Origin of the sequence: Amycolatopsis sp. cg9 (genome assembly GCF_041346945.1) — a bacterium.
In the GTDB taxonomy this organism is placed as follows: domain Bacteria; phylum Actinomycetota; class Actinomycetes; order Mycobacteriales; family Pseudonocardiaceae; genus Amycolatopsis.
On the sequence record NZ_CP166850.1, the window covers coordinates 7,710,276 to 7,935,554 of the forward strand.

The window sequence follows — 225,279 nt, forward strand, 5'->3', positions numbered from 1 at the left end:
GCCCCGAGGCCGAGGTCGTCGGCGTGGTCGGCGACTACTCGTTCCAGTTCCTCGTCGAGGAGCTGGCGGTGGCCGCCCAGTACGACGTCGGGTTCGTGCTGATCATGCTCAACAACGAGTACCTCGGCCTGATCCGCCAGGCCGAGACCGGGTACGACATGAACTTCGAGGTCGACATCCACTACGACTCGAACGGCACGGACAACGTCAAGATCATGGAGGCCTACGGCTGCTCCGGCACCCGCGTGCACGAGCCGGGGGAGATCCGGACGTCGCTGGAATGGGCGCGCAAGGAGGCCGAGCGCACGAGCCGCCCGGTCCTGGTGGAGATCATGATCGAACGCGAGGGCAACGCCGCCATGGGTGCCGCCCTCGACACCGTGAAGGAGTTCGAGCCCGCGTAGGACCCGCGTGACCACGGCCGCCGTGCGAGCCCTGACCTCGCACGGCGGCCGTTCCACGCCCGGGATCAGGCGGTTGTCGGAAAGTACAAACCGGGGCCGTAAATTCACCCGTCTTTCAGGGGTTTTGCCGTGGTCGCGGCCACACCCCAGCGTGTGTACTTCTTCCCGAAGCAGCCCCGAAAGGACGTCCACAGTGGAATTCCTCCGACCCGCCTCGCTGGCCGACGCGCTCGCCGCGCGTGCCGCGAACCCCGGTGCGGTCCCGATCGCCGGCGGCACGGACGTGATGGTCGAGCTCAACTTCGACCACCGCCGTCCCGACGCCCTGCTCGACCTCGGCCGCGTCGCCGAGCTGCACGAGCACGGCACCGACGGCGGCCGGATCCGGCTCGGCGCGGCCGTGCCGTACACCCGGATCATCGCGGAACTCGGCACGCGGCTGCCCGGTCTCGCGATGGCGGCGCGGACCGTCGGCTCCCCGCAGATCCGCAACCGCGGCAGCGTGGGCGGCAACCTCGGCGCGGCATCGCCCGCGGGCGATGCGCACCCGGCGTTGCTCGCCGCCGACGCGGAGGTGGAGATCGCCTCGGTCCGCGGCACCCGGATCGTCGCGGCGAAGGACTTCTACACCGGCGTGAAGCGGAACGTCCTGGCCCCGGACGAGCTGATCACGGCCGTGCTGCTGGCCCCGGCCACCGGGCCCCAGCAGTTCAGCAAGATCGGCACCCGCAACGCGATGGTCATCGCGGTCGCCGCCTTCGGGCTGGCGCTGCACCCGGCCGACAAGCGCGTCGGCACCGGTGTCGGCTCGGCCGCGCCCACCCCGCGCCGGGCCCTCGAAGCCGAGGAGTTCCTGGCCGGCGAACTGGACTGGGACGCCCCGAAGCCGCTGACCGACTCGGTGAAGCGCCGCTTCGGCGATCTGGTGGCCGCGGCCGCGTCGCCGATCGACGACGTCCGGGGGAGCGCGGCCTACCGCCGCCACGCCCTGGGCGTGATGGCACGGCGGACGCTGACCTGGGCCTGGACCGAATACTGCGGAGGGAGCGCGAAGTGCGCGTGAACGTCACCGTCAACGGCGAGCACCGTCGGGCGGACAACGTCTGGGAAGGTGAAAGCCTGCTCTACGTGCTGCGCGAGCGGCTCGGCCTGCCGGGCTCGAAGAACGCCTGTGAACAGGGCGAATGCGGCTCCTGCACGGTCTACCTGGACGGTGTCCCGGCGTGCGCGTGCCTGGTCGCGGCCGGGCAGGCCGAAGGCCGCGAGGTCGTCACGGTCGAGGGACTCGCGTCCGGCGACGAGCTGGACCCGGTGCAGGAGTCGTTCGTCGAGCGCGGCGCCGTCCAGTGCGGGTTCTGCACGCCCGGCCTGCTCGTCGCCGCGCACGACCTGATCGAGCGCGTCCCGGACCCCAGCGACGTCGAGATCCGCGAGGCCCTCGCCGGGAACCTCTGCCGCTGCACCGGCTACGAGAAGATCCTCGACGCCGTCCGTGACGCGGCCGCGAAGAAGGCCGTCCGATGAGCGCCCCGGCCCGGTCCCCGCAGGAGCTGCACGACACGATCGCCGGCGGCATCGGCGAAAGCCCGCTGCGCCCGGACGGCACGCTCAAGGTCCGCGGCGAGTTCGCCTACTCCTCGGACCTGTGGCACGAGGACATGCTGTGGGGCGCCACGCTGCGCAGCCCGCACCCGCACGCCCGGATCGTCCGCCTCGACGTCTCCCGGGCGCTGGCCCAGCCCGGCGTGCACGCGGTGCTCACCCACGAGGACGTCCCCGGCGAGAACGTCTACGGCCTCAAGTACCAGGACACCCCGGCGCTGGCCGCCGACCTGGTCCGCTACCAGGGCGAGCCGGTCGCGATCCTCGCGGCCGACCACCCGGAGATCGCGCGGCAGGCGCTCAAGGAGATCGTCGTCGAGTACGACGTCCTCGAGCCGATCACCGACCCCGAGCGCGCCGCGCACGACGACACCCTGCCGAAGCTGCACGCCGGCGGGAACCTGGTCCGCCACCAGCGGATCGTCAAGGGCGACCCGGCCGCGACCGCGGACGTCGTCGTCTCCGGCGTCTACGAGATCGGCATGCAGGACCAGGCGTTCCTCGGCCCGGAGTCCGGGCTCGCGGTGCCGGCCGAGGACGGCGGCGTCGACCTCTACCTGGCGACCCAGTGGTTGCACGTCGACCAGCGCCAGACCGCGAAGGCGCTCGGCCTGCCCCTGGAGAAGGTGCGGCTGACGCTGTCCGGTGTCGGCGGCGCGTTCGGCGGGCGCGAGGACCTGTCCATGCAGATCCACTCGTGCATGCTCGCCCTGCGCACCGGACGGCCGGTGAAGATGAGCTACAACCGCCTGGAGTCCTTCTTCGGGCACGTCCACCGCCACCCGGCGAAGATGTACTACGAGCACGGCGCGACCCGCGACGGCAAGCTCGTCTACGTCCGGGCGAAGATGTACTTCGACGGCGGCGCGTACGCCTCCAAGACCCCGGTCGTCGTCGGCAACGGCACCACGCTCAGCGTCGGCCCGTACGACGTGCCGAACGCGCACATCGAAGGCTGGGGCGTCTACACCAACAACCCGACCTGCGGCGCGATGCGCGGGCTCGGCGCGGTCCAGCCCACCTACGCCTACGAGTCCCAGATGGACAAGCTCGCGTCCGCTTTGGACCTGGACCCCGCGGAACTGCGGATCCGCAACGCACTGAGCGAAGGGTCCACTGTGGTCACCGGCCAGGTGGTCGACTTCCCGGCGCCGGTGGCGGAACTGGTGCAGCGGCTGCGTGACCTGCCGCTGCCGCCCGAGCCGGCCGGCGAGCGCGACATCCGCGAGCTGCCCGGCGGCGCGTCCAACACCACCCACGGCGAAGGCGTCGTGCGCGGCGTCGGCTACGGCGTCACGATCAAGAACATCTCCTACGCCGAAGGGCTCGACGACTACTCGACCGCCCGCGTCCGGCTGGAGGTGCTCGGCGGCGAGGCGGTCGCGATGGTGCACACCGCCGCGGCCGAGGTCGGCCAGGGGCTCGTCACCCTGCAGCAGCAGATCGCCCGCACCGAGCTCGGCCTGACCCGGGTGAGCGTGCACCCGGCCGACACGAGCGTCGGCGACGCGGGATCCAGTTCCGCGTCGCGCCAGACCTACGTCACCGGCGGCGCGGTCCGCAACGCCTGCCGCGCGGTCGCCGAGGCGGTCTACGCGCGGCTCGGGGTTCCCGCCGAAGGCATGTCGCTGACGGGCGGGAAGGTCGTCGCGGCCGACGGCGCGGTCGTCGCGGACCTGGCCGAGCTGCTCGGCGACTCCGCGATCGAAGAGACCCGCGAGTTCCACCACCGCAAGACCTACCCCCTCGACCCCGAGACCGGGCAGGGCGACGCCCACGTCCAGTACGGCTTCTCCGCCCACCGCGCGGTGGTCGACGTCGACGTGGACCTCGGCCTGGTCAAGGTCGTCCAGCTGGACTGCGCCCAGGACGTCGGCAAGGCGATGAACCCCGACGCCGTCGTCGCGCAGATCCAGGGCGGCTCGGCGCAGGGCCTCGGCCTCGCCGTGATGGAGGAGATCCTGGTCCGGGACGGCAAGGTGCGGAACCCGTCGTTCACCGACTACCTCATCCCGACCATCCTGGACATGCCGTCGATGCACATCGACGTCCTCGAGCGGCCCGACCCGCACGCGCCGTACGGCGTCCGCGGTGTCGGCGAGCCGCCCACGATCTCGGCCACGCCGGCGATCGCCAACGCCATCCGCGCGGCCACCGGCCTCGAGCTGCCGCGCGTCCCGATCCGCCCCGAACACATCACAGGAGTTTGAGATGACCACGTCGATTTCCGCCGAGACCGAATGGCTCGACGAAGCCGTCCGCATCGCGGAGACGAACGTCGCGAACGGCGGCGGCCCGTTCGGCGCGCTGATCGTGAAGGACGGCGAAATCGTCTCGACCGGCGTCAACCGCGTCACCGCCAACCTCGACCCGACCGCGCACGCCGAGGTGGTCGCGATCCGCGCGGCCTGCCAGGCGCTCGGCACGTTCAAGCTCGACGGCTGCGTGCTCGTCTCCAGCTGCGAACCGTGCCCGATGTGCCTGTCCTCGGCGCTCTGGGCGCGGGTGGACAAGGTGATCTTCGCCGCCGACCGCGACGACGCGGCCAAGGCCGGCTTCGACGACCGCGCCTTCTACGAACTCTTCGACCGCCCGCGCGACACCTGGACGGTTCCCGTCACGCGACTGTCCGCAAAGGATGGTTTCGCGCCGTTCGCGGCTTGGCTCGACAAGGCCGACCGCACCGACTACTGACCCACAAGGCCAGCTGACCGGAGCAAACCGAATCGAACGTCCCGCTCGCCCAGGCACGGCGCTGTGCCTCGGCCTGGCCGAGCACACCCACCGGCAAGGGCAGGACGCATGACCCAGACCGAAGTCCCCACCCCAGTAGTCGACGAAGTACCTCCGCAACGCCGTTCGCTGCTCGACAAGCTGTTCGAACTGCGCGCCCGGCAGTCGACGATCGGCCGCGAAGTCCGCGGCGGCGTCACGACGTTCGTCGCGATGGCGTACATCGTGCTCCTCAACCCGCTCATCCTCGGCGCCTCCGCCGACATCACCGGCGCCCGGCTCTCGGCGGCGCAGGTGACCACCGCGACGGCGCTGGCCGCCGCCGTGATGACCGTCCTCATGGGACTCGTCGGCAACGCGCCCCTCGCGCTGGCCGCCGGTCTGGGCATCAACGGCATCGTCGCTTTCCAGATGGCCCCGTCGATGACGTGGGCGCAGGCGTTCGGGCTGGTCGTGCTCGAAGGCGTCTGCATCGTGCTGATGGCCGTCAGCGGCGTCCGCGAACGGATCATGAACGCCATCCCGCGGCCGCTCAAGATGGCGATCACCGTCGGGATCGGGCTCTACATCGCCCTGGTCGGGCTGGTCAGCGCCGGGTTCGTGACCCGGGTGCCGGACGCGGCGCAGACCACGGTCCCGGTGCGCCTCGGGGCGAGCGGGCACCTGCACGGCTGGCCGATCGTCGTGTTCTGCTTCGGCCTGCTGCTGATGGTCGTGCTGATGGCCCGCAAGGTCCCGGGCGCGGTGCTGATCAGCATCGGCGTGGCGACGGTGTTCGCGGTCGTGCTGCACGAGGGGTTCGGCGTCGGCGGCTGGGGCCTGACCAGCCCGGAACTGCCCGACCACGTCGTCGCGGCCCCGGACTTCGGGCTGTTCGGCCACATCGACCTCTTCGGCGGGTTCGCCTCGGCGGGCGCGCTCGCGGCCACGGTGTTCCTGTTCACGCTGGTGCTGTCCGGGTTCTTCGACGCGATGGGCACGATCACCAGCGTCTCGGACGAGGCCGGGCTGTCGAAGAACGGCAAGGTCCCGCGGATGGGCCGGATCCTGCTGGTCGACGGCGCGGGCGCGATCGCGGGCGGCGTCACCGGTTCGTCGCCGAACACGGTGTTCCTGGAGTCCGCGGCAGGTGTCGGCGAAGGTGCGCGGACGGGCCTGGCGAGCGTCGTCACCGGGCTCCTGTTCGCCGGGACGCTGCTGTTCACCCCGCTCGCCGGGATCGTCCCGGCACAGGCCGCGGCGCCCGCGCTCGTCGTCATCGGCGGCATGATGGTCGCCCAGTGCCGGAACATCCCGTGGCACGACCCCGACTACACGATCCCGGTGTTCCTCATCGCGGCCCTGATCCCGTTCACCTATTCGATCACCAACGGCGTCGGAGCCGGCCTGATCGCGTTCGTGCTCATCAAGATCGGCCGCGGCAAGTGGCGCGAGGCCGGCTGGCTGCTTTCCCTGCTGGCGCTGGTGTTCGCGGTGTACTTCGCCGTCGACGGCGTCGAAGCCCTCTTCCGCTAAGGAGATCCCCGTGGCCCTGATGTTCTTCAACGGCGGCGCCATGCGCGGCGAACCGCTGCACCACCTCCTGGACGGCTCGCCGTTCGTGGGCACCGCGCGGACGGCGCCGAAGTACCGGTTCTACGCGGTCGGTTCGCAATGCCCGGCGCTCTACCCGGTCTCGCACGGCGGCGCCGAGGTGACCGGCGAGGTGTACGACGTCTCGCTGGACGACCTGCGCGACAAGGTGCTGCCGTCCGAGCCGCACGAGCTGGAACTCGGCGTGGTGGAGCTGACCGACGGCAGCTCGGCGTTCGCGATGCTGCTGCGGCGGCCCTACACCTCGCACGTCGCCCTGCGGGACATCACCGAGATCGGCGACTGGCGGGCGTACAAGGCGAGCGCGTGAAGGTCCTCGTCGCGCCGGACAAGTTCAAGGGGTCGCTGACCGCGGCCGAGGTGGCGTCCGCGGTGGCTTCCGGCCTCGCGGACGGCCACCCGTCGGTCGCGGTCGCGACCCTGCCGGTGGCGGACGGCGGCGACGGCACGGTCGACGCCGCCGTCGCCGCCGGGTTCCGGCGGTTGCGGGTCCCGGCCCGCGGCCCGACGGGGGAGCTCGTGACGGCGTCCTACGCGGTCCGCGGCGAGACGGCGGTCGTCGAGCTGGCGGAGGCGTCCGGGCTGCACCGGCTACCGGGGGCTCCCGCGCCGCTGACGGCGACGAGCGCGGGCACGGGCGACGTCATCGCGGCGGCGGTGGCCGCGGGCTGCCGCCGCATCGTGCTCGGCGTGGGCGGCAGCGCCTGCACCGACGGCGGCGCGGGCCTGCTGACCGCACTGGGCGCGCGACTTTTGGACTCATCGGGTCGCGAACTTCCTTTCGGTGGCGCGGCGCTTTCCCGGCTCGCTTCGCTGGACGTCTCGGGTGTGTCCGAAGTGGACGTCGAACTGGCGAGCGATGTGGACAATCCGCTGTACGGCCCGCGTGGCGCCGCTTTCGTTTACGGGCCGCAGAAAGGCGCGTCACCCGAGGAGGTCGAGACGCTCGATTCGGCGTTGCGGCATTGGGCGTCGATCGCCGGCCCGGAGTTCGCTGCCCGTCCCGGCGCCGGGGCCGCCGGGGGAGTGGGGTTCGCCGCGATGGCGGTGCTGGGCGCGCGGATGCGCCCCGGGATCTCGCTGCTGCTCGACCTGCTCGACTTCGACTCCGCGTTGGCCGGCGCTTCGCTGGTGATCACCGGCGAGGGATCACTGGACCGGCAGACGCTGTCGGGCAAGGCCCCGGCCGGAGTGGCGGCGGCCGCGGCGGCCGCGGGGATCCCGTGCGTCGCGGTGTCCGGGCGCTGCCTGCTGACGGCGCCCGAACTGGCGGAGGCGGGGATCTCGGCGGCATACGCGCTGACGGACCTGGAGCCGGACCCGGCCCGCTGCATGACGGAGGCGGCACCGCTGCTGCGCCGCCTGTCCCACCGAATCGCGGCCGACCACCTGGCCCGGTGACCCGCCCGCGCCATCCGGCGCGAGAACCCCGGCACATTCAGGCCGGGCGCGGCTGGTGGGCGAATGCGCCCCAATGTGGCGTTGGGTGCGTTGGACGCACCGAACGCCACATTGGGGGCATCCGGGACCGGAACACCAGCCCCGGCAGCCACATCGGTCACACGGACCGCGACCGGCCAGCCGGGCGGACACGACTTTGCCGGGCTCCTGGCGCCGGAGGTCATGAACGGGTCGTTCATCGCGTCGGAGGTCATGAACGGGTCATTCATGACCTCCGGGCGGCTCAGGCGTCGGCGATGCGGTCCAGCCACTCCGCGAGCAGCACCCGCTCGGCCTCGCTGAGCGTGGTCGCCTCGCCGAGGCCGGCGCGCAGTGCGATCGCCCGCTCCGGCAGGGCCGAACCCGCCGGTTCGGTGGCGTCGGTGAGGATGCGGCTCAGCACCGTTTCCCGGGCCGTCGCCGAAAGCTCGAGGTCGCGCTCCGGCTCCGGGGTTGCGATCAGGGACAGGACCACGCCCATGCCCGTCGCGTGCACCAGCCGGGCCGCGCGTTCGACGCTCACCCGTAGGCGGCCCGCGGCCGCGACGCGCTCGATGATCTCGCGCAGCATCGCTTCGGCCTCGCGCGCGGCGGGTGACGTGCGGCCCTTGCGGGCGTCGCCGTACATCAGCACGTAGAACTCGGGGCGGGACAGCCCGAACTCCTGGTGCAGGTCCCAGCCGCGCCGGAGGTCCTCGACCGGGTCGCCGGTCGAGCCCAGCTCGCGCTTGCTGGTCAGGTATTCGTCGAACCCGTACGCCGCGACCGCGTCGAGCAGGCCGTCCTTGTCGCCGAAGAGCCGGTACAGCGCCGGGGGCTGGACGCCGGCCGCCGCGCTGACCGCGCGGGTCGAGAGGCCGTCGCGGCCCTGCGCCGCCAGCAGTTCGGCCGCCGCCTTGAGGATTCGCTCGCGGGTTTCCGCCGCCGGGCTGACCGGGGTCTTCGTCACCATGGTTCCAATGATAACAAATCTCGGGTAGCACTACTTCGATACCGGTGATACGTTGAAGTAGATATCAACGGAAACAGAAGCGTCAGCCATGCGTACCCGCACCCTCGGCCGGACCGGACCGGCCGTCTCCGCCCTCGGTCTCGGCCTGATGGGCATGTCCGATCTGTACGGCCCGGCCGACGAAACCGAATCGGTCGCGACGATCCACGCCGCCCTCGACGCCGGTGTCACCCTGCTCGACACCGGTGACTTCTACGGCATGGGCCACAACGAACTGCTGCTCCGCGACGCGCTGCGCGGCCGGGCCCGCGAGCGGGCGGTGATCAGCGTGAAGTTCGGGGCGCTGCGCGGCCCGGACGGCGGCTGGCTCGGCTACGACAGCCGTCCGGAGGCCATCAAGACGTTCCTCGCCTACAGCCTGCGCCGCCTCGGCACCGACCACGTCGACGTCTACCGCCCGGCCCGGCTCGACCCGGCCGTGCCGATCGAGGACCAGATCGGCGCGCTCGCCGAGCTGGTGCGGGCCGGCTACGTCCGGCACATCGGCCTCTCCGAAGTCGGCGCCGACACCCTGCGCCGTGCGGCCGCCGTGCACCCGATTTCGGACCTGCAGATCGAGTATTCGCTGCTCTCACGCGGGATCGAGGCAGAAATCCTGCCCGCCGCGCGCGAGCTGGGTATCGGTGTCACCGCGTACGGCGTCCTCTCGCGCGGCCTGCTGAGCGGGCACTGGTCGCCGTCGCGCGAGCTGACCGCGGGTGACTTCCGCGGCCACAGCCCGCGGTTCCAGGGCGGCAACCTCGACCGCAACCTGGCGCTGACCGACGCGCTGGGCAAGCTCGCCGCGGCCAAGGGCGTCACGACCGCGCAGCTCGCCATCGCCTGGGTCGCCGCCCAAGGTGCGGACGTCGTCCCGCTGGTGGGGGCCCGCACCCGGGTCCGGCTCGCCGAATCCCTCGGCGCCGCCGACGTCGAGCTGACCGCGGCGGACGTCGCGGAGATCGACGCCGCCGTCCCGGCGGGTGCCGCGTCGGGTGGCCGGTACGCCGCGGCGCAGCTCGACCACCTCGACAGCGAACGGTGACCCGGCTGCGCCGTCCGGCGGAGGGCTGGATCGATCCAGTCTGATCGGACATTGCTTGTCACCCGCCGGTGGCTCAATATGTTGCGGCTCGCAACATATTGACGACAACGCCGTCGGAGGTCGGAAATGATCAGGTGGAAAGCGGTCCTGGCCTGCGCGGGAGCGGGTGTCCTGCTCGCCGGGCTCGTGCAAGGCACGGCCCTGGCGAGCGGCACCGCGACCGACTGCTGCGGCGGCGGGGCGTCCTGGGCGACCGGCAACAAGTCCGCGCTGGGCACCTCGACGACGACCGGCAGCCCCGTGTGGTTCACCGTCGCCGACGGCGTGACGTCCGAGGTCTTCTACCCCCGCGCCGACGTGCCGAACACGCAAGACATGCAGTTCGTCGTCACCGACGGATCGACCTTCGTCGACCTGGAACGCGACAACACGAACCACGTCGTCACGATGCCCGACGAGAAGGCGCTGCAGTACACCGTCACCAACACCGCCAAGAGCGGGAAGTACCGGATCACCACCGACTACGTGACCGACCCGGCCCGCGCCACCCTGGTCACGAACACCCGGTTCCAGTCCCTCGACGGCGGCAGCTACCGGCTGTACCTGCTGGCCAACCCGTCGATGGCGGGCGGCGGTGCCAACGACAACGCCTGGTGGGACGGCAGCGGCCTCGTCGCGAGCGGCACCGAGACGCTGTTCGGCGGCACCGCCACCACCGTCGTCCAAGCCCTGCGCGTCTCGACCGGCTTCACCGCGCACGACAACGGCTACACCGGCGCGGGCAGCGACTGCCTGACCGACCTGCGTGCCGACAAGAACCTGAACAACCAGTTCGACAACATCTCGGGCACCGGCAACGTCGTCCAATGTGGTCAGATCCCGGTCGGCGCGGACACCACGTTCACCGTCGCACTCGGCTTCGGGAACACGGCGGCGGCCGCGACTTCCGCCGCGAGCGGATCGCTGAGCAGCGGGTTCTCCAGCGTCTCGGCGTCCTACCGCAGCGGCTGGAACTCCTACGTCGGCGGCCTGAAACCCGCCCCGGCGAGCGTTTCCGGGGACACGCAACGGCGGCGCGCGTACTACGTCGCCGCGATGGCGCTGAAGACCGCCGAGGACAAGCAGCACCCGGGCGCGAGCGTCGCGGGCCTGGCGACGCCGTGGGGCAACTTCACCAACGGCGACCAGCTCAACGACGGTTACCACCGCGTCTGGGGCCGCGACCTCTACCAGCAGGCGACCGGCCTGCTGGCCGCGGGCGACAGCGCCCAGGCCAAGCGGATGGCGCAGTTCCTCTGGAACTCCCAGTGGATCGGCAGCCCGACCGCCGGCGACGGCACGACGTACCCGGCCGGGTCGTTCCCGCGCTACAGCCCGGTTTCCGGCGTCGCCGGCGCGAGCGCCCAGCAGCTCGGCTGCTGCGAACAGCTCGACCAGGACGCCGACGCCATCCTGCTCGCGTGGCTGACCGGCCTCACCGACGCTTCGACGTACGCCAAGGTCAAGACGACCGCGAACCACATCGTCTCGACCGGACCGGACACCACCGAGCGGTGGGAGGAGCAGTACGGCAAGTCGCCGTCGTCGGTCGCGGCCGAGATCGCCGGCCTGATCGCGGCGGGCGCGATCGCCCGGGCCAACGGTGACACCGCGAGCGCGACGTCGTGGGAGTCCACAGCGGACTCGTGGCGCAACTCCCTGGCCGGCTGGACGGTGACGACGTCCGGCTACTGGGGCGGCCACACCTACTACGAACGGCTCGACCGCGCCGGGAACCCCAACGACGGCGCGACGATCTGCTTCGACGAAGGCTGCTTCTACGAGCACGACGTGACCGACTTCGGCTTCCTCGACCTGGTGCGCCTGGGCATCCGTCCCGCCGGCGACACCACGATCGCGAACTCGGTCGCGCCGACCGCGGCGGCGTCGGACGGCAACGCGGCCATGCAGGTGACGCTGCCCAACGGCGACGTCTACTTCCACCGCTACCCGCACGACAACTACGGCGAGAGCACCGCGAACTGCAGCGGCTGGCCGGCGGGTGGCAGCCGGCGGTTCGGGCGGCTGTGGCCGGTGCTGTCGGGGGAGCGCGGCCAGTACGAACTGGCTAACGGCCGTTCGGCGGCGGTGTACCTCAAGTCCATGGCGGACTCGGCCAACGACGGGTACTTCGTGCCCGAACAGGTCTGGGACCGCGGTGACGTCGGGTGCTTCGGGCTCGGCCGCCCGACCGGCAGCGCGGGCCCGCTGATGTGGGCCGAGGGCCAGTATCTCCGGCTGGCCCAGAGCATGGACGCGGGCCACAACCTCGACACGCCGTCGATCGTCAAATCCCGTTACGGCACCTGAGATCCGCCGGTCCGGCACGCCCCCTCGGTGTGCCGGACCGGCGGTCACCGCACCAGCCGCACGGTCTGCGCGGCCGGGACGAAGGTGGCGGTCTGGCCGCGGGTGAGGGCGACGGTGTCGGCTTCGAGACCGTCGCCGAACGCGACCAGGCGGTCGGATTCGACCTCCACCGTCAGCGGTGTCCCGGTCAGCTCGCCTTCGGTGTGCTCGGTCCCGGTCAGCGGGGACGGCCAGGCTTCCCGCACGAACCAGACCAGCCGGGCCTCGCCGGGGCCGGGCAGGCGCAGCCCGCTGCGGCGTTCGCGCCACACCGAGCCGCACCAGCCGGTCGCCCCGGTGCCCGTCCCGACGAGGATCCCCGACGACGCCTGGCGTTCCCGCGGCCCGCCACCGACCCCCAGCCGGTAGCGGGCCGTCTGGTGCCCGGCGTGCCCGAGGTAGATCTCGTTGAGCGCCAGCAGCCGCTGGCCGTCGTCCGCGGTGAGCTCGGCCATCGTCCGGTGCTCGACGTCCCCGGTGCCCCGCACGAGGTCCGCGACGGCTTCCGGTGGGTGCTTGACCAGGACACCGGGCCGCGCCGGCGTCACGCCGATCACCGGCTGGCCGTCGAGGTACTTGGCCACGTTGGCGATCAGGCCGTCCTGGCCGACCACGACGACGATGTCCTCCGGCGTGAACAGGAACCGGTCGAGGTCCGCGCGTTCGACCTCACCGCGGCGCCAATCGAGCGGGATCGCCGCCGACGCGGTCTTGATCGCGGCGCGCAGGGCGGCGTCGGCTTCGGTCACCTCGCCGAGGTCGCGGCCGCGCGTGCGCAGGAAGAACTCCGCCTGGCCGCGCGTGCCGTGCCGCGCCAGCAGTTCGTCCAGCTCGGTGCGCCGGTGCACCAGCACGACGCGCGGGGCGAGGCTCACGACCGCACGCCGAGCTTGGTCAGCAGCGGGGCGAGCAGGTCCGGGGTCACCGTGAGGCTGTCGATCTTCGGCAGGTTCCCGGCCAGTTCCTTGAGCGCCAGCCCGGTGAGCACCCCCTCCGGCAGGTCGCGGTACGCGGCCAGCCTGGCGGCCTCGCCCGCCGCTTCGGCCTCGCCGAGGGCCCGCTTGCCGTCGGCCTCGACCTGCGTCAGGCGTTCCTTGCGCGACGCCTGCGCCTCGGTCTCGATCCGGCTCGCCGTGGCGGCTTCCTCGGCCTGCCGCCGGGCGTTCGCCCCGCGCTGGGCGAGCAGCTGCTCCTCGCGCCGGGCCAGCTCGATCTGGCTCTGCAGCTCGTTTTCGCTGATCGCGCGTTCGCGTTCGACGGCGAGGGCACGCCGCTCGTAGGTCGCCCGGTCGGCCTCCTGCTGCACCTTCTCCCGCGCGGTCGTCTGCAGCGCCTTCTCGACCTCCGGTTCGGCGCGGATGGCGACGACGCGGACGTCGAGGACCGCCGAGCCGGTCTGCGCGAGCCGGGTGTCCTCCTCGGCGAGCCCGGCGCGGATCCGGTCGCGGACCGCCTGGACGCCGTCGACCAGCGCGGTTTCCAGCGGCGTGCGCGTGAGGACCTCGACGGCGTACTGCTGGACGTTCTCGGTGAGCAGCCCGCTGATCTGGGCGAGGGGATCGCCCCGCCAGCGGCCGGTGCCCGGGTCGATGGAGAAGTCGATCCGCTGCGCGGCCAGCGCCGGGTCCTCGATCCGGAAGGTGAGCGCGAGCTGGACGGTGACGTCCTGGAAGTCGGCCGTGCGGGCGTGGAACAGCAGCGGCAGCTCCCGGTCGTCGACCGGCACCTCCGACACGACCGCGGTGAGCGGCCGGTACCAGAACGACAGCCCGACGCCGTCGTGCGCGAGCTTGCCGCGGCGGAAGTGGCGGATGTGCACGGTGGGGGCGCCGCGCAGGTGCCGGAACCCGAACCGGCGGTCGATGTCGGCCATTGGCCCTCCTCTTATCGTCGTGGTGACGATATGGGGTCGGGGGCGTAATCGTCAAGATGACGATTAAGGGGTAGGGTGGTGGCATGGGTCACCCGCCGTTCGCCGTCACCGTGGACCTCGTCGTGCTCACCCTGACCGGGGACGAGCTGTGCGCGCTGGTGGTGCGCCGGGGAGTGGAGCCGTACGAAGGGGAGTGGGCGCTGCCGGGCGGGTTCGTCCGGGCCGACGAGGACCTGTCGGACGCGGCGCGGCGGGAGCTGGCGGAGGAGACGGGGCTGGCGCCGGGGACCGTCCACATCGAACAGCTGGCCGGGTACGGGGCACCGGGCCGGGACCCGCGGCTGCGCGTGATCACCATCGCCTACCTGGCCCTGGCGCCGGACCTGCCCACGCCGTTCGCCGGCACGGACGCGGCCGAGGCCCGATGGGTACCGGTGCGGTCACTGGCGGCCGAGCGGCTGGCGTTCGACCACGACCGCATCCTGGCCGACGGTCTCGAGCGCGCGCGGGCGAAGCTGGAGTACTCCCCGCTGGCCACGGCCTTCTGCGCCGAAGAGTTCACCGTGGCCGAGCTCCGGCGGGTGTACGAACTGGTGTGGGACACGCGGCTGGACCCCCGGAACTTCCACCGCAAGGTGACGGGGACGGAGGGCCTGCTGGCCCCGACCGGCCGCACGACGACTCGCGACGGCGGCCGGCCGGCGCAGCTGTACCGGAAGGGCAAGGCCGAGCTGCTGTACCCACCGATGCTGCGGGCGTGACGCTCAGGCAGCGAGGAGCGAGTGTCCGACGGGACGGCAGGTGAGCCCCGGTGCGGCGGCCCGCCCGGCCGCTGCCGCGAGCGCGGGAGGAGCTGCGCGGCGGGCCTGGACCGCGCTGCCCGACTCGACGAACAGCGCCGTCGCAGCGGTTAAGCAATCACGCTGTCAAGCCGCCCGGGCCGGCACCAGCCGGCGGGCGGCCGTGACCAGGGGCAGCAGCCGGGTGCCGAAGTTGCGGGCCGCGAGGCCGCCGCGCGTTGCCGGGATCAGCAGGGCCGCGGCCGTGGAAACGCCGCGCTGCTTGGGTTCCACCAGCTTCCGGTGCGTGCTTTCGTACCGGCGGAACGCCGCCGCCGCGTCGCCCGGGGTCCGGCCCAGCTCCTCGGCCAGGGTGTACGCGCCCGACATCGCCAGCGTCGAGCCGTCCCCGAAGAGGGACACGCACGACGCCGCGTCGCCGGCCAGCGCGATCCGCCCCGCCGCCCAGCCGTCGAGCCGGACCCGGCTCACCGAGTCCAGGTACAGGTCGTCCGCCTCGCGCACGCGCTCCAGCAGCTCCGGCACACGCCAGCCCGCACCCTCGTACGCCTCGGCGAGCATGCGCTTGTGCAGCGCGGAGTCGCGGTGGTCGAACCCCGCCGCGGCGTCGCCGCGGAACATGAACGCGGCGATGCCGCGGCCGCGCGACGGGTGGATCGCCAGCGCGCGGCCCGGCGAGTTGTACATGACGATCGACGTCGGGTCGGCCGGCGGCCCGGTCAGCGGCAGCGTCGCGATGTAGACGCCCATGTGCTCGACGAACGCGCGCTCCGGCCCGAACGCCAGCCGCCGGACGTTCGAATGGAGGCCGTCCGCGCCGATCACCAGGTCGAACCGCCGTGGCGCGCCCCGCTCGAACGTGACGTCGACGCCGCCGCCGTCCTGGTGCAGCCCGGTGATCGAGTCGTGGAAGGCGAACTCGGCGTCCGCGCGGGCGGCCTCGTGCAGGATCGCCGCGAGGTCGGTGCGGGGCAGTTCGATGCCGCCGTCGCCGCCGAGCGCGACGCGGCCGGTCCGCCGGCCCGCGTCGTCGACGAACTTCAGCGCGGTCGCGTCGGTGCTCGCTTCGCGCAGCTTCGCGGTGATCCCCATCCGCTCGGCGACGCGGGACGCCGGCCCGCGGACGTCGACCGGGCTGCCGCTCGAGCGCAGCCCGGCGGCGCGCTCGACGACGGTCGGCCGGAAGCCCGCGCGGGCCAGCCAGTACGCCAGGGTCGGCCCGGCGACACCCGCGCCGGAGATCAGTACGGTCTGCTCGGTCATGGTGCTACCCCCATCAAGGTCCTGACCATCGGTCAGTACCGACCGTACGCTCCTGTCCAGCGGTCAGGCAAGCGGCTAGGCTCGGGCGATGACCGACGACACCCGCGCCCGGATCCTGCGCGCCGCGCTCGAGGAGTTCTCCGAGCGCGGCTTCCACGCGACGTCGGTCCGGGAGCTGGCCGAACGCGTCGGCGTCACGAAAACCGCGGTGCTGTACCACTTCCCCGGCAAGGCCGACATCGTGACGGCGCTCGCCGAACCGCTGCTGGCCGACCTCGAAGCGGCGATGGCGAAGGCGGCGGAGGCCGCCGACCCGCGCGCGGCGGCGATCGAAGGCCTCCTCGGGGTCTGGCTCGGCCACCGCTACCTGCTGCGGATGAACCTGCGCGACCTCGGGCTGACCGCGTCGAAGGCGGTGTTCGACCGCTTCCGCGACGGGATGCTCGCGGCGAACCGGCTGGTGGCGGGCCCGGATGCGGACCTGGCCGGCCGCGTCCGCGCGGCGCAGGCGATCGCGATGCTCAGCGACCCGGTGGTGCTGTTCGCGGACGCCCCGGTGGCCGAGCTGCGTGCCGCGGTCCTCGACGGCGTCGACCGGCTGTACGCGGTGACCGAACCCGAAGACCGGCCCCGCGGCCGCCGCGGCCGCCCGCCGGTGATGAGCCAGGAGACGATCGAAGCGGCCCGCCGCCTCTACGACGCGGGGCACGCGCCGGCCGACATCGCGACGGCGCTGGGCGTTTCCCGCGCCACGATCTACCGGCACCTGCCCGGCGTCGAATAATGAGACGCATTAATGAGACTTATTGAGACGCGACCTCGATGGCGGGCAACGCCGAGAGCTGGGCGGCCGTCAGCTTCGAAGCCGCGTCGAACACCTTCTGCTGGTGCTCCTTGATCCGCTCGTCCACCAGCCGGCTCAGCTCGAAGGCCAGCCGGCCGGTCTGGCGGACCGTGACGTCGTCCACCAGCGGGCGCGCCGCCGACGTGATGACGACTCCCGAGGCCGCGCCGGCCGGGGATTGTGAGACGCCCACCGAGTAGGTCTCGCGCGGGTTGACCGGCCCGTCGAGCGAGAAGTCCCGGAGCCGGCCGAGCAGCGCGTGCCATTCCGCGACCTCGCCCGCCACCTCCGTCGCCTCGACGTCCGCCACGGTCAGGCCCATCCCGCGGTCGCCGGTGCGGAAGCAGCGCGCGTAGGAGTTGAGCGCCGACACCCACAGCGCCTCGACGAGCACCGCGTCCACCCGCGGGTGGGCCAGCTCGGCCACCAGCCGTTCGCAGCACCCGAGCGTGAACTGGAGGTCGTCGAAGATCGCGACGAGGTCGGCCAGGCCCAGCGCACCGGGGGTGGCCAGCTGCCGGGCGCTCGAAGGGGTCGTCGTGGAAGCGGGCATCCTCCAACGACACCGCATCCGGGCGCGTCCCGGGGTCTCAATTTGCGACACCACCCGCCACGGGCCGCAGCGTCAGCGTGAACGACGTCTTCCGCGGCACCAGCCGGTACGCCGGCAGCACGCCGGGCCCGCAGGCCGCCGTCCCCAGGCCGTGCTGGGCGACGTCCAGCGTCAGGTGCACCAGCGAGCCGGACTCCAGCTCGTCCGTGTGCCTCGCCACCTCCAGGGCTGCCGCCGTCCAGCGGCGGGCCGTGAAGTCGAAGGCGGGGTCGCCGTCGACGCGGATGCCCGTGCCGTCCGGAGCCGTCCACGCAGCCCAGCGCACCGCCGTGCGGTTACCGTTCTCCTGCGGGAAGACGTACGGCGTCTGCAGGCCGTCGACGCTGTTCGAGAACCGGCCGATCCGCACCGCCTGGCGGCTGTCCGGGTACGCCTCGCCGGGGCCGCCGCCGAACCACTCGGCCGAGCCGAACGTGCCCGGGATCGCCATCGCCAGGCCGAGCCGGGGGAGCGTGTCGGGCACGGGACCGTCCGGGGTGACGTCGACGCGCAGCCGGAGGCCGCCGTCGAACGCCGTCCACGTGTAGTCCGCGAACAGGCCGAACGCCCGCGCCGGCGGGGCGGCCCGGGTGCGCACCACGAGTTCGTCCCCGTCGGCGTCGACCGCGATGACCCGGTGCTGCAGCCGGTGCAGCCCCGCTTCGAGCCACCGCGAGGCGTCGGACGGCCCGGGGGAGGAACCGCGGTCGTTGTCCGTGGTCGCACGCCAGACGTCGAGCCGCGGACCGTGGACCGGGTGCCCGCCGAGTGCCGTCAGCGCACCCGTCACGGCGTCGAACTCACCGGCGCCGAGGACGAGCTGCCCTGCCGTCCGGAACACCGGCCCGCGCACCGGCGGCACCGGGCGGGCGGGCGCCGGCGACACCGGCAGCTGACCCCAGCCGACGACGTGCCCGGCGGGTGCCCACGCCGTCGCCGAAGCCAGCGCGGCCGAGACCGTCAGCCAGGATTCGCCGCCGGTGGGCGGCAACGAGGGCAGCGGAACGGAACCGCTCTGTCCGGAGTGGACGGCCGGGACGTCGAGGACACCCCGTGCGACGGCGATCCCCTCGTCTTCGAGGACCCAAGAGAACTCGAGGTGCTCGGTCGAAACGAAGTCGTAGTGGTTCGACACCCGGATCCCGGCCGGGCCGGCGTCGATGCGCACCGGCTCGATGATCTTCGCGAACTCCGTCAGCCCCGGCGACGGCGTGCGGTCCGGGAAGAGCAGGCCGTCGATGACGAAGTTGCCGTCGTGGAGGGGTTCGCCGAAGTCGCCGCCGTAGGCGAAGTGGCCGGGAACGGCCAGGCCGTGGTCGATCCACTCCCAGACGAACCCGCCCTGGCAGTTCGGGTACCGCTCGAACAGCTCGCGGTACTCCAGCAGCCCGCCCGGCCCGTTGCCCATCGCGTGCGCGTACTCGCAGAGGATGAACGGCAGGTCCCGGCGCCGTGCGTTGTCGTCTTCCCGGCGCCCGATCCGGTCGACTTCGTCCGGGGTCGCGTACATCCGGCTGTGGACGTCCACATAGGAGCAGTCGTGGTCGCCCTCGTAGTGCACCGGCCGCGTCGGGTCGCGGTGGCGCACCCACTCCGCCATCCGCGCCAGGTTGTCCCCGGTGTGGCTTTCGTTGCCCAGCGACCAGAGGATCACGCTGGGCCGGTTCTTGTCCCGCTCGACGGTGCGCCGCATCCGGTCGAGGTAGGCGCCGGTCCACATCGGCTCGGCGCTCGGGTTGCGGTCCCAGCCCAGCGGCCCGAAGCCGTGGGTCTCCAGGTCGCACTCGTCGATCACCCACAGCCCGTACTCGTCGCACAGCTCGAGGAACGCCGGGTCCGGCGGGTAGTGGCTGGTCCGGACGGCGTTGACGTGGTGCCGCTTCATCAGCAGGACGTCGGCCAGCGCGGTCTCGCGCGAAACGACGCGCCCGGTGCGGGGGTCGTGCTCGTGGCGGTTCACCCCGCGCAGCAGCAGCCGCCGCCCGTTGACCTTGAGCTGACCGTCCTCGACGGACACCGTCCGGAAGCCGATCCGCACCGGCACGCGTTCGGCCGCGGTGGACAGCGTGCCCTCGTACAGCCGGGGCGTCTCGGCGCTCCACGGCTCGACGGGCAGCTCCAGCGGTTCCCCGGCCGGGTGTCCCGCGACGCCCAGCGAGGGGATGTCCAGCACGACGTCCGGGCCGGTCTCGACGCGGAGCGTGCCCAGCCCCGAAACGTGGTCGTAGTCCGCGCGCACCCAGTAGTCGCCGATGCCGCCCGGCGGCCGCGACAGCAGGGTGACCGCGCGGAAGATCCCGGACAGCCACCACATGTCCTGGTCTTCGAGGTAGCTGCCCGCCGACCACTGGTGCACGCGCACCACCAGGACGTTGTCCCGGGACCGCAGCAGCGGGCCGACCTCGAACTCCGACGGCAGCCGGCTGCCCTTCGTGACGCCGAGCTCGGTGCCGTTGAGCCAGATCCGGCCGCACGAGTCGATCCCGTCGAAGCGCAGCAGCGCCGGCCCCGCGGGCCAGTCCGGCGGCAGGTCGAAGCGCACCCGGTGATCGCCGGTCGGGTTGTCCGACGGGACGTGCGGCGGGTCGACCGGGAACGGGTAGTGCACGTTCGTGTAGGCGGGCTCGCCGTGGCCGTGCAGCTGCCACAGTGACGGCACCGGCAGCTCGGCCCACCCAGCGTCGTCGAACCCGGGCTCGAAGACGTCCGGGGGAGCGGCCCCGACGCTCGGCGACAGCCGGAACCGCCAGGTGCCGTCGAGCGACAGCGAGGGCGCGTCGGAGCTGAAGGCCGCGCGCGGGGGTACCGAACCGCGGCCGGGGCCCGGGTCGTCGACGTACGACATGGAGTCCTCTCGCCAGCGTGCCGTGAACGTTCCCGTGAACGTTCACGGACTGCTCGGCAGTCTGCGTGGCGCCGCGTCGACGTGTCAAGGGATCAGGCGGATTCGCGCAGGTGGAGGGCCGCGCGGACGATCAGCTCGCCGGGCTCGAGGGGGGCGGCACCGGTCACGAGCCGGGCCGCCTGCTCGACGGCGAGGGCGCCGAGCGCGCGGGTGTCGATGGCGACGCTGGAGAGCTCCGGCTCGACGAGGGTGCCGAGCGCGAGGCCGTCGAAGCCGATCACCGCGAGGTCGGCGGGCACGCGCAGGCCGAACCGGCGGGCCTCGCGCAGGGCGCCGATGGCGATGACGTCGTTGAAGGCGAACACGGCGGTGACGTCGGGGTGCGCGGCGAGCAGGGTGGCGAGCGCGGCACCGCCGCCGTCGACGCTCTGGGGAGCGCGCGCGATCCACCCGGGCGCCAGCGCGATGCCGTGCTCGGCGACGGCGCGGCGGAACCAGCGCTGGCGGACGCTCGGGTCGGGGCGGCCGTCGTGGTCGAGCATCCCGATCCGCCGGTGCCCGCGGCCGACCAGGTGGGCGACGGCTTCCCGGACACCGTCCTCGCCGTCGATCGCGATCCCGCTGAACCGCTCGGCGCGCGGCTCCCGGCCGATCAGCACCACCGGGATGCCGGGGGTGAAGCGGTCGAGGTCCTCGTCGGACCGGCTGAAGTAGCCGACCACCGCGTCCACCTGGGTGCCGATCACCCGCAGCGTGGCCAGTTCCTGCTCGGCGTCGCCCGCGGTGTCGTAGACGACGACGTGCCAGCCGCGGGCCCGGGCCGCCGCCAGCGCGCCGGAGGCGACCTCGGTGAAGAAGGGGTTGAGCAGGTCCGGCACCACCAGCCCGATCGTGGTGGTGTCCGGCCGGACCAGGCCGCGGGCGAAGCGGCTGGGGCGGTACCCGAGCTCGCGGGCGGCGTCGAGCACGCGCTGCTTGGTCGAGCCGTCGATCTCGGCCTTGTCGTTCAGCGCCCGCGACACCGTCTGCCGGGACACCCCGGCCGAGCGGGCGACGTCGTGGATCGTCACCCGCCGGGGTGCGGTGCTGCTCGTGGACACCCGTCGAGTATGCCCGCCCGCGGCCGGGCCGCTACCCGAGCGGGGTGCGTTCCCGTCGCTTCGAGACGAAGCGCCAGCCCACCGCCAGCACCACGCCCAGCACCGGGATCGAGTAGAACGCCACCTTCTCGGCGCCGTCGGAGAAGCCCATCAGGACCACGACCAGGACCAGGAAGGCCAGCGTCGCCCAGCCGGAGTAGGGCGCCCACGGCATCCGGTACGACGGGCGCTCCAGCTCACCGCGCAGCGCGGCCTGGCGGAGGCGCAGCTGGCAGAAGACGAGCGTGGCCCACGTCGTGATCACGCCGAGGGAGGCGATCGCGATGGCGATGTCGAACGCGTCCTTGGGCACCAGGTAGTTCAGGACCACGCCGAGCAGGTAGGCGACCGAGGTGAACAGGATGCCGCCGTAGGGCACGTGGCGCCCGCTCATCCGGCTGACGAACGACGGCGCCTCGCCCTTCTCGGCCAGCGAGCGCAGGATCCGGCCGGTGGAGTAGAGCCCGGAGTTGACGCTGGACAGCGCCGCGGTGAGCACGACCGCGTTCATCACGTCGCCGATGCCCGGGATCCCCAGCCGGCTGAAGACCGTCACGAACGGGCTCTCGTCGCCGTTGTAGAACGGCCAGGGCAGCAGCATCGCGAGCATCAGCACGGACCCGACGTAGAACACGCCGATCCGCCACACCACGCCGTTGATCGCCTTCGGCAGCACCTTGCGGGCGTCCTTGGTCTCGCCGGCCGCGATGCCCACGACCTCGATGGCCGAGTAGGCGAAGATGACCGCCTGCAGGGTCATCAGCGCGATCCCGACACCGGCCGGGAAGAGTCCACTGTGGCCGGTCAGGTTGTGCGGGCCGGCGGTGGTGCCGCCGATGTCGGCGCTGGTGAGCACCAGCCCGATCGCGGTGACCAGGAAGACGACGATGGCCAGCACCTTGACCACCGAGAACCAGAACTCCAGCTCCCCGAACAGCTTCACCGAAAGCAGGTTCACCGCGATGAGCACGCCGAGTGCGACCAGCGCGGTGATCCACTGCGGCACGTCCGGCAGCCACTTGTGCACGTAGATCGCCACCGCGGTGATCTCCGCGATGCCGGTCATCGCCCAGTTCACCCAGTACATCCAGCCGGAGACGAACCCGGCCCACGGGCCGATGAACTTCCGCGCGTAGGTGACGAAGCTGCCGGAGCTGGGCTCGTGCAGGACGAGCTCGCCGAGCGCGCGCATCACGAAGTAGGCGGCCACCCCGCAGATCGCGTAGGAGAAGACCAGCGACGGGCCGACCTGGTGGAGCTTGCCGCCGGCGCCGAGGAAGAGCCCGACGCCGATCGCGCCGCCGATGGCGATCATCTGCACTTGGCGGTTGCCCAGCGCTTTCGAGTAGCTTTCACCTTTTTCGGTGAGGAGCGAGGAATCCATGGTTCCGGGACGCTAGAGCTTGTGCGGCAAGTCACCAAGCACCATAAGGAAGACTTAAGGTGTGCGGGAGATCACCACCCGGTTTTCCCCGGTATCGCCCGGTTTCGATTTGACAAGGGGCGCCGCGCACCCGGAACCACGCGGCTTCTACGCTACGGCGGTGGACCTCGCGGCGCTGCTGGACCGGATCGCCGACGACGTCGCGCCCGACGTCGGCCGCGGCGCCGTCGCGGACTACATCCCGGCACTGGCCAGGGTCGAGCCGGGGCGGTTCGGCATGGCGGTGGCCGAAGTGGACGGTGCGCTGCACGGCGTCGGCGATTGGCGGCACCCGTTCTCCGTGCAGAGCATGTCCAAAGTGTTCACCCTCGCCTTGACGCTTTCCCGCGGTGACGGCGTGTGGGCGCGGGTCGGCCGCGAACCGTCGGGCGACCCGTTCAATTCGCTGGTGCAGCTGGAACACGAGGACGGTATCCCGCGCAACCCGTTCATCAACGCCGGTGCGCTGGTGGTGACCGACGAACTCGCGCGCCACGGCGACGCGGCGGAGGCGTTGCTCGCCTTCCTGCGGGAGGAGAGCGGCCGGGCCGAAATCGACGTCGACGCCGAGGTGGCGGCGTCGGAGGCGGGCCACGCCGACCGCAACCGCGCCCTCGCGTACTTCATGGCCTCCTACGGCAACATGCGGCACCCCGTGCCGTCGGTGCTCGACCAGTACGTCCGTCAGTGCTCGATCGCGATGAACTGCGCGGACGTCGCCCGCTCGGCGTTGTTCCTGGCCCGCCACGGCGTCCGCAACGACGGGTCACGGCTGCTCGACCTGAGCGCGGCCAAGCGCGTCAACGCGGTGATGCTGACCTGCGGCACCTACGACGCGGCCGGCGAGTTCGCCTACCGCGTCGGCCTGCCCGGCAAGAGCGGCGTGGGCGGCGGCATCGTCGCGATCGTGCCGGGCCGGTGCGCGGTGTGCGTGTGGAGCCCGGGCCTGGACGCGCGCGGGAACTCCGTGGCAGGGGTGGCCGCGCTCGACCGGTTCACCACGCTGACCGGCTGGTCGGTCTTCTGAGTCAGCGCAGGTAGTTGTAGACGGTCGCCCGCGAGATCCCCAGCAGGTCGGTCAGCGCCGGCACCGCGTTCTTCAGCTCCAGGAACCCGCGCTCCTTCAACGACCGGACGAGGTCCTTCTTCGCCGCCGCGGCCAGGCCGCGCGGGGTGTGGCCGCGCTCGGCCGCGTAGTCCTCGACCAGGGCGCGGAGTTCGTCGCCCGTGCGGGCGCGCAGGCTCTCGGCCAGCGGCGCGGGTTCGTCGGTGCCGGCCAGGCGGGTGAGGGCGTGCGCCGCCGAGCCGAGCAGGGACACGTCGAGGTTCAGGCACAACGCGGCCACGTACTCGCCGGCGGAGTTGCGGATGCCGATCGACGTGCTCTTCGCCGGGCGCCCGTCCGGGAACCGGTTCGGGTAGTTCTGGAGCACGTCCGGGAAGCCCGGGTCGGCGATCCGCGCCAGGCCCAGCTCGGTGGCGGGGTCGCCGACGGCGCGGCCGGACAGGCCGCCTTCGATCGCGCGCACGGCGTGGGCCGGGTCGCGCAGATCGTGCAGCACCACCTCGCACAGGCCGGGGAACATCCGGCCGACGGCGTGGGCGATCTTCTCGGCTTCGCGCAGCAGCAGCTCGTCCTCGGTCACCCGATCAGCTCCCGCAGCTTGTCGGCCGCCTTCAAGCCGGAGCCGGTGAGCACCACGACGGTGGTTTCGCCCGGCCGGATCGCGCCGCGGCCGCGGAAGACGTCGATGGCCGCGGCGGCGGTCGCGCTGGTCGGCTCGGCGTAGAGGCCGAGGGCCGCCAAGCGGCGGGCGGCCGCGGCGATGGCGTCCTCCCCGATCGCGGCCGTGTCGCCGCCCGAGCGCCGGATCGCCGCGACCACCTCCGGCAGGCGCACCGGCCGCCGGATCGCGGTGCCCTCGGCGACGGTCGGGGCGAACGGCGGCGGCTGCCGGTCGTGGACGGCGGCGTCGACGGGGGAGCAGTTCCGCGGTTGCGCGACGAGCAGCCGCGGCAGCCGCGTGATCGACCCGGCGGCCAGGAGCTCGCCGAACCCGAGGTCGCAGCCCAGCACGATGCTGCCCGCGCCGGCGACCGTGACGACGGCGTCGGGTGCGCGGAAGCCGAGGTCTTCCCACAGCTCGTAGGCGAGGGTCTTGGTGCCCTGCAGGAAGAAGGGGTGCCAGTTGTGGCTGGCGTACGTCGTGGCCGCCGAGCGCCGGACGGCTTCGGCGGCGGTGTCGTCGCGGGTGCCGGGCACCAGTTCGACCGTCGCGCCGTACGCGCGGGTCTGCAGCACCTTCGCGGGCGAGGTCCCCTCGGGGGCCAGGACGGTCGCCGCGATCCCGGCCGCGGCGCTGTAGGCCGCGACCGACGAGCCGCCGTTGCCGGAGCTGTCTTCCAGGAGCTGCTTCACGCCGGCGCCGGCCAGTGCGGACACCATGACGCTGGAGCCGCGGTCCTTGAAGCTGCCGGTCGGGCTGAACCATTCGAGCTTGAACCGGACGTCGGTGCCGCCCCAGGTCCGCGGGACCAGCGGGGTGCAGCCCTCGCCGAGGGAGACCGGGCGGAGGTCGCCGGGCAGTGCGGCCCGGTACCGCCAGAGCGACCGGTCCCCGGTTTCGACGTCGCCGGGGCCGAGCCCGGCCAGCGGGGCGACGGTGAGCGGGGCGCCGTCGTCGCCGCGCCACCGCAGCGGGTCACCCGGGTACCGCGTTCCCGAGCGGTCGTCGGTGTACCAGTAGTCCACAGCACCTCCACGGCTGGACAGTCCGTCCAAGTCTAGACGGTGCGTCCATCGTTACTGGCGGGTATGCGAAATGTCTTCAGCTTTTCTCAGGGAAAATTTGTAACGCGGCGGGGGAAGATTGCGATCACCGCCGTCCGGCGGGCACCGAACGCGGCACCGATGGTGTTCGCCCGAATACCGGCGGTCGCGCCGCCTGGGACGAGCGGCGGGGCGACCGGCGAGGCAGGGAGGTTCGTCCGTGATCGCGTGAGCACCGGAAATCCGGGCGGCGCCCCAATCCACAGTGGACTCACGAAGGGGTGCGGAGTGGCCAACGCATTCTCGGGCCGATTCTCGCGCGCGTCCGGAAAGGCGCGAATTGGCCTTACTTGGTAACCGAAGAATTGACGTCCGGTGCGACTGCCGAGAAGTGGATACCGGACGGTCGGTTTTACTTTTCCGATACGTCCCGGTCGCGTTGCCGAAACGCCCGACCCGCCGGTCGGAGTGGTCCGGTGCGGGCAACCGCCCGGCGTCCACCAGGCGGGATGGCTTGCGCCGTCCGGCGGCGTGCGTCCAGTGGACCACCCCCGGAACCGGTCCGGCGGCCGTCGGCGGCAATCCGGTCCCGCATCCCGGACGCGGGGAACATGACGGCCGCGTTAAATTCTTGCGCTACCGGCCTGGTCGATCCCGAATTTTCTGAACCGCGGCGATGAAATCGCGGTGGGTTGTTGACGACGTGGAGGGAACCCGCTTAAGTACTCCCCGTTGCCCATCACCCATTCGTGCGTAGCGGGAGTTCCCATGCGTCTCTCGAAAGACGACTCCGCGCCGGCCGGGCTGGTCGTCGCCGTGTCGCCGCTGCGATGGCCGTCCGCGCGCGGGGTCGCCGCCGCCGCGCGCGGGGGCGGGCTCGGCGTGCTCGACCTGACCGGCGGGGACGCCGCCGGCGCGGAGGAGCTCGCGCTGCTGGGCGAATGGGGGATCCCGGCGTTCGGGGTCCGGCTCGCCGGCCCGCCCGCGGGTGCGGAACTGCCCGAAGCCGTCACCACCGTCCTGCTGACCGAAGACGCCGGGTGCGCGGCGCGCGACTTCCCGGGCCGCCGGGTGCTGGCCGAGGTCACCTCCCGCGCGTCGGCCGAGCGGGCGGTCGGCGGCGGCGCGCACGGTCTCGTCGCCCGCGGTCGCGAATGCGGTGGCCGGACCGGGGAACTGAGCACGTTCGTGCTGCTGCAGGCCTTGCTCGGGAACTTCGACGTCCCGGTGTGGGCCGCGGGCGGGATCGGGCCGCACACCGCCGCGGCCGCGATCGCCGGTGGTGCCGCCGGCGTCGTGCTCGACACGCAGCTCGCCCTGCTGCCGGAGGCCGAGCTGCCGTCGCGGCTCACGACCGGCCTGGCCGGGCTCGACGGGTCGGAAACGACCGTCGTCGACGGCGTCCGCGTGCTCGCCCGCCGGGGCGCCGAACCGCTCGAAGCGGGCCAGGACGTCTTCCTCGCCACCCGGTTCCGCGACCGCTGGGGCACGGTGACCGCGGCGGTCCGCGGCCTGGCCGACGCCGTCGGGGAGGCGCTGCGCGGGGAAACGCCGGTGCTGGGACCGGCCGGCGCGGGCCGCCGCGCGCTCGGCACGGCGCTGCCGATCGCGCAGGGCCCGATGACCCGGGTCAGCGACCAGCCCGCGTTCGCCGCCGAGGTCGCGGCGGGTGGGGCGCTGCCGTTCATCGCGCTGGCCCTGTCCGGTGCGGAGCAGACCCGCGAAGTCCTGGACCGGACCCGCGAAGCCGTCGGCGACGCGCCGTGGGGCGTCGGGGTGCTGGGGTTCGCCGCCGACGACGTCAAAGCCGCCCAGCTGGCGGTGATCCGGGAGCTGCGGCCGACCCACGCGATCATCGCCGGTGGCCGCCCGGCGCAGGCGGCGGTCCTGGAGGACGCCGGCATCTCGACGTTCCTGCACGTGCCCTCGCCCGGGCTGCTCAAGCAGTTCCTCGAGGCCGGGGCGCGCAAGTTCGTCTTCGAGGGCTCGGAGTGCGGCGGCCACGTCGGGCCGCGCACCAGTTTCCCGCTGTGGGAAGCGCAGCTGGGCGTCCTCGCCGACTTCCTCGCCACCACCCCGGACGCGGCCGCGCAGCTGCAGCTGCTGTTCGCGGGCGGCGTCCACGACGAACGGTCGGCCGCGATGGTGGCCGCGCTCGCCGCGCCGGTGGCCGAGCGAGGTGCGGCGATCGGGGTGCTGATGGGCACCGCGTACCTGTTCACGCGCGAGGCCGTCGCGGCGGGCGCGGTGCTGCCGGGGTTCCAGCGGCAGCTGCTGGCCGCCCGGCACACCGATCTGCTGGAAACCGCGCCGGGGCACGCCACCCGCTGCGTCCGCAGCCCGTTCACCGAGGAGTACGCGGCGATCAAGGCGGACCTCGCCGGGCGGGGCGTGCCGAGCCGGGACGCCTGGGAACAGCTGGAGACGCTCAACGTCGGGCGCCTCCGCCTGGCGAGCAAGGGCATCGAGCGCGTGGGCGCCGAACTGCGCGCCGTCGGCGAGGACCGGCAGCTCGCCGAGGGCATGTTCATGGCGGGCGAGGTCGCGGTGCTGCGCTCGGCCGTGACGACGATCGCCGAGCTGCACCACGCGGTGGGGGACGGCGCGGACGCGTTCCGGCGCGCGCGGGCCGCGGAGTTCGGCGGCACCGCACCGGAGCCCGGCGCGCCCGAGCCCCTCGAAATCGCGATCGTCGGGATGGCGTGCCTGTTCCCGCAGGCCCCCGATCTGGCGTCGTACTGGGCCAACGTGCTGTCCGGGGCGGACGCCGTCACCGAGGTCCCGCCGCAGCGCTGGGACCCGGCGCTGTACTACGACCCCGAGGGCCAGGGCGCGGGGACGCCGTCGCGCTGGGGCGGGTTCCTGCCCGAGATCGGGTTCGACCCGCTGCGCTACGGCATCCCGCCGTCGTCGCTGGCCAGCATCGAACCCGTGCAGCTGCTGGCCTTGGAGGCCGCGCACCGGGCGCTGGTGGACGCCGGGTACGAGCACCGCGCGTTCGACCGGTCGCGGACGTCGGTGGTGTTCGGCGCCGAGGCGGGCAGCGACCTGTCGAACGCGATGACGCTGCGGACCGTGCTGCCGTCCTACGTCGGCGGACTGCCCGCCGAACTGGACGAACGGCTGCCGCGGCTCACCGAGGACTCGTTCCCGGGGGTGCTGGCCAACGTCATCGCCGGGCGGATCGCCAACCGGCTCGACCTGGGCGGCGCGAACTACACCGTCGACGCGGCCTGCGCGTCGTCGCTGACCGCCGTCGACGTCGCGTGCAAGGAACTGACCGCCGGCACCAGCGACCTCGTCCTCTGCGGCGGCGCGGACCTGCACAACGGCATCAACGACTACCTCCTGTTCGCCTCGGCGCACGCGCTCTCGCCGACCGGGCGGTCGGCGACGTTCGACAGCGCGGCCGACGGCATCGCGCTCGGCGAGGGTGTCGCCTGCGTCGCGCTCAAGCGGCTGGCCGACGCCGAACGCGACGGCGACCGGGTGTACGCGGTGATCAAGGGCGTCGGCGCGGCGTCCGACGGCCGCGCGCTCGGGCTGACCGCGCCCCGGCCGGAAGGCCAGCGCACCGCGCTGACCCGCGCCTACCGCAACGCCGGCGTCTCGCCCGCGCGCGTCGGGCTCGTCGAGGCGCACGGCACCGGCACGGTCGTCGGCGACCGGACCGAGCTGGCCACGCTGACGAAGGTGTTCAGCGAGGCCGGTGCCGCGCCGGGCGGCTGCACGATCGGGTCGGTGAAGTCGCAGATCGGGCACACCAAGTGCGCCGCGGGCCTGGCCGGGCTGATCAAGACCGCGCTCGCGCTGCACACCGGCGTCAAACCGCCGACCCTGCACATCTCGGCGCCGAACCCGGCCTGGGACGCCGAGACCAGCCCGTTCGTGTTCCAGTCGGCCGCGCAGCCGTGGGCCGCGCCGGCCGCGGACCGGATCGCCGGGGTCAGCGCGTTCGGCTTCGGCGGGACCAACTTCCACGTCGTGCTGGGCGCGCACGACAGCGTGCCCCCGGCTCAGGCGGCCGACGAGTGGCCCGCGGAGCTGTTCACCTTCGAGACGGAGGCGGCGGCGCGGGACCTGCTGGCGCTGGCCTCGGACGTGCCGGCCGGGTACGAGCCGTGGCGGTTGCGGGACCTGGCGCTGAGCACGTCGCGGCGGGCGGCGGGCCGGGCGGCGCGGCTCGCCGTGGTCGCGTCCACTGTGGACGAACTGGTGTCACGGCTGCGCGAGGCGCTCGACGGGCGCGATCCGGCCGGGGTGTTCCGCGGCGACGGGAGCGAACCCGGTTCGGTGGCGGTGCTGTTCCCCGGCCAGGGCAGCCAGCGGCCGGGCATGTTCGCCGAGCTGTTCGTCGCCTTCCCGGACCTGCAGCGGTACCTGCGCCTGGACCCGGTGACCGCCGGCGCCGTCTTCGGGCCCGCGGTGTTCGGCGAGGCGGCGCGCCAGGCGTCGGCCGACCGGGTCACCGACACCCGCGTCGCCCAGCCCGCGCTCGGCCTCGCCGGCCTGGCGGCGTTCCGGCTGCTGACCCGGGCCGGCGTGCGGCCCGCGATGCTGGGCGGGCACAGCTACGGCGAGCTGACCGCGCTGGCGGCGGCCGGGTCCCTCACCCCCGAGGGACTGCTGCACGCGAGCCACGCCCGTGCGGGGGCGATCCTGGACGCGGTGCCCGCGTCGGACCCGGGTGCGATGGCCGCGGTGTCGGCGTCCGCCGCCGACGTCCGCGCGGCCCTCGGCTCGTCGCCGGTCGTGCTGGCCAACCACAACTCGCCGAAGCAGACGGTGATTTCCGGGGCGACGGCGGACGTCACGGCGGCGGTCGAGCGGCTGCGTGGAGCCGGGCTGGGCGCGAAACGGCTCCAGGTGGCCTGCGCGTTCCACAGCCCGCTGGTGGCCGCCGCCGGTGCGGCGTTCGGCCGCACGCTGGGCGCGATCGGCGTCGTCCGGCCGGCCATCCCGGTGTACGGCAACCGGACGGCGGCGCCCTACCCGGCCGGCCCGGACGAGATCCGCGGCGAGCTGGCGGCGCAGCTGGGCGCGCCGGTGCGGTTCGTCGAGCAGATCGAGGCGATGTACGCGGCCGGGGCGCGGGTGTTCGTCGAGGCGGGACCGGGCGCCGTGCTGGCCGGGCAGGTCGAAGCGATCCTCGGCGACCGTCCCCATCGGACGGTCGGCTTCGAGCAGCCGGGCCGCCGCGGCCTGCCGGGCTTCCTCGGCGCGCTGGCACGGCTGGCGGTGTCCGGCGCACCGCTCGAGACCGGCTGGCTGTTCCGCGGCCGCGACGCGGTCGACGCGGCGACGGCCCCGCGGCCGAAGCGCCCGGGCTGGACGGTCGACGGCCACCTGCTCCGCACCGCGGACGGCACGATCCCGGCGGGCGCGCTGCGGCCGGCCTCGCGGGTCACGCTGGGACCGCCCGCCGCGGCGGCACCGACGTCGGAGGCGATGGTCGCGGACTTCCTGCGGACCAGCCGCGAGATGATCGCCGCCCAGCGGGACGTCCTGCTCGGCTTCTTCGGCAGCGCGGAAGCACCCGTGCCGAAGCGCCCCAATGTGGCGTTGGTTGCGTCCAACGCACCGAACGCCACATTGGGTGCGTCAGACGCACCGAACGCCACATTGGGGCGCTCGGTGCTGGAGACGGTCGTCGCGGTGATCGGGGAGCGGACGGGCTATCCGGTCGAGATGATCGAGCCGGACCTCGATCTCGAGGCGGATTTGAGCGTGGATTCGATCAAGCGCGCGGAGATCGCGGGCGAGCTGGCGGCCCGGCTCGGCCTCACCGGCGGTGACGTCGAGGAGTTCGCGAAGGCCCGCACGGCCGCGGCGATCGCCGAGCTGATCGGGGCCCCGCAGCCGCCTTCGGCCGGCACCTCGGTGCTGGAGACCGTGGTCGCGGTGATCGGGGAGCGGACCGGCTACCCGGTGGACATGATCGAGCCGGATCTCGATCTCGAAGCGGACCTGAGCGTCGACTCGATCAAGCGGGCCGAGATCGCCGGGGAGCTGACCGTCCGCCTCGGCACCGGCGACGTCGAGGTGCTGGCCAAGGCCCGGACCGCGGCGGGGATCGCGGAGCTGCTGGGTGCGGGCGAAGCGGACCGCGCCGAACCACAGCCGGTGACCAGTGAGCCCGAGCCCGTGATCGTCGCGCCGAAGCGGTACGTCCTGGCCGAGGTCGCGCTCGCCCCCGCCGGCACCCCCGACATCGCCGGCCGCCGGTTCCTGGTCCTCGGCTCCGGCGCCTTCGCCGACGACGTCCGCGCCGAACTCGGGGCCCACGGCGCCGAGGCCGAAACCGGCGAGGACGTCCGCCCCGGCTTCGACGGGTACCTGTTCCTCGCCCCCGTCCTGCCCGCCGCCTTCTCCCGGTACCGGGACGCCCTCGCCCAGTACCCCCGGTGGCTGCTCAGCGCCGGACCGGCCGAGGGGCTCCGAGGGTTCCACCGCAGCGTCGCCCGCGAATACCCGGACACGCTCACCCGGGTCGTCGAAGGCGCGGGCGCCGCCGGCTTCGTCGCCGAACTGTCCACACCGGACCGCGAACCGGTCGTCGTGCACCGCGGGACCACCAGGCACGGCATCGAACCCGCCGAGGAAAGCCTGGGCCTGCTCGCCGGCAGCGGCGCGGGCCCCGCGGGCGACGGCGTGGCCGAAGCCGCCGCCATCGGGCTGGACCGCGAGTCGGTCGTCCTGCTCGTCGGTGGCGCCAAGGGCATCACCGCCCGGTTCGCCGGCACCCTGGCCGCGACCACGCGGTGCCGCGTCGAGCTGCTCGGCCGGACGCCGGTCCCGGCCGCGGAAGACGAGTACCCGCAGGCGAAAGACGCCAAGGCGCTCCGCGCCGCCCTCATCGGCGCGGGCCTGAAGAACCCCGCCGAAATCGAGCGGGCCGTCCGGCGGATCACCGGCGAACGCGAGGTCCGCACCACCCTCCGAGAGCTCGAGGCGCTCGGCAGCCCGGTGCGCTACCAGTCCGTCGACATGCTCGACGCCGAAGCCGTCCACCGCGCGGTCAAGGAGATCCACGCCGAACACGGGCGGCTCGACGGGATCGTCTACGCCGCCGGCGTCATCGAGGACAAGCTCGTCAGGGACAAGACGCCGGAGTCCTTCGCCCGCGTCTACAGCACCAAAGTGGACGGTGCGGACACCCTCCTCGAAGCGACCGCCGACCTGCCCGACGAGCCGAAGTTCGTCGTCCTGTTCGGCAGTATCGCCGCCGCGCTCGGCAACCGGGGCCAGGCCGACTACGCCGCGGCGAACGACGCCCTCGAAGCGCTCGGGCGGCGGTGGCCAGCCGGGCGCGCGGTGACCGTCCACTGGGGACCGTGGGCACCGGCCGGCGAGCACGACGGGATGGTCACCCGCGAGCTCATGCGGGACTACGCCCGCCGGGGCATCGCGCTGATCGACCCCGAGGAAGGCACCCTCGGGCTGCTGCGCGAGCTGGCCTGGGGCCGCGCCGGCACCGCCGCCGTCGTCCACACCGCGTCCGGGTGGTGACCGGGATGCGCGTGGCGATCGTCGGGATGTCGGTGCTGCTGCCCGGGGCCCCGGACCTGGCCGCCTACTGGCGCAACCTCGCCGGCGGCGTCGACGCCATCACCGAGGTCCCGCCGGAGAAGTGGGACGGCACGCACTACGCGCCGGACGAGCGGCGGGCCGACCGGGTCTACTGCCGCCGCGGCGGGTTCGTCGACGAGCTGGCCGAAGTGGACGTCACCGGGTTCGGGATCATGCCGAACTCCGTGCCCGCCACCGAACCCGACCAGCTGATCGCGCTGCGGGTCGCCGCGCAGGCCCTCGCCGACGCCGGCGGCCCGGACCGCCTGCCCGCGGACCGGGCGAAGGTCGGCGTGGTGCTCGGCCGCGGCGGCTACCTGACACCCGGTCTCGTCCGGCTCGACCAGCGCGTCCGCACCGCGACCCAGCTGGTCCGCACGCTCGGCGAGCTGATGCCCGGACTCGGCGCGGACCAGCTCGACGCCGTCCGGCAGGCCTTCACCGACCAGCTCGGCCCGGAGGCCCCCGAGTCCGCGATCGGGCTGGTGCCCAACCTCGCCGCGTCGCGGCTGGCCAACCGCCTCGACCTGCGCGGCCCGGCCTACACCGTGGACGCCGCGTGCGCGTCCTCCCTGATCGCCGTCGACCACGCCGTCCGCGAACTCGCGAGCGGGCGCTGCGACGTCGTCCTCGCCGGCGGCGTGCACCACTGCCACGACATCACCTTCTGGAGCGTCTTCACCCAGCTCGGCGCCCTTTCGCCGACCGAGCGCATCCGGCCGTTCCACCGCGACGCCGACGGTGTGCTCATCGGCGAAGGCACCGGCGTCGTCGTGCTCAAGCGCCTCGCCGACGCCGAACGGGACGGCGACCGCGTCTACGCCGTGATCACCGGGACCGGCGTCGCCTCCGACGGGCGGACCGCGAGCCTCGCCAACCCCGACTCCGGCGGCCAGGTCCGCGCGGTTCGCCAGGCGTGGGCCGCGGCCGGGCTCGACCCCGCCGAACCGGACTCGATCGGCCTGCTGGAGGCGCACGGCACCGCGACCCCGGCCGGCGACGCGGCCGAGCTCGCCACTCTCGCGGAGGTCTTCGGCAGCGCCGGCGCCGCCGTGCTCGGCTCGGTCAAGTCGATGATCGGGCACACCATGCCCGCGGCCGGCATCGCCGGGCTCGTCAAGGCCGCGCTGGCCGTGCACCACGGCGTCCTGCTGCCCACCCTGCACTGCGACGACCCGCACCCCGGCCTCGCGCGGACCCGCTTTTCCACTTTGGACACCGCGAAGGAGTGGGACGCGGCCGTGCGCCGGGCCGGGGTCAACGCGTTCGGGTTCGGCGGGATCAACGCCCACGTCGTGCTGGAACAGGCCCCGGGCCGCCCGGTACCCGCCGCCGTCGTCCGCGAACCGGAACGGGTGCTGCGCCTGGCCGCCCGGTCGGCCGGGGAGCTGAGGGACCTGCTCGAGGCGCCCGGCACGCCGGTGACCGGCGACGGCCCGGTCCGGCTCGGTGTCGTCGACCCGACCGAAAAGCGGCTGGCGCTCGCCCGGAAGGTCCTCGCCCGCGGCCGGGCCTGGCGGGGCCGCAACGACGTCTGGTTCGCCGACCGCCCGCTGCTCGGGCCGGGCGGCGGGAAGGTCGCCTTCGTGTTCCCCGGCCTGGAGTCGGAGCTGGCGCTGAACTGCGGCGACGTCGCCCGCCACTTCGGGCTGCCGTGGCGGCACGGGGACGTCGAAGTCGGCGACGTCGGCCGCCAGGGCACGGCGGTGTTCGAGCTGGGCCGGCTGCTCAACGCCGCGCTCGGCCGGCTGGGCGTCGTCCCGGACGCGGTCGCCGGGCACAGCCTGGGGGAGTGGACGGCGATGGCCGTGGCCGGCCTGCACGCCGAGGCGGAGGTCGACGCGTTCCTCGCCGGGTTCGACCCCGACGCGCTCGTCGTCCCCGGCCTCGCGTTCGCCGCGATCGGCGCGCCCGCGCCGCGGGTGACCGAGGAGCTGGCCGGGTGCTCGGACGTCGTGCTCTCCCACGACAACTCGCCCAACCAGGCCATGGTCTGCGGTCCGGCCGCCGCCGTGACCGCGCTCGTCACGCGGTTCCGCGACGCCGGGATCGTCGCGCAGGTGCTGCCGTTCCGGTCCGGGTTCCACACCCCGATGCTGCGGCCGTACCTGGACCCGATCCGCGCCGCGGCCGCCCGGTTCACCCTGCACCCGCCGCGGCTGCCGATCTGGTCGGCGACCACGGTCGCGGAGTACCCGGCCGGCGAAGCGGAAGTCCGCGAGCTGTTCGTGCGGCACCTGCTGGAACCGGTCCGGTTCCGGCCGCTCGTGCGGGCGCTGCACGCCGCCGGGTTCCGCGCGTTCGTCCAGGTCGGCGCGGGCCAGCTCGGCTCGCTGGTCGGCGACACCCTGCACGGCGAGGAGCACCTGGTCGTGGCGGCGCACTCGGCGCACCGGCCCGGGCTCGCGCAGCTGCGCCGGGTCGCGACCGCGTTGTGGACCGAGGGCGCCGGCCTCGACTTCGGCCGGCTGCCCGGCGAACGCGGGGTGCCGTCGAAGGCGGTCAAGCTGGACCTCGGCGGCCGCCTGATCTCCCTCGACGAAGGCGTCCGCGCGCGCATCGCCCTCCCGGCCCGCCGATCCACAGTGGACGACCTGGCCGGGAAGGGCCCGCTCGCCGCGGAACTCGCCGCCCTGCTGACCGACACGGCCCAGCTGGCGTCCACCGCCCTCGCCGGTGCCGCACTTTCACGTGAAAGTGCGGACCCAGGTGATCACTTTCACGTGAAAGTGCCGAGGGAGCTGGACACGACGCTCGAGGTGTCGGTCGAGGCGATGCCGTACCTGCTCGACCACTGCTTCTTCAAGCAGCCGCCGGGAGCCGACCCGGGCGACCGCTGGCCGGTCGTCCCGGCGACGACGGTGATCGACCACCTGATGGGGTTCGCCGAGCGGGCCGCGCCCGGCTGCCGCGCGGTCGCGGTGCACGACGTCCGGCTCACGCAGTGGATCACCGCGGTCCCGGCGGTCAGCGTGGGCGTCCGGGTCCGCCCGCACGGCCCCGGCCGGGTCCTCGCCGCGCTGGACGGCTACTCCCAGGCCGTCGTGGAGCTCGCCCCGGCCCACCCGGGCGGCGCACCGGCCCCGTGGCGCTTCCCCGCGTCGGCGGAGCAGGTCCCCGAGACGACGGCCGCCGAACTGTACGCCGACCGCTGGATGTTCCACGGGCCGCGCTTCCAGGGCGTCATAGAGCTGACCGCCGTCGGCGAGCGGCACGTCCGGGCCGTGCTGACCACGCCCGCCGCGCCCGGCGCACTGCTCGACAACGTCGGCCAGGTGCTCGGCTACTGGATCATGTCCCGGCTGGCCGAACGCACCACCGTGTTCCCGGTGGCGATGCGCGAAATCCGGTTCCACGGCCCGCACCCGGCGCCGGGGGAGCGGCTGGAGTGCCTGGTGAAGATCACCGGGCTGACCGGGGAATTCCTCGACGCCGACATGCAGCTCGTCCACGACGGAGCGGTGTGGGCCGAGTTCACCGGCTGGCGCGACCGCCGGTTCGACAGCACCGCGCACATCCGCCAGGCCGACCGGACGCCCGAGCGCTCGACGCTGTCGATCGAGCAGCCGGGCGGCTGGGCGCTGGTGCACGAGCAGTGGCCGGACCTGGCCACCCGCGAGCTGATCATGCGCAACTACCTCGCCGGCGCCGAGCGCGACGCCTACGAACGCCGTCCGCCGCGCGGGCGGCGGCAGTGGCTGCTCGGCCGGATCGCCGCGAAGGACGCCGTCCGCCAGTACCTCTGGGCGCGCGGCGAGCCGGCGATGTTCCCGGCCGAGCTGCGCGTCGGCAACGACGACGCCGGGCGCCCGTTCGTGACCGGCGCCTACGGCCGGGAGCTGCCGCCGCTGACGATCTCGGTGGCGCACCGGGCCGAGGCGGGCGTGGCGATCGCCCGGCCCGGGCCCTGCGGCATCGACGTCGAAGAGGTCGGGGCGCGGCGGGAATCCACTGTGGACGCCGCGCTGGGTGCGGCCGAGCAGGCCTTGTTCGCGGGCTTGCCCGGCGATCCGGAACGGTGGTTCGCCCGCTTCTGGACGGCGAAGGAAGCCGTCGCGAAGCTGCTCGGGACCGGCCTGCGCGGCGAGCCCCGCGACTTCGAAGTCGTCGCGGCCGCGCCGGCGGAGCTCACCGTCCGCGCCGCCGGGCGGGACCACCTCGTCCACTGCGCCGACGCCGACCGGCCGCCGCGCCGCTACGTCGTCGCCTGGACCGAAGAGACGAAGGAGACAGCCGGATGAGCGTCGAGACCACGGCCACGGACGAGGAAACCGTCCTCGCGCAGCTGGCGGGGATGCTTCGGGAACTGCTGGCGGAGTACGGCCTGGACGACGCCGAGATCACGATGGACACGACGTTCCACGACGACCTCGAACTGGAGAGCGTCGACCTGGTGGCGCTGTCGGGGCAGCTGCGCGAGCACTACGGCGACCGCGTCAACTTCGCGACCTTCATCGCCGAGCGGGACCTCGACGAGATCATCGCGCTGACCGTCGGCGAGCTCGTCCGGTACACCGTCGCCTCGCTGCGGGCTACCGCGTGAGCCGGATCCGGGCGGGCGAGCTGGACGTGCACGTCCAGCGGCTCACGCCCGACGTGCCGCTCGACGGGGACGCGCCGCTCGTGGTGTGCGTCCACGGCCTGCTGACCGACAGCCTCGCCAGCTACTACTTCACCCTCGGCCCGGCGCTGGCCGCGCGCGGCCTCGACGTCCTGATGTACGACCTGCGGGGCCACGGCCGCACGACGCGCCCGGAATCGGGGTACCGGCTGGAGGAGTTCGTCGACGACCTCGTCGCCGTCCTCGACGCCTGCGGTGCGACGCGGCCGGTGCACGTGGTCGGCAACTCCTTCGGCGCGTCGGTGGCGTTCGGGCTGGCCGCCGCCCGGCCGGACCGGGTCGCGAGCGTCATCGCGATCGAGGGCGAACCACCGACCGCGGCGTGGACGCAGCACATGGCGGACGGCCTCGCGGACGCCAAGACCCGGCTGGCGATCGACGAGGTGATCGGCTGGATCGCGGACAACCACGGCGCGCACACCGCGCGGCTGTCGAAGGCCGCGCACCGGATCCTGGAGACCACGACCATCGCCGAGGACGTCCCGCGCAGCGCGACCATCGCGGCGGACCTGTCGGCCGTGCGCTGCCCGGTGTTCGCGATCTTCGGCGGTGACTCCGGGCTGGCCGCCCAGGTCCCGGACTTCGAGGCGAACCTGCCGCGCTGCCGGTGCACCGTGCTGGCCGACCAGGGGCATTCGGTGCTGGTGGAGCGGACCGCCGAGGTGATCGACCTGGTTTTCGAGTGGGTCCGCGACACCTCGCGCGCGCCGGCCCGGGTGCGGTAGTGGCCCGGTTCCTGTTCGTCGTCCCGCCGCTGGTCGGGCACGTCAACCCGGCCGCCGGCGTGGCGGGCGAGCTCACCGCGCGCGGGCACGAAGTCGCCTGGGCGGGCCACGACGAGCTGCTGTGGCGGCTGGCCGGCCCGGACGCGCTCGTGTTCTCGTGCGCCGTGCCACCGGAGGTCCCCGAGCGCCCGCCGGACCTCAAGGGGCCCGCCGCGCTGCGGTTCCTCTGGCAGGACTTCCTCGTCCCGCTGGCCGACGCCATGGCGCCCGGAGTGGCCACCGCGCTGGACGTGTTCGAGCCGCACGTGGTGGTCGCCGACCAGCAGGCGCTGGCCGGCGGGCTGCTCGCCGAAGCGCACGGCCTGCCGTGGGTCACCTCGGCGACCACGTCGGCCGAGCTGGTCGACCCCCTGGCCGGGATGCCGAAGGTGGCCGGCTGGGTCGGCGAGCTGCTCGACGGCCTGCGCGCCCGGATCGCCGGCGGCCGCGGCACGGCCGACCCCCGGTTCTCCCCGCACGGCGTGCTCGCCTTCACCACCCGCGAACTGCTCGGCGCGGCCGCGCTGCCGCCGCGGGTCCGGCTGGTCGGCCCGGCCCTCGGCACCCGGCCGTCCACAAGCGACTTCCCGTGGGAGTGGCTCGACCCGCTCCGCCCGGCCGTGCTCGTCTCCCTCGGCACGGCGAACACCGGCGCGGGTGTGGAATTCCTGGCGGCGACGGCGGAGGCGTTCGCCGGCCTGCCCGCCCGCGCGGTGATCGCCGACCCGGGCGGGGTGCTCGGCGCGGTCCCGCCCAACGTCCTCGTGCGGCCCTCGGTCCCGCAGCTGCCGCTGCTCGCGCGGGTCGACGCGGTGCTGTGCCACGCGGGCCACAACACGGTGTGCGAGGCGCTGTGGCACGGCCTGCCGCTGGTGGTCGCGCCGATCCGCGACGACCAGCCGATCGTGGCGGCCCAGGTGGTCGCCGCGGGCGCGGGGATCCGCCTGCGCTTCGGCCGCGCCGACCGCGCGCGGATCACCACGGCGCTCGAGGAAGTGCTGACGGAGCCGTCGTACCGCCGTGCGGCCGAGGCGGTGGCGGCTTCGTTCCACGCGGCGGGCGGCAGCGCCGCGGCGGCCGGGCACCTCGAGCAGCTCGCGCTGGAGAGCCTGCTGCCGGGAACTTGAGGGTTCACCGCGAAAATCGCCCGGGCTACGGTGCCGGGATGACTGTTTCCGTGTGCGCTCCGAGTGACGTCCCGGCGCTGGTGGCTTCGGCCGCGGCCCTGTTCGCCGAAGACGGCGGCCGTCGCGATCCGTTCATGGACACCGGCTGGCCCGCGCGCGAAGGCCAGGCCTACTACGCCGGCCTCGTCGAAGACCCGGCCTGCCTGTGCCTGCTCGCCGCCGGCGGGCACCTGATCGGGCGGCTGCGACCCGCCGACCCGCTACGGCCCGGCGCGGTGCGCGCGGTGCTGGAAAGCATGCGGGTCGGCCCGGAACACCGCCGGTCCGGCGCCGGCGCCGAACTGGTCGCGGCTTTCCTCTACTGGGCAAGGGACAACGGCGCGAACGACGTCACCGTCACGGCCTACGCGGCCAACCACGGTGCGCTCGAGTTCTACCGCGCGCAGGGCTTCGAGCCGTTCGAAGTGGTGCTGCGTCACCGGAACGAGTGGCTATCCACAGTGGACCCGGCGCACTAGCCTCGGAGGCCGAGCGAGGAGGGCGCGAGATGACGGCCACCGCGGAGATCGCCCACGAACCGGGGCCCGCGCCGCTGAGCAAGGGGCGCGTCAACGCCGTCTTCGGCGCCGTGCTGCTCGGGATGCTGCTGGCCGCGCTGGACCAGACCATCGTCGGGACGGCGCTGCCCACCATCGTCGGCGACCTCGGCGGCGCCGGGCACCTGTCCTGGGTCGTCACGTCCTACCTGCTCGCCGAGACCATCATGACCGTCGTCGTCGGCAAGCTCGGCGACCTCTTCGGGCGCAAGCTGATGTTCCAGCTGTCCGTGGTCGTGTTCGGCATCGGCTCGTTCTTCGCCGGGTTCGCCGACAGCATGGTGTGGCTGATCGTCTGGCGCGCGGTGCAGGGTCTCGGCGGCGGCGGGCTGATGGTCACCTCGACCGCGCTCATCGCCGACGTCGTCCCGCTGCGCGAGCGCGGCAGGTACCAGGGCGTGCTCGGCTCGGTGTTCGGCGTGGTGACCGTCGCGGGCCCGATGCTCGGCGGCTTCTTCGTCGACCACCTCTCCTGGCGCTGGGCGTTCTACGTCAACATCCCGCTGGTCGTCGTGGTGCTGGTGGTGGCGTCCTCGGCGATGCCGAACGCCCGCGCCGCGGTCAAACCGGTCATCGACTACCTCGGCATCCTGCTGATCGGCCTGGCCGCGACCGGCCTGACCCTGGTCACGAGCTGGGGCGGCACGCAGTACGCGTGGGGCTCGCCGACGATCATCGGGATGGCGATCGGCTCGGTGGTGCTGCTCGCCGCGTTCGTCTTCGTCGAACTGCGGGCGAAGGAACCGATGCTGCCGATGCGGTTGTTCCGCAACCCGGTCTTCACCGTCGGCGGGATCATGAGCTTCGTCGTCGGTTTCGCGATGCTCGGCGCGCTGTCCTACCTGCCGACGTACATGCAGTACGTCCAAGGCACGTCGGCGACTTCGTCCGGCGTCCGGTTGCTGCCGATGGTGCTGGCGCTGCTCGTGGCGTCGATCGCGGCCGGCAACGCGGTGAGCAAGACCGGGCGGTACAAGATCTTCCCCTTGGTCGGCGCGGCGGGGATGACGATCGGGCTCTACCTGCTGTCCCGGCTCGACACCGACACCGGCTTCTGGGAGGCGTCGGCGTACATGGCCGTGCTCGGCCTCGGCATCGGGCTCGGCATGCAGGTGCTGACCATCGCCGTGCAGAACACGGTCGACTACGCCGATCTCGGCGTCGCCACGTCGGGTGTGACGTTCCTGCGCTCGATCGGCAGCTCGTTCGGCGCGGCGATCTTCGGCACGGTGTACGCCAACCAGCTGACGCCGAACCTGGCCGCGGCGGTGGCCTCGGTGCCCCCGGGCGTCGACCCGCGGGCGCTGCAGGTGCCCACGGCCTTGCACGCGCTGCCGGACGCGGTGTCCGCACCGGTGATCAAGGCGTACAGCGACTCGTTGCACGTGGTGTTCCTGGCGGCGGCGCCGGTCGGCCTGGTCGCCTTCGCGCTGGCGTTCTTCCTCAAGGAGGTCCCGCTGCGCGACACCGCCCGCGCGGCGGCCCCGGACCTCGGCGACGGCTTCGCGATGCCGGAGGCCCGCACGGACGACCGCGAGCTGGAACGCGCGGTCGCGACCCTGTTCTTCCGCGAGCGCCGCAAGGTGGCCCCGGCGATCGTCGACCGGGCCGGCAGCGACCTCGACGAGGGCGGCATCTGGTGCCTCCTGCAGGTCCACCTGCGCGAACGCCGCGGCGAGCCGGCGACGCTGAAGGCGATCGGCGACCACTTCGGCGTCCCGGCGCCGGTGCTCGAACCGGCGTTCAACCGCCTGGAGCTGACCGGCCACCTGCGCTACACGCGCGACGGCTGGGAGCTGACCGGCGCGGGCCGCACGGAGTTCGCGAAGGTGGTCGGCGCCTGGCACGACTGGCTGGCCGACCGCCTCGGCGACTGGGGCACCGGCAACCGCGCCGACCTCGACGCGGCGATCGGCCGCGTGGCGGCCCGCCTGCTCGACCAGAGCGCGGAAACCCGCTCCCACGGCCGGCACGCGCTGGCCTGAGCACGCACTTTCACGTGAAAGTGCGCACCTGGGGCGCGCACTTTCACGTGAAAGTGCGGGTCAGCGGCGCCAGAAGTCGTGTGGGGTGCGGCCCGGGCGGAAGCCGCAGGACTCGACGAGCGCGGCGGCCTCGGCGAACCCCCTCCCGACCAGGCCGGGCTCGTGGGCGTCACTGCCGAAGGTGACCGCCTCGCCGCCGTCCTGGAACCACCAGCGCACGACCTCGCCCGGCAGCGGCACCTGCGTGTTGACCTCCAGGGCCCGCCCGCTCGCCTTGAGCGCGCGCAGCACCGCGCGGAACTCCTCCTCGTAGTCCGCGGCCGCGAACGGTGGGCCCTCGGAGGGCCACGAACGCAGCGCGTAGTCGATGTGCGCGAGCACCGCGAAGTCCGCCGTCGACTCGACCAGGCCGAGCACCTCGGTCAGGTACGCCCGCAGGATGTCGCCGGGCGGCCGCCCGGAAACCACGCTCAGCTCGTGGTGGTGTTCGCCGTCCGGGAGCGAGTGCACCGAGCCGAGCACCCGGTCGAAGCCGTGGGCCGCGAGCAGCGCGTCGGCGCGTTCGCGGTGCCAGTGCGGCTCGCTCAGCTCGACGCCGGAGAGGATCCGCAGCGACGGGAACCGCTCCCGGCACTCCGCGACGCACGCCAGGTAGCCCTCGACGTCGAGGTCCGGCGGTTCGAGGACGCCGTCCGGGCGCAACCGCACCCGGAAGTGCCCGGGGAGCAGGGGCCGGACCGGCTCGGGGATCAGCCACGGCGTCAGGTCCGCGTGCTCGGTGAACGCCACCGAGGGCAGGCCGAGTTCGAGCGCCCGCTCGCAGGAGCCGAGCATGGACCCGGTGACCGTGTCCCAGGACCACTCGGTGTGCACGTGACCGTCCGGCGGGAGGCTCATGGGCCCACGTTAACGGCGATGTGGGTTAAGTTCGGGACCATGGCGCAGAAGTCTCCGTCGGTGGAGCTGGAGGTCGGGCCGCACACGGTGCGCGTCTCGAACCCGGACCGGGTCTACTTCCCGGCCCGCGGCGAGACCAAGCTCGACCTGGTCGACTACTACCTCTCGGTGGGTGACGGCATCGTCAACGCGCTGCGGGAGCGGCCGTGCATGCTGCACCGGTTCCCGTCCGGCGTGGCCGGGGAGAAGGTGCACCAGAAGCGCGTGCCGAACGGCGCGCCACCCTGGCTGGAAACCGTCCGCGTCGACTTCCCGCGCTACGGACGGCACGCCTACGAGCTGTGCGTCACCGAGCTGGCGCACGTCGCCTGGGCGGTGCAGATGTCCACAGTGGAGTTCCACCCGTGGAACTCCAGGCGCGCCGACACCGAGAAGCCGGACGAGTGGCGCATCGACCTGGACCCGATGCCCGACTGCGGTTTCGACCGCGTCCGCCGCGTCGCCCACGTCGCGCACGAGGTCCTCGACGAGCTCGGCGCGGTCGGCTGGCCGAAGACCTCGGGCGGCCGCGGCCTGCACGTCTACGTCCGGATCGAACCCCGCTGGGGCTTCACCGACGTCCGCCGCGCGGCGCTCGCCTTCGCGCGGGAGGTCGAACGCCGGGCTCCCGACGACGTCACCACGACCTGGTGGCGCAAGGACCGCGACCCGCGGTCGCTCTTCGTCGACTACAACCAGAACGCCCGCGACCACACGATCGCCAGCGCCTACTCGGTGCGCGGCAACCCCGAAGGCACGGTGTCGACGCCGATCCGGTGGGACGAGATCGACGACGTCGAGCCGGGCGACTGCACGATCGCGACCGTCCCGGCCCGCTTCGCCGAGCTGGGCGACCTCCACGCGGGCATCGACGACGCCGTGTTCTCCCTCGACCCCCTGCTGGAGTGGGCCGACCGCGACGGCGTCGAGGAACCCCCCGACCCGGACTGACGTATTTTCCGCGCCCGCCCGCGGCTCTGCCCGGGGTGAAGGTCGTCTTGTCGGGTGTGGACGCGGGCGCGTGGAGCCTGGTCGCGTTGCAGGTGGTCCTCGAGCGCGCGGGCCACGAGGTGCGCGTGGCGGCCGACGTGCTCAAGGGGTGCCGCCGCGCGCGGCCGGACTGCCTGGTGCTGTCCACCGTGCTCGGGGGTTCGGGTGTGGAGGTGCTCCGCCGCGTGCGCGCCGACCCCGGGCTGGGCGGGCTGCCCGTGGTGATCGGCGGCCGGCTGCGGAACACGCGGGCGGAGCTGCTCGCCCTCGGCTACGACGAGGCGTTCCCGGTCGCCGCCGCGGATCCCGGGGGAGCCGTGGCGGCGCTGCGGGCGTACCTGGCGCGTCAGTCCAGGCGTTCGACGATCGTCGCGTTGGCGAGGCCGCCCGCCTCGCACATCGTCTGCAGGCCGTAGCGGCCGCCGGTCTGCTCCAGCACCGACAGCAGCGTCGTCATCAGCCGGGCGCCGCTGCCGCCGAGCGGGTGCCCGACGGCGATCGCGCCGCCGTTGACGTTGACCTTGGCCGGGTCCGCGCCGATCTCGGCCTGCCAGGCCAGCACGACGCTCGCGAACGCTTCGTTGACCTCGAAGGCGTCGATGTCCGAGACGTCGAGCCCGGCCCGGGCCAGCACCTTGCGCGTGGCCGGGATGATGCCGGTCAGCATCAGGAGCGGGTCGTCGCCGGTGACGGCGAAGCTGTGGAGCCGGGCCCGCGGCCGCAGCCCGAGCGCCTTCGCCGTCTCGGAGCTGGTGATCATCAGCGCGGCGGCGCCGTCGTTGATCGGCGAGGAGTTGCCCGCCGTGACGTGCCAGCCGAGGCCCGGGAACCGCTGCTCCCAGCCGTCGGCGCGGAACGCGGGCTTCAGCCCGGCGAGGATCTCCGGCGTGGTGCCCGGCCGCACGGTCTCGTCGGTGGTGACGTCGACGAGCGCGCCGTCGGCCCCGGGCGCCTTGAGCGGCGCGACCTCGCCGGCGAACTTCCCGTCGGCCCACGCCCGGGCGGCCCGCTGGTGGCTCCGGGCGGAGAACTCGTCCAGCTGCGCCCGGCTGAAACCCCACTTCGCCGCGATGAGCTCCGCGCTGATGCCCTGCGGCACGAGGCCGCCCGGGTAGCGCGCGGCGACCTGCGGGCCGAACGGGTCCCGCCCGGCGACCTGGCTGCCCATCGGCACCCGGCTCATCGACTCGACGCCGGACGCGATCACGACGTCGTACGCGCCGGCGATGACGCCCTGCGCGGCGAAGTGGACGGCCTGCTGGCTGCTGCCGCACTGCCGGTCCACGGTCACGGCGGGCACCGACTCGGGCAGGCCCGCGGCCAGCGCGGCCCAGCGGGCGGTGTTCATGCTCTGCTCGCCGATCTGCCCGACCGCGCCGCTGATCACGTCGTCGATCCGGGCCGGGTCGGCGCCGGTGCGCTCGACGAGCGAACGCAGGACGTGGGCGTGCAGGTCGACCGGGTGCACCCCGGCCAGCGTTCCGTTCGGCTTGCCCTTGCCGATGGGGGTCCGTACCGCGTCGACGATCACCGCGTCCGTCATGACGTCTGCCTCCTCGCAGATCGGGGATGCCTTCGGTATACGCCGAGTAAGTTGGATTACACAACTCTGCTGTTCGCGAGGTCACACGGTGGTTGTTCTCCGGTTGCCGATCCGCCCGAGGTGCTAGGTTGGATTTTCAACCCGATGGAGGTGGCATGGTCCGGCGTGGTCGCGAGTGCTCGGTCGCGGAGGCCCTCGAGGTCGTCGGCGAACGGTGGAGCCTCCTGGCGTTGCGCGAGATCATGCTGGGGGAGCGGCGGTTCAACCAGATCGCCGAGAACACCGGGGCCAGCCGGGACATCCTCGCGGCGCGGCTGCGCAAGCTCGTCGACGCCGGCGTGCTCGAAAAGGTCCAGTACGAGGCCCACCCGCCGCGCCACGAGTACTACCCGACCGAAGCCGGCCGGGCGCTGCAGCCGATCCTGCTCGGGCTGATGGCCTGGGGCGACCAGTACGTCCACCAGGGCGAACCGCCCACCCTCTGGCGCCACGCCTGCGGCGAGGAACTGCGCCCGGTCACCGTCTGCGCCCATTGCGGCGAGCCCGTCAACGCGCCGGGCACCCACGCGATCCGCCTCGGGGCCGTGCGCTCCTGACCCCCGCCGCCCAGGCCTCCTCGCATCCCCCGCGAGGAGGCCTTTTTGGTGTCCGGGCGTTGACTTGAGACCCCCGTCACGGTAACTCTTGAACGAATCAGTGCAAGAACCTGACAACACCGCGAGAAATCGAGGCAACTGTCAGGAAGATCTCGCTCAGCCCTCGACGAAGAGGTGCCCATGACGTGCTGCCCGCGTGCGCCACCGGACCCGGTCCGCGCGTGCCCGTTCCCTGGTTGTGCCGTCCCGACGCGTCTCCCCTCCTCCCCGGATCCGAGGAACCCCATGAGAACGAAGCGACTCCTGTCGCGCGCGGCGACCTACGCCGCCCTGTCCTTCCTGCTGGTCACCCCCGCCGTGGCCGCGAGCGCCGCCCCGGCCGCCGCTCCCGCTCCCGCGCCCGCCGCCGTCGCCGCGCAGGCGGCCGCCGCGACCTACACCGCGAGCAGCCAGCTCGCCGGCTACCCCGTCTCGAACGTCGGTGACGGCAACCAGGCCTCCTACTGGGAGAGCACGAACAACCAGTTCCCGCAGTGGGTCCAGGCCGACCTCGGCGCGGCCGCGAACGTCGCGCAGCTGGTGCTCAAGCTGCCGACCGGCTGGGAGGCCCGCACCGAGACCTTCAGCGTGCAGGGCAGCACCGACGGCACGAGCTTCAGCGACCTGAAGGCCTCGGCCGGGTACCGCTTCGACCCCGCCACCGGCAACACCGTGACCGTGGCCGTCACCGGGAACACCCGGTACGTCCGGCTCAACGTCACGGCCAACACCGGCTGGCCCGCCGCGCAGCTCTCGGAGTTCGAGGTGCACGGCCCGGCCGGCGGGGACACGCAGCCGCCGTCCGCACCCGGCAACCTCGCCTACACCCAGCCGGCGAGCGGCCAGATCCGGCTCACCTGGTCGGCCTCGACCGACAACACCGGCGTCGTCGGCTACGACGTCTACGCCAACAACCAGCTGCGCGGCAGCGTCGCGGGGACCGTGCTGACCTACACCGACAACCAGCCCGACGGCACGACCGTGGCGTACTACGTGCGCGCGAAGGACGCGGCGGGCAACCAGTCGGGGAACAGCAACACCGTGACCCGCAACGGCACCCAGGCCGGCACTAACCTCGCGCTGGGCAAGCCGATCACGGCGTCCTCGACGGAGTTCACCTTCGTCGCGGCCAACGCCAACGACAACTCGCTCACCACGTACTGGGAGGGCGGCGGCGGGACCTACCCGAACCTGCTGACCGTCGCGCTCGGCTCGAACGCCGACCTGAACCAGGTCGTCGTGAAGCTCAACCCCGACGCGTCCTGGGGCCCGCGGACCCAGACGATCGCGGTCGAAGGCCGTGACCAGGCCTCGAGCGCGTTCACCACGCTGTCCGCGGCGCAGACCTACGGCTTCAGCCCCGCGTCCGGGAACACCGTGACGATCCCGCTGAGCGGCCGCGCCGCCGACGTCCGGCTGCGCGTCACCGCCAACTCCGGCGCCGGCGGCGGGCAGGCCGCGGAGTTCCAGGTCTTCGGCGTGCCCGCGCCCAACCCGGACCTGACGGTTTCCGGGGTCTCCTGGTCGCCGCAGAACCCGGTGGAGACCGACGCGGTCACCGCGTCGGCGACCGTCCGCAACGCCGGGACGGCGGCCTCGGGCGCCACGAACGTCAACCTCTACCTGGGCACCACCAAGGTCGGCACCGCGAACGTCGGCGCGCTCGCCGCCGGGGCGTCGACGACCGTGTCGGCGAACATCGGCACCCGGGACGCGGGCAGCTACCAGCTGACCGCGAAGGTCGACGAGGCCAACACCGTGATCGAGCAGAACGAGGACAACAACTCCTACACCGGCTCGGCGCCGCTCGTCGTCAGCCCGGTGCCGAGCTCCGACCTCGTCGCGGCCACCGCGTGGTCGCCGAACAACCCGTCCGCGGGCAACGCGGTGACGTTCACCGCGACCCTGCGCAACCAGGGCACGGTCGCGTCGGCGGCCGGCGCCCACGGCGTCACGGTGACGATCGCCGACCAGAACGGCACCGTGGTCAAGACGCTCAGCGGGAGCTACACCGGGGCGATCGCGGCCGGTGCCACCGCGGCGCCGGTGACCGTCGGCACCTGGACCGCCGCCAACGGCCGGTACACGGTGAAGACGGTCGTCGCGAACGACGCCAACGAGCTGCCGGTCAAGCAGGCCAACAACACCAGCACGCAGGCGCTGTTCGTCGGCCGGGGCGCGAACATGCCCTACGACATGTACGAGGCCGAGGACGGCGTCGTCGCCGGCGGCGCGTCCGTCGTCGGTCCGAACCGGACGATCGGCGACCTGGCCGGGGAGGCGTCGGGCCGCAAGGCCGTCACGCTGAACTCGACCGGCTCGTCGGTGGAGTTCACCACCCGCGCCTCGACCAACACCCTGGTCACGCGGTTCTCCATCCCGGACTCCGCGGGCGGCGGCGGGCAGAACTCGACGCTGAACGTCTACGTCGACGGCACGTTCCTCAAGGCCATCGACCTGACCTCGCACTACGCGTGGCTCTACGGCGCCGAAACCGGCCCGGGCAACTCGCCGGGCGCCGGGCCGCGCCACGTCTACGACGAGGCGAGCGCGATGCTCGGCACGACCGTGCCCGCCGGGCACAAGATCAAGCTGCAGAAGGACGCGGCCAACAGCACGAACTACGCGATCGACTTCGTGAACTTCGAGCAGGCCACCGCGGCCGCGAACCCGGACCCGGCGCACTTCGCGGTGCCCACCGGGTTCACGCAGCAGGACGTGCAGAGCGCGCTCGACAAGGTCCGCCAGGACGCGACGCTCACCGGCGTCTACCTGCCGGCCGGGAACTACTCGCTCTCGAGCAAGCTGAACGTCTACGGCAAGGCCGTCACGGTCACCGGCGCCGGGCCGTGGTTCACCAAGTTCTCCGCACCCTCCGGGCAGGAGAACACCGACATCGGCATCGACGTGCAGGCCGGCGCGAACGGCTCGACGTTCAGCGGGTTCGCGGTGTTCGGGAACTACACCTCGCGCATCGACGGCCCCGGCAAGGTGTTCAACCTGACCAACGTCGCCAACCTGACGATCGACAACATCTGGGTGGAACACCAGGTGGTCATGGTCTGGGGCACCAACGTGGACAACACCACGATCAAGAACTTCCGGATCCGCGACACCTTCGCCGACGGCGTCAACCTCACGAACGGGAGCACCGGCAACCACGTCACCAACATCGAAGCCCGGTCCACCGGGGACGACAGCTTCGCGCTGTTCGCCGCCACGGACATCAACCAGGGCAACCAGTACGACAACGTGTTCGAGAACCTGACCTCGCTCACCCCGTGGCGCGCGGCCGGGCTGGCGGTCTACGGCGGGTACAACAACACCTTCCGGAACCTCTACATCGCGGACACGCTGACGTACTCGGCGATCACGATCAGCTCGCTCGACTTCGGCTACCCGTTCCTCGGGTTCGGGCCGCAGCCGACGACGGTCCAGAACGCCTCGCTCGTCCGGGACGGTGGCCACTTCTGGGGCCAGCAGACCTTCCCGGCGATCTGGCTGTTCTCCGCGTCCAAGGAGTTCCGCGGGATCCGGGTGTCCGATGTGGACATCGAGAGCCCGACCTACAGCGGCATCATGTTCCAGACCAAGTACAACGGCACCACGCCGGAGCACCCGGTCGAGGACACGGTGCTGACGAACGTGTCGATCACCGGCGCGCACCGCAGCGGTGACGCTTTCGACGCGAAGTCCGGGATCGGCATCTGGGCCAACGAGCTGCCGGAACCGGGTCAGGGCCCGGCCGTCGGTTCGGCGACGTTCACCGGGCTCACGCTGAGCGACAACGCCCAGGACATCCGGAACACGACGAGCACGTTCACCATCAACCGGAACTGAGCGGGCCGTGCGTGCCCGCCGGGAGACCGTTTCCCGGCGGGCACGCACCGTGCCAGGATGGCGCCGGAGGTGGTCGACGTGCGGATCCTGGTCACCGGCGGCACCGGGCAGCTCGGCTCGGCGGTCGTGGCGCGCCTGCGGGCGGCGGGGGAGGAGGTCCGCGTGCTGAGCCGTCGCGCGGCACCGGACGTCGTCCGGGGTGACCTGCGGACCGGGCGCGGCGTCGACAGCGCGGTCGCGGGCGTCGACGCGATCGTTCACTGCGCCACGGACTTCCTGCACGAGACCACGCTCGCGCGGACGCTGGCCGAAGCGGCGCGCTGGGCCGGGGCCCCGCACCTGGTGTACGTCTCGATCGTCGGCGTCGACCGCGTGCCACTGGGCTACTACCGGGCCAAGCACGAGACCGAGCAGCTCCTCGCCGCGTCCGGGCTGCCGTGCACGATCCAGCGGGCCACGCAGTTCCACGGCCTGGTCCGGACCTTGCTCGCCGGCGCGTCCCGGCTCCCGGTGGTGCCGGTGCCGCGGATCTCGTTCCAGCCGGTGGACGTCCGCGACGTCGCTCGCCGGCTGGCGTCGCTCGTCGCGGCCGACCCGGCGGGCCGGGCCCCCGACTTCGGCGGTCCCGAGATCCTGACCGCGGCGGAGCTGGCCGGAGCGGTCGGCGAGGCGACCGGGCGGGTCCGGCGGATCGTGCCAATGACGCTGCCGGGGGAGACGTTCCGGGCTTACGCGGGCGGTGGCCACCTCGCGCCCGGGCACCGCGAAGGCGAGATCACGTTCCGGGAGTACCTGGCCGAGCACGCTCATATGTAATCGGATTAATTACGAAGATTCTTGACCGCGTCACCGGATAGGTCATATGTTTGGCGGGCTTCACGGCCGGTTTCCGCCCAACGCCGAACGGACCAGTCATGCCGGATCAGTCGCTCCCGCCGTCGCGGCGGACCTTCCTCAAGCTCGGTGGCGCGGTCGGCGCCGGAGTCGCCCTCGGCGGCCTGCGCCCCTTTGCTGCCAATGCCGAAGTCCTCCGACCTGCCGGTGAGGACCTCGTCCCCGACGCCCGCGCCACCACGCTCTGGTACCTCGCGCCCGCGGTCGAGGACAAGGTCATCGAACAAGGCCTGCCGATCGGCAATGGTCGGATCGGTGCCCTCGTCGGCGGTGACCCCGCGGCCGACTTCCTCTACCTCGCCGACGCGTCGCTGTGGACCGGCGGCGCCAACGACGTCCTCGAAGACGACGGGCAGTTCCCCTACGAGCGCGAGAAGTTCGGCACCCTCGGCCTGCTCGCCAAGGCGCGGATCGCCGTCCCGGCGCACACCGGCGTCACGGACTACCGCCGCACGCTCGACCTCAGCAACGGCCTGGTCACCGTCACCTACACCCACCAGGGCACGCGCTACCGCCGCGAGGTCTACGCGAGCCACCCCGACGACGTCGTGGTCGTCCGGCTCACCGGTGGTCCGATGACCGGCGCGGTCGCGCTGGAGCCGACGCGCGGCGAGACCCTGGCCGGCCCCGCGTTCGCGGCGGCCTTCGCCAACGGGCTGAAGTACGCGGCCGCCGTCGCGGCGTCCGGTCGCGGCGGCCAGGTGACGACCCGGGGCGGCGCGGTCGCGTTCACCGGCTGCCGGGAAGTCCTGATCGTGCTCACCGGCGGCACGAACTACGTGCCCGACGCGGCCCGGAAGTTCCTCGACGCGGCCGCCGATCCGCTGCGCGTGGCGAAGGAGAAGGTGGCCACGGCGCTGCGCGCGGGCGGGGACGCGCTGCGCGCCACGCACGTCGCCGACTACCGGCGGCTCTACGACCGGATGGCCGTCGACCTGGGCCAGTCACCGCCGGCGAAGCGGGCGCTGGACACGTGGTCGCGGCTGCGGGCCCGGCACGACGTCCCGGCGACCGCCGACCCGGAGCTGGAGGCGAGCTACCTGCAGTTCGGGCGCTACCTGACGATCACCGGGTCGCGCGACGGCCTGCCGATGGGCCTGCAGGGCCTGTGGCAGAACACCAACGCGCCCGACTGGATGAGCGACTACCACACCGACATCAACGTCCAGATGAACTACTGGCTGGCGGACCGGGCGGGGCTGCCCGGGAGCTTCACTGCCCTGGCCGACTACTGCCTCGCGCAGCTTCCGGTGTGGACGGACAGCACGAACCGGCTGTTCAACGACCCCCGCAACAGGTTCCGGAACACCAGTGGCAAGGTCGGCGGCTGGGCGGTCGCGTTCTCCACCAACATCTACGGCGGCTCCGGCTGGTGGTGGCACCCGGGCGGCAACGCCTGGCTGTGCAACTCGCTCTGGGACCACTACGCGTTCACCCAGGACAAGGCCTACCTGGCACGGATCTACCCGCTGCTCAAGGGCGCGTGCGAGTTCTGGGAGGCGCGGCTGCTGCCGATGACGGTGGGCGGGCGCGACGTGCTGGTCGACGACCACGACTGGTCGCCCGAGCACGGCCCGCAGGACACCCGGGGGAACACCTACAGCCAGGAGATCGTCTGGGACCTGTTCGAGAACTACCGTGAAGCCGTCGCCGTGCTGGGGCGGGACCGCGCGTACGGCGACCGGATCGGCGGGCTGCAGCGGAAGCTGTACCTGCCCGAGGTCAGCCCCACGACCGGCTGGCTCGAAGAGTGGATGTCGCCGGACAACCTCGGCGAGACCACGCACCGGCACCTCTCGCCGCTGATCGGCTTCTTCCCCGGGGACCGGATCGCGGCCGACACCGCGCCGCGCGCCCTGCTCGACGGCGTGCGCGCGCTGCTGATCGCGCGCGGGATGGACAGCTACGGCTGGGCGACCGCGTGGCGCTCGGCGTGCTGGGCCCGGCTCAAGGACGCCGACCGGGCGTACCAGCTGCTGCTCACCGTGCTGCGGCCGTCGGTGGCCAACGGCAACGGGACCGCGCCGAACTTCTTCGACATGTACAGCCAAGGCAGCTACACGATCTTCCAGATCGACGCGAACCTCGGCGCGCCGGCCGCGATGGTGGAGATGCTCGTGTACTCGCGGCCGGGGGTGCTGGAACTGCTGCCGGCGCTGCCCGCGGCGTGGGCGGGCTCGGGCCGGGTGACCGGCATCGGCGCGCGCGGCGGGTTCGAGGTCGACCTCGCGTGGCGCGCCGGGAAGGTGACCGAAGCGGTGATCCGCAGCGTCGGCGGTACCCGGACCGAGGTCCGCGCGGGGGCCTGGCGACGCACGATCACCCTGCGGCCGGGCGGGTCGGTCACAGTCCAGCCAAGTTGAGCCGGGTCCTCCGGAAAGAGGTGTAGTGTTCAACCACTTTCTTCGGACCGGAGGTCATCGTGAACGTCGTCCTGTGGGTAGTGGCTGGTGTGCTCGCCGCGCTGTACCTCGCCGCCGGGGGCATGAAGCTCGCGACCCCGCGCGCGAAGCTGCTGGAGAACCCGAACATGGGCTGGACGGCGGACTTCTCCGAGGCGGCGGTGAAGGGCATCGGCGCGGTGGAGATCCTCGGCGCGCTCGGGCTGATCCTGCCCTGGGCGCTCGGCGTCGCGCCGGTGCTGACCCCGCTGGCCGCCACCGGACTGGCGGTGGTCCAGATCGGTGCGATCATCGTGCACGCACGGCGCAAGGAAACGAAGGCGCTGCCGATGAACGCCGTGCTGCTCGTGCTGGCGGCGTTCGTGGCGATCGGCCGGTTCGCCGGCTGAGGGATCCGGAGGTGCGATGACGCTCATCGGCGGGCGGGAAGTGGCCTACACCGACCACGGTGGCCAGGGCGCGGTGGTGGTGCTCCTGCACAGCTTCCTGATGGACGGCCGGATGTTCGCCCCGCAGCGGGCGGCGCTCGAGGGCTTCCGGTGCGTCACCGTCGACGAGCGCGGGCACGGCGGCACCCCCGCCGACGGCCCGTTCGACTACTGGGACGTCGCCCGGGACGTGCTGGGCGTGCTCGACCACCTCGGCGTCGAGCGCGCGGCGGTCGTCGGGACGAGCCAAGGCGGATTCGTCGCGCTGCGGCTGGCGCTGCTCGCCCCGGCGCGGATCAGCGCCATCGCGGTGCTCGGCACCTCGGCGGCCGCGGAAGACCCCACCGTCGCGGCCGGCTACCGGGCGGTGCTGGACGCCTGGGTGACCGGCGGCGCCCCGCCCGCGGTGCTCGACGGCGTCGCCCGCATCTGCTTCGGCGACTTCGCGGCGCCGGACTGGATCGAGCACTGGGCCTCGGTGCCGCCTGCCCAGCTGACGCCGGCCATGAACGCGCTCGTCGACCGGGACGCCGTGCTGGCGCGAGCGGGCGAGATCTCGTGCCCGGCACTGGTCCTGCACGGCTCGGCGGACCTCGCCTACCCGGTCGAGCGGGCGGCGGAGCTGGCCGCCGCGCTCCCCGCGGCCGAGCCCCTGGTCGTCGTCGAGGACGGCGCCCACTTCCTCAGCTTCACCCACGCGCCGGCGGTGAACCCGCACCTGCTGGAGTTCCTCGAGGCGCACGCGTGACGGACGTCGATCTGCGCAAGCTTCATGGTCACCCGCCCTCGGATTCCTGACTTTCCGGTGTCACGTGCGAGATGGCGGCTACCGCGATGATGATCGCCGCTTGGATGCCGAACAGCTTGTCGAGCATGGTAAAACCGGCGACATCCGCCGGCACGAGAACTTGCCGAAGAGTTACTATTGCGAGAAGCGCCGCAGCAAGTTCGAGGGGACTGGTTCGCGCGTCCTTCGCGGTTCGTCCCAGGCGATAACGCGATAAGACATAGCTCGCGATCAACACGATGGGCAGCAGGAATATGCTGAGCACATAGGCCAAGTTCTCCTGGTTCCGGCCGAAGGTGATGCGCACGTCTCTGTCGAGATTTGGAACCGCCGTCGGGTTGCCGTCAAACGTTGCGGTCAGGTGGTCGCTTCTCAAAGTCTTGTCGAAAACCCAGTCGTTGACACTGGAATTGAACTTCACTTCGGATACCGCCAGGGCCAGCTCCTTGCGGTTGGCTACCCTGGCATGAAGCCGGAAGGTGGAAATGTACTCATCGAACGGGTACGACGCGGGGTAGCCGGTGAGCGGGAGTACGAAAGACGGAATGCCCGCGGAAACCGAATTCCTGTCAAGGTGAAAACGTGTTGCGCTGGAAACTCTCCCTTCGCCGTACTCGTCTTCTGCTGCAGCAAACTCGACGTCGACGTTTTCTTGGCCGATCTCTGTGAGAGAATCGTTCCACCGACGGACGTCGAGCTCGATACGGCCGTTGGCTCGCATTGTGCCGGCCCGCAGATCAACTTGGTTTATGGTGATCTCCACCAGGCCGTCGTACCTGTTCGGCGAACCAGCGGGCGGCGCGTCACCTGTCCCCAGGGTGGTGTCGGCATCAGTTGGTACGGCTGCCCATATCGCGATGCCTATTGATGCAAGCGACAGCAATCCGATCAACCATCTCACGCTTGTGAATCGGGCTTTCGCTTCGCAGCGTTACGAATAGAGCGGTGGCCGGCCCGTGCTCCGGCCCGCGGCCCGGCACCATGACCGCTCGCACACCCGGTGCGCCATGATCGCGTCGACCGACCGCTCACCCGTGCGAGCTGCCTCAGCGCTCGGTCGCGGCTCGGAGCTGCTCCGGCCGCCGCCCCGGGAACAGCCCCGCGCGCAAGCCTTGCCACAGCTTCGACGGACGGCGCGGCCCCGCAGCCACCGGGGCCGGGCCGGCCCGATACTCCATCTCCACCTTGGCCCAGTCGTAGATCCAGTCGCCTCGCATGTCGATCCCTCACTCCGTCGGATGATGGAGCCCACGATCGTGCTGAGGCCGCCCCGCCCGCATCGGGTGAACACGCACTCCGGCCGGGGCGGGCCCTTACCCCCGGAGTTCCGCCACCGCGTCCAGGCCGTAAGCCGCTGGTCCAGCGCGAACGCCTCAGCCGCCTTTGATACCTTCGGGGCACCATGACCGCGAGGACGTTCCTGTTCGTGCCCGGCGACCGGCCCGACCGCTTCGGCAAGGCCGTGACCAGCGGTGCGGACGTCGTGCTCCTCGACCTCGAGGACGCGGTCGCCCCGGCGGACAAGGACACCGCTCGCGAGGCGGTCGGCGCGTGGCTGGCCGCGGGCGGCACGGCGACGGTCCGGATCAACGCCCCGGGCACCCCGTGGTTCGAGGCCGATGCCGCTTTCGTGGCCGCGCGCGGTGTGCCCGTCATGGTGCCGAAGGCCGAGACGCCGGGAGTGCTCGCCGGGTTCCGTGAAGTCGTGGCCCTCGTCGAAACCGCGCGGGGCGTCGAGCGCGCCGGTGAGCTGGCGGCGGTGCCGTCGGTGTCGCGGCTGGCGTTCGGCACCGTCGACCTGGCGGCGGAACTCGGTGTCGAGCCCGAAGACCCGGAGCCGTTCGCCTACGCGCGGTCGCGGCTGGTGATCGCGTCGGCGGCGGCCGGGCTCGCACCGCCGGTGGACGGCGTCACCACGGACCTGCGCGACGACGACCGGCTGGCCGCCGACGTCCGGTACGCGCGCCGCCTGGGTTTCGGCGGCAAGCTGTGCGTCCACCCGCGGCAGATCGCCGCGGTGCGCGCGGGGTTCGCGCCGACCGACGCCGAACGCGAGTGGGCGCGCCGGGTCGTCACGGCGGGCGCTTCGGTGTCCACTGTGGACGGGAAGATGGTGGACAAGCCGGTGCTCGCCCGGGCCCGCCGCATCCTGGGGGAGTAGGCGCTACACGGCTCCCCGGCGCCGCAACGCTTCCGCGTCGAAGCCGAACTCCGCCAGCACCGCGTCGGTGTGCTCGCCCACGTCCGGTACCGGGTCCATCCGGGGCGCCCGGCCGGCGACGGTGATCGGCGGCAGCGTCGCGCGGATCGGCCCGGCCGGCGTCGCCACGTCCGCGAACCGGTCTCGCGCCGTCAGCTGCGGGTGGGCCAGGACGTCGGGCAGCTCGCGGCGGCGGGCGTGCGCGATCCGGCCCGCCGTCAGCCTCTCCGCCAGCTCGGTGCCGGTCAGCCCGGCGAAGACCGCGTCGATCTCCCGTTCCAGCGCGGGCCGGTTCGCGACGCGGGCGCTGCCGGTCGCGAACCGCTCGTCGGTCACCCACTCCGGCCGCCGGACCGCGTGCTCGCAGAACGCGGCCCACTCGCGGTCGTTCTGCACCGCCAGCACCAGCTCGGTCCCGTCCCCCGCGGCGAAGGTGCCGTAGGGCGCGATCGCGGGGTGGCTGGTGCCGGTCCGCGGTGGCGGCGTCCCGCCGTAACCGGCGTAGTAGAGCGGAAATCCCATCCACTCGACGAGCGAGTCGAACAGGCTGACCTCCAGCTCGGTGCCCTGTCCGGTGCGCTCCCGGTCGTAGAGCGCGGACAGGATGCCGGAGAAGGCGTACATCCCGGCGCCGATGTCCGCGGCCGGGATGCCGCTCTTGGCCGGCTCCGTCTCCGACCCGGTCACCGAAACCAGCCCGGCTTCGGACTGGATGAGCAGGTCGTACGCCTTCGCATCGCGGTAGGGCCCGCTCGAGCCGTACCCCGACACCGAGCACGTGATCAGCCGCGGCCGGGACGCGCGGAGCTCCGCCGCGCCGAGGCCGAGCCGCTCGGCTACACCGGGGGCGAAGTTCTGCACGAAGACGTCGGCCCGGTCCAGCAGGGCCGCCATCACCTCGCCCGCCGCGTCGCTCTTGAGGTCGAGGGTGATGCTCTCCTTCGACCGGTTGAGCCACACGAAGTGGCTGGACAGGCCGTGCACGGTTTCGTCGTAGGCGCGGGCGAAGTCGCCGCCGCCCGGCCGTTCGACCTTGAGCACCCGGGCCCCGAGGTCGGCGAGGTGCCGGGTGGCCAGCGGCGCGGCGACCGCCTGTTCGCAGGACACGACGGTGACGCCGTCGAGGGGCAACGAGAGCATGGCCGCATCCTGCCACCCGGGAACCGACGGCACAGTCAGACCGCGCGGGCGATGGCGATGTTCCCGGCGAGCCGCGCGCCGGCTTCGTAGATCATGTACTCGCGGCCCTGGTAGGTCCCGAAGCTCGGCGCCGCGCACCGCCCGTTGTCCGGCGCCCCGGCCAGCGGGGCGTGGAACACCCCGAGGTGGTCGCGCTTGGAGAAGTCGGTGCCGACCTCGGTGATCATCAGCTTCCCGCCGTGGGCGATGTCGGTGTTGTACACGACGTACGTGCTGTTGTTCCGCTCCAGCAGGTGCGGGCCGCCGATGTCCGACGCGCCGACGTCGGTGTGCCGCACCAGCGGCGTCTGCGAGAACGTCCACGTCCGCGCGTCGGCCGACCAGCCCCAGCCGATGTCGCGGTGGTTGGTGGTGTTGTTGAGCATGAAGACCATGACGTACCGGGCGTTCTTCGCCGGCAGGTCGTGGCGGAACACCCGCGCGTAGGACGTTTCGGTGGTGCCGGCGGGCTGCAGCCGCGTCGAGAGGACCTCCTTTTCGTAGGTGAAGTGGATGCCGTCGGCCGAACTGGCCAGCCGCGTCACGGTGTTCTCGCCGTGGAAGTACAGGTAGAGCCGCTTGACGTCGTCGTTCCACAGGGCGTGCGGGGAGGAGACGTGGCTGACCGAGTACTCACCCGGCCACGAGTTCCCGATGATCGGGTTACCGGCGTACTCGGTGAACTCCTCGTCGAGGGAGTTCGCGTACGCCAGGCAGATCCCGCCGGGCGCGTCGTGCGGGGCGTAGTAGAGGTAGTACGCGCCGAGCGCGCCCGGGATGCGGCCGGCGGTGCCGCGCACGCAGGGGAAGATGAGTTCACCGGTCGGGTTGTACCGCAGCTTGCTCTTCACGAGGGCGAGCCGCTGGTAGCGGTAGTCCGGGAAACCGGCCGGCGCCGCGGTCGCGGCCCCGGGCAGCAGCGCGGCCGCACCGAGCGCGGCGGTTCCGGCCAGCAGGCCGCGGCGGGTGAGGGTCATGGCGGCTCCTTCGTCGTCGAAGTGTGCCGTGACGGTGGCATTGTGGAGTGGGCTAGGTCAAGGGAGTGATACGTATTACTGACTCCGGGGCAGCGGCGGGGGAGTTTCGGGCACTCCGACCTTCAGCCGAGACGGCGGACGCTGCTCACTTCGCTCGCCAATTCGTCATCAGACCCGTTCCGCGGGCTGTCCTGATCCACGACTCGAGCGCCTGCCGGACGACGACGCTGATCGATTCGGCGATGGGCGCCCCGGTGAGCCCTTCGGTCAGGTAGTGCATCACGGCGGCGTTGAACGCATTGTTGCGGCCGGGCACGTCTCGCGCCGGCGGGAGTCCCGGGGTCACCGAAACGGCCGGCAGCAGCTCGTTGTCCAGAACGATGTGCGCCGAAGTCGCCTCCGCGGCCGCGTGGCCACGGACGATCGTGACCCGGGGGAGCTTCCCGCTCGCTGCGAACTTCTGCAGGGTCTCCTCCGGCGTGGCTTGGGCGTCGGCCTCGACGTCGGCCGTCGCCATCAGCCGGCAGAGCTCGGGGAGGGTGCAGATGTACAGGTCGATCAGCCTCCGGTTGAACGCCTCGAGCAGGGCGTTCGCGGCGCCTTGGTGGTCTTCGGGCAGGAACCGGCCGTGGTCGACGCAGACGAGAAGGTTCGGCGACAAGTTCTCGAGGGCATGGCAGAGCTCCCTGTGGAGCCCGGTTCTGAAGTAGCCCGATATGTGCAGGACGCCCCCGCGACTGGTCTTCTTGACCATCTTGCTCAGGAGTGGTTCCCAGTTGAAACCGCCCAAAGCTCCTTTGTGGGTGAACGTCGTGCGGTATGAACTGTCCGCCTGCAGCAGATGCAGGGAAACGCCTGATTGCGCGTGCGCATCATTTTGGTAGTGGGCACGCCTGATCCACTTTTCCTCGCTCAGTTTACCGCGCAGCTCGTCGCTGAGTGCGGTCTGTTCGCCGAGCCGGGAGTACAGATAGCTCCGGTGGTCGAAGTTCTGGTGCAGGTAATGGCCGACGTAGCACGCCGACCCGCCGCAATCGTACCGGATCTGATCGAGTGTGCTGTATTCGTAGTTGTCGAGGCGCTTGACGCTGATCGGCTGGACCATGAGGTCCAGGTAGACGCCGCCGAGGATGAAGAAGCCTGGCCGCCATGCCTTCCGAACGGCATCCAGCCTCCACTCCAGGGTGGTGTCGCGACGTGACAGCCCGGCTCTGCTTCTCCAGCTGGGGTAAAGCTGGTCCGCGCTGCGTCGCAGCAGCGACTCGGCTGCTTCCGGTAGCCGCTTCAACAGATTTCTGGCCAGGGAAAGCAGGGGTTCGCGAAATAAACGAACAAGAACGGCTGCGATGATGAAGGCGGTCAACTTGAGTGAGACATCGCTGAGGATGATCTTGTTCAGGAAGTTCCAGAACTGTGTCATGGTCAACTCCTGCGTTGCCGCTCGAATATCCGGCGAGTGTGGTTTGAAGGGTCGTGGTGATGGGATCCCGTGTTACAGCAGCGGTCTCGATTCCGTCACGTTCGGCTCGCCGGGGTGTAATCCGTAACTCGGCCGCCGGCGCAGGCGATTCCGATGGCACTCGCCTGCCGAGGAGGTCCGATGAAACCGTTCTTTTGTCACGCGAATCGTCCGATCGGCGTCGCCCTCGAGGTGGTCGCTGTCGCCGGATTGCTGGGCATCGCCGGGGCGATGACTTCCGCGCCGGCCGACGCGGCTCCCGGGCGGACCAGCCGCGGCGACGCGGAAGCCGTCCTGCGCGCGAGCGGTGCCGGCGGAGCCGCCATCCGGAACCACCACGTGGTCGGCGGTGGCTCGCCGGCCGACATCGACGGGCGGGTGTCCATTCGCGTGCTGCCGTCGGTGGACGGCCGCCACTACTGCCAGGACGACTGGCACGTCATCCTGGTGGCGGAAATCAGCGGCGGGGACAAGTCGTTCACCATGCAGAACGCCAAGGCGGAATCGGACGCCGTACGGCTGGAGTTCTTCCTCGACGGCTCCCCGCTGGCCACCGAGCGTACGTCGGTCAAGCGGTTCCTGGACCCGGGCCGCTTCGAGTTCGACGAGGCGTACTACTTCCAGCAGGGCGCGATCATGGCACCCGGTGATCTGACGGTCGGCGCGCATTCGTTGCGGGTGGTCGCCACCGACCCGGCCGGCGGCGGGGAAAACGAGATCACGGTCTGGATCGACGCCACGGGCACCGGCACCTGCCTCTGAGTCCGGTGCTCAGGAGCCTCGGCGGCTCCACCGGGGCCCGCTGGCCGTCCCAGCAGGCGCGCGGCCAGCGCACCCGGCCATCCGGGTGATAGGAATGGCCGGTGACCGAACCGAACACCATCGAAGCCGCCGCGGCCGAGGCCGTCACGCTGACCAGTGAGCTCATCCGGATCGACACCACCAACACCGGGGATCCCGACACGCTGGTCGGTGAGCGGGCGGCGGCCGAGTACGTCGCGGAGAAGCTGACCGACGCCGGCTACGAGATCACCTACGTCGAGTCGGGCGGGAAGAACCGGCACAACGTGATCGTCCGGCTCGAAGGCGCCGATCGGTCCCGGGGTGGGCTGCTGATCCACGGGCACCTCGACGCCGTGCCCGCGGACCCGTCGGAGTGGTCGGTCCACCCGTTCTCCGGTGCGGTCCAGGACGACTACGTCTGGGGCCGCGGCGCGGTCGACATGAAGGACATGTGCGGGATGGCGCTCGCGCTGGCCCGGCACTACAAGCTGAACGACGTGGTGCCGCCGCGGGACCTCGTCTTCGCCTTCCTCGCCGACGAAGAGGCCGGCGGCAAGTACGGCGCGCAGTGGCTGGTCGAGAACCGGCCGGAGCTGTTCGAGGGTGTCACCGAGGCGATCAGCGAGGTCGGCGGCTTCTCGATCACGCTCAAGGACGACGTCCGCGCCTACCTCATCGAGACGGCGGAGAAGGGCATCCGCTGGATGAAGCTGCGCGTGCGCGGCACCGCCGGCCACGGGTCGATGATCCACCGCGACAACGCCGTCACCAAGCTCGCCGAGGCCGTCGCGAAGCTCGGCAACCACCGCTTCCCGCTGGTGCTCACCGAATCCGTGAAGGAGTTCCTCGCCGGCGTCACCGAGATCACCGGCTGGGACTTCCCGGAGGACGACCTCGAAGGCTCGGTCGCCAAGCTGGGCAACATCTCCCGGATGATCGGCGCGACCCTGCGCGACACCGCCAACCCGACCATGCTGACCGCCGGGTACAAGTCGAACGTCATCCCGTCGGTCGCCGAGGCCGCGGTCGACTGCCGGATCCTGCCGGGCCGGCTCGAGGCCTTCGACCGCGAGCTCGACGAGCTGCTCGGCCCGGACATCGAGAAGGAGTGGATGGAGCTGCCGCCGGTCGAGACGACGTTCGACGGCGCGCTCGTCGACGCGATGACCGCCGCGGTGCTGGCCGAAGACCCGGGGGCGAAGACGCTGCCGTACATGCTCTCCGGCGGCACCGACGCCAAGTCGTTCCAGCAGCTCGGCATCCGCAACTTCGGCTTCGCGCCGCTGAAGCTGCCCGCGGACCTCGACTTCTCGGCACTCTTCCACGGCGTCGACGAGCGGGTCCCGGTCGAGGCGCTGAAGTTCGGCACCCGCGTGCTGGACCGGTTCCTGCGCACGTCCTGATGACCGGCTTCGCGCTCGCCGACGGAACGTCCCTGCAGCTCATCCGCAGGGGCGACCCGGCCGCGCCGGTGACCGTCGTGTTCGTCCACGGCTACGCGCTCGACCAGCGCAGCTGGGGCCGGATCGCGCCGCTGGTCCCGGACGCGGCCGAGGGGCCGGTGGCCGTGCTGACCTACGACCAGCGCGGCCACGGCGGTTCCGGGCGGGCGCGGCGCGGCACCGCGACCATGGCGCAGCTCGGGGACGACCTCGCCGAGCTGCTCGGGCGCGAAGTGCCGGACGGGCGGGTGGTGCTCGTCGGCCACGACATGGGCGGCCTGGCGATCATGTCGCTGTCCCAGCGGCACCCTGAGCTGTTCGCCGCGCGGGTGTCCGGCCTGGTGCTGCTGGCGACGTCGTCGGGGACGCTGGCCACCGAGGTGTCGGCGGCCTGGCCCAGCGCGCTGGGGAAGCTGGCGCGCGACCTCGAAGCGGTACTCGGCTCGAAGCTGTTCGGCGTCGTGCGCGAGCACACCAGCCGGGCGGTCAGCGCGGGCCTGCGCTGGTGGCTCTTCGGCGACGACCCGGACCCGGAGCTGGTCGAGCTGACCGTGAAGATGATCCGCGGCAACTGGCCGCACACCGTCTCGCTCTTCCGCCCGGCACTGGACGCCTACGCGCGCGACGCGGCGCTGGCGCAGGTGAGCGGGGTGCCGGTGACGGCGATCGTGGGGGAGCGGGACCGGATCGTGCGGGCCTCCGACGTCGAGCAGTGGGCCGGCGGGCTCGACGACGGGACCGCCGTGGTGCTGCCGGGCGTCGGGCACGTCGTCCCGCTGGAGGCCGCGGCGCAGGTGCTGCCGCGGGTGGTCGCCCTGGTCAACGCCAGCCACCGACAAGACGAGAGTTCTTGACAACTTCTCTGTTCGGTACGAAGCTGAGCGCATGTTCTCCGTGGCGGTGATCGAAGACCCGGCCGCGGCCGAGGTGTCGCTGGACCCGATCCGCGCGCGGCTGCTGGCCGAGCTGGCCGAACCCGCGTCCGCGACGATGCTCGCGGCCCGGGTGGACCTGCCGCGCCAGAAGGTCAACTACCACCTGCGCGCGCTGGAGGCGCACGGCCTGGTGGAGCTGGTCGAGGAGCGGCGGAAGGGCAACGTCACCGAGCGGATGATGCGGGCGACCGCGGCCTCGTACGTCATTTCGCCGGCCGCGCTCGCCGCGGTCCAGCCCGACCCCGCGCAGTCGCCCGACCGGCTCTCGGCCCGGTGGCTGCTCGCGGTGGCCGGCCGGCTGGTGCGGGACGTCGGCCTGCTCATCACCGGCGCGGCCAAGGCGAAGCAGCGGGTCGCGACCTTCGCGCTCGACGGTGAAGTGCGGTTCGCCTCGCCCGCCGACCGGGCCGCGTTCGCGGAGGAGCTGACCACGGCGGTCACCACGCTGGTGGGCAAGTACCACGACGAAGCGGCCGAGAAGGGCCGCGGCTACCGGGTGGTCGTCGCCGTCCACCCGAGCATCCCGGAGGAGACCGCCAGTGGGGCGTGAGTTCGAGCTGACCGACGTCGCCGAGGTCGGCGCGACGCCGGAGCAGGTGTGGGAAGCCATCGCCACCGGGCCGGGCATCGACTCGTGGTTCATGGGCCGCAACGAGGTCGAGGGCGGCACCGGCGGCGTGGTCCGCGGCGCGTTCGGCGGGTATCGGCCCGAGTACCGCATCCGCGAATGGGAGCCGCTGGAGAAGCTCGTCTACGGCAGCGACCCGGCGCCGGACGGGCGGACGATCGCCTACGAGTTCCTCGTCGAGGGCCGGGACGGCGGCAGCTCGGTCGTCCGGTGCGTCACCAGCGGCTTCCTGCCCGGCGACGACTGGGAGGACGAGTTCGAGGCGATGACCGCGGGCGGCGCGCTGTTCTTCCGCACGCTCGTCGAGTACGTCACGCACTTCGCCGGCCGCACGGCGGTCCCGGTCACGGTGTTCGGACCGCCGGTGGGGGACTGGGACGAGGCGTGGGCGCGGCTCGGAACGGCGCTGGGACTGCCCGCGAGACCCGCGGTCGGCGACCGGGTGTCACTCGGCGGCGTCGTCTACGCGGCCAACGACCAGACGGTGGGAATCCGGACCCCGGACGCGATGATCCGCTTCATGGAGGGCTTCCACGGCCCGATGGTCGCGGCCCACCACGTCTTCACCCCGGGCGCGGACGCCGAGGCCGAGGAGAAGACCTGGAGCGAGTGGCTGAACCGGGTGTTCGGCTAGGTCGGGAGACCGCCGGGCAGGCTCTCCTTGGTCTTCTTGCGGCGCAACCAGACCCTGCGCGTGCCGTCGGCGTAGAGCCGCACGGTGCGCAGTTCCCAGCCCGCGAACTCCGCGTGGATGGAGAGCTGGATCGCCGCCGCACGCCGGGACACACCCGGGGGGAGGTGCAGGCGGCGGTACTCCCAATCCCCTTCGACCACCGCCTCGCTGACCGTCGTCATGGCTGGATCACCTGGGTCCCTTCTCCGGCGGCCGAGCCGACGAGCACGCGGCCGCTGCTCTCGTCCACCCCGACCGAGTCCGGCTGGCGCACGGTGGGGAACCGGTACTTCTCGACGGGTTCGCCGCCGCGGACGTCGAACCCGACCACTTCGTTGCGTTCGGTCAGCGTCACCCAGGCCAGGCTCCGCTTCGCGTCGTAGGCGATCCCGTACGCGCCACCCGGCACCGGGTAGCGCTGCCGCAGGATCAGCGGCCCGGCCGAGAACGCCAGCAGCGCGCCCGCCCGGGCGTCGGTCACCAGCACCCGCCCGTAGGAGTCCGCCACGGCGTTCGCGGCACCGTCGCCCGCCCGCAAGCCTTCGTTGACCTTGCCCGCCGCGACGTCCACCGAGAACACCGCCGTCCGCAGCCGGTCCAGCACCACCACGCCGTCCCCGGTGTCGACGACGTCGTCGGCGCTGTAGAGCTGCCCGCCGATCGTCCGCGCCGGACCGCTCACCGGCAGCAGCCGGAGGTCCTTGCCGTCGCCCATCGCGACCAGCCGGTCCGCGCCGAACGCGATGCTCGACGCCGGCATCCCGCCGGTCTTCGTCTCGGTCAGCGCCCGCTCGGGCAGCCTCAGCTCCTGCACCACACCCGCACCCGGCTCCGCGATCTCCACCCGCCCCGGCGTCACGGTCAGCTTCTCCGCCTTGCCGTATAACGGCATATTCACCGGGGCGGACGCGAGGGCGTTCAGGTCGTAGAGCCGCAACGACGGCGGCTCGGAAAGCGCCACGACGAGGGTCGAGGTCTTCGCGTCGACGGCGAGGGCGGAAACGGCGCCGCCGGGCAGGACCTGCCCGGCGGGTTTCACGCTCACCGCGGGGGAGACCGCCGGGCGCGCGGCCTGCGGGTTCGCCACGATCTGCAGCTCGTCGCCGGTCGACTTCGCCGAAGAGCAGCCCGAGAGCACCATGGCACCGGCGAGCGGGAGCGCGATCCACGACACGGCGGTGAGCCGACCCACGCTGTGGCCTCCGGTTGTTCCTCGGTGGTTGGTCTTCACCAGCATGCTCCTTGATCCCCTCGCCGTCACGTCCGTGTCACCCAACAGACACCTACCGCGGCCAGCGCTCGGGGTAGCCGACCTCGATCGCGCTGACGTCGTCGAGCGCGGACCGGATGGCGGGCGGCAGGGTGATGCCCTCGGCGGTCAGCGAACCGGTGAGCTGACCGGTGTCCCGCGCGCCGACGACCGGCGCGACGACGCCGGGGCGGTCGCGGACCCAGGCCAGCGCGACGGCCAGCGGAGAGGTACCCAGCCCGTCGGCGGCGGTGGCGACCGCCTGCACGATCCGGGCGGCGCGGTCGGTGCGGTGGTGCTCGACGTAGCCGGCGTAGGCGCTGTTCGCGCCGCGCGAGTCGGCGGGCGTGCCGGAGCGGTACTTGCCGGTGAGCACGCCGCGGCCGAGCGGCGCCCACGGCAGCAGCCCGATGCCGTGGTGCTCGGCGGCGGGTACGACTTCGCGGTCGACGCCGCGTTCGAGCAGCGAGTACTCGACCTGGGTGGAGACGATCGGGGCGGCCGGTGCGGCGCCGGCGGCGGCCGTCGCCAGCTGCCAGCCCGCGTAGTTCGAGACCCCGACGTAGCGGACCTTCCCGCTGGTCACGGCGTACTCGAGGGCGGACAGGGTCTCGGCGAGGGGCACGCAGCCGTCCCAGGCGTGCAGCTGCCACAGGTCGATGTGGTCGGTGCCGAGCCGTTTCAGGGAGCCGTCGAGCGCGCCGAGCAGGGCACCGCGGGAGGCGCCGCCGCCGAACGGGCCGTCGGTGCGCTTGGCGACCGCTTTCGTCGCGAGGACGACGTCTTCCCGGGGGACGAGGTCACCGAGCAGCGAGCCGAGCACCCGCTCGCTCTCGCCTTCGCCGTAGATGTCGGCCGTGTCCACCAGGGTGCCGCCGGCGTCGACGAAGGCGACCAGCTGGCTGGCCGCCTCCTCCGCGTCGGTGTCGCCACCCCAGGTCATGGTGCCGAGCGCCATCCGCGAGACGCGCAGTCCCGAGCGGCCGAGCAGTCGCTTTTCCACGACCGCCGAGCCTAGTGGGCGGTCCCCGGCGAACCTGACCAAGGTGAGTCGTGTCGCGGCCGAGGGCCCCCGTTAGGGTTCGGCCCCGTGCGACTCGGACTCAATCTCGGCTACTGGGGAGCGGGGAACGACCCCGCGAACCTGGCCCTGGCGAAACAGGCGGAGGACCTCGGCTACGCCGTCGTGTGGGCCGCCGAAGCCTACGGCGCGGACGCGGTGACGGTGCTTTCGTGGCTCGCGGCCCGCACGTCGCGGATCGACGTCGGGTCCGCCGTGCTGCAGATCCCGGCCCGGACGCCGGCGACCACCGCGATGACCGCGGCGACCCTGGACACGCTCTCGGGCGGGCGGTTCCGGCTCGGGCTCGGCGTGTCGGGTCCGCAGGTGTCGGAGGGCTGGCACGGGGTGCGGTTCACCTCGCCGGTGGAGCGCACCCGGGAGTACGCCGCGATCGTGCGGTCGGCGCTGCGCCGCGAGCGCGTCAGGTTCGACGGCGACCACTTCACGCTGCCGCTGCCGGACGGCCCGGGCAAGGCGCTGCGGCTGACCGTCCGCCCGGCGCGCAGGCACATCCCGCTCTACCTGGCCGCGATCGGGCCCCGGAACCTGGAGCTGACCGGCGAGATCGCCGACGGCTGGCTCCCGGTGTTCTTCTCGCCGGCGCACGCGGGGGAGCAGCTGGCGCCGATCCGCGCCGGTGCCGAGCGGGCCGGGCGCGCCCTGGCGGGCTTCGACGTCGCGCCGAACGTGCCGCTGGTGCCCGGGGCGGACTGGCGGGACTGCGCGGACGCCGTCCGCGGCTACGCGGCCCTGTACCTGGGCGGGATGGGGAGCAAGGAGAAGAACTTCTACAACCGGCTGGCGTGCCGGATGGGCTTCGCGGCCGAAGCCGCGGAGGTGCAGGAGAAGTACCTGGACGGCGACCGGGCGGGGGCGATGGCGGCGGTGCCGCTGGAGTTCCTCGACGCGACGTCGCTGCTGGGACCGAAGGAACGGATCGCGGAGAAGATGACGGAATTCGCCGAAGCCGGCGTGACGACCCTGTCGGTGTCGCCGCTGGCCCCGGAGCCGGCCGGCGCGCTGCGCACCGCCGCCGAGGCGCTCGAGCTGGCGGGGGTGGCCTGACGTGGGCTGGTTCGAAGCACTGGTGCTGGGCCTGGTCCAGGGCCTGACCGAGTTCCTGCCGATCTCGTCGAGCGCGCACCTGCGCATCGTCGCGGCGCTGGCCGGCTGGGACGACCCGGGCGCGGCGTTCACCGCGGTCACCCAGATCGGCACCGAACTGGCGGTGATCATCTACTTCGGCCCGAAGATCGGGAAGATCCTGCGGGCCTGGTTCTTTTCACTGTCCAAGGCGGAGTGGCGCCAGGACCCGGACGCGCGGCTGGGCTGGCTGATCATCGTCGGTTCGCTGCCGATCGTGGTGCTGGGGCTGCTGCTGCAGGACCAGATCGACAGCGCGTTCCGCGACCTGCGGATCACCGCGACGGTGCTCATCGTGTTCGGCCTGATCCTGCTGCTCGCCGACCGGATCGGGAAGCAGGAGCGCACCCTCGACCACCTGACGGTGCCGCACGGCCTCGGCTTCGGCTTCGCGCAGGCGCTCGCCCTGATCCCGGGGGTGTCCCGCTCGGGCGGCACGACGAGCGCGGGGCTGCTGCTGGGCTACACCCGCGCGGAGGCGGCGGAGTACTCGTTCCTGCTGGCGCTGCCGGCGGTGTTCGGGTCGGGCGTGTACAAGCTCAAGGACATCGGCTCGGGCGGGGTGCCGGCCCAGTGGGGCCCGACGATCCTGGCGACGCTGGTCGCGTTCGGCGTCGGGTACGTGGTGATCGCGTGGCTGATGGCCTACATCAAGAAGCGCAGCTTCGTGCCGTTCGTGGTGTACCGGCTGGTGCTGGGCGTGCTGCTGTTCGTGCTGATCTTCACCGGCGCGCTGGACCCGAACGCGGGTCCCGTCAGCCACTGAGCCGCCCGCGTGGGGACCGCTCGCCCGGTCCCCACGTAGGGTGGGTCCCGTGAGTACGGTCATCCTTCTCCGGCACGGCAAGTCGACGGCCAACGGTTCGGGTATCCTCGCCGGGCGCTCCCCGAAGGTGAACCTCGACGACACCGGCCGCGCCCAGGCGGAGAAGCTCGTCGAACGGCTCGACGGGGTCCCGCTGGCCGGGCTCGTCGTTTCGCCGATGCTGCGGTGCAAGCAGACGGTCGGCCCGCTCGCGGCCGCGCGGAACCTCGGGAAGACGGTCGAACCCGGGCTGTCCGAAGTGGACTACGGCGACTGGACCGGCAAGGAGCTCAAGCACCTCGCGAAGGAACCGCTCTGGCGGGTCGTGCAGGCGCACGCCTCCGCCGCGGTCTTCCCCGGCGGTGAGGGGCTGGCCCAGATGCAGGCGCGCTCGGTCGCCGCCGTGCGGGCGCACGACCGGCGGATCTCCGCCGAACACGGCGACCACGCCGTGTGGCTCCTGTGCAGCCACGGCGATGTGATCAAGTCCATCCTCGCCGACGCGCTCGGGCAGCACCTCGACGCCTTCCAGCGGATCGTCGTCGACCCGGCGTCCATCTCGGTCGTGCGCTACACCGAGACGCGGCCGTTCGTCATGCGGGTCAACGACCACGGTGGCGATCTGCGCGGCATCGTGCCGCCGGAACCCCAGCCGGACCGGAAGGCGAAACGAGGCAAAAAGGCCACGTCGAGCAGCGATGCCGTCGTCGGTGGTACCACCGGGCCGTGAGCTTGGCCACCTCCGGAAAGCGCTGACATCGGCAGCGGGGGAACCCGTAGGGTGGCGGGACCGAGTGTGCCACCCCGACCAGGAGCCTGCGCCGATGATTTCGCCGGACAACCCGTTCGCCGCACCCAGCGAGCTGCCCTACGCCCTGCCGCCCTTCGACCGGATCGCCGACGAGCACTACCGGCCCGCGTTCGAGGCCGGGCTGGCCGAGCACGCGGCGGAGATCGAGCAGATCGCGGCGCAGGACGCCGAGCCGACGTTCGACAACACCATCGTGGCCCTCGAGCGCGCCGGTGAGCTGCTGGGCCGCGTCGCGAGCGTGTTCTACAACCTGGCCGGCTCCAACAGCACCGACGAGATCCAGGCCATCCAGGCGGAGTTCGCGCCGAAGCTGGCCGCGCACCACGACGCGATCCACCTGGACCCGAAGCTGTTCGCCCGCATCGACGCCCTGCACGCCAAGCGCGGCGAGCTCGGCCTCGACGAGGAGTCGCTGCGGCTGCTGGAACGGCGGCACACCGACTTCAGCCGCGCGGGTGCCGGGCTCGGCGAGGCCGAGCAGGCCCGCCTGCGCGCGCTGAACGAGCAGCTCTCCACCCTCCAGACGAAGTTCCAGCAGAACCTCCTCAAGGACACCAACGAGCTCGCCGTCGTCATCGAGGACCGGGCCGAGCTGGCCGGGTTCGGCGACGGCGCGATCGCCACCGCGGCCGAGGCGGCCGCCGCCCGCGGCGAAGACGGCAAGTACGTGCTCACCCTGACCCTGCCGACGAGCCAGGCGTCGCCGCTGGAGACCCTGCGCGACCGCGACGTCCGCGAGCGGATCCACGCCGCGTCGATGGCGCGGGGCAACAGCGGCAACGACTTCGACAACAACGGTGTCGTCGCCGAGATCGTCCGCCTCCGCGCCGAGCGCGCCGCGCTCCTGGGCTACCCGAACCACGCGGCGTACGTCATCGCCGACGAGACGGCCAAGACCGCGGAAGCCGCGGCCGGGCTGCTCGAACGGCTGGCGCCGGCCGCGGTCGCGAACGCCCGCGCCGAAGCCGCGGAGCTGCAGCAGCTGCTGGAAGCCGACGTGCCGGGCGCGAAGCTGCGCCCGTCGGACTGGCCGTTCTACGCCGCCCAGGTCCGCCGCGAGCGCTTCGACGTCGACACCGAGGCCCTGCGGCCGTACTTCGAGGCCGACCGCGTCTACCTCGACGGCGTCTTCTTCGCCGCGAGCAAGCTCTACGGCCTCACCATCACCGAGCGGCACGACCTCCCGAAGTACCACCCGGAGGTCCGGACCTTCGAGGTCTTCGACGCCGACGGCACCGCGCTCGGCCTGTACCTGCTCGACCTCTACACCCGCGACTCCAAGCGCGGCGGCGCCTGGATGAACACCTTCGTCGACCAGTCGGCGCTGCTGGACCGCAAAACGGTCGTGGTGAACGTCCTCAACGTCGGCAAGCCGCCGGCGGGGGAGCCGACCCTGCTGACCTTCGACGAGGTCGTGACGGCGTTCCACGAGTTCGGGCACGCCCTGCACGCACTGGTCTCCTCGGTCCGCTACCCGACGTTCTCCGGCACCAACGTGCCCCGCGACTTCGTCGAATACCCGTCCCAGGTCAACGAGATGTGGATGCTGTGGCCGGAGGTGCTCGCCAACTACGCCAAGCACCACGAGACGGGCGAGGCCCTGCCGCAGGAGCAGGTCGACAAGCTCCTCGCCGCCCAGCAGTACGGCGAAGGCTTCGCCACCACCGAGTACCTCGCGGCGTCCCTGCTCGACCAGGCCTGGCACGGGCTCGGCGTCGACGACCGCGTGGGGGAGGTGCAGCGGTTCGAAGCCGAGGCGCTCGTGAAAGCCGGCGTGGCCGTCGAGGCGATCCCGCCGCGCTACCGCACGACCTACTTCGCGCACATCTTCAGCGGCGGCTACAGCGCCGGGTACTACTCCTACATCTGGAGCGAAGTCCTCGACGCCGACACCGTCCAGTGGTTCCGGGAGAGCGGGGGACTGACCCGCGAGAACGGCGACCACTTCCGCCGCACCCTGCTCGGCCGGGGCGGCAGCGTCGACCCGATGGACGCCTTCCGGGCGTTCCGCGGCCGAGACCCGGAGATCGAGCCGCTGCTGGCCCGCCGCGGCCTCAACGGAGTCTGACTCTCTGAGTGTATAACGACCTATACCGTGGGGCTGGTTTCGAAAAACCAGTCCCACGGTTCGTTGTGCGCTTCCAAAAACCGCACCGGACCGGAAGGGCTCAGGCCACCAGCCGCAGCCAGGCTTCCGCGAGTGCGCAGTGGCCGGCGGGGGTCGGGTGCACGCCGTCTTCGGACCAGTGTTCCGGTCCGGTTTCCGCGGAGAGTCCGGCGAACATGCGGTCGGCGGCGAGCAGGTGGGCGCCGTACTCGCCGGCGAGGTGCCGCACGGCCTGGATCTTCGGGTCGAGGCCGGCTCGCCAGTCCCGGCGGACGTCGTCGTCGATGCGGATGTCGCCGGCTTCGGTGACGCCTTCGACCGGCAGGAGGAAGGGCTCGATGAGGATCAGTTCCGCACCGGTTTCGGCGAGGGGTGCGAGCAGGCGGTCGTAGCCCGCCGCGAACTCGTCCGCGGAGACCTCGGGCGCGTGTGGGTCGAAGGTGTGGCGTCCGTTGTCGTTGACGCCGACGAGGATCGAGACGACGTCGGGGTGGGCGTCGAGGACGTCGGTCTGCCAGCGGGCTTCGAGGTCGGTCACGGTGTGGCCGGCGTCGGCGGTGTCGATCCAGGTGATGGGGCGGTCGGGGTGGGCGAAGGACCATTCGCCGGCGACCAGGAGTGGGTAGCCGCAGCGGTCTTCGCCGTCCGGTCGCCAGAGGGTGGTGATGGAGTCGCCGGCGAAGAGCACGGTGCTGTGGGGCTTCAAGGTGATCGTCATGGGGTCGAGCGTGGTGGTGGCGGCTGGCGGGGGACGCACAGCGGGCTGGCATCCCCCGCCTTCGCGCTGTCAGGCCGTGGCGGTCCGCTCGTGGGTGACGATGTGGTCGACGAAGCCGTAGGTGAGGGCTTCGTCGGCGTCGAACCAGCGGTCGCGGTCGGCGTCGGCGGTGATGCGCTCGACGGTCTGGCCGGTCTGGGCGGCGGTGATCTGGGCGATGCGGCGCTTCATCTTGCCGAAGACCTCGGCCTGGATGGCGATGTCGGTGGCGGCGCCGCCGATGCCGGCGGAGGGCTGGTGCATGACGATGCGGGTGTTGGGGAGGAGGTAGCGCTTGCCGGGGGTGCCGGAGGAGAGGAGGAACTGGCCCATGGAGGCGACGAAGCCGAGGCCCCAGGTGGAGACGTCGGGTTTGACGAGCTGCATGGTGTCGTAGATGGCCATGCCGGCGGTGACGGAGCCGCCGGGTGAGTTGATGTAGAAGGTGATGTCCTTGGCCGGGTCGTCGGCGGCGAGGAGGAGAAGCTGGGCGATGATGCGGTTGGCGACTTCGTCGTTGACTTCGGAGCCGAGGAAGACGATGCGGTCGCGCAGGAGCTGCTGGTAGACCGAGTCGTCGGGGGTCTGGCCGGGGGTGTGCATGTCGGGTAGGGCGAGAAGGGTCATGGGGGTGACGGTAGGGCGGGGGATCCGGTGGGCGGGGCCGGTTTCGCTGTGGGCGTGCGGTGTTCGCGGGACGCGAAAGGGCCGCCGTCCGGTGTGGACGGCGGCCCTGGTGGTGCGGTGGCTCAGATGAGGCCGAGCTTCTGCACGGTGTCGCGCTCTTCGACGAGCTCGGCGACGGAGGCGTCGATGCGGGCGCGGGAGAAGTCGTCGATCTCGAGGCCCTGGACGATTTCGTACTTGCCGTCCTTGGCGGTGACGGGGAAGGACGAGATGATGCCTTCGGCGACGCCGTAGGAGCCGTCGGAGACGACGCCGGCGGAGGTCCAGTCGCCGGCCGGGGTGCCGTTGACCCAGGTGTAGACGTGGTCGATGGCGGCGGAGGCGGCGGAGGCGGCGGAGGAGAGGCCGCGGGCTTCGATGATGGCGGCGCCGCGCTTGGCGACGGTGGGGATGAAGTCGTTTTCGAGCCAGGCCTGGTCGACCTCGACGCTCTTGCCGCCGACTTCGGCGTGCTGGACCGAGGGGTACTGGGTGGCGGAGTGGTTGCCCCAGATGGCGAGCTTCTTGAGTTCGGTGACGGGGACGCCGAGCTTCTTGGAGAGCTGGGCGAGGGCGCGGTTGTGGTCGAGGCGGGTCATCGCGGTGAAGCGGTCGGCGGGTACGTCGGGGGCGTGCGACCGGGCGATGAGGGCGTTGGTGTTGGCGGGGTTGCCGACGACGAGGACCTTGATGTCGTCGGCGGCGCCGGCGTTGATGGCTTCGCCCTGGGGCTTGAAGATGCCGCCGTTGGCTTCGAGGAGGTCGCCGCGCTCCATGCCCTTGCTGCGGGGGCGGGCGCCGACGAGGAGGGCGATGTTGGTGCCTTCGAAGGCCTGCTTGGGGTCGTCGAAGATGTCGATGCCGGCCAGGAGGGGGAACGCGCCGTCGTCGAGCTCCATGGCGGTGCCCTCGGCCGCCTTGACCGCCTGCGGGATCTCGAGGAGCCGCAGCTTCACCGGGACGTCCTGGCCGAGGAGCTGACCGGAAGCGATGCGGAAGAGCAGCGCGTAGCCGATCTGGCCGGCGGCGCCGGTGACGGTCACGTTGACAGGGGCTTGGGTCATTGCGGTACTCCAGCTTGAGACGACTTTGGCTAGTGGTGTGGAGCCTATCCCTCCCGGGCGTTGCTGGTCGGGTGCGTCCAGTCACTGTTGCGTGGATCGCTTTTCGGGGGCTCCGGGTGGTGAAACCCCCGGCCCGGGGCGAAGGCCCCGGTTGTCACAGCTCGCTTTGGGGGGTCCGGGTGGCGAAGCCCCCGGCCCGGGGCGAAGGCCCCGGTTGTCACAGCTCGCTTTTCAGGTGTCGGTGACGTTCGTGGCGAGGCGGTGGAGGAGGTCGGTGAGCTGGGTGAGCTCGGTGTCGGTGAGGCCTTTTCGCAGGCGTTGGTCGTGGGCGATGGCGGCGGTGGCGAGGCGGTGGAAGAGCTGTTCGCCGTCGTCGGTGAGTTCGACGAGGTGGACGCGGCGGTTTTCGGGGTCGCGGCGGCGGGTGACGAGGCCGGTGGTTTCCATGGCGTTGAGGTGGTGGGTGAGGGTGGCGCCTTGGATGCCGACGGCGTCGGCGAGTTCGCGCTGGTTGGCGACGGTGCGGGTTTTGAGGGTGATGAGGATCTGCCAGACGGGTTGGGAGCCGCCGGCGGCGGTGAGGGCTTGGTCGAAGGCGCGGCTCGCGGTTTTGGCGGTGCGGGTGAGGACGACGCCGATGGGGGTGGTGGTGGGTGGTGGCACGGGCAGGACCTTACCGCAGATGTCTAACCGTTTGACATCTAATCGTTCGACTTCTAACGTTGTGTTCATCGAACCGGAAGGGGAATGCGATGAGCACCGAAGAGCAGGTCCGCGAGTTCGGCCGGGTCTGGGCCGCGGCGGAAGAGCGGGGGGACACCGGCGTGCTGGCCGGGCTGGCCGCCGACGGGTTCCGGCTGGTCGGGCCGCTGGGGTTCGTCCTGGACCGCGACCAGTGGCTGGCGCGCTACGGCGGCGGTGACCTGGTGACCGAGAAGCTGGCGTGGGACGACGTCGAGGTCCGCGACTTCGGCGCGACCGCCATCGCGATCGGTGTCCACGACCAGGTGGCGAAGCACCGGGGCAACCCGGTGAACGGCCGGTTCCGCGCCACGCACGTCCTGGTCCGCGACGGCGACCGCTGGCAGCTCGCGGGTATCCATCTGAGCCCGATCGGCGGGCCGCCGCCGTTCGCACCGGCGGGAGAGCCGCGATGAGCGTCGAACTGAATCACACGATCGTGTGCGTCACCGACCGGGAGAAGTCGGCGGGGTTCCTGGCCGGGATCCTCGGCCTGGAGGTGGGTCCGGTGACCGGGCCGTTCGTGCCGATCCGGCTCGCGAACGGTGTCACGCTGGACTACCTGCGGGTGGACCGGGTGACGAGCCAGCACTACGCGTTCCTGGTCGGCGAAGACGACTTCGACGCCGCGCTGGCGCGGATCGAGCGGGCCGGGATCGCCTACTGGGCGGATCCGTTCCACGAGCGGGCCGGTGCGCTCAACGACCTGAACGGCGGCCGCGGGGTCTACTTCGAGGACCCGGACGGCCACAACCTGGAACTGCTGACGAGGGGGTAGCCGTGCGGTTGAGCATCGGGGTCACGGACTTCTCGTGGCCGGACCGGCTGACGGAAGAGCTCGCGGCGGTCGCGGTGGCGGCCGAGGACGCCGGGCTGGACACCTTGTGGGTGGCCGACCACCTGCTGCAGGCCGACCCGAACAGCACCCCGGATTCGGCGATGCTGGAGGCGTACACGACGCTGGGGTTCCTCGCCGCCCGCACCGGCCGGATCGGGCTGGGGACGATGGTTTCGGCGGTGACGTTCCGGCCGCCGGCGCTGCTGGTCAAGGCGGTCACGACGCTGGACGTCCTGTCCGGCGGGCGGGCCCGGTTCGGGATCGGCACCGGGCACCACGACGGCGAGGCGCGGGCGATGGGCCTGCCCTTCCCGCCGGTGGCCGAGCGGTTCGAGCACCTGGAGGAGGTTCTCCAGGTGGCGCAGCGGATGTGGGACGGCGACGAGTCGCCGTTCGAGGGCAGGCACCACCGCCTCGGCCGCCCGGTCGGGAACCCCCGTCCGGCGCGGCGGCCGCGGGTGCTGATCGGCGGGGCGGGCGAGCGGAAGACGCTGCGGCTCGTCGCGCGGTACGCCGACGCGTGCAACCTCTTCGACATCCCCGACGGTGGCGCGACCGTGCGGCGCAAGCTGGCCGTGCTCGCGCGCCACTGCGAAGAGGCCGGGCGGCCGTACGGGGAGGTCGAGAAGACGATCAGCACCCGGCTGGCGCCCGGGGAGCCGGCGGAGTCGTTCGCGGCGCGGTGCGCGGAGTTCGCCGCGTGGGGGATCGAGCACACGGTCGTGATCACGGCGGGCCCGTGGTCGCCGTCGGCGGTCGCGACACTGGGACGGGCCGGGGCGCTGCTGGCGAGGTGAAACGATCAAGCCCGGACGTCGCGTGGGTGATCACCCGCGGCGAGCGGCGGTCCGGGGGTGCGAAATCGTTTTCCGCTGGTATTCTTTCGTAGCGCCGAGAATGCGGGTTCGAAATTATCGGTATACCGTGTGGTGGGACGACTGCGGTGTGTTGCTCCGTTCAGTGGCGTTTGCGACCATGATCCTTTCGCTACCATGGTCGGCGCCCCCGTACCCAATTCGAATGTATTGGGAAGGATTTCAATGCTCTCTGCGGTCGTTGCTGCCGTAATGGCGCTGTCCTCAGTGGTCACCCCGCATTCGTGGAACACTCCTCCGCCGCCCGACAAAATCGTCATCGACGTCGTGAACGCCATCGGCACGGGCTGTCCGCCGAACACGTCCGCGGTGGCGGTTTCGCAGGACAACACGGCGTTCACGGTGACCTACAGCGCCTACACGGCCTTGGTCGGGGTCGGCGCCGGCCCGCTGGACGCCAGGAAGAACTGCCAGATCGGCCTGCGGGTGCACGTGCCACAGGGCTTCACCTACGGAATCGCGCAGGCCGACTACCGCGGATTCGCCCACTTGGAACGGGGGGCGACCGGCCTGGAAAGAGCGAACTACTATTTCCAGGGAAATTCGCCGACGGCGTACGTGCAGCACCCGCTGGCGGGGCCGTTCGAGGACGACTGGCATTTCACCGATTCGACGGAGGTCGGTGCGATCGTGTTCAAGCCGTGCGGCGAGGAACGCAATCTGAACATCAACACGGAATTGCGTGCGGCGGCCGGGACGTCGGATCCGAAGAAGACGACGAGCTACGTCACGATGGACTCGACCGACGGCAGCATCACCACGGTGTACCACTTCGCGTGGCTGGTCTGCCCCTGATCGGCTCCGGCTCCGGGTGAGGCGGAGCAGGTGAAGAGGGGCGGCGCGGCCAGGCAACCGCGCCGCCCCGGACCGCTATTTCGCCGGGGCTCGCGGGTCGGTGGCCTGGAGGCCGAAGACGCGGCCGAGGGAGACCAGTGCTTCGTCGAGGTGGCTGAGGCTGGAGAGGACGGCGCGGGTTTCGGCTTGCTCGACGCGGTCGGAGACGGGGGTGCCGTCGTCGCGCACGAGCGTGCCGGGTGTGGGGCCACCCGGTGCGTCGAGCGCGGTGCGGAGGACGTCGATGTTGGTCAGCAGCCGCCCGGTGAACTGGCGGAGCCGGTCGGTGTCGGCGCCGGCGAGCATCCCGGGCTGGGCGCGGGCGGCGACGTGGCGGGCCCGGAAGGCGATGGTTTCGAGGGTGGTCAGCACGTGCCAGCCGTAGTCGCGGCGGGCGCTGCGCAGGTTGACCGGGTGGGTCAACGGCTCGATGGTGGTCCGGACCACCTCGACGGAGCGGTCGAGGTCGCGGGAGAGCTCGATGATGTTGACGTTCTCCTCGCCGGCGAGCAGCCCGCGGGTGTGCTCGAGGAACTCCTCGAGCTCGTCGAGCACCTCGCCGATGTCGTCGAGCATCACCGAGCGGGTGCGGACCGGGACGATGACGACGGCGGCGAGGATGCCCGCGGCGGCGCCGACGGCGGTCTCGGCGACGCGGATCCAGAGCACCGCGAGGCTGAACGTGCCGAGGAGGCTGTAGAGCAGGCCGAGCATGCTGGTGATGAAGAACGCCATCACCACCTGCGAGACGCGCGCGGTGTAGACCATGCCGAACACGCAGACCAGGATCAGCGCGAGGGTGGCCGGGGTGTTCCCACCGACCAGCAGCGCGAGCAGGACGCCGCCGACGATGCCGATCAGCGTGCCGCCGAGGCGGCGGACGCCCTTGACGAAGGTGGCGCCGGCGCTGGAGGCACCGATGAACACGACGAAGACGGTCAGCACCGCCCAGTACCAGCGCTGGTGGGACACCAGTTCCCCGCCGAGCACGGCGAGCCCGCCGCCGACGACGGCCTGGATGGCGCTGCGGGTCCGGTTGTCGTAGGCGAACCGGGGCTCCGGCTCGTCCTCCTCCTCGTCTTCGGGCGGGTCCACGGTGGCTTCGGGCGTGGCGGCGCGCTGGGCCCGGTCGTCGGCCAGGGCGAGTTCGGCCAGTGCCTTGCGGACGCCGTCGCCGGGGGCGGCGTGTTCGTCGATGCGGCTGCCTTCGACGAGCATGCGGCTGTATTCGCCGGTCTGGCTGATCAGGGGCAGCTCGCGCGGGTCGCGTTCCATCAGGGCGCGGAAGCGGGCGAGGCGGGCGATGAGGTCGTCGCGGACGTGCGGGCCGAGTTCGTCGGAACAGGTGCGCTGGACGGTGCTGGCGAGCCACTGCACGGCCAGTTCGACTTCGATGGCGCGGCGGCGGAGGCGGTCGGCGGCGCGGGCGTCGACGACGTCGGGGGCGGCGTCTTCGATGAGCAGGACGCATTCGTGGAGCCGGGCCAGCGCGGTCCGCAGCTGCTTGCGGGTCCGGTCGCTGCCGCCGACGGCCAGGTGCGCTTCGGTGGCGCGGACGACGGCGGCGAGCCGGGCGCGGAAGGCCCGGCGGACCCGGAGGAATTCGGCTTCGGCGTTGGGGCGCAGCAGGACGAACCGGACGACGGCGTTGGCGAGCACCCCGACGGCCAGTGCGAGCAGCAGCTGCGGGACCTGCTTGAGGTGGGCCTGCAGGAACATCGGGAAGAAGAACAGGAAGAACGCGATCGACCCGAGGGCGGTGCCGCGCGGGCCGAAGCGCTGCGCGTAAACGGCGACGAAGATCAGCAGGACGAACACGATGCTGTCCAGCGGCGGCAGGGCGGAGCCGAGGCTGGCGGTGGTGATCGAGGCGGCCCCGGTGAGGAACGCCAGGGCGAGGGTGCCGGCCTGGGCGCCGGGGGTGGCGTCGTTGACGGTGAACGCCGTCATCATGGCGGCGATGGCGCCGACGAGCATGACGGTGAGCGGCAGGTGGGCGGGCAGCAGGGCGCCGACGGCCAGCACGATGCCGAGCACGGCGGACCCGGCGAGCCGCAGCCGGACCAGGCCGGGGTCGGCGGCGGCGAGCCGGTCGAGGGCGGCGAGGCGGTACCGGTTCATCGGGCGAGCAGCTCCCACTGGGCCAGCGTCGGGCGGCGGCCGCGGGTGGCGGTGATCCGCAGCCGGTAGCGGGTGTGCGCGGCCGGGGTGGCGAGGGCGAACGGCCGGGTTTGGCGGCGCCAGCGGAACAGTTCGCCTTCGCGCTCGTCGAGGGTGGTCCAGGTGGTCCCGTCGTCGGAGCCTTCCAGCACCCACGCGCTGGGGTCGCCGCGGCGGGTGCCGGAGGTGAGGGTGTACATCGTGACCGGGCGGGGCTCGCCGGTGACGGTGAACTCGATCGCCGGGGCGGCGGTGCGGAAGGTGACCTGGGTGCGGGTGGTGTCGTCGAACAGGGCGCCGACGTTCTTGGCTTCGGCGCTGGTCGCGGTGCCGGTGAGGTCGGTGACCGGGTCCGGCCGCTCGGCGGGCGGCGGCGGGGTGCCCCAGCCGGTGGGTTCGGTCGTCAGGTCGAAGACCAGTTCGGCGCCGCCGGCGAGGGTGGCGTGGGCGATCGAGGTGTCTTCGTGCGGCTCGCCGTCGACGGTGAGGCCGCGGACGTAGACGGTGTCGTCGGTGTTGCCGGGTGCGTGGACGACGAGTTTCTTGCCTTCGCCCAGGTGGACGGTCGCCTTCTCGAACAACGGCGAGCCGATGGCGTAGCGGGGGCTGCCGACGGCGAGGGGGTAGAAGCCGAGCGCGCTGAACAGGTACCACGCGGACATCTCGCCGTTGTCCTCGTCGCCGGGGTAGCCCTGGCCGATCTCGCTGCCCAGGTAGAGCCGTCGCAGCACTTCGCGGACGGCGCGCTGGGCTTTGGCGGGCGCGCCGGCGAGGTTGTAGACGTAGGGGATGTGGTGCGAGGGCTGGTTGGAGTGCCCGTACTGGCCCATGCGGACGTCGCGGGCCTCGGTCATCTCGTGGATCAGGCCGCCGTACGCGCCGGGACGGCGGCCGGTCTCCGGGGTGGCGAAGAAGGTGTCCAGTTTGGCCTCGAGACCGGCGTTGCCGCCGTGGAGGGCGGCGAGGCCGGGGCCGTCGTGGGGCGCGGTGAAGGCGGTGTTCCAGGCGTTGGTCTCGACGAAGTCGCCGCCCCAGGCCGCCGGGTCGTAGCCGGCCGGTGCGAACTTGCGGCGCCCGTCGCGGTGGCGGCCCTGGAAGAACCCGATCTCCGGGTCGAAGTGGTGGACGTAGTTCTTCGCGCGCTCGCGGAAGTAGGCCGCGTAGTCGGCGTAGCGGCGGGCCCGTGCCCCGGCACTTTCACGTGAAAGTGCGTCGGAGAGGTTGGCGAGGCCGAAGTCGTTGATGCAGCCCTCGAGCGCCCACGACAGTCCTTCGTGGACCGACACCGGGGTCCAGCCGAGGAAGATCGACTCTCCGAGCCCCTTGCGGCCGACCGAGCGGTGCGGCGGGGTGACGGTGGCGTTCTTCAGCCCGGCGTCGTAGGCGGCCTCGACGTCGAAGTCGCGGACGCCCTTGAGGTAGGCGTCGGCGAACGCGACGTCGGAGCTGGTGCCGGTCATCAGGTCGGCGTAGCCGGGCGAGGACCAGCGGGAGATCCAGCCGCCCTCGCGGTACTGCTGGACGAAACCGTCGATCAGCCGCCCGCACCGTTCCGGGGCGAACAGCGCGTACGCCGGCCAGGTGGTGCGGTAGGTGTCCCAGAAGCCGTTGTTGACGTACAGCTCGCCGTCGACGACCTTCGCGCCGGTCCGCCGCCGGGTGCTCGGCCGGAACCGGCGCACCACCGGGCTGGCGTGCCGGATCCCCTTCGGCGTGTTCTCGTGCGCGATGTTCGGGTAGAGGAACAGCCGGTAGAGGTTGGAGTACAGCGTCGTGGCCTGGTCCTCGGTCGCGCCTTCGACCTCGACGCGGCCGAGCTGCTCCTGCCACGCCGCCCTGGCCTGCGCCCGCACCTCGGCGAACGTCGTCCCGGCCGGGAGCTCCAGTTCGAGGGTGCGCTTGGCTTGGGCGAGGCTGATCAGCGACGTCGCGATCCGCAGCGTGACGTCGGGCCCGTCGAACTCGAAGTAGCCCGTGACGCGCCGCCACGGCGGGCGGTGGACCTTCGCGCCCCGCGTGGCCGGGGCGTCGGTGACGCCGTAGACGAACATCCGCCGCGCCCCGGCCGAGAGCCGGCTGCGGATCCGGGTGTACCCGCTGATCTCGCCGGTGTCGGGGTTCAGCCGCAGCCGGCCGCGGTTGCGGACGTTGTCGAACAGCAGCCAGCCGTGCTTGTCGGGGAAGGTGAACCGCAGGATCGCCGCGTGCGAGGTCGGGGCGAGGTCGGCGGTCATGCCGTTGGCGAACCGGACGCCGTAGTGGTGCGGCGAGTCGGTCTCGTCGGCGTGGGAGAAGGCCAGGGCCCGCTTGCGGCGGTCGCGCTCGACCGGGCCGGTGCCCGGCATGACGTGGAAGGTGTGGCGGTCGCCCATCCACGGGCTCGGCTGGTGGCTCAGCGCGAGGGCCTGCAGCGCCGGCCGGTTCTCGGCGTTGTTGTGCCGGTGGTAGGAGTAGAGCCAGTTGGTGACGCCGGCGTCGGTGACCGGGGTCCAGAAGTTGAAGCCGTGCGGCACCGCGGTGGCCGGGAAGTTGTTGCCCCGGGAGAAGTCGCCGCTGGAGTGCGTGCCCCGGGTCGTGCGGACGAAGTCGACCGGGTCCCGCGGCGGCTCGGCGCGGTCGGCGACGCGGACATCGTCGATCCACCCGGTGCTGTCGTCCGGTGCGTCGGTGCGCAGGACGAGCCGGGCGATCCGCCGCCCGGCGAACGCGCCCAGCGGGCGGCGCACCGGGTTCCACTGGTCCACCCAGAGCGTCTTGTCGTCGACCGGCTCGAACCCGGCGCTCGTGCCGTCGGCGAATTCGACGTCGAGGCTGACCCGGGTGGCGTGGTAGGCGGGGATCTCGCCGTCGGCGGCCGGGAAGACCACATAGGACAGCTCGGTGCGCCGGGTGACCGGGAGGTCGAGTTCGAACAGGACCGCGCGGGGCCGGGCGCCGTAGCGCAGGGCGCGTGCCCCGGTGAAGCCGACGCCGGTCTTGGCCGTGGGGGACCGGTCCGGCCCGCGGTCCACGACCAGGGCGGGGTCCGCGGGCTGCGGGTCACCGGTTTCGAAGGAGGAGAAGAACACGGCGTCGGGCATGGGGACACCGTATCCGCCGAACGGCGCAGCCGCGGGCCCGGCGCGGTCAGCCGGGACGGCCGCCGAACCGCCAGGTGCGGACTTCGACGGTGGCGTACCGCCCGGCGGTGAGAACGGCCCGAGCGCCGCCCGGGTCCGCGGCACGGACCAGGGCGGCGGTGCCCAGCCAGGTGCCGCCGTCGTCGGACAGCAGCGGCCCGTACGCGATCAGGTCGTCCCGCTCCGCCGGCACGGGTTCCTCGGCGTCGCCGGCGCCGAGGCCGAGCACGAGGAACCGGTGCCCGCCGCCGCGCCCGCCGGGGAACTCCCACATCGTCCGCCCCAGCTCGTTCCGCCACCGGCGCAGCAGCACGTCCCGGTACGCGCCGGCCTGGTGACCGGGCTCGTCGAACGCGAACGCACGGGCCGCGGCGGGATCCGGCAGGTCGAGGATGTGCACGCTCCCGGTCAGGACGTCACCGTCGAACGTCGGCCCCCGCGCGATCATCCCGCCGGCGAACCGGTCCATGTACGCCCAGTGCTCTTCGACCAGCCGCTCCCGCAGCGGCGTCGACCCCGCCCGGTCTCGGTGAAAACAGAAGAACTCCACCCCACCCCCCGAACGCCGTGAAGGCCATCTCCAGGAACTCTACGTTCCTCGAGATGGCCTTCACGGCACTTACCGGGCTAGGTCTTCGCGCACTGCCCGGCGGCCGGGCCGCGGACGGTGTTCGGCAGGTCGTAGTCCGTCGGGACCGGCGAGTTCGCCGCGCACGCCAGCGGGCCGCCGACCGTGCTGGACGTCAGGACCGGGCCGTGGTTGGCGGTCAGCGCGACCGGGCCGGCGACGTCGGTCAGCTCGATCGACACCGTCCCGGTCGTCCCGGTGATCGCCACCGGGCCGCCCACCTTCGTGCGGTTGAGCACGACCTGGGCGGCGCCGGTCGCCGCCAGCGGGCCCTTGACCTGGCCGCCGCGGACGATCAGCGAGGCGCCGCCGCCCACGGTGACCGGGCCCGAGATCGTCGCGTCCTGCAGGCACACCGTGCCCGAGGTCACCGACAGCGGGCCGGACTGCGTACCGGTCACCGTGCGGGTGCACGCCGCGTCCGGCTTGCCCAGCAGCTCGAACTCGGCCAGCTGCGCCGGGGCGCCGGTGCTGGTCGCGGTCACTTCGAGCTTGTAGTGGGCGTAGTGCGCCGGGTTGGCGACCTTGAACGCGCGGGTCTGCTGCCGCCAGCTGAACGCCTGGTTGGTCTGCTGGTCGGCCACCGCCCAGGTCTTGCCGTCGTAGGAGCCCTTGAGCGTCCAGCTCTTCGGGTCGCCCGCACCGGTCTGGGACGTCAGCGTGTAGTTCGTGACGGCCTCGTCGGTGTTGTTCAGCTGGTACTGCACGGCCCCGGTGACCGCGGCCTGGGTGCGCGACGTGTTGTCCACCAGCGCCTTGGCGTCGGAGCCGTCCGAAGTGGACAGCGTGCCCCTGCCGGGGCCGGTTTCGTCGTGCAGCGGCGCCGGGACGGCGTCGCCCTGGGTGATCGACTTCGGCGCGTCGTTCGGGCCGGTGCCCCACTTCGACGGGTTCGGGCCCATGTCGAAGTCGATGACCCCGCCGCGGGCGATGACGTCCTGCGACAGCGACGTCGAGGAGTACGCCTTGCCGTTGACCTTCACGCCCTGGACGTAGACGTTCTTCGCGCTGTTCTTCGGCGCGTTGATCACCAGGTCCTTGCCGCCGGCCAGGTGGATCGTCGCCTTCTTGAACAGCGGCGACCCGATCGCGTAGTTCGGGCTGCCCATCTGCAGCGGGTAGAAGCCCAGCGCGCTGAAGGTCCACCACGCCGACTGCTCGCCGTTGTCCTCGTCACCCGCGTAGCCCTGGCCGATCTCGCTGCCGGTGTAGAGCCGCGAGAGCGCCTCGCGGACCTTCTCCTGCGTCTTCGACGGCTGGCCCGCGTAGTCGTACATGTAGAGCGTGTGGTGCGAGGCCTGGTTCGAGTGACCCAGCTGGCCCATCCGGACGTCGCGGGCTTCCCGCATCTCGTGGATCACCCCACCGTAGGAACCCGGGAAGTTCGCGGTCTCCTGGTCGGCGAAGAACGCGTCCAGCTTCGTCGCCAGCCCCGCCTTGCCGCCGTAGAGGTTCGCCAGGCCCTGACCGTCCTGCGGCACGGAGAACGCCATGCCCCAGCCGTCGGTCTCGGTGTAGTCGATGCCCCACACCCGCGGGTCGTAGTCCTGCGGCGAGCGGCTGAACTTGCCCGCCGCGTCGCGGCCCTGGAAGAACCCGACGCTCGGGTCGAACAGGTTCACGTACTGCTGCGCGCGGCTGGTGAAGTACTCGTAGTTCGACAGGTACTCCTGCTTGCGCGGGTCGCTCGCCGGGGCTTCGTCGTAGAGCTTCTTCGACAGGTTCGCGATGCCGAAGTCGTTGACGTAGCCCTCGATCGACCACGAGAAGCCGTGGTCGGCGGTGTTGGGCGCGTAGCCGAGGAACATGCCCTCGTCGACGCCCTTGCGGCCGACCGCGTTGTTCGGCGGGGTCACCGTCGCGTCCTTCAGCGCCGCGTCGTAGAACGACTTGACGTCGAAGTTCTTCACGCCCTTGAGGTAGGCGTCGGCGAAGGCGACGTCGGCGCTGGTGCCGGTCATCAGGTCCGCGTAGCCCGGGGACGACCAGCGGGAGATCCAGCCGCCGTCGCGGTACTGCTGCACGAACCCGTCGACCATCTTCCCGGCCATGTCCGGGGTGAGCAGCGAGTACGCCGGCCACGTGGTGCGGTAGGTGTCCCAGAACCCGTTGTTGACGTAGGTCTGGCCGTCGACGATCTTCGACCCGGTCTGCGTCGGGGTGTCCGCCCCGGCCTTCGGCGAGACGAAGCTCGCGTACTTGTAGGCCGGCTTCTCGGCTGTGCCGGTGTTCTCGAACGCCGAGTTCGGGTAGAGGAACAGCCGGTACAGGTTGGAGTAGAGCGTCGTGATCTGGTCCTTCGACGCGCCCTCGACCTCGATCACCTTCAGCTGGTCGTCCCAGGTGCGCTGGGCGGCGTCGCGGACGGAGTCGAAGGTCGCGTTCGGGGCGATCTCCTGCGCCAGGTTCTTCTTGGCCTGTTCGACACTGATCAGCGACGTGGCGATCCGCATGGTCACCGTCTTGTCGGCGCCGGCGGCGAACCGCAGGTAGCCGGTGACGTTGTCGCGGCCCTGCCCGGTGAGCTTCCCGCCCGCGGTGACCGGCTTGTCGAAGGTGGCGTAGACGAACATCCGCCCCGCCCCGGCCGACAGGCCGCTCTTGGCGTCGCTGAAGCCGGACAGCGTGCCCGTCGCCGGGTCGAGCGTCAGCCCGCCGGAGTTGTTCACGTTGTCGAAGATCAGGCTCGAGTCCGCGCCCGGGAAGCCGAAGCGCATGACCGCCGCGTGGTCGGTCGGGGCGATCTCGGTCTTGATCCCGTTCTGGAACTGCACGCCGTAGTAGTGCGCCCGCGCGGTCTCGTCGCTGTGCTTGAACGCCAGCGCGCGCTTGTCGCGGCTGGCGTCGGGCACCCCGGCGGCCGCGGACGGCATCACCTGGAAGCTCTGCCGGTCACCCATCCACGGGCTCGGCTCGTGGCTGACGCTGAACGCCTGCAGCGCCGGCAAGTTGTCGGCGTTGTTCTGGGTGCTGTAGTTGTACAGCCAGCTGTCCGAGCCGGCGTCGGTCACCGGCGTCCAGAAGTTGAACCCGTGCGGCACCGCGGTGGCGGGGAAGTTGTTGCCCCGGGAGAAGGTGCTGTTGGCCATCGTGCCGCGGGTGGTGAGCACGTTGTCGGTCGGGCGGGTGCTGGCCGGCGGGGTCGGCGTCGCCGAGATCTTGACGTCGTCGAGCCAGCCCTGCAGCGAGCCGGGGCCGTCGGGGTTGTCGTAACCGACGAGGATCCGGTCGATCGTCTTGCCCTTGGCGACCGTGCCGATCGCCGAGCGGACCAGGTTCCACTGGTTGGTGTAGAGGACCTTGCTCTTGCCCTGGCCCTCCGGCGTCAGCGGGAAGCCGTACTGGTCGGTGGCGCCGAGGTCGCGCAGCCGGGTGCCGTCGGTGAAGACCAGGTCGATCGCGACGTTCGTGCTCTGGTACTTCAGGTCACCGGTGATGAACTGCGGCTGCACCTTGTAGGACAGCTCGGTGGAGGCGACGACCGGGACGTCGACGTCGAAGACCTTGTTGTAGGACCAGCCGTGGCCCTCCGCGGTCTGGCTGCCGGAGTAGCGGAACGCCTTGAGCCCGGTGTAGCCGACGCGGTTCTTGTTCGTGTACCCGCTGGTCGGGCCGGAGTCGGTGAAGCTGCGCATGTTCGGCAGCGGCGGCGGCGCCGGCTCGTCGTTGGCCAGCAGCAGCTCCGACAGCTGCAGGATCGGCCCGCCGTTGTTGCGGGTCACGTTCAGCCGGAAGAACTTGAACGCGGCGCTCGGGGCGGCCAGCGGGTAGTCCTTCTGCTGGAACCGGGCGGTGAACGCCTGGTCGGCCTGCTTGTCGAGGTCGGTCCAGGTGAGGGCGTCGTTCGAGCCCTGCAGTGTCCAGTCCTTGGGGTCGCGGTTGTCGAAGTCGTTGGCCGAGGACAGCGCGTAGTGCGTGATCGACGTCGGCTCCGACAGCGTGACCTGCGCCCACGCGGTGGGGTCCCAGGACAGCCACTTCGTGTCGGTCGTGCCGTCGAACAGGTTGGACACGACCTCGCCGCCGCTGGTGTTCTCGCTGCTGGCGCTGCTTTCGGTCACCTTGCCGCGGACGTCGCCGGGGATGGCGGTGCCGTTCGCGCCGTTGATCCCCGACGCGCGCGGCTTGCCGTCGGCGTCGGTGTCCACGGTGTCGGTCCACGTCGGCTGGACGTCACCGGCCTCGAAGGAGGAGGAGAAGTCGGCGGGCAGAGCTTCGTCGGCGGCCGACGAGGCCGCGGGAACGGCGACCAGGCCGGCGGCGACCACGGCGGCGGTCACCAGGAAAGCGACCGGCGGTCTGGCGCTTCGGGGCATCATTGCTCCCAGTGCTGGAGGGCGGGTTCATCGGGCGCCGCGCAGGCGGGGGACCGGCGGCGCCCAGGAAGACAAACGCGCGGGTGACATCGATGTCAAGACCGCCCGACAAACCTGGCCAGAAGTGGACAACCCGGCGGACTCGGCCACGGCGAACCACTCCCGGCGGACCGGCGCGATCGGTAAGGTCGCGGCCATGACCGACCCCGCCGACCGGGTGCTCTCCCGGGCGTCACTGGCCGAAGGCAACCCGACCGGCTGGTTCGACCAGCTCTACACCGCCGCCGAACGCGGCGAAGCGGTCGTCCCGTGGACCCGCGGCGAACCCAACGCCGACCTCGCCGCCTGGGTCGAGCCGGGCGAAGGCCGCCGGGCGCTGGTCGTCGGCAGCGCCCTCGGCGACGACGCGGAGCTGCTGGCGTCGCAGGGTTGGGCGGTGACGGCGTTCGACGTCGCGCCGACCGCGGTCAAGGCCGCCGAGGCCCGGTTCCCGGACTCCGCGGTGGACTACGTGGTCGCCGACCTGCTGGACCCGCCGGGGGAGTGGCGGCAGGCGTTCGACCTGGTCGTGGAGATCATCAACATCCAGGCGATGCCCCGCGACTACCGCCCCGCGGCGCTGTCGTCCCTGGCCGGCTTCCTCGCCCCGGACGGCACGCTGCTGGTCTCCGAGGTCGCGGAGGAGAGCACCGACACCGACACGTGGGTGGGCCCGCCGTGGCCGTTCAGCCGCGCGGAGATCGAATCGATCGCCCAGGACGGCGTTCGCCTGCTCAGCCTGGAGACCATCCGCGAGGGCACCCGCTACTGGGCGGAGTTCACACGCTAGCCAGGAACCTCGACAGCACCCGCGTCCCGAAGTGCAACCCCTCCACCGGGACCCGCTCGTCCACCCCGTGCGCCATCGCCCGGTACGGGAAGCCCTTCGGCAGCCACAGCGGCGCGAACCCGTAGTTGTCGATCCCCAGCTGCGCGAACGCCTTCGCGTCCGTCCCGCCACCGAGGCAGTACGGCACCACGACGGCTTCGGGGTCCTCCGCCCGCAGCGCCTCGGTCATCGCGGCGAACCACGGCGAGTCCACCGGCGCCTGCACCGGCGGCTGGTGCGCGACGAACTCCCGCGTCACGCCCTCGCCCAGCAGCTCGTCCAGCACCGCGAACAACGACTCCTCGGTTCCCGGCAGGACTCGGACGTCGACCTGCGCGGTCGCCGTCGACGGGATCACGTTCACCTTGTAGCCCGCGTCCAGCATCGTCGGGGTCGTGCTGTTGCGGACCGTCGGCACCACGAGCGAGCCCGCCGGACCCAGAGCGGCCACCGTCGCGTCCACATCGGACAAGTCCACCGGCACGCCCAGAGCCGCGCCGGTGCGCTCCAGGAACGCCCGCACCGCCGGGGTCAGCGAGACCGGCCACTCGTGCGCCGCGATCCGGTGCAGCGCGCCCACCAACCGGGTGACGGCGTTCTCGGCGTTCGGGCGCGAGCCGTGCCCCGCCCGGCCGCGGGCGGTCAGGCGCAGGTGCGCCGTGCCGCGCTCGGCCGTCCCCACCGGGTACAGGTGCACGTCGCGGCCGTCGGCGGCCGGGACGTGGTAGGTGTAGCCGCCCGACTCGCTGATCGCCGCGACGCAGCCCTCGAACAGCTCGGGGTGCTCGGCGACGAGCCAGTGCGCGCCCCACTCGCCGCGGTCCTCCTCGTCGGCGACGAACGCCAGCACCAGCTCGCGCCGCGGCCGGACACCGCCGGCCAGCGCGGCGAGGACCATCGCCACGAAGTCCTTCATGTCGGTCGCGCCGCGGCCCCACAGGTACCCGTCGCGCACCTCGCCCGCGAACGGCGGCACCGACCAGTCCGCCGCGTCCGCCGGGACGACGTCCAGGTGGCCCTGCACCAGCAGCGCCGGCAGCGTCGGGTCCGTGCCCGGCACGCGGGCGATCACGCTGGCCCGCCCGGGTGCGGCTTCGAGGATCCGCGACGGGATCCCGAGCCCGTCGAGGAACGCCGCGACGTACTCCGCCGCCGGCCGCTCGGGCTCGGCGTCGTTGCCGCCGCGGTTGGTCGTGTCGAACCGGATCAGGTCCGCGCACAGCTCGACGACGTCAGCCATAGATGCCCTGCACCGCCCCCGCCGCGATCGCCGTGACGACCTTGAACGCCTTCATCGCTTCGGTCATGTTCGGTGCGTCGAACCCGACCCGCCGGGTGCCGATCTGCTCCACCGTCGGGATCACCGCGGTCGCCTGGGCCAGGTGGCTCGCGTCGAACTCCACCTCGATCCGGTGCGCGCGGACCTGCCGCTCCTCGCGTCCGGCCCGTGCCATCGCGTCGGCCGCGGCGCCGGTCAGCAGCTCCGCCGTGCGCGCCGGCGGCAGGCAGATGGCCGCGTACCGGCTCACGCACTCCTTCACCTGGACCAGCTCCGCCTCCGGAGCGTAATCACGGGCGTCCTCGCACGTTTCGTCGTCACCCGAAACGAGCAGGACAGGCACGCCGTACTCGGCGGACATCGCCGCGTTCAGCCGGCCCTCGCTCGCCGGGACGTCGTCCAGCCACACCCCGGTGATCTGGTTCTCCAGGTAGGTGTGGGAAAGCACCCCGTCGAACCCGGCGCCGGCGTGGTAGCCCAGGAAGACGACACCGTCCACACCGGAATCGATGCCCTGCATCATCGACAGCGGCTTGTGCCGCCCGGTGAGCATCCGCGCCCGCGGGTCGAGGTCCTCCAGCAGCAGGTTCCGCTGCGACGAATGCGCCTCGTTGACCAGCACGTCGCCGGCTCCGGCGTCGAACAGCCCGGCCAGCACGGCGTTGACGTCGCCGGTGAACAGCCGCCGGAAGCGGTCCCACTGCGGCGAACCGGGCACGACGTCGTCGGTCCAGGTGACGCCGGTGGCGCCCTCCATGTCCGCCGAGACCATGATGCGCATGACCGGCACTCTAGCCAGGCCCCGCCCGGCCCGGGCACGGAATCCCCGATCACGCAGCGTCACGGGAATCGATCGATAACGATCGGACACCTGCCGAGGCGGCAACATATTGCGCGGTTGTCCGGGTATGTGGTTACTTCTCGTCCTTGGGGAGGCTCACAAGCGAACGATGGGGTGGTTTTTGGTGCAGTTCCAACGCAGACTCGGGCGGTTCGCCCGCGTGGGCGCGGTCGCCGCGGCCGCGACACTGGCGGCGATCCCGCTCGCGGTACCGGCCCAGGCGCAACAGGGCAAGGTGCTGCGGGTCGCGCTGACCACCGGCATCGACCACCTGAACCCGTTCACCGCCGTGCTCGCCGCCTCGACGCAGATCGGCCGGTTCACCTACGAGTTCCTCACCGTCCCGAACGCCGAGAAGGCCGAGGCCTCGCCCGCGCTCGCGGAGTCCTGGACGCCGTCGCCGGACAAGCTGACCTGGACGTTCAAGATCCGCACCGGCGTCAAGTGGAGCGACGGGAAGCCGGTGACCGCCAAGGACGCCGCGTACACGTTCAACCGCATGCTCACCGACGAGAACGCCCGCACCGCCAACGGCAACTACGTGGCCAACTTCGAGACGGTCACCGCGCCCGACGACACCACGCTCGTCATCAAGACCAAGACCGTGCAGGTCAACATGAACCTGCTCGACGTCCCGATCGTGCCGCAGCACATCTGGGAGCCGGTCAAGGACCTCAAGGACCCCAAGACCGACGACCTGGCCATCGCCGGCGTCTCCGACGGCCCGTACCAGGTCACCGAGTACAAGCCGAACGAGTACGTCAAGTTCAAGGCCAACAAGGACTACTGGCGCGGCGCCCCGAAGGTCGACGAGCTGCAGTTGCTGCAGTTCAAGGACACCGAGGCCGCGGTCAACGCGCTCAAGCAGGGCGAAGTCGACGTCATCAACCGGCTCAACCCCAACCAGTTCGCCGCGCTGCAGGGCCAGGAGGGCATCACCACCAACGCCGCGCCCGGCCGCCGCTACGACGAGCTGTCGATCAACTTCGGCGTCCAGGACAACGCCAACAACCCCATCGGCGACGGCAACCCGGTGCTCAAGGACATCAACGTCCGCAAGGCGATCGCCCAGGCCGTCGACACCCAGGCGATCGTGGACAAGGTGCTCAAGGGCCTCGGCCAGGTCGGCGGCGGCGTCGTGCCCGCCGTCTACAGCGCCTACCACTGGGACCCCAGCGACAGCGAGAAGACCAAGTTCGACCTCGCCGCCGCCAACACCACCCTCGAGCAGGCCGGCTACAAGAAGGGCCCCGACGGCGTCCGCACCGCCCCCGGCGGCGCGAAGCTGGAACTGCGCCTGACCGGCCACTCCAACCGCAGCTACGACCAGGGCGTCGCCCAGTACGTCAGCGGCTGGCTCAAGGACATCGGCATCGCCGTCAAGCAGGACCTGGTCTCCGACGACGAGCTGTCCGACCGCACCGCCACCGGCAAGTACGACCTCGCCATCGGCGGCTACGGCACCAACCCGGACCCGGACTACGCGCTCTCGCTGCACACCTGCGCCGCCCGGCCCAGCGCCGACGCCAAGGGCGGCAGCACCGACACGTTCTTCTGCGACGCCCAGTACGACGAGCTCTACAAGAAGCAGCTGACCGAGACCGACGACGCGAAGCGCGCCGAGTACGTCAAGCAGGCCCAGGCCCGGCTCTACAGCCAGTACCCGACGATCGTCCTGGACTACCAGAACGCGCTCGAGGCCTACCGCTCCGACAAGTTCTCCGGCTTCACCACCCAGCCGCAGCCCAAGGGCGCGATCCTCGAGCAGACCGGCTACTGGGGCGTCTACGGCGCCACCCCGGCCGGCACCGAGAACACCGCGGACTCCGGCTCCGGCAACACCGTGCTGTGGATCGTGATCGGCGCGGTCGTCGTGGTGGTCCTCGTCGGCGGCGGGATCGTCCTGAGCCGCCGCGGCAAGACGTCGGAAGACCGCGAGTAGAAGCATGACCGCCCCCGAACAAGCCGCGGTGCTCGTCGACCCCGACGAGCACCGCGGCGGGACCGGCACCGCCCGGTTCGTCCTGAAGAAGATCATCGAAGCGGTCATCAGCGTCGTGCTGGTGGTCGTCCTGTTCTTCTTCCTCTTCCGGATGCTGCCCGGCGACCCCGTCGCCGCGATGACCCGCGACCGCGTCACCAGCCCCCAGCAGATCGCCGAACTGCGCGAAAAGATGGGCGTCGACAAGCCCGTCTTCGTCCAGTTCGGCCAGTACTTCTGGAACCTGCTGCACGGCGACCTCGGCGAGTCCCGGCTGCTCAACAACGGCCGCCCGGTCGCCGACATGATCGGCGAACGGCTCTGGCCGACCATCCTGCTCGTCGGCAGCGCCACCGTCCTGGCCGTGCTCATCGGCCTCTGGCTGGGCATCCGCGCCGCCTGGCGCCGCGACAGCTTCTTCGACCGCGCCCAGACCGGGATCGCGCTGACCCTCTGGTCGGTCCCGCAGTTCTGGCTCGGCCTCATGCTGCTCGTGGTCACCAACGGCCTGTTCCCCAGCCGCGGCATGCACTCCCCGGACGCCGCGCCCGACGTCTTCTCCCAGACCCTCGACGTCCTGCACCACCTGGTGCTGCCGTGCCTGACGCTGCTGGCGGTGTTCTACGCCCAGTACATGCTCATCATGCGGTCGTCGCTGCTGGGGGAGATGAACGCCGACTACCTCACCACCGCCCGCGCCAAGGGCCTGCGCGACGACCTCGTCCGCCGCCGCCACGCCGTCCCCAACGCCCTGCTGCCGACGACCACGCTGGTGTTCATGCAGTTCGGCCAGGTCGTCGCCGGCGCGGTCACCGTCGAAGCGGTGTTCAGCTGGCCCGGGCTCGGGCAGTTGACCTACGACGCCCTGCACGGGCCCGACCTGCCGGTGCTGCAGGGCGTGTTCACCGTGCTGGCCAGCGCCGTGGTGCTGATGAACCTGCTCGCGGAGCTGCTCTACCGCGTGCTCGACCCGAGGGTGCGTACCTCATGACCACCGCAGAGACGCCCCGGCAGATCGCCTGGCACCGCCGGCGCGCGTCGCTCGCCCGGACCTGGCGGGAGTTCGCCGCCCAGCGCGCCGCGCTCGCCGGGCTGATCCTGCTCGGCGCCACCGTGGTCGTGGCGCTGCTGCTGCCGCTGATCAGCGACCAGAGCGGCCTCGACGTCACCAAGGCCACCGGGCAGCCGCTCGCCCCGCCCACCGGCGACTTCTGGCTCGGCACCGACAACTTCGGCCGCTCGGTGCTGCTGATGACCGTCTGGGGCAGCCGGATCTCCCTGCTCGTCGGGTTCTCCGCCGCGCTGCTGTCGGTCGTCATCGGCACCCTGATCGGCATCGCCGCCGCCCACTTCGGCGGCTGGGTGTCGGCGACGCTGCTGCGGTTCACCGACTTCTTCCTGGTCCTGCCGTCGCTGATCCTCGCGATCGCGCTCTCGGCGGTGCTGCCCAAGGGCGTCGGCACGATCATCGTCGCCATCGGCCTCACCGCCTGGCCCAGCACCGCCCGGCTGGTCCGGGCGCAGACGCTGACCATCGAAAGCCGCCCCTACATCGAGCGCGCCCACGCCCTCGGCGGCGGGCACCTGCACGTCATCGGCAAGCACGTCCTGCCCGGCGTGATGCCGCTGGTGCTGGCGAACACGACGCTGGTGGTCGGCAACGCCGTCATCGCCGACGCGACCCTGTCGTTCCTCGGCGTCGGCGACGCCAACTCCGTCAGCTGGGGCAAGGTGCTGGAAGACGCGCTCAACAACGGCGCCATCAGCCGCGGCGCCTGGTGGAACGTGCTCCCGCCGGGCATCGCGATCGTCCTCGTCGTCCTCTTCTTCACCCTGGTCGGCCGGGGCCTGGAGACCGTGCTCAACCCGAGGTTGAAGAAGTGACCACCCCGCTGCTCCGGCTCAAAGACCTCAACGTCACCTACGCGGTCGGCGACCAGGACGTCCCCGCCGTCCGCGGCGTCGACCTCACCCTCGACCCCGGCGGCACCCTCGGCGTCGCGGGGGAGTCCGGCTCGGGCAAGTCCACCGTCGCGATGAGCGTGCTGCGGCTCCTGCCGCGCACGGCCAAGATCACCGGCGAGATCGTCCTCGACGGCGAAGACGTCACCGCCATGAAGTGGGGCCGCCTGCGCGCGGTCCGCTGGGCCGAGGCGTCGGTGGTGTTCCAGGGCGCCATGCACGCCCTCAACCCGGTCCGCAAGATCGGCGAGCAGATCGCCGAGCCGATCCGGCTGCACCCGCCCGCCGGCAAGACCCTCACCGACGCCGAGGTGGACGCCCGCGTCGCCGAGCTGCTCGCCCAGGTCGACCTGCCCCCCGGCCGGGCCGGCGCCTACCCCCACGAGCTGTCCGGCGGGCAGAAGCAGCGCGTCATGATCGCGATGGCACTGGCCTGCTCGCCCCGGCTGATCATCGCCGACGAACCGACCACCGCCCTCGACGTCATCGTCCAGGCCCAGGTCCTCGCCCTGCTCTCGCGGCTGGTCGCCGAGCAGGACATCGGGCTGATCATGATCAGCCACGACCTGTCCGTGCTCGCCGCGACCTGTCAGCGGATCGCCGTGATGTACGACGGGGAGATCGTCGAAGAAGGCCCCAGCGCCGAGGTGATGGGGGCGCCGAAGCACGAGCACACCCGGGCGCTGGCCGCGGCGTTCCCGACCGTCGGCGACCCGGTGTCGCGCTTCGCTCCCGCCACCAGCAGCCCGCTGCCGCCCGAACCGGCGGACCGCGTCCCGGACGGCGAGCCGCTGCTGGCCGCGGAGAACCTGCGCGTGTCGTTCCGCGACCGCACCGGCAAGCGGATCGACGCCGTCGCCGGGGTCGACCTCACGGTCTCGCGCGACGAGATCGTCGCGCTGGTCGGCCAGTCCGGCTCCGGCAAGACCACCCTCGCCCGCACCCTGCTCGGCCTCCAGAAACCCGACTCCGGCGTGGTCCGCTACGCCGGCAAGCCGGTGCCGGCGGGCGGCGCCGGGCTCAAGGCCTACCGGCGGCAGGTCCAGCTGGTCCTGCAGGACCCGACGAGCGCGCTGAACCCGGCCCACACGGTCTACGAGGCCGTCGCGGAGGGCCCGCGGATCCACCAGCTCGCCGACGAACGCGACGTCGTCCACCGGGCCCTGGAGGCCGCGGAGCTGCGGCCGGCGGAGAAGTACGCCGACCGCCTCCCGCACCAGCTCTCCGGCGGCCAGCGCCAGCGCGTCGTCATCGCCGGGGCGCTCGCGCTGGAGCCGTCGCTGCTGGTGGCCGACGAACCGGTCGCGTCGCTGGACGCGTCGGTCCGCGGCGAGATCCTCGGGCTGCTGCTGCGGCTGCGCCGCGAACTCGGCCTCGCCGCGCTGGTGATCACCCACGACCTGGGCCTGGCCTGGAACATCGCCGACCGCGTCGCCGTGATGTACCGCGGCGAACTGGTCGAAACCGGGACCGTGGAACAAGTCCTGCTCGACCCGCACCACGAATACACGAAGTCCCTGCTGGCCGCCCTGCCCGGCGGCACGGCCCAGCGCCGCACCGTCGAAACCTGACACTGCGGGAACCCCGCCCGAGCGCGGTGTGTAATCTCCGAACGGAAATGGCGACCACCACCGACCCCGCACAGACGCCCTCGGCCGGACTGGCCGAGCGGCTCCGCGTGCCCTCGCGATTCCCGTACCGCACGATCGCGATGGGCACCGTCGGGAGCACCCTGCTCATGCTCGCCGCGTTCGGCGCGGGCGGCATCCTGATCAAGGACCCCGTGCTCGGCCATGGCCCGCTCTCGTGGATCCGCTACGGCCACGGGCGCATGCTCGCCAACGCCGTCCTCTACACCGGCTTCGGCCTCGTCGTGTGGGCCTGGGTCCGGCTCGGCCGCTACGTGCTGGCCGGCCGCATCGGCAGCCGCCCGATCCTGGTCGCCGCGGGCTGCTGGATGGCGCCGCTGCTCATCTCGCCGCCGCTGTTCACCCGCGACGTCTTCTCCTACCTCGGCCAGGGCGCCCAGCTGCTCTACGGGCTCGACCCGTACGCCAACGGCCCCGCCGAGCTCGACGTACTGCCGAACGTCGTCCAGAACGTCCACCCGCTCTGGCAGACCACGCCGGCGCCGTACGGGCCGCTGTTCCTGCTGATCTCCAAGGGTGTCGTCGCCACCACCGGCGACAACATGATCCTCGGCGTCATCCTGATGCGCGTCGTGCTGCTGGTGGGCCTGGCGGGCACGCTGTGGGCGCTCCCGCGGCTGGTCAAGCACCTCGGCGGCAAGCTCCCGGTCGCGCTGTGGCTCGCGGTGGCCAGCCCGATGATGGTGATCCACCTCTTCGGCGGCCCGCACAACGACCTGATGATGCTCGCCTTCCTCACCATCGGCGTCCTCGCCGCCCTGGAACGCAAGCACGTCGTCGCGGTGGTCCTGGTGACGATCGGCATGCTGATCAAGCCGACCGCCGCGATCGCCCTGCCGTTCATGGTGTGGATCTGGGCCAACCACCTCGAAGGCGAGTCGAAGGTCCGCAACTTCCTGCGCGCCGGCGCGGCGTCGGTGGGCCTGTTCCTGCCGGTGTTCGTCGCGGGCACGTGGATCTCGCTGGGCTCGCTGAACCTGGGCTGGTGGTCCGGGCTCAAGGCGCCCCAGCTGATCGCGAACTGGCTCAACATCCCGACCGGCATCGGCGAGGTGTTCTACAACCTGGTCCACCTCGTCGTGGACGTCCAGGTCTCGCCGTTCGTGACGGTCGCCCGCGCCGCGGGCATGCTCCTGCTGATCGCGTTCGGCGTCCGCCAGTGGTGGCTCGGCCGCGGCGGCGGCACCGAGGCCGTGTACCGGGCGGGCATCTCGCTGCTCGCGGTGGCGATCCTCATGCCGCCCACCCTGCCGTGGTACCTGACCTGGGGTTTCGTGCTGCTGTCGGCGTTCAAGTGGCAGCCCCGCCACCTCGCCCTGGTGGTGGCGGTGTCGGTGTTCGTGACACTGGTCTACTACCCGACCGGCGAGCAGGCCCTCTACGACTGGTGGTTCATCGCCCTGGTCGTGGTGGCCAGCCTGTACTCGGCGGCGTCACTGCTGCGCCCGGACCCGCTGGGCATCATCGACGCCTGGCGCCGCCCGGAGAAGTTCCTCCGCGACTAACCGGTCCAGCCACGCCAGGTGTGGACGGTCGTCACCACCACCGCGTGCTCCGGCGGCCGCTCCGCGTACTGCGGGTACTTCGCCACCAGCCACGACACCGGCTCCGCCCGCTCGGCGTCCGGCCGGATCCGCGCGGTGCCGTCCGCCCGCGCCCACCACAGCTGTGCCCAGTCCTCGGCGTAGCCGTCGGCCAGGAAGCACACCGCCGGGTTCTCCGCGATGTTGCGCAGCCGCCGCAGCGACGTCGTCGACTTCGGTTTGTGGTCCACGGCGAACACCACCTCGTCGCCGCGCACCGCGAACGTCACCGGCACCAGGTGCGGCACCCCGGCCGCCGACACCGTCGCCAGCCGCGCGACCCGCGCCGCGGCGAACCGCTCCCGGGCGTCTTCGGGGGTCATGTCAGCGCGGGGGAGTCGAACGTCAGCGTCCCCAGGTCCGCGTCCAAGGCCACCGGCACGCGCAGCGGCAACGTCGGCGACGACGCCACGTGCCCGAACCCGAACTCCTCGACCACCGGCACCCCCAGCGGCCCCAGCCGGTCCAGCACCAGCGAACGCACCTCCGCCGGGTCGCCGCACGCCGCCCACGAGCCCAGCACGATGCCCCGGACGCCGTCGAACCAGCCGCTGCGCAGCAGCTGCGTCAGCATCCGGTCCAGCCGGTACACGCTCTCGGTCACGTCCTCCAGCAGCACCACCGCGTCCCGGGCCGAACCCTGCTCCGGGGTGCCGAGCCCGGACGCCAGCAGCGACAGGTTCCCGCCCGTCAACGTCCCCGACGCCCGGCCCGGCACCAGGGCGGCGCCACCGCGGACCACCAGGTTCCGCTCCGGCTCGAACAACGCCCGCCGCAGGTGCTCCACGGCGAAGTCGTCGAACAGCACGCTCGCCGGCATCGGGGAGAACAAACTGGACAGTCCCAAGTGGACGTCCACTGCGCGGTGCAATGCCGTCACGTCCGAAGATCCGGCCAGCACCTTCGGGCCCGCGTCCCGCAACGCCGCCCAGTCCACCAGGTCCAGCACCCGCTGCGCCCCGTACCCGCCGCGCGCCGCCAGCACGCAGCGCACGCCCGGGTCCAGCCACGCCTCGGTGAACTCCGCCGCCCGCGCCGCGTCCGAACCCGACAGGTAGGGCGGCGATCCGGGCGAAGCACGCACGCACGGCCCGACCCGCACCTCGACGCCCCAGCCGCTCAGCACCGGGAGTGCCTTCTCCAGCAGGTCCGCCGGCACCGGCCCGGCCGGGGCGACCAGGGCCAGCGTGTCGCCGGCCCGCAACCGCGGCGGCCTCACCGGGACAGCTCCAGCCGCGCCACGCCCGGTGTCTCGAAGCCCAGCACCTGGCCGTAGAACGACAGCTCCGCCTCCAGCGCCGCCACGATCGTCTCCGCCTGCCGGAACCCGTGCTGCTCGCCCGGGAACCGCTGGTAGGCGTAGGGGATCCCGCGGCCGGCCAGCCCGGCCACGAACCGGTCCGCCTGCTCCGGCGGGCAGATCCGGTCCTCCAGGCCCTGCTGGAACAGCACCGGCCCGGCCAGCGCACCGGCGTTCGCCAGCGGCGACCGGTCGACGTACCGCTGCCGGGCCGAGGGCAGCGGCCCGACCAGCCCGTCCAGGTACCGCGACTCGAAGTCGTGCGTGTCGCCCTCGGTGCCGGTCCACCCGGCCAGGTCCAGCACCGGGTACATCACCGTGCCCGCCCGGTACGTCTTCGTCGTGGTCAGCGACGCCGCCGCGGTGAACCCGCCCGCGCTGCCGCCGCGGATCCCCAGCCGGTCGCCGTCGGCGAGCCCGGCCGCCACCAGCGCCTCGGCCACCGCGACGCAGTCGGCCACGTCCACCACGCCCCACTGCTCGCGCAGCCGCTCCCGGTAGGCCCGCCCGAACCCGGTCGACCCGCCGTAGTTCACCGCGGCCACGCCGATGCCGCGGCTGGTGAAGTAGGCGATCTCCAGGTCCAGCACGGGGAAGTGCTGCCCGGTCGGCCCCCCGTGGACCTGCACCAGCAGCGGCGGCAGCTCACCTTCGGGCGCCGAAAAATCCGGGTTCGCCGGCCGGTACAGCACCACCGGGACCTCGTCGCCGGCCGCCGTCGTGATCACCCGCTCCTGCGGCACCGGCAGGTACTCCGCCGGCAGCTCCGGCTGCGGTGTCAGATCCGTCACGACCGAGCCGGCCAGGTGCACCACCGCGGCTTCCCGCACCGGGCCCGCGGCCACCCCCACGAACCCGTCGCCGACCGCGGCGAACCCGCTCGACGACCACGCCGTCAGCTCCTCGCCGAGCGGCGTCACCGAGCCGTCCGCCTCGTCGAGCACCGCCAGCCGGCCGCCCGCCAGCACCGCGTACCGCCCGCCGCCGAGCGGGGCGAACCAGCGCGAACCCGCCTTCCACAGCGGCCCGCCCAGCTCCCGCTCGACCGGCGCCAGGTTCACCACCGACCCGTCGAGGCCGACCCGGTGCAGGTTCCACCAGCCGTCCGGGTCCAGCAGCGCCAGCAACGCCGCCGGCGTCTCCCACTCGACCTGGCACACCGAGACGTCCGCGCCGCCGGCCAGCACCTCGTGCGGCCCGAACGAGCCGTCCTCGGCCACCGGGGCCACGCACAGCTCGGTCCCGTCCCACGGCATGGCCGGGTGGTCCCAGCCGAACCAGGCCGCGTGCCGCCCGTCCGGCGACAGCTTCGCGACGGTCAGGAACCGGTGGCTCGCGGCCAGCACCCGCTCGCCGCCGCCGGACAGCGCGATCGCCACCAGCGCCCGCTCGACGTCGGTCGGCCGCGGCCCGGTGCTGCGTTCCCGCACCGCCCAAACCTCACCCGGCCGCCCGGCCCGCAGGTCGCCGTACCGCACGCCCTGGGGCTCCGCGGGCTCCGGTGTCAGCGGCACCACACCGGTTTCGCTCAGCGCGTAAACCCGCTGATCCGCCCAGTGCGTGAACACCACCACACCACTCGCGACCGCCCACGGCCGGCCGCCGTACTCGTGCAGCCGGTTGCGGACGTTCCACGGCGCCGGCAGGACGTCCTCGGTGCCGCCGGGAACGGCTTTCACCAGCGCGACCCGGCCCTGCTCACCGGGCCGCGCCTCGGCCCACCACACCTCGTCCCCGACGACGTCGAGCCACTGCGGGCCGCCACCGGCGGCGGCCACCTCGGCGGCGGTGATGGGCGAAGACCAGGTTCCGTACGGCGAGATCCGAGACACCCCCAGAGGCTAGCGGCCCGCGAAGGTGGGGCGGCGGATGCCGATCATGCGGGGGTGGCCTAGGGTCGACAGTGCTATGTCTCGCGTAATCCACGTCTTCCGCCAGCCGGATCGGTTCGTCGCCGGCACCGTCGGCGAGCCCGGCGATCGCACGTTCTACCTCCAGGCTTCCGAGGACGTGCGCACCATCAGCGTCACCATCGAAAAGCAGCAGGTGGTCGTCCTCGCGGAGCGCCTCAGCTCACTGCTCGAAGAGGTCGCCAGCCGCTTCGGCGCCGACGTACCCGACGACGTCCCCGAGGACCTCGTCGACGTCGACCCCCTCACCGTGCCGGTCGAGGAGGAGTTCCGCGTCGGCACCATGGGCCTGGGCTGGGACGCCGACAGCAGCGCCGTCGTCATCGAGCTGCTCGCCATCACCGAAGGCGAAGTCGACGAAACGGTCGTGCTCGACGACACCGAGGAGGGCCCGGACGCCGTCCGCGTCTTCCTCAGCCCGGCCGCCGCCCGCGCCTTCGCCGAGCGCGCCGACCGCGTCGTCAACGCCGGCCGCAAACCGTGCCCGCTGTGCGGGGAGCCGCTCGACCCGGCCGGCCACATCTGCCCGAGGCAGAACGGCTACCGGCGCGAGACCGACGCGGGCGAAGACTGACCATGGCCGCCACCCCCGCGGCGCAGCCCGACCCCGCCGACCCGGCCTCCCGCGACCTGGTCACCCACGGCCGCATCGACGTCGAAGGCCGGCTGGTGGACGCCTCCAACGTCACGCTGTTCTGCGCCATCGAGCTCGACGGCGTCACCGGCCGGGTCGTGTACAAGCCGGTGTCGGGGGAACGGCCGCTGTGGGACTTCCCCGACGGCACGCTGGCCGGCCGCGAAGTCGCCACCGCGATCATCGCCGACGCCACCGGCCTCGGCGCGATCCCGCCCACCGTGCTGCGCGACGGGCCGTTCGGTCCCGGCATGGTCCAGCTGTGGGTCGAGACCACCGAGGACGACCTCGTCGAGGTCCTCCCGCCCGCCGACCTGCCCGAGGGCTGGCGCCCGGTCCTGCACGCCCACGACCGCGACGGCGAGCCGGCGGTGCTGGCCCACGCCGACCACCCCGGGCTGCGCGACCTCGCCGTGCTCGACATCGTCGTCAACAACACCGACCGCAAGGGCGGGCACCTGCTGCCGGGCGTCGACGGCCGCGTCTACGGCGTCGACCACGGCATCTGCCTGCACACCGACCCGAAGCTGCGCACCGTCCTGTGGGGCTGGATCGGCGAGCCGGTGCCGCCGGACACCGTCGAGAAGCTCCGCAAGCTGCGTTCGGAGCTCGACGGCGGTCTCGGCGAGACCCTGGCCGAGCACATCACCGGGTTCGAGATCCGCGCGCTCGCCGAACGCACCGACCTGCTGCTCGCCGAAGGGATCTTCCCCGAGCCGGGCGACGACTGGCGCGCCATCCCGTGGCCCCTGTTCTGATCGACGCCGCCGCCCGGGCGCGGCTCGTCGGCCGTTTCGGCGCCGAACTGGCCGAACCCTGGTGCGACAGCTTCCCGGACCTGGTCGCCCGCCTCGGCGCGAAGTGGGGCCTGACCGTCCGCGAGGCCCGGCCCGGCAACACCGGCCGCACCCTCCTGTGCACGGGACCGGGTGGCGACCTGCACGTCCTCAAGCTCACGCCGGACCACGACGTCGCCCGGCTGGAGTTCGCCGGCCTGCGCGCCTGGGCCGGCTGCCCGCGGGCCGTGCAGGTCCTCGACACCGACCTCGACGCCGGCGCGATCCTGCTCGAAGGCCTGGTCCCCGGCACCGAACTGCGCGGCCGGGACGTTCCGTGGCCGGAGATCGGCGCGCTGCTCACCGAGCTGCACGGCGTCGCGCCCCCGACCGACCTGCCGCCGCTGACCGACCGGGTGACGTTCATGTACGACATCACCGAGCGCACCGTCCCCGGTTCCGCGGCCGAGCCGTACCTGACCCCGGAACTCCTCGCGCGGGCCCGGGCGCGCGCGATGGCGCTGGCCGGGGCCGGACCGGTCGCGGTCGTGCACGGCGACCTGCACCCGGGCAACGTCCTCGACGCCGGTCCGGGCCGCGGCCCGGTCGCCATCGACCCGCGGCCGAGCGTCGGCGACCCGGCCTTCGACCTCGCCGACTGGCTCTACCTGCCCCTGGCCGCGGGCGGCACACTGGACGACGGCCTCGAGGCGCTCCGGCCGCACCTGCCCGGCCTCGACGCCGCCCGCGCCCGCGCGTGGTGCGCGGCGCTGGCTCCGCTGGCCGCCCACGCGCCGCTGCGCCGGGGCGAGCGCACGCCGTTCACCGACGTGCTGCTGGAACTGGCCCGCTGACCGGCGTGGCACGACCCCTCCGGGTGCCTCGGCGCACTAGGTTGCCTGGTCGTGCGCTCCCACTCCTATGACGACGTGCTGGCCGGCCGACGCCGCAAGAAGGTGCCGGAGGTGCCCGCCGAACCCGGTCTCGTGGTCGAGGACCCGGTCAGCGGCTTCTGCGGCGCGGTGGTGAAGATCGAGTACGGCAACGTCGTGCTCGAAGACGCCAAGGGCCGCCACCGCGTCTTCCCGTTCGCCCCGGCCGGTTTTCTGCTGGAGGGCAAGCCGGTGACGCTGGTGCCGGTCAAAGCCCCGGCCAAGGCACCCGCCCGGCAGGTCTCGGCGTCCGGCTCGGTCAAGGTCCAGGGCCTGCAGGCCCGCGTCGCCCGCGACTCCCGCATCTGGGTCGAAGGCAAGCACGACGCCGAGCTCGTCGAACGCGTCTGGGGCCACGACCTGCGCGTCGAAGGCGTCGTCGTCGAACCGCTGGACGGTGTCGACGTCCTCGCCGACCGGATCGCCGAGTTCGGCACCGGCTCCGGCCGCCGGCTCGGCGTGCTGGTCGACCACCTCGTGCCCGGCAGCAAGGAGTCCCGACTCGTCGAGGCGATCCGCGACGAGAACGTGCTGGTCACCGGCCACCCCTACATCGACGTCTGGGAAGCCGTTCGGCCCGAGGCGGTCGGCATCCGGGCGTGGCCGAAGATCCCGCGCGGCACCGAGTGGAAGCAGGGGATCTGTGACGCGCTCGGCTGGGGGCAACCTTTCGAAGGCTGGCAACGTGTGCTGAGCGGGGTGAGCAGTTTCCGCGACCTCGAGACCCCGCTCATCGGGGCCGTGGAGCGGCTCATCGACTTCGTCACCGAACCCGCCGAGGAGGACTGAATGTCCGATTTGTCCAAGGTCACGCGAAGGTCACGTCCCGTCACTGCGCCGGTGCGATCCGGCGCGATCTGAGAGCATGAAGCCATGTCTTGGGCACTGGTCTGGTTGATCGTCGGCATCGCCCTGATGATCGCCGAGGTCGTCTCCGGCGACTTCGTGCTGATCATGCTGGGCGTCGCGGCGCTCTTCGGCGCCGGCGCCGAGGTGCTCACCGGGAACCTGTTCATCGACGTCGCCGTGTTCGCCGTCGCCTCCGTCGGCATGCTCGCGCTGGTGCGACCGGCGCTCAAGCGCCGCTTCCTCACCGGCCCGACCCACCACACCGGCATCGAAGCGCTGATCGGCGCCCGCGCCGTCGTCCTGTCCACAGTGGACTACGAGGCGGGCCAGGTGAAACTGGCCGGGGACGTCTGGTCGGCGCGCAGCATGTCGGAGCACCTCCCGCCCATCCAGCCCGGCACGTCGGTCACGGTCGTCGAGATCTCCGGAGCCACCGCCGTCGTTTCGGCCGAGCCGTGAGCCTCGGGCTCGTCACCGTCCCCGAAGGCCGGGCCGCGGTGATCGAACGGCTCGGCGAGTTCCGCGCCGTGCTCGGCCCCGGCCGCCACTTCGTCCTGCCCTTCGCCGACCGCGTCCGGGCGCGCGTCGACCTGGGCGAGCAGATCCTGTCCGCGCCGCCCCGGCCGGTCGAGACAGGAGACGGCCGGGAAGTCGACGTCGGCTTCGAATTCGTCTTCACGATCACCGATCCGCGGCTTGCGACCTACGCGATCACCAACCCGGCGCTCGCGATCGAACAGCTGACCCGCACCGCACTGCGGCAGGAAGCCGGCCTGACCACCGCCGAGCGCGCCGTCGCCGCGCCGGGGGACCTCCACCGTACGGTGTGGACGGTCCTGCACGACACCACCGGCCGCTGGGGCGTCGCCGTGCAGCGGCTCGAGCTCTCGGTCCGTCCACCCGCGGCACCCGGAACACCGTCAACCGCACAAGAATGGTACTAGGTAAGGGGAAATTCTCTTGACCGGATTTGTGATCGGGCTGGTCATAGCCTTGGCCTTGCTCGTGGTCATCACGATAGCCAAGGCGGTCATGGTGGTGCCGCAGGCGCAGTCCGCCGTGATCGAGCGGCTCGGCCGGTTCCGCACGGTCGCCTCGCCGGGCCTGAACATCCTCGTGCCGTTCCTGGACAAGGTGCGCGCCCGGATCGACCTGCGCGAGCAGGTCGTCTCGTTCCCGCCGCAGCCGGTGATCACCGAGGACAACCTGACGGTGTCGATCGACACGGTCGTCTACTTCCAGGTCACCGACTCGCGCGCCGCGGTGTACGAGATCTCGAACTACATCGTCGGTGTCGAGCAGCTGACCACCACCACGCTCCGCAACGTCGTCGGTGGCATGAGCCTCGAGCAGACCCTGACCTCCCGCGACTCCATCAACAGCCAGTTGCGCGGCGTCCTCGACGAAGCCACCGGCCGCTGGGGCATCCGCGTCGCCCGCGTCGAGCTGAAGGCGATCGACCCGCCGCCGTCCATCCAGGACTCGATGGAGAAGCAGATGCGCGCCGACCGCGAGAAGCGCGCCATGATCCTCACCGCCGAAGGCCAGCGCGAATCGGCGATCAAGACCGCGGAAGGCCAGAAGCAGAGCCAGATCCTCGCCGCGGAAGGTGCCCGGCAGGCCACCATCCTCGCCGCCGAGGCCGAGCGGCAGTCGCGGATCCTGCGGGCCCAGGGTGAGCGGGCCGCGCGCTACCTGCAGGCGCAGGGCCAGGCGAAGGCGATCGAGAAGGTGTTCGCCGCGATCAAGGCCGGCCGCCCGACCCCGGAGGTGCTGGCCTACCAGTACCTGCAGACGCTGCCGCAGATGGCGCAGGGCGACGCGAACAAGGTCTGGATGATCCCCAGCGACTACGGCAAGGCCCTCGAAGGCTTCGCCCGCGCGCTCGGTGCCCCCGGCGACGACGGCGTGTTCCGCTACGAGCCGCCGAAGGACGACGTCCCGGACAAGCCCGACCTCGAGGACGAAGAGGTCTCCAGCTGGTTCGAGACCAAGAGCGACCCGAAGGTCGCGGAGGCCGTCGCGGCCGCGGAAGCCGTGGCCCGCAAGGAGGTCCCGGCGATCGGGGCCCCGTCGACGCCGCCCGCGCGCCCGTCGATCCCGCGGCCGGCCCAGCAGCAGGCGGCACCGGAAGCGGACGAGGAGCGCGGCACGGAGGTCACGCCGGCCCCGCAGCAGCCCCCGACCCCGCAGAGCGGCCAGCCGGCGCTGCCCCAGCCGCAGTCCCCGGCCGGCCCGCCCCCGGGTGGCCAGTACCAGGGGCAGCCGCAGGGCCAGCCGCAGTCGCCGCCCCCGGGCCAGTTCGGCGGTCCGCAGCAGCAGAACCCGGGCAGCGGGCCGTTCCCGCAGCAGCCCCCGTTCGGCGGCCCGCGCCGCTGACGCGCACGTTCGTGAAGGCCACCTTGAGGAACGCAGAGTTCCTGAAGGTGGCCTTCACGGGCTTTCAGCGCTGGTAGACGGTGACGTCGTCGATGTCGGCCTTCGAACGGTCCTTCAACGCGATCACGCACGCCACCGTGACCACCGCCGACAGCACGATGTAGCCCGAAATCGAGTACGGCGTCCCGGTCGCGTGCAGCAGCCACGTCGCCAGCAGCGGCGCCGGCCCGCCCGCGAACACCGACGCCAGCTGGTACCCCAGCCCGGCCCCGCCGTAGCGCAGGTGCGTCGGGAAGCTCTCGCCGATCAGCGCCGCCTGCGGGCCGTACTGCAGGGCGTGCGGGACGAACGACACCACCACCGCCACGAACACCAGCGCGTGGTTGCCGTGCGCCAGGATCGTGAAGTACGGGAACGCGATCACGGCGGTGAACACGGCCCCGGTCAGGTAGACCCGCTTGCGCCCGAAGCGGTCCGACAGCGTCGAGAACAGCGGGATCATCGCCAGCTCGCACGCCGCCCCGACGAGGACCGCGTTGAGCACGAACGTCTTGCTGAACTCGTGCCGCGCGACGACGTAGATCAGCACGTAGCTGGTGAACAGGTAGAACGGCATCTGCTCGCTGAACCGGACCCCGGCCGAGAGCAGGATTTCCCGCCAGTGGTGCTTGATCGCGTCGCGCACCGGCGTTTTCGCGGTCTGCCGGTTCTCCACGAGCTTGGCGAACATCGGCGTCTCGAGGATCTTCAGCCGGATCACGAGACCGACCACGACGAGCACCAGGCTGGCCAGGAACGGCAGCCGCCAGCCCCAGGAGTCGAACGCCTCGGGGGAGAGGGTCGCCGACAGCAACGTCATGCCGCCGGTGCCGAGCACCAGCCCGACCGGCACGCCGATCTGCGCGAAACTGCCGAGCAGGCCGCGTTTCTTCTGGTCGCCCCACTCCATCGCGAGCAGCACCGAGCCGCTCCACTCGCCGCCGATGGCGATGCCCTGCACCAGCCGCAGCAGCACCAGGATCAGCGGTGCGGCGAACCCGATCGCCGACGTCCCGGGCAGCATCCCGACCACGCCGGAGGAGATACCCATCAGCAGCAGGGTGACGATCAGCGTCGCCTTGCGCCCGATCCGGTCGCCCCAGTGCCCGAAGATCGCGGCCCCGACCGGGCGCGCGGCGAACCCGACCGCGTAGGTGGCGAACGACTGCATGGCTCCCGCGTAGGCGCTCGACGCGGGGAAGAACAGGTGCGGGAAGACCAACGCCGCCGCGGTGTTGTAGAGAAAGAAGTCGTACCACTCGATCGTCGTGCCGATGGCGCTCGCCAGCGCCGCCCGCCGCACCTGCACTTGACCCGACCTGCTGTCCGGCTCCACCTTGTGAGTGACGCCGTTGTCGCCCAAGACCATCTCGCAACACCTCCGGTGACCGATGTCACACAACAGTGTGACGCCCGTCGACGGTTTCGGCGATCGATGACCAGTTTCTCGTCCAGTCGGTGACGAACTAAATGCCGAATCTGCAACTTTGCAGAATCTGCAAGTTCAGCTACCGTGGTCCCATGGACACCGACCGCGCCGGCCTCCGCGAGCGCAAGAAGCACGAAACGCGCATCGCGCTGAGCTGGGCGGCCATCCGGCTGACCGTCGAACGCGGCCTCGACAACGTCCGCATCGAAGACATCGCCGCCGAAGCCGGGGTCTCCACCCGGACCTTCAGCAACTACTTCGGCAGCAAGGGCGAGGCCATCGTCGCCCGGCACCACGACCGGGCGCGGGCGATCGCCGCCGCGCTGCGGGAGCGGCCCGCCGGGGAACCGATCTGGGCCGCCATCACCCAGGCCGCGCTCGACGGGTTCGCGCTCGGTCAGCCCGTACCCACCGGGCAGGCCGCCGACCAGTCGTGGATCGAAGGACTGCGGCTGATGGTCGCGGAACCCGCACTGCAGGGCGAGTTCCAGAAGGCCGGCGCGGCGGCCGAGGCCGAGTTCGCCGCCGCCGTCGGCGAACGCACCGGCACCGATCCCGACCGGGACGTCTACCCGCGGCTCGTCGCGGGGGTCGTCGGGGCCGCGCTCAACGTCGTCACCCAGCAGTGGCTCGTCGCCGAGCCGCCGCAACCGCTCGAAGCCCTCCTGCGCGACGTGTTCGGCCGGCTCGCCGCCGGTCTGCCCGAACCGCGCTGACCCGCCCATCCCGGAACGCCCGCTCGACGGGCTGTTTCGTGCTGCCCTGAAGGAGTTCCGCCATGGAAGACGTCGTCATCGCCGGCGCCGGGCCCAACGGCCTCATGCTCGCCTGCGAACTCGCCCTCGCCGGCGTTCGCCCGCTGGTCCTGGAACGGCTGACCGAGCCGACCACCGAGAACCGCGCCAACGGGCTCGTCGGCCAGGTCGTCCGCCTCCTCGACCGCCGCGGGCTGCACGAGCGGCTGGCCGGCCCGCTCGGCCCGCCCGTGCCCGCGTTCGTCTTCGGGGCGATGCGCCTCGACCTGACCCTGGCCGACCCCAACCCGCTGACGATCCTCGGCGTGCCGCAGCGGCGCGTCGAAGCGATGCTCGGCGAACGCGCCGCCGAACTCGGCGTCGAGATCCGCCGCGGTCACGAGCTCACCGGCCTCGCCCAGGACGCCGACGCGGTCACCCTCGACGTCTCCGGTCCCGGCGGCCCGTCCCGGATCAGCACCCGCTACCTCGTCGGCGCCGACGGCGGTCGCAGCGCCACCCGCAAGCTCGCCGGCATCGGCTTCCCCGGCGTCACCGAAGACCGCACCCTCTCCCACACCGCGAACGCGACCGTGCCGGCGGAGTTCGCCGACGCGCAATCCGGCGGCCTGCGCGTACCCGGGCACGGCGTCATCCCGCCGTTCTTCCACCACCGCACCGAAACCGGGCTGTTCGTCTACGCGCCGTTCCCGACCGGCACGCTCGTCACCACGATGGAGTGGACCGACGAGGAGGAGACCGGCGACGAGCCGCCGATGACCCTCGACGAGCAGCGCGCGAGCATCCGCCGCGTCCTCGGGTTCGACCTGCCGATCGGCCCGCCCGAAGGCGACGGCCCGCACCTGCTGCGGCGGCTGCGCGGGCGCAACACCCGCCTGGCCGACAAGTTCCGCGACGGGCGCGTCCTGCTGGTCGGCGACGCGGCGCACATCCACTCCGCGATCGGCGGCCCCGGGCTCAACCTCGGCCTGCAGGACGCCGTCGGCCTCGGCTGGAAGCTCGCCGCGGTCGTGCGCGGCCGGGTGCCCGAGGGCCTGCTCGACACCTACGAGAGCGAACGCCGCCCGGTCGCCGAGCGCGTCGTCATGCACACCCAGGCGCAGTCCGCGCTGATCTCGCCGGGACGCGACGTCACCGCGCTGCGCGAGCTGTTCGGCGAACTGCTGCGGCTGCCGGGCACGGTGCAGCACATCGCCGACCTGATGTCCGGCGCCGACGTCCGGTACGAACCGGCCACCGACCACCCGCTCGACGGTCGCTGGGCCCCGGACCTGGTGCTGGCCGACGGCACCCGGCTCGCCGAGCTGACCACGACGGCCCGGCCGTTGCTCCTGGACTTCACGAACTCCCTCGGCGACGAGCTGCGCGGCTGGACCGACCGGGTCGACCTCGTGCCCGGCTCGGCGTCGGGTGAGGTGACCGCGGTGCTCATCCGGCCCGACGGCTACGTCGCCTGGGCGTCCAGCTCGCCGGAGCCCGGCGACACCGAGCGCAAAGCCCTGCGGACGGCGCTGGAGCGGTGGTTCGGCACCCCGGTTGACGTGTAGGAGATCTCCTACGTATGGTCGGCGGCATGACGATCACCCACGTGCAGTTCCTGACCCTGCCCGTCGCCGACCACGCCCGCGCGCGGGACTTCTACGTGGGCAAGCTCGGCTTCGAAGCGCTCGTCGACCGCCGCACGCCCGAGGGCGGCCGGTTCGTGCTGGTCGCACCGAAGGGGGCGAAGACGGGGATCGTGCTGACCGACCAGCCGGTCACCGGGATCGAGCCGGGCCCGCGGCACTTCCAGCTGCAGACCACCGACCTCGACGCCGACGTGGCCGCGCTGCGGGCGGCCGGGGTCGAGGTGGCGGAGCCGGAGGATCGGCCCTGGGGGCGGGCGACGTCGTTTCGGGACCTCGACGGCCACACCCTCGGGCTGCTCCAGCCGTCGGACTTCGGCAACGTCCCGAACTGATGCCGGTCAACGACGACGTCTTCGCCGCGCTGGCCAGCCCGGCCCGGCGCGAGGTCCTGCGGCTGCTGCTGGACGGCCCGATGCCGGCCGGCGCGATCGCCGAGCGGTTCGAGATGGCCCGGCCGAGCCTGTCGGAGCACCTGCGGGTGCTGCGGGAGGCCGGCCTGGTCGCCGAGCAGCGGCAGGGCCGCAACCGCGTCTATCGGCTGGACGCGGCGCCGCTGGAAGAAGTCGCGGACTGGCTGACGCCGTACGAGCGGTTCTGGCGGAGCAAGCTCGCGAACTTGCGTGACCTGCTCGACGAGGAGGACCTGTGACCGACGACCCGACCGCGATCCACGTCGACCAGTTCCTCGCCCACCCGGCCCGCAAGGTGTGGCGCGCGCTGACCGAACCGGACCTGCTCGAACGCTGGATCACCATGCCCAACGACATCAAACCCGTGGTGGGGCACCGGTTCCGGTTGCTCGCCGAGCCGGTGCCCGCGGCCGGGTTCGCCGGCGGCCCGGTGGCGTGCGAGGTGCTCGAAGTCGAGCACGAACGCAAGCTCAGCATCCGCTGGGGTCCGCAGTGGACGGTCACCTGGCGGCTGGTCCCCGAAGGCACCGGGACCCGCCTGTTCCTCAGCCACGAAGGGTTCGACCCGGACGACGAGTTCCAGCGCGTGTCGCGGCGGATCATGGGTGGCGGCTGGCGGTCCCACGTACCGCGTGCGCTGGCCCGATTGCTGGACACGCTGCCGGACCCGGCCCCGTTACGATCGGGAGGTGAACCCCGCGACCGCTGATCCCCACGCGTCGAAACCGCTGCGCGCCGACGCCCGCCGCAACCGCGCGCGCGTGCTGGAAGCCGCCGAGAGCGTGTTCGCCGCCAAGGGCACCGGCGCGCCCACCGAAGAGGTCGCGCGCGCCGCCGGGGTCGGCATCGGCACGGTGTTCCGGCACTTCCCGACGAAGGAAGCGCTGCTCGAAGCGGTGCTCTACGCCCGCCTGCACCGGTTCGTCGACGAGGCCGAGGCCGCCGTCGCGGCGGAGTCCGCGGATCCGGGCGCCGCGTTCTTCACGTTCCTGACCAGCTGGATCGAGATGTCGAGCGCGAAGAACGCGTACTTCGAAGCGCTCACCGCGGCCGGGGTCACCGTCCCGGTGTCGAAGTCCGACATCGGCGCCCGCCTGATGGAGTCCCTCGGCGTGCTGCTTTCCCGTGCGCAGGGCGCGGGCGCGGTGCGCGAGGACCTCGTCGTCGGGGAGCTGATCACGGTGATCATCGGGGTGGCGCGGGCCGCCGAGTACGCCGGCCCGGACGCGCGGCTGCGCGACCGGGCCGTGACGATCCTGTTCGACGGCCTCCGCCCGTCAGCGGGGGAGCGGCGCTGACGCGACCGGCTCCAGCGTCGGGCGCTTCGCGGTGAGCGTGTCGCCGGAGGACTCGCCCCGCAACCGGCGGCGCACCCACGGCAGCGCGTGCTCCTGCGCCCACCGCAGGTTCTCGCTCCGCCGGGCGGCGGAGGTCAGCACCGCACGCGGCCCCAGCTCGGCCGCGGTCAGCGGGTGGTCGACACCGAGGGCGGCCAGCACCGCGATGGCGACCTCGGTGTGGCCGTGGGCGTTGAGGTGCAGGCGGTCCGGGGCCCACCGCCGCCGGTCCCGCAGCTGCCGCATCGCCCACATGTCCACCAGCAGCGCCCCGTGCTTCGCGGCGATGGCGCGCACGAACTCGTTGTAGATCGCGACCCGGCCGCGCATCTTGCGGAAGAGCGCGTCCTCCACACCGTCGACGCCGGTGAAGAGCACCAGCCGGGCGCCGGTGGCGCGGATCCGCGCGACGGCGACCTCGTAATCGACCATCAGCGCGTCGATGTCGACCTTGGGCCGCATGAGGTCGTTGCCGCCGGCGTAGAGGGTGACGAGGTCGGGCGCCATGGCCAGAGCGGGCTCGAGCTGCTCGGCCAGGATCTGCGGCAGCAGCTTGCCCCGGATCGCGAGGTTGGCGTACCGGAAATCTTCATCGCGCGCGGCGAGCTGTTCGGCGACGCGGTCGGCCCAGCCGCGGACGCCGTTCGGGTAGCCGGGATCGTCGTCGCCGACACCTTCGGTGAACGAGTCCCCCAGGGCCACTAAGCGCTTGCTCATGTCTGCAGTCTAAGCAGGCCTGTCGGCCGTCCCGCAACACGGCTCCCGCATGACGGTCCAGGGTCCCGATCGGCCGTAACAATCAGCGAGGCTGAGCCGAATCCATGTCGTGGCAGTCGTGTGCCGACGCCATGGAGGGTGGAGCTTGATGGGCGAAATCGAATACGGGCCGGTACTGGTGAGGACATCGCGGTCGACTTGGAGAGTCGGCTACTACGATGATGACGAGTACGATGATGATCGCGAACTCGCGGTCGTGTATTACTCCGAGCCACCATTTTCGGATGCCGGTTACACCATGGTTCCGCATTCGCAAATTTCTCCGGTGGACACCGATTCGCTGTGGAAGCGCGTGGAGAAGCTTCGAAAGGTCAAGTCCGATGCGTACTACGCACGCGCCCGAGGCAAGCGACCTTCGGTTTCGTTCAAGAAGCCGTACGAGGTTTCGATGGAGCTTTCCCTGATCAACTCCCTGCTGGCCGATCGGATGATCAGCGCCCGCATGAACGAGGGGCGCGTCGGCAGGAGTCGAAAGATCTTCATCTGCTATTCGTCGACAGACCGGGAGCTGGCGACGTGACTGTCGGTCGACCTCGCTAACCTGGGTCACGTGCCATGGCTGGACGAATGGCAGATCAAAGCAGGTGACTCGATTCCGAACAAGGTTTCACGCGGGATCGACGAATGTGACTACCTACTCGTGCTCCTCAGTCCCATTTCCGTCGGATCCGGCTGGGTGGAACGTGAGTGGTCGACAAAATACTGGACCGAGGTGGAAAGTGGTGAAATTTGCGTAATTCCGGTTTTGCTCGAAGATTGCGCAGTGCCTGCACTGCTTCGCACCAAGAAATACGCGGATTTCCGAGCGGACTACGCCAGCGGCTTGGAGCAGATTGTCGATTCCCTGTTGAACTGAGGTCGACAGCCCTCGTCAGGCGCTGACCTGCCGGGCCCGGTGGTCGGCGACGTGCACCCGGGTCGCGCACCGCGTCGAGCAGAACCGCCGCCTGCCGTTGCGGGAGGTGTCGACGTAGGCCGTCTCGCAGCCCTCGCGACCGCAGATCCCGAGCCGGTCCGGGGCCTCGCACACCAGGTGCGCGAGGCCGCCCGCGGTGTAGGCGCGAACCCGGCCGACCGGTCCGGCGTCCGCCGCCGAGTAGTGCAGGTGGGGCGGCTTGCCGTCGTGGGTGGTGATGTACGGGCGGCACGCGGCTTCACCGAGCAGCGTGTTGACCAGCTCCGGCCGGTCCACCGGGTCGGCAACGAACACCGGCCGCAGCTGCTCGGCCCACGCCCCGATCCGCTCGGCTTCGTCGTCGGTCAGCGCCTTGATCGCCATGCCGTTGCGGACCATGCCGTCGAGGAGCTCGCTCGCCGAGCCCGCGTTCACCAGGTCGGCGGCCACGAGTGCCGCCGGGCCGCCGTAAGGGTTGAAGTGCACTAAGTCATTACAGCACGATCGGGGGCATGGACGTCAACCGTTGCCCCCGCTGCGGCTGGCCGCTCGCCGAACTGCCGGCGACCGCGGCCCAGCGCGCTTCCCACCGGCTCGACTACGTGCGCTGCGTCTGCGGCAGCTGGCTCGCCCGGCTCGACGGCGAAGTCGTCGGCGCCACCCGGCCGGCCCGGTGACTCAGAGGTCGAGCACGCCCGCCGCGTTGTCGTTCCACTGGTCGACCCGGCGGATGTACTCGTAGAGCGCGCGGCTGCCGCGCACCCAGCGGCCCTGGTCGGCGATGGCGAGGTCGTCCGCGCCGGCCCGGCGCGCCTCGGTCGCGAACCCGGACCGCAGGGAGTGCCCGGTCACCGGGTACGGCAGGCCCGCCCGGACCCCGGCCCGGGTGAGGATCTGGTTGACGCCGGTGGTGCTCAGCGCCGGTTCGCCGACGTTGCCGTGCCGGTCGACCCGGCGGAACGCGGGCCCGTCGGCGATCCCGGCACCCGAGCGCCAGGCGTGCCAGGCCCGCACCGGGTCGGTCTCGGGGCTCTCGCGCCGCGGGACGACCATGTCGCCGGTGCTCTTGCCGTGCCGCACCGTCACCGCCAGCCCCCGGTCGTCGACCGGCTCGACGTCGGTGACCAGCAGGTTCGCCAGGTCCGAACAGCGCGCGGCGATCGGGAACCCGATCAGCAGCATCGCCCGGTCGCGGGCACCGGCCAGCGTGTCCGGGCAGGCGCGCGACATCGCCCGCAGGTCGGCGAGGGTCACCATGGTCGCCTTGCCCCGCCCGCGCTGGACGCCCTCCCTGGCCAGCCGCTGCCGGTAGCCCTTCAACGCCCGCCAGGCGGCGCGGCTCGCTTCGGGATCGACGACGACCTTGTGGTGCCGCAGCCCGGCGAGCGCCCCGGTGAGCCGCCGCTCGATCGTCGACGGCGCCGCCGGGGCGGCCAGCTCGGGCACCTCGGGCACCGCGCGTTCGTCCGGACGCAGCGTGCGGCCGCGTTCGAGCCACACGACGAACCCGGTCAGCGCACCGATCGTCGCCGACAGCGGCGGGATCCCGGCCTCGGCGGTGTAGTCCTGCCACACCTGCCAGTCCTGCGCGTAGGCCTTGAGCGTGTTGGGCGGCCGCTGCCCGTCGACGTGCCGGGCCGCGGCTTCGTCCAGCAGCGCGAGCCGATCCCGCGGACTGGCGGCGGCGAGATCGGCGTCGGTCAGCGGTTGCAGGTCGGGCACGCGCCGAGGTTACGGGATGTCGATCTCCGCGGGCAGGAACCGGTCCAGGGCGTCGGCCACCTCATCGGGGCGTTCCAGGGTCTGGATGTGCGGGGCGCCGGGAACGACCTCCAGCTTCGCGCCGCCGCCGATCCGTGCGGCGACGGCGGCCATGCCGTCGATGGTGATCGACGCGTCGGCCTCGCCGGCGAGCGCCAGGGCCGGCGCCGGGAAGCCGCGCAGCCGCTGGTAGACGTCGAGATCGCGGTAGCCGCGCCAGATCGACGCCCACGTGACCGGGTCGAACGAGGCGACGCACTCGCGGGCGTAGCGCACGCCTTCGGTGTCGGCTTCGAGCGCGGCCGCGGTGAACCACCGCTCCAGTGTCGGCCCGACCAGCGGTCCCATGCCGCCGGCCTCGGCGGTCCGCGCGCGCTCCTCGAACGCCGCGGGCACCGGCCGGTCCGGCGCGCCCAGCAGGGCAAGCGAGGCGAAGCGGCCGGGCGCGGCGACGGCGGCGGTCTGCGCGATCGCCCCGCCCAGCGACAGCCCGGCGATGTGGGCCATGCCCAGCTCGAGCGCGTCGAGCACGGCCACGAGGTCGGCACCGGCGGCGGCCATGGTGAACGGCAGCGGCGCGCCGGCGGCGGAGCCGTGCCCGCGGACGTCGTAGGCGAACACCCGCCGCCCGGCCGCGAGCCGGTCGAGCACCGGGTCCCACGTGCGGCGGTCCAAGGCCAGGGAGTGCACGAGCAGCACGGCGGGCCCGTGGGTACCGCGGGTGGTCACGGTGGTTTCGTGGTCGGACGCGCGAATCCTCATGCCTTGATCTTCCTTCCGGCGGCAACGCAAAATCCGTGCCGGGACGCTGTCGATCCGCCCGGACCCCGTTCGTATCAGCGGTGAAGACACCACCGAGGAGGACGACGTGAAGCACTACCTGCTCAGCATCTACCAGCCCGACGGCCCCACCCCGCCGCCGGAGGTGCTCGACGAGGTCATGAAGAAGCTCGACGCCCTCAACGCCGACCTCAAGGCGGCCGGGGCGTGGGTGTTCGCCGGTGGCCTGCACCCGCCGTCGACCGCCACCGTGCTGCGGGCCGCCGACGGCGACACCCTCGTCACCGACGGTCCCTACGCCGAGGGCAAGGAACACCTCGGCGGGTTCACCATCATCACCGCCCCCGACCTCGACGCGGCCCTCGCCTGGGGCGGGCGCCTCGCCGACGCCGTGGCGCCGCTGCCGGTCGAGGTGCGACCGTTCAGCGGATGAGGATCGAGGACGTCTACGCCGCCGAGTACGGGCGCGCGGTGTCGGTCCTGGTGCGGGTCTTCGGGGACATCGACGTCGCCGAAGAGGCCGTGCAGGACGCGTTCGCCGAGGCCGTCCGGCGGTGGCCGGCCGCCGGGCTCCCGCCGAGCCCGGCGGGCTGGATCATCACCACCGCCCGCAACCGGGCCGTCGACCGCCTGCGCCGGGAAGCCGCGCGGGCGGACAAGCACGCCCAGGCGGCGCTGACGCACGCCGACACCGAGCCCGTGGAGGAGGGCGCCGTGCCCGACGAACGGCTCCGGCTGATCTTCACCTGCTGCCACCCGGCGCTGGCCCGCGCCACCCAGGTCGCGCTGACGCTGCGGCTGCTCGGCGGCCTGAGCACGACCGAGATCGCGGCCGCGTTCCTGGTCCCCGAGCCGACGATGGCCCAGCGGATCGTCCGCGCGAAGAACAAGATCCGCGACGCCGGCATCCCGTACCGCGTCCCCCAGGACGCCGACCTCCCCGCGCGGCTGTCGGGGGTGCTGGGCGTGCTGTACCTGATCTTCAACGAGGGCTACGCGGCCAGCACCGGCGACCACCTGGTCCGCGACGACCTGTGCACCGAGGCGATCTGGCTCACCCGCGCACTGGCCGGGCTGATGCCCGACGAGCCGGAGGTCTGGGGCCTGCTGGCGTTGCTGCTGCTCAGCCACTCACGCCGAGCCGCGCGAACCACCCCGGACGGCGACCTGGTGCTGCTGGCCGACCAGGACCGCTCCCGCTGGGACGCGGCGCTGATCACCGAGGGTCAGGACATCGTCCGCCGCTGCCTGCGCCGCAACCAGCCGGGCCCCTACCAGGTCCAGGCGGCGATCCAGGCCGTCCACAGCGACGCACCGACCGATTGGGCGCAGGTCAGAGCGCTGTACGACCAGCTCCTGGCGATCACGCCGACGCCGGTGGTGGCCTTGAACCGGGCGGTCGCGGTCACCGAGGTCGATGGCCCGGCGGCGGGGCTGGCCTTGGTCGAGGCGCTCGAACTTCCGCGTTTCGGGCTGTACCACGCGATCCGCGCGGACCTCCTGGACCGGCTGGGCCGCCCGGGGGAGGCGGCCGAGGCGTACACGACGGCGATCGAGCTCACGGGGAACGGTCCCGAGCGGGAGCTTCTGCGGCGCAAACTCGCCGCCTCCGGGCGTCTCGGGTAGGCACCCAGTTTTCGACGGGCCGATTCGGCCTCCAGGCGGTTCTGGGTTGGGATATGTGACCTTATCCCAACCCAGAGACAGCTGTCAGTATCTTTAGATTTAGAACAGCTGCTTCTAGTTCTACTCAGAAGCTTTGATAGGGTCCTGATCATGACGGAAGACGCTGGTCAGATCCGGGTTTGCGAGTACCGGCGATGCGGGGCACCGCTGCCGCCCGCGGTGGGGCGGGGAAGCCGGGCTCGGTTCTGCCAGGACGGGAAGACCTGGGGGCGGCGGAACCTCAGCTGCCGGGACGCCGAGGCCGTGCTGGCGGACGCCGAGTCGCTGCGGGAGAGCGATACCGAGCTGGACGACACCGCCGTCACCGCGCTCGCCGGTCAGGTCGATCGGGTGCTCGAACCGGCTCGCGGGCTCGTGGAGACGCTCACGACGCTGCGCCACCAGCTCGAGGCGACCACCGCCGCCGCGCTCGCCGAGCGGGATGCGGCGCTGGCCGAGGCCGATGACCACCGGCTGCAGCGCGGGCGGGCCGAAGCCGCCGCGGCTCAAGACCGGGACGAGGCCGAATCGGCCGTCGCGGCAGCGCAAGCCGCCGAGAAGGAGAAGGACGCCGCGCTCCGGGAGCGGGATGAGGAGAGCGCGGCCCGGCGTGCCGCCGTGCAGGAGCAGCGGCGGGCCGAGGGTCAGCTGGCCGCCGTCCGCGACGAACTCGCCCGTGTCGCCGACCGCGCCGATGCCTCCGCGGCTCTGGCCGGCGAACGCGCCGCGGCGATCGCCACCCTGACCGCCGAACTCGCAGCCGCGCGGGCCGCCGTCGACGAGGAACGCGGCCGCGGTCAGGCTGCCGCGGCGCGGACCGAAGCCGCCGAAAGCCGTGCGGATGCCGTCCAGGCGCGCCTCGACGCCGCCCGCGACGAACACGCCAAGGCTGTTGCGGCGCAAGAGGATCGCGCCCGGGCCGATGCCGAACGGCTGCGGGCCGGGTTCGACCAGCGGCTCGGTGAACTGCAGGCCGCCCACGAGCAGACCGTCCGGTCGATGCACGAGACCACGACGAATCTGGGCGCCGAACTGCGCACGGCGCTGGGCCGCGGTGACGAGGCTGAGCGCGAGCTGGCCCGGGTGCTCACCGTCCTGCGCGAGACGCCTGAGCTCCCCGAAACACTTAAGCAGTTACTTGACCAATCGGGCGAGCGAGCCTAACTTAAGTACATGCTTAACCATGATGAGTCGCTGGACCTGGTGTTCCGCGCCCTGGGCGACCGGACGCGGCGGGCGCTGGTGGAGCGGCTCGTGCGCGGTCCGGCGTCGGTCAGTGAGCTGGCCGAGCCGCTGACCATGTCGCTGGCCGCGGTCGTGCAGCACCTCCAGGTGCTGGAGGCCGCGGGGATCGTGCGGTCGGAGAAGGTCGGCCGCGTCCGCACCTGCCGGATCGAACCGGCGGTGCTGCGCGCCGGCGAGCACTGGCTGGGACGGCAGCGCACCACGTGGGAAGGCAGGCTCGACCGGCTCGGTGACTTCCTCGCCGGGCCGGAGACCCCGGAAGGGAGCACGTCATGACCGTCAAGCACGCCACCTTCACCCTCGAACGCACCTACCCCGCGCCGCCGGAGCGGGTGTTCGCCGCCTGGGCGGACCCGGCCGCGAAGGCCCGCTGGTTCGTCCCCGACGGCACGCACACCCTGGACTTCCGCGTCGGCGGCACGGAAACCGTCGACGCACTCGGCCCGGACGAGACGAAGTTGAGCGTCACCTCGACCTACCACGACATCGTGCCGGCGCGGCGGATCGTCTACGCCACGACGCTGAGCGGCGGCAACGCGCTCGCCACGGTCTCGATCACGACGGTCGAGCTGGCCGCCGAAGCAGACGGCACCCGGCTGGTGCTGACCGAGCAGGGCACCTACCTCGACGGTGCCGAGGAACCGGAGTGGCGCGAGCGGGGCACGGGCGACTGGCTCGACCGGCTGGGCGAGACGCTGAAGTGACCGCCGCGCTCACGACGCTGGCTCCCGGGTCCGGTACTGCTGCGGGCTGACGCCGAACTCGCGTTTGAACGCCGTGCTCAGTGCGAACGCGCTGCCGTAGCCGACCTGGCGGGCCACCGAACCGATCGTGGTTTCGCGGTGCTGGCGCAGCAGGTCCGCGGCCAGCGCGAGGCGCCAGCCGGTGAGGTAGGCCATCGGGGTCTCGCCGACCGCCACGGCGAAGCGGCGGGCCAGTGCCGCGCGGGAAATGCCGGTGGCCGAGGCGAGGTCGGCGACCGTCCACGGCTCGGCGGGCTGGTGCTGCAGCAGCCGCAGCGCCTGGCCGACGACCGGGTCGTCGTGGGCGCGGTACCAGGCGGGTGCCGCGGTGTCCGGGCGGTCGAACCAGGCTCGCAGCGCCGCGATCAGCAGCAGGTCCAGCAGCCGGTCGAGGACGGCTTCCTGGCCCGGGACGTCCCGGCCGATCTCGGCGGCGAGCAGTGCCACCAGCGGGGTCGGCCAGTCGGCCGCGCGCAGGACGATCAGGGCGGGCAGGGCCGCCAGGAGCCGTTTGCTCAGCTCGCCTTCCATCGTGTACGTACCGGTCAGCAGCACGACCGGGCCGTCGGTGCCGTGTCCCCAGGTGCGCACGCCGAGGCCGGTGAGTTCGGTGAGGTGGCCGCCGTCGGGGGTGCGGCACTCCTGGCCGGGCAGGATGATCGCTTGCGGCGGCGTCCCGGGGTGGTCGGCGACCAGGTACGGGTCGGGGCCGCGGGCGATCGCGACGTCGCCTTCGCCCATCGAGACCGCTTCGCCGGCGTCGGGCACGACCCACGCTTCGCCCCGGACCACCGCCACCACCGTCAGGGGTGCCCGGTCTTCGATGCGCAGCGACCACGGCGGGGTCATGATCGAGCGCAGCAGGAACGCGCCGTGCGCGCGGGGGCCGTCGAGAAGCGCGGCGAGCGGGTCCATGCGACCGAGTGTAGACGCTGGAACATGCTATCGAGGCTCTGAACTATGGAGAGTCTCACCGATCGCCGGTTGACTCAGTGCCATGACAACGAACTTCTTGGTGGTGGGCGGGACCGGCAAGACCGGGCGCCGCGTGGCGGACCGGCTGCGGGAGCGCGACCTGCCGGTGCGGATCACGTCGCGGCGCGGAGCACCGCCGTTCGACTGGCGCGAGCGCGAGAGCTGGAAGCCCGTGCTGGAGGGCGTCGACGCCGTCTACCTGACGTACTACCCGGACCTGGTGGTGCCGGAGGCGGCCGGCGACGTCCACGCGTTCGCCGAGCTGGCCGTGGCGAGCGGCGTGCGGCACCTGGTGCTGCTCTCCGGCCGCGGCGAGGAAGAAGCCGAGGCTTGCGAGCAGATCGTCCGGGACGCCGGCACCGGCTGGACGATCCTGCGGTGCAGCTGGTTCGCGCAGAACTTCAGCGAGCACTTCCTCCTGGACGCGGTGCGCGGCGGGGAGATCGCACTGCCGGCCGGGCCGGTGACGGAGCCGTTCGTCGACGTCCGCGACATCGCCGACGTGGCGGTGCGGGTGCTCACCGAGCCCGGGCACACCGCGCGGCGGTACGAGCTGACCGGGCCGCGGCTGCTGAGCTTCGCCGACGCCGCGGCGGACATTTCGGCCGCCTCCGGGCGGGATGTCCGCTATGTTCCGGTTTCCACGGCGGAGTTCGCCGCGGGCGCGGCCGCCCAGGGCGTGCCGGAGGACGAGGTCGGCGCGCTGGTGCAGCTGTTCGGCCGGGTGCTCGACGGCCGCAACTCGTCGCTGACGACCGACGTCGAGCGGGTGCTGGGGCGCCCGGCGACGGATTTCGCGGACTACGCCCGGGCGGCCGCGGCGACCGGGGTCTGGGCCCGGTGAAGGAGAAGGGGAAACCGATGTCCACTGTGGTGCTGGTGGCCGCGCTGATCACGGCCGGGCTGATCGCCGGACTGTTCTACGCCTACGCCTGCTCGGTCATGCCGGGCCTGGCGCGCGGCGACGACAAGACGTTCGTCGAGGGGATGCGGGGGATCAACGTCGCGATCGTCAACCCGGTGTTCCTGCTGACGTTCCTGGGTGCGCCGCTGCTGGCGGGGGTGGCGGTGTTCCTCGACACCGGCGCGCGGCCGTGGGTGATCGCGGGGTTCGCGTGCCTGGTGGCGATGCTGGTGATCACCGGGGCGGTGAACATCCCGCTCAACAACGCGCTGGACGCCGGCGGTGACGACTACGCGGCGGTGCGGGCGCAGTTCGAGGCGGTGTGGGTGCGCTGGAACGTCCTGCGCGCGGTGGTGAGCACGGCCGGCTTCGGCTGCCTGGTGGCGGCCGTGCTCACCCGGCGCTGATCACCCCGCGATGCGGAAGAGCAGGTCGGTCACCCACTGCGCGGGGTCCGGCACTTCCCGGGGGTTGCTGCGCAGCACTTCCAAGCGGCAGCCCCACTCTTCGCCGTCGGGACCGGCGGTCCGGTCCCATTCGATGCCCTCGGCGGCGCCCCACTCCAGGACCGACGCGGTCGCGGCGGCCAGCCCGTCGGGGGCGCCGACGTAGGTGTCGAGGACGTACCGGCCCGCCGGGAGCTCGCCGGTGAAGACCGGGTCTTCCGGCTCGAAGCCGCCGTCGACGGGCACGCCGGCTTCGACGGTGAACCGCATCCCGGGGTGCAGCACGCGGTAGCGGAAAAACGGCGCTCCGGCCAAGGCGACGCCGCGCGCGGCGAGGGTGCCGATCAGGGGCGGCAGCCGGTCGGCGATGCGCGGGAACTCCGGGATGGTGACGGTGGCGCGCTCGGCGACGTACCGCTGGGCCGGCCGCTCGACGATCGCGGGCATCAGGTGAAGTCCGCCGGTCCGAGCATCGGGCGGACCTCGATGCTGCCGTAGGTGGCGGCGGGGTGCTCGGCCGCGATTTCGAGGGCTTCGTCGAGGTCGTCGCACTCGATGATGACGAAGCCGCCGATCTGTTCCTTGGCTTCGGTGAACGGCCCGTCGGTGAGCAGGACTTCGCCGTCGCGGACCCGGATGGTCGTGGCTTCCGACGGCGGGCGCAGGCCACCACCGCCGTGGATCTTGCCGCGGCGTTCCAGGTCCTCGCCCCAGCCGCCGCAGCCGTCGTTCTGGTGCTCCTCGGCGCTCTCGTCGCCGGCGATCATCAGCAGGTACCGCATGTCAGCATCCTGCCAGCACGGCGCGCAGGCGCGCGGCGAACGCGGCCGGCTCGGCTTCGAAGCCGCCGTGGTCGCCGGGGAACGGTTCGGCGGCCAGCCCGAGGTCGGCGGCCAGGCCGAGGCCCGCTTCGTGGGCGGGCAGGCCGGCGGACTTCTCCCCGACGCCGACGACCAGCCGCGCGGACGTCGCCCGCAACGCGTCGAGGTCGGGCTCGTAGGCGCCGATGGCGGCCATCAGGTGCCCGAAGAAGTAGGCGAAGTTGCCTTCCATCACCTTCATGTGGGCGAGTTCTTCGGGGGTGGGGTCGGTGGGCGGGGCGATGTCGAAGCCGGCCATCTCCATGAAGGCGGCGATGGCGGCGCCGATGCCGTGCTCGCGGTAGATCGCCGGGATGTCCGGGCCGTCGAGGACGTCCGGGCCGAGGTAACGCGTGACCGGCGGTTCGTGCAGCACGACGGTGCGGACCTCGCCCGGGTGGCGCACGACGTGCTCCAGCAGCGTGATGGCGCCGCCGCTGCTGGCCAGCACGTCCGCGGGACCGAACTCGGTGAGCAGGCGGTGCACGTCGTCGGCGTGTTCGCGGATGGTGTCGGGGCCGGGTTCGCCGTGCAGGGGGCTGCGGGAGATGCCGCGGGGGTCGTAGGTGACGACGGTGTGGTCTTCGGCGAGGAGCGGCCGGATCGGGGCGAACATCGTGGAATCGGCCGCCCCGCCGGGCACGAGCAGCAGGACGGGGCCGCTGCCGGTGACGTCGTAGGTGAGGGTGGCGCCGGGAACGTCGAGGGTGGTCATGGGGTCTCCTCCGGTCGGGGTTCGTCCTCCCGACGAACGGGATCGCCCGGAACGGACAGCGTCTCCGAAATTCTTCGCGTGAGGTAGGCGCGCTCGGCGTCGGTGGGCGCGAGGTCGCGGGCGGTGGCGTACCACCGGGCGGCCTCGCCGTGGCGGCCGAGCCGGCGGAGGAAGTCGGCGCGGGTGGCCGGCAGCAGGTGGTAGTTCGCCAGGTCCAGCTCGTCGAGCAGGGCGAGGCCGGCCGCGGGGCCGTCGGCCATGCCGACCGCGATCGCCCGGTTGAGTTCGACGACGGCGCTGGGGACGAACTTGCGCAGCTCGCGGTAGAGGCCCGCGATCTGCGGCCAGTCGGTGTCGGCGGCGCGGGCGGCGGTGGCGTGGCAGGCGGCGATGGCGGCCTGGATCTGGTACGGCCCGGGCCGGCGGCGGCGCAGCGCGGTCTCCAGGAGCTGCGTGCCTTCGGTGATGCGCTCGGTGTCCCAGCGGGTGCGGTCCTGCTCTTCGAGCGGGACGAGCTCGCCGCCGGCGCCGGTGCGGGTGGCGCGGCGGGCGTGCTGGAGCAGCAGCAGGGCGAGCAGGCCGAGGGCTTCGGGTTCGTCGGGCATCAGCCCGGCCAGGACGCGGGCGAGGCGGACGGCTTCGGCGGCGAGGTCGGGGCGTTGCAGGTCGGGCCCGGCGCTGGCGGAGTAGCCCTCGTTGAACGTCAGGTACAGCACGCCGAGGACGGCGTTGGTGCGTTCGGGCAGCAGGTGCGCGGGCGGGACGCGGTAGGGGATGCGGGCGTGGCGGATCTTGCGCTTCACCCGGACCAGCCGTTGCGACATGGTCGCTTCCGGGACGAGGAACGCGCGGGCGATGTCGGCGGTGGACAGGCCGGCGAGGGTGCGCAGCGCGAGCGCGACCTGGGCTTCGGTGGCCAGGGCGGGGTGGCAGCAGGTGAAGATGAGCCGCAGCCGGTCGTCGGTGACGCCGCTGTCGTCGGGTTCGGGCGGGTCGGGGACGGGCACGCGGCCGGCCTCCTCGAGCTTGGCGGCGCCGACGGCGTCGCGGCGGAGCCGGTCGGTGGCGCGGTTGCGGGCGGCGGTGGTCAGCCAGGCGCCGGGTTTGCGCGGGACGCCGTCGCGGGGCCAGGTGCGCAGGGCGAGGGCGAAAGCCTCCTGGGCGCACTCCTCGGCCAGGTCCCAGTCGCCGGTGACCCGGATGAGCGTGGCCACGACCTGGCCCCACTCTTCGCGGAACGCGTCGGCCACCGCGGTCTCGACGTCCACCTCTGCTCCTCTCGCCGGTTCACCCACCCGACGAACGGGCCGGCCCGGGACCGACAGCCCGCCGCCGCGGGCTGCCGCCTACCCGGTCGCGGCCGCGTGGCAGGCGCCGAACCCTTCCGCGCGGGCGACGATCCGGCCGCCTTCGACGCGTACGGCCGCTTCGGTGGCGTCGCTGACCGCGGTGATCCCGGCGGCCGCGGCGAACGCGCCGCCCGCGTCGCAGAGGATCCGCAGCCGGGGGTGGTCGGGCGGGGCGATCGCCTGGTCGAGGCAGCCGCGCAGGTCGGCGACGGCGAGGCGGGCCAGCGGGGCGAGTTCGCCGGGGTCGCTGGTGACGAGCACGGCGGTGACGTCGGCGCCGGCGCGGACGGCTTCTTCGAAGGCCGAGGCGCGGTGCAGGCCCAGGACGGTGACGACGCCGTCGCCGGGCCGGATCGCCTCGCCGGTGAGGAGGTCCACGGCCGACGGCGGGCGCCAGGGTTCGTCGGTGGGCCGGGCCTGGGTGGTGATCGGCGGGACCGCGGGCCAGACGTCGCTCAGGCCGAGGTCGAGCAGCGCGGCGCAGGCGGTGACGAGGTGGAACGGCTCCCCGAAGCCGGGCGCGGCCGCGGCGAGCTGGCTCGCGCCGTGCAACGTCGTGAGGGCGGCTTCGGCGACCCGCACGAGCCGCCGTCCCGGGCGGACGCGCTCGAGGGCCAGGCCGAGCAGGATCGCGTTGACGCGCGTGAGCTGCGCGAACGGCCGCCGGGTGTGCTCGTCGGCGAGGACCTCGGGCAGCAGGTCGCGGGCGAGGCGGGTGTCTTCGCTGTCGCTGTCGGTGGCCAGGGGCAGGCGCGCGACCCAGGCGCGGGCGAACGCGGCCAGGACGTCGGCCGCGCCCGCGTCGGCCGGCGGGGTGGCGGGGCGGGGTGCGCGCTCGGCGAGGTCGGCCAGGACGGCGAAGTAGAGGGCGCGCTTGCCGGGGAAGTTGGAGTAGACCGCGCCGCGGGTGAGCTCGGCGCGGTCGGCGATGACGTCGATCTTGGCTTCGCGGAAGCCGCGGCGGGCGAACTCGTCCCGCGCGGCGGCCAGGACCTTGGCGCGGTTGCGTTCCTGGGTTTCCGCCCTGCTGAGCCTGACCATCGTCCTCCTTGCCGCGGTGTCGCGGATCAAGATACCGTGACCACTGAGATGATATGAACATCTGATGTAAACATCTGGAGTGGTGGATGACCCCCGAAATCGATCTCACGGACCTCGAGGTCCTCACCGACCCGTTCCCCGCCTACGACCGGGCGCGGGAGGTGAGCGCGGTGGCCAAGCTGGTCATTCCCGGGTTCGGCCCGTTCTGGGCGCTGACCCGCTACACCGAGGCGCGCGCGATGCTGGCCGACCCGCGGTTCGAGGTCCGGTCCGAGAGCTTCCTGCGGCCGCCGGGCATCCCGGAGCACTGCCTCGAGTACATGAAGACCATGGCCGAGCAGGACGGGCCCGAGCACCTGCGGCTGCGGCGCCTGGTCGCCCCGGCGTTCACCCCGAAGCGCGCCGCGCAGTTGCGCCCGCGCCTGGCCGCCATCACCGGGCGGCTGCTCGACGCGCTGCCCGCCCACGTCGAAGACGGCCTCGTGGACCTGGTGGCGCACTTCGCGCGGCCGCTGCCGATGGACGTCATCTGCGAGCTGGCGGGCATCCCGGACGCCGACCGCCCGCGCTGGCGCGAGTACGGCGCCGCGGTCGCCAGCGGGGTGGGCCCGGACTTCGCCGCGGCCATCCCGGCGATCATCGAGGGCGCGAAGGAAGCCGTGGCGCGCAGCCGGGCCGAGCCGGGTGACGACCTCATCGGCGACCTGGTGCGCGCCCAGGACGACGACCGGCTCACCGACACCGAGCTGGTCACCCTGGTCTGGCACCTGGTGCTGGCCGGGCAGACGCCGGTGAACCTCGTCGCCAACGCCGTCGAAGCGCTGCTGCGGCACCCGGACCAGCTGGAACTGCTGCGAGCGGACCCGGGGTTGTGGCCGGGGGCGGTCGAGGAGCTGATGCGCTTCTGCAGTCCGCAGCTGCTGACCACGCCGCGGTTCGCGCGCGAAGACGTCGAGATCGACGGCGACCTGATCCGCGCGGGCGAGCGGGTGACCGCGGCGATGGTCGCCGCCGACCGCGACCCACGGGTGTTCGACGGCGCCGGCCGACTCGACGTCACCCGGCAGGGGCCGGCGCAGCTGGGGTTCTCGCACGGCCCGCACTTCTGCCTGGGTGCGTCGATCGCGCGGGTGGAGACCGAGGTGGCGCTGTCGATGCTGTTCGAGCGCTACCCGGACCTGGCGCTGGCCGGCGACGTCCCCCGGGCCCCCGACGGCGGGACCTGGCGGCCCGCCCGGCTACTCCTGGCGCTCTGAGATGAGCGCCCCGATGCCGTCCAGGATGCGGGCGAGGCCGAAGCGGAAGGTGTAGCCCGGGTTCTCCGCGGCGTTGTGGGCCTCGCCCGCGGCCGTGCCGACCCGGGTGGAGATCGGGTGGTGCGCCGCGCCGGCGGCCGGGATGTCGGCCAGCACCGGCGCGGCGCGGTCCCACCACTGCGCGTCGGTCAGGCCGCTGGCGCGGACCAGGCGGGCGTTGTCGACGGAGCTGCGCGCGGTGGTCCGGACGAGGCCGGTGATCAGGCTGACCACGGCGTCCATCTCGACGTCGTCGAGGCCGATGCCTTCGACCGCGCGCAGCTCGTTCTCGTACTTGGCGAAGCTGTGCGGACCCAGCGGCGAGCGGCTGGTGGTGAGCTGCAGCAGCCAGGGGTGCCGGTGGAAGAGCGCCCACTGCGCTTCGGCGACGGCGGTCAGCGCCGTGCGCCAGCCGAGGCCCGGTTCGGTGGCCGGGAGCTCGCCGTGGACGTGGTCGATCATCAGGTCGATCAGCTCGGCCCGGCCCGGCACGTAGGTGTAGAGGGACATGGGGGAGACGCCGAGGAGCTCGGCGACGCGGCGGATCGTGACCGCCTCGATGTCGTCGGCGTCGGCCAGCAGCACGGCCGCGCGGACGACGTCGGCGGTGCTCAGCTTCGGCTTCGGGCCGCGGCGCGGGGCCGGCGAAACGCCCCAGAGCAGCTCGATCGCCCTTCGCGGGTCGCTTTCGCCGTTGTCCTCGGTGCTCACGCCGGCCATTGTGCCCACCCGTTCTTCGTACTTTGTACAGAGTTGTGCTAACCTCTTCTTCGTACACGGTACAGAGTAAAAGGGGGAGCATGATTCCGCAGATCCACGCCGAGGGGGTGCGCAAGCGCTACGGCGACGCGTACGCCCTCGACGGGTTCGATCTCTCCGTCCCGGCCGGCACCGTGTGCGGCCTGCTGGGACCGAACGGCGCGGGCAAGACGACGGCGGTGCGCGTGCTGTCCACGCTGCTGCGCCACGACAGTGGCGTCGCACGGGTGGCCGGCTTCGACGTCGCCACTGAATCAGCGAAAGTGCGGTCCTCGATCGGGCTGGTCGGGCAGCAGGCCGCGGTCGACGAGATCCTGTCCGGGCGGCAGAACCTGGTGCTGTTCGGCCGGCTGCACCACCTGGGCCGGCGCGAGGCCGCGCGCCGCGCCGACGACCTGCTGGAACGGTTCGGCCTCGCCGGCACCGGGCCGAAACCGGTCTCGGCGTACTCGGGCGGGATGCGGCGGCGGCTCGATCTGGCGGCTTCACTGCTGGCGGCGCCGCGGGTGCTGTTCCTCGACGAGCCGACCACCGGCCTGGACCCGCGCAGCCGCCTCGAGGTCTGGCGGGCCGTGCGGTCACTGGTCGCCGACGGCACGACCGTGCTGCTCACGACCCAGTACCTGGAGGAAGCCGACCAGCTGGCCGACCGGATCTCACTGGTCGAGCGCGGCCGGGTGGTCGCCGAAGGCACGCCGGCCGAGCTCAAGGGCTCGCTCGGAGCGACCCGGATCGAGCTGGTGCTGACCGATCCGGACGCCGTCGGCTCGGCGGCGGCGTTGCTGGCCCGGGTGACCGGCGCCGCGCCGGTCACCGAGGAACTGCGGGTCAGCGCACCGGCCGAACCGGCGATGCTGACCGACGTCGTGCGCGAGCTGGCGGCATCGGAACTGGCGTTCGCCGATGTGGCGCTGCGGCACCCGACGCTGGACGAGGTGTTCTTGGAGCTGACGGGGGTGGCGCGATGAGGTGGGCACTGGAAGACGGCTGGACGCTGACCCAGCGCTACCTGGCCCAGCTGGCGCGGCGCCCGGCCCGGCTGGCCACCGTGGTGGCGTTCCCGATCCTGATGGTGCTGATCTTCGCCTACCTGCTCGGCGGGGGGATGAGCGTGCCCGGCGGCGGCTCCTACCGCGAGTTCCTGATGCCGGGGATGTTCGCGATGACCATGGCGTTCGGGTTGTCGGGAACGATGATCGCGGTGCTGGACGACGCGGCCAAGGGCGTGACCGACCGGTTCCGGTCGCTGCCGATGGCGCCGTCGGCGGTGCTGACCGGCCGGGTGGCCGCGGACCTGGCGAACGCGGTGCTCGCACTGGCGGTGCTGCTGGGCTGCGGGTTCGCCGTCGGCTGGCGGCCGCACGGCTCGCCCGGCGAGACGCTGGCCGCGCTCGGGTTGCTGCTCCTGCTGCGCACTGCGCTGGTGTGGGCGGGGATCTACCTGGGGCTGCTGACCTCCGACCCGGCGATGGTCACCCTCGCGCAGACCCTGGAGTTCCCGTTCGGGTTCCTCTCCAGCGCGTTCGTGGCGACCGCGACGATGCCGGCGTGGCTGGGAACCGTGGCGGAGTGGAACCCGTTGTCCTCGACGGTGACCGCCGCCCGGGTGCTGTTCGGCAACCCCGGCGCGGCCGGGACGTCCTGGGTGAGCACGCACCCGGTGCCGATGGCCGTGGTCTGGCCGCTGGCGCTGCTCGCGGTCTTCGTGCCGCTGTCCGTGCGCCGATACAGGAGGCTGGGGAACTGAACGTCGACTTCACACCGGGGGAACCACCACGGGCGGGGCGGCTCGTCGTCGACGGCCGCGATCTGTCCATTGTGGAAGGCCTGGGGGAACTGCTGGGCGGCGCCGAGGGGTTCTGGGCGGCCGCGGCGACGGCGGCGCTGCGGCTGGTCGCCGCGGGACGGCTGCTGCCGGGGGTGACCGCGGCCGGGTACGACGCCTGGCGCGTCGGGCCGCTGGAACCGGCCGAAGCCGCGTGGCTGCGCGAGCTCGCGGCCGCGATGCCGCCGGACGAACGGGCGCCGGAACCGCTGCTGCGGGCGTTCCTCGACGCCGTCGCCGACACGCTGCCCCGCACCCCCGCCGCGGCGAAAGCGGCCGGGACGCGGTTGTTCGCCGCGGTCGCGCCGCAGCGGGCCGAACCACTGCGCGACTGGGCGGACGAACTGGCGGCGGGCCTGGACTCGGGCATCCGGGTGTCGCTGCGGATCGAGGCGCCCGGCGGATTCGACGCCGGGCGCTACCGCGCGGTGGTGCAGGTGCACAGCCTCGCCGATCCGGGACAGGTCGCCGACGCGGCGGAGCTGTGGGAGACCGGCCGGTTCGGGCCGCGGGCGCGCATCGACGTCGTGCTGGCGCTGCGGCGGGGTGCGCAGGTCTGGCCGGCGCTGAGCCCGTTGCTGACCTCGGCGGTGCCCGACGAGCTGGCGCTGGGCGAGGACGAGGTGACCGAGCTCGTCGCGGCCGCGGCCCCGCGGCTGACGGCGGCCGGGATCGAGGTGCACTGGCCCGCCGAGCTCGCGGGGTCGCTGACCGCGCGGGCGGTGGTCCGCGCCGGCGACGCACCGGGTGACCTGCCCTGGTTCTTCGGCGGCGGGCGCGCCTTGGAGTTCGACTGGCAGCTCGCCCTGGGCGGTGAGGTGCTGACCGAGGCGGAGCTGGACGCGCTCGCCGAGGCGCGCCGCGCGGTGGTGCGGCTGCGCGACCGGTGGGTGCTGGTCGACCCCGCGCTGGCGGCGAAGGCGCGGGAACGGGTGCTGAAGCCGCTGACGCCGGTCGACGCGCTCGGCGCGGTGCTGACCGGCACCACCGAGGTCGACGGCGAAGCGGTCGAAGTCGTCACCGAGGGCTGGCTGGCGCGGTTGCGGGAGCGGCTGTCCGCGCCGCCGGAGCCGGAGGTTCCGCCGGCCGGGCTGGCCGCGCAGCTGCGGGACTACCAGCTGCGCGGGCTCCAGTGGCTGGCCACCGTGACCGGGCTGGGCCTGGGCGGCTGTCTCGCCGACGACATGGGCCTCGGCAAGACGGTCACGCTGATCGCGTTGCACCTGCACCGCGCTTCGGGTCCGACGCTGGTGGTCTGCCCGGCCTCGCTGCTGGGCAACTGGGAGCGCGAGATCCGCCGGTTCGCCCCCGGTGTCCCGGTGCGGCGGTTCCACGGCAGCGCCCGCTCGCTCGAGGACCTCGACGGGTTCGTGCTGACGACGTACGGCACGCTGCGCACCGATCCGGCGCCGCTGGCCGGGGTGCGGTGGGGGCTGCTGGTCGCCGACGAGGCCCAGCACGTGAAGAACCACCGCTCGGGCACGGCGAAGGCGTTGCGGCAAGTGCCGGCGGCGGCGCGAGTGGCGCTGACCGGCACGCCGGTGGAGAACACGCTCTCGGAGCTGTGGGCGATCCTGGACTGGTCGGCGCCGGGACTGCTGGGGTCGCTGGCGGAGTTCCGGGAGCGCTGGGCGAAGCCGATCGAGGCCGGGGACCCGGCGGCGGCCGAGCGGCTTTCCCGGCTGTTGCGGCCGTTCCTGCTGCGGCGCCGCAAGTCCGATCCCGGGATCGCCCCGGAGCTGCCGCCGAAGACCGAGACCGACCGGCCGGTGGCGCTGAGCCCGGACCAGGCGGCGCTGTACGAGGCGGTCGTGCGGGAGCTGATGGCCGACATCGCCGCCAGCGACGGGATGGCGCGGCGCGGCCGGATCGTGAAGCTGCTGACCGCGCTCAAGCAGATCTGCAACCACCCGGCGCAGTACCTCAAGGAACCGGGTGGCCGCTCGGGCAAGGTGGAGCTGCTCGACGAGCTGCTGGACACGATCCTCGCCGAGGGCGGCGCGGTGCTGGTGTTCACCCAGTACGTCGCCATGGCGCGGCTGCTGGAGAAGCACCTGGCCGGCCGCGGGATCGCGACGCAGCTGCTGCACGGCGGCACCCCGGTGGCCCGGCGCGAGGAGCTGGTGGCGCGGTTCCAGGACGGCGCGGTGCCGGTGTTCCTGCTGTCGCTGAAGGCGGCCGGGACGGGGCTGAACCTGACCCGCGCCGACCACGTCGTGCACTTCGACCGCTGGTGGAACCCGGCGGTGGAGGACCAGGCGACCGACCGGGCGTACCGGATCGGGCAGACGAAACCGGTGCAGGTGCACCGGCTGGTGGCCGAGGGCACGGTCGAGGACCGGATCGCGGCGATGCTGCGGGAGAAGCGGGCGCTGGCGGACGCGGTGCTGGCCGGTGGCGAGGCGGCGTTGACGGAACTGACCGACACCGAGCTCGCGGAGCTCGTCGAGCTGAGGAGCCGCGGATGACCGACGACCGGGTGCGCGGGTTCCCCGCGTTCGGGGCGGCTGGGCGCTTCGCCCGCACGTGGTGGGGGCGGGCGTGGGTGCGCGCGATGGAGGACACCGCGCTGGACCTGCGGCAGCTGAAGAAGGGCCGCCGGTACGCCGCGGCCGGGCTGGTCGGGCCGATCACGGTCAGCCCGGGCCGGATCGCGGCGGTGGTCGAGGACGCCGACGGCGGCCCGTACCGCACGGAGCTGCGGCTGGCGGAGCTCTCGGACGGCGACTGGACGCGGTTCTTCGACCGGGTCGCGTCGCGGTCCGGGCACCTGGCGGCGCTGCTGGACCGGGACATGCCGCACGACCTGGTCGAGGCGGCCGACGACGCCGGGGTGCACCTGCTGCCCGGGATCGGCGACCTCGACCCGGAGTGCGACTGCCCGGGCTGGGAGCTGCCGTGCCGGCACGCGGCGGCGTTGTCGTTCCAGGCGTCGTGGCTGCTGGACGCGGACCCGTTCGTGCTGCTGCTGATGCGCGGGCGCGGTGAGCGGGAGATCCGGGCGGAGCTGGAGAGCCGGCTCGCGCCGGTGGCCGACGCGGTCGTGGCGGCGGACCGGACGCCGGGGCCGCTGCCGGACTTGGCGGCGTTCCGGCCGTCGGGTTCGCCGTCCATCCCGGCGGCGCCCGGGGTGCCCGCGGAGGCGTTCGCGTTGCTGGCGGCCAGCGCTTCGGCGCAGGCGCGGGCGGTGCTGGCCGGTGAGCCGTGGCCGGGTCGGCGGGCCGACGCGGTCCGGCTGGCGGCGCGGTTCCCCGCGGTGGCCGACCGGCTCGGGACGGGGGCCGGGTTCGATCGGGCGGTGGCGGCGTGGACGTTCGGGGGCCGGGACGGGCTGGAGGTGCTGGACTCGGCGTGGAGCCCGCCGAAGCCGGTGCTGGCGGCCGCGCGGGCCGCGCTGGCCGGTGAGGACCCGGTGTTCGAGCGCAACCACTGCACGTTCGGGGAGGTGCAGCTGCGGCTGGATCGCCGCGGCCGGTGGCACCCGTACCGCCTCGACGGGGACACCTGGTGGCCGTCGGGACCGCCGGAGCCGGATCCGGGGTTGTTCTCGGGCTGAAATCCGCGGAATTCGCGGTATCCAGCGCGGGGGCTGCTGCCTCCTGTCCCGCGACGGCGGCGTTCCGCCGGGCCACTGGGGGTGCGGGCGCGCGGGCTCGTCCCCGCGCGCCCGCCCGGCGCCTTTTTGTCGGTGCCCGCCGCTAGCGTTCGGGCATGGACCCCCTTGCCGCCGACCTGCGGCGCTACCTCCAGGAGAACCGGGACCACGTGGTCTCGACCCTTTCGGGGCTGAGCGAGTACGACGTCCGGCGTCCCCTCACCCCGACCGCCACCAACCTGCTGGGCTTGGTCAAGCACCTGGCCGGGGGCGAGTTCGGCTACCTCGGCGACTGCGTGGGCCGGCCGGCGCCGGTCACGCTGCCGTGGGTGGCCGACGGGTCGATCTGGGACAGCGCGGACATGTGGGCGACCGCCGGGCAGAGCCGGGAGGAGCTGCTCGAGCTGTACCGGACGGCGTGGCGGCACTCCGACGAGTCGATCGCGCTGCTGCCGCTGGACGCGCCGGCCGAGGTGGCGTGGTGGCCGGAAGCGCGCCGCCGGACGACGTTCGGCTCGCTGCTGGTGCGGGTGGTGGCCGAGACGGCGCACCACGCGGGGCACGCCGACATCGTGCGCGAGCTGATCGACGGCCGGCCGGGCGGCGACCACGACGACATCGGCGACGCCGCCTGGTGGGCGGACTACGTGTCCCGCGTCCAGGCGGCCGCCGACCACCACCGTCAGCCCACCGGGGAGGCCGTGTAGTCCTTGACCCGCATCGAGTCGTGCATGCGCACGCCGCCGGTGTTCAGCTTCGCGACCGCGCGGCTGAACCCGGCCGGCAGGGCCGAGACCAGCCGGCCGCCGGTGGCCAGTGCCCAGACACCCGCGCGGGAGGCCGGGATCAGGCTCCGGGCCGCGCCGGCGGCGAAGGCGCGGCTCTGGCGGACCAGTTCGGCCATTTCCCGTTCGTAGGCGGCGAAGGCGCGTTCGTGGTCCCCGCCCGCCGCGGCCAGTTCGCCGGCGAGGACGTACGCGCCGAGCACGGCCAGGCTCGTGCTGCCGCCGACCGCCGGGCTGGGGCAGTAGCCCGCGTCGCCGACGAGGGTGACGCGGCCGCGTGACCAGGAGTCCAGCCGCAGCTGGGTGATCGAGTCGAAGTAGAACGGACCCGGGCCGTCGAGGCCGGCGAGCCAGCCGTCGACCTGCGGGTGCATTCCCGCGTACGCCGCGCGCAGCAGCTCTTTCTGCCGTGGGACGTCCCGGTGGTGGTAGTCGAGCTCTTCGTCGCGGCGGAACAGGAACACCGCGCGGGCCTCGTCGAGGTGGCGGGCGCTGTAGATGCCCGCGGTCCGGCCGGGCCCGAGGTGCAGGACGGTCTCGCCGTCGCCGAGGCCGGAGGTGCCGGGCAGGGACAGCACGGCCAGGTAGGCGCCGATGAACTTCGTGAGCCCGGCTTCTTCGCCGAAGACCAGGCGCCGCACGTTCGAGTGCAGTCCGTCGGCGCCGACGATCACGTCGAAGCGCCGCGGCGGGGCGTGGTCGAAGGTGACGTCGCCGTCGGGGGAGATGGCGGTGATCGAATCGCCGAAGAGGTACTCGGCGTCGTCGCGGCCGGCGTCGTAGTAGATCTCGCTGAGGTCGTCGCGCATGATCTCGACGTGCCGGTCGGAGGTGGCCCGGTAGATCTTCGACAGGTCCACCCGCGCGGGACGGCGGGCGCCTTCGCGGTGCAGCGTCATCCGGGTGGTGCCGGTCTTGAGCGCTTCCACGCGCGGCAGGACGCCCATCTTCTCGGTGATGTCCATGGCGGGCCGGAACAGGTCGACCGCGTGGCCGCCGGTCTTGCGCAGCGCCGGGGCGCGTTCGACGACGGTGACGTCGAAGCCGTGGCGGGTGAGCCAGTACGCCAGCACCGGGCCGGCGATGCTCGCGCCGGAGACGAGGATCCGCATGAGTACCTCCCTGACTTAACGGTAGGTAAGTTGTAGCACGTCTGCTTACCTATCGGTAAGTCAGTTATGCTGTGGCGGTGCCGAAACCCTCCGACACCAAGCAGCGCATCCTGGACGTCGCTCGCGACCTGTTCACCAGCCAGGGCGTCCAGCGCACCAGCCTCCAGGACATCGCCGGCCGGCTGGGCATCACCAAACCCGCGCTCTACTACCACTTCCCCTCCCGCGACGACCTCGTCCGCAGCATCGTCCAGCCGATGCTCGACGACGGCGAGGCGTTCCTCCTCGCCCAGGAAGCCCGCAGTGACGCGCCGGTGCGGGAGCTGATCGAGGGGTTCTTCGACTTCAACTACCGCCACCGCGCGGACGTGATCATGCTCCTGGCCGAGATGCCGACGCTGGCCGACCTCGGCCTGATCGACAAGGCACTGGGCTGGCGCACCCGGCTCACCGCGCTGATCTGCGGCCCGTCGCCGACCCTCGAGCAGCAGGCCCGCGCGATCCTGGCGCTGGGCGGCCTGCAGGACGTCTGCATGCAGTTCCCCGACGCCGCCGTCGCCGAGCTCAAAGCCGCCGCGGTCGCCGGCGCCCTCGACGCCCTCGGCGGCTGATGTCGAAAAGCCGGCGGCGGCTCCGTCCCAGGGTCAGCAGCGGCCAGGACGGGCCGCCCCGGAGCCGGAGGACACCATGCAGCAGCACGAGATCACCGAGGTCCTGAACCGCCCGTACGCCAAGGAGCTGCTGGCGCGCGACATCACCCGCCTGGCCTACGTCGCCCAGGACGGCACACCGCGGTCGGTCCCGATGGCGTTCACCTGGAACGGCTCGGAGATCGTCATGTGCACCGCGAAGAACATGCCGAAGCTGCGGTCGCTGCGGGCCAACCCGGCCGTCGCGCTGACGATCGACACCGAGTCGCACCCGCCGAAGATCCTGCTGCTCCGCGGCCGCGCCGACCTCGACGTCGTCGACGGCATCCCCGAGGAGTACCTGCAGATGAACGGCAGCTACGAGATGACGCCCGAGCAGCGCGTAGAGTGGGAGCGCGAGGTCCGCTCGCTCTACGACGGCATGGTCCGGATCGTCGTCACCCCGACGTGGGCCAAGCTCATCGACTTCGAAGAGACCCTGCCCAGCGCGGTCGAGGAACTGGCCCGGCAGCGGGCCGAGCGCGGCTAGCGCACGGCGGCCCGCTCGATGATCGCTCCCGTGTCGACGCCGGCCGGGAGCGTGCCGAACGCGATGCCCCAGTCGCCGCCGAAGCGGGAGGCGCAGAACGCGTCGGCCACCGCGGGGTGGCCGTGGCGCACCAGCAGCGACCCCTGCAGGACCAGCGCCATCGACTCGACCACCCGCCGCGCCCGGTACTCGATCGCGTCGAGGTCGGTCAGCTCCTTGCGGAGGCGGTCGACGGCGTCGTCCAGCCGCGTGTCACCGCCGGCGGCCTGCTCGACCTCGGCGAAGAACGCGGCCACCGATTCGGGCTGCTTTCCCATGGCGCGCAAGGCGTCCAGCGCCGCCACGTTGCCCGAACCCTCCCAGATGGACGACAGCGGGGCCTCGCGGTAGAGCCGCGGCATGCCCGACTCTTCGACGTAGCCGTTGCCGCCGAAGCATTCGAGGGCCTCGGCCGCGTGCACCGGCGCCCGCTTGCACACCCAGTACTTCGACACCGCGAGCCCGAGCCGCCGGAACGCCTGCTCCTGCGGGTCTCCGGGCCGGTCGCCCGCCGCGGCCAGCCGCATCGCCACCGTCGTCGCGGCTTCGGACTCGACCACGAGGTCGGCCAGGACGTTCGCCATCAGCGGCTGGTCGACGAGCGCCGCGCCGAACGCGTGGCGGTGGGTCGCGTGGTGCACCGCACGGACCGTGCCCAGCCGCATCCCGGACGCGCTGCCCAGCGTGCAGTCCAGCCGGGTGTTGTTGACCATCTCGATGATCGTGCGGACCCCGCGGCCCTCTTCGCCGACCAGCCAGCCGACGGCGTTGTCGTACTCGATCTCCGAGGAGGCGTTCGACCGGTTGCCCAGCTTGTCCTTCAGCCGCTGCAGCCGGATCGGGTTGCGCGAGCCGTCGGGCAGGACGCGGGGGAGCAGGAAGCACGACAGCCCGCCCGGCGCCTGGGCGAGGGTCAGGAACAGGTCCGACATCGGCGCGGAGGTGAACCACTTGTGCCCGACGAGGGTGTAGCTGCCGTCCGCGGCCGGGGTCGCCGTGGTCGTGTTGGCGCGGACGTCGGAGCCGCCCTGCTTCTCGGTCATCGACATGCCCGCGATCAGGCCGCCCTTGGTGCTCGGCTCGCGCAGCCCGAAGTCGTACTCGGTCGCGGCCAGCAGCGGCTCGTACCGCGCGGCGAGCTCCGGGTTGGCCCGCAGCGCCGGGATCGCCGCGTACGTCATCGAAATCGGGCAGCTGTGGCCGAACTCGGCCTGGCCCCACACGTAGAACTTCGCCGCGCGCGCCGCGTGCGCGCCTTCGCGGTCGTCGCGCCACGGCGTGCCGTGCAGCCCGTGCGACACCGCGACGTCCATGAGGTCGTGCCAGTGCGGGTGGAACTCGACCTCGTCGATCCGGTTCCCGTAGCGGTCGTGCGTGCGCAGCACCGGCTCGTTCTCGTTGACCAGCCGGCCCCACTCCTGGACCTGCTCGCTGCCGGCGAGCCGGCCCAGCTCGTGCAGCTCGCCGGCCGCCCACCCGGCACCGGCGCGCTCGAGCCCGGCCAGCAGCGCCGGGTCGTCGGCGACGTCGTGGCCGGCCAGGGGCGGGACCTGGTTGGTGACCTCATGCGTGGCGGGCATCGGAACCTCCTAGAGCGCGGACGACGAACGTGCGGAGCTCGGCGACGTCACCGGCGTTGCCGCTGGTCAACGGGCCGATCAGGACTTCGGCGGCGGCACCGACCAGCGCGGCGGCGGTCAGCCGGCCGTCCTGCGGCGGCAGCGCGCCCTGCCGCACCCCGGCGGCGACGTGTTCGGCGACGACCTCGGTGAACGCGCGTCGGAACTCCAGTCGTTCGGCGTCGATCAGCGCGTCGACCGGCTCGGCGAGCAGCGCGTAGGCCTGCCGAGGCGCCTTCAGCGCGCGCTGGGCGAAGGTCTCGAACACGGCCAGGACCCGCTCGGCGGGCTCACCCGGCCGCGCGGAGGCCGCCCGCACGGCTTCGACTTCCCGCGTCACGACCTGCCGGAACACGTGCACGACCAGGTCGGCCTTGGTGGGGAAGTGCTGGTAGACGCTGCCCACGGCGACGCCGGCGCGGTCGGCGACCGCGGCGACGGAACACCCGCTGTAGCCGTGCTCGGCGAGCTGCTCGGTCGCCGCGGCGACGATCGTCTCGCGCTGGGCGTCCAGGCGTTCCTGCACCTTCGGGGTGCGACGGTAGGGCACGTCAAGAAGTGAAGCACTGATTCATTGCTTCAGTCAACGCTCCAGCAGCCGCTTCGCGCCCTGCACCTCGGCCTCGACGTCGGCCCGAAGCTTGCGGCGCAGCAGGGGTTCGGCCAGCCAGCGCAGGGGAGCGGCGAACCCGAACGCGATCCGCCGCGTCACCCGGGTCCCGCCGGCCACCGGCACGCACGCGAAGGACGCTTCGAACGTCGACACCCGCCGCGCGAGCCGGTTCTCCGGGCGGTCGGGCAGGCACACGTCGACGCGCTCACCCGGCGTCAGCGTCATCCGCGACACGATCTTCGGCCCCGGGCCCAGCCCGGGCAGCGCCGAGCGGAACCGGAACTCGGTGACGCCGCCCTCCCGGCGCACCCAGTCGATCGGGCCGAGCTTGCGGTCGACCTCCGCGTACCGCCGCGGATCCATCACCAGGTCCAGGAAGGCTTCGGGGGTGCACGACAAGGTCTCTTCCACGGTCACATCCACCATAGAAAGAGAGTAGTTTCTCACTATGGCCCGTACAACCCCCGGCGTCACCCGCCGCCGCATCCTCGACGAAGCCGTCCACCTCTTCGCCACCCGCGGCTACGACGCCACCTCCGTCGCCGACATCCAGGCCGCGTGCGGCCTCAACCCCGGCAGCGGCGCCCTCTACAAGCACTTCCCGTCCAAAGCCGCCCTCCTCGAAGCCGCCGTCCACGACAACCTCTCGCGGCTGACGACCCGCACCGCCGAAACCACCTCACTCCCGTCCGACCCCCGCGAAGCCCTGCGCGAACTCGCCGACGTCGTCTGGGCCTTCATGGCCGCCGACCGCAACCTCATCCGCCTGATGATCCGCGAATTCACCGGCTTCCCCGACCTGTTCGAGCGCATGTGGCAAGGCGTCGTCGCCACCGTCTACCGCCGGGGCACCGAATGGATCACCGCACTGCGCGACGAGGGGAGGACGACCGTCACCGACCCGGAAGCCACCGCCGCGGTGCTCGTCGCCTCGCTGACCTACTACCCGATCCTCGACGTCCTCATCGGACACACCCCCGGCGACCTCGAACCGGACCGCTTCCTCACCGCCTGGCTCGACGCCTCCGTCGCCGCGCTCAACCTGCGCGGCTGAGGAACGCCGCCACCGCCCGCGGCGACCGCAGCTCCACGACGTCCACACCGGACGTCCGCAGCACCCGCCGCAGCGCGCGCCACCCGCAGCGCACCGGCGAAAGGTTCAGCACACCGCCGTGTCCGCCGCCGCCAGCCGCACCGCCAGGACGTCGTACGGTCCGAGGTCGCCGTCCAGGATCCACCGCCGCGCCGCGATCAGTTCCCGTTGCCGCGTCACCCACTCCGCTCGCGTCAGCCCGACCGGCCCCGGCCGCCAGAACACCGCGTCCAGTTCCACGACGGGCAGCCCGCTCAGCGCACCGAGCCGCCGCGCGAACACCGACTTCCCGGCCCCGCCGCACCCCAGCACCAGCACCCGCTCCACGCCGCCATCCTCCCCGCGCGCTTGCGCTGGAGCGCACTCCAGCTCCTACCGTCGAACCCATGACCACCCCGCAGCACAAGATCGGCTCCGGCTTCGGCGCCACCAGCACCGCGGCCGAAGTCCTCGACGGCATCGACCTCACCGGCAAACTCGCCCTCGTCACCGGCGGCTACTCCGGCATCGGCCTCGAAACCACGCGCGCCCTCGCGAACGCCGGCGCCCACGTGGTCGTCCCTGCCCGGCGCCGCGCCACCGCCGAAACCGCGCTCGAGCACATCCCCGGCACCGAGGTCGACGAACTCGACCTCGCCGACCTGGACAGCGTCCGCGCCTTCACCGACCGCTTCCTCGCCACCGGCAGCCACCTCGACCTCGTCATCGACAGCGCCGGCATCATGGCCTGCCCCGAAACCCGCGTCGGCCCCGGCTGGGAAGCCCAGTTCGCCACCAACCACCTCGGCCACTTCGCCCTGGTCAACCGCCTCTGGCCGGCCATCGCCGACGGCGCCCGCGTCATCTCCGTCTCCTCCCGCGGCCACCACTTCTCACCGATCCGCTGGACCGACCCCCACTTCACCACCGGCTACGACAAGTGGCTCGCCTACGGCCAGGCCAAGACCGCCAACATCCTCTTCGCCGTCCACCTCGACCACTTCGGCCGCGACCGCGGCGTACGCGCCTTCGCCCTGCACCCCGGCTCCATCCTCACCAACCTGGCCCGCCACATCCCGCAGGAAGAACGCGTCGCCCAAGGCTGGGTCGACGAAAACGGCGTCCCCAGCGGCTACTTCAAAACCCCCGAAGCCGGCGCCGCCACCCAGGTCTGGGCTGCCACCGCACCCCGGCTCGACGGCCTGGGCGGCGTCTACCTCGAAGACTGCGACATCGCCGAACTCGCCCCCGACGGCGACGGCGTGACCGACGTCGGCCTCCGCGTCGGCGTCCGCGACTACGCCGTCGACCCCGCCGAAGCCGCCCGCCTCTGGACCCTCTCGGCCGAACTCACCGGCCTCGACGCTACTTCCCGGTGATCACCCCGACCGCGATCCCCAGGATCGCCGTGTTGTAGACGAACGACACCACGCTGTGCGTCAGCACCGTGTACCGGATCGGCCGAGCCTGAACCTCCACATCGGACGTCGCGAACGAAGTCCCCACCGTGAACGCGAGATAGGCGAAGTCCAGCAGGTTCGGCCGCTCCGTCGCCGGGAACCGCAAACCGGCCTCCGCCCGGTAGTGCAGGTGCGCGTACCGGTCCGCGTACCCGAAGTGCAGCAGGATCCACGCGGCCAGCACGGCCGGCACCGCGCTGATCTGCAGCACCGACGCGTACTCGCCGTCTTCCTCGGCGATCACGTTCGCCGCCAGGATCAACAGCCCGGCCGACATCCCGACCACGCTCACCAGCATCGTCGCCGCGAAACTCGACCGGCGCCCCAGCAAGCTGTGCAGCCACGTCGGCTCGCCGTCGGCGGCCAGCCGGTACCGGCGGATCCGCACGAACCGCGTCACGATCACCACCACCGCCAGCACGTCCCACGCCAGCAGGAACACCATGTCCAGCCCGGTGTCCGGCGCGATCAGCCAGCCCAGCCCGAGCAGCACCAGCAGGAACTCCGCGCACTGGTACCAGATCCTCCGCAGACGACGCACCGCGCGAAGCTAACTGCCCCCGCGTCCGACGGCACCCCGGATCACCTGGTCAGGTGGCGTGCTTGACCAGCGCCACCAGGTACCGGCAGGGGAGCACACCCGGGTTCGCGAACACGCAGTCCGCCGGCGCCCCCAGCTGCAGGCAGTCCCCGGCGGCCAGTTCGTGCAGCTGGGCGCCCTCGCGGAACCGCAACCGCCCGGCCAGCACCCAGATCTGCTGGTGCAGGAACGCATACGTCCCGGCCGCCATCGGCACCTCGGCACCCGGGGGCAGTTCGACCTCCACCAGCTCCAGCGGCCGGCCGCCGGCGGGGGAGACCGCGCGGCGGCGGTACCCGGTGTCCGGGTCCACCCACACCGGCTGCTCCGCCGCACGCACCAGCCGTCGCTCGTCGCCTTCGGCGCGCGCGATCAGCTCCGACAGCGTCAGGCCCAGCGCGTCCGACAGCTTCGCCAGCAACGCCGCCGTCGGCTGCACGTCACCCCGCTCGATCTTGCCGATCATCGCGCGCGACACCCCCGACCGCTCGGCCAGCGCCGCGGCCGAAAGGCCACGGGACGTGCGGGTCGCGTGCACGGTCGCCGCCAAACGGGCGGACAGGGGATCGGTCATAACCAGCGATACTATACGAACCAGTTTGGCTACCATATGAGCCATGATTCGCGACGCCACCACCCTCGACGCCGCCGCCTGCGCGGCCATCTATGCGCCCTACGTCACCGACACCGTCATCTCCTTCGAAACCGAGGCGCCGGGCACCGCCGAAATGGCCCGCCGCATCACCGCGGCCCACGCCTGGTTCGTCCTCGAAGACGACGGCCACCTCGCCGGCTACGCCTACGCCACCCCCTTCGCCGCCCGCGCCGCCTACCAATGGTCCTGCGAGACGAGCATCTACCTCGAACGCGGCCGCCGCCGCACCGGAGCCGGGCGCGCCCTGTACGAAACGCTCTTCGCGCGGCTGCGCGAGCGCGGGTTCCGCCGCGCGTTCGCCGGCATGACGCTGCCGAACGAAGCGAGCGCCGGGCTGCACCGCGCCCTCGGCTTCGAACCGGCGGGCACCTACCGCCGCGTCGGCTGGAAGCACGGCGCCTGGCACGACGTCGCCTGGGTCCAGCGCGACCTTGACGCAACCGAAGGTTGCACATCGCCGCCGACCGAGCTAACGTGACAAGCAACCAAACGTTGCACAAGGAGCGGGCATGGACCACGGAACCCTCGAACGCGAACTCCACATCGACGCCACCCCCGACGTCGTCTTCGACGTCGTCAGCAACCCCGAACACGTCCGCGAATGGTGGCCCGACGAAGCCGAATACCCCGTCGAACCCGGGGGAGAAGGCCACATCGCCTTCGACGGCCACCCCGTCCGCTTCACCGTCGTCGACGCCATCCCCCCGAAACTCTTCTCCTTCCGCTGGACCCACTCCGAAGGGGAGACCGCCACACCCGGCAACTCCTTCCTCGTCGTCTTCGAACTCGAACCCACCGCCACCGGCACCCGCCTGCGGATGACCGAAACCGGCTTCCGCGAACGCGGCTGGGACGAAGCCAAGATCGCCGCCGAATACGCCGACCACGAAAGCGGCTGGGACCACTTCCTGCCCCGCCTGCCCGCCTGCGCCGCCCAAGCGGGAGCCACCCGGTGAGCACCGCCGTGGACGACGACCTCTGGTCGGCCATCGGCGACCCAACCCGCCGCCGCATGCTCGACCTCCTGCTCAGCCAAGGCCGGGGGACCGCGACCAGCCTCAGCGAACACCTCCCGGTGACCCGCCAAGCCGTCGCCAAGCACCTCGCCGTCCTCGACCGCGTCGGCCTCGTGCGCGCCCAGGCCGAAGGACGCGAAAAGCAGTTCCACGTCGACGAAACCCAGCTCGCCCGCGCCGTCGCCCAGCTCGCCGACGTCGGCAACGCCTGGGACGCCCGGCTCCGCCGCATCAAGCAGATCGCCGAAACCATCGAACGGAAGAAGTAGCAAATGGACATCCTGCACCGCATCGGCATCCACAACGCCACTCCGGAGAAGGTCTACGAAGCACTCACCACGCTCGACGGCCTGTCGGCCTGGTGGACCGAAAAGACCGTGGGGGACACCGAACCCGGCGGCGTCATCGCGTTCCGCTTCGTCCCGGGCGGCTTCGACATGAAGGTCGTCGAGCTCGACCCGGGCCGGCTCGTCCGCTGGGAAGTCGTCGACGGCCCGCCGGAGTGGATCGGCACGACGATCCGCTGGGAGCTCGAACAGCGCAGCGACTACACGATCGTCCTCTTCAAGCACGAAGGCTGGCGCGAGGCGGGCGAGTTCATGCACCACTGCAGCACGAAGTGGGCGATCTACCTGATGAGCCTCAAGCAGCTCGCGGAGACCGGGGAGGGCGCCCCGGCACCGCGGGACGTGATGATCAGCGACTGGCACTGACGTTACTTGACATAATGTACATTATCGGCACTTGGGGACACGCTGCGACAGGAAGCCGGGAGGGGTGCCGAAGCCCGGGTGCTGGGGTTGCGCACCGAGTTCGTCAGGACGGCTTCTCCCGAGGTTTCTCGTCCGTCCTTCTTCCGCATCGAGCGTCGCGCGGCCCTGAGGTGCCTTTCGGAGGGCCGCAAGAGCATCCCCTGGAGTCGTAAAGCCGACGTCCAGCCACTCGACCTCAAAACGTCACGGTGACGAAACTCCGTGGGGCGATCCGACTGCCAGGTGTCGGATGATGACGTTCGACGCCGGCGGACCACTCGACCTCCAGGCGCTCCAGCCTGCCCGTGGCGGGCAATGCGGTCGAACATACGTGCGCATCCCCGTTTTGGGCACCGAGAGGCGATCCGAGGTCCGAAATCGTCTCCGAGAGAGTCCTGGATCCCCCGGGGGTGCCATTGCAGGCCGACCCGACATTTCATGCATAATGGCAATTATGCATGAAATGTCGGGTCGGGACCCGGGCACCGGAATTGTCGGTGGTGTGCGGTACAAGATCCACATGAGGCTTTCCGAGGCGCAGCAAGCCTTCTTCGCCGCCCGCCGGCCGCGCAAGGACTCGCCGCACACCACCGACGCCTACCGCCGGGACCTGGCCGGGATCACCACTCTCCTGGTTTCGGAGCTGGGCCGTCCCGCCGAGGACCTGGAGGTGGCCGAGCTGACGGGACCGGCGCTGCGGTCGGTGTTCGGCGCGTTCGCGGACGGCCACGCGAAGAGCTCGGTGCTGCGGGCGTGGTCGACGTGGAACCAGTTCCTGACGTTCTGCGTGGCCGACGGCCTGCTGCCGGGCAACCCGATGGGTGCGGTGGCGCGGCCGCGGACGCCGGCGTTGACGCCGAAGCCGTTGCGGGGTGAGGAAACCCCGGAGCAGCTGCTGTCGGCGGCGGCCGCGGGTTCGCGGCGCGCGCGGGACCCGTGGCCGGAGCGGGACGTGCTGGTGATCGCGCTGGGCCTGGTGGCGGGGTTGCGGGCGGCGGAGATGCGGGCGCTGTCGTCGCGGTCGCTGGTGGGGCGTGCGGGTGAGTTGCGGTTGCACGTGAAGGGCAAGGGCAGCCGGGACCGGTCGATCCCGGTGCAGCCGGTGCTGGCGGAGCTGATCGAGCGGTACCGGGAGTCGTGCCGGGTGCGGTTCCCGAACGCGCGGTTCTCCCCTGGTTCGCCGTTGCTGCTGGACCGGGCGGGTGAGCCGATCGGGCGGGGTGCGCTGGAGTACCTGGTGAAGTCGTGTTACCGGGGTGCGGGGTTGCACGACCGGGTGCCGGCGGGGGCGAACTTGCACGCGTTGCGGCACACGTTCGCGACGCGGCTGGCGGAGGACGGGGCGACGGCTTCGGAGATCATGGCGTTGCTGGGGCACGCGAGCTTGGCGACGAGTCAGAACTACATCGAGGCGACGGGACGTGAGCAGCGTGCGGCGGCGGCGAGCAACCGGACGTACCGGGCGCTGGACGGGCTGGGCGCGGGCTCGTGAGCGGGAAACAGCGTTAGCCCTGTTTCCCACTCACGAGGGGTCAGCGGAGTTGTTCGAGGTCTTTGGCCGCCCGGGCGATCTCGTCGGCGAGTCCGCGGAGTTCTCGGGGGTCGGCGCCGTCGTCGACGGCGGTGACGATGTCTTCGGCGGCGCAGCGCAGCTGGAAGAGGCGGTCCTGCAGGGCGGCGATCTCGGTGTCGGAGAGCACGACGGCGTCTTCGGGCAGTCCGCTTCGCTGCAGTGCGGTGCGGCGTTCGTAGGCGCGTTGGCGGCAGGATTGGCCGCAGTAGCGGCGCCGGCGGCCGACGTTGCCGGCTTCCGGGAGGCGGCGGCCGCACCAGCCGCAGTGCTTGGGGGCGCCGCGACGGGCCGGGACGGGTTCGAGCTGGGTCAGTTCGGCGGCTTCCCTCACCCGGGAGACCCTAGCTGGCCATCGCCGGGTCATGCCGGGGCCATGGCGGAAGTGCACACTTGGGGTATGCAGTCGTCGTTCCCGTACCTGGCCGATCCGCTCCCCCGTGCCTTCGCCCACCGGGGCTGGCACCTCGACGAGCTGGACGGGCTGGAGAATTCGTTGCCGGCGTTCAAGCGGGCGTGCGCGGAGGGGTACCGGTACCTCGAGACGGACGTCCACGCGACGGCGGACGGTGTGGTGGTGGTGCACCACGACCCGAACCTGGACCGGACGACCGATGGCTCCGGGGCGATCGCGACGAAGACGTGGGAGCAGCTGAAGGGCGTCAAGGTCGGCGGGAAGGTGCCGTTGTCGCGGCTGGAGGACGTGCTGGAGGAGCTGCCGGGGGCGCGGTTCAACGTCGACGTGAAGGCCGATCAGGCGGTGGAGCCGTTCGTGCGGGTGCTGGAGCGGACGGGGGCGCACGACCGGGTGGCGGCGGCGGCGTTTTCGGACGCGCGGCTGGTGCGGCTGCGGAAGCTGGCGGGGCCGAAGCTGGTGACGGCGATGGGGCCACGGTCGGCGTTCGCGTTGTGGGCGCGGGGGAAGCTGCCGCTGCTCCCCCTGGGGCGGCTGGTGCTGGGGGCGATGGCGCAGGTGCCGGTGCGGCAGGGTGCGTTGCGGGTGGTGGACAAGGCGTTCGTGTCGATCGCGGGGCGGTCCGGGATCGAGGTGCACACGTGGACGATCGACGATCCGGCGGAGATGCGGATGCTGCTGGACCTGGGGGTGCACGGGATCGTGACGGACCGGCCGGACCTGCTGCGCGAGGTGCTGATCGAGCGGGGTGCGTGGCAGCAGGCCTGACCGGGCGGGGTCAGCGGGGTGGTTTGCCCTGCCAGGCGGCGGTCCAGGTCTTCGGGCCGAGCAGGCCGCTGTCCTTGATGCCGTTGGCGCGCTGGAGGTCGAGGACGGCGGTGCGGGTCTTTTCGTAGTAGCAGCCGGTGCCGGTGAAGCCGTAGCCGTAGGCGTTCATGCGGAGCTGGAAGGCTTTGAGCGGGCCGGCGCAGTCGCCGTACTGGTAGACGACGCCGGGCCAGGCGGGCATCGGGCCGCCGGGTGGTGGCGGGGTGGGCTGGGGTGTCGGTCCCCCGCCGATGTAGGCGGAGTCGGCGTAGGTGGGGACGCGCTTGCTGCGGGCGTCGGCGTCGCCGGCGAGCTTGAGCATGCCGGCGCACTGCCAGGGTTGCCAGCCACGCATGCGGTAGAGGTAGAGGGCGCGGTAGTCCTGTTCGGCGGGTGCGGCCTGGTCGGGGCGGCCGGTGCCGCCGACGCTGCGCCAGGTGGGCAGGTCGAACTGGTAGGCGCCGTAGTAGCCGTTGCCGGTGTTGGTGGCGTAGCGGCCGCTGGATTCGCACATGCGGAGCTTGGCCCAGGCGGTCGACGCGGGGTCGGCGGTGGCGACGGCGGGGACGGTCAGCTGCAGACCCATGGCGGCGAAGGCGAGGAGCAGGACTCTCGCGACGGTGCGTCTCCGGATCTGGATCATGGGAGCACAGTAGGAGCGTGTCCCACTGACCACAAGGGACACACTGAGCGCCTCAGTCTCACACGGAACACTGTTCGCGACACGCCGCGCAGGCCGGAACCGTGATTGCCCCGGAAGTGGCGGATGAGCGTGAAGCGACAAACCGGACACGGTTTCGGCGGTGCTGTGAGCGCCGTCGCTACCTCCCAGTAGTCTCCGCGCTGACCTGGAAGTTCTTGACCTGAAGGAGCCGTGGATGACGCTGGCCGGGACGCGCTCGTCCAAGCGCGAGCGCTGGGGCTGGTATTTCTACGACTGGGCGAATTCGCCGTTCTATTCGTCGTCGACGACGGTGTTCGGTGCGTTGTCCATGAGCGGGATCGCGGCGGCGGACGCGAAGACGAACTTCACCCTTAATGGGGACCGCCCGTGCGTCGACGCGGCGGGCAAGGCGGACACGTTGCACAACTGCGACGTGACGTTGTTCGGGCTGCACTTCCCGGCCGGTTCGGTGTGGGGGTATCTGCTGTCGGTGGCGACGGTGGTGCAGGTGCTGGTCCTGCCGATCGCGGGTGCGGTGGCCGACCGCAGCCACAACAAGCGGCGGATCCTCGGTGGGTTCGCGTTCCTGGGGGCGGCGGCCGCGGCGGCGATGTTCTTCCTCGCGGGGTCGGACTGGCAGCTGGGCGTGGTGCTGTTCGTCATCGCGAACATCGGCTACGGCGGTTCACTGGTCGTCTACTACTCGTTCCTGGTCGACATCGGCGGTCCGGACGAGCGGGACGACATCTCGGCGAAGGGCTGGGCGTTCGGGTACCTGGGCGGTGGGCTGGCGCTGGCGCTGCAGCTGGGGTTCTACCTCGGGCACGACGCGTTCGGCGTGAGCGAGGGCATGGCGGTGCAGATCTGCTTCCTGACCTCGGGGCTGTGGTGGGCGGCGTTCACCGTGCCTGCGGTGCGGGCGCTCCCCCGGCGGCACCAGCCGGTCGACGTCGTGCCGGGCAGGACGGTGCTGCGGGCGGGCTTCGCGGAGTTGCGGCAGACGCTGGTGTCGGCGAAGGCGTACCCGTTGACGCTGGCGTTCCTGGGCAGCTACCTGGTCTTCACCGACGGCATCAACACGGTGGTCGCGGTGTCGGCGCAGTACGGGAAGGACGAGCTGGGCTTCGGCAACAGCGTGCTGATCGTGACGATCCTGGTGATCCAGTTCGTGGCGTACCTGGGTGGGACGCTGCACGGGCTGGTGGCGCGGCGGATCGGGGCGAAGCGGACGATCCTGGGCAGCCTGGTGCTGTGGGTCGTGGTGCTGGCCGGGGCGTACTTCGTGCAGCCGAAGCAGATGCTGCAGTTCCTCGCGGTGGCGGTGGGGATCGGGCTGGTGCTGGGGGGAACGAACGCGCTGTCGCGGTCGTTGTTCAGCCAGATGATCCCGGCGGGCAAGGACGCGCAGTACTACTCGCTCTACGTGGTGGGCGAGCGCGGGACGTCGTGGCTGGGGCCGTTGGTGTTCGCGGGGGTCGGGCAGGCGACGGGGTCGTTCCGGCTGGCCATCGTGGCGCTGGTGATCTTCTTCGCGGTGGGTCTGGTGCTGGTGTGGCTGGTGCCGGTGCGGCGGGCGATCGTGGCGGCGGGCAACACCCCGCCGGAGGTGCTGTAGGCCCCGATAGGGTCGGCTGTCGTGACCTTTGTGAACGACCGGGGCCCCGACCCCACGGACGCCCTGTCGTCGGTCCCCGCGGCCGGCTCGCGCCGCGGTACGCCGCCGGTGGGCAGGCTGAAGTTCTGCTACGGGCCGATGGACTGCGGGAAGTCGACGCTCGCGCTGCAGATCGACCACAACCACGCCCGGCAGGGCCGGCGTGGCCTGATCCTGGTGCGGCACGACCGTTCGGGCGCGCCGCAGATCTCGAGCCGGATCGGGCTGACGCGGCAGGCGGTGGAGGTCGTGGAGGACACGGACGTGCGGGAGCTGGTCCGGCAGGAGTGGGCGCACGGGCAGCACGTGGACTACGTGGTGGTGGACGAGGCGCAGTTCCTCTCCCCCGCGCAGGTGGACCAGCTGGCGGAGCTGGCCGACGAGGTCGAGATCGACGTGTACTGCTTCGGGATCGCGACGGACTTCCGGAGCCGGTTGTTCCCGGGGGCCGCTCGTCTGTTCGAACTGGCGGACGAGTTGCAGCCGGTTCAGGTGGAGGTGCTGTGCTGGTGCGGGCTGCCCGGGCGGTTCAACGCGAGGGTGGTCGACGGCGAGGTCGTGCGCGAGGGCGATACCGTCGTGGTGGCAGATACCGAACAATCCGTAGTTGAAACTTCAGCTTCAGCACGTTTTGAGGCCGAATTCGCTACGGTGCGTTATCAGGTATTGTGTCGCCGCCACTTTCGATCGGGTGACTTGGGGCCGGTTACTGCTCATCACGGTCAGTTACGGTTGACCTGAGTCAGGCCCCAGTAGCCCATCCGGGGGATATCAGCACTAAGAAGGCCGTATTGACGTCACGCCGGAGCGCGAAACGCCTCCTACTAGAGGAAGCTGATGCCGGCGGGTGACGCAGCTCATCGTGAGCAACGACATGGTGTCCCGGGAATCCCCGGGGGCCCTGAGTCGTTGCATAGGGTGAGCATCACCCTGGCTCCACCCCGGAGCTGACTGAAAGGACCCCACTATGGCCGACCGTGTTCTTCGTGGAAGCCGGCTGGGAGCGGTCAGCTACGAGACCGACCGCAACCACGACCTCGCTCCACGCCGCACCGTGCGCTACGCCTGCCCGAAGAACCACGAGTTCGAGGTGCCGTTCTCCGACGACGCCGAGATCCCGACGGTCTGGGAGTGCCGCCTGCACGGCAGCGAATCGGAGATCGTCGACGGCGGGCAGCCCGAGCAGAAGAAGGTCAAGCCGCCGCGCACCCACTGGGACATGCTGCTGGAACGGCGCACGATCCCCGAGCTCGAGGACCTGCTCAACGAACGTCTCGCCGAGCTGAAGGGCCGCCGGACCTCCCGGTCCGCGTAGCCCGCCCGGCCCGTAGCCACCGCTCCCACCACAACGGAAAGGCCCCCGCGACCTCCCCCCGCGGGGGCCTTTCGCCTACCCGGCGGCAGTCGCCCCGGTGCGCCGGTGCCGGGCGCTGCGAGGGCGCCCGGGCTGGTCCGGAGGTCATGAAGGACCCTTTCACCGCGTCCGGTGAGGTGAACGACTCGTTCATGACGTCGCGTGCCGCCGGGCCGGCCGCTGCTGCCGGGTGCTGAAGGGGCCCTGCAGTGCCGCCCACTGCAGGAGCATGATCGTCTTCGCGTCGGCGATCTCCCCCGTGCCGATCATCTTCAGCGCGTCCTCGAATCGCAGCTCCACCACTTCGATGTCCTCCCCCTCCTCGGCGATCCCGCCACCCGCGCCCCGGTCGGCCGGGTCGTACGGCGCCGCGTAGCAGTGCAGGCGCTCGGTGACCGAGCCCGGGCTCGTGTACACGTCGAACACGTGCTCCAGCGCGCCGATGCGGACGCCCGTCTCCTCCTGCGCCTCCCGCCGGATCGCCGTCTCGGGGTCGTCGGTGTCCAGCAGGCCCGCGGCCGTCTCCAGGAACATGCCGTCGGGGTGGTCGTTGACGTAGACCGGGTAGCGGAACTGGCGGGTCAGCAGCACCGTCTCCCCCGCCGGGTCGTAGAGCAGCACGGTGGCGCCGTTGCCGCGGTCGTACGTCTCCCGCTGCTCGGTCGTCCAGCGGCCGTCGCGGTGCTGGAATTCGAACGTCGTGCGGCGCAGGACGTACCAGGCCGACGACAGCAGTTCGACGTCGGTGACGCGGACGCGCGGGTTGCGGGAGAGGCTTGTCGGAGAGGTCATGCCGCGACCATAATGTGCAGTACTCGGAATAAACAGGGAGGATCGTGCATGCTGGTCGGGGAACGCCGAGAACTGCTGCTAGCCCGGCTGACGGCCGAGGGCAAGGTGCTGGCGAAGGACGTCGCGGCCGAGCTCGGGGTCTCCGAGGACAGCATCCGCCGGGACCTGCGCGACCTGGCCGCGGCCGGGCTCTGCCAGCGCGTTTACGGCGGGGCCTTGCCCGTCTCCCCCGCGGTTGCCGACTACGCGAGCCGCGCGGGCATCGCCGTCGACGGGAAGGACCGGATCGCCGCGGTCGCGGCCGGGCTGGTCCGGCCGGGGTCGACCGTCATCCTCGACGGCGGCACGACCACGCTGGCCGTCGCGAAAGCCCTCCCGCGTGACCTCGAAGCCACCGTCGTCACCCACAGCCCCACCGTCGCCGTCGCGCTGCTCGACCACGCCGGCATCGAGGTCTTCCTGCTCGGCGGGCGGCTGTTCCGGCACTCCGCCGTCACCTGCGGCGCCGCCGCGGCCGAGGCCGCCCAGTCCGTCAGCGCCGACGTCTTCCTGCTCGGCGTCACCGGCGTGCACCCCGAAGCCGGGCTCACCACCGGCGACGCCGAGGAAGCCGCGATGAAGCGCACGCTGGCCCGGCGCGCCGCCGACACCTACGTGCTGGCCAGCGCCGAGAAGATCGGCGCGGCATCGCGGTTCACCGTCCTGCCGTTCGCCGACGTCGCCGGCGTGATCACCGACTCCGGCGACCAGAACGTGCAGGAACTTGCAGACCTGGGCGTGCCGATCCTGCGGGCGTGACCTCGGTGAACCACTCGCGGCCCGCCACCACCGCGAACAGCGGCGCCGGCAGCCACACCAGCAGCCGCAGCACGGCCGAGAGCCGCCCGGTACCGCGGACGTCGGACACGTGCGCGGCCAGCGCCGCCTGCTTCCGCCCGGCGAAGCGCCGGACGTCGAAGCGGTGGGTGACGGCCGAGGCCGGGCTGTAGGCGTGGTCGAGCGCTTCGGCGTCGTATTCGAACGGGATCCGCAGCGCCTTGACCACCCGGACGAACCGCAGCGCGAAGTCGCGGGGCAGCGTGGCCTCCAGCAGCCGCGTCCCGGTCAGCCGGGCCGCCCGCCGCGCGACTTCGTGCACCTTCACGTGGTCGCGGTGGCCGTAGCCGCCGTTGGCGTCGTAGCCGAGCAGCAGGTCGGCCCGCTCCTCGTGCAGCAGGGCCGCGAGCCGGTGGGCGGCTTCCTCGGTGTCCGCGCGGGCGAAGCGTTGCCGGCCGGGCGGGTCGGCGTAGAGCACCGGCCCGTGCCCGCTGTCGGCGTAGCCCAGGTGCACGACGCGCCGCACGCCGAGGATGGCCGCCGCGGCCTCCAGCTCGCCCCAGCGGGGCGTCGGGTGCTCGGCGGCCATGCCGTCGGTGGCCACGACGACCACCACCCGGTGCCCGTCGGCCGCGGCCCGGGCCAGGGTGCCGCCGCTGAGCAGCACCGGGTCGTCCGCGTGGGCGTGGAAGGCCACGATGGTCGTCATCGGCCCCATGATGGCCGAGAACGGGCGAGCGCGGGGCGGGTGCGGTGCACGAAACCCCGGCTGCCCGCCGGCCTCAGCCGCGCTTGACCAGCCGCCGCACCTGGTGCCAGCGGCGCTCCACGCCCCACTTCGCCACCCGCAGGAACGCCTCGCGGATGATCGAGCCGCTCATCTTCGACTCGCCGATCTCGCGCTCGGTGAAGGTGATCGGCACCTCGACGATCTCGAAACCGGCGTCGGCGGTGCGGACGGTCAGGTCGATCTGGAAGCAGTAGCCGTGCGAGTTGACCTCGTCCAGGGCCAGCTTCTCCAGCACCGGACGGCGGTAGGCGCGGAACCCGGCGGTGATGTCCCGCACCCGCATGCCCAGCGCGAGCTGCGAGTAGACGTTCGCGCCGCGCGAGAGGACCTGGCGGTTGAGCGGCCAGTTCACCACGCTGCCGCCCGGCACGTACCGGGAGCCGATCGCCAGGTCGGCGTCGCCGACGGCGTCCAGCAGGCGCGGCAGGTCCTCGGGCGCGTGCGAGCCGTCGGCGTCCATCTCGACGATCGTGTTGTACTCGCGCGCCAGGCCCCAGCGGAACCCGGCGATGTAGGCGGCGCCGAGGCCCGCCTTTTCGGTGCGGTGCATGACGTGGACGTGGTCGTTCGCGGCCGCGCGCTCGTCGGCCAGCTCGCCGGTGCCGTCCGGGCTGCCGTCGTCCACCACGAGCACGTGCACGTCCGGGAGTGCCTTGTGCAAGCGATCCAGGATCGGGCCGAGGTTCTCCCGTTCGTTGTACGTCGGGATCACCACCAGCACCGGATCGATTTCCCGGGCCCCCCGCGGCGCCTGCGACATCCGTGCTCCTCCGATATCCGCGGCGGTCAGTCCGCCGCTTCCCCTGCTGCCGTGCCGGCGCTCGCGCGCCGGGTGCGAAAACGGAGTACGAGCCCGCCGGCCACCCCGGCGATCGCCAGTGCCAGCAGCCCGTACTCCGTCCACGCACCGAGTCGATCCGACAGCGTAGTCTGCGTGCGCAGCGGGACGCGCCCGACCAGGGAATCGGCGGTGAAAAGGCCCGTTGAGCTGGTAACCGTTCCGTCGGGGGCGACGACGGCGCTCACTCCTGAGACGGCGGACACCACGACGGCCCGGCCGTGTTCGACCGCCCGCAGCCGGGACATGGCCAGCTGCTGCACGCTCATCTCGCTCTCGCCGTACCAGGCGTTGTTCGTCGGCACCACGAGCACTTCGGCACCGTCGCGGACGGCGTCGCGGGCCGGGTAGTCGAACGCGGCTTCGTAGCAGACGAACACGCCGACCTTGGTGCCCGCGACGGCCAGCGTCTGGTTCGCGCCGTCGCCGGGGAGCATGTCGACGGTCTCGGAGTCGAGGAACGGCGTGACGAGCTCGGCGACCTTGCGGGCCGGGACGTACTCGCCGAAGGGCACCAGCTGCTGCTTGGCGTAGCGCGGCCCGGGCCCGGTGCGCGGGTCCCAGGCGATGACGGAGTTCTGGATGTGCCCGTCGGGCAGCTCGTAGAGCGCGCCGATCAGCGCGGGGACGCCGAAGTTGGCGACGAGCTGGTCGACCTGCGGGTCGGGACCGGTGACGGTGGTGGCGCTCTCCGGCCACAGCACCAGGTCCGGCTTGGGGACCTTTCCGGCGCGGACGGCGTCGAGGAGCCGCTGGCTTTCGGCGATGGTGTTGCGGCGCAGCAGCTCGCGCTCGCCCTGCAGGGCGAGGCCGATGTCGGGGGCGTTGCCCTGGACGGTCGCGATGGTGCGTTCGCCGTCCTGGGCGCCGGTGCCGATGGCAGGCCACAGGGCCAGCCCGGCGACGACGGGCAGCACGGTGCCGAGGGCGGCGAGGACGGCCGGGCGGGTGAGCTTGCGCGTCTCCCACAGGCGGGCCGCCAGCGCGGCCAGGCAGAAGCCGGTGAGGACGACGGCGAGGCCGACCAGCGGGGCGCCGCCGATCGAGGCGAGCGGCAGGAAGGCGCCTTCGGGCTGGCTGAACGCGACCCGGCCCCAGGGGAAGCCGCCGAAGGGGAACCAGGCGCGCGGGGTCTCCAGCGCGATGAACACCAGCGCGCCCCACAGCGGCGCGAGCGGCAGGCGCGCCACGAGCGTGATGAGACCGCCGGCGAGGCCGTAGTACAGCGCCAGCGCGAACGACAGGCCCAGCCACGGCCACGGGCCGAAGTCCGGGCCGAGGAAGTCGAGCAGCCACGTCAGCAGCGGCAGGAAGAACACGAACCCGAACGCGAAGCCGTAGCCGAAGGCGCCGCGGAAGCTCCGCCCGCGCAGCACGAGGGCGAACCCGGCGAACGCCAGCGGTGCGAGCCACCACAGCGGGCGCGGGGCGAAGCTCAGGTAGTAGGCGAAGCCGGACACCAGTGCCGCGGCCAGCCGCAGGAGCCACGCGCGGGGAAAACGCCGGGTCCGCGAGGGTTGGTGCGGGGTGCCCGGTTCGGGGTCCGCCACGGTGACTGCCACGCCTGAGAACTCTAGGTGATGGTGTCGTGGAGGACCGCACCCGCGCGGACCGTCCGCAGGCAGGCCGGGAGCGCGGCGTCCGGTTCGAGCCTCGGCAGCGGCGGCACCCCGGCGCGCGGGTCGGTGGACCAGCGCTGCACGCGGCTGTCCGGGGTGGCCACGACGAGGTCGGTGGCGTCCCAGATCGCGTAGTGCGCGGGCGCGCCCGGGACGAGGCTGCCGGTGACGCCGTCGTTGACACCGGCAGCGCGGTGCCCGGCCCGGGTGTGGGCGGTGAACGCCGCCCGCGGTGACAGGCCCGCGCCCGGCGTCCGGTGGTAGGCGCCCGCGCGGACGCTCCCCCACGGGTCCAGCGGCGTCACCGGCGCGTCGGAGCCGAAGGCGAGCAGGACGCCTTCGGCGGCCAGGGCGGAGAACGGGTTGAGCCCGGCGGCGCGGTCGCCGAGGCGTTCGGCGTACATGCCTTCCGGGCCGCCCCAGAGCGCGTCGAACAGCGGCTGCACCGAGGCGACCACGCCCCAGCCGGCCAGCAGCTTCGCCTGCTCGGCGGTGACCATCTCGAGGTGCTCGAGGCGGTGGTGGCGGGCGGCGAGCGCGCGCTGCCCGACCTCTTTTTCGGCGAGCCGGAAGCCTTCGACGACTTCGGCCACGGCGGCGTCGCCGATGACGTGGAAGCCGGCCTGTAGCCCGGCTTCGGTGCAGGCGGTGAGGTGCTCGCCGATGCGGTGGGCGTCGAGGTAGAGCGTGCCGGAGCCGGCGTGGTCGGCGTACGGCGCCGTCAGGGCGGCGGTGTGGGACCCGAGGGCGCCGTCGACGAACAGGTCGCCGGCCAGGCCGCGGGCGCCCAGCTCACGGGCGGTGTCGACGGCGCCGGGCTCGCCCCAGTAGCCGACGACCTCGGGGGTGTCCGGGCCGGCGAGGCCGAGGAGGGCGGCGAGGTCGTCGCGGCCGGAGATGTCGGGGCCGGCGCACTCGTGGACGCTCACGATGCCCTGGCGCGCGGCTTCGGCGAGGAAGGCCCGCTGCGCGCGTTCGCGCTGCTCCGGGGTGACGGCGGCCCGCACGGCCGCGCGGACGGCGTGGTGGGCGGCGCGGGTCAGCGGGCCGTCGGGCGACCAGCCGTCGGCGGCGCGGGCCGCCGGGGCCAGCTCGACCAGGGCGGTGGAGACCAGCGCGGAGTGGACGTCGACGCGGCTGAGGTAGACGGGCGCGCCACCGGCGGCGTCGTCGAGCTCGGCGCGGCTGGGCAGGCGCGGGTCGGTCCAAGCGGACTCGTCCCAGCCGTGGGCGAGCAGGACCTGGCCCGGCGTGACGGCGGCGCGGACGCGGGCGAGCAGCTCGGCGCGGTCGCAGATGCCGGTGAGGTCGAGGCCGGTCAGGTGCAGGCCGGTGGCGGTGGCGTGGACGTGCGCGTCGACGAACGCGGGGGCGACGAAGGCGCCTTGGAGGTCGACGATCTCGGCGTTCGGGTGGAGGGCCCGGGCCGGGGCGTCCTGGCCGACCCAGACCACGGTGCCGCCGGTGACCGCCATGGCCGTGGCGTCCGGGCCGGCGGGGGTGTAGATGCGCCCGCCGAGCAGGAGCGTCGTGTGTTCGTCCGTCACGCCCTTGAGTCTGCTCCTGGGCGGCGGGGCCTACTGCACCTGGGGGAAGGCACGCCAGCAGGCAGGAAGATTTACTCCGTGAGAACGTTATGACAGGATATTTTAACGTGTTCCCGACGACTAGGAGTACAAGTGACTGCGACCCAGGAACCTGTGACGCCTGCCGCCGCCTTCGACCAGCCCTACGAGTACGCCCGCGCCGAGCTGGTGGAACCCGACTGGCGCCGCTTCCCCGGCTGGCACGACGTGACCGAGGCCGAGTGGCGTGACGCGCAGTGGCAGCGGGTGCACTGCGTCCGCAACGCCAAGCAGCTGCGCGCGCTGATGGGCGACCTGCTGGAGGAGCGCTTCTACGACGACCTGCTCGCCGACCAGCGCGAACTGGCGACCATGTCGATGCTGCTGCCACCGCAGATGCTCAACACGATCGCGCCGACGGCGGGCACCGACCCGGCGAAGGTGACCGAGGCCTTCTACGCCGACCCGATCCGCCGCTACATGCTCCCGGTCAAGAGCGACCGCGACGCCACGTGGCCGAGCCACCCGCACTCCGAACGCGACTCGCTGCACGAGGCGGAGATGTGGGTCGTGGAGGGCCTGACCCACCGCTACCCGACCAAGGTGCTGGCCGAGATGATCTCGACCTGCCCGCAGTACTGCGGCCACTGCACCCGGATGGACCTGGTCGGCAACTCCACCGAGACGGTCGAGAAGCACAAGCTGACCCTCAAGCCGGTCGACCGCCAGGACGCGATGATCGCGTACCTGAAGAAGACCCCGGGCGTCCGCGACGTGGTCGTCTCGGGCGGCGACGTGGCCAACGTCCCGTGGCCGCAGCTGGAGTCGTTCCTGATGCGCCTGATGGACATCGACACCGTCCGCGACATCCGCCTGGCGACCAAGGCACTGGCGGCGCTGCCGCAGCACTGGATCCAGCCGAAGGTCGTCGAAGGCCTCGAGCGCGTCGCCGTGACCGCCCAGCGCCGCGGCGTCAACCTGGCGATCCACACCCACGTGAACCACGCCCAGTCGGTGACCCCGCTGGTGGCGGAGGCGGCCCAGACGGCGCTGAACGTGGGCGTCCGCGACGTCCGCAACCAGGGCGTGCTGATGCGCGGGGTCAACGCGACCCCGGCGGCGCTGCTGGACCTGTGCTTCGCGCTGCAGGGCGAGGCGAACATCCTGCCGTACTACTTCTACATGTGCGACATGATCCCGAACGCGGAGCACTGGCGGGTGTCGGTGCACGAGGCGCAGGAGCTGCAGCACTCGATCATGGGGTACCTGCCGGGGTACGCGACCCCGCGCATCGTGTGCGACGTGCCGTACGTCGGGAAGCGGTGGGTGCACCAGCTGGCCGAGTACGACCGGGAGCTGGGGATCTCGTACTGGACCAAGAACTACCGGACGGGGATCGAGCTGGATGACCCGGAGGCGTTGAACCGCCGCTACCCGTACTACGACCCGATCTCGACGCTGCCGGAAGCCGGCCGGAAGTGGTGGGCGAACCAGGGCTGACGCCCCGGGGGCCGGGTCCGCGGGGCGGATCCGGCCCGCTCAGCCCAGCAGGGTCAGGACCGCGGCCGACTTCGCCGGGTCGAGGAACCGCAGGCCCATGAAGTTGTCGCCGACGGTGAAACCGGGCAGCGCCCAGATCTCCTCGTACGGCACCGCCGCCGGCCGGTAGTGCCGCAGGCTGTAGACATTGCTCCACACGCACTTGCCCGGCTCCGGGCGCCACAGCCGCCGGGCGAACGCCGGGTCGCGGAAGCTGTGGCCGACCTCCGCGACCGCTCGGACGTGCTTGCCGCCGGTGAGCAGGACGACGTCGCCGGTGCGCACGGTCGCCATCCGCTTGTCGTGCTTCTCCGTGGCGCCCCAGAAGCGGGCGCTGCCGTCCGGGTGCAGGGCCCGCAGCCGGGCCAGGGCCTCCGGTGGGGCGGTGCGGAACGGGACCGGGTGGTCGAGGGTGGCCGCGCCGTAGCGGCGGGCTTCGGGGGTGCCGTACGACGGCTGGATGAAGACCTGCGCCACGCCGGGCACCGTACCCCGCCGGTTCGCCCGCCACGGATGACCTCCGCGGCGCCGCGGGCTGCCACCGTGGGACGGCCGATTCCCGCCCGTCCCGGAAGGTGCCGCATGGTGCGAGTTTCGCTCACCGATCAGCCGACCGGACGGTGGCCCCGCTGGGTGGCGGGCCGGCGGTGGACGCCGCCGGGTGAGCCGCCTGGCGGGGCCGTGGCCGGTCGGCTGGTTGCGCCCATGGGTGCCGGGCCGTCGCCGACTGAGCAGGGGGCCGGCGATCCGGTGCCGGGCGAGCCACTGCCCGGTGTGCCACGGAACGGCAACCCGGCCGAAGGTGCCGAGCCACCGGCGGATGAGCCGGGTGCCGGAAAGCAGCCGCCGGGCGAGCCGGGGGTTGGCGAGCAGGAGCCGGGGAACGGCAAACCGGCGAACGGTGCTGGGCCACCGCCGGGCGCCCCAGGTGCTGCCGGGCCACCGCCGGGCGAGTCGAAGGGTGCCGGGCCATCGCCGGGCGCCCCAGGTGCCGCCGGGCCACCACCGAGCGAGCCAGAAGGCGCCGAGCCACCGCCGGGCGAGTCGGAAGGTGCCGGGCCACCGCCGGGCGAGTCGGAAGGTGGTCCGCCGCCGGATGAGCCCACGGGTGGCTCGGTGCCCCGGGCGCTCGTGGTGCTGCTCGGGGCCGCCGCCGGGGTGGTGGTGCTGGGCGGGTTGCGGGCCGTGGCCTGGCTCGCCGGGCCGGTTTTCCTCGCTCTCGTCGTTGTCATCACCCTCGACCCCGTGCGGACCTGGTTGCGTGGCAAGGGGTTGCCGCGCTGGCTGACCGTCACCGTGCTGGTCGCCACCGTCTACACCGCGCTGCTGGGCGTCTTCCTGGTGGTCGTGGTGTCCCTCACCCAGCTCTCGGCCCTGCTCCCCCGCTACTCCGCCCGGCTCGACGACCTGCTGCACGGCGGGCTGGCCGCGCTCGGGCGGGTCGGGGTCGGGGACCAGCAGATCCGCGAACTGCTGTCCTCCGTGGACGCCGGGAAGCTGGTCGGGCTGGCCGGTTCCCTGCTCGCCGGGGTCGGCGGCCTGGCCACGAACCTCGCGTTCCTGCTGGCCCTGCTGCTGTTCCTGAGCACCGAATCGGCGTGGGCCGGGCAGCGGCTGGAGCGGATCTCGCTCGACCGGCCGTGGATCAGCACCGCCCTGCGACGCTTCGCTTCCGGCACCCGCACCTACCTGATCGTGACGACCGTGTTCGGTCTCCTCGTGGCCGGGCTGGACACCGTCGCGCTCGCGCTGCTCGGCGTCCCGGGTGCGGTGCTGTGGGGGTTGCTGGCCTTCGTGACCAACTACGTCCCCAACGTCGGTTTCGTCATCGGCGTGGCCCCGCCCGCGCTGCTCGCGCTCCTCGACGGCGGGTGGCGCGCGATGGTCGCGGTGCTCGCCGTCTACGCGGGACTCAACTTCGTGGTGCAGTCGCTGATCCAGCCCCGGTTCGTGGCCGGTTCGGTCGGGTTGTCCACTTTGGTCACCGTGCTCGCGCTGGTGTTCTGGACCTGGCTGCTCGGCCCGCTCGGCGCGGTGCTCGCGGTGCCGGCGACCCTGCTGGCGAAGGCGTTGCTCGTGGACGTCGACCCGCGGGCGCGGTGGGCGGACGCGCTGCTCTCGGCGCCCCGCCGGTGACTCAGGTCAGGCCGTGCTGGCGGGCGACCACGACGGCGGAGCGCCGGTTGTTCACGCCGAGCTTGCCGTAGATGGCCCGTACGTGGGTCTTCACCGTGTTGACCGAGACGGTGAGGTCCGAGGCGATCTCGTCCAGGGAGCGCTGCGACGGCAGCCGCTGGAGCACGACCTGTTCGCGATCGGTCAGCTCGCTGGACGCGGCGTGCGGGACGAGCCGCCCGCGGACCGACTGCGCGAAGCGGTCCAGGGAGCCGAACCCGCCGGAGTGGTCGATCAGCAGGTCCCCGACCTGCGGTCCGGCGAGCGCGAACGGGCGCACGAGCCCGTGCGGGCGGGCGAGGGTGAGCGCGCGGTCCAGCGCGTGCAGTGCCTTGGTGCGCCGGTGGGACCGCAGCGCGAGCGCGGTTTCCACGAGCCAGGCGTCCACCGGGGTCGACGGCAGCAGCGCGGGGGCCGCCACGGCTTCGGTCAGGACCGCCTCGGCCTGCTCGGTCTCGCCGGCCGCGAAGTGCGCGCGGGCCTGCAGCAGCGCCGGTTCGGCGGTCCCGGGTAGCCGGTCTTGGGCCCAGGCGAGCACTTCCGTCGCGTGCAGGGCTTCGCCGAGGGCGAGCGCCGCCTGGTGTTCGGCGACCGCGCAGACCCCGGCGATTTCGCGGGGCAGCTCGAGGCCGGCCAGCCGGTGCCGGGCGGCGCGCATGGCCTGGGACCCCGCGACGCGGTCGCCGCCGTCGAACCGGACCACGCCTTCGAAGAAGCAGCGCAGCGGATCGAGCGTGGGCGCGCCGCCGGGGACGGCCGCGGCGGCGGCCTGGGCCAGTTCCCGGGCGGCGGCAACGGGTTCGCAGCGCATCAGGTCGTCGTAGGCCAGCATCAGGTGGCATTCGGCGACGCCCGGGGTGCGGCGCCAGCCGTGCCGCCGGGCGACGGCCAGCGCTCCGGTGCAGGCGCGCCGCATCGCCGCGTGCTCGCCGTGGAGGGCGGTGGCCACGGCGAGGGCCAGCCGGCTGTGGAGCACGAGGTGGTCGAGCCGTTCCCCGTCGGCCAGCCGCAACGCCTCTTCCGCACGGGTGACGGCGTGCCGCCGGGCGCCGCGGTGCAGGGAGCGCCAGGCCAGGTCGAGTTTCTCCCAGGCGTCGCCTTCCGGGGACCGCGTGGCGGGCGGGATCGCGGCCGGCGGCGGGCGCCTTCCGGTCACCAGCGCGAGGTGGCGGACGGCCAGCAGGCGCAGGCCGTCGTCGCCGCCGGTGCCGGCGAGCTCCGCCGTCGCCGCGGCGAGGTCGCCGCGCTGAAGGTGTTCCAGTGCCGAAGCCAGCCGCAGCCGGGAGCTCGCGGCGACCGTCTCGGGGCCGAGGTAGGTGAGGGCGACCCGGACCGGCTCTCCCGCACCGGCCAGCACCTGCCGGACGGCGTAGGCGCGGGCCAGTGCCAGCACGCGGTGCCGGTCGTGGCCCGCCACGGCGTGGGACAGGGCGTCGCCGAACCGCCCCTCGGCGGTGTACCAGCGGGCGGCGGTGCTGTGCAGCCGGCGGACCCGCGCCGGGCCGCGGCGGGCGAGCTCGGCCCGCAGGAAGCCGCGCAGCAGCGGCGGCAGCCGGAACGCGTCGGCCGAGGTCCGGCCGACCAGCCCGGTTTCGCGCTCCAGCTCGTCGAGCGTGACGCCGGCGTCCGCGCGGCCCGACAGCCGGGTCGCGAGCGTCGCGCTCACCGCGTCGCAGACGCTGATGCTCAGCAGCAGGTCCGAAGTGGCCGCCGGGAGCCGGGAAAGCACTTCGTCGGCCAGGAACCGCGCCACCGCGCGTTCGTCGGCGCCGACGGCCGCGACGAGCCCGTCGGCGTCTTCGGCGTCGCGGACCGACACCGCGGCCCAGCCGAGTGCGGCGGCCCAGCCCGCGGTGCGCTCGGCGAGGTCCCGGACCCGCTCGTCGCTCACCCGCGCGCCGGTGACGCGCAGCAGGCTCGCTGTTTCCTGGACGCTGAACCGCAGTTCGACCGCGCCCACCCGGGACAGTGCCCCCTCGACGTGCAGGCGGGCGAGCCGCAGCCGCGGTTCGACGCGGGTGGCCAGCACCAGGCGCAGCCCGGGTGGCCGGTGGCGGGTCAGGGCCGTGAGCGCCTCCCGCGGCTCCGGGCCGGCGAGCTCCTGGAAGTCGTCCAGCACGAGCGTCACCGGGCCGCGCGGCCCGGCGAACACTTCGCCGAGGTCGGCCAGGAACTCGGTGCGGCCGCCGGGCGGCGGCGGGTCGAGCCGGTGCAGCGGGCTGTCGGCCGGCACCGCGGGACACCGGCGCAGCGCGCCCAGGATCGCCGCCCACAGGCGGCCTTCTTCGTTGTCGTCGCGGTCGAGGGACACCCAGGCCACGTCCCGGCCGTCGGCCCAGCCGGCCAGCGCCGTGGTCTTGCCGGAGCCCGCGGGGGCCCGGACCACGGTCACCGGCCGGGCGGTGGCGCGGTCGAACAGGGCCGCGAGCCGGGGGCGGGGAACGAAGATCCCCGGCACCCGCGGCACCGTCACCTTGGCACCGGGGATCCGCCAGGACCGCGACGTCGGAAGTGCAGGCAAAGCAACCCCTCGGCGGTCGGAAGCCACGACTGTACTGATCACGGTCACGCCCTCGACGTGGTCACCAGATTTCGTACGTCGACTCGTCGCCGTGCACGACGACGGCCCAGATCACCAGGACGTCGAGGGCGAGCACGACCACCCCCCACACCGGGTAGGCGGACAGGAAAGCCAGCTGCGCCAGCGCGTTGAAGCCGGCGAGCGCGACGGTGACCACGCGGGCCCACATCGAGCCGGTGAACAGCGCGAGACCGGTCACCACGACGAGGATCCCGACGACCAGGTGGAGCCAGCCCCAGCCGGTGAGGGTGAAGACGAGCAGCCCCGACGGGCCGACCACGTAGTAGCCCCGGTGGAAGAGCGCGACCAGCCCTTCGACCACGGTGAACAGTCCGGCGAGGACCGTGATCGCCCCGGCGAACCAGATCCAGCCGACCCGCCGGGAGCGGGCGACGGCCCGTTCGGACGGTGGCGGGGTCCCGGGTCCGGTCGCGCCCGAACGGTGCTGAGTGTGTTCGCTCATGGTCCCTCTTTCCCTGGGTGGGCTTGCGGACCCGGGCGATCATGGTGGGTCCGCGGCCTGCGCGGCCTCGCCCGCGCCAGGTGAGATCAGCCTCCGCGCGGAGCGGCTCACGCCGCGCGGGCGATGCCGGGCCCGGCGGCCGGGGGCACAGTGCCGGACCTCACCGATCCCGGATCCGAGGAGGACTCCCGCCATGACTTCGCTGACCGTGTGGACCTTTCCCACCGCCGACGGCGCCGGGGACGCGCTCGGCCTGCTGAAGCAACTGCAGCGGCAGCAGCTCATTTCCATCAGCGACGCCGCCTGCGTGAGCTGGCCGGAAGGCCGCAAGAAGCCGAAGACCGACGACCTCGGCTCGCTGACCGGCGCCGGCGCGCTCGGCGGCGGGTTCTGGGGGCTGCTGTTCGGCCTGGTGTTCCTGGTGCCGCTGCTGGGCATGGCCGTCGGCGCGGCGATCGGGGCGCTGACCGGGTCGCTGGCCCACGTCGGGATCGACGAGCGGTTCATCGACAGCGTCCGGACGCGGGTGACGCCGGGGACGTCGGCGCTGTTCGTGCTGGCCGAGGACACCGTGCTGGACCGGGTCGTCGAGCCGTTCAAGGAGACCGGTGCCTCGCTGCTGACCACGAACCTCTCCGCCGAGCAGGAGGAGCGGCTGCGTGACGCCTTCGGGGAAGCCCCGCGGTAGCGAGGACCGCGGCGACGCCCCCGAGCGCCGCCGCGGTCCTGGCGGGAGGTGGCGGTGCGCCCGTGCCGCCCCCGAGCGCCACGGGACCGCGCCGCCGGGAGATCCCCTTTCGCACCCGGCTGCCGTACCTCCGCGGCTCACCTTGCCGGGCCGGGCGGCGGCGAGTCGTCACCCGTGGTGGATGACCCGCGCTTCACCCGCGACGGGCGACGTCCCCGCGGCCGTGTCGGCCGACGATCCGCTCATGCCGCACATCGACGGAGAAACCAGCGACCTCCGCATCGCCCGGGGCCGCGCCGCCCGCACCGCCGTCCCGCTTCCGGCGCACGCCGACTTCCCCGGCCCCGCCCGGCGGACCGATCCCTTCGCGCTGCTGGCCGGGCAGGACGCCGGCCGGGTGCCGGAACTGCTGCCGGTCCGCTACGGGCGGATGGCCGCTTCCCCGCTCGCCTACTTCCACGGCGCCGCCCTGCCCGCGGCCGCCGACCTCGCCACGACGCCGCGCACCGGCCTCGTCGTCCAGGCCTGCGGTGACGCGCACCTGGGCAACTTCGGGCTGTTCGCGACCGACGACCACCGGCTGACCTTCGACCTGGTCGACTTCGACGAGACCCTGCCCGCGCCGTGGGAATGGGACGTCAAGCGGCTGGCCGCGAGCGTCGAGGTGGCCGCGCGGGAGGACGGCCACGCGCCCGCCCAGCGCCGTCGCGCGGTGCTGGGCGCGGTCGAGTCCTACCGCCAGGCGATGCACGACTTCGCGCGCCGGACGCCGCAGCAGATCCGCGCGGCCCTCGCCGACGCCGGTGCGCTGCGCACGATCGCCCTGCACCGCGCGGGAACGGCGGGTCGGCGCCGGTTCACCGAGGTCCGGGCCGGGCGGCTGCGGTTCGCGGCGAGCCCGCCCGCGGTCGTCCCGGCCGGCCGGCTCGCGGGCGACGGCGACCCGGTGACGCTGGAGGAGCGGCTCGGTGTCGTACTGGCGCGCTACCGGCGCAGCCTCGGTCCCGCGCCGCGGGCCCGGCTGGACCGCTACCGGCTGGCCGACGCGGCCCGCAAGGTCGTGGGTGTCGGCAGCGTGGGGACGCGGTGCTGGCTGCTGCTGCTCGTCGGGCCGGGCACCGAAGCCCCGCTGATCCTGCAGGTGAAGGAGGCGGGACCGTCGGTGCTGCAGGGGTACACCGGGGGCGCGGTCCGCGGCGAGCCGGGCCGGCGGGTGGTCACCGGGCAGCGGCTACTGCAGGCGGTCGGCGACGGGTTCCTCGGCTGGGCCCGCAGCAGCGGGTTCGACGGGTGCTCGCGGGAGTTCTACGTCCGGCGGCCGCGCGAGGTCCGGGGCGCCGCGGAGGGCGCGGCGATGACGCCGAACGTGCTGCGGGCCCGGTCCCGGCTGTGCGGGTGGACGCTGGCCAGGGCGCACGCCCGCACCGGTGATCCGCTCGCGATCGCCGCCTACCTCGGGTCCGGCCCGGCGTTCGCCGAAGCCGTCCGGGAGTTCGCGGTGGCCTGCGCCGACCAGAACGAACGCGACCACACCGCGCTGCGCGAGGCGATCCGCGGCGGGCACGTCGCGGCGGCCGGGATCACCTCGGCCGGGTGAGGTGCCTTCGCGAATGCGGCCGGCGCATTCCGGGAATGCCGTCGGGCAGTTCCCGGACGCGGTGCACGGAGTCCACTCGCATGCCGAGCGCTTCGAGCTTCCGCACGATCCCCGGAATGCTGCACTGGTCGGCCACCGTGCCGAACACGATGGTGTCCGGCGGAACCGGGACGACGAGCATTCCCCGGCAATCGCCGACGACTTCGCCCGCCCGCTCGGGAATGCGCCCGTTACCCCGGAAGACGTAATTCGCTCCGGCCTGCGGACCACCCGGTGCCGGGCTCACCGGCTCCGCCGCCCCGCCACGAACCACGCCCCGGCGATCACGACCGCGTCGAGCACCACCACGGCCGCGGTCCAGGTGTGCGGCGGCAGGAGCACGAGCCTCGCGACCAGGTCGATCGCGGCGCGCAGGCCGAGGCGCACCGACGTCGCGGACGCGCACGCCGCGACGAGGAACACGACCGACAGCAGCGCGGCCTCGATGCCGAACCGGCCGGTGCGCAGCACGGCCAGCAGCACGAGTTCGCCGGGGCCGATCCACGAGAACCGCGTCACGGTGAATGCCCGTGCCGCCCGATCACCGTTTGTCCGGGGTTTCCCGGAATCCGCTCGATCTTTCACGCGCCATACGATTCTGTGCTCGCCGGGCGGTTTCCTCGCCCGCAGCGGATGAGCCCGCCGACCAGGAGGCCGTAGATGCCGGATCACCACGAGCGCCCGCCGCGAAGACGGGTGCCGAAAACCAGGGTCACCATCCCGGCGCCGCCGGGCGACCTCATTTCCCGGCCCCGGTTGCGCGCCGTTCTCGACGAGCCGGGTGACGCGGCGCTGGTGTTCGTCGGGGCCCCGGCCGGGTTCGGCAAGACCGTGCTGCTCGCCGACTGGGCCGGTCGCCGCCGGGACGCGGTCGCGTGGGTGTCGGCCGACGCCGACGACAACGACGAACGGGTCTTCTGGTCCGCGGTGCTCGAATCCCTCGGCGGCTGCGTCCGGATCCCGGACGGCAACCCGCTGCGGCGGCTGGCGGTGCCGGACTCACCCGGCACGGACCTGGCGTTCCTCGCTCAGGTCGCCGACGCCTTCGACGCGTTGCCCGAGCCGGTTCTGCTCGTGCTGGACGGCGTCCAGGAGATCACCGCGCCCGGTACCTGGCTCGGGCTGCAGGCGCTGGTCCGGCACCAGCCGCGGGGCCTGCGCCTGGTGGTGTCGAGCCGGCGGGAGCCGGCGTTGCCGCTGGTGCGGGCCCGGCTGGCCGACGGGCTCGTCGAGGTGGGCACGTCGCAATTGCGGTTCTCCGACGAAGAGGCGCGGGCGTTCCTCGACGCGACCGGGGCGCCGATCCCGAACGAGCAGGCCGGGCTGCTCGTCGCCCGCGCCGGCGGCTGGCCGGCCGGGCTGCGCCTGGCGGCCGCGTCGGCGGCCCGGCACGGGAGCCTGCGCGACTTCTTCGCCGGCCGCGAACGGGCGGTGCTGGACTACCTGACCGACGAGGTGCTCGCCCCGCTGAGCCGCGGCCAGCAGGACCTGCTGCGGGCCATCAGCATCTGCGACGACGTCCCGGCCGGGCTGGCCGCCGCGCTCAGCGGCCTGCCGGAGGCCGAAGCGGTGCTGCGCGAGCTCGGCGAACCGGCCGTCCAGGTGGTCCGGACCACCGGGACGCCGCCGCGGCACCGGCTGCCGCCGCTGCTGCGGACCTACCTGCGGGCCGAGCTGCAGCGGCGGGCGCCCGACCTGACCCGGGCCCGGCACGCCGCCGCCGCGCGCTGGTTCGCCGAGCACGACCGGCCCGCGGCCGCGCTGCTGCACAGCGTCCGCTCGGGCCAGGCCGCCCGCGTCGGGGAACTCGTGCGGCGGCACGCGGTGACGCTGTTCCTGGCCGGCGAGCACTCCGTGCTGCGGCTGGCGCTTGCGGTGCTCGACGACCACCGCGCCCCCGCCGATCCGCTGACGGCCCTGGTCTCCACCGCGTTGTGCCTGGAGGAAGGCGAGACGTCGGCGGCCGGGCTGCGGCTGGCCCGCGCGGAGGCGGCGTGGCCGGAGCAGCCGGCCGCGGAGCTGACCGTGCTGCGGCAGCTGGCCCACGCCCGGCTCTCGCAGCTCGACCACCACCCGGTCCAGGCGCTGCGCGCGGCCGCGCAGGTCGACGCGGACCTGGCCGCGGGCACCGAGCTCGGTGGCCTCGCCGCCCTGCACCACGCCGGCGTCCTCATCGCCCGCCACGACCGCGGCCCGGCCCGCGAGACCCTGGTGCGGGTCCTCGGCACCGCGGAAGCGCACGACCAGGACTTCATGGTCACCCAGTGCCTCACCACTCTCGGCGGGCTCGCCTGCCGCGACGGCGACTACCGGGTGATGGAAACCCTGGCCCGCCGGGTCGTGGCCCGCCACGACGGCCGCGATGCGCACCGCTCGCTCGAAGGCGCTCAGGTGTGCGCGCTGCTCGCCTACGGCAGCCTGCTGCGCGGCGAAGCGGGCGAGTGCGTCGAGCAGGCCAAGCGGATCGGGCGGCTGCTCGGCGACGCGCCCGCACGGGCGGCCCGCAACCTCCGCCTGTTCGCCGAAACGCTGCGCGGGGCCGCGGAGTTCGAGCTCGGGGCCTGGCACGCGGGACTGCGCCGGATGCGCCGGGCCCGCACGCACCTGGGGACCGGGCGCGGCTGCCCGCCCGAGCACGCCGCCCTGTGCGCGGTGCTGGAGCACCGGGCCGCGCTCCGGCTCGGCGCGGCCGGTCAGGCCAGGGAAACCGTCCACTGGGCACAGCCGGTGCTGGCCCAGGCGGGGGAACTGCGGCTGATGCGGGCGCGCACGCAGCTGCGGCTGGGCCGGCAGGGCGCGGCCAGTTCCGTGCTGCGCGCGCTGGCGGCGGACGAGGCGCCGATGCTGCTGCCGTGGGCGGCGATCGAGGCGTCGCTGGTCGGGGTGCAGGCCGCGCTGGCGGCCGGGGCGCCGGAGCGGGCGGTGCGGCTGCTCGACCACGCGTTGCGCGCGGCCGAGCCCGCCGACGTCCGGTTCCCGTTCGTCTTCGCGCCGGCCGAAGTGGCCGGTTTCCTCACTTCGCGGCTGGGCAGCCTGGGTACCGGCGAGCGGTTCGCCGGTCAGGTCGTCGCGTTGCGCCGCCGGCTGCGCACCCCGCCGATGCCGGCGCCGCTGACCGACCGCGAACGCAGCGTGCTGCGGCTGCTGCCGACCCAGCGGTCGATCGACGAGATCGCGCAGGACCTGACGGTTTCGCCGAACACCGTCAAGACGCACGTGCGCGGGATCTACGCGAAGCTCGCCGTCCGCAGCCGGCGCGACGCGGTGGAGATCGCCCTGCGGCGCGGTCTGCTCGACGCCGAGGTCACCGATTTCAGGTGAGGCGGGGCCGCCCGGGATCGGGTCGGGTGAGGCGACCCGATCCCGGTGTGAGGAGACCCCATGGACTACCCGTTCCTCGAGCTGATGTGGACGATGCTGGTGTTCTTCTGCTGGATCGCGTGGTTCTGGCTGCTGTTCGTCGTCCTGGGCGACCTGTACCGCCGGAGCGACGTGTCCGGCTGGGCGAAAACCGGGTGGACGGTGCTGGTGATCGTGCTGCCGTTCCTCGGGATCCTGCTCTACCTGATCACCAGCGGCCGCGGCATGGCCGCGCGCCGGGAGGCCCGCGAACTCGCCGTGCCGCCCCGGCTCGACACCGGCGCGACGCAGATCGCCGAAGCCCGGCGGCTGCTGGACGCGGGGATCATCGACGACGCCGAGTACCGCGTCCTCAAGCGGAAGGCCCTCGCGCCGTGAGCCGGTGGCCCGTGCGGCCGCTGCTGACCGTCACGGCGCTGCTGTGCGTGTACTACCTGCTCCCGGTGGACCAGGGGCTGCACGCCTGGACCGCGGTCGCGTTCGCGCTCGGCCTCGCCGTGGTGGCCCTGCTGGTCGTCGGCGAAGTGCGGCTGATCCTGCGCTCGCCGTTCCCCGGCCGGCAGGGCCTGCAGGCCCTTGCGCTGATCGTGCCGCTGTTCCTGCTGTTGTTCGCCGACGTCTACTACGCGCTCGGCCACGACCGGCCCGGTTCGTTCGACGTGGCGCTGACCCGCACCGACGCGCTGTACTTCACCGTCACGGTGTTCGCCACCGTGGGGTTCGGGGACATCGCCCCGGTGTCGGCGGCGGCGCGGGTGCTGGTGACCGTCCAGATGACCGGGGACCTGGTGGTGCTCGGCGTCGCGCTGCGGGTGATCGCGGCCGCGGTGCGGCACCGGAGTTCGTCCGCTCCGGCCGGGTCAGCGCGGCCGCTCCTGCCGTGGCAGCAGCAGGGCGGCGATCAGCCCGGCCGCGGCGGCTCCGGCGAGGGTGGTGAGGGCGAGGGCGAAGGTGGCGCCGGCGAGCACGGCGCCCGCCAGCGCCGTCCCCACCGAAGAGCCCAGGTTGGACACACTGCGCGAGACCCCCGAAACGTCGCCCTGGGCCGAGTCCGGGCTGCGGGACTGCACCAGGTTCACCGACGCCGTCAGCATGATCCCGACCCCGGCGCCGAGCAGGAACAGCCCGGGCACGGCGCTCGCCACGCCCGAGTCGGCCCGCACCAGCAGGAGCAGCAGCGCCAGCCCGGCGATGGTGAGGGCGAACCCGCCGCGGATCAGCCGGCGTGGTGAGTGCCGCCGGGCCAGCCGCCCCGCGGCCGCCGACGCGCCGAGGATGCCGGCGGTCGCGGGGGTCAGCATCAGCCCGGTTTCGATGGCGTCGTACCCGCGGACCTGTTGCAGGTACACGGCGATCACGAAGAAGGCGCCCTGCAGGACGAGCCACTGGACGTGCTGGGTGAGCAGCCCGAGGTTCGTGACGCGGTCGCGGAAGAGCGCGGACGGCACGAGCGGCTCCCGGCCCGCGCGTTCGCGGGCGCGGACGTGCTTGAAGAAAGCGACCAGGACGCCGGCTCCGGCGACGATGAGCACCCAGCCGCCGGAGCCGGCCCGCAGGATCCCCGAGACGACGAAGAACAGGCCGGCCGCGGAGAGGAGCGCGCCCGCGACGTCGAACGGTTTCCGCTCGCGCTCGCCGGCCGGCTCGGTGATCCGCGGCGTCGCCACGAGGATCACCGCGACGAGGAGGACCTGCAGGAGGAACGAGGCGCGCCAGCCGGCCCACGTCGTGATCAGGCCGCCGATCAGCGGTCCCGCGGCGGCGCCGAGCGCGCCCGCGCCGCTGACGACGCCGAACCGGCGGGCGCGCGTGCCGGTGTCGGGGCTGGTGACGGTGACCAGGATGTAGATCGGCGGGATCAGCAGGGCCGAACCGATCCCCTCCAGCAGCGAGTACCCGAAGATCAGCAGGCCGGGCCCGGGCGCGGCCGACGCCAGCAGCGCGCCCGCGCCGTAGACGACCAGGCCGATGGCGAAGCAGCGCTTGCGGCCGAGCACGTCGGTGAGCTTGCTGCCCGGCACCATCAGCGACGCCATGGTCAGGGTGAACAGCGTGATCGCCGTCTGGACGCCGAGCACGGTCGTGCCGAGGTCGGCGGCGATCGCGCTGACGGCGACGGTCATCGTCGTCGCGGCGTAGCTCGCGACGAACTGGGCGAGGGCCAGGGGGAACACGGTCATCGGCGGGCCTTCCGATCGGGTGGCGCACACGCTGCCGCCGGGACCGGCGGGGCACCTCACCCGGCAGGGATGAGGCAGCCGGCCCCCGCACCGGCGACGGTGCTGGACGACCGCATCCGCGTGGCCGAGGAGGAACCGTGACCGAAACCGCGATCGCCGACCACGGGCTGATCGGTGACCTGCAGACCGCCGCGCTGGTGACCACCGACGGGTCGGTCGACTGGTTCTGCTGCCCCCGCTTCGACTCGCCGTCGGTGTTCGGCGCGCTGCTGGACGACGAGCGCGGCGGCCGGTTCCGCATCCGCCCGGCCGGGCCGCACACGACGAGCCAGGCGTACTACCCGGACACCGCGGTGCTGATCACGCGGTTCAGCGGCCCGGACGGGATCGGCGAGGTGGTCGACTTCATGCCCCCGCGCGGCACCCGCCCGGCCGCGAACCACCGGATCGCCCGGCTGGTGCGCTGCGTCCGCGGCCGGATCGCGTTCGAGGTGCTGGTCGCGCCGCGCTTCGACTACGGCCGCCGTCCGCACCAGGCGATGCTCGCCGGCAGCGGCGCGGTGTTCGTCGCGCGGGAGATGTCGCTGGTGCTGCACGCGGTCCGCGAACCCGGCGACGAGCACCTGGCCGACGCGCGCGTCGAGGACGGCGACGTCCGGGCGCGGCTGGAGCTGGCGGCGGGGCAGGTCCGCGGGCTCGTGCTGGAGACCGACGCCACCGAGCCGCCGCGGGAGATCCGCCTGGCGGAGTTCACCGAACTGTTCGATTCCACGGTGTCCTGGTGGCGCGCGTGGCTGGCCCGCTCCACCTACCGCGGGCGCTGGCGGGAGATGGTGGGCCGCTCGGCGATCACGCTGAAGCTGCTGACGTACGCGCCGAGCGGCGGGCTGGTCGCGGCGCCGACGCTGGGCCTGCCGGAGGAGATCGGCGGCGAGCGGAACTGGGACTACCGCTACACGTGGGTGCGCGACGCGTCGTTCTCGGTGTCGGCGCTGCTGGCGCTCGGGTTCACCGAGGAGGCCGCGTGCTTCGGCGGGTGGCTGGGCGACCGGATCCGGGAAGGCCTGCCGCTGTCAGGCGATCCGGGTGGCGGGTCCGCCGGGCAGCACTGGGGCGCGGCGGGCCCGCTGTCGGTGCTGTACCGCGTGGACGGTTCGGTGGACCTGCAGGAGGAAAGCCTGGCGCACTGGTCGGGCTACCGCGGCTCGCGCCCGGTCCGGATCGGCAACGACGCGGCAGGCCAGCTGCAGCTGGACATCTACGGCGAGGCGCTGGACAGCGTGTTCACCGCCGACCGCGCGGGCTTCGGCATCCCCCACCGCGGCTGGACGGCCCTCCGGGCGGCGCTGGACTGGCTGGGCGAGCACTGGGACCAGCCCGAGGAGGGCATCTGGGAGACCCGCGGCGACCGCAAGTGCTTCACCTACGGCCGCCTGATGAGCTGGGTGGCGTTCGACCGCGGCATCCGCCTGGCGAGCACCCACGGCCGCCCGGCCCCGGTGGAGGACTGGACCTGGCAGCGAGACAGCATCTACGACCAGGTCCTCAACCGCGGCTGGCACCGCACGCGGCACGCGTTCGTCCAGCACTACACCGGCGACGAACTGGACGCGGCCCTGCTGCGGATGCCCCGGACGGGTTTCCTCCCGCCCCGCGACCCGCTGTGGCTGTCCACACTGGACGCGATCGGCGCGGACCTGGTGACCGACAGCCTGGTCCACCGCTACGACCCGGCGGCGGCCCCGGACGGTCTGGCGGGCTCGGAGGGCACGTTTTCGTTGTGCAGCTTCGCCTACGTCGACGCACTGGCCCGCGCGGGCCGGCTGGAGCAGGCACGGGCGGCGTTCGAGAAGATGCTGACGTACGCGAACCACGTCGGCCTGTACGCGGAGGAGATTTCGGCGTTCGGTGAGCAGCTGGGCAATTTCCCGCAGGCGTTCACGCACCTGGCGCTGATCGACGCCGCGGTGACCCTCGATGCCGCACTGGGGTGAGAACCGAAATCGCGCCGAGACAAAAGCCCGTAACAAGCGACCGGCGGCCGGCGTCACCAGACCCACGCGATTCGTGGGAGGGTGAAGATGACAGCGACCGCACCGATCCGGGAGCTTCCCGAAGAAGAACCCGCCGAGCCGGAACCGGCGGCCCCACCGGCGCCGGAGCGTGGGGAATCCCCGCGCTCGCACCTGCTGGGCGTGTGGGGCTACCTTTTCCTTTTCTGCGCACCCCTGGTGATTTCCCTGCAGATCTGGCGCGACTGGTTGCCCGGCCCGGTCTACTTCTCCGTGCTGGGGCTGGCGGTGCTGTGCTACGCGCGCGTCCTGCTGGACTTGTTCGCGGCGAAGCTCGCCAGCGCCGAAGCCAAGGGCAGGCGGAACTTCACCGGCGCGGTCGACGAGGGCGCCGTCGAGCAGCTGGCCAGGCACCTCGGGCACGACCACGGCCAGGACAGCGTCTCCGCGGAACACCTCCAGCAGTTCGCCTGGTCGCTGCTGACCCCGGCGGCCGTGCGGCGGCGGGTCACCGACGAGTACACACCGGACCACCGGACGTTGCACAAGTCCGTGTCGATGGAGTTCTCGTTCGACCGGCGGTTCCACCCGTGGAGCACGCCGGGCACCGGGAACGGGCACCTCACACCGCGCGGCGAGGGGGCGCTGGTCGCGATCACCTTGCCCAAGAAGGGACAGCTGTACGACCACTTCAGCGTCACCGACGCCGCGGGGAAACCGATCCCCCGGCTGCTCCAGCTCGAATACCGCCTGCTGGTCGCCAAGACGCTCCGCGCGCTGCTCCGGGCGGCGTTCGCGGGAGCCGAACTGACTGCGGATTGCCGGCGGGCCGAGCGGGACGCCCTCGAGGAAATCGTCCGGTTCGGGCTGCCCGAGCAGGGGCCGGACGAGACGGACCGGGAGTTCCGGATCCGCCAGGACGACCACCTCGACCACCGGCGGCGGGTGCTGGAACGGATCGGGGGACTCGAGCTCCCCGACGGCGGCGACCCCCGGTTCCTCCGGCTCGCGGTCGAACTGGTTTCGAAGCTGTCGCTCAACTACGCGGTCGTGGTGGCCGTCCCCGGCCAGGGCGAGCGGTACGTGGTCAAGTACGACTACACGCTGATCCCCGACCTGGAACTCGGGAAGCTGACCGGGCGGCGCGGCCTGCGCAGCCGGCTGCACTTCCTGCTGGGGACCCGGCCGGTGTTCCTGTCCGTGAGCGCGCGGAACGCGGCCTACTGCCAGAGCTACCACCTGACGATCAACGCCTCGTCCAACCTCTACGTCGGCGACTTCGACATCTCCGCGATCACCGACCACGTGGACGCCGAGGGCACGGCGGGCGCCCGGCCGCGCTGGCGGGTCCGGGGACGGCGGGGGCAGCACTACTTCCACCTCCACACCCGATGCCTGAAGGTCCTCGGCAAGCAGGGCGACCCCGACCAGCTCCGGGTGAAGGTCAAGTTCTTCGAGGTCCCGCCCGGCTCACTCGGCCACGCGGGGATCGCCGCGCTCGCCTGCCTGGCCATCCTCGCGGCCGTCGCGTGGACCGTGACCGGGGCGCCCGGCGTGGACGCCGTCGACACGGAGATCGCCGCGTTCCTGCTGGCGTTCCCCGGGCTGGCGGCGGCGTGGCTGGGCTTCGAAACGAGATCGGCTCACCTGTTCGAAGGAACGCTGACCGCCCGGCTCTCCTCGGCCGCCACCTTCCTGCTCTCCCTGACCTCGAGCGTGCTCCTGCTCCTCACGACCTCGCACGTGGTGTCCGGGCACCGGGTCCGGCTCTTCGTGTTCGGGGCCGCCGACTGGCTGTGGTCGCTCCTGGTCGGGTGCGCGCTGCTGCACGCCGCCGCGATCTGCGCGTTCTGGTGGCAGCGGGCCACCTTCTACCGGCGGCTGGCCGTGCGGCCGGTGGGCAGTGCCGGGCCGCGGGCGACGTCCTGATCCGAATCCGAGGAGGAAAGCATGACCATGCGCGAGTTCGCCCGGCTGCTGATCGGCCGCCGCGGTTACGACTACCTGGCGGCCGCCCGTGCGGAACGGCGGTACAACAACCGCGAACGCGAGGAGGTCAAGGAAGCCCAGTGGAACGTGAAGACGTTCGACTGGCCGCTGAGCCACCCCGACGACGTCGCCGACGACGACGGATTCCGGTTGCTCGGCAGCGACGCCTACGTCCGGGCGCTGGACGGGCTGGACAGCAGTTTCGTCCGGCAGCCCGTCGCCGGCCCCGCGGAAGGGGACGGGTAGCTCAGCCGCCGTGGGTGGTGTCGCTCTGGTAGGTCGTGTACGTGTACGGGTTGTCCAGGATCTTCGTCTCCGGGACGTCCGGGTTCATCCCCTGCCGCCACGCTTCCTCGCCCAGCTGCGACCGCAGGTGCTCGACCGTGTCCTCGACGCGCCGGCGGAGTGCGGGGAGGTCCACGCCCACCAGCCGGCCGTCGCGCTTCACGACGCGGCCGTCGACCAGGACCGTGTGGACGTCGCCGCGCTGGGCCTGGAAGGCCACGTGGCCGTACGGGTTCAGGACGGGGAACGACGCCGGCGAGTCGTCGTTCTTCAGCAGGACCACGTCCGCCTTCTTGCCGACTTCCAGCGTGCCCAGGTCCGTGCGGCCCAGTGCGTGAGCGCCGCCGCGGGTGGCCCAGTCCACCACCTGGTCCGCGCGCAGGGCCGCGTGTGTCACCGTTTCGCCCTTCGCGTGGGCTTCCAGGTGTTCGCGGGATCGGTCGGCGCCCAGGGTCGCGCGCATCGCGGAGAACAGGTCGCCGCTCCACCAGACCGAGGTGTCCATCGACAGCGACACCGGGATGCCGTACTGGCGCAGGGCCCAGGTGGGCGGGTAGCCCTGGCCGGCGCTCTGCTCGCTTTCGGTGGACACCGACACCGAGCCGCCGGTCGCGGCGATGCGGTGGTAGGAGTCCGCCGACAGGGAGGCGCCGTGGACGTAGACCGTCTCCGGGGTCATGAAGCCGTGGTCGTGCATCAGGCGGATGCCGTCGTCGCCGGTCGCGCCCCACACGCCCGCGTGGGTGGTGACCGGGACGCCGAGGTCGCGGGCGACTTCGAACGCCGGTTTCTCCGGGAACGCCGGGTCGCCGGTGACGTCGAACGCGAGCTGGAAGCCGAGGTCGCCGCCGGTGCGGCGGGAGACGAAGTCGCGGAACTCCGGCGTGCCGGTCCAGTTCGCGGGTGCGTCCTGGATGTTGCCGTAGGCGAGGACGAACCGGCCGGGGACGGCTTCGAGCGCGTCGGCCGCGGCGTCGGCGTGCTGGGTGGTCTGCAGGCCGTGGGACCAGTCCACCGTGGTCGTGACGCCCGCTTCGAGCGCTTCCCACGCGCCGAGGAGGTTGCCCGCGTAGATGTCTTCGGGGCGGAACACCTTGCCCCATTCGAGGTAGTACCAGACGAAGTACTGCGTGAGCGTCCAGTCGGCGCCGTAGCCGCGCATGGCCGTCTGCCACAGGTGCCGGTGGGTGTCGATCATCCCCGGCATGACCAGCCCGCCGGTCGCGTCGATCTCCTCCGTGCCGGCGGGGACCTCCAGCGCGGGCCCGATGGCGGCGATCCGGTCGCCGGTGACGAGGACGTCTTCGCCGGGCAGCACCCGGTGGGCGTCGGCCAGCACCGTGCCACCCCGCAGGACGATCGATCCGCTCACCGCTGCCTCCAGTTGCGTACACTCGTCCGCCAGACGGACATCGGGTGGGTGCCGCCACTTTCGTCCAGTGCCGAGCCGGTGTCAATCCCCGCCGCTACGCTGCGGTCAGGACCATCGGAGAGGGAGGTGGCGCATGCCACGCGAGGGAACCGGTCCCGACTTCATCGAGGCGCTGGCCCGCGGGCTCGAGGTGATCACCGCGTTCCGGCCGGGCCGCCCGGCGATGACGCTCGCCGAGGTCGCCACGGCCGCCGGCCTGGCCCGCCCGACCGCGCGCCGGATCCTGCTCACCCTGGAGGAGCTCGGCTACGTCCGCAGCGACGGGCGCGACTACGCGCTCACCCCGCGCGTGCTCGACCTCGGCGTCGCCTACGTCCGCTCGACCGGCCTGTGGGACGTCGCTCGCCCCCACCTGGAACGCCTGGTCGCGCGCACGAACGAATCGTGCTCGATCGCCCAGCTCGACGGCTCCGACATCGTCTACGTCGCCCGGGTGGCGGTCCCGAAGATCGTCGCGCTCGCCGTGCAGATCGGCACCCGGTTCCCGGCGCTGCCGACGTCGCTGGGCAAGGTCCAGCTCGCCGCGCTGCCGCCGGACGAGCTGGAGGCGGTGCTGGCCGAGCCGAGCCGGTCCGGGCTGGTGCCGCGCTGGCGGCCCGAACGCCCCGAACGCGACGCCGAGCTGCGCGAAGTCCGGGCCCGCGGCTGGGCACTGACCGACGAGCAGCTCGCGCCGGGCATCCGGTCGGTGGCCGCGCCGCTGCGCGACGGGTCCGGGCGGGTGATCGCCGGGGTGAACGTCAACTGCCACGCCGCGGAGACGCCGGTCGAGAAGCTGCTGGAGCACCACCTGCCGCTGCTGCTCCAGACCGCCGGGGAGATCAGCGCGGACTTCGCCCGCCTCGACACCGTCCCGCACGTCACCGTCCCCGCCGCGCCCTGACCGCCCCCTACCCCCTCGATTGGGGCCCACCCGCGCGTCGCCCCGAGGTCGCCCGGCCGCTGTACCGGGTGGGCCGGGCCCGTGCCTTGACCGCGCCGCCGCACGCGAGCAGACTGCGGACACCAGTCCGTCAGACGGACAGATGTGGAGGCGTTGCGTGGATCGACCCGAGGGCCCGCTGTCCGGGCTGCTGGTCGCGGACTTCTCCCGGGTGCTCGCCGGGCCGTACGCCACGATGCTGCTGGCCGACCTCGGTGCCGACGTCGTCAAGGTCGAGGGGCCGCAGGGCGACGAGACGCGCACGTGGATGCCGCCGGTGCGCGGCGACGTCTCCACCTACTACCTCGGCGTCAACCGCGGGAAGCGGTCGATCGCCCTGGACCTGCGCGACGAGGCCGACGCCGCGGCCGCCCGCGAGCTGGCCGCCCGCGCGGACGTGGTGATCGAGAACTTCAAGCCCGGCGGGCTGGCCAAGTACGGCCTGGACTACGAAACCGTCCGCGCGGCCAACCCCCGCGCCGTCTACGCCTCGATCAGCGGGTTCGGCTCGGGCGAAGGGCGGCACGTGCCCGGCTACGACCTGATGGTGCAGGCGATCTCGGGGCTGATGAGCCTGACCGGCGATCCCGACGGGCCGCCGTACCGGGCCGGGATCTCGGTGTTCGACGTGATGGCCGGCAACCACGCGGTGATCGGCATCCTCGCCGCGCTGCGCCACCGCGACGCCACGGGCGAAGGGCAGCACGTCGAGGTCAACCTGCTGTCCTCGGCGCTGACCGGGCTGGTCAACCACAGTTCCGCCTACGCCGCCGGTGGCGTGGTCCCGTACCGGATGGGCAACGCGCACCCGAGCGTCTTCCCCTACGAACCGCTGCCCACCGCGGACGCCGACCTGATCGTCGCCGCGGCCAACGACGGGCAGTTCCGCCGGCTGTGCGAGGTGCTGGACCTGCCGGACGTCCCGGACGACCCGCGGTTCGCCCGCAACGCCGACCGCACGAAGAACCGCGAAGAGCTCCGGCCGCTGCTCGTCGAGCGGCTGAAGACCCGCGCCGCGGTGGACTGGTTCGAAGCGCTGACGAAGGTCGGTGTCCCGTGTGGACCGATCAACACCATCGACGGCGGGTTCGCGATGGCCGAACGGTTCGGCCTCGACCCGGTCGTCGAGGTCGGTGAAGGTGACCGCGCCGTCCCGACCACGCGCCACCCGATCCGGTTCTCCGCGACCCCCGCCGCCTACCGGCTGCCGCCGCCCGAGCTCGACGAACACGGCGCCGAACTGCGCGCCTGGCTGACGGAGGACCGCGATGCCTGACCCGGCCTACGAAACCGCGCTGGGTTCGTCCACCAAGGACAAGATCACGCTGCTCGGCCAGGACCTCGCCGAGGACGTGATGGGCTCGGTCGGCTTCGGCGAGCTCGCTTTCTGGCTGGCGACGCAGCGCCGGCCGGCCAAAGGGGAGACCCGGGTCTTCGAAGCGGTGCTGGCCGCGCTGGCCGACCACGGCTTCACCCCCACCGCGATCGTCACCCGGCTGACCTACCTGTCCGCCCCCGACTCCGTCCAGGGCGCGCTCGCCGCCGGGCTGCTGGGCGGCGGGTCGCGCTTCCTCGGCGTCACCGAGGACTGCGGCCGGTTCCTGCACGGCGTCCTCGCCGGAGCCGAGCTGCCCACCGACGAGGCCGGCTGGGACGCGCTCGCGCTCGCGACCGTCGAAAACCGCCGGGCGGAAAAGAAGTTCGTCCCCGGGCTCGGGCACCACGTGCACAAGGACGGCGACCCGCGCACCCGGCGGCTGTTCGCCATCGCCGAGGAGGAAGGGCTGCGCGGCCCGCACCTGGAGCTGTTCGCCGCGATCGGGCGGGTGCACCCGCGGGTGCTGGGCAAGACGCTGCCGCTCAACGGCGCGGGCGTCTGCGGGGCGGCGCTCGCCGACCTCGGGCTGCCGCTGGAGCTGCTGCGCGGGTTCGCGCTGCTGGCCCGGACCGCCGGGCTGATCGGCCAGCTCGCCGAGGAGCTGCGCCACCCCGTCGCGAACGACATCTTCCTGTCGGTCGACCTGAACAACCGGCCGGTCCCGCCGGACCCCGAATCCTGAGAGGAACGCCGATGCGGCTCGTCACCGAGGACAACATCACCGAGCTCGCCGCGGCGCGCTGGGCGAGCGCGCACGACCCGCGGACGGCGGAGGTGCTGGCCGCGCTCGTGCGCCACCTGCACGCCTTCGCCCGCGAGGTGCGGCTGAGCGAGACCGAGTGGATGGCCGCGATGCGGTGGCTCACCGAAACCGGGCAGATCAGCGACGAGAAGCGGGAGGAGTTCATCCTGGCCTCCGACGTGCTCGGCCTGAGCATGCTGGTGGTGCAGATGAACCACGCTTTCGACGCGAAGGCGACCCCGGCCACGGTGCTCGGCCCGTTCCACATCGACGGCTCCCCCGAAAAGGAGTTCGGCGGGGACATGTCCGACGGCCTGCCCGGCACGCCGCTCTACGTCACCGGCACCGTCGGCGGGCTCGACGGCTCCCCCGTCGCCGGCGCGGTGCTGGACGTGTGGCAGGCCGACGAGGAAGGCGCGTACGAGTCGCAGATCCCGGATGTCGACGAAGCCCGGCTGCGCGCGAAGTACACCAGCCGCGCCGACGGGACCTACTGCGTGCGCACCATCGCGCCCAAGGGCTATTCGATCCCGATGGATGGCCCGGTCGGCGAGCTGATCCGCGGGACCGACATCAGCCACTTCCGGCCCGCGCACGTGCACTTCCTGATCAACGCGGCCGGCTACGAGCCGCTGATCACCCACCTGTTCCAGGAGGGCGCCGAGTACCTGGACACCGATGTCGTGTTCGGCACCAAGCAGGAACTGGTCGTCGCGTTCGAGCCCCGCGACCCCGGGCCGACCCCGGACGGCGGGCAGTCCGCCGTGCCGTGGCTCGAAGCCCGGTACGACTTCGTCCTCCAGCCCGTGTGATCCCCGGTGCGCGCCGCGGAGATCCAGGTGGCGGGCGAGCCGCCGGTGGTGACCGACCGGCCGGAGCCCGAACCGGGGCCGGACGGGGTCGCGGTCAGCGTCACGGCGGCCCCGATCACCCCGCTGGACGTGCTCTGCGCGTCCGGCACGTCCTACTTCGGCCGGCCGGCGACCCCGTACGTGCCGGGGGTGCAGGGGGTCGGCGTCCTGACGCGGCCGGCGCCGATGCACCCGGCGGGCACGCCGGTCTGGTTCGCCACGGCCGCGGGCATGCTCCCCGGTGACGGCAGCATGGCCGAGCACGCCGCGGTGGCGTCCGCCGACGTGGTCGTCCTGCCGCCGGGGGCCGACCACGCGCTGGTGGCGGCGCTCGGGCTGTCGGCGGTCGCGGCGTGGCGGTGCCTGACCGGGACCGGGGACCTCGCCGCCGGGGAGACGGTGCTGGTGCTCGGCGCCGGCGGCGTGGTCGGCCAATCGGCGGTCCAGCTGGCGCGGGTGGCCGGGGCGGGGCACGTCGTCGCGTGCGCGCGCTCGGCGGCCGCGCTGGAGCGGGCCCGGCGGCTCGGCGCGGACTCCACCGTGCAGCTCGAAGCCGGCGACGACGTCGGCAGCCTGGCGCGGCGGCTCGGCGAACACCCGCCGGACCTCGTGCTCGACCCGGTGTGGGGGCTCCCGGCCGCGGCGGCGCTGCACGCGCTGCGCCCGGGCGGGCGCCTGGTCAACCTCGGCAGCTCGGCCGGTGAGCAGAGCCCGATGTCCTCCGCCGTGCTGCGCAGCCGGTCCTTGCACATCCGGGGTTACACGAACAACGAGCTCGACGCGGACCAGCGCCGCGAAGCGCTCCTGACGGTGGTCGGGCACGCGATGTCCGGCGCCCTCACCGTCGACTACGCGCGGGTGGCGCTGCAGGACGCGTCCCGGGCGTGGACCCGCCCGGGACGCGTGGTGCTAGTTCCCTAGGCGGGCGTAGCCGTCGACGGCGAGGCGCTTGCCGATCTGGTCGTAGACGGCCTGGTCGTCCGGGGCGACCGTGGCGAGACCGTCGACGTACCGGTTGAACAGGCAGAACGACGCCGCGATCAGCACGGTGTCGTGGATCTCGACGTCGGTGGCGCCCTCGGCGCGGGCGGCCGCGACGAGCTCGTCGGTGACCGCGCGCCCGGTTTCGCGGACGGCGAGGGCGATCCACAGCAGCGCCTTGATCTTCGCCGAGACGGGTGCGTCGTCGATGCCGCCGCACGCGGCGTCGACCACCGCGCGGCCGCCTTCGAGGGTTTCGGCCGCGGCGGCGGCGTGGCTGCCGGTGCAGAAGCGGCACTCGTTGCCGTTGGACACCACGGCCGCGATCAGCTCGCGTTCGCCGACGGTGAGGGAGTTGGGGCCGCGCAGCAGCACTTCGGCCAGCTGCCCGAGCGGTGCCGCGGTCTCCGGCCGGTAGGCGAACAGGGCGGAGATCCCGGGCAGGGCCGGGTCGAGCGGGATGTGCGGCATCGGTCCTCCTGGTGGGGCGGGGCGAAAGATCCTCCTCGTGAGTCTTTCGCCCCGCGGCGGCCCGGCCAACCTCCGCTTTGCGCAACCGGGCCGCCGCCGAACGCCTCAGCCGAACGCCTCAGCCGATGCTGAAGTCGTCCGCGTAGAGGGCGCTCTGCCCGTACCAGCCGTGGACGTAGACCGTCACCGCGCCCGAGGCCCCGGTGGTGAAGGGCACCGACAGCTGCGTCCAGCCGCTGCTGGAGGTCCACGTGCTCGCGCTGGCCCCGCCGCGGACGCCGACGTAGGCGTAGCTGCCCTGGACCCACGCCTTGAGGGTGTAGGCGTGGTTGGGGGCGAGGGTGACGTTCTGCGCGGCCTCGCCGGTGGCCGAGGCCGTCGGCACGACCTGCAGCGCGTGCGTGCCCGAGTGGGCCGGGGTGGCGACGATCGCGTCGCCCGCGGCGCTCCACGGGCTCAGCGCGCCGGTTTCGAAGCCGCCGTTGACGACGCCGCCGGCGGGCGGGGTGCCGTTCACGGTGAGGGTGAAGGTGGCGCTGTGGCTGCCGGAGGCGGCGGTGCCGGTGACGGTCAGCGGGTAGCTGCCGGGCACGGCCGCGGTCGTGGTGCTCACCGACAGCGTCGCGGTGCCGCCCGCGGTCACGGTGCCCGGGCTGACCGAGGCCGTGACGCCGGCGGGCGCGCCGGTGACCGACAGCGCGACCTGCTGCGCGGAGCCCGACGTCACCGCGGTGCCGATGGTGGCGGTGGCGGGCTTGCCGGGGTCGACGGCGGCCGAGGCCGGGTTCGCGGCGACGGAGAAGTCGTTGCCGGGCACGGAGGTCCCGCCGGTGAAGGGCTCGAAGGCGTGGCTGAAGAACCAGGTGTCCTGGGCGATGCCGGAGCAGTTGTCCGCGGCGGCGCCGCCGGGGCAGCTGCCGTTGTCGCGCTGCAGCGCCCAGAAGGAGATCTCGTTGATGCCCTTCGAGACGGCCCAGTTGTAGACGGTGGCGGCGTCGGCGGTGGTGAACGTTTCGGCGGGGCCGAAGTCGTCGACGCCGATCATCTCGGTGACCCCGACGCTCGCCCACAGCTGCGCCTGCGTCTTGCCCGGGTAGAGCGCGGCGAGCTGGGAGACCAGGCCGGCGGCGGCGGTCTGGGTGTCGGTGGCCATCTGGTGGGCGGCGTTGTCGTAGTAGTCGAAGGTCATCAGGTTGACGACGTCGACGCGGGTGCCGTTGGCGACGGCGTTGCGCAGCACGGCCAGGCCGCTGTCGGCGAGGCCGCGGGTGGTCGTGGGCAGGGTGTAGGAGATCTGCAGGGAGCGCCCGTTCGCCGCGGCCCAGTCCTGGACCTTCTTGATGGCCTTGTTGCGGCGGTCGATGCCGGCGGAGTTGGTGAGGGAGTTGTCCTCGATGTCCATGTCGAGGCGCGGGACGTCGTAGGTGGTGATCACCGACTCGTAGGCGGCGGCGATGGAGTCCACGCTGGTGCAGCTGTCGGCGATCTCGGTGCCGGTGTTGTCGGCGGTGTAGCCGCCGAAGGACGGGATGACGTCCCCGCCGCGGGAGCGGATCGTGGCGATGTCGGCGCCGAAGGTCGAGTTCGCGATCGGCATCCCGGTGTCACCGTTCCAGTAGACGGTGCAGGAGCTCTTGGTGGCGGCCTGGATGAACGCCATGGTGAGGTGCTTGGCGCCGGACTGCTGGGCCAGCGCGGCCGGGCTCTCCCCCGTCCAGGCTTCGAAGTAGGGCGCGAACACGTGCGCGGGCAGCGGTGTGGCGGCCTGCGCGGTCCCGGTGGTGGTGACCAGCGAACCGGCCGAAACCGCCAGCGCGGCCAGGAAAACGGACATTCGGGCGGAGAATCTGCGTCGTCGCATCTAGCGCTCCAGAGCCGGCGGTGAACCGTGCCGCGGCGGTGCACGGGGGAACGCCTTCAGGATTGGATCAGACCAATCTATGCGTCAAGGTCTAGACCACTAAACCGGCCGGATGGCCGCCGGGGTTGCGCCGGGCCGGAAAAGTCCGGTTCACCGCCGGCCGGAGCCGAGCGTGACCATGCCCGGCGCTTAACGATCGTGACAAAAACGTTCCAACACCACGGGTCTGCCGGTAGCGTGCGCGTCCATGCGGGTGACATGGGGGAAGATTGGACAACGCAGAGTGACCAAGCCGTGGCGGGCGGCCCCGAAAGCCGCGCTCTCCAGCCCGCTGACGCTGATCGTGGCCGCGGTGACCTCGCTGCTCGCCTGCTTCCTCGGCACCGCCGCGGTCCTGCAGGCCTCCGCGGCCGGCGGCGCGGCCGTGACCTACCAGACCGGGATCACCTGCCCCGACAGCTACGGCCCGGTCTTCGGCAAGGGCAACATCCGCGTCCAGGACATCCCCGCCCTCACCCAGGCCGTCCAGCGGCACGCCCCGGCACACGGCTTCGGCGCCCCGGTCGTCGGCGCCTACACCACCGTGCTGCGCGGCACCGAGTTCAACGGCGACCCGCACTACAAGATCCGCCTCGGCTACCGCGACCAGGCCGGCCTCGACAACCTGACGCTGCAGCAAGGCACGCGCGCGCCCGGCCTGTGGCTGGGCAACGTCGTCGCCGACGCCGAGCACATCGGCGTCGGCACCAAACCCAGCCTGCAGGGCATCCCGCTGCCCCCGGTCACCGGCATCTACGGTGACCTGCTCGACCCGCCGCCGCGGTGGTGGTGCTCGCAGCAGTCCGGCGCCGTCATCGACCGGCTGGTCGACGACCCGATCGACTCGATCGTCTTCGCCACCGACCAGAAAACCTTCGACACCGCGATCAAGGCCATCGGCCTGCCGACGATGCAGTACTTCCACATCTCCTTCTACGAACCGGCCCCGGCCACCCTCAGCGCCGCCGAAGACCTCCTGCGGCGCTCCCAGGACCTCGTCGCCGACGTCCGCGCCGACCTCACCGCCCAAGGCCTCGGCTCCCTGGTCGCCGCCAACGTCCCGACGTTCGAACGCTCGGTGCAGATCGCCCGCCAGGCCCAGGACAACGTGTTCGTCTCGATCCTGCCGCTCGCGCTGATCAGCGTCCTCGTCGGCTGCGCCGGCCTCGGCACCGTCGCCCTCCAGTGGTACCAGCGGCGGCACGCGCAGCTGCGGCTGCTCTCCGCCCGCGGCAGCGGCCCGGCCGCCCTCGGCGGCCTCGCCGTCGCCGAACTCGGCCTGCCGATCTTCGTCGGCGGCGCTGCCGGAGCCGCCGCCGCCCGGCTGCTGCTCGGCGTCTACGGCCCGCCCGGCGCCCCCGACCCGGCCGCCGAACTGCAGGCCGGCGGGGTCGCCGCGGGGACACTGGCGCTCTCGCTGGCACTACTGGCCCTCGTCGTCGCCGTCCGCGTCCACCGCGAGTTCGAACTCGGCCGCGTGCGGCGCAAGGGCAACCGGGCGCGGGTGCTGGCGTACTTCCCCTGGGAACTCGCGACCGCCGGCATGGCCTGGCTCGGCTGGACCCGGCTGGCGCACTACGGCAGCGGATCCCGGCTCGGAAATCCATTACCGCAAGTGGATCCGCTGGCACTGACCTACCCGGTGTTCGTCGTGCTGACCGTGGGCCTGCTGACCGCCCGGCTCGCGTGGCTGGCCCTGCACGCCTCCCACCGCGCCCGCTTCTGGTCGAAACCCGCACTCCAGCTGGCGATCCGGCGGCTCGCCGGCGCCCGCGCACCGGTCACCGGCGTACTCGTGATCGGCACCCTCGCGGTGGGCACCCTCGCCACCGGTATCGGCATCGCCCGCGGCCAGGAAGAGGCGCTGAACACCAAGTCGGCGGTCTTCGTCGGCAGCAACGCCCGCCTCGACACCGACAGCCCGATCGGCATGGGCCAAGTCGCGATGCCCACCTCCCTCGCCGGCACCAGCACCGTCGTCGGCGAACTCACCGGCACCGGCAGCGTGGTGCTCGTCATCGACCCGGCGACGTTCGCCCGCGGCGCCGCCGCCGACAGCGTCCCGACCGGCGACCTCGACGAGCTGCTGCGCACGATCTCGCAGCCCGACCCGCGCGGCACCCCGGTCATCCGCGTCGGGCACACCGCCAAGCAGACCGCCGTGCTGCCCGACGGGCTCCCCGACGCCGTCCCCGCCGGCGACCTGCCGGTCTTCCCGATGATCGGCACCTCACCCGGCTACGTCGTCTCCCGCACCGTCCTCAGCCACGCCCAGCTCGACAGCGTCCCCAAGTGGAGCGTGCTCACCAAGGCACCGATGGCGGAAGCCACCACCGCGCTGCGCGACGCCGGCGTGTTCATCCCGAACCGCGTCAGCCGCGAAACCGCGCTCGACGGCCTCCCGTTCTTCGTCGTCTCCTGGACGTTCTCCTTCGTCGCCCTGCTCGGCGCGGTCCTCGGCGTCGTCGCGATCCTCGCCCTCCTCGTGGCCGTCGAAGTCCGCCGGCGGCAGAACGCCCTCGCCGGCGCACTGGTCCTGCGCATGGGCATGCGGCCACGGACCCTGCTCGCCAGCCACCTCATGGAACTCGGCGCGCTCAGCGGACTCGCGATCACCGTCGGCGTCGTCTGCGGGATCTCCGTGGCCGGCCTTTCGGTACCGCGCTTCGACCCCGCCACGTTCCTCGCCCCACGCTCGGAACTACCCGACCCGCTGCCCTTCGTCCTGACCGTCGTCGTCATCGGCGTGGCGGTCGTCGCCCTCGCCGGCTGGATCGCGGTGCGCTCGGTGCGCACCGCCCGGACCGCGGAGCTGATCCGTGCCTGAAAAACCGATCTTCTCCCTGCGCGGCATCGGCGTGGACTACCAGACCCCCGCCGGCCTCGTCACCGGCGTCGACGACGTCAGCATCGACGTCCCCGCCCGCGGGATGACCGTCCTCGCCGGACCGTCCGGCTCCGGCAAGTCGACGCTGCTGCGGGTACTCGGCCTGTTCGAACAACCCGCCCGCGGCACCCTGACCTTCCAAGGCGCCGACATCCGCAAGCTCAAGCACCGCGAACGCCGCGCCCTGCGCCGCACCCACCTCGGACTGGTGTTCCAGAACCCCGCCGACAACCTGCTCGGCTACCTCTCCGTCGCCGAAAACCTCCGCGCCGCCGCCGAAGCCGCCGGCACCGACTGCAACCCCGACGACATCCTCGGCCAGCTGGGCCTGCACGGCACCGGCGACTGGAAGATCTCCGCGCTCTCCGGCGGACAGCAGCAGCGCCTCGCGTTCGGCTGCGTCCTCGCCGCCCGCTCCACGGTCATCCTCGCCGACGAACCCACGTCCCAACTGGACGAAGCCTCGGCCGACCTCGTCCTCGACACCCTGCGGTACCTGGTGGACCAGGACTTCGCGGTCCTGGTCGCCTCCCACGACGACCGCCTCATCGACCTCGGCGCACGAGTCGCCCGGCTGCACAAGGGCACCCTCGAACACGTCGAAGAACGGGAACCGCTGCCATGACCCTCGTCGAAGCCAAGGGCCTGCGCCGCAGCTTCACCCACCCCAGCGGCGACATCGAAGTGCTGCGCGGCCTCGAACTGCGCGTCGGCGCCGGCGAACTCGTGACCGTCTCCGGCCGCTCCGGCTCCGGCAAGAGCGCACTGCTGGCCCTGCTGTGCGGGTTCGACTCCCCCGACTCCGGCTGCGTCCTCCTCGACGGCGTCCCCATCACCGGCGCACCCCCGTGGCACACCTGCGCCGTCCTGCCCCAGGCCCTCGGGCTCGCCAACGAACTCACCATCGCCGAGAACGTCGCCCTCCCCCTCCGGCTCCGCTCCGACATCCCCCGCCCCGCCCCCGCGGAAATCCACGCACGGGTCACCGAACTCCTCGACGAACTGGGCATCGCCGACCTCGGCGACCGCTACCCCCTCGAGGTGTCCTTCGGCCAGCAGCAACGCGTCGCCCTCGCCCGCGCCGTCGCCGGCCGGCCCCGCGTCCTGCTCACCGACGAACCCACCGCCCACCTCGACGCCGGCTCCACCCCCCGCGTCCTGCGCCTGCTGCGCCGATGCGCCGCCGAAGGCGCCGCGGTCATCGTGGCAACCCACGACGACGAGGTCCACCGCATCGCCGACCGCCGCGTCCGCCTCCTCGACGGCGTGCTCACCGCCCTGCTGGACTGATCAGGAATCGAGAAGCACAGGTCAGCGGCCCGGAATAGCGTCATCGCCGTACCGCACACCTACTCCAGGAGCACCACGATGAGCACCCAGGGGATCAAGACCGTCCTGCACCCCGTCACCGACCTCGCCGCCGCCAAGGCCGTCTACACCGCCCTGCTCGGCACCGAACCCCAGGCCGACGCCCCCTACTACGTCGGCTACGACACCGCCGGCCAGCACATCGGCCTCGTCCCCAACGGCGCCCGGCAAGGCATGACCGGCCCGGTGACCTACTGGCACGTCGACGACATCAAGGCCAAGCTCGCCGAAGTCACCGCCGCCGGCGCCCAGATCAAGGACGAGCCGAAGGACGTCGGCAACGGCCGCCTGGTCGCGACCTTCACCGACGCCGACGGCAACGTCCTCGGCCTGCTCCAGGACTAACCGAGCGCGGTCGCCCGGCTGACGTCCTCCCACGCCGCCAGGTCCGCCGCGAGCGCCTCGTGCTGCGCCCGGATCGCCTCCACCGCATCCGCGCCCAGCGCGAGGCGCAGCGGCGCATCCGCACTCCCGACCGCCCGCACGATCGCCGCCGCGGCCTTCGCCGGATCACCCGGCTGCGTACCGTCCATGGCCTCCACCGCCTCCCGCGTACCCGACGTCGAAACCGCGTACGCCTCGATCGAGCGGGAACGCTGCATGCGGCCACCACCGAACTCCGTGCGGAACGCACCCGGCTCGACGATCAGCACCCGCACCCCGAACGGCGCCACCTCCGCCGCCAGCGCCCCCGAAATACCCTCCAGCGCGTACTTCGCCGCGCAATAAGCACCGAAGCCCGGCATCGACAGCTGACCACCCATCGAGCTGATCTGCACGACCGTGCCACTGCCCTGCGCCCGCAAGTGCGGCAGCACCGCCTTCGTCACCGCCACCGCACCGAAGAACATCACGTCCAGCAACCCGCGCAGCTCACCCATCGTCAGCTCCTCGACCGCACCGACCGAGCCGTTCCCCGCGTTGTTCACCACCACGTCGATCCGGCCGAACGCCGCCAGCGCCGCCTTCACCGCCGCGTCGATCTGCCCTTCGTCGGTCACGTCCAGCGCCGCCGTCGCGACCCGGTCACCACCGCGCTCCTGAAGCTCCGCCAGCGTCTCCGGCCGCCGCGCGGTCGCCAGCACGCGGTCACCCGCCGCCAGCGCGGCCAGCGCGATCTCCCGGCCGAACCCGGCCGAGCACCCGGTGATCAGCCAGACACGGCCGTCGGTGTTCGTCATCTTCCGTTCCTCCCAGTGGTTTCCTCCCGCCATCCTGCGGACGATCACCACCGGGACGCCAACACCGGTCACCTGCCACGGCTACAGTCTGAGCCTGTGACCCCCGAGCTCCGGCAACTGCGCTACTTCGTCGCCGTCGCCGACGAAACCAGCTTCACCCGCGCCGCCGCCGGCCTCCACATCGCCCAGCAATCGCTCTCCCAGCAGATCACCGCCCTCGAACGCACCCTCGGCGCCCGCCTCTTCGACCGCGACACCCGAGGCACCCGCCTCACCCCCGTCGGCGCACTGTTCCTCCCCGAAGCCCGCGCGGTCCTCACCCGCGCCGACGAAGCCGTCGCCGCCCTCGGCCGGGCCGTCCGCGGCGAAATCGGCACCGCCCGGCTCGCCTTCCTCACCACCACCGCGAACTACCTGCTGCCCCCGATCGTCCGCGCCGTCCGCGCACGGTTCCCCGGCCTCGCGGTGACGACCGCCGAAGCGTCCATCGCCGAACTCGTCGACGGCCTCCGCGAAGGCCGCTTCGACCTCGCCTTCACCCGCCCACCACTGGTCAACGACCTGACCTCACGAACCTTGCTCACCGAAGAGGTCTGCGCCGTCCTCCCCGCCGACCACCACCTCGCCACCCGCCCCGCCCTGAAGCTCGCCGACCTCGCCGCCGAACCATGGGTACTCACCCCACGCACCAGCTGGGAACCCTGGCACCGCGCCTACGACGACGACTTCGCCGCCGCCGGCTTCACCCCGCACGTCGTCCAGCGCGCCGCCACCGTCCAAGGACTCCTCGGCCTCGTCGCCGCCGGCGTCGGGGTCACCCGCCTGACCCGCTCCTCCCACAGCCTCCGCCGCACCGGCGTCGCCTTCGTCCCCCTCGACGGCGACCGCGCCCGCACCGAACTCGTCTGGTCACCCGGCAACGACAACCCCGCGATCCGCACCATCACCGACGTCGCCGTCCAGCTCGCCGTGACCACCGACCTCACCCAAGCCGGCTAGCAGGTGCCCGCGGAAGCAGCTGCCGCACGCAGCGACCCCGGCCGGCTCCCGGAGTGACCGGGCACGCACACCATCCCGCACCGCACCGGCCACCCCATCCGTAGAATCGACGCCGATGCGACGTCTTCGGTGGTACTGGGGGGCACTGGTCCTCGTCTGCGTGGCCCTGCTGATCGGCTCGTTCGTCTTCTTCGGCTCCGAAAGCAAAAACGGCCGACCGCAACCCCGCCAAGGCCCACCCGGCACCGGCCCGCTCACCGTCGTCGCCATGGGCGACAGCACCGTCTCCGGCGAAGGCGCCGGCCAGTACACCGCCACCACCAACGGCCAAGGCGGCAACTGGTGCCACCGCTCCCCCAACGCCTTCGTCGAAAAGATCGCCATCCCCGGCATCACCGCCCACGTCAACCTCGGCTGCTCCGGCGCCCCCGCCGAACAGGTCGCCCTCGGCGACACCAAGCAGTGGACCGAAGGCTCCCAAGCCCAGCAGCTCGCCACCCTCGTCAAGGACCACCGCGTCGCCGCCGTCGTCATCGCCGTCGGCGCGAACGACGAACCCAAGTTCTCCAACCAGGTCACCGAATGCTTCAAAGCCTGGTTCGACCCCGGCGGCCCGCCCTGCAGCGAAGCACTCAAGCGAAGCTGGCAGTCCAAAGTGGACGCCATGGTCCCCAAGGTCGCGACCGCCGTCTCCGACGTCAAGAAAGTCCTCGCCCAAGCCGGCTACGTCCCCGCCGACTACCAGCTCGTCCTGCAGTCCTACGCCGCACCCATCGGCCCGGACCTGCCCGAAGACCTGCGCACCCTCAACGGCTGCCCGTTCCGCGTCGAAGACCTCCGCTGGATCTCCCAGACCGGGATCGGCGTCCTCTCCTCCGGACTGAAAGCGGCCGCGCAGCAAACCGGCGCCCGGTTCCTCGACCTCGCCAAAGCCGGCGTCAAGCACGAAGCGTGCAGCGGCGGGGCCAACCCCGCGACCGAGTGGTTCACCCGGCTCACCCTGCAGCTGGCGGACCTCGGCCAAGCCGACCGGGCCGGCCACGCGCTGCAGGAGTCGTTCCACCCCAACGCCGCCGGGCACGCCGCGATCGCCAACTGCCTCACGGAGTTCATCGCGGCCCGCGAAGGGAACGCGTCCTGCCTGGCCGGTGCGGACGGGAAGCTACACTCGGCCCCGGAGGTCGTCGCCCGCTGAACCCCCCGCAGGTCCGCAGCGGGGTTTCCAGTCGGTACCACGGCTGTTTGTCAAGTCCGCCCAGCGGTATAGGGCGTTATACACTCAAAGATCGAGCGCCGCTCGCAGTGCGATGTCGATGCGCTCCTGGACTTCGAGGTCGATCTCGGCGATCCGCTCGTCGAACCACGGCCGGTAGAGCCGGGTCAGGTTGAGCGTCGACACCCAGTAGCGCGCGTCGATCGCGACGCCGAGGATGTCCTGCGGGTCGCGTTCGAGCAGTTCGGTACCGAGCAGCCAGGGCCGCTCGGACTCGTTCACCCCGTCCGAGGACAGCAGCACGACCGTGCGCTGCCGGGCCGGTTCGGTCGGGGGGTGGTACGTCCAGACTTCACCCCTGCGCACGCAGATCCTTTTCCGCCGCGCTGCGCTCGGCCTCGTCCGATTCCGCGAGGGCCGGCTCCGGCTTCCGCGGGGTGTAACCCGTGCGAACCGCCTCGCGCCTGGCCGCCTTCGACAGCCAGGACGAGACCGAGATTCCGTGGGCTTTCGCGGCTCGTTCGGCGAATTCCAGCGCGCCGCTGTCCAGCGAAAGAGTGACCTTACGTGTTGCCATACCTTTTACCGTACCAGTGCTCCGGCCACCGGGCGGACCGCCGACGTCAGAACGTCGGCGAACGTCCCTCGAACGGCGTAGAGAGCACCACCGTCGTGCGGGTCGACACCTTCGCGGACTCGCGGATCCGGCGCAGCAGGTCCTCCAGCGCCAGCGGCGACTGGACGCGCACCAGCAGGATGTAGGACTCGTCGCCGGCCACGGAGTAGCACGACTCGATCTCCTTGATGTGCTGGATCCGCTGCGGGTAGTCGTCCGGCGCCCCCGGGTCGTTCGGCGTCAGCGAGATCAGCGCCGTGAGCGGCAGGCCGATCTGCTCGCCGTCGAGCCGCGCGGTGTAGCCGAGGATGACCCCGCGCTGCTCGAGGCGGCGCACCCGCTGGTGCACCGCCGACACCGACAGCCCGACCCGCTCGGCGAGGTCGGTGAAGCTGCGCCGCCCGTCGGCCGCGAGCTCCTGGACGATCGCCTGGTCCAGCGGCTCCAGGCCGCCGGGTGTCATGCGTCCAGCACGACGAGCTCGTGCGGCTGGTTGTTGACGGACTCGACGCCGTCCTCGGTGACGATCACGATGTCCTCGATCCGGGCGCCCCAGCGGTCCGGCTGGTAGATGCCCGGCTCGACGCTGAAGGCCATGCCCGGCTCCAGCGGCAGCGCGTTGCCGGCGATGATGTACGGCTCTTCGTGCACGTCCAGGCCGATCCCGTGACCCGTGCGGTGGATGAAGTACTCGCCGAACCCGGCCTCGGCGATGACGTCGCGCGCGGCGGCGTCGACGGCCTCGGCGGTGACGCCCGGCTTGACCGCGGCCACCGCGGCGGCCTGGGCGCGCTGCAGCACCGCGTAGGTCTCGGCCACGTCGGCGTCGCGCGGCGTGCCCACGGCGTAGGTGCGGGTGGAGTCGGAGTTGTAGCCGGCCGGCAGCGGGCCGCCGATGTCGACGACCACGACGTCACCCTTCTCGATGACGCGGTCGGAGACGTCGTGATGCGGGCTGGCGCCGTTCGGGCCCGAGCCGACGATCACGAAGTCGGCCTGGACGTGGCCCTCCTCGACGATGGCCGCGGCGATGTCGGCGCCGACCTCCGCCTCGGTGCGGCCGGGCCGCAGCCACTCGTGGACGCGGGCGTGCACGCGGTCGATCGCGGCGCCGGCCTCCCGCAGGGACGCGATCTCGGCGGCGTCCTTGCGCATCCGCAGCTCACGCACGACCGGGCCGGCCAGCGTCTGCTCGGCCTCGCCGAGCGCGGCCCGCAGCGCCAGCACGTGCAGCGCCGGGGTGAAGTCGCTGACCGCGACGCGGCCGGGCTTGCCGAGCCGGTCCGCGACGAGCTTGTACGGGTCGTCGCCGTCCACCCAGGTGAGCAGCTCGACGCCGAGCTCGTCGGTCGGGACGTCGGCGTACCCGGGCGCCTCCAGCTTCGGGACGACGAGCGCCGGCGTGCCGTCGGCGGGCACGACGAGGGTGGTGAGCCGCTCGAACGAGCCACCGGCCTGCCCGAGCAGGTACCGCAGGTCGGAGCCGGGCGCGATCAGCAGGGCATCGGTACCGGCGGCCGCGGCGGCGGTGCGGGCGCGGTCGAGGCGAGCGCGGAGGGCGGCGGCGTCGGGGGCTGGCGTGTGGAGGGATCGGCGCGACATGGGGCGAGCCTAGCCGGGCCCGGGCGGGCGGATCGCCCGGCGGGCCCGCGACATGCCGGGCCGGGTGACGCACCTCCCCTCCCCCGCCGAAGCTCGCTGAAGGGGACGTTGCTCGCATCAGATGCGAGGAAAGTCCCCTTCAGCGCGTCTCACGCGGGGAACGTCCCCTTCAGCTGCCGGGCGTGGCAGGCTGTGCGGGTGACCGGATCCCTTGCCCTGCTCGACTCCGCGAGCCTGTACTTCCGCTCGTTCTTCGCCCTGCCCGACTCGATGCGCGCCGCGGACGGGACGCAGGTCAACGCCGTGCGCGGGTTCGCCGACACGATCGCGCGGATCCTCACCGACCGGCGGCCCGCCCGGCTCGTGTGCTGCCTGGACGCGGACTGGCGGCCGAAGTTCCGCACCGACCTGCTCCCCAGTTACAAGGCCCACCGGGTCGCGGAGGAGACCGGGAGCGGCCCGGACGTCGAAGAGGTGCCCGACCCGCTCACCCCGCAGGTGCCGATCATCCTCGACCTCCTCGAGGCCTTCGGGTTCGCGACCGCGGAGGCGGCGGGCTACGAGGCCGACGACGTCATCGGCGCCCTGGCGACCCGGGAGAAGGACGTCCCGGTCGAGGTGATCACCGGGGACCGCGACCTGTTCCAGCTGGTGCGCACCGAGCCGTCACCCGCTTCGGTGATCTACGTCGGCAGGGGGTGGGCGAAGGCCGAGGTGCTGGGCCCGGCCGAGATCGCCGAGCGCTACAGCCTGCCGCGCGAGACCGCCGGGCCGGCGTACGCGGACATGTCGGTGATGCGCGGCGACCCCTCCGACGGGCTCCCCGGCGTCGCGGGGATCGGCGAGAAGACCGCCGCGAAGCTGATCACGCAGTTCGGCTCGCTGGACGCGCTGCTCGAGGCCTCGGCGGCCGGGGACTCCCGCGTCCCGCTCAAGACCCGGCTCCGGCTCTCCGACGCGGCCGACTACCTCGCCGTCGCACCCACCGTGGTGCGGGTCGCGGTCGACGCGCCGGTCGAGCAGTCCCGCCCCGACACCGTGCCCGCGGTACCCGCCGACCCCGACCGGGTCGCCGAGCTCGCCGAGCGGTGGAACCTGGGCAACTCCGTCGAACGGCTCCTCAAGGCCCTCCCCGGCGCCTAGAAGTGCGTGCCGCACCACGGTGCGGAGATCGTCGTGAACAGCTCGTCCGCGCGGGCCACCGCGGCCGGGTCCCCGGCCTCGACGCGGCCCGCGTGCACCAGCGCCGTGGCGCTCCACTCCCCCAGGTACAGCATGCCGAGGGTGTCGACGTCGAGGGTCAGGTCCGCGGCGGCGCCGGTCCGCCGCGCGCCGTCCGGGCCGACCTCGTAGTGCCCGGTGTTGGCGGGCAGCAGGCGGTCGGTCACCGCGAGCACCACCGGTGCCGCCGCCCGGTACGTCCGGGCCGCCAGCACCGCCGGGACGTCGACCGGCCGCAGCCACAGGTCGTCCTCGACGGCGAGGGTGGCGGCGTGCCGGTGGTCGGTCAGCATCGCCGACAGGGGCTCGTCCACCGGGCGGTGGCGCGCGTGCACCGCGGAAACCAGGTCGACCGACAGCAGGAACCGCCAGAGGCCGGCCAGCGCGGCCGGGCCGCCGGCGTGCAGGTCGCGGACGTTCAGCAACGCGCCTTCGTCCGGGGCGTCCGGTGACCGGCGGCTGAGGGTCTCATACACGACGAACCCGTCGTCCCCGTCAGGTCCACTGTGGACGGCCACGACGTGGTCGCCGTCCACGCCGGCGAGCCGGTCGTGCATGACGGGCCACCACTGCGGCGGGCGGCCGACCGTGCCCGGGCGGCGACCGATCCGGTGGTACAGCCCGGGAATCTCCTTCACGGCCTCGTCCGGCGTCAGCATCCGCACCTCGCCCGAGAGCGCGACGCCCTCGCGCAGCCGGGCCGCCGGCCGCGCCACCCGGATCGTCTTGCCCAGCGCGGCCGAGCCGTAGCCGAAGCGGCCGTAGATCGTGGGCTCGCTCGCGTGCAGGACCGCCAGCGGCAGCCCGCGCGCGGCGATGTCGGCCAGCTGGACGCGCATCAGCTCGGTCAGCACCCCGCGGCGCGTGCGATCCGCGCGGACCCCGACGCCGTCGACCGCGGCGGCCGGCAGCACCCCGCCGCCGGGCACCGCGAGATCGGTGTCGAAGGAGCTCGCGATCCCGATCGGGGTGTCGCCGTCGAACGCGCCGAACTTGTGCGCCGCCGGCCACGAAACCCCGAAGCGGGACCAAAGGTCGTCACTGACGCGGTTGCTGTGCAGGGAACGGCCGAGCAGGTCGAACGTGCTGCGGCGCTCGTCCTCGGTGACGGGGCGGACGTCGAAGGCGGTCATGCCGCCGATCTTGCCGCCCGGCGCGGGCCGCGGCACCCCGTTTTAGAAGTGGGAGCCGCTCCACGGCACCGACCGGGTGCCGAACAGCACGTCCGCCGCCGCGGCGGCGGACGGGTCCCGCACCTCGATCCGGCCCACGCCGGCCAGCGCCGACGCCCGCCAGGTGCCGAGGTAGAGCATCGCGAGCGTGGTGACGTCGAGCCGGAGCGCAGCGGGCCCGTCGGTGCGCCCGGCACCGTCCGGGCCGATCCGGTAGGTGCCGCTGTTGTCGGGCAGCAGCGGGTCCGTGACTTCGACGACGACCGGCTCGGCGGGCCCGTATTCCCGCGTGCCCAACGCCTTCGGGACGTCGACGAGCCGCACCCAGTGCTCGTCACCGATCCGGTTCTCGGTCAGCAGGCGGTGGTCTTCGAGGAGCAGCTCGATCGGCTCGTCGAGCGGGCGTTCCTCGGCGACGATCCGGTCCACCAGGTCCACGCCGAGCAGGAACCGCCACAACCCGGCGAACGCGGCCGGCGTCGCGGCGAACAGGTCCGGGACCTCCAAGTTCTTGGTCCACGGGTGCGCTTCCAGCCCCTCGACGAAGTACGTCGCGAAGCCGTCCGGCCCGTCGGGACCGTGGTGCACCACCGCTTTCATCGGCTGGCTGCGCCGCCGGCACTGGGCCTCGTAGAGCCGCCACACCACTTCCGGCCGGGACATCATCCCAGGCCGCCGCCCGATGCGGTCGTAGACGCCGGGGAGGACCTCCCAGGCCCGGTCGGCGTCGAGCAGTTCGATTTCGCCGCCAACGGGGGCGTCCGGCCGCAGCCGGGCCCGCGCCCGGTCGACGACGTAGGTGCGGTTCCGCGTCGCCAGGCCGTAGCCGAACCGGCCGTAGATGGACGCTTCGGAAGCCAGCAGGTTCGCGCACACCGCCCCGCGCGCCGAGAACTCCTCCAGCTGCGCCGCCATCAGCGCGCGCAGCACACCGCGGCGGGTCCGGTCCGCGCGGACACCGACGCCGGTGACGGCGGCCATCGGCACCCGCGCCCCGCCCGGCACGGTCAGCTCCGCGTCGAAGAACCGCGCCGTGCCGATGAGCTCCGGGTCGAACGCGCCGATCGCCCCGCCGGGCTGGTAGGTGCGCCCGGAGTGTTCCCATTCCGCGTCGGTGGCCGGGCGGAAGTGCACGGTGTCGCGGAACAGGTCGCTCGCGGCGCGGTGCTCGTCGGTGCGCAGCGTCCGGATCTCGAAATCGCTCATCCCCGGATCATCTCCGGAAACGGCGAAGTCCGGCCACCGGAATTCCCCGGCGACCGGACTCCTCGCGCGCTACTTGGTGGCGGGCGGGGAAACCTCGTAGTTCCCGCCGTCGCCCTTGACCGTGATCGGCACCTGCTGCGGCTTGCCCGCGATCGTGGCGGTGCACTCGAACTTCGCGCCGTCCTCGACCTTCTGCTCGGCCGGGCAGGTCACGCCGGTGACGCCGTCGATCTTGTACGTCTCGGTGAGCAGCTTCTGCACGTCGGTCTGCATCTGGGTGTTGTTGAAGACCTGCGTCTTGAAGAACCCGGGTGCGACGAACCCGAGCACCCCGACGACGGCGAGCACCACGACCAGCGCGACGACGCCGATCAGCAGGCCCTTCTTGGACTTCCCCGGCTGCTCCCCCTCCGGCGCACCGGCGCCGGGGTACTGCTGCTGTTGCTGGCCGTAGTCGTACTGGCCCGGCGGCTGCTGCCCGTACTGCGGCTGCGCCTGGGGCCCGCTCTGCGGGTACGCCCCGCCCGGCTGCTGCCCGTACTGCGGCTGGGCCTGCGGGCCGCTCTGCGGGTACCCGCCACCGGGCTGCTGCTGCCCGTACGGCGGCGGCTGCTGGCCCCACTGCGGCTGCTGAGGCTGCTGCGGCTGGCCGTACCCGCCCGGCTGCTGCCCCCACTGCTGGGGTTGCTGCGGCTGGCCGTACTGCTGCTGGTTCGGGTCGTAGGAAGGCGGCTGCTGGCCCCATTGGGGCTGCTCCTGCGGGCCGCTCGGCGGGTACGCGCCGCCCGGCTGCTGCCCGTACTGGGGCTGCTGTGGGTCGTTGCCGCCATACGGCGTGCTCATCGTCTGCCTCCGCCTGCTTCGCTCAACTGGCTCTCCACCCCGAAACCGCCGTAAAGCCGCGTACGCACGGTGTTCCCCGCGATCCAACCACAGGTCGGACCCGAGCACACGTGTCCACGCTCACCACCTGCGCCGCTTGGAGCAGGGCTAACACGGAGTTCACGCGGCACCCGCGGCCACGACACCACGGCGCAGGGCCTTCACCGCGTCCGCCGCCGCCGCACCCACCGGATCGGCCTTGCCGAGCACGTCCCGGATCTGGTCGAGCAGGTCGATCACCTGGCGCGACCAGCGCACGAAGTCACCCGCCGACAGCTCCTGGCCGTTCGCCTCGGCCGCGCTGAGCACCTTCTCCAGCGATTCCCCGCGCGCCCACCGATAAACCGGCCACGCGAACCCGGCGTCGGGCTCCCGCGTCCGGTCGAGCCGGTGCCGCCGCTCGTCCTCGGTCAGCTCCACCCACAGCCGCACGGTCTCCTGCCACGCCTCGGGCACCGCGCCCCCGGGCAGCCGCGGCTCGCCCGCGGTGTCCCGGCGCGCCTCGAACACCAGGGTCGACACGACCGCGGCGAGCTCGGCCGGGCCCAGGCCCTGCCACACACCGTGCCGGATGCACTCGGCCGCGAGCAGATCGGACTCGCTGTAGAGCCGGGTCAAGCGCCGGCCGTGCTCGGTGACGCGGTCCTCCCCGTCCCCGGCCGACTCCGGGCCCAGGTACCCGCGTTCCCCGAGCAGCGCCAGGATCCGGTCGAACGCCCGCGCCAGCGAGTGCGTCGTCGCGGCGACCTTCCGTTCCAGCTGCTGGGTTTCCGCGGTCAGGCGCTGGTACCGCTCGACCCAGCGCAGGTTCGCCTCGCGCTCGGCCAGCCCGTGGCCCGGGTGGGCGCGCAACGCCCGCCGCAGCGCCGCCAGCTCCCCGTCCTCGTTGGCCCCGGACCGCCGCTTCTGCCTGCCAGGCAACGAAATCCCGGCGTTGCGCAGCGTCGAAGCGATGTCGCGGCGGGTCTTCGGCGAACGCAGCTCGATGTGCCGCGGCAGCTTGATCCGCCCCAGCGCCTCGACCGGCGCCGGGAAGTCGGCCACCGACAGCGGCCCGGACCAGCGGTCCTCGGTCACCACGACCGGCCGCGGTTCGCGGATCGGGTCCAGCCCCGGGTCCACCACCACGGCCAGCCCGGCACGACGGCCCGCCGGCACCGCGATGACATCGCCCTTGCGCAGCTTCTCCAGCGACTCGGCCGTCCCCGCCCGCCGCACCGCGGTGTTCTGCCGGGACAACGCCTTCTCCCGCGCCGAGATCTTCGCCCGCAGCTCGACGTACTCGAGCATCTCGTCGAAGTCGCCGGTGATGGCGGCCGCGTACCCCTTGAGCGCTTCCTTGTTCCGCTCGATCCGCCGCGCGGTGCCGACCACCGACCGGTCGGCCTGGAACTGGGCGAACGACTGCTCCAGCAGCTCCCGCGCCTCGGCCGCGCCGACCTGCGCGACCAGGTTCACGGCCATGTTGTACCCGGGCCGGAACGACGACCGCAGCGGGTAGGTCCGGGTCGACGCGAGCCCGGCGACCTGCTTGGGGTCGACCCCGGGCTGCCACGCGACGACGGCGTGGCCCTCCACGTCGATCCCGCGCCGCCCGGCCCGGCCGGTGAGCTGCGTGTACTCCCCCGGCGTCAGGTCGACGTGCGCTTCGCCGTTGTACTTCACCAGGCGCTCGAGGACGACCGTGCGGGCCGGCATGTTGATCCCCAGCGCGAGGGTCTCGGTCGCGAACACGACCTTCACCAGACCCCGGACGAACAGCTCCTCGACGGTCTCCTTGAACGCCGGCAGCAGCCCCGCGTGGTGGCCGGCGATGCCGCGCTCGAGGGCTTCCCGCCACTCCCAGTAGCCGAGCACGCCCAGATCGCCCTCGGGCAGCTCCGACGTCCGCGCGTCGATCACCCGGCGGATCTCCTCGACCTCGCCGGGGCCGTTCAGCCGCAGCCCGGACCGCACGCACTGCGCCACCGCGGCGTCGCACCCCGCACGGGAGAAGATGAACACGATCGCCGGCAGCAGCCCGGCCCGGTCCAGCTGCTCGACGACGTCGACCCGCGACGGCGGCCGGAACCGCGGCATCCGCGGCGGCGCGCCCCGCCGCCCGCGCGGGCCGCGGAACCCGGCGGGCGCGTACTGCCTGCCGATCTCCTCCGTGCGGCGCAGCAGGGTCGGGTTGATCCGCAGCTCGGCGCCGGGCAGGTGGGTGTCCTCGCCCGCGAACAGGTCCAGCAGCCGGTTGCCGACCAGCATGTGCTGCCACAGCGGGACCGGCCGGTGCTCGTCGACCACGACGGTGGTGTCCCCGCGCACCTCGACCAGCCATTCGCCGAACTCCTCGGCGTTGCTGACGGTGGCCGACAGCCCGACCACGCGGACGTGCTCGGGCAGGTGCAGGATCACCTCTTCCCAGACCGCGCCGCGGAAGCGGTCGGCGAGGTAGTGGACCTCGTCCATGACGACGTAGCCGAGGTCGGTGATCGTCGAGGAGCCGGCGTAGAGCATGTTGCGCAGCACCTCGGTGGTCATCACGACGACCTGGGCGTTGCCGTTGAGCGAGGTGTCCCCGGTGAGCAGGCCGACGGCGTCGGCGCCGTAGCGGGCGACCAGGTCGGCGTACTTCTGGTTCGACAACGCCTTGATCGGCGTGGTGTAGAAGCACTTGCGGCCCTCGGCCAGCGCCAGGTGCACGGCGAATTCGCCGACGACGGTCTTGCCCGCCCCGGTGGGCGCGCAGACGAGCACGCCGTGGCCGCCCTCGAGGGCTTGGCACCCCCGGATCTGGAACTCGTCGAACTCGAAGGACGCCTCCGCGGCGAAGCGCGTCAGCTGGGGGTACTTCCCGCGGCGCGAGGAGGCCGCATAGGCCTCGGCCGGGGACGGAGAAGGGCTACTGGCCACCTCGTCAGGGTTTCACATCCCCCCGCCGTTCCGCACGCCGCGTGACCGACGGCGTGGCGCGCCCCGCGGTATAGGGCGTTATACACACAGATCGGCTACGGGAACCGGATCACGGGCGGGTGCGTCGGAGCGGCGGAAGGAGGTCCCGATGACCGAACCGTGCCCGAGCTGCGGGCAGCTGGACCAGGTGCAGCACGTGCCGGCGGTCTACCACGGCGGCCACTCCTTCTACCGGGGCCAGGGCCCGATGGTGGCCGTGCCCGCCGGTGACGGCGTCGTCTACACGAGCAGCCAGGTCAGCGGGGTCTCGGTCACCGCGGTCGCCCGCTCCCTAGACCCCTTTCCCCCACCCCGCCGCAGCGGCGGCCTGATGGCGGCGATGATCGTGCTCGCGCTGGTCGGGAGCTGCTTCCTGCTGCTGCCGTTCTCGGCCGCCGACGACCCGCCGCCCGGCGGCGAGGGCGCGAAAGCGCTGGGCTACGCGGTGCTCACGCTGCCGGCGTTCGGGGTGTACCTCGCCGTCGGCGTGCTGGTCTGGCTCTACGCCCGCCGCGTGCGGGCGCACCGGAAGCAGCGGAAGGGCGTTCCGGCGGCCCGGCAGGTCTGGGAGCAGGGCTGGTTCTGCCACCGCTGCGGCGGGGTCTACTTCGCCGACGCGGGCCGCCTGCTGACCCCGGACCACTTCCGCCAGCTGGTGGCGCGCGCGGGCGGCTACGACCGTTAAGCCAGCACCGTCAGCGCGCCCGGGACGCAGCTGACCGTCACCGGGACCGTGCCCTGCGGCTCGCCGTCGGCGTAGGCGGGCCAGTTGTTGCCGGTCAGCGCGACCGAGCGGGCGCGCAGGGTGCGGACCGCCGGGTGGGTGACGTGCTTGCCGGTGCGCAGGCCCGGGAGCATCCGCATCAGGCCGCGGCGGGTGGCGTGGCCGATGATCGTGACGTCGAAGACGCCGTCTTCGGGGTCGGCCGTCGGGCAGATCGGGACGCCGCCGCCGTAGAAGCGGGTGTTGCCGATCGCGACCAGGGTCGCGTCGAGCTCGATCCGGCCGGTGCCGGTGTCGACGACCACCGGCCGGGACCGGAAGGACGCCAGTTCGGCCAGGATCGCCAGGTCGTAGCGGCGGGGCCCGGACGGCCAGCGCATCCGGTTGGCGCGTTCGTTGACGCTCGCGTCGAAGCCGGCGCACAGCACGGTCGCGAACCACGTGTCGCCGATCCGGCCGAGGTCGATCCGCCGCCGCGCCCCCGACTTCAGGGCCGCCACCAGCGCGTCGACCGCGGCCAGGGGCTCGGCCGGGACGCCGAGGGCGCGGGCGAAGTCGTTGCCGGTGCCCGCCGGGACCAGGCCGAGCGCCACGTCGTGGTTGGCGCAGAACTGGACGCCCTGGTGGGCGGCGCCGTCACCGCCGAGCACGACCAGGACGTCGAGCCCGGCGCTGTGGGAGGTCCGCATCAGCTCGCGGGACTCCTCGACGGAGTTCGCGACCAGCACGTCGAGCCGGTCGACGGCGGCGCGCAGCCGCTCCGCGACCGTGTCCGCGATCCGGGCGGCGGCGCCGTGCCCCGAGGCCGGGTGCACGGCGAGCGCGGCGTGGATCCCCACTACGTGACGTCGTCGGTGCTCGACCGGCCGCCGGAGGCGGTCGGGGTGGACGGCTCGTCGTCGATGGTGCTCGGCGTGTAGTCGAACGGCGCCGCCTCGTCGTCGGCGAGCTTGTCCCAGCCTTCGTCGCCGCGGGCCTTTTCGAGCTTGCGGTCGTGGAAGCGCGCCATCTGGACGGCGATCTCGAACAGCACGGTCAGCGCGCCGGCGAGGCCGAGCATGGAGAACGGGTCGGAACCGGGGGTGGCGAACGCGGCGAAGACGAACAGCGCGAACACGATGCCGCGCCGCCACTTCTTCAGCTGCACGTACTTGACCACGCCGACGCGGTTCAGCATCACCACGAGCAGCGGCAGCTCGAAGCTGATCCCGAAGATGATCAGCAGCGACAGCAGGAACGAGATGTACTTGTCCGCGGTGAGCGCGGTGACGAACGCGTCCTGCCCGAAGCCCATGAGCAGCTGCAGGGCGTGCGGGAAGAGGATGTAGGCGAGCACGGCGCCCGCGGCGAACAGCACCGACGCGAAGCCGACGAACGTCAGCGCGTACTTGCGCTCCTTGCTGTACAGACCGGGCGCGATGAACGCCCAGAGCTGGTACAGCCAAGCCGGCGAGAGGAGCACGGCACCGGCCGCGATGCCGACCTTCAGCTGTGTCATGAAGGCTTCGAACGGCACGGTCTGCAGCAGCCGGCACCCTTCGGCGCTGTCGAGCCGCCGGTTCGGCGGGATGGCGCAGTACGGGTCCTTCACCAGGTCGCCGAGCGACGGGATCGGACCGATCTTGGTGCCGAACCAGATGAACCCGAGGATCCCGCCTATCACGACCGCGAGCATCGCGAAGCCGAGGCGGCGGCGGAACTCGTAGATGTGCTCGATGAGCGTCATCGTCCCGTCGGGGTTGCTGCGACGGCTGCGCTTGCGCCGCTTGGACCGACGGCTGTCACCGTTTCCGGAGGCGGATTCCGCCACGGGTTGTTCCTGTCTCGTCGGAGTCCGCCGGAGCGCGCCGCTCAGGGCGCGCTCCGTGGACCGGGGACCGGGTGTGGCCTAGCCGCTCAGCTGGCGTTCTTCTGCGGCTGGTCGGCGGCCTGCTGCTTCTTCAGCTCGTCGAGCTGCCGCTGCAGGTCGGCGACCTGCTGGTCGGTCGAAGCGGGTGCGGCGGGCTTGGCCGGGATCTGCTTCGTCTCGGCGGGCTCGGCGTCTTCGGTCGCCGCGGCCTTGTCGCCGGTGAGGTCCTTGGTCTCGGCCTTGAAGATCTTCATGGACTTGCCGATGGACCGGGCCGCGTCGGGAAGCCTCTTGGCCCCGAACAGCAGCACGACGACGAGCACCAGGATGATCAAATGCCACGGCTGCAATCCGTTCAGCATGGTGGCCTCCTATCTGCGTCTGGTAGGGATGTTACTGGTTTTCGGGCTTCCGGCGGCGCTCCGCGAACGCGACGCGCAGCGCGGCCGACCGGGCGCGGATCAACCCCGCCCGGTCCTGGGTGTTCTCCGCCACCATGCTTGCGGTCCGCCGGAAGGCACGCAAGACCTTGGCGGTCCGCACCAGCAGGACGACGAGCAGCAGCAGGCCGATCGCGGCGAGCACGACGGTGGGCAGGTACGGCACGCGCACCAGCCTAGTGGTGACAGGTTGACGGAAGGTGACGGGCTCGGGCCACCGCGTCGGCGGCGCGGCGTCCGACATCGGACGCGAGGTCGGCCGGGCTCTCCACCAGCGCTTCCCCGCCCAGACCGAGCACCAGGCGGACCATCCAGGACTGGTCGGCGTAGCGCATCCGGATCCGCAGGCGGCCGCCCGCGAGCTCGTCGAGCTCCTCGCACGGGTAGTACTCGGCTACCCAGCGTGCGTCGGGGTCGAGGACCAGCACCGCCTCCCGCTGATCGGGACGCTCGCGGAAGACACCGTCGGAGATGTCGGTCGGGTGCGCGTGCGCGGGCGGCCGCGAGGGCTCGCCGAGGACCGTCAGCTCGTCGATCCGGTCGAGCCGGAACAGCCGGACGCCCTCGGCGCGGCGGCACCAGGCCTCGAGGTAGCCGACCGCCTGGACGATCAGCAGCCGCATCGGGTCGACCGTGCGCTCGGTGATCTGGTCCTTCGACGCGGTGTAGTAGCGGATCCGCAGCGCCCGCCCGTCCTGCAGGGCGCCGGCCACCGCCTCGCGGGTCCGCGCGGTCTTCTCGCCCTCGCGCACTCCCCCGCCGACGACCACGCCGGCGGGCTGGGCCTGCCCGGCCGCGGCTTCGATCTTGGCGATGGACCGGCGGACGGCGTCGCCGTCGACCACGCCCGGCGTCTCGGCCAGCGCCCGCAGCGCCACCAGCAGCGCGGTCGCCTCGCCGCCGGTGAGCCGCAGCGGGCGGTTCATGCCGGCGTCGTGGGTGACGACGATCGTGTTGCCCTCGAAGGACAGGTCGATCAGGTCGCCGGGGCCGTAGCCGGGCAGCCCGCACATCCACAGCAGCTCGAGGTCCTTGCGCAGCTGCTTCGGCGTGACGTCGAAGTCGTGCGCCGCCTCGTCGATGCGGATGCCGGGACGCGCCAGCAGGTACGGCACGAGCGCCAGCAGTCTCGGCATCCGGTCGGTGGACCCGCTCACCGCACGCTCACCTGCCGGGCGACGACGGCTTCGAGGCGGTCCTGGACCGACTTCGCCAGCACGTCCGGCTCCAGCACCACGACGTCGGGACCCTGCGCGCTGATCCAGTCGGCCGCCGACTCCGGGTAGAGCAGGCCGATCTCCACGAGATCGCCCTCTTCCCCGTCGACGGTCGCGCGCCCGACCACGGCGCCGCGGCGGCGGACCCCGGCGGCGCGGCCGTCGGCGACCCAGACCCGGGCGGTGGTGACCGGCGACGGTTCGCCGCCGCCGGTGGCCGTGACGAGCTTGAGCAGGTTGACGCCCTCGGGACGGCGCACCTCGCCCGGCTTCCCGACGGTGCGGACCTGGCCGGTGACGCGGGAGAGCCGGAAGCAGCGGGTGGCACCGCGGTCGCGGTCGTGCCCGACGACGTACCAGCGGGCGCGCCACGACACCACGCCCCACGGCTCGAGCGTCCGCATGATGCGCTCGGGCGAGCCGCTGCGGCGGTACTCGAAGCGCACGGCCTGCCCGCTCTGGACCGCGGCCAGCAGCGGCCCGAACGCCGGTTCGGCGCGCACGCGCGGCTCGACGACGGTGGGCGCCTGGTCGTCGACCTCCAGGCCGGCGGCGCGCAGCTTCACGAGCGCGCCCTGCGCCTGCCCGGTCAGCTCCGGCGAGTCCCACAGCCGCGAGGCGAGCGCGACCGCGGCGGCTTCGTCGGGGGCGAGGTCGATCTCGCCGAGTTCGTAGTCGCGGCGGGCGATGCGGTAGCCCTCGATGGCGTCGAACGCGGAGTTGCGGCCGGTCTCCAGCGGGATGCCGAGTTCGCGGAGCTCGGTCTTGTCCCGCTCGAACATCCGGAAGTAGGCCTCGTCGCTGGCCGCGTCGCAGTACCCGGGCACGATGCCGCGGATCCGCTCGGCAGTGAGGTACTGCCGGGTGGACAGGAGGGCCAGCACCAGATTGACCAGCCGTTCGGCGCGTGCGGTGGACACCCGGTAGAGCCTAGCCCGCGCCGCCCGGCCCGATCGTGAGGTCCGGGGTACGCGCGTCGTAATCGGTCCGCGCGGCGTCGACGGCGTCGAAGTTCGCCTCCGCCCAGTCCTTGAACCCGGCCACCAGCGCCCGCAGCGATTCCCCCAGCGGCGTAAGGGAATAGTCGACGCGGACGGGCACCGAAGGCGTGACTTCCCGGTGCACGAGACCGTCGCGTTCGAGCACCCGCAGGGTCTGGGTGAGCATCTTCTGGCTGACCCCGGCGATGCGCCGCGAAAGGTCGCTGTAGCGCTGCGGCCCGTCACCGAGCGCGACCAGGATCAGGCTGACCCACTTGCCGGCGATCTCGTCCAGCAGCTTCCGGGTCGGGCAGGCGGCGAGGTAGGCGTCGTAGGCGGCCTTTTCGGCGTGCCGCCGCTGTTCCGCCGTGCGCGTGGGCACCGGGCGAACCTCCGGGTACGTGGGGAACCTGCGAGTGCGTACTTCCTGATGGAGAGTAGCTCCCCATACGGTCGCCGGGAAGGAGTTCGGACGCGAAGGAGGACGAAGATGCGTGCGGTGGTGGTCCGGCGGTTCGGTGGACCGGAGGTCCTGGAGTTCGCCGAGGTGCCGGTCCCGGCGCCCGGCCCGGGACAGGTGCGGATCCGGGTGGCCGCGGCCGCGGTCAACCCGGTCGACGCGGCCACCCGTTCGGGGGCGCTGACCGGGGCGGGGGTGATCCCGGCGCGCGAGGTGCTCGGGCTCGGCTGGGACGTCGCGGGGGAGGTCGACGCCGCCGGCACGGGTGCCCGGTTCCGGCCCGGTGACACCGTGATCGGCCTGCGCGACCGGATCGCCCTCCCGCTCGGCGCCTACGCCGACTACGTCGTTCTCGACGCCTCCGCCGTGGCTCTCGCGCCCGCCGGCGTCCCCCTCGTCGAAGCGGCCACGCTCCCGCTCAACGCGCTGACCGCCGCGCAGGCACTCGACCTCGTCGAGACCACCGGGACAGTGCTGGTCACGGGGGCGGCGGGCGCGGTCGGCGGGTACGCCGTCGCCCTCGCGCACGCCCGGGGGCTGCAGGTCGTCGCCGTCGCGGGCCAAGCCGACGAGGCCCTCGTCAGGCAGTTCGGCGCCGACGGGTTCCTCCCGCGTGGTCCCGCCCTCGCCGACCGCGTCCGCGCGCTGGTCCCCGGCGGGGCGGACGCCGTCCTCGACACCGCGCTCCTCGGGCTGGACGCGCTGGACGCCGTCCGGGGCGGTGGCGAGTTCGTCGCCTTCGCCGCCGGTGCCGCCCCGATCCCGCTGCGCGGCGTCCGCGTGCGCAACGTCTGGATCCGCGCGGACGGCGAGCGGCTCGCCGAGCTGGCCGGGATCCTCCCGCCGCGGGTCGCGGGCGTGCTCCCGCTGGCCGAGGCCTCGACCGCGCACGAACGGCTGGCCGGGGGCGGGTTGCGTGGCAGGCTCGTCCTGACTCCCTAGCCTGGACCGCATGGATGATCGCGTACTCCTCATCACCGGTGCCTCGCGCGGGCTCGGCGCCGCGACCGCGCGGCTGGCCGCCGGAGCCGGGTTCAAGGTCGCGCTGGTGGCGCGCAAGGCCGAGTCCGTCGCGGGTCTCGCCGCCGAGCTCGGCGAAGACCGGGCGCTCGCCCTCGGTGCCGACGTCGGCGACTGGCCGAGCGTCTCCGGCGCCGTCAACGAGACCGTCGCGCGGTTCGGGCGGCTCGACGCGGCCTTCGCCAACGCCGGCATCGGCGTCGGGACGTCGTTCTTCGGCACCGACGACCCCGACCCGCGGGCGTGGGCGGAAATGGTCCGCACCAACGTCCTGGGCGCCGCCTACACCGCCCGTGCCGCCCTGCCCGCGCTCAAGGAGACCGCCGGGCACCTGCTGATCACCGGCTCGGTCGCGGGCCGCTACATCCGCAACAGCAGCCTCTACTCGGCGACGAAGTGGGCGGTGACCGGCATGGCCGGCGCGATCCGCGAGGAGGCCGTCGGGACCGGCGTCCGGGTCACGCTGATCAACCCGGGCATCACCGACACCGACATCCTCACCGACGAGCAGCGCAAGAAGCCGAAGCTGGCGGCGGACGACATCGCCCGCGCGGTGCTCTACGCCCTCCAGCAGCCGCCCTCGGTCGACGTCAACGAGATCATGGTCCGCCCGACCGGCCAAGTGCTCTAGCGGAGCCGGGCCACCCGGCCCTGGGCGCCGCTCGCCCAGCAGGCGGCGCCGGCGCAGGCCACGGAGTCGAAGCTGCCGGTGTCGAACCGGGTCCAGTGCCGCCCGCCGTCGGGGCTGACGTCGCTGCCGCCGGGGCCGACCGCGAGCACCGTCCCGCCGCGCCAGGCCAGCCCGGAGCGGTACCCCGCGGGGTACTGCCCCGGGGTGGTCCAGGTGCGGCCGCGGTCACCGGTCAGGGCGACCGCCGGGCCCGGCGCGTCCGGGGCGGCGAAGTCGCCGCCGATCGCGACCCCCTGGGACGGCAAGCGGAAGGCGAGGGCGAACACGCCCGCCGAGGGGCTGCTCGGCAACGGCGTGCCGGAAGCGGTCCAGTGGCGGCCGCCGTCGCCGGAGTGCAGGACGCGGGCGGTGGCGCCGCCGCCGGTGGCGAGCCAGGCGTCGAACGGCCCCGACGTGGTGACGCACTGGCCGCTGGCCGCGAAGCCCGCCTCACCGGGCAACGCGGGCGGGAAGCCGCTGTCGGGAACCGGCCGCCAGCTGCGGCCGCCGTCGAAGGTGGCCTGGACCCGGAACCGGCCGTCGACCGGGTCGCTCATCGCCAGGCCGCGCCACGGGTCGAAGAACGCGAGGCAGTCGTAGAAGGCGGCCGCGTCGGTGTTCTGGAACGTCCGGCGCCAGTGCGCGCCGCCGTCGTCGGTCCGGTAGACGCGCGAGTCGGTGCCGGGGCCGATGGAGAGGATCACGGCGCGCTCGGCGTCGAAGGCCTCGATGTCGCGGAACTGGAGCGCCTCGGTGCCGGGCGGCCCGACGGACTTCCAGGAGGCCCCGCCGTCGGTGGTCCGCAGGACGGTCCCCTGGGTCCCGCTGACCCACGCGACGCGGGCGCTGACCGCGGAGAGGCCGCGGAACTGCGCGGTGACGCCGGTCGGCTTCAGCTCCCACGTGGGCGGGTGCTCCCCCGCCGACGCCGGGACCGCGACCGAAACCAGCAGGGCGAGCACGAGCAGCACGACACGCATGCGGGAGATCCTGCCGCACCCGCCCGGCGACTTTCGTAGGGAACGCCGGGCGGGTGGGCGGGACTAGAGCGAGCTGATCAGGCGCTCCACGCGCTCGTCGACCGAGCGGAACGGGTCCTTGCACAGGACCGTGCGCTGGGCCTGGTCGTTCAGCTTCAGGTGCACCCAGTCGACCGTGAAGTCGCGGCCCGCGGCCTGGGCGGCGGCGATGAAGTCGCCGCGCAGCTTCGCGCGGGTCGTCTGGGGCGGGGTGTCCTTGGCGGCCTCGATCTCGCCGTCGTCGGTGACCCGGCGGACCAGGCCCTTGCGCTGCAGCAGGTCGAAGATGCCCCGGCCACGGCGGATGTCGTGGTAGGCCAGGTCGAGCTGCGCGATCCGCGGGCTGGACAGGTCCAGATCGTGCTTGTGCCGGTAGCGCTCGACCAGCCGGTGCTTGATCGCCCAGTCGATCTCGGTGTCGATCTTGCCGAAGTCCTGCTGCTCGACCGCGTCCAGCGCCCGGCCCCACAGCTCGACGACGCGCTCGTTGGCCGGCGTCGAGCCGTTGTCCTTGAGGTGCTGGACCGCGCGGGCGTGGTACTCGCGCTGGATGTCCAGCGCCGAGGCCTCGCGCCCGCCGGCCAGGCGGACCTGGCGGCGGCCGGTGAGGTCGTGGCTGATCTCGCGGATCGCCCGGATCGGGTTGTCCAGGGTGAAGTCCCGGAACTGGACACCGGCCTCGATCATCTCGAGCACCAGGTTCGCCGAGCCCACCTTGAGCATGGTCGTCGGCTCGGCCATGTTCGAGTCGCCCACGATGACGTGCAGGCGCCGGTAGCGCTCGGCGTCGGCGTGCGGCTCGTCGCGGGTGTTGATGATCGGCCGCGAGCGGGTCGTCGCGCTCGAGACGCCCTCCCAGATGTGTTCCGCACGCTGGGAGAGGCAGTAGACCGCCCCGCGCGGCGTCTGGAGCACCTTCCCGGCGCCGCAGATGAGCTGACGCGTCACCAGGAACGGCAGGAGCACGTCCGCGATCCGGGAGAACTCACCCGCGCGCGTGACCAGGTAGTTCTCGTGGCAGCCGTAGGAGTTGCCCGCGGAGTCGGTGTTGTTCTTGAACAGGAAGATGTCGCCGCCGATGCCCTCGTCGGCGAGCCGCCGTTCGGCGTCGACCAGCAGGTCCTCGAGGATCCGCTCCCCGGCCTTGTCGTGCGTGACCAGCTGGACCAGGTCGTCGCACTCGGCCGTCGCGTACTCGGGGTGCGAGCCGACGTCCAGGTAGAGCCGGGAGCCGTTCGACAGGAAGACGTTCGATGAGCGTCCCCACGACACGACCCGCCGGAAGAGGTAGCGCGCCACCTCGTCGGGCGAGAGCCTGCGCTGTCCGTGGAAGGTGCACGTGACCCCGAACTCGGTCTCGATGCCAAAGATCCGCCGCTGCATTCCACCAGAGTAGGCGCTGGACCCCCTTCGACGGTGCGCCGTTCGGGCGTCGACACGCCCCCGGTATGCCACAGACGGTGAAAACTCCCCGATTCAGGCACGATTGGAGCACTGCTCTTGACGTACCGCGGAAGGCGACTCCTTGACACACCAGCTCATCCAGGCCTTCCGGCGGGTCGGGCGCACCGACCGCGCCCTCATGCGGCGCAGCGCCGCCCTGCCGGCCACGAAAGCCGACGACGCGCTGATGGCGCTGTCCAGATCGGCGAACAAGTCGCGCCTGTGGTGGGGGGTCGCGGCGCTGCTCGCCGCGCGCCAGGGTCCCACCCGGCGGGCCGCGCTGCGCGGGGTCGTGGCGATCGCCGGGGCCAGCGCCGCGGCGAACCTCCTCGGGAAACCGCTGTTCCCGCGCCGCCGCCCGGCCGAGGAGGCCGTGCCGATGCACCGCCGCCTGCGGAAACGGCCCACCTCGTCGTCGTTCCCGTCCGGGCACTCCGCGTCCGCGGCCGCCTTCGCGACGGCGGTGGCGCTGGAGTCACCGCGAGCCGGGCTCGCCGTGGCCCCGCTGGCGCTGGCCGTCGCCTACTCGCGGGTGCACACCGGCGTGCACTGGCCCTCCGACGTCGGCGTCGGCCTGGCCATCGGCACCGGCGTGGGCCTGGCCACCCGGCACTGGTGGCCGCTGCACGACGACGTCCCCGCCCGCACGGCTCACGACGCCGACGCGCCCGAGATGGTCGACGGCGACGACATGCTCGTGCTGGTCAACCCGAAGTCCGGGATCGACGGCCAGGACCCGACCGAGGACGCCCGGCACGCCTGGCCGAAGGCCGAGATCCTCTACCCGGACCCCGAGCAGGACCTGATCGCCCAGCTCGAAAGCGAGATCGACGCTCGGGGCACGGTCCGGGCACTCGGTGTCGCGGGCGGGGACGGCACCGTCGCCGCGGTCGCCGCGGTCGCCGCCGAGCGCGACCTGCCGCTCGCCCTGATCCCGGCGGGCACGCTCAACCACTTCGCCCGCGACGTCGGCGTCAGCTCCATGCCCGACGCGGACGCGGCGACCGAGATCGGCAACGCCGTCGGCATCGACCTCGGCGAGGTCCGGATCGACGGGAACGACGCGTCCGCGCACCGCTGGTTCGTCAACACCGCCAGCCTCGGCGGCTACCCGGAGATGGTGCGGCTGCGCGAGAAGCTGCAGGAGAAGCACCCCAAGTGGCCGTCCGCGGCGATCGCGCTGGCCAGGACGCTGCGGCACGCCAAGCCGCTGACCGTCCGGCTCAACGGCAAGCTCACCCAGGTGTGGCTGCTGTTCGTCGGCAACGGCACGTACGCGCCGAAGGGGTTCGCGCCCAGCCGCCGGCCCGCGCTCGACACCGGGCTGCTGGACATCCGCTACCTGCGCGCCGACCTGCCCTACTCGCGCGCCCGGTTCCTGGCGGCGATGCTCACCCGCACCCTGGCCGCCAGCCATGTCTACCAGGAGCTCGACCTGCCCGAGCTGGACGTCGAGCTGCTCGACGGCCACCGCCGCGTCGCCACCGACGGCGAGGTCGGCCCGCTCGGCAACCGGTTCCGCTTCCGGTCCCGCCCCAGCGCGCTCACCATCTACCGCCTTTAGCCGCGCTTTACCTTCTCTCAACGAACCCACAGGGACCACTGGCTAGCTTCGCGATCGAGATGCGGGTGATCATGCCCGCGGCCAGGGGACGAGCGGGGATGAGATGGACGGGCACGGGGTGGCGCGCGCCTTCCACGGGGTCGCCGCCGATCCGGTGCTGCCGGGCGACGTCACCGCCCGCGCCCGCGACCTGGGCCCGCTCGAGTCCCCGCTCATCTGGCTCGCGCTCGCCTCGGCCGCCGTCGCCGTCCTCGCCGTGGTCGTCGCGCTCTGGTACCGCCGCCGGGTCCGGCGCTGGGGGTTCACCGCCTTCGGGGTGCTCCTGCTGCTCGCCGCGGTCACCGCGCTGAACAGCTACGTCGGGTACGTCCGCACCACCGACGACCTCGCGCGCCTGCTCCAGAAGGGCCCCGGCCCGGCCAACCTGGCCGGGCGCCTGCTCGACGACGGCAAGGACGCCCCGTCCGCGCCCCGGCCCAGCGCCCCGGCCACCGCCGGCGGCCAGCGCGTCGACGTGCTGAGCGTGCCCGACCCGGCGCACGGCGTCCCGTCGGGCAGCAACTACGTCGTCCTGCCGCCGGGCTACGACCAGGACACCGCCCGCCGCTACCCGGTCGTCTACCTCATCCACGGCTACCCGTTCGGCGGCCCCCGCGACTGGCTGACCTCCGGCGACGCGCCCGGCACGCTCCTGGCGCTGCAGCAGGCCGGCGTGATCGCCCCGATGATCGTGGTCAGCGTCGACCTGACCGCCGGCAACCCCAGCACCGACTGGGAGTGCCTCGACGTCCCCGGCGGCCCCAAGCTGGAGACGTACCTGACGGCGACCGTGGTCCCGGCCGTCGACCACCGCTACCGCACCCTCGCCGACCGCGGTCACCGGGCACTGGGCGGCATGTCCGGCGGCGGCTTCGGCGCGCTGAACATCGGGCTGCACCACGTCGACGAGTTCTCGGCACTGGTGATCGCCCTGCCCTACGACGACCTCAACGACTCGGTCGGCATCCTCGGCGGCGACCAGGCCGCCATCGCCGCCAACACGCCGCGCCGGTACCTGCCGACGATGAAGTTCACGGCGCCGATCTCGGTGATGCTGGCGGTGGGCACGGGCGCGCCGACCGACGTGACGACCGCCCACCGGATCGCGGACGCCCTGCGTGCCCGCGGCCAGGAGGCGGTGGTGCACGCCGAGCGGGGGTTCAACCACACGTGGCACACCGCGAGGGCGACGCTGCCGTACCTGCTGGCGTTCGCCGACCAGAACTTCCGGGCCTCGCCGGCGACTTCCTGACGGGGTGCGGGCCCCGCCTCACCCGGCACGGGTCCCCCGGCGGATCGCCGGCCCCGCCTGGCCGGGCCGGCTCCGCGCCCGGCCGGGTCACCGAGCGGGAACCGCGCCTGCCTCCACGCCGCCGCTGAACGCGCGAACGGGGCGCGGCCACCGGCCACGCCCCGTTCCGCTCGGGACTTCACTCGCCTTCCGGCTTCGCCTCCGGCTCTTCGCCCGCCGGGTCCGGGACCGGCAGGAGCGCGTCCAGGGCCGTTCCCGTCAGGCGGCGGAACGCGCGGCGCGGGCGGTCGCGGTCCAGGACCGCCACCTCCAGCTTGATCGGGTCGGCCTCGCCGTTGCCGTTCGCCGCGGCCGCCGTCGACGACGAAGCGGACGAAGACGACGAGGACGACGTCGTCGTGGCGGGCTGGCTCGGGGTTCGCAGCGCGGCCACCGCCACGCTCAGCGCGCCCTGCAGGTCCAGGCCGTCTTCGAAGGTTTCCTTCAGCTTCGTCGCGATCTTCTCGTTCTGACCGCCCATGACCACGTACTGCGGCTCGTCGAAGATCGACCCGTCGTAGGTCAGCCGGTAGAGCTGGTCCTCCGCCGAGCTCGCCCCGACCTCCGCGACGCAGACCTCGACCTCGAACGGCTTCAGCTGCTCGGTGAAGATGCTGCCCAGCGTCGCCGCGTAGGCGTTCGCCAGTGCCCGCGCGCTCACGTCGCGCCGGTCGTACTGGTAGCCCTTGAGGTCGGCGTGACGGATGCCCGCCACGCGCAGGTTCTCGAACTCGCTGTAGCGCCCGACCGCCGCGAAGCCGATGCGGTCGTAGATCTCCGACACCTTGTGCAGCGTCGCCGACGGGTTCTCCGCCACGAACAGCACGCCGCCCGCGTACTTCAGCACCACCACGCTCCGGCCGCGCGCGATGCCCTTGCGCGCCAGCTCGGAACGCTCCCGCATCAGCTGCTCGGGAGAGGCATACAACGGCATCGTCACGGTGTGTGCTCCAGGTCTTCCGGTGTTCCTACGTTCACTGGTCCGGCTCCGGCTCAGGCCAGCCGACGCTGCTGGCGCTCGATCCGGCCCTGCACGACCGCCTCGGCGACGGCCGCGGTCTCCGACTCCGGCAGCTGCACGGCGCCGTGCTCCGCGGTGATCGTCACGACGCTCGGGAAGATCCGCCGCACGAGGTCCGGCCCGCCCGACGCGGTGTCGTCGTCCGCCGCGTCGTAGAGCGCCTCGACCGCCACCCGCACCGCGCCTTCGGCGTCGGCGTCCGGGTCGTGCAGCTTCTTCAACGCCGATTTCGCGAACAGCGAACCCGAGCCGATGCCCGCGTAGCCGCCGTTCTCCTCGTAGCGGCCGCCCGCGGCGTCGTACGAGACGATCCGGCCCGCGTGCTTGGCGTCCTCGGCTTCCAGGTCGTACCCGACGAACAGCGGGATGGCCGCCAGCCCGGCCATCGCCATCTCGAGGTTCGCCTTGACCATGCCGGCCAGCTTGTTCGTCTTGCCGTCCAGCGACAGCGAAACGCCCTCGATCTTCTCGTAGTGCGCCAGCTCGACCGCGTACAGCCGCACCATCTCCACGGCCAGCCCCGCCGTGCCCGCGATGCCGACCGCCGAATACTCGTCGGTGACGTGCACCTTCTCGATGTCGCGGCTCGCGATCAGGTTCCCGGACGTCGCCCGCCGGTCACCCGCGATCAGCACACCGCCCGCGAACGTGCAGGCCACGATCGTCGTCCCGTGCGGCACGCCCAGTTCGGCCACGCCGCCCGTCACCCGCCGCTCCGGAAGCAGCTCCGGCGCCTGTACCCGCAAGAAGTCCGAAAACGACGAAGTCGCCGACGAGAAGTACGCGGCAGGCAGCGCGGGACCCGAGATGCCCCTGGTGTTGTCCATACGTGCTCAAAAGTCCCATCTGTGCGGGCCGGAGCCCCGCGCGCGCCAACGGCCACGCGGAACCCCGGCCGCCGGCTGAACGGTCGGCAAGGGCGCAGTGCCCCGGTGCGGCTATTCGCCGCCCTTCTGCACGTAGGCCCGGACGAAGTCCTCGGCGTTCTCTTCGAGCACGTCGTCGATCTCGTCGAGGATCGTGTCGACGTCCTCGCCGAGCTTCTCGCGCCGCTCCTGACCCGCCGCGCCGGTGTCGTCGAACTCCTCGTCGGAGTCACCACCGCCGTGCTTTTCGATCTTTTCCTGGGCCATCTCGCCTCCCGGTGTGGCTGATGTTTCCTAGCCTACCCAGCGGCCCCGACATTCGGGGTCACGCCGCGATCGCTGGTGCGTCCCGCCTAGTCCGAACCGGTGAGCGCCTCCACCAACTCCTCCGCCGTCGCCGCGTTGTCCAGCAACTTGCCGACGTGCGCCTTCGTCCCCCGCAGCGGCTCCAGGGTCGGGATCCGCACCAGCGACTCCTTGCCCACGTCGAAGATGACCGAATCCCACGACGCGGCCGCGATCGAGGCCGCGTACTTCTCCAGCGCCCGGCCCCGGAAGTACGCCCGGGTGTCCGACGGCGGCGTCGTGACCGCGGCGAGCACCTCTTCCTCCGTGACCAGCCGCTTCATCGAGCCGCGCGTCACCAAGCGGTTGTACAGGCCCTTGGCCAGCCGCACGTCGGAGTACTGCAGGTCCACCAGGCGCAGCCGCGGTGCGCCCCAGGCCAGGCTGTCCCGCTGCCGGTAGCCCTCCAGCAGCCGCAGCTTCGCCGGCCAGTCCAGCCGGTCCGCGCACTCCTGCGGGTCGCGCGCCAGCGCGTCCAGCACCTCGCCCCAGACCCGCAGGACCTCCTTCGACGCCTGGTCGGCGCCCGTGCGCTCCAGGTTCAGCGAAGCGATCTCGTGGTAGGCGAACTGCAGGTCCAGGCCGGTGTACTTCTTGCCGTTCGCCAGTGCCACCTTGGCCTTCAGCGTCGGGTCGTGGCTGATCTGGTGCACCGCCTTGACCGGCTCGTCGAGCTTCAGGTCGTCGAACCGGATGCCCGACTCGATCAGGTCCAGCACCAGCGCCGTCGTCCCGACCTTCAGGTACGTCGAGTACTCCGACATGTTCGCGTCGCCGATGATGACGTGCAGCCGGCGGTACTTGTCCGCGTCCGCGTGCGGCTCGTCGCGGGTGTTGATGATCCCGCGCTTCAGCGTGGTCTCCAGGCCGACCTCGACCTCGATGTAGTCCGCACGCTGGGAGAGCTGGAACCCGGCCTCTTCGCTCTGCTGGCCGATGCCGACCCGGCCCGAGCCGGTCACGACCTGCCGCGACACGAAGAACGGCGTCAGCCCGGCGATCACCGCGGTGAACGGCGTCGACCGCGCCATCAGGTAGTTCTCGTGCGTGCCGTAGCTCGCGCCCTTGCCGTCGACGTTGTTCTTGTACAGCTGCAGCTGCGGCTGGCCCGGGACGGACGCCGCCTTCAGCGCGGCCTCCTCCATCACCCGCTCGCCCGCCTTGTCCCAGATGACCGCGTCCCGCGCGTTCGTCACCTCGGGCGCCGAGTACTCCGGGTGCGCGTGGTCGACGTACAGCCGCGCCCCGTTGGTCAGGATGACGTTCGCCGCGCCCAGGTCTTCGACGTCCGGGTCGTGGCCCGGCCCGCCGGGCCCGGTCAGGTCGAACCCGCGCGCGTCCCGCAGCGGGCTCTCCACCTCGTAGTCCCACCGCGCCCGCCGGGCGCGCGGGATGTCGGCCGCGGCCGCGTAGGCCAGCACGACCTGGGTCGAGGTGAGTACCGGGTTCGCCGTCGCGTCGCCCGGCACGGAGATGCCGTACTCGACTTCGGTTCCCATGATCCGCCGCATGTCCCCACCCTACGGGGTCGTCCTAGTGGAACGATGCACCCATGCCAGGCAGTGACGAACTCGTTGCCCTCTATGACCAGGCCGGCTCGGTGGTCGGCGAGACCACCCGAGCCCGCGTCCGCGCCGAAGCCCTGTGGCACGCCGCCGGCGTCGTCCTGGTCCGTTCGGGTGACGGAAAGGCCGTCTACGTGCACCTCCGCACCGCGGACAAGGACGTGTTCCCGGCCACCTGGGACTGCTGGGCGGGCGGCGTGGTCGCCGCGGGCGAGACGCCCGCCGAGTGCGCCCGCCGCGAACTGGCCGAAGAACTCGGCGTCCGAGGGGTGGAACCCGTTCCGCTGTTCACCAAGGTCTACGACGACGGCCGCAACCGCTGCCACAACTTCGCCTTCGAGGTCCGCTGGGACGGTCCGATCCGCCACCAGCCCGAAGAGATCGTCGAAGGCCGCTGGATCCCGCTCGAAGAGCTGCGCGCCTGGATCGACGACCCGGCACCGGCGCTGCCCTTCATCCCCGACGGCCGCGAAGGCGTCCAGGAGTGGTTCCGCCGCTACGGCTGAGCGGTGAGCTTCGCCGCCATGGCCGGCAGGAGGCGCTTGGCCGCGTCCACGGCCCGCGCCTCGGTGCTCGCCGAGACCGTCAGCTCGGACACGAGCGTTCCCTTGGCCAGCAACACCGTGCAGGTCTTGCCGTCGCGCCAGGCTTGCTGCCGCTCGACCCCGGGCTGGACGGGGACGCTCACCACCTTGCCCGCGCACTCGTTCTCCGCGACGGCTCGGGCGGCCGACCGGTCCGGGAACACCACGACGCGGTGGCTCAGCACCGACCCGCTGGAGTAGCGCCAGGTCGCGGTCCGGCTCCCCGCCGAAGGCCCGTCCGCCAGGCACCCCGCCACCTCGTTCGAGGCCGGCTGCACGCCTTCCTCCGCGACGTCCGCGTCGGACAGCAGCGCGGGTTCCGCGAGCAGACCGGGATCGGGCGCCTCCGGCGTGACCGGGGCGGCTTCCGCGGGGCTCACCGGCACTTCGGCCGTCGTGACCGGCGCGGACGTCGGCGCCGGATCGTCGTAGTACGTCTCGAGGTTGTTCGGGTCGGGCCCTTCGCAGGCCGTCAGGCCCACCAGCGCGACCGCCGCCAAGGCGACCACCTGACGATGACGCACCCGGCCTCCTGTCGTCGGTTTCGTGCCTGCGAAGGGTAGTGCAGCCGCTCAGTCCCACTTCAAGGAGGACCGGTGTCGCCAGTACTCCGGCGGATCCTCGGCGAGGTCCGCGAGCGCGCCTCGCTCCTCGGCGCTCAGGGAAAGCGTGGTGGCGCGCAGGTTCGCCGCCAGCTGGGCCGGGCTCGCCGGGCCGATGACCGCGCGGTCCACCCAGTCCTGTCCCAGCACCGCGGCCACGGCGACCGCGTCGGGGCCGGCCCCGTGCGCCGCCGCGACCTCGCGCACCACCGCCGGTGCCTCGACCGCGAGCCGGCCGTTGGCCAGGGTTTCCTTGACCAGCACCCGCTTCCCGGCCGCGTGCGCCGCTTCGAGGGCGCGGCCCGCCGAGGGCTCCAGCAGGTTCCACGTCGACTGCACCGCCGAGAACACCGGCCGCCCGGCCACTTCCAGCGCGAACGCCCGCTCGATCGCGTCGGCCTGCCGCGGCCCGGAGGTCGAGAACCCGACCGCCACGCCGTTCGCGGCGAGCTCCGCCAGCGCCTCGACCAACGGCTCGTCGGTGAACAGTGGACTGTCCACAGTGAGCGAATGGACCTGGTAGAGCCCGACCCGTTCCCCCAGCAGCGCCAGGGTTTCCGCCCACTGCGCGGCGAACCGCGCCGCCGAATGCTCCTTCACCTCGTGCACTTCGGCGTCGAGCCGCCACTCCCCCACGTACGCGTAACCCCATTTGCTCGAGACCTCGACGTCGGCGTGGCCGCGCTCGGCGAGCCAGCCGGCCAGGAACTCCTCCGAGCGCCCGTAGGACCGGGCGACGTCGACGTGCCGGACGCCGGCGGCATAGGCGTCGTCGAGCACCTCGAACGTCGCCGCGCGCATCGATTCGACGTCCCGCGTAGGCGGCAGCGCCCGGTCCCGGCCCAGGTTGATGTACGCGGGCCTGCCGAGCGCCGCCAGGCCGAGCGCGATGCGGTTCACGCCGTGGCCTTGTGGCGGAGGATGGCCAGCCACTGCCCGGAGTTCTGCGCCTGGCGGTGGAGCTTTTCGAGCCGGGCGGCCGGGGCCCGGACGTAGCCCTTGCCGAACACGGGAGCGATCTGGCGGAGGCTCGCGCCCCCTTCGCGGGCCGCGAGCAGCAGCCAGTCCGACGCGTCGGCGCAGGCGGCCGACGCCCGGCGGAACTCCCCGAGCAGGTCGATGAGCTCCTGGGCGCTCACCTCCCCGGACTGGACGGCCGCCGCCGTCGTCTCGAGCCAGGCCAGGACGTCGGATTCGGTGATGGGCGCGCGAGGCCGCGGGGTTTCTTCGCTCACGGCCCCGAAGTATAGGTCGTTATACGCCGGTATGGTGGGAGGGAAGCCATGACGACACGCACCGAATCCGAGCCCGGCGTCGAGCACCTGCTCGACGTCTTCAAGGCGCTCGCGAACCCGGTGCGGCTGCAGGTCCTGCAGTGGCTGCGGGAGCCGGAGCGCCACTTCCCCGTCGAGCGCGCGATCGCCGACCCGGCCGAGGTCGGCGTGTGCGTCAGCCACATCCAGGAGAAGCTCGGGCTCGCGCAGTCGACGGTGTCGGCGTACATGGCGTCGCTCCAGCGCGCCGGGCTGGTCCGGGCCACGCGCATCGGCAAGTGGACCCACTACCAGCGGGACGAGGCCCGGATCGCCGAGTTCGTCGCCGTGCTCGGCCACTCCCTCTGACCTCTCCCCCGCGCCTCGGGCAACTCTTGCCGCCGCCTCAAATCGTAAATATGCGATACTTCGATTCATGGGTACGATCGAGAACATGCGGCTCGGCCGCTACGGCATCTGGACGTTCGACTTCGAGGACCAGCCGGCGAGCCTGATCCGGGACTCCGTGCAGGAGCTCGAAGGCCTCGGCTGGCCGGCGGTCTGGATCCCGGAACGGGACGGGCGCGAAGCCCTCACCCACGCCGGCTTCCTGCTGTCGGTCACCGAGCGGCTCACCGTCGTCAACGGGATCGCGCAGATCTGGTCGCGCGAGCCCCGCTGGACCCGCGCGGGGGCCCTCTTGCTGGCCGAGGCCTACCCGGACCGCCACTTGCTCGGCCTCGGCTACGGCGCCGGCAAGCCCGGCACCCGGCCGCTGCGGGCGATGAACGACTACCTGGACGCCATCGACGCCGTTCCCGCACCGGGAACGCGGCGCCTGCTGGCCGCGTACGGCCCCAAGATGCTGGAGCTGGCCCGCGACCGGGCGGCGGGCGCGCACACCTACCACGTGACGCCCGAGCACACCGCCCAGGCGCGCGAAATCCTCGGCGAGGGGCCGTTCCTCGGCGTCGAGCACGCCGTGCTGTTCGAAACGGACGCCACCAAGGCGCGGGAGATCGCCCGCGCTCACCTGCACCCGTACCTGACCTCGCAGTACAACGTCGCGAAGTTCCGGCGGCTCGGCTACTCCGAGTCCGACATCGACGGCGGCCACGGCAGCGACCGGCTGGTCGACGACCTCGTGTTCTGGGGCGACCTCGAGCAGGTGACCGGCAAGCTGCGCCGGCACCTCGACGCCGGCGCCGACCACGTCGGCATCCAGGTGCTCGGGCTCGAACCGGGCGGCACCGCGATGCCGCATTGGCGGCGGCTGGCCGAAGCGGTGCTGCCCGCGGCGGTATAGGGCGTTATACACAAGAAGAGGTCCGAAAACCACTGGCTTCGCGAGCCGCTTCCCGGCTTGACTGCGCCCATGCGACTGGCGGGTTTCGGGGTCACGGTGCGGTTCGCGCTGCTGGCCGTCGTGTGGGGTGCGAGTTTCCTGTTCATCAAGGTGGGGCTCGGCGGCCTGTCCCCCGCCCAGGTCGCCCTGGCCCGCGTCGCGCTGGGCGCGCTGGCGCTCGCGGTCGTCTTGGCGGTGCGCCGCCGCCCGCTCCCCCGCGATCCCGTGCTGTGGGCCCACCTCGCGGTCGTGTCGGTGTTGCTGTGCGTCGTGCCGTTCCTCTTGTTCTCGTGGGCGGAACAGTACATTTCGTCCGGTTTGGCCAGCATCTTCAACGCCACCACGCCGCTCATCACGATGCTGCTGGCGGCCGCCGCCTTGCCCGAGGAGCGGTTCACTCCGCCGAAGGTCGCCGGGCTGCTGCTCGGTTTCCTCGGGGTGCTCACGATCGTCGGCGTGTGGCACGGCGTCGACGTCTCGCACCAGCTGACGGCCCAGCTCGCCTGCCTCGGCGCGACGACCTGCTACGGCGCTTGCTTCGTGTACGTGCGCCGGTTCGTCTCGCCACGCGGGACGGACCCGGTCGTCGTCGCGTTCGGGCAGACCGCGTCCGCGACCGTCCTCTTGGGGCTGCTCGCCCCGGCCATCGCCACCGCGCCGGTGCACCTGGACCTCGCGGTGGTGGCGAGCATGGTCGCGCTCGGCGTGTTCGGCACCGGCCTGGCCTACGTCTGGAACGTCCGCATCATCGCCGCCTGGGGTGCGGCCAACGCTTCGGCGGTCACGTACCTGACGCCCGTCGTCGGGGTGCTGCTGGGCGTGCTCGTGCTGGGCGAGCCGGTGAGCTGGAACCAGCCCGCCGGCGCGCTCCTCGTGGTGCTGGGCATCCTGGCCGCCCACGGACGGCTGAAGGCGCGTCGCGGCGCCGAACCTGAGCTGGTCCGCCGCTAGACACGCCGATGGGGCGGCCGCCGAAGCGGCCGCCCCATCGCGCGTTCGAACCTACAGGTACTGACCGGTGTTCGTGGCGGTGTCGATCGCCCGCCCCGAGTCCTGGTTCTTGCCGGTGACGAGCGTGCGGATGTAGACGATCCGCTCGCCCTTCTTGCCGGAGATCCGGGCCCAGTCGTCCGGGTTGGTGGTGTTGGGCAGGTCCTCGTTCTCCGCGAACTCGTCGACGATCGCGTCGAGCAGGTGCTGCACGCGGAGACCCGGCTGCTTGGTCTCCAGCACCGACTTGATCGCCGACTTCTTCGCCCGGTCCACGATGTTCTGGATCATCGCGCCCGAGTTGAAGTCGCGGAAGTACAGGACTTCCTTGTCCCCGTTGGCGTAGGTCACCTCGAGGAACCGGTTCTCGTCACTCTCCTCGTACATCCGCTCGACAGTGTGCTGGATCATCGCGTCGAACGTCGCCTTGGCGTCGCCGCCGAACTCGGCGAGGTCGTCGGCGTGGATCGGCAGGCCTTCGGCCAGGTACTTGGAGAAGATGTCCTTCGCGCCTTCGGCGTCCGGACGCTCGATCTTGATCTTGACGTCGAGCCGGCCCGGCCGCAGGATCGCCGGGTCGATCATGTCCTCGCGGTTGGAGGCGCCGATGACGATGACGTTCTCCAGGCCTTCGACACCGTCGATCTCCGACAGCAGCTGCGGCACGATCGTGGTCTCGACGTCGGACGACACGCCCGACCCACGGGTGCGGAAGATCGAGTCCATCTCGTCGAAGAACACGATCACCGGGGTACCTTCGGAGGCCTTCTCCCGCGCCCGCTGGAAGATCAAGCGGATGTGCCGCTCGGTCTCGCCGACGAACTTGTTGAGCAGCTCGGGACCCTTGATGTTCAGGAAGTAGGACTTCCCGT

Annotated in this window: 216 protein-coding genes and 1 pseudogene (2 of these 217 running past the window's edge); 122 read left to right on the forward strand and 95 right to left on the reverse strand. The window is 72.5% G+C overall.

The window, feature by feature from the left end; all coding sequences use genetic code 11:
- From gcl to AB5J73_RS35790, 8 genes are all read left to right on the forward strand, one after another.
- Positions 1-404, forward strand: partial view of a glyoxylate carboligase gene (gene gcl, locus AB5J73_RS35755; RefSeq protein WP_370963229.1) — the 3' end only. 1,285 nt of this gene lie to the left of the window's left edge; 404 of the gene's 1,689 nt are visible here — the last part of the coding sequence; its start codon lies off the left edge, out of view; it ends in the stop codon at positions 402-404.
- A gap of 193 nt (positions 405-597) precedes the next feature.
- Positions 598-1,467, forward strand: a complete 870-nt coding sequence (locus tag AB5J73_RS35760; protein ID WP_370963230.1) for a xanthine dehydrogenase family protein subunit M — start codon at positions 598-600, stop codon at positions 1,465-1,467.
- On the forward strand, positions 1,458-1,928 hold the full coding sequence (locus AB5J73_RS35765; RefSeq protein WP_370963231.1) for a (2Fe-2S)-binding protein: 471 nt from the start codon (positions 1,458-1,460) through the stop codon (positions 1,926-1,928). Before AB5J73_RS35760 ends, AB5J73_RS35765 begins: the two co-directional genes overlap by 10 nt.
- The gene (gene pucD / locus AB5J73_RS35770; RefSeq protein ID WP_370963232.1) at positions 1,925-4,216 is read left to right on the forward strand and encodes a xanthine dehydrogenase subunit D; all 2,292 of its coding nucleotides are present in this window, start codon (positions 1,925-1,927) and stop codon (positions 4,214-4,216) included. Before AB5J73_RS35765 ends, pucD begins: the two co-directional genes overlap by 4 nt.
- 1 nt (position 4,217) lies before the next feature.
- Complete coding sequence (locus AB5J73_RS35775) at positions 4,218-4,700, forward strand: nucleoside deaminase (RefSeq protein WP_370963233.1); 483 nt, start codon at positions 4,218-4,220, stop codon at positions 4,698-4,700.
- 108 nt (positions 4,701-4,808) lie between these two features.
- On the forward strand, positions 4,809-6,254 hold the full coding sequence (locus tag AB5J73_RS35780) for an NCS2 family permease (RefSeq protein WP_370963234.1): 1,446 nt from the start codon (positions 4,809-4,811) through the stop codon (positions 6,252-6,254).
- Between the two features lie 10 nt (positions 6,255-6,264).
- Positions 6,265-6,642, forward strand: coding sequence for a gamma-glutamylcyclotransferase (locus tag AB5J73_RS35785; protein ID WP_370963235.1), 378 nt, complete (start codon positions 6,265-6,267; stop codon positions 6,640-6,642).
- Positions 6,639-7,733 (forward strand): glycerate kinase, encoded by a 1,095-nt coding sequence (locus AB5J73_RS35790; protein WP_370963236.1) that lies wholly within the window; start codon positions 6,639-6,641, stop codon positions 7,731-7,733. The genes AB5J73_RS35785 and AB5J73_RS35790 overlap by 4 nt, the downstream gene beginning before the upstream one ends.
- A 283-nt stretch (positions 7,734-8,016) precedes the next feature.
- On the opposite strand, the gene AB5J73_RS35795 is transcribed toward AB5J73_RS35790, so the two are convergent.
- On the reverse strand, positions 8,017-8,724 hold the full coding sequence (locus tag AB5J73_RS35795; protein ID WP_370963237.1) for a TetR/AcrR family transcriptional regulator: 708 nt from the start codon (positions 8,722-8,724) through the stop codon (positions 8,017-8,019).
- A gap of 88 nt (positions 8,725-8,812) precedes the next feature.
- Between AB5J73_RS35795 and AB5J73_RS35800 the strand changes: the two genes are divergently transcribed.
- Together AB5J73_RS35800 and AB5J73_RS35805 are read left to right on the forward strand one after the other, a co-directional pair.
- On the forward strand, positions 8,813-9,808 hold the full coding sequence (locus AB5J73_RS35800; RefSeq protein ID WP_370963238.1) for an aldo/keto reductase: 996 nt from the start codon (positions 8,813-8,815) through the stop codon (positions 9,806-9,808).
- Between the two features lie 126 nt (positions 9,809-9,934).
- On the forward strand, positions 9,935-12,157 hold the full coding sequence (locus AB5J73_RS35805; RefSeq protein WP_370963239.1) for a glycoside hydrolase family 15 protein: 2,223 nt from the start codon (positions 9,935-9,937) through the stop codon (positions 12,155-12,157).
- A 44-nt stretch (positions 12,158-12,201) separates the two neighbouring features.
- Here the strand turns inward: AB5J73_RS35805 and AB5J73_RS35810 are convergent, their stop codons facing one another.
- Both AB5J73_RS35810 and AB5J73_RS35815 read right to left on the reverse strand, forming a co-directional pair.
- Positions 12,202-13,071, reverse strand: a complete 870-nt coding sequence (locus tag AB5J73_RS35810) for a hypothetical protein (protein WP_370963240.1) — start codon at positions 13,069-13,071, stop codon at positions 12,202-12,204.
- Positions 13,068-14,069 carry an SPFH domain-containing protein gene (locus AB5J73_RS35815; protein WP_370963241.1) on the reverse strand — a complete coding sequence of 334 codons (1,002 nt, stop codon included), beginning with the start codon at positions 14,067-14,069 and terminating at the stop codon, positions 13,068-13,070. Before AB5J73_RS35815 ends, AB5J73_RS35810 begins: the two co-directional genes overlap by 4 nt.
- A gap of 83 nt (positions 14,070-14,152) precedes the next feature.
- Here AB5J73_RS35815 and AB5J73_RS35820 point away from each other — a divergent pair, with 83 nt between their 5' ends.
- Positions 14,153-14,830, forward strand: coding sequence for an NUDIX domain-containing protein (locus AB5J73_RS35820; RefSeq protein WP_370963242.1), 678 nt, complete (start codon positions 14,153-14,155; stop codon positions 14,828-14,830).
- Positions 14,831-14,995: 165 nt separating this feature from the next.
- On the opposite strand, the gene AB5J73_RS35825 is transcribed toward AB5J73_RS35820, so the two are convergent.
- Positions 14,996-16,132 carry an FAD-dependent monooxygenase gene (locus AB5J73_RS35825; protein WP_370963243.1) on the reverse strand — a complete coding sequence of 379 codons (1,137 nt, stop codon included), beginning with the start codon at positions 16,130-16,132 and terminating at the stop codon, positions 14,996-14,998.
- An 88-nt stretch (positions 16,133-16,220) separates the two neighbouring features.
- Here AB5J73_RS35825 and AB5J73_RS35830 point away from each other — a divergent pair, with 88 nt between their 5' ends.
- On the forward strand, positions 16,221-16,916 hold the full coding sequence (locus AB5J73_RS35830; RefSeq protein ID WP_370963244.1) for a TetR family transcriptional regulator: 696 nt from the start codon (positions 16,221-16,223) through the stop codon (positions 16,914-16,916).
- Between the two features lie 19 nt (positions 16,917-16,935).
- On the opposite strand, the gene AB5J73_RS35835 is transcribed toward AB5J73_RS35830, so the two are convergent.
- The 4 genes from AB5J73_RS35835 to AB5J73_RS35850 all read right to left on the reverse strand — a co-directional run bounded on the left by AB5J73_RS35835 (position 16,936) and on the right by AB5J73_RS35850 (position 22,936).
- Entirely contained in the window at positions 16,936-17,529 is a 594-nt protein-coding gene (locus tag AB5J73_RS35835) for a hypothetical protein (RefSeq protein WP_370963245.1), read from the reverse strand.
- A gap of 37 nt (positions 17,530-17,566) precedes the next feature.
- The gene (locus AB5J73_RS35840) at positions 17,567-20,413 is read right to left on the reverse strand and encodes a glycoside hydrolase family 2 TIM barrel-domain containing protein (protein WP_370963246.1); all 2,847 of its coding nucleotides are present in this window, start codon (positions 20,411-20,413) and stop codon (positions 17,567-17,569) included.
- A gap of 92 nt (positions 20,414-20,505) precedes the next feature.
- Entirely contained in the window at positions 20,506-21,513 is a 1,008-nt protein-coding gene (locus AB5J73_RS35845) for a LacI family DNA-binding transcriptional regulator (RefSeq protein ID WP_370963247.1), read from the reverse strand.
- A gap of 31 nt (positions 21,514-21,544) precedes the next feature.
- Positions 21,545-22,936, reverse strand: coding sequence for an amino acid permease (locus AB5J73_RS35850; protein WP_370963248.1), 1,392 nt, complete (start codon positions 22,934-22,936; stop codon positions 21,545-21,547).
- Positions 22,937-23,096: 160 nt separating this feature from the next.
- Here AB5J73_RS35850 and AB5J73_RS35855 point away from each other — a divergent pair, with 160 nt between their 5' ends.
- Positions 23,097-24,002, forward strand: a complete 906-nt coding sequence (locus AB5J73_RS35855; RefSeq protein WP_370963249.1) for a glutaminase — start codon at positions 23,097-23,099, stop codon at positions 24,000-24,002.
- Position 24,003: 1 nt separating this feature from the next.
- Here AB5J73_RS35855 and AB5J73_RS35860 read toward each other — a convergent pair whose 3' ends face one another.
- Both AB5J73_RS35860 and AB5J73_RS35865 read right to left on the reverse strand, forming a co-directional pair.
- Positions 24,004-24,621, reverse strand: coding sequence for a transcriptional regulator (locus tag AB5J73_RS35860; protein ID WP_370963250.1), 618 nt, complete (start codon positions 24,619-24,621; stop codon positions 24,004-24,006).
- Complete coding sequence (locus AB5J73_RS35865; protein ID WP_370963251.1) at positions 24,618-25,727, reverse strand: pyridoxal-phosphate dependent enzyme; 1,110 nt, start codon at positions 25,725-25,727, stop codon at positions 24,618-24,620. Before AB5J73_RS35865 ends, AB5J73_RS35860 begins: the two co-directional genes overlap by 4 nt.
- Positions 25,728-26,513: 786 nt before the next feature.
- On the opposite strand from AB5J73_RS35865, the gene AB5J73_RS35870 reads away from it, so the two are divergent.
- From AB5J73_RS35870 to AB5J73_RS35900, 7 genes are read left to right on the forward strand one after another with little or no spacing between them, the layout of a single operon-like run.
- Positions 26,514-33,254, forward strand: coding sequence for an SDR family NAD(P)-dependent oxidoreductase (locus AB5J73_RS35870; protein ID WP_370963252.1), 6,741 nt, complete (start codon positions 26,514-26,516; stop codon positions 33,252-33,254).
- A gap of 5 nt (positions 33,255-33,259) precedes the next feature.
- On the forward strand, positions 33,260-37,555 hold the full coding sequence (locus tag AB5J73_RS35875; RefSeq protein WP_370963253.1) for a beta-ketoacyl synthase N-terminal-like domain-containing protein: 4,296 nt from the start codon (positions 33,260-33,262) through the stop codon (positions 37,553-37,555).
- Positions 37,552-37,857 (forward strand): acyl carrier protein, encoded by a 306-nt coding sequence (locus AB5J73_RS35880; RefSeq protein WP_370963254.1) that lies wholly within the window; start codon positions 37,552-37,554, stop codon positions 37,855-37,857. The genes AB5J73_RS35875 and AB5J73_RS35880 overlap by 4 nt, the downstream gene beginning before the upstream one ends.
- Positions 37,854-38,660, forward strand: coding sequence for an alpha/beta fold hydrolase (locus AB5J73_RS35885; RefSeq protein ID WP_370963255.1), 807 nt, complete (start codon positions 37,854-37,856; stop codon positions 38,658-38,660). The genes AB5J73_RS35880 and AB5J73_RS35885 overlap by 4 nt, the downstream gene beginning before the upstream one ends.
- Positions 38,660-39,826, forward strand: a complete 1,167-nt coding sequence (locus AB5J73_RS35890) for a glycosyltransferase (RefSeq protein WP_370963256.1) — start codon at positions 38,660-38,662, stop codon at positions 39,824-39,826. Before AB5J73_RS35885 ends, AB5J73_RS35890 begins: the two co-directional genes overlap by 1 nt.
- A gap of 38 nt (positions 39,827-39,864) precedes the next feature.
- Positions 39,865-40,344: a GNAT family N-acetyltransferase gene (locus AB5J73_RS35895; RefSeq protein ID WP_370963257.1), complete on the forward strand. Its 480-nt coding sequence runs from the start codon at positions 39,865-39,867 to the stop codon at positions 40,342-40,344.
- 29 nt (positions 40,345-40,373) lie between these two features.
- Positions 40,374-42,407 carry a DHA2 family efflux MFS transporter permease subunit gene (locus tag AB5J73_RS35900; protein ID WP_370963258.1) on the forward strand — a complete coding sequence of 678 codons (2,034 nt, stop codon included), beginning with the start codon at positions 40,374-40,376 and terminating at the stop codon, positions 42,405-42,407.
- A 60-nt stretch (positions 42,408-42,467) separates the two neighbouring features.
- Here AB5J73_RS35900 and AB5J73_RS35905 read toward each other — a convergent pair whose 3' ends face one another.
- On the reverse strand, positions 42,468-43,304 hold the full coding sequence (locus AB5J73_RS35905; protein WP_370963259.1) for a PHP domain-containing protein: 837 nt from the start codon (positions 43,302-43,304) through the stop codon (positions 42,468-42,470).
- A 39-nt stretch (positions 43,305-43,343) separates the two neighbouring features.
- Here AB5J73_RS35905 and ligD point away from each other — a divergent pair, with 39 nt between their 5' ends.
- Both ligD and AB5J73_RS35915 read left to right on the forward strand, forming a co-directional pair.
- A complete protein-coding gene (gene ligD / locus AB5J73_RS35910) occupies positions 43,344-44,294 on the forward strand; it encodes a non-homologous end-joining DNA ligase (protein ID WP_370963260.1) in 951 nt (316 codons plus the stop codon).
- A gap of 35 nt (positions 44,295-44,329) precedes the next feature.
- Positions 44,330-44,749 (forward strand): hypothetical protein, encoded by a 420-nt coding sequence (locus AB5J73_RS35915; RefSeq protein ID WP_370963261.1) that lies wholly within the window; start codon positions 44,330-44,332, stop codon positions 44,747-44,749.
- Here the strand turns inward: AB5J73_RS35915 and AB5J73_RS35920 are convergent.
- Complete coding sequence (locus AB5J73_RS35920) at positions 44,680-45,876, reverse strand: acetyl-CoA C-acyltransferase (RefSeq protein WP_370963262.1); 1,197 nt, start codon at positions 45,874-45,876, stop codon at positions 44,680-44,682. The genes AB5J73_RS35915 and AB5J73_RS35920 overlap by 70 nt on opposite strands.
- A gap of 155 nt (positions 45,877-46,031) precedes the next feature.
- On the opposite strand from AB5J73_RS35920, the gene AB5J73_RS35925 reads away from it, so the two are divergent.
- The 6 genes from AB5J73_RS35925 (at position 46,032) to AB5J73_RS35950 (ending at position 54,823) form a co-directional block, all read left to right on the forward strand.
- The gene (locus AB5J73_RS35925) at positions 46,032-46,472 is read left to right on the forward strand and encodes a winged helix-turn-helix transcriptional regulator (protein WP_370963263.1); all 441 of its coding nucleotides are present in this window, start codon (positions 46,032-46,034) and stop codon (positions 46,470-46,472) included.
- 285 nt (positions 46,473-46,757) lie between these two features.
- Positions 46,758-50,351, forward strand: a complete 3,594-nt coding sequence (locus AB5J73_RS35930; RefSeq protein ID WP_370963264.1) for a CARDB domain-containing protein — start codon at positions 46,758-46,760, stop codon at positions 50,349-50,351.
- Positions 50,352-50,408: 57 nt separating this feature from the next.
- Positions 50,409-51,167 carry an SDR family oxidoreductase gene (locus tag AB5J73_RS35935; protein WP_370963265.1) on the forward strand — a complete coding sequence of 253 codons (759 nt, stop codon included), beginning with the start codon at positions 50,409-50,411 and terminating at the stop codon, positions 51,165-51,167.
- 98 nt (positions 51,168-51,265) lie between these two features.
- A complete protein-coding gene (locus AB5J73_RS35940; protein WP_370963266.1) occupies positions 51,266-53,608 on the forward strand; it encodes a glycoside hydrolase N-terminal domain-containing protein in 2,343 nt (780 codons plus the stop codon).
- 59 nt (positions 53,609-53,667) lie between these two features.
- A complete protein-coding gene (locus AB5J73_RS35945) occupies positions 53,668-54,036 on the forward strand; it encodes a DoxX family protein (protein ID WP_370963267.1) in 369 nt (122 codons plus the stop codon).
- Between the two features lie 16 nt (positions 54,037-54,052).
- Positions 54,053-54,823, forward strand: coding sequence for an alpha/beta fold hydrolase (locus AB5J73_RS35950; protein WP_370963268.1), 771 nt, complete (start codon positions 54,053-54,055; stop codon positions 54,821-54,823).
- Between the two features lie 28 nt (positions 54,824-54,851).
- On the opposite strand, the gene AB5J73_RS35955 is transcribed toward AB5J73_RS35950, so the two are convergent.
- Together AB5J73_RS35955 and AB5J73_RS35960 are read right to left on the reverse strand one after the other, a co-directional pair.
- Positions 54,852-55,754: a DUF4436 family protein gene (locus AB5J73_RS35955; RefSeq protein ID WP_370963269.1), complete on the reverse strand. Its 903-nt coding sequence runs from the start codon at positions 55,752-55,754 to the stop codon at positions 54,852-54,854.
- Between the two features lie 154 nt (positions 55,755-55,908).
- A complete protein-coding gene (locus AB5J73_RS35960) occupies positions 55,909-56,079 on the reverse strand; it encodes a hypothetical protein (protein WP_370963270.1) in 171 nt (56 codons plus the stop codon).
- Positions 56,080-56,264: 185 nt separating this feature from the next.
- On the opposite strand from AB5J73_RS35960, the gene AB5J73_RS35965 reads away from it, so the two are divergent.
- Positions 56,265-57,023: a CoA ester lyase gene (locus tag AB5J73_RS35965; protein ID WP_370963271.1), complete on the forward strand. Its 759-nt coding sequence runs from the start codon at positions 56,265-56,267 to the stop codon at positions 57,021-57,023.
- A 3-nt stretch (positions 57,024-57,026) separates the two neighbouring features.
- On the opposite strand, the gene AB5J73_RS35970 is transcribed toward AB5J73_RS35965, so the two are convergent.
- The 3 genes from AB5J73_RS35970 to AB5J73_RS35980 all read right to left on the reverse strand — a co-directional run bounded on the left by AB5J73_RS35970 (position 57,027) and on the right by AB5J73_RS35980 (position 60,638).
- Entirely contained in the window at positions 57,027-58,202 is a 1,176-nt protein-coding gene (locus AB5J73_RS35970; protein WP_370963272.1) for a CaiB/BaiF CoA transferase family protein, read from the reverse strand.
- Between the two features lie 35 nt (positions 58,203-58,237).
- Positions 58,238-59,218 carry a hypothetical protein gene (locus tag AB5J73_RS35975; RefSeq protein ID WP_370963273.1) on the reverse strand — a complete coding sequence of 327 codons (981 nt, stop codon included), beginning with the start codon at positions 59,216-59,218 and terminating at the stop codon, positions 58,238-58,240.
- Between the two features lie 145 nt (positions 59,219-59,363).
- Complete coding sequence (locus AB5J73_RS35980) at positions 59,364-60,638, reverse strand: hypothetical protein (RefSeq protein WP_370963274.1); 1,275 nt, start codon at positions 60,636-60,638, stop codon at positions 59,364-59,366.
- A gap of 180 nt (positions 60,639-60,818) precedes the next feature.
- On the opposite strand from AB5J73_RS35980, the gene AB5J73_RS35985 reads away from it, so the two are divergent.
- The 5 genes from AB5J73_RS35985 to AB5J73_RS36005 all read left to right on the forward strand — a co-directional run bounded on the left by AB5J73_RS35985 (position 60,819) and on the right by AB5J73_RS36005 (position 65,099).
- Entirely contained in the window at positions 60,819-61,439 is a 621-nt protein-coding gene (locus AB5J73_RS35985; protein ID WP_370963275.1) for a hypothetical protein, read from the forward strand.
- Between the two features lie 101 nt (positions 61,440-61,540).
- A complete protein-coding gene (locus tag AB5J73_RS35990) occupies positions 61,541-62,863 on the forward strand; it encodes a M20/M25/M40 family metallo-hydrolase (protein WP_370963276.1) in 1,323 nt (440 codons plus the stop codon).
- Complete coding sequence (locus AB5J73_RS35995; protein ID WP_370963277.1) at positions 62,863-63,756, forward strand: alpha/beta fold hydrolase; 894 nt, start codon at positions 62,863-62,865, stop codon at positions 63,754-63,756. Before AB5J73_RS35990 ends, AB5J73_RS35995 begins: the two co-directional genes overlap by 1 nt.
- Before the next feature lie 31 nt (positions 63,757-63,787).
- Positions 63,788-64,387 carry an ArsR/SmtB family transcription factor gene (locus tag AB5J73_RS36000; RefSeq protein WP_370963278.1) on the forward strand — a complete coding sequence of 200 codons (600 nt, stop codon included), beginning with the start codon at positions 63,788-63,790 and terminating at the stop codon, positions 64,385-64,387.
- Complete coding sequence (locus tag AB5J73_RS36005; protein WP_370963279.1) at positions 64,377-65,099, forward strand: SRPBCC domain-containing protein; 723 nt, start codon at positions 64,377-64,379, stop codon at positions 65,097-65,099. Before AB5J73_RS36000 ends, AB5J73_RS36005 begins: the two co-directional genes overlap by 11 nt.
- Here AB5J73_RS36005 and AB5J73_RS36010 read toward each other — a convergent pair.
- The 3 genes from AB5J73_RS36010 to AB5J73_RS36020 all read right to left on the reverse strand — a co-directional run bounded on the left by AB5J73_RS36010 (position 65,096) and on the right by AB5J73_RS36020 (position 67,390).
- Positions 65,096-65,320 (reverse strand): DUF5703 family protein, encoded by a 225-nt coding sequence (locus tag AB5J73_RS36010; protein WP_247023397.1) that lies wholly within the window; start codon positions 65,318-65,320, stop codon positions 65,096-65,098. The genes AB5J73_RS36005 and AB5J73_RS36010 overlap by 4 nt on opposite strands.
- Positions 65,317-66,330 carry a YncE family protein gene (locus AB5J73_RS36015; RefSeq protein WP_370963280.1) on the reverse strand — a complete coding sequence of 338 codons (1,014 nt, stop codon included), beginning with the start codon at positions 66,328-66,330 and terminating at the stop codon, positions 65,317-65,319. The genes AB5J73_RS36010 and AB5J73_RS36015 overlap by 4 nt, the downstream gene beginning before the upstream one ends.
- Before the next feature lie 91 nt (positions 66,331-66,421).
- Complete coding sequence (locus tag AB5J73_RS36020; protein WP_370963281.1) at positions 66,422-67,390, reverse strand: aldo/keto reductase; 969 nt, start codon at positions 67,388-67,390, stop codon at positions 66,422-66,424.
- 87 nt (positions 67,391-67,477) lie between these two features.
- On the opposite strand from AB5J73_RS36020, the gene AB5J73_RS36025 reads away from it, so the two are divergent.
- The 4 genes from AB5J73_RS36025 (at position 67,478) to AB5J73_RS36040 (ending at position 72,277) form a co-directional block, all read left to right on the forward strand.
- The gene (locus AB5J73_RS36025) at positions 67,478-68,515 is read left to right on the forward strand and encodes an LLM class F420-dependent oxidoreductase (protein ID WP_370963282.1); all 1,038 of its coding nucleotides are present in this window, start codon (positions 67,478-67,480) and stop codon (positions 68,513-68,515) included.
- Position 68,516: 1 nt separating this feature from the next.
- On the forward strand, positions 68,517-69,359 hold the full coding sequence (locus tag AB5J73_RS36030) for an undecaprenyl-diphosphate phosphatase (RefSeq protein WP_370963283.1): 843 nt from the start codon (positions 68,517-68,519) through the stop codon (positions 69,357-69,359).
- Positions 69,360-69,408: 49 nt separating this feature from the next.
- Entirely contained in the window at positions 69,409-70,128 is a 720-nt protein-coding gene (locus AB5J73_RS36035) for a histidine phosphatase family protein (protein WP_370963284.1), read from the forward strand.
- Between the two features lie 94 nt (positions 70,129-70,222).
- Entirely contained in the window at positions 70,223-72,277 is a 2,055-nt protein-coding gene (locus AB5J73_RS36040; protein WP_370963285.1) for a M3 family metallopeptidase, read from the forward strand.
- A gap of 100 nt (positions 72,278-72,377) precedes the next feature.
- Here the strand turns inward: AB5J73_RS36040 and AB5J73_RS36045 are convergent, their stop codons facing one another.
- The 4 genes from AB5J73_RS36045 to AB5J73_RS36060 all read right to left on the reverse strand — a co-directional run bounded on the left by AB5J73_RS36045 (position 72,378) and on the right by AB5J73_RS36060 (position 75,466).
- Positions 72,378-73,034 carry an SGNH/GDSL hydrolase family protein gene (locus AB5J73_RS36045; RefSeq protein WP_370963286.1) on the reverse strand — a complete coding sequence of 219 codons (657 nt, stop codon included), beginning with the start codon at positions 73,032-73,034 and terminating at the stop codon, positions 72,378-72,380.
- Positions 73,035-73,103: 69 nt separating this feature from the next.
- Positions 73,104-73,700 (reverse strand): ClpP family protease, encoded by a 597-nt coding sequence (locus tag AB5J73_RS36050; RefSeq protein ID WP_370963287.1) that lies wholly within the window; start codon positions 73,698-73,700, stop codon positions 73,104-73,106.
- A 122-nt stretch (positions 73,701-73,822) separates the two neighbouring features.
- The gene (locus tag AB5J73_RS36055; protein ID WP_370963288.1) at positions 73,823-74,803 is read right to left on the reverse strand and encodes a malate dehydrogenase; all 981 of its coding nucleotides are present in this window, start codon (positions 74,801-74,803) and stop codon (positions 73,823-73,825) included.
- Positions 74,804-75,034: 231 nt separating this feature from the next.
- Positions 75,035-75,466: a MarR family winged helix-turn-helix transcriptional regulator gene (locus AB5J73_RS36060; RefSeq protein ID WP_370963289.1), complete on the reverse strand. Its 432-nt coding sequence runs from the start codon at positions 75,464-75,466 to the stop codon at positions 75,035-75,037.
- An 89-nt stretch (positions 75,467-75,555) separates the two neighbouring features.
- On the opposite strand from AB5J73_RS36060, the gene AB5J73_RS36065 reads away from it, so the two are divergent.
- The 4 genes from AB5J73_RS36065 (at position 75,556) to AB5J73_RS36080 (ending at position 78,052) form a co-directional block, all read left to right on the forward strand.
- Positions 75,556-75,960 (forward strand): nuclear transport factor 2 family protein, encoded by a 405-nt coding sequence (locus AB5J73_RS36065; RefSeq protein ID WP_370963290.1) that lies wholly within the window; start codon positions 75,556-75,558, stop codon positions 75,958-75,960.
- The gene (locus AB5J73_RS36070) at positions 75,957-76,322 is read left to right on the forward strand and encodes a VOC family protein (protein ID WP_370963291.1); all 366 of its coding nucleotides are present in this window, start codon (positions 75,957-75,959) and stop codon (positions 76,320-76,322) included. Before AB5J73_RS36065 ends, AB5J73_RS36070 begins: the two co-directional genes overlap by 4 nt.
- Before the next feature lie 2 nt (positions 76,323-76,324).
- Positions 76,325-77,179 (forward strand): TIGR03560 family F420-dependent LLM class oxidoreductase, encoded by an 855-nt coding sequence (locus AB5J73_RS36075; protein WP_370963292.1) that lies wholly within the window; start codon positions 76,325-76,327, stop codon positions 77,177-77,179.
- Between the two features lie 243 nt (positions 77,180-77,422).
- Positions 77,423-78,052, forward strand: coding sequence for a DUF4360 domain-containing protein (locus AB5J73_RS36080; RefSeq protein ID WP_169735152.1), 630 nt, complete (start codon positions 77,423-77,425; stop codon positions 78,050-78,052).
- 75 nt (positions 78,053-78,127) lie between these two features.
- Here AB5J73_RS36080 and AB5J73_RS36085 read toward each other — a convergent pair whose 3' ends face one another.
- The 4 genes from AB5J73_RS36085 to AB5J73_RS36100 form a co-directional block, all read right to left on the reverse strand.
- On the reverse strand, positions 78,128-80,212 hold the full coding sequence (locus tag AB5J73_RS36085; RefSeq protein WP_370963293.1) for an FUSC family protein: 2,085 nt from the start codon (positions 80,210-80,212) through the stop codon (positions 78,128-78,130).
- The gene (locus tag AB5J73_RS36090; RefSeq protein WP_370963294.1) at positions 80,209-83,331 is read right to left on the reverse strand and encodes a GH92 family glycosyl hydrolase; all 3,123 of its coding nucleotides are present in this window, start codon (positions 83,329-83,331) and stop codon (positions 80,209-80,211) included. The genes AB5J73_RS36085 and AB5J73_RS36090 overlap by 4 nt, the downstream gene beginning before the upstream one ends.
- Positions 83,332-83,377: 46 nt before the next feature.
- Positions 83,378-83,920, reverse strand: a complete 543-nt coding sequence (locus AB5J73_RS36095) for a YciI family protein (RefSeq protein ID WP_370963295.1) — start codon at positions 83,918-83,920, stop codon at positions 83,378-83,380.
- 77 nt (positions 83,921-83,997) lie between these two features.
- Positions 83,998-88,314: a GH92 family glycosyl hydrolase gene (locus AB5J73_RS36100; RefSeq protein ID WP_370963296.1), complete on the reverse strand. Its 4,317-nt coding sequence runs from the start codon at positions 88,312-88,314 to the stop codon at positions 83,998-84,000.
- A gap of 196 nt (positions 88,315-88,510) precedes the next feature.
- Between AB5J73_RS36100 and AB5J73_RS36105 the strand changes: the two genes are divergently transcribed.
- Complete coding sequence (locus tag AB5J73_RS36105) at positions 88,511-89,143, forward strand: class I SAM-dependent methyltransferase (protein ID WP_370963297.1); 633 nt, start codon at positions 88,511-88,513, stop codon at positions 89,141-89,143.
- Here the strand turns inward: AB5J73_RS36105 and AB5J73_RS36110 are convergent.
- Both AB5J73_RS36110 and AB5J73_RS36115 read right to left on the reverse strand, forming a co-directional pair.
- Entirely contained in the window at positions 89,133-90,422 is a 1,290-nt protein-coding gene (locus AB5J73_RS36110; RefSeq protein ID WP_370963298.1) for a M20/M25/M40 family metallo-hydrolase, read from the reverse strand. The two genes, AB5J73_RS36105 and AB5J73_RS36110, sit on opposite strands and share 11 nt — an antisense overlap.
- The gene (locus AB5J73_RS36115) at positions 90,415-91,242 is read right to left on the reverse strand and encodes a M55 family metallopeptidase (protein WP_370963299.1); all 828 of its coding nucleotides are present in this window, start codon (positions 91,240-91,242) and stop codon (positions 90,415-90,417) included. The genes AB5J73_RS36110 and AB5J73_RS36115 overlap by 8 nt, the downstream gene beginning before the upstream one ends.
- A gap of 169 nt (positions 91,243-91,411) precedes the next feature.
- Between AB5J73_RS36115 and AB5J73_RS36120 the strand changes: the two genes are divergently transcribed.
- The 5 genes from AB5J73_RS36120 to mptB are packed head-to-tail and all read left to right on the forward strand — an operon-like array spanning position 91,412 to position 98,399.
- Positions 91,412-93,244 (forward strand): ABC transporter substrate-binding protein, encoded by a 1,833-nt coding sequence (locus AB5J73_RS36120; RefSeq protein WP_370963300.1) that lies wholly within the window; start codon positions 91,412-91,414, stop codon positions 93,242-93,244.
- A gap of 4 nt (positions 93,245-93,248) precedes the next feature.
- The gene (locus AB5J73_RS36125; protein ID WP_370963301.1) at positions 93,249-94,274 is read left to right on the forward strand and encodes an ABC transporter permease; all 1,026 of its coding nucleotides are present in this window, start codon (positions 93,249-93,251) and stop codon (positions 94,272-94,274) included.
- Positions 94,271-95,167, forward strand: coding sequence for an ABC transporter permease (locus AB5J73_RS36130; RefSeq protein WP_370963302.1), 897 nt, complete (start codon positions 94,271-94,273; stop codon positions 95,165-95,167). Before AB5J73_RS36125 ends, AB5J73_RS36130 begins: the two co-directional genes overlap by 4 nt.
- On the forward strand, positions 95,164-96,816 hold the full coding sequence (gene nikE, locus AB5J73_RS36135) for a nickel ABC transporter ATP-binding protein NikE (RefSeq protein WP_370963303.1): 1,653 nt from the start codon (positions 95,164-95,166) through the stop codon (positions 96,814-96,816). The genes AB5J73_RS36130 and nikE overlap by 4 nt, the downstream gene beginning before the upstream one ends.
- Before the next feature lie 47 nt (positions 96,817-96,863).
- Positions 96,864-98,399, forward strand: coding sequence for a polyprenol phosphomannose-dependent alpha 1,6 mannosyltransferase MptB (gene mptB / locus AB5J73_RS36140; protein ID WP_370963304.1), 1,536 nt, complete (start codon positions 96,864-96,866; stop codon positions 98,397-98,399).
- On the opposite strand, the gene AB5J73_RS36145 is transcribed toward mptB, so the two are convergent.
- The 3 genes from AB5J73_RS36145 to AB5J73_RS36155 are packed head-to-tail and all read right to left on the reverse strand — an operon-like array spanning position 98,396 to position 101,609.
- On the reverse strand, positions 98,396-98,800 hold the full coding sequence (locus AB5J73_RS36145; protein ID WP_370963305.1) for a TIGR03668 family PPOX class F420-dependent oxidoreductase: 405 nt from the start codon (positions 98,798-98,800) through the stop codon (positions 98,396-98,398). The genes mptB and AB5J73_RS36145 overlap by 4 nt on opposite strands.
- On the reverse strand, positions 98,797-99,696 hold the full coding sequence (locus AB5J73_RS36150; RefSeq protein WP_370963306.1) for an LD-carboxypeptidase: 900 nt from the start codon (positions 99,694-99,696) through the stop codon (positions 98,797-98,799). The genes AB5J73_RS36145 and AB5J73_RS36150 overlap by 4 nt, the downstream gene beginning before the upstream one ends.
- Entirely contained in the window at positions 99,693-101,609 is a 1,917-nt protein-coding gene (locus tag AB5J73_RS36155) for a prolyl oligopeptidase family serine peptidase (protein WP_370963307.1), read from the reverse strand. Before AB5J73_RS36155 ends, AB5J73_RS36150 begins: the two co-directional genes overlap by 4 nt.
- A 76-nt stretch (positions 101,610-101,685) precedes the next feature.
- On the opposite strand from AB5J73_RS36155, the gene AB5J73_RS36160 reads away from it, so the two are divergent.
- From AB5J73_RS36160 to AB5J73_RS36190, 7 genes are all read left to right on the forward strand, one after another.
- Positions 101,686-102,261, forward strand: a complete 576-nt coding sequence (locus AB5J73_RS36160) for a DUF3090 domain-containing protein (RefSeq protein ID WP_370963308.1) — start codon at positions 101,686-101,688, stop codon at positions 102,259-102,261.
- 2 nt (positions 102,262-102,263) lie between these two features.
- Positions 102,264-103,079, forward strand: coding sequence for an SCO1664 family protein (locus AB5J73_RS36165; protein WP_370963309.1), 816 nt, complete (start codon positions 102,264-102,266; stop codon positions 103,077-103,079).
- Positions 103,064-103,951: an aminoglycoside phosphotransferase family protein gene (locus AB5J73_RS36170; RefSeq protein ID WP_370963310.1), complete on the forward strand. Its 888-nt coding sequence runs from the start codon at positions 103,064-103,066 to the stop codon at positions 103,949-103,951. Before AB5J73_RS36165 ends, AB5J73_RS36170 begins: the two co-directional genes overlap by 16 nt.
- A gap of 51 nt (positions 103,952-104,002) precedes the next feature.
- Positions 104,003-104,818 (forward strand): DUF3097 domain-containing protein, encoded by an 816-nt coding sequence (locus AB5J73_RS36175; RefSeq protein ID WP_370963311.1) that lies wholly within the window; start codon positions 104,003-104,005, stop codon positions 104,816-104,818.
- An 84-nt stretch (positions 104,819-104,902) separates the two neighbouring features.
- The gene (locus AB5J73_RS36180; RefSeq protein WP_370963312.1) at positions 104,903-105,337 is read left to right on the forward strand and encodes an NfeD family protein; all 435 of its coding nucleotides are present in this window, start codon (positions 104,903-104,905) and stop codon (positions 105,335-105,337) included.
- A complete protein-coding gene (locus tag AB5J73_RS36185; RefSeq protein WP_370963313.1) occupies positions 105,334-105,822 on the forward strand; it encodes an SPFH domain-containing protein in 489 nt (162 codons plus the stop codon). The genes AB5J73_RS36180 and AB5J73_RS36185 overlap by 4 nt, the downstream gene beginning before the upstream one ends.
- 88 nt (positions 105,823-105,910) lie before the next feature.
- A complete protein-coding gene (locus AB5J73_RS36190; RefSeq protein WP_370973437.1) occupies positions 105,911-107,257 on the forward strand; it encodes an SPFH domain-containing protein in 1,347 nt (448 codons plus the stop codon).
- A gap of 64 nt (positions 107,258-107,321) precedes the next feature.
- On the opposite strand, the gene AB5J73_RS36195 is transcribed toward AB5J73_RS36190, so the two are convergent.
- A complete protein-coding gene (locus AB5J73_RS36195; RefSeq protein WP_370963314.1) occupies positions 107,322-108,665 on the reverse strand; it encodes an MFS transporter in 1,344 nt (447 codons plus the stop codon).
- 152 nt (positions 108,666-108,817) lie between these two features.
- Between AB5J73_RS36195 and AB5J73_RS36200 the strand changes: the two genes are divergently transcribed.
- From AB5J73_RS36200 to AB5J73_RS36225, 6 genes are all read left to right on the forward strand, one after another.
- Positions 108,818-109,441 carry a TetR family transcriptional regulator gene (locus AB5J73_RS36200; protein WP_370963315.1) on the forward strand — a complete coding sequence of 208 codons (624 nt, stop codon included), beginning with the start codon at positions 108,818-108,820 and terminating at the stop codon, positions 109,439-109,441.
- A gap of 62 nt (positions 109,442-109,503) precedes the next feature.
- Complete coding sequence (locus AB5J73_RS36205; protein WP_370963316.1) at positions 109,504-111,027, forward strand: FAD-dependent monooxygenase; 1,524 nt, start codon at positions 109,504-109,506, stop codon at positions 111,025-111,027.
- Between the two features lie 26 nt (positions 111,028-111,053).
- Positions 111,054-111,440, forward strand: coding sequence for a VOC family protein (locus AB5J73_RS36210; protein WP_370963317.1), 387 nt, complete (start codon positions 111,054-111,056; stop codon positions 111,438-111,440).
- Positions 111,440-111,757, forward strand: a complete 318-nt coding sequence (locus AB5J73_RS36215) for a metalloregulator ArsR/SmtB family transcription factor (protein ID WP_370963318.1) — start codon at positions 111,440-111,442, stop codon at positions 111,755-111,757. Before AB5J73_RS36210 ends, AB5J73_RS36215 begins: the two co-directional genes overlap by 1 nt.
- Positions 111,754-112,227, forward strand: coding sequence for an SRPBCC domain-containing protein (locus AB5J73_RS36220; protein ID WP_370963319.1), 474 nt, complete (start codon positions 111,754-111,756; stop codon positions 112,225-112,227). Before AB5J73_RS36215 ends, AB5J73_RS36220 begins: the two co-directional genes overlap by 4 nt.
- Positions 112,208-112,816: a TetR/AcrR family transcriptional regulator gene (locus AB5J73_RS36225; protein ID WP_370963320.1), complete on the forward strand. Its 609-nt coding sequence runs from the start codon at positions 112,208-112,210 to the stop codon at positions 112,814-112,816. Before AB5J73_RS36220 ends, AB5J73_RS36225 begins: the two co-directional genes overlap by 20 nt.
- Here AB5J73_RS36225 and AB5J73_RS36230 read toward each other — a convergent pair.
- Positions 112,796-113,572 (reverse strand): SGNH/GDSL hydrolase family protein, encoded by a 777-nt coding sequence (locus AB5J73_RS36230; RefSeq protein ID WP_370963321.1) that lies wholly within the window; start codon positions 113,570-113,572, stop codon positions 112,796-112,798. The genes AB5J73_RS36225 and AB5J73_RS36230 overlap by 21 nt on opposite strands.
- Before the next feature lie 148 nt (positions 113,573-113,720).
- Here AB5J73_RS36230 and AB5J73_RS36235 point away from each other — a divergent pair, with 148 nt between their 5' ends.
- Positions 113,721-114,152 (forward strand): hypothetical protein, encoded by a 432-nt coding sequence (locus AB5J73_RS36235; RefSeq protein ID WP_370963322.1) that lies wholly within the window; start codon positions 113,721-113,723, stop codon positions 114,150-114,152.
- Between the two features lie 21 nt (positions 114,153-114,173).
- Positions 114,174-114,488: a toll/interleukin-1 receptor domain-containing protein gene (locus tag AB5J73_RS36240; protein WP_370973439.1), complete on the forward strand. Its 315-nt coding sequence runs from the start codon at positions 114,174-114,176 to the stop codon at positions 114,486-114,488.
- 15 nt (positions 114,489-114,503) lie between these two features.
- Here the strand turns inward: AB5J73_RS36240 and AB5J73_RS36245 are convergent, their stop codons facing one another.
- Positions 114,504-115,013 (reverse strand): CGNR zinc finger domain-containing protein, encoded by a 510-nt coding sequence (locus AB5J73_RS36245; RefSeq protein WP_370963323.1) that lies wholly within the window; start codon positions 115,011-115,013, stop codon positions 114,504-114,506.
- A 26-nt stretch (positions 115,014-115,039) separates the two neighbouring features.
- Here AB5J73_RS36245 and AB5J73_RS36250 point away from each other — a divergent pair, with 26 nt between their 5' ends.
- Positions 115,040-115,204 (forward strand): hypothetical protein, encoded by a 165-nt coding sequence (locus AB5J73_RS36250; RefSeq protein ID WP_166640695.1) that lies wholly within the window; start codon positions 115,040-115,042, stop codon positions 115,202-115,204.
- 1 nt (position 115,205) lies between these two features.
- On the opposite strand, the gene AB5J73_RS36255 is transcribed toward AB5J73_RS36250, so the two are convergent.
- Together AB5J73_RS36255 and AB5J73_RS36260 are read right to left on the reverse strand one after the other, a co-directional pair.
- A complete protein-coding gene (locus AB5J73_RS36255; protein WP_370963324.1) occupies positions 115,206-116,249 on the reverse strand; it encodes a site-specific integrase in 1,044 nt (347 codons plus the stop codon).
- A 9-nt stretch (positions 116,250-116,258) separates the two neighbouring features.
- Entirely contained in the window at positions 116,259-117,050 is a 792-nt protein-coding gene (locus tag AB5J73_RS36260) for an alpha/beta fold hydrolase (RefSeq protein ID WP_370963325.1), read from the reverse strand.
- A gap of 106 nt (positions 117,051-117,156) precedes the next feature.
- On the opposite strand from AB5J73_RS36260, the gene AB5J73_RS36265 reads away from it, so the two are divergent.
- From AB5J73_RS36265 to AB5J73_RS36285, 5 genes are all read left to right on the forward strand, one after another.
- Entirely contained in the window at positions 117,157-117,501 is a 345-nt protein-coding gene (locus AB5J73_RS36265; RefSeq protein ID WP_370963326.1) for a YciI family protein, read from the forward strand.
- Complete coding sequence (locus AB5J73_RS36270) at positions 117,498-118,694, forward strand: RNA polymerase sigma factor (RefSeq protein ID WP_370963327.1); 1,197 nt, start codon at positions 117,498-117,500, stop codon at positions 118,692-118,694. Before AB5J73_RS36265 ends, AB5J73_RS36270 begins: the two co-directional genes overlap by 4 nt.
- 150 nt (positions 118,695-118,844) lie before the next feature.
- Positions 118,845-119,897 (forward strand): hypothetical protein, encoded by a 1,053-nt coding sequence (locus tag AB5J73_RS36275; RefSeq protein ID WP_370963328.1) that lies wholly within the window; start codon positions 118,845-118,847, stop codon positions 119,895-119,897.
- A gap of 9 nt (positions 119,898-119,906) precedes the next feature.
- Complete coding sequence (locus AB5J73_RS36280; RefSeq protein ID WP_370963329.1) at positions 119,907-120,254, forward strand: ArsR/SmtB family transcription factor; 348 nt, start codon at positions 119,907-119,909, stop codon at positions 120,252-120,254.
- Positions 120,251-120,682, forward strand: coding sequence for an SRPBCC domain-containing protein (locus AB5J73_RS36285; protein ID WP_370963330.1), 432 nt, complete (start codon positions 120,251-120,253; stop codon positions 120,680-120,682). Before AB5J73_RS36280 ends, AB5J73_RS36285 begins: the two co-directional genes overlap by 4 nt.
- A gap of 9 nt (positions 120,683-120,691) precedes the next feature.
- On the opposite strand, the gene AB5J73_RS36290 is transcribed toward AB5J73_RS36285, so the two are convergent.
- Positions 120,692-121,636, reverse strand: a complete 945-nt coding sequence (locus AB5J73_RS36290; RefSeq protein WP_370963331.1) for an AraC family transcriptional regulator — start codon at positions 121,634-121,636, stop codon at positions 120,692-120,694.
- 82 nt (positions 121,637-121,718) lie between these two features.
- Between AB5J73_RS36290 and AB5J73_RS36295 the strand changes: the two genes are divergently transcribed.
- Entirely contained in the window at positions 121,719-122,540 is an 822-nt protein-coding gene (locus AB5J73_RS36295) for an NAD(P)H-binding protein (RefSeq protein ID WP_370963332.1), read from the forward strand.
- Positions 122,541-122,557: 17 nt separating this feature from the next.
- Positions 122,558-123,007, forward strand: coding sequence for a DUF1772 domain-containing protein (locus AB5J73_RS36300; protein ID WP_370963333.1), 450 nt, complete (start codon positions 122,558-122,560; stop codon positions 123,005-123,007).
- On the opposite strand, the gene AB5J73_RS36305 is transcribed toward AB5J73_RS36300, so the two are convergent.
- The 5 genes from AB5J73_RS36305 to AB5J73_RS36325 form a co-directional block, all read right to left on the reverse strand.
- Complete coding sequence (locus tag AB5J73_RS36305; protein WP_370963334.1) at positions 123,008-123,493, reverse strand: GyrI-like domain-containing protein; 486 nt, start codon at positions 123,491-123,493, stop codon at positions 123,008-123,010.
- Positions 123,493-123,828, reverse strand: coding sequence for a YciI family protein (locus tag AB5J73_RS36310; protein WP_370963335.1), 336 nt, complete (start codon positions 123,826-123,828; stop codon positions 123,493-123,495). Before AB5J73_RS36310 ends, AB5J73_RS36305 begins: the two co-directional genes overlap by 1 nt.
- A gap of 1 nt (position 123,829) precedes the next feature.
- The gene (locus AB5J73_RS36315) at positions 123,830-124,621 is read right to left on the reverse strand and encodes an alpha/beta fold hydrolase (RefSeq protein ID WP_370963336.1); all 792 of its coding nucleotides are present in this window, start codon (positions 124,619-124,621) and stop codon (positions 123,830-123,832) included.
- Positions 124,618-125,889: an RNA polymerase sigma factor gene (locus tag AB5J73_RS36320; protein WP_370963337.1), complete on the reverse strand. Its 1,272-nt coding sequence runs from the start codon at positions 125,887-125,889 to the stop codon at positions 124,618-124,620. Before AB5J73_RS36320 ends, AB5J73_RS36315 begins: the two co-directional genes overlap by 4 nt.
- Positions 125,890-125,967: 78 nt before the next feature.
- Entirely contained in the window at positions 125,968-127,011 is a 1,044-nt protein-coding gene (locus tag AB5J73_RS36325; RefSeq protein WP_370963338.1) for a TetR/AcrR family transcriptional regulator, read from the reverse strand.
- 86 nt (positions 127,012-127,097) lie between these two features.
- Here AB5J73_RS36325 and AB5J73_RS36330 point away from each other — a divergent pair, with 86 nt between their 5' ends.
- Complete coding sequence (locus AB5J73_RS36330; protein ID WP_370963339.1) at positions 127,098-128,267, forward strand: cytochrome P450; 1,170 nt, start codon at positions 127,098-127,100, stop codon at positions 128,265-128,267.
- Here the strand turns inward: AB5J73_RS36330 and AB5J73_RS36335 are convergent.
- Positions 128,250-129,026 carry a TetR/AcrR family transcriptional regulator C-terminal domain-containing protein gene (locus AB5J73_RS36335; RefSeq protein ID WP_370963340.1) on the reverse strand — a complete coding sequence of 259 codons (777 nt, stop codon included), beginning with the start codon at positions 129,024-129,026 and terminating at the stop codon, positions 128,250-128,252. The two genes, AB5J73_RS36330 and AB5J73_RS36335, sit on opposite strands and share 18 nt — an antisense overlap.
- A gap of 80 nt (positions 129,027-129,106) precedes the next feature.
- Between AB5J73_RS36335 and AB5J73_RS36340 the strand changes: the two genes are divergently transcribed.
- The 5 genes from AB5J73_RS36340 (at position 129,107) to AB5J73_RS36360 (ending at position 135,192) form a co-directional block, all read left to right on the forward strand.
- Positions 129,107-130,033, forward strand: a complete 927-nt coding sequence (locus AB5J73_RS36340; protein ID WP_370963341.1) for an ATP-binding cassette domain-containing protein — start codon at positions 129,107-129,109, stop codon at positions 130,031-130,033.
- A complete protein-coding gene (locus AB5J73_RS36345; protein WP_370963342.1) occupies positions 130,030-130,812 on the forward strand; it encodes an ABC transporter permease in 783 nt (260 codons plus the stop codon). Before AB5J73_RS36340 ends, AB5J73_RS36345 begins: the two co-directional genes overlap by 4 nt.
- A gap of 71 nt (positions 130,813-130,883) precedes the next feature.
- Entirely contained in the window at positions 130,884-133,358 is a 2,475-nt protein-coding gene (locus AB5J73_RS36350) for a DEAD/DEAH box helicase (RefSeq protein WP_370963343.1), read from the forward strand.
- On the forward strand, positions 133,355-134,446 hold the full coding sequence (locus AB5J73_RS36355) for an SWIM zinc finger family protein (RefSeq protein WP_370963344.1): 1,092 nt from the start codon (positions 133,355-133,357) through the stop codon (positions 134,444-134,446). Before AB5J73_RS36350 ends, AB5J73_RS36355 begins: the two co-directional genes overlap by 4 nt.
- 155 nt (positions 134,447-134,601) lie before the next feature.
- On the forward strand, positions 134,602-135,192 hold the full coding sequence (locus tag AB5J73_RS36360; RefSeq protein ID WP_370963345.1) for a DinB family protein: 591 nt from the start codon (positions 134,602-134,604) through the stop codon (positions 135,190-135,192).
- Here AB5J73_RS36360 and AB5J73_RS36365 read toward each other — a convergent pair.
- Positions 135,168-136,382: an FAD-dependent monooxygenase gene (locus AB5J73_RS36365; protein ID WP_370963346.1), complete on the reverse strand. Its 1,215-nt coding sequence runs from the start codon at positions 136,380-136,382 to the stop codon at positions 135,168-135,170. The two genes, AB5J73_RS36360 and AB5J73_RS36365, sit on opposite strands and share 25 nt — an antisense overlap.
- A gap of 77 nt (positions 136,383-136,459) precedes the next feature.
- Between AB5J73_RS36365 and AB5J73_RS36370 the strand changes: the two genes are divergently transcribed.
- Positions 136,460-136,993: a TetR/AcrR family transcriptional regulator gene (locus AB5J73_RS36370; RefSeq protein ID WP_370963347.1), complete on the forward strand. Its 534-nt coding sequence runs from the start codon at positions 136,460-136,462 to the stop codon at positions 136,991-136,993.
- Between the two features lie 76 nt (positions 136,994-137,069).
- A complete protein-coding gene (locus AB5J73_RS36375) occupies positions 137,070-137,561 on the forward strand; it encodes a pyridoxamine 5'-phosphate oxidase family protein (protein WP_370963348.1) in 492 nt (163 codons plus the stop codon).
- Here AB5J73_RS36375 and AB5J73_RS36380 read toward each other — a convergent pair.
- Genes AB5J73_RS36380 through AB5J73_RS36390 form a run of 3 tightly spaced genes read right to left on the reverse strand, consistent with a single transcriptional unit; the run spans position 137,558 to position 140,258 of the window.
- Entirely contained in the window at positions 137,558-139,180 is a 1,623-nt protein-coding gene (locus tag AB5J73_RS36380; protein ID WP_370963349.1) for an acyl-CoA dehydrogenase family protein, read from the reverse strand. The two genes, AB5J73_RS36375 and AB5J73_RS36380, sit on opposite strands and share 4 nt — an antisense overlap.
- Entirely contained in the window at positions 139,164-139,769 is a 606-nt protein-coding gene (locus tag AB5J73_RS36385; protein ID WP_370963350.1) for a TetR/AcrR family transcriptional regulator, read from the reverse strand. The genes AB5J73_RS36380 and AB5J73_RS36385 overlap by 17 nt, the downstream gene beginning before the upstream one ends.
- Before the next feature lie 33 nt (positions 139,770-139,802).
- Positions 139,803-140,258: an SRPBCC family protein gene (locus tag AB5J73_RS36390; protein ID WP_370963351.1), complete on the reverse strand. Its 456-nt coding sequence runs from the start codon at positions 140,256-140,258 to the stop codon at positions 139,803-139,805.
- 22 nt (positions 140,259-140,280) lie between these two features.
- On the opposite strand from AB5J73_RS36390, the gene AB5J73_RS36395 reads away from it, so the two are divergent.
- On the forward strand, positions 140,281-140,886 hold the full coding sequence (locus AB5J73_RS36395; protein WP_370963352.1) for a TetR/AcrR family transcriptional regulator: 606 nt from the start codon (positions 140,281-140,283) through the stop codon (positions 140,884-140,886).
- Here the strand turns inward: AB5J73_RS36395 and AB5J73_RS36400 are convergent.
- Together AB5J73_RS36400 and AB5J73_RS36405 are read right to left on the reverse strand one after the other, a co-directional pair.
- Positions 140,870-140,998, reverse strand: coding sequence for a hypothetical protein (locus tag AB5J73_RS36400; RefSeq protein WP_370963353.1), 129 nt, complete (start codon positions 140,996-140,998; stop codon positions 140,870-140,872). The genes AB5J73_RS36395 and AB5J73_RS36400 overlap by 17 nt on opposite strands.
- A complete protein-coding gene (locus tag AB5J73_RS36405; protein ID WP_370963354.1) occupies positions 140,992-141,252 on the reverse strand; it encodes a hypothetical protein in 261 nt (86 codons plus the stop codon). The genes AB5J73_RS36400 and AB5J73_RS36405 overlap by 7 nt, the downstream gene beginning before the upstream one ends.
- A gap of 59 nt (positions 141,253-141,311) precedes the next feature.
- Between AB5J73_RS36405 and AB5J73_RS36410 the strand changes: the two genes are divergently transcribed.
- Entirely contained in the window at positions 141,312-142,283 is a 972-nt protein-coding gene (locus AB5J73_RS36410) for an SDR family NAD(P)-dependent oxidoreductase (RefSeq protein ID WP_370963355.1), read from the forward strand.
- On the opposite strand, the gene AB5J73_RS36415 is transcribed toward AB5J73_RS36410, so the two are convergent.
- Complete coding sequence (locus tag AB5J73_RS36415; protein WP_370963356.1) at positions 142,270-142,905, reverse strand: DUF1345 domain-containing protein; 636 nt, start codon at positions 142,903-142,905, stop codon at positions 142,270-142,272. The genes AB5J73_RS36410 and AB5J73_RS36415 overlap by 14 nt on opposite strands.
- 49 nt (positions 142,906-142,954) lie before the next feature.
- Positions 142,955-143,518 (reverse strand): helix-turn-helix domain-containing protein, encoded by a 564-nt coding sequence (locus tag AB5J73_RS36420; protein ID WP_370963357.1) that lies wholly within the window; start codon positions 143,516-143,518, stop codon positions 142,955-142,957.
- Between the two features lie 43 nt (positions 143,519-143,561).
- Here AB5J73_RS36420 and AB5J73_RS36425 point away from each other — a divergent pair, with 43 nt between their 5' ends.
- The 5 genes from AB5J73_RS36425 (at position 143,562) to AB5J73_RS36445 (ending at position 146,859) form a co-directional block, all read left to right on the forward strand.
- The gene (locus AB5J73_RS36425) at positions 143,562-144,077 is read left to right on the forward strand and encodes an N-acetyltransferase family protein (RefSeq protein ID WP_370963358.1); all 516 of its coding nucleotides are present in this window, start codon (positions 143,562-143,564) and stop codon (positions 144,075-144,077) included.
- A gap of 31 nt (positions 144,078-144,108) precedes the next feature.
- Complete coding sequence (locus AB5J73_RS36430) at positions 144,109-144,555, forward strand: SRPBCC domain-containing protein (RefSeq protein ID WP_370963359.1); 447 nt, start codon at positions 144,109-144,111, stop codon at positions 144,553-144,555.
- Entirely contained in the window at positions 144,552-144,884 is a 333-nt protein-coding gene (locus AB5J73_RS36435) for an ArsR/SmtB family transcription factor (RefSeq protein WP_370963360.1), read from the forward strand. The genes AB5J73_RS36430 and AB5J73_RS36435 overlap by 4 nt, the downstream gene beginning before the upstream one ends.
- Positions 144,885-144,887: 3 nt before the next feature.
- Positions 144,888-145,328, forward strand: coding sequence for an SRPBCC domain-containing protein (locus AB5J73_RS36440; RefSeq protein WP_370963361.1), 441 nt, complete (start codon positions 144,888-144,890; stop codon positions 145,326-145,328).
- Between the two features lie 541 nt (positions 145,329-145,869).
- Positions 145,870-146,859: a tyrosine-type recombinase/integrase gene (locus tag AB5J73_RS36445; RefSeq protein ID WP_370963362.1), complete on the forward strand. Its 990-nt coding sequence runs from the start codon at positions 145,870-145,872 to the stop codon at positions 146,857-146,859.
- 40 nt (positions 146,860-146,899) lie between these two features.
- Here the strand turns inward: AB5J73_RS36445 and AB5J73_RS36450 are convergent, their stop codons facing one another.
- Positions 146,900-147,271 (reverse strand): hypothetical protein, encoded by a 372-nt coding sequence (locus AB5J73_RS36450; RefSeq protein ID WP_160697702.1) that lies wholly within the window; start codon positions 147,269-147,271, stop codon positions 146,900-146,902.
- Positions 147,272-147,337: 66 nt separating this feature from the next.
- Here AB5J73_RS36450 and AB5J73_RS36455 point away from each other — a divergent pair, with 66 nt between their 5' ends.
- Positions 147,338-148,120 (forward strand): glycerophosphodiester phosphodiesterase, encoded by a 783-nt coding sequence (locus AB5J73_RS36455; protein ID WP_370963363.1) that lies wholly within the window; start codon positions 147,338-147,340, stop codon positions 148,118-148,120.
- 10 nt (positions 148,121-148,130) lie between these two features.
- On the opposite strand, the gene AB5J73_RS36460 is transcribed toward AB5J73_RS36455, so the two are convergent.
- Positions 148,131-148,802, reverse strand: coding sequence for a transglycosylase family protein (locus tag AB5J73_RS36460; protein WP_370963364.1), 672 nt, complete (start codon positions 148,800-148,802; stop codon positions 148,131-148,133).
- Positions 148,803-149,037: 235 nt separating this feature from the next.
- Here AB5J73_RS36460 and AB5J73_RS36465 point away from each other — a divergent pair, with 235 nt between their 5' ends.
- The 3 genes from AB5J73_RS36465 to AB5J73_RS36475 all read left to right on the forward strand — a co-directional run bounded on the left by AB5J73_RS36465 (position 149,038) and on the right by AB5J73_RS36475 (position 151,792).
- On the forward strand, positions 149,038-150,438 hold the full coding sequence (locus AB5J73_RS36465; RefSeq protein ID WP_370963365.1) for an MFS transporter: 1,401 nt from the start codon (positions 149,038-149,040) through the stop codon (positions 150,436-150,438).
- A gap of 21 nt (positions 150,439-150,459) precedes the next feature.
- The gene (locus AB5J73_RS36470) at positions 150,460-151,218 is read left to right on the forward strand and encodes a thymidine kinase (protein WP_370963366.1); all 759 of its coding nucleotides are present in this window, start codon (positions 150,460-150,462) and stop codon (positions 151,216-151,218) included.
- 226 nt (positions 151,219-151,444) lie between these two features.
- Entirely contained in the window at positions 151,445-151,792 is a 348-nt protein-coding gene (locus AB5J73_RS36475; protein WP_003081521.1) for an RNA polymerase-binding protein RbpA, read from the forward strand.
- Positions 151,793-151,981: 189 nt separating this feature from the next.
- On the opposite strand, the gene AB5J73_RS36480 is transcribed toward AB5J73_RS36475, so the two are convergent.
- A complete protein-coding gene (locus AB5J73_RS36480) occupies positions 151,982-152,623 on the reverse strand; it encodes an NUDIX domain-containing protein (protein ID WP_370963367.1) in 642 nt (213 codons plus the stop codon).
- A gap of 48 nt (positions 152,624-152,671) precedes the next feature.
- Here AB5J73_RS36480 and AB5J73_RS36485 point away from each other — a divergent pair, with 48 nt between their 5' ends.
- Complete coding sequence (locus tag AB5J73_RS36485) at positions 152,672-153,421, forward strand: DeoR/GlpR family DNA-binding transcription regulator (RefSeq protein ID WP_370963368.1); 750 nt, start codon at positions 152,672-152,674, stop codon at positions 153,419-153,421.
- On the opposite strand, the gene AB5J73_RS36490 is transcribed toward AB5J73_RS36485, so the two are convergent.
- From AB5J73_RS36490 to AB5J73_RS36505, 4 genes are all read right to left on the reverse strand, one after another.
- Entirely contained in the window at positions 153,354-154,148 is a 795-nt protein-coding gene (locus AB5J73_RS36490) for a PIG-L deacetylase family protein (protein WP_370963369.1), read from the reverse strand. The genes AB5J73_RS36485 and AB5J73_RS36490 overlap by 68 nt on opposite strands.
- Before the next feature lie 73 nt (positions 154,149-154,221).
- A complete protein-coding gene (locus AB5J73_RS36495) occupies positions 154,222-154,989 on the reverse strand; it encodes a polyprenol monophosphomannose synthase (RefSeq protein WP_370963370.1) in 768 nt (255 codons plus the stop codon).
- Between the two features lie 26 nt (positions 154,990-155,015).
- On the reverse strand, positions 155,016-156,629 hold the full coding sequence (gene lnt / locus AB5J73_RS36500; RefSeq protein WP_370963371.1) for an apolipoprotein N-acyltransferase: 1,614 nt from the start codon (positions 156,627-156,629) through the stop codon (positions 155,016-155,018).
- Positions 156,630-156,640: 11 nt separating this feature from the next.
- Positions 156,641-158,233 (reverse strand): amidohydrolase, encoded by a 1,593-nt coding sequence (locus AB5J73_RS36505; RefSeq protein WP_370963372.1) that lies wholly within the window; start codon positions 158,231-158,233, stop codon positions 156,641-156,643.
- Between the two features lie 132 nt (positions 158,234-158,365).
- Here AB5J73_RS36505 and AB5J73_RS36510 point away from each other — a divergent pair, with 132 nt between their 5' ends.
- Positions 158,366-159,751, forward strand: coding sequence for a KamA family radical SAM protein (locus tag AB5J73_RS36510; protein ID WP_370963373.1), 1,386 nt, complete (start codon positions 158,366-158,368; stop codon positions 159,749-159,751).
- A 39-nt stretch (positions 159,752-159,790) separates the two neighbouring features.
- On the opposite strand, the gene AB5J73_RS36515 is transcribed toward AB5J73_RS36510, so the two are convergent.
- Positions 159,791-160,267, reverse strand: coding sequence for a hypothetical protein (locus AB5J73_RS36515; protein WP_370963374.1), 477 nt, complete (start codon positions 160,265-160,267; stop codon positions 159,791-159,793).
- Positions 160,268-160,906: 639 nt separating this feature from the next.
- Here AB5J73_RS36515 and AB5J73_RS36520 point away from each other — a divergent pair.
- Positions 160,907-161,926: an AI-2E family transporter gene (locus AB5J73_RS36520; RefSeq protein WP_370963375.1), complete on the forward strand. Its 1,020-nt coding sequence runs from the start codon at positions 160,907-160,909 to the stop codon at positions 161,924-161,926.
- Between the two features lies 1 nt (position 161,927).
- Here AB5J73_RS36520 and AB5J73_RS36525 read toward each other — a convergent pair whose 3' ends face one another.
- The gene (locus AB5J73_RS36525) at positions 161,928-164,486 is read right to left on the reverse strand and encodes a LuxR C-terminal-related transcriptional regulator (RefSeq protein WP_370963376.1); all 2,559 of its coding nucleotides are present in this window, start codon (positions 164,484-164,486) and stop codon (positions 161,928-161,930) included.
- A 61-nt stretch (positions 164,487-164,547) separates the two neighbouring features.
- Positions 164,548-165,009, reverse strand: coding sequence for a hypothetical protein (locus AB5J73_RS36530; RefSeq protein ID WP_370963377.1), 462 nt, complete (start codon positions 165,007-165,009; stop codon positions 164,548-164,550).
- 193 nt (positions 165,010-165,202) lie between these two features.
- Here AB5J73_RS36530 and AB5J73_RS36535 point away from each other — a divergent pair, with 193 nt between their 5' ends.
- Positions 165,203-165,697: a DUF1269 domain-containing protein gene (locus tag AB5J73_RS36535; protein WP_370963378.1), complete on the forward strand. Its 495-nt coding sequence runs from the start codon at positions 165,203-165,205 to the stop codon at positions 165,695-165,697.
- A gap of 181 nt (positions 165,698-165,878) precedes the next feature.
- Positions 165,879-167,294, forward strand: a complete 1,416-nt coding sequence (locus AB5J73_RS36540) for a DUF2252 domain-containing protein (protein WP_370963379.1) — start codon at positions 165,879-165,881, stop codon at positions 167,292-167,294.
- On the opposite strand, the gene AB5J73_RS36545 is transcribed toward AB5J73_RS36540, so the two are convergent.
- Both AB5J73_RS36545 and AB5J73_RS36550 read right to left on the reverse strand, forming a co-directional pair.
- Positions 167,278-167,580 carry a hypothetical protein gene (locus tag AB5J73_RS36545; RefSeq protein ID WP_370963380.1) on the reverse strand — a complete coding sequence of 101 codons (303 nt, stop codon included), beginning with the start codon at positions 167,578-167,580 and terminating at the stop codon, positions 167,278-167,280. The genes AB5J73_RS36540 and AB5J73_RS36545 overlap by 17 nt on opposite strands.
- Positions 167,577-167,852 (reverse strand): hypothetical protein, encoded by a 276-nt coding sequence (locus AB5J73_RS36550; RefSeq protein WP_370963381.1) that lies wholly within the window; start codon positions 167,850-167,852, stop codon positions 167,577-167,579. Before AB5J73_RS36550 ends, AB5J73_RS36545 begins: the two co-directional genes overlap by 4 nt.
- 141 nt (positions 167,853-167,993) lie before the next feature.
- Here AB5J73_RS36550 and AB5J73_RS36555 point away from each other — a divergent pair, with 141 nt between their 5' ends.
- The 3 genes and pseudogenes from AB5J73_RS36555 to AB5J73_RS36565 all read left to right on the forward strand — a co-directional run.
- Positions 167,994-170,654, forward strand: a complete 2,661-nt coding sequence (locus AB5J73_RS36555) for a LuxR C-terminal-related transcriptional regulator (RefSeq protein ID WP_370963382.1) — start codon at positions 167,994-167,996, stop codon at positions 170,652-170,654.
- Positions 170,655-170,714: 60 nt separating this feature from the next.
- Positions 170,715-171,071: an SHOCT domain-containing protein gene (locus AB5J73_RS36560; RefSeq protein WP_370963383.1), complete on the forward strand. Its 357-nt coding sequence runs from the start codon at positions 170,715-170,717 to the stop codon at positions 171,069-171,071.
- Between the two features lie 209 nt (positions 171,072-171,280).
- A pseudogene (locus AB5J73_RS36565) lies at positions 171,281-171,463 on the forward strand (ion channel); the annotation flags it as partial.
- 90 nt (positions 171,464-171,553) lie between these two features.
- Here the strand turns inward: AB5J73_RS36565 and AB5J73_RS36570 are convergent.
- The gene (locus tag AB5J73_RS36570) at positions 171,554-172,873 is read right to left on the reverse strand and encodes an MFS transporter (RefSeq protein ID WP_370963384.1); all 1,320 of its coding nucleotides are present in this window, start codon (positions 172,871-172,873) and stop codon (positions 171,554-171,556) included.
- Positions 172,874-173,010: 137 nt separating this feature from the next.
- Here AB5J73_RS36570 and AB5J73_RS36575 point away from each other — a divergent pair, with 137 nt between their 5' ends.
- The 3 genes from AB5J73_RS36575 to AB5J73_RS36585 all read left to right on the forward strand — a co-directional run bounded on the left by AB5J73_RS36575 (position 173,011) and on the right by AB5J73_RS36585 (position 177,120).
- Positions 173,011-174,867 (forward strand): glycoside hydrolase family 15 protein, encoded by a 1,857-nt coding sequence (locus AB5J73_RS36575; protein ID WP_370963385.1) that lies wholly within the window; start codon positions 173,011-173,013, stop codon positions 174,865-174,867.
- A gap of 87 nt (positions 174,868-174,954) precedes the next feature.
- On the forward strand, positions 174,955-176,814 hold the full coding sequence (locus AB5J73_RS36580; RefSeq protein ID WP_370963386.1) for a hypothetical protein: 1,860 nt from the start codon (positions 174,955-174,957) through the stop codon (positions 176,812-176,814).
- Positions 176,815-176,835: 21 nt separating this feature from the next.
- Entirely contained in the window at positions 176,836-177,120 is a 285-nt protein-coding gene (locus tag AB5J73_RS36585; RefSeq protein WP_370963387.1) for a hypothetical protein, read from the forward strand.
- A 1-nt stretch (position 177,121) separates the two neighbouring features.
- Here the strand turns inward: AB5J73_RS36585 and AB5J73_RS36590 are convergent, their stop codons facing one another.
- On the reverse strand, positions 177,122-178,531 hold the full coding sequence (locus tag AB5J73_RS36590; protein ID WP_370963388.1) for an amidohydrolase family protein: 1,410 nt from the start codon (positions 178,529-178,531) through the stop codon (positions 177,122-177,124).
- A 133-nt stretch (positions 178,532-178,664) separates the two neighbouring features.
- Here AB5J73_RS36590 and AB5J73_RS36595 point away from each other — a divergent pair, with 133 nt between their 5' ends.
- The 5 genes from AB5J73_RS36595 (at position 178,665) to AB5J73_RS36615 (ending at position 183,405) form a co-directional block, all read left to right on the forward strand.
- Positions 178,665-179,474: an IclR family transcriptional regulator C-terminal domain-containing protein gene (locus AB5J73_RS36595; RefSeq protein ID WP_370963389.1), complete on the forward strand. Its 810-nt coding sequence runs from the start codon at positions 178,665-178,667 to the stop codon at positions 179,472-179,474.
- Positions 179,475-179,631: 157 nt separating this feature from the next.
- Entirely contained in the window at positions 179,632-180,789 is a 1,158-nt protein-coding gene (locus tag AB5J73_RS36600) for a CaiB/BaiF CoA transferase family protein (protein ID WP_370963390.1), read from the forward strand.
- Complete coding sequence (locus AB5J73_RS36605; RefSeq protein ID WP_370963391.1) at positions 180,782-181,573, forward strand: citryl-CoA lyase; 792 nt, start codon at positions 180,782-180,784, stop codon at positions 181,571-181,573. The genes AB5J73_RS36600 and AB5J73_RS36605 overlap by 8 nt, the downstream gene beginning before the upstream one ends.
- Positions 181,574-181,584: 11 nt before the next feature.
- Positions 181,585-182,445 (forward strand): dioxygenase, encoded by an 861-nt coding sequence (locus AB5J73_RS36610; protein ID WP_370963392.1) that lies wholly within the window; start codon positions 181,585-181,587, stop codon positions 182,443-182,445.
- A gap of 6 nt (positions 182,446-182,451) precedes the next feature.
- The gene (locus AB5J73_RS36615) at positions 182,452-183,405 is read left to right on the forward strand and encodes a zinc-binding alcohol dehydrogenase family protein (RefSeq protein ID WP_370963393.1); all 954 of its coding nucleotides are present in this window, start codon (positions 182,452-182,454) and stop codon (positions 183,403-183,405) included.
- Here the strand turns inward: AB5J73_RS36615 and AB5J73_RS36620 are convergent.
- Complete coding sequence (locus tag AB5J73_RS36620; protein ID WP_370963394.1) at positions 183,394-183,936, reverse strand: carboxymuconolactone decarboxylase family protein; 543 nt, start codon at positions 183,934-183,936, stop codon at positions 183,394-183,396. The two genes, AB5J73_RS36615 and AB5J73_RS36620, sit on opposite strands and share 12 nt — an antisense overlap.
- Positions 183,937-184,054: 118 nt before the next feature.
- A complete protein-coding gene (locus AB5J73_RS36625) occupies positions 184,055-185,770 on the reverse strand; it encodes a glycosyl hydrolase family 18 protein (protein WP_370963395.1) in 1,716 nt (571 codons plus the stop codon).
- Positions 185,771-186,080: 310 nt separating this feature from the next.
- On the opposite strand from AB5J73_RS36625, the gene AB5J73_RS36630 reads away from it, so the two are divergent.
- The 4 genes from AB5J73_RS36630 to AB5J73_RS36645 all read left to right on the forward strand — a co-directional run bounded on the left by AB5J73_RS36630 (position 186,081) and on the right by AB5J73_RS36645 (position 190,436).
- Positions 186,081-188,663, forward strand: coding sequence for an ABC transporter permease (locus AB5J73_RS36630; RefSeq protein ID WP_370963396.1), 2,583 nt, complete (start codon positions 186,081-186,083; stop codon positions 188,661-188,663).
- The gene (locus AB5J73_RS36635; RefSeq protein ID WP_370963397.1) at positions 188,656-189,348 is read left to right on the forward strand and encodes an ABC transporter ATP-binding protein; all 693 of its coding nucleotides are present in this window, start codon (positions 188,656-188,658) and stop codon (positions 189,346-189,348) included. The genes AB5J73_RS36630 and AB5J73_RS36635 overlap by 8 nt, the downstream gene beginning before the upstream one ends.
- Positions 189,345-190,013 (forward strand): ABC transporter ATP-binding protein, encoded by a 669-nt coding sequence (locus AB5J73_RS36640; protein ID WP_370963398.1) that lies wholly within the window; start codon positions 189,345-189,347, stop codon positions 190,011-190,013. Before AB5J73_RS36635 ends, AB5J73_RS36640 begins: the two co-directional genes overlap by 4 nt.
- A gap of 78 nt (positions 190,014-190,091) precedes the next feature.
- On the forward strand, positions 190,092-190,436 hold the full coding sequence (locus AB5J73_RS36645; protein ID WP_370963399.1) for a VOC family protein: 345 nt from the start codon (positions 190,092-190,094) through the stop codon (positions 190,434-190,436).
- Here AB5J73_RS36645 and AB5J73_RS36650 read toward each other — a convergent pair.
- A complete protein-coding gene (locus AB5J73_RS36650) occupies positions 190,433-191,272 on the reverse strand; it encodes an oxidoreductase (RefSeq protein ID WP_370963400.1) in 840 nt (279 codons plus the stop codon). The genes AB5J73_RS36645 and AB5J73_RS36650 overlap by 4 nt on opposite strands.
- Before the next feature lie 96 nt (positions 191,273-191,368).
- On the opposite strand from AB5J73_RS36650, the gene AB5J73_RS36655 reads away from it, so the two are divergent.
- Both AB5J73_RS36655 and AB5J73_RS36660 read left to right on the forward strand, forming a co-directional pair.
- On the forward strand, positions 191,369-192,271 hold the full coding sequence (locus AB5J73_RS36655; RefSeq protein WP_370963401.1) for a LysR family transcriptional regulator: 903 nt from the start codon (positions 191,369-191,371) through the stop codon (positions 192,269-192,271).
- Between the two features lie 115 nt (positions 192,272-192,386).
- Entirely contained in the window at positions 192,387-193,466 is a 1,080-nt protein-coding gene (locus tag AB5J73_RS36660; protein WP_370963402.1) for a GDSL-type esterase/lipase family protein, read from the forward strand.
- Between the two features lie 84 nt (positions 193,467-193,550).
- Here AB5J73_RS36660 and AB5J73_RS36665 read toward each other — a convergent pair whose 3' ends face one another.
- Genes AB5J73_RS36665 through AB5J73_RS36680 form a run of 4 tightly spaced genes read right to left on the reverse strand, consistent with a single transcriptional unit; the run spans position 193,551 to position 195,702 of the window.
- Positions 193,551-193,850 (reverse strand): hypothetical protein, encoded by a 300-nt coding sequence (locus AB5J73_RS36665; protein WP_125316436.1) that lies wholly within the window; start codon positions 193,848-193,850, stop codon positions 193,551-193,553.
- Entirely contained in the window at positions 193,837-194,061 is a 225-nt protein-coding gene (locus AB5J73_RS36670; protein ID WP_290062008.1) for a hypothetical protein, read from the reverse strand. The genes AB5J73_RS36665 and AB5J73_RS36670 overlap by 14 nt, the downstream gene beginning before the upstream one ends.
- Before the next feature lie 46 nt (positions 194,062-194,107).
- Positions 194,108-194,563, reverse strand: a complete 456-nt coding sequence (locus AB5J73_RS36675) for an Lrp/AsnC family transcriptional regulator (RefSeq protein ID WP_370963403.1) — start codon at positions 194,561-194,563, stop codon at positions 194,108-194,110.
- Positions 194,560-195,702: a M24 family metallopeptidase gene (locus AB5J73_RS36680; RefSeq protein ID WP_370963404.1), complete on the reverse strand. Its 1,143-nt coding sequence runs from the start codon at positions 195,700-195,702 to the stop codon at positions 194,560-194,562. Before AB5J73_RS36680 ends, AB5J73_RS36675 begins: the two co-directional genes overlap by 4 nt.
- A 198-nt stretch (positions 195,703-195,900) precedes the next feature.
- Between AB5J73_RS36680 and AB5J73_RS36685 the strand changes: the two genes are divergently transcribed.
- A complete protein-coding gene (locus tag AB5J73_RS36685) occupies positions 195,901-196,845 on the forward strand; it encodes a 5'-3' exonuclease H3TH domain-containing protein (protein WP_370963405.1) in 945 nt (314 codons plus the stop codon).
- Here AB5J73_RS36685 and AB5J73_RS36690 read toward each other — a convergent pair.
- The 4 genes from AB5J73_RS36690 to AB5J73_RS36705 form a co-directional block, all read right to left on the reverse strand.
- A complete protein-coding gene (locus AB5J73_RS36690) occupies positions 196,842-198,056 on the reverse strand; it encodes a GNAT family N-acetyltransferase (RefSeq protein ID WP_370963406.1) in 1,215 nt (404 codons plus the stop codon). The two genes, AB5J73_RS36685 and AB5J73_RS36690, sit on opposite strands and share 4 nt — an antisense overlap.
- 42 nt (positions 198,057-198,098) lie before the next feature.
- Entirely contained in the window at positions 198,099-199,301 is a 1,203-nt protein-coding gene (locus AB5J73_RS36695) for a GNAT family N-acetyltransferase (RefSeq protein ID WP_370963407.1), read from the reverse strand.
- A gap of 69 nt (positions 199,302-199,370) precedes the next feature.
- Positions 199,371-200,144, reverse strand: a complete 774-nt coding sequence (locus AB5J73_RS36700) for a DUF4333 domain-containing protein (protein WP_370963408.1) — start codon at positions 200,142-200,144, stop codon at positions 199,371-199,373.
- A 159-nt stretch (positions 200,145-200,303) separates the two neighbouring features.
- Positions 200,304-203,081 (reverse strand): DEAD/DEAH box helicase, encoded by a 2,778-nt coding sequence (locus AB5J73_RS36705; RefSeq protein WP_370963409.1) that lies wholly within the window; start codon positions 203,079-203,081, stop codon positions 200,304-200,306.
- Positions 203,082-203,229: 148 nt separating this feature from the next.
- Here AB5J73_RS36705 and AB5J73_RS36710 point away from each other — a divergent pair, with 148 nt between their 5' ends.
- Complete coding sequence (locus AB5J73_RS36710) at positions 203,230-203,805, forward strand: hypothetical protein (protein WP_370963410.1); 576 nt, start codon at positions 203,230-203,232, stop codon at positions 203,803-203,805.
- Here AB5J73_RS36710 and AB5J73_RS36715 read toward each other — a convergent pair.
- The 7 genes from AB5J73_RS36715 to AB5J73_RS36745 form a co-directional block, all read right to left on the reverse strand.
- On the reverse strand, positions 203,802-204,683 hold the full coding sequence (locus AB5J73_RS36715; protein ID WP_370963411.1) for a diacylglycerol kinase family protein: 882 nt from the start codon (positions 204,681-204,683) through the stop codon (positions 203,802-203,804). The two genes, AB5J73_RS36710 and AB5J73_RS36715, sit on opposite strands and share 4 nt — an antisense overlap.
- Positions 204,683-205,654, reverse strand: a complete 972-nt coding sequence (tatC, locus tag AB5J73_RS36720; RefSeq protein ID WP_370963412.1) for a twin-arginine translocase subunit TatC — start codon at positions 205,652-205,654, stop codon at positions 204,683-204,685. The genes AB5J73_RS36715 and tatC overlap by 1 nt, the downstream gene beginning before the upstream one ends.
- Before the next feature lie 86 nt (positions 205,655-205,740).
- Positions 205,741-206,055: a Sec-independent protein translocase subunit TatA gene (gene tatA, locus AB5J73_RS36725; protein ID WP_160700787.1), complete on the reverse strand. Its 315-nt coding sequence runs from the start codon at positions 206,053-206,055 to the stop codon at positions 205,741-205,743.
- A gap of 31 nt (positions 206,056-206,086) precedes the next feature.
- Complete coding sequence (locus AB5J73_RS36730; protein WP_370963413.1) at positions 206,087-206,299, reverse strand: bacteriophage holin; 213 nt, start codon at positions 206,297-206,299, stop codon at positions 206,087-206,089.
- Positions 206,300-206,309: 10 nt separating this feature from the next.
- Positions 206,310-207,290 carry a helix-turn-helix transcriptional regulator gene (locus tag AB5J73_RS36735; protein WP_370963414.1) on the reverse strand — a complete coding sequence of 327 codons (981 nt, stop codon included), beginning with the start codon at positions 207,288-207,290 and terminating at the stop codon, positions 206,310-206,312.
- Positions 207,287-208,270 carry a helix-turn-helix transcriptional regulator gene (locus AB5J73_RS36740; RefSeq protein ID WP_370963415.1) on the reverse strand — a complete coding sequence of 328 codons (984 nt, stop codon included), beginning with the start codon at positions 208,268-208,270 and terminating at the stop codon, positions 207,287-207,289. The genes AB5J73_RS36735 and AB5J73_RS36740 overlap by 4 nt, the downstream gene beginning before the upstream one ends.
- Before the next feature lie 10 nt (positions 208,271-208,280).
- Positions 208,281-208,712 (reverse strand): helix-turn-helix domain-containing protein, encoded by a 432-nt coding sequence (locus tag AB5J73_RS36745; protein WP_247023272.1) that lies wholly within the window; start codon positions 208,710-208,712, stop codon positions 208,281-208,283.
- Between the two features lie 108 nt (positions 208,713-208,820).
- Between AB5J73_RS36745 and AB5J73_RS36750 the strand changes: the two genes are divergently transcribed.
- The gene (locus tag AB5J73_RS36750) at positions 208,821-209,732 is read left to right on the forward strand and encodes an NADP-dependent oxidoreductase (RefSeq protein ID WP_370963416.1); all 912 of its coding nucleotides are present in this window, start codon (positions 208,821-208,823) and stop codon (positions 209,730-209,732) included.
- A gap of 10 nt (positions 209,733-209,742) precedes the next feature.
- Complete coding sequence (locus tag AB5J73_RS36755; RefSeq protein ID WP_370963417.1) at positions 209,743-210,441, forward strand: SDR family oxidoreductase; 699 nt, start codon at positions 209,743-209,745, stop codon at positions 210,439-210,441.
- On the opposite strand, the gene AB5J73_RS36760 is transcribed toward AB5J73_RS36755, so the two are convergent.
- A complete protein-coding gene (locus AB5J73_RS36760; RefSeq protein WP_370963418.1) occupies positions 210,438-211,460 on the reverse strand; it encodes a WD40/YVTN/BNR-like repeat-containing protein in 1,023 nt (340 codons plus the stop codon). The genes AB5J73_RS36755 and AB5J73_RS36760 overlap by 4 nt on opposite strands.
- A 63-nt stretch (positions 211,461-211,523) precedes the next feature.
- Complete coding sequence (pafA, locus tag AB5J73_RS36765) at positions 211,524-212,882, reverse strand: Pup--protein ligase (protein ID WP_125316382.1); 1,359 nt, start codon at positions 212,880-212,882, stop codon at positions 211,524-211,526.
- A 199-nt stretch (positions 212,883-213,081) separates the two neighbouring features.
- On the opposite strand from pafA, the gene AB5J73_RS36770 reads away from it, so the two are divergent.
- Together AB5J73_RS36770 and AB5J73_RS36775 are read left to right on the forward strand one after the other, a co-directional pair.
- The gene (locus AB5J73_RS36770; RefSeq protein ID WP_370973441.1) at positions 213,082-214,506 is read left to right on the forward strand and encodes a bifunctional phosphatase PAP2/diacylglycerol kinase family protein; all 1,425 of its coding nucleotides are present in this window, start codon (positions 213,082-213,084) and stop codon (positions 214,504-214,506) included.
- A gap of 103 nt (positions 214,507-214,609) precedes the next feature.
- On the forward strand, positions 214,610-215,797 hold the full coding sequence (locus AB5J73_RS36775; protein ID WP_370963419.1) for an alpha/beta hydrolase: 1,188 nt from the start codon (positions 214,610-214,612) through the stop codon (positions 215,795-215,797).
- Positions 215,798-215,975: 178 nt separating this feature from the next.
- On the opposite strand, the gene prcA is transcribed toward AB5J73_RS36775, so the two are convergent.
- The 4 genes from prcA to dop all read right to left on the reverse strand — a co-directional run bounded on the left by prcA (position 215,976) and on the right by dop (position 219,579).
- Positions 215,976-216,776, reverse strand: a complete 801-nt coding sequence (gene prcA / locus AB5J73_RS36780; protein WP_370963420.1) for a proteasome subunit alpha — start codon at positions 216,774-216,776, stop codon at positions 215,976-215,978.
- Positions 216,777-216,829: 53 nt separating this feature from the next.
- Complete coding sequence (gene prcB / locus AB5J73_RS36785) at positions 216,830-217,684, reverse strand: proteasome subunit beta (RefSeq protein WP_370963421.1); 855 nt, start codon at positions 217,682-217,684, stop codon at positions 216,830-216,832.
- Positions 217,685-217,795: 111 nt separating this feature from the next.
- A complete protein-coding gene (locus AB5J73_RS36790) occupies positions 217,796-217,990 on the reverse strand; it encodes a ubiquitin-like protein Pup (RefSeq protein ID WP_013226725.1) in 195 nt (64 codons plus the stop codon).
- 86 nt (positions 217,991-218,076) lie between these two features.
- Entirely contained in the window at positions 218,077-219,579 is a 1,503-nt protein-coding gene (gene dop, locus AB5J73_RS36795; RefSeq protein ID WP_370963422.1) for a depupylase/deamidase Dop, read from the reverse strand.
- Between the two features lie 41 nt (positions 219,580-219,620).
- Here dop and AB5J73_RS36800 point away from each other — a divergent pair, with 41 nt between their 5' ends.
- A complete protein-coding gene (locus AB5J73_RS36800) occupies positions 219,621-220,139 on the forward strand; it encodes an NUDIX hydrolase (protein WP_370963423.1) in 519 nt (172 codons plus the stop codon).
- Here AB5J73_RS36800 and AB5J73_RS36805 read toward each other — a convergent pair.
- From AB5J73_RS36805 to AB5J73_RS36815, 3 genes are read right to left on the reverse strand one after another with little or no spacing between them, the layout of a single operon-like run.
- Positions 220,130-220,741, reverse strand: coding sequence for a hypothetical protein (locus AB5J73_RS36805; protein ID WP_370963424.1), 612 nt, complete (start codon positions 220,739-220,741; stop codon positions 220,130-220,132). The two genes, AB5J73_RS36800 and AB5J73_RS36805, sit on opposite strands and share 10 nt — an antisense overlap.
- A gap of 48 nt (positions 220,742-220,789) precedes the next feature.
- Positions 220,790-221,719: an aldo/keto reductase gene (locus AB5J73_RS36810; RefSeq protein WP_370963425.1), complete on the reverse strand. Its 930-nt coding sequence runs from the start codon at positions 221,717-221,719 to the stop codon at positions 220,790-220,792.
- Positions 221,716-222,054 (reverse strand): hypothetical protein, encoded by a 339-nt coding sequence (locus AB5J73_RS36815; protein ID WP_370963426.1) that lies wholly within the window; start codon positions 222,052-222,054, stop codon positions 221,716-221,718. Before AB5J73_RS36815 ends, AB5J73_RS36810 begins: the two co-directional genes overlap by 4 nt.
- A 48-nt stretch (positions 222,055-222,102) precedes the next feature.
- On the opposite strand from AB5J73_RS36815, the gene AB5J73_RS36820 reads away from it, so the two are divergent.
- From AB5J73_RS36820 to AB5J73_RS36830, 3 genes are all read left to right on the forward strand, one after another.
- Positions 222,103-222,441 (forward strand): ArsR/SmtB family transcription factor, encoded by a 339-nt coding sequence (locus tag AB5J73_RS36820; RefSeq protein WP_370963427.1) that lies wholly within the window; start codon positions 222,103-222,105, stop codon positions 222,439-222,441.
- Positions 222,442-222,508: 67 nt separating this feature from the next.
- Positions 222,509-223,378 (forward strand): TIGR03620 family F420-dependent LLM class oxidoreductase, encoded by an 870-nt coding sequence (locus tag AB5J73_RS36825; protein WP_370963428.1) that lies wholly within the window; start codon positions 222,509-222,511, stop codon positions 223,376-223,378.
- A 69-nt stretch (positions 223,379-223,447) separates the two neighbouring features.
- Positions 223,448-224,368: a DMT family transporter gene (locus AB5J73_RS36830; protein WP_370963429.1), complete on the forward strand. Its 921-nt coding sequence runs from the start codon at positions 223,448-223,450 to the stop codon at positions 224,366-224,368.
- 51 nt (positions 224,369-224,419) lie between these two features.
- Here AB5J73_RS36830 and arc read toward each other — a convergent pair whose 3' ends face one another.
- On the reverse strand, positions 224,420-225,279 hold the 3' end of the coding sequence (gene arc / locus AB5J73_RS36835) for a proteasome ATPase (RefSeq protein ID WP_086856962.1). The gene runs 943 nt beyond the window's last position; the window shows 860 of its 1,803 coding nt (coding positions 944-1,803); its start codon lies off the right edge, out of view — the gene reads right to left on this strand; it ends in the stop codon at positions 224,420-224,422.

Bases quoted from the DNA above. Each gene is read 5' to 3' on its own strand.
- AB5J73_RS36090 (WP_370963294.1), bottom strand. From the start codon at position 83,331: ATGCCCGACGCCGTGTTCTTCTCCTCCTTCGAAACCGGTGACCCGCAG.
- AB5J73_RS36275 (WP_370963328.1), top strand. From the start codon at position 118,845: ATGACGGAAGACGCTGGTCAGATCCGGGTTTGCGAGTACCGGCGATGC.
- AB5J73_RS36425 (WP_370963358.1), top strand. From the start codon at position 143,562: ATGATTCGCGACGCCACCACCCTCGACGCCGCCGCCTGCGCGGCCATC.
- AB5J73_RS35940 (WP_370963266.1), top strand. From the start codon at position 51,266: ATGCCGGATCAGTCGCTCCCGCCGTCGCGGCGGACCTTCCTCAAGCTC.
- AB5J73_RS36355 (WP_370963344.1), top strand. From the start codon at position 133,355: ATGACCGACGACCGGGTGCGCGGGTTCCCCGCGTTCGGGGCGGCTGGG.
- AB5J73_RS36585 (WP_370963387.1), top strand. From the start codon at position 176,836: ATGACCATGCGCGAGTTCGCCCGGCTGCTGATCGGCCGCCGCGGTTAC.
- tatA (WP_160700787.1), bottom strand. From the start codon at position 206,055: ATGCTGAACGGATTGCAGCCGTGGCATTTGATCATCCTGGTGCTCGTC.
- AB5J73_RS35800 (WP_370963238.1), top strand. From the start codon at position 8,813: ATGCGTACCCGCACCCTCGGCCGGACCGGACCGGCCGTCTCCGCCCTC.
- AB5J73_RS36055 (WP_370963288.1), bottom strand. From the start codon at position 74,803: ATGACCCAAGCCCCTGTCAACGTGACCGTCACCGGCGCCGCCGGCCAG.
- AB5J73_RS35780 (WP_370963234.1), top strand. From the start codon at position 4,809: ATGACCCAGACCGAAGTCCCCACCCCAGTAGTCGACGAAGTACCTCCG.
- AB5J73_RS35830 (WP_370963244.1), top strand. From the start codon at position 16,221: ATGACCGACGACACCCGCGCCCGGATCCTGCGCGCCGCGCTCGAGGAG.
- AB5J73_RS36410 (WP_370963355.1), top strand. From the start codon at position 141,312: ATGACCACCCCGCAGCACAAGATCGGCTCCGGCTTCGGCGCCACCAGC.
- AB5J73_RS36640 (WP_370963398.1), top strand. From the start codon at position 189,345: ATGACCCTCGTCGAAGCCAAGGGCCTGCGCCGCAGCTTCACCCACCCC.
- AB5J73_RS36080 (WP_169735152.1), top strand. From the start codon at position 77,423: ATGCTCTCTGCGGTCGTTGCTGCCGTAATGGCGCTGTCCTCAGTGGTC.
- AB5J73_RS36660 (WP_370963402.1), top strand. From the start codon at position 192,387: ATGCGACGTCTTCGGTGGTACTGGGGGGCACTGGTCCTCGTCTGCGTG.
- AB5J73_RS36270 (WP_370963327.1), top strand. From the start codon at position 117,498: ATGAGGATCGAGGACGTCTACGCCGCCGAGTACGGGCGCGCGGTGTCG.
- AB5J73_RS35935 (WP_370963265.1), top strand. From the start codon at position 50,409: ATGGCGCCGGAGGTGGTCGACGTGCGGATCCTGGTCACCGGCGGCACC.
- AB5J73_RS35775 (WP_370963233.1), top strand. From the start codon at position 4,218: ATGACCACGTCGATTTCCGCCGAGACCGAATGGCTCGACGAAGCCGTC.
- AB5J73_RS36670 (WP_290062008.1), bottom strand. From the start codon at position 194,061: ATGGCAACACGTAAGGTCACTCTTTCGCTGGACAGCGGCGCGCTGGAA.
- AB5J73_RS36555 (WP_370963382.1), top strand. From the start codon at position 167,994: ATGCCGGATCACCACGAGCGCCCGCCGCGAAGACGGGTGCCGAAAACC.
- AB5J73_RS36215 (WP_370963318.1), top strand. From the start codon at position 111,440: ATGCCGGTCAACGACGACGTCTTCGCCGCGCTGGCCAGCCCGGCCCGG.
- AB5J73_RS36085 (WP_370963293.1), bottom strand. From the start codon at position 80,212: ATGAACCGGTACCGCCTCGCCGCCCTCGACCGGCTCGCCGCCGCCGAC.
- AB5J73_RS35870 (WP_370963252.1), top strand. From the start codon at position 26,514: ATGCGTCTCTCGAAAGACGACTCCGCGCCGGCCGGGCTGGTCGTCGCC.
- AB5J73_RS36395 (WP_370963352.1), top strand. From the start codon at position 140,281: ATGGCCCGTACAACCCCCGGCGTCACCCGCCGCCGCATCCTCGACGAA.
- AB5J73_RS36390 (WP_370963351.1), bottom strand. From the start codon at position 140,258: ATGGTGGATGTGACCGTGGAAGAGACCTTGTCGTGCACCCCCGAAGCC.
- AB5J73_RS36535 (WP_370963378.1), top strand. From the start codon at position 165,203: ATGACTTCGCTGACCGTGTGGACCTTTCCCACCGCCGACGGCGCCGGG.
- AB5J73_RS36110 (WP_370963298.1), bottom strand. From the start codon at position 90,422: ATGGCTGACGTCGTCGAGCTGTGCGCGGACCTGATCCGGTTCGACACG.
- AB5J73_RS35900 (WP_370963258.1), top strand. From the start codon at position 40,374: ATGACGGCCACCGCGGAGATCGCCCACGAACCGGGGCCCGCGCCGCTG.
- prcB (WP_370963421.1), bottom strand. From the start codon at position 217,684: ATGGACAACACCAGGGGCATCTCGGGTCCCGCGCTGCCTGCCGCGTAC.
- AB5J73_RS36375 (WP_370963348.1), top strand. From the start codon at position 137,070: ATGCAGCAGCACGAGATCACCGAGGTCCTGAACCGCCCGTACGCCAAG.
- AB5J73_RS35925 (WP_370963263.1), top strand. From the start codon at position 46,032: ATGGTCCGGCGTGGTCGCGAGTGCTCGGTCGCGGAGGCCCTCGAGGTC.
- AB5J73_RS36540 (WP_370963379.1), top strand. From the start codon at position 165,879: ATGACCCGCGCTTCACCCGCGACGGGCGACGTCCCCGCGGCCGTGTCG.
- AB5J73_RS36490 (WP_370963369.1), bottom strand. From the start codon at position 154,148: ATGACGACCATCGTGGCCTTCCACGCCCACGCGGACGACCCGGTGCTG.
- pucD (WP_370963232.1), top strand. From the start codon at position 1,925: ATGAGCGCCCCGGCCCGGTCCCCGCAGGAGCTGCACGACACGATCGCC.
- AB5J73_RS35850 (WP_370963248.1), bottom strand. From the start codon at position 22,936: ATGGATTCCTCGCTCCTCACCGAAAAAGGTGAAAGCTACTCGAAAGCG.
- AB5J73_RS35965 (WP_370963271.1), top strand. From the start codon at position 56,265: ATGACCGCGAGGACGTTCCTGTTCGTGCCCGGCGACCGGCCCGACCGC.
- AB5J73_RS36310 (WP_370963335.1), bottom strand. From the start codon at position 123,828: ATGCGGTACCTGCTGATGATCGCCGGCGACGAGAGCGCCGAGGAGCAC.
- AB5J73_RS36200 (WP_370963315.1), top strand. From the start codon at position 108,818: ATGGACACCGACCGCGCCGGCCTCCGCGAGCGCAAGAAGCACGAAACG.
- AB5J73_RS36460 (WP_370963364.1), bottom strand. From the start codon at position 148,802: ATGATCCAGATCCGGAGACGCACCGTCGCGAGAGTCCTGCTCCTCGCC.
- AB5J73_RS35895 (WP_370963257.1), top strand. From the start codon at position 39,865: ATGACTGTTTCCGTGTGCGCTCCGAGTGACGTCCCGGCGCTGGTGGCT.
- AB5J73_RS36300 (WP_370963333.1), top strand. From the start codon at position 122,558: ATGTCCACTGTGGTGCTGGTGGCCGCGCTGATCACGGCCGGGCTGATC.
- AB5J73_RS36165 (WP_370963309.1), top strand. From the start codon at position 102,264: ATGGCCGCCACCCCCGCGGCGCAGCCCGACCCCGCCGACCCGGCCTCC.
- AB5J73_RS36050 (WP_370963287.1), bottom strand. From the start codon at position 73,700: ATGACCCTTCTCGCCCTACCCGACATGCACACCCCCGGCCAGACCCCC.
- AB5J73_RS36465 (WP_370963365.1), top strand. From the start codon at position 149,038: ATGACGCTGGCCGGGACGCGCTCGTCCAAGCGCGAGCGCTGGGGCTGG.
- AB5J73_RS36360 (WP_370963345.1), top strand. From the start codon at position 134,602: ATGGACCCCCTTGCCGCCGACCTGCGGCGCTACCTCCAGGAGAACCGG.
- AB5J73_RS36065 (WP_370963290.1), top strand. From the start codon at position 75,556: ATGAGCACCGAAGAGCAGGTCCGCGAGTTCGGCCGGGTCTGGGCCGCG.
- AB5J73_RS36475 (WP_003081521.1), top strand. From the start codon at position 151,445: ATGGCCGACCGTGTTCTTCGTGGAAGCCGGCTGGGAGCGGTCAGCTAC.
- AB5J73_RS36485 (WP_370963368.1), top strand. From the start codon at position 152,672: ATGCTGGTCGGGGAACGCCGAGAACTGCTGCTAGCCCGGCTGACGGCC.
- AB5J73_RS36330 (WP_370963339.1), top strand. From the start codon at position 127,098: ATGACCCCCGAAATCGATCTCACGGACCTCGAGGTCCTCACCGACCCG.
- AB5J73_RS36800 (WP_370963423.1), top strand. From the start codon at position 219,621: ATGCCAGGCAGTGACGAACTCGTTGCCCTCTATGACCAGGCCGGCTCG.
- AB5J73_RS35835 (WP_370963245.1), bottom strand. From the start codon at position 17,529: ATGCCCGCTTCCACGACGACCCCTTCGAGCGCCCGGCAGCTGGCCACC.
- AB5J73_RS36280 (WP_370963329.1), top strand. From the start codon at position 119,907: ATGCTTAACCATGATGAGTCGCTGGACCTGGTGTTCCGCGCCCTGGGC.
- AB5J73_RS36760 (WP_370963418.1), bottom strand. From the start codon at position 211,460: ATGCGTGTCGTGCTGCTCGTGCTCGCCCTGCTGGTTTCGGTCGCGGTC.
- AB5J73_RS35795 (WP_370963237.1), bottom strand. From the start codon at position 8,724: ATGGTGACGAAGACCCCGGTCAGCCCGGCGGCGGAAACCCGCGAGCGA.
- AB5J73_RS36570 (WP_370963384.1), bottom strand. From the start codon at position 172,873: ATGACCGTGTTCCCCCTGGCCCTCGCCCAGTTCGTCGCGAGCTACGCC.
- mptB (WP_370963304.1), top strand. From the start codon at position 96,864: ATGGCGACCACCACCGACCCCGCACAGACGCCCTCGGCCGGACTGGCC.
- AB5J73_RS36250 (WP_166640695.1), top strand. From the start codon at position 115,040: ATGGACGTCAACCGTTGCCCCCGCTGCGGCTGGCCGCTCGCCGAACTG.
- AB5J73_RS36690 (WP_370963406.1), bottom strand. From the start codon at position 198,056: ATGACCGCCTTCGACGTCCGCCCCGTCACCGAGGACGAGCGCCGCAGC.
- AB5J73_RS35905 (WP_370963259.1), bottom strand. From the start codon at position 43,304: ATGAGCCTCCCGCCGGACGGTCACGTGCACACCGAGTGGTCCTGGGAC.
- AB5J73_RS36285 (WP_370963330.1), top strand. From the start codon at position 120,251: ATGACCGTCAAGCACGCCACCTTCACCCTCGAACGCACCTACCCCGCG.
- AB5J73_RS36755 (WP_370963417.1), top strand. From the start codon at position 209,743: ATGGATGATCGCGTACTCCTCATCACCGGTGCCTCGCGCGGGCTCGGC.
- AB5J73_RS36420 (WP_370963357.1), bottom strand. From the start codon at position 143,518: ATGACCGATCCCCTGTCCGCCCGTTTGGCGGCGACCGTGCACGCGACC.
- AB5J73_RS36560 (WP_370963383.1), top strand. From the start codon at position 170,715: ATGGACTACCCGTTCCTCGAGCTGATGTGGACGATGCTGGTGTTCTTC.
- AB5J73_RS36045 (WP_370963286.1), bottom strand. From the start codon at position 73,034: ATGACGATCACCTTGAAGCCCCACAGCACCGTGCTCTTCGCCGGCGAC.
- AB5J73_RS36205 (WP_370963316.1), top strand. From the start codon at position 109,504: ATGGAAGACGTCGTCATCGCCGGCGCCGGGCCCAACGGCCTCATGCTC.
- AB5J73_RS36180 (WP_370963312.1), top strand. From the start codon at position 104,903: ATGTCTTGGGCACTGGTCTGGTTGATCGTCGGCATCGCCCTGATGATC.
- AB5J73_RS35995 (WP_370963277.1), top strand. From the start codon at position 62,863: ATGACCGGCTTCGCGCTCGCCGACGGAACGTCCCTGCAGCTCATCCGC.
- AB5J73_RS36530 (WP_370963377.1), bottom strand. From the start codon at position 165,009: ATGAGCGAACACACTCAGCACCGTTCGGGCGCGACCGGACCCGGGACC.
- AB5J73_RS36315 (WP_370963336.1), bottom strand. From the start codon at position 124,621: ATGACCACCCTCGACGTTCCCGGCGCCACCCTCACCTACGACGTCACC.
- AB5J73_RS35920 (WP_370963262.1), bottom strand. From the start codon at position 45,876: ATGACGGACGCGGTGATCGTCGACGCGGTACGGACCCCCATCGGCAAG.
- AB5J73_RS36125 (WP_370963301.1), top strand. From the start codon at position 93,249: ATGACCGCCCCCGAACAAGCCGCGGTGCTCGTCGACCCCGACGAGCAC.
- AB5J73_RS36145 (WP_370963305.1), bottom strand. From the start codon at position 98,800: ATGACCCCCGAAGACGCCCGGGAGCGGTTCGCCGCGGCGCGGGTCGCG.
- AB5J73_RS36040 (WP_370963285.1), top strand. From the start codon at position 70,223: ATGATTTCGCCGGACAACCCGTTCGCCGCACCCAGCGAGCTGCCCTAC.
- AB5J73_RS36190 (WP_370973437.1), top strand. From the start codon at position 105,911: ATGGTGGTGCCGCAGGCGCAGTCCGCCGTGATCGAGCGGCTCGGCCGG.
- dop (WP_370963422.1), bottom strand. From the start codon at position 219,579: ATGCGGCGGATCATGGGAACCGAAGTCGAGTACGGCATCTCCGTGCCG.
- AB5J73_RS35950 (WP_370963268.1), top strand. From the start codon at position 54,053: ATGACGCTCATCGGCGGGCGGGAAGTGGCCTACACCGACCACGGTGGC.
- AB5J73_RS36620 (WP_370963394.1), bottom strand. From the start codon at position 183,936: ATGCCGCACATCCCGCTCGACCCGGCCCTGCCCGGGATCTCCGCCCTG.
- AB5J73_RS36230 (WP_370963321.1), bottom strand. From the start codon at position 113,572: ATGAGCAAGCGCTTAGTGGCCCTGGGGGACTCGTTCACCGAAGGTGTC.
- AB5J73_RS36195 (WP_370963314.1), bottom strand. From the start codon at position 108,665: ATGGTCTTGGGCGACAACGGCGTCACTCACAAGGTGGAGCCGGACAGC.
- AB5J73_RS35970 (WP_370963272.1), bottom strand. From the start codon at position 58,202: ATGCTCTCGTTGCCCCTCGACGGCGTCACCGTCGTGTCCTGCGAACAG.
- AB5J73_RS36625 (WP_370963395.1), bottom strand. From the start codon at position 185,770: ATGTCCGTTTTCCTGGCCGCGCTGGCGGTTTCGGCCGGTTCGCTGGTC.
- AB5J73_RS36605 (WP_370963391.1), top strand. From the start codon at position 180,782: ATGCCTGACCCGGCCTACGAAACCGCGCTGGGTTCGTCCACCAAGGAC.
- AB5J73_RS36820 (WP_370963427.1), top strand. From the start codon at position 222,103: ATGACGACACGCACCGAATCCGAGCCCGGCGTCGAGCACCTGCTCGAC.
- AB5J73_RS36770 (WP_370973441.1), top strand. From the start codon at position 213,082: ATGCGGCGCAGCGCCGCCCTGCCGGCCACGAAAGCCGACGACGCGCTG.
- AB5J73_RS36710 (WP_370963410.1), top strand. From the start codon at position 203,230: ATGACCGAACCGTGCCCGAGCTGCGGGCAGCTGGACCAGGTGCAGCAC.
- AB5J73_RS36595 (WP_370963389.1), top strand. From the start codon at position 178,665: ATGCCACGCGAGGGAACCGGTCCCGACTTCATCGAGGCGCTGGCCCGC.
- AB5J73_RS36695 (WP_370963407.1), bottom strand. From the start codon at position 199,301: ATGAGCGATTTCGAGATCCGGACGCTGCGCACCGACGAGCACCGCGCC.
- AB5J73_RS36790 (WP_013226725.1), bottom strand. From the start codon at position 217,990: ATGGCCCAGGAAAAGATCGAAAAGCACGGCGGTGGTGACTCCGACGAG.
- AB5J73_RS35875 (WP_370963253.1), top strand. From the start codon at position 33,260: ATGCGCGTGGCGATCGTCGGGATGTCGGTGCTGCTGCCCGGGGCCCCG.
- AB5J73_RS36295 (WP_370963332.1), top strand. From the start codon at position 121,719: ATGACAACGAACTTCTTGGTGGTGGGCGGGACCGGCAAGACCGGGCGC.
- AB5J73_RS35985 (WP_370963275.1), top strand. From the start codon at position 60,819: ATGAAACCGTTCTTTTGTCACGCGAATCGTCCGATCGGCGTCGCCCTC.
- AB5J73_RS36115 (WP_370963299.1), bottom strand. From the start codon at position 91,242: ATGCGCATCATGGTCTCGGCGGACATGGAGGGCGCCACCGGCGTCACC.
- AB5J73_RS36830 (WP_370963429.1), top strand. From the start codon at position 223,448: ATGCGACTGGCGGGTTTCGGGGTCACGGTGCGGTTCGCGCTGCTGGCC.
- pafA (WP_125316382.1), bottom strand. From the start codon at position 212,882: ATGCAGCGGCGGATCTTTGGCATCGAGACCGAGTTCGGGGTCACGTGC.
- AB5J73_RS35825 (WP_370963243.1), bottom strand. From the start codon at position 16,132: ATGACCGAGCAGACCGTACTGATCTCCGGCGCGGGTGTCGCCGGGCCG.
- ligD (WP_370963260.1), top strand. From the start codon at position 43,344: ATGGCGCAGAAGTCTCCGTCGGTGGAGCTGGAGGTCGGGCCGCACACG.
- AB5J73_RS36260 (WP_370963325.1), bottom strand. From the start codon at position 117,050: ATGAGGATTCGCGCGTCCGACCACGAAACCACCGTGACCACCCGCGGT.
- AB5J73_RS35975 (WP_370963273.1), bottom strand. From the start codon at position 59,218: ATGACCCTCACCCGCCGCGGCCTGCTGGCCGGAACCGCCGCGCTCGGT.
- AB5J73_RS35930 (WP_370963264.1), top strand. From the start codon at position 46,758: ATGAGAACGAAGCGACTCCTGTCGCGCGCGGCGACCTACGCCGCCCTG.
- AB5J73_RS36775 (WP_370963419.1), top strand. From the start codon at position 214,610: ATGGACGGGCACGGGGTGGCGCGCGCCTTCCACGGGGTCGCCGCCGAT.
- AB5J73_RS35960 (WP_370963270.1), bottom strand. From the start codon at position 56,079: ATGCGAGGCGACTGGATCTACGACTGGGCCAAGGTGGAGATGGAGTAT.
- AB5J73_RS36365 (WP_370963346.1), bottom strand. From the start codon at position 136,382: ATGCGGATCCTCGTCTCCGGCGCGAGCATCGCCGGCCCGGTGCTGGCG.
- AB5J73_RS35880 (WP_370963254.1), top strand. From the start codon at position 37,552: ATGAGCGTCGAGACCACGGCCACGGACGAGGAAACCGTCCTCGCGCAG.
- AB5J73_RS36440 (WP_370963361.1), top strand. From the start codon at position 144,888: ATGGACATCCTGCACCGCATCGGCATCCACAACGCCACTCCGGAGAAG.
- AB5J73_RS36680 (WP_370963404.1), bottom strand. From the start codon at position 195,702: ATGTCGCGCCGATCCCTCCACACGCCAGCCCCCGACGCCGCCGCCCTC.
- AB5J73_RS36580 (WP_370963386.1), top strand. From the start codon at position 174,955: ATGACAGCGACCGCACCGATCCGGGAGCTTCCCGAAGAAGAACCCGCC.
- AB5J73_RS36010 (WP_247023397.1), bottom strand. From the start codon at position 65,320: ATGACGACGGTCAGCGAGGCGGTGGTCGAAGGGGATTGGGAGTACCGC.
- AB5J73_RS36700 (WP_370963408.1), bottom strand. From the start codon at position 200,144: ATGAGCACGCCGTATGGCGGCAACGACCCACAGCAGCCCCAGTACGGG.
- AB5J73_RS36650 (WP_370963400.1), bottom strand. From the start codon at position 191,272: ATGACGAACACCGACGGCCGTGTCTGGCTGATCACCGGGTGCTCGGCC.
- AB5J73_RS36160 (WP_370963308.1), top strand. From the start codon at position 101,686: ATGTCTCGCGTAATCCACGTCTTCCGCCAGCCGGATCGGTTCGTCGCC.
- AB5J73_RS36335 (WP_370963340.1), bottom strand. From the start codon at position 129,026: ATGGCCGGCGTGAGCACCGAGGACAACGGCGAAAGCGACCCGCGAAGG.
- AB5J73_RS36210 (WP_370963317.1), top strand. From the start codon at position 111,054: ATGACGATCACCCACGTGCAGTTCCTGACCCTGCCCGTCGCCGACCAC.
- AB5J73_RS36345 (WP_370963342.1), top strand. From the start codon at position 130,030: ATGAGGTGGGCACTGGAAGACGGCTGGACGCTGACCCAGCGCTACCTG.
- AB5J73_RS36070 (WP_370963291.1), top strand. From the start codon at position 75,957: ATGAGCGTCGAACTGAATCACACGATCGTGTGCGTCACCGACCGGGAG.
- AB5J73_RS36430 (WP_370963359.1), top strand. From the start codon at position 144,109: ATGGACCACGGAACCCTCGAACGCGAACTCCACATCGACGCCACCCCC.
- AB5J73_RS36105 (WP_370963297.1), top strand. From the start codon at position 88,511: ATGACCGACCCCGCCGACCGGGTGCTCTCCCGGGCGTCACTGGCCGAA.
- AB5J73_RS36610 (WP_370963392.1), top strand. From the start codon at position 181,585: ATGCGGCTCGTCACCGAGGACAACATCACCGAGCTCGCCGCGGCGCGC.
- AB5J73_RS36100 (WP_370963296.1), bottom strand. From the start codon at position 88,314: ATGCCCCGAAGCGCCAGACCGCCGGTCGCTTTCCTGGTGACCGCCGCC.
- AB5J73_RS36305 (WP_370963334.1), bottom strand. From the start codon at position 123,493: ATGCCCGCGATCGTCGAGCGGCCGGCCCAGCGGTACGTCGCCGAGCGC.
- AB5J73_RS35820 (WP_370963242.1), top strand. From the start codon at position 14,153: ATGGGTCACCCGCCGTTCGCCGTCACCGTGGACCTCGTCGTGCTCACC.
- AB5J73_RS36290 (WP_370963331.1), bottom strand. From the start codon at position 121,636: ATGGACCCGCTCGCCGCGCTTCTCGACGGCCCCCGCGCGCACGGCGCG.
- AB5J73_RS36130 (WP_370963302.1), top strand. From the start codon at position 94,271: ATGACCACCGCAGAGACGCCCCGGCAGATCGCCTGGCACCGCCGGCGC.
- AB5J73_RS36825 (WP_370963428.1), top strand. From the start codon at position 222,509: ATGGGTACGATCGAGAACATGCGGCTCGGCCGCTACGGCATCTGGACG.
- AB5J73_RS36675 (WP_370963403.1), bottom strand. From the start codon at position 194,563: ATGACACCCGGCGGCCTGGAGCCGCTGGACCAGGCGATCGTCCAGGAG.
- AB5J73_RS36750 (WP_370963416.1), top strand. From the start codon at position 208,821: ATGCGTGCGGTGGTGGTCCGGCGGTTCGGTGGACCGGAGGTCCTGGAG.
- AB5J73_RS35840 (WP_370963246.1), bottom strand. From the start codon at position 20,413: ATGTCGTACGTCGACGACCCGGGCCCCGGCCGCGGTTCGGTACCCCCG.
- AB5J73_RS36120 (WP_370963300.1), top strand. From the start codon at position 91,412: ATGGGGTGGTTTTTGGTGCAGTTCCAACGCAGACTCGGGCGGTTCGCC.
- AB5J73_RS35815 (WP_370963241.1), bottom strand. From the start codon at position 14,069: ATGGCCGACATCGACCGCCGGTTCGGGTTCCGGCACCTGCGCGGCGCC.
- AB5J73_RS36000 (WP_370963278.1), top strand. From the start codon at position 63,788: ATGTTCTCCGTGGCGGTGATCGAAGACCCGGCCGCGGCCGAGGTGTCG.
- AB5J73_RS36380 (WP_370963349.1), bottom strand. From the start codon at position 139,180: ATGCCCGCCACGCATGAGGTCACCAACCAGGTCCCGCCCCTGGCCGGC.
- AB5J73_RS35805 (WP_370963239.1), top strand. From the start codon at position 9,935: ATGATCAGGTGGAAAGCGGTCCTGGCCTGCGCGGGAGCGGGTGTCCTG.
- AB5J73_RS36455 (WP_370963363.1), top strand. From the start codon at position 147,338: ATGCAGTCGTCGTTCCCGTACCTGGCCGATCCGCTCCCCCGTGCCTTC.
- AB5J73_RS36235 (WP_370963322.1), top strand. From the start codon at position 113,721: ATGGGCGAAATCGAATACGGGCCGGTACTGGTGAGGACATCGCGGTCG.
- AB5J73_RS36495 (WP_370963370.1), bottom strand. From the start codon at position 154,989: ATGTCGCAGGCGCCGCGGGGGGCCCGGGAAATCGATCCGGTGCTGGTG.
- AB5J73_RS36340 (WP_370963341.1), top strand. From the start codon at position 129,107: ATGATTCCGCAGATCCACGCCGAGGGGGTGCGCAAGCGCTACGGCGAC.
- AB5J73_RS35980 (WP_370963274.1), bottom strand. From the start codon at position 60,638: ATGACACAGTTCTGGAACTTCCTGAACAAGATCATCCTCAGCGATGTC.
- AB5J73_RS36325 (WP_370963338.1), bottom strand. From the start codon at position 127,011: ATGGTCAGGCTCAGCAGGGCGGAAACCCAGGAACGCAACCGCGCCAAG.
- AB5J73_RS36480 (WP_370963367.1), bottom strand. From the start codon at position 152,623: ATGACCTCTCCGACAAGCCTCTCCCGCAACCCGCGCGTCCGCGTCACC.
- AB5J73_RS36645 (WP_370963399.1), top strand. From the start codon at position 190,092: ATGAGCACCCAGGGGATCAAGACCGTCCTGCACCCCGTCACCGACCTC.